The organism is Blautia sp. Marseille-P3087 (genome assembly GCF_900120195.1).
Classification (GTDB): domain Bacteria; phylum Bacillota; class Clostridia; order Lachnospirales; family Lachnospiraceae; genus Blautia_A.
Map to the genome: position 1 here is coordinate 2,447,112 of NZ_LT635539.1, position 202,329 is coordinate 2,649,440.

At 42.8% G+C, this 202,329-nt stretch carries 192 protein-coding genes, 2 tRNA genes, 1 other RNA gene, 4 pseudogenes, 1 CRISPR repeat array and 1 other annotated feature (2 of these 201 running past the window's edge); of the genes and pseudogenes, 150 read left to right on the plus strand and 49 right to left on the minus strand.

The window, feature by feature from the left end; all coding sequences use genetic code 11:
- The 5 genes from ftsH to BQ7344_RS11620 form a co-directional block, all read left to right on the plus strand.
- Positions 1-1,735 carry the 3' portion of an ATP-dependent zinc metalloprotease FtsH gene (gene ftsH / locus BQ7344_RS11605; RefSeq protein WP_072522673.1) on the plus strand. The gene continues 158 nt to the left of window position 1, outside the view, so only the last 1,735 of its 1,893 coding nucleotides appear in the window; the start codon falls outside the window, past its left edge; it ends in the stop codon at positions 1,733-1,735.
- Entirely contained in the window at positions 1,719-2,261 is a 543-nt protein-coding gene (locus BQ7344_RS11610; RefSeq protein WP_072522674.1) for an HdeD family acid-resistance protein, read from the plus strand. The genes ftsH and BQ7344_RS11610 overlap by 17 nt, the downstream gene beginning before the upstream one ends.
- Before the next feature lie 79 nt (positions 2,262-2,340).
- A complete protein-coding gene (locus BQ7344_RS16985) occupies positions 2,341-2,610 on the plus strand; it encodes an ATP-binding protein (protein WP_072522675.1) in 270 nt (89 codons plus the stop codon).
- A 174-nt stretch (positions 2,611-2,784) separates the two neighbouring features.
- Positions 2,785-3,315, plus strand: a complete 531-nt coding sequence (locus BQ7344_RS16065) for a hypothetical protein (RefSeq protein WP_117942737.1) — start codon at positions 2,785-2,787, stop codon at positions 3,313-3,315.
- Positions 3,266-5,155, plus strand: coding sequence for an HD domain-containing phosphohydrolase (locus tag BQ7344_RS11620; RefSeq protein WP_119246839.1), 1,890 nt, complete (start codon positions 3,266-3,268; stop codon positions 5,153-5,155). The genes BQ7344_RS16065 and BQ7344_RS11620 overlap by 50 nt, the downstream gene beginning before the upstream one ends.
- A 94-nt stretch (positions 5,156-5,249) precedes the next feature.
- On the opposite strand, the gene glgD (BQ7344_RS11625) is transcribed toward BQ7344_RS11620, so the two are convergent.
- Positions 5,250-6,365 (minus strand): glucose-1-phosphate adenylyltransferase subunit GlgD, encoded by a 1,116-nt coding sequence (glgD, locus tag BQ7344_RS11625; RefSeq protein WP_072522676.1) that lies wholly within the window; start codon positions 6,363-6,365, stop codon positions 5,250-5,252.
- A 1-nt stretch (position 6,366) separates the two neighbouring features.
- On the minus strand, positions 6,367-7,506 hold the full coding sequence (locus BQ7344_RS11630) for a glucose-1-phosphate adenylyltransferase (protein WP_072522677.1): 1,140 nt from the start codon (positions 7,504-7,506) through the stop codon (positions 6,367-6,369).
- Between the two features lie 315 nt (positions 7,507-7,821).
- Between BQ7344_RS11630 and BQ7344_RS11635 the strand changes: the two genes are divergently transcribed.
- Entirely contained in the window at positions 7,822-9,222 is a 1,401-nt protein-coding gene (locus BQ7344_RS11635; RefSeq protein ID WP_072522678.1) for a sugar transferase, read from the plus strand.
- Between the two features lie 61 nt (positions 9,223-9,283).
- Here the strand turns inward: BQ7344_RS11635 and BQ7344_RS11640 are convergent, their stop codons facing one another.
- From BQ7344_RS11640 to BQ7344_RS11655, 4 genes are all read right to left on the minus strand, one after another.
- Complete coding sequence (locus BQ7344_RS11640; RefSeq protein ID WP_072522679.1) at positions 9,284-10,021, minus strand: ABC transporter ATP-binding protein; 738 nt, start codon at positions 10,019-10,021, stop codon at positions 9,284-9,286.
- Between the two features lies 1 nt (position 10,022).
- Entirely contained in the window at positions 10,023-10,808 is a 786-nt protein-coding gene (locus tag BQ7344_RS11645; RefSeq protein ID WP_072522680.1) for an ABC transporter permease, read from the minus strand.
- Positions 10,809-10,908: 100 nt separating this feature from the next.
- Positions 10,909-12,345, minus strand: coding sequence for a hypothetical protein (locus BQ7344_RS11650; RefSeq protein WP_072522681.1), 1,437 nt, complete (start codon positions 12,343-12,345; stop codon positions 10,909-10,911).
- Positions 12,342-13,409 (minus strand): bifunctional glycosyltransferase family 2/GtrA family protein, encoded by a 1,068-nt coding sequence (locus tag BQ7344_RS11655; protein ID WP_072522682.1) that lies wholly within the window; start codon positions 13,407-13,409, stop codon positions 12,342-12,344. Before BQ7344_RS11655 ends, BQ7344_RS11650 begins: the two co-directional genes overlap by 4 nt.
- A gap of 335 nt (positions 13,410-13,744) precedes the next feature.
- Between BQ7344_RS11655 and rpmG the strand changes: the two genes are divergently transcribed.
- The 9 genes from rpmG (at position 13,745) to BQ7344_RS16210 (ending at position 19,829) form a co-directional block, all read left to right on the plus strand.
- Positions 13,745-13,894, plus strand: a complete 150-nt coding sequence (gene rpmG, locus BQ7344_RS11660; protein ID WP_044925727.1) for a 50S ribosomal protein L33 — start codon at positions 13,745-13,747, stop codon at positions 13,892-13,894.
- Between the two features lie 22 nt (positions 13,895-13,916).
- Positions 13,917-14,126, plus strand: coding sequence for a preprotein translocase subunit SecE (gene secE / locus BQ7344_RS11665; RefSeq protein ID WP_072522683.1), 210 nt, complete (start codon positions 13,917-13,919; stop codon positions 14,124-14,126).
- 16 nt (positions 14,127-14,142) lie between these two features.
- A complete protein-coding gene (gene nusG / locus BQ7344_RS11670; RefSeq protein ID WP_072522684.1) occupies positions 14,143-14,658 on the plus strand; it encodes a transcription termination/antitermination protein NusG in 516 nt (171 codons plus the stop codon).
- 56 nt (positions 14,659-14,714) lie between these two features.
- The gene (gene rplK, locus BQ7344_RS11675) at positions 14,715-15,140 is read left to right on the plus strand and encodes a 50S ribosomal protein L11 (protein ID WP_072522685.1); all 426 of its coding nucleotides are present in this window, start codon (positions 14,715-14,717) and stop codon (positions 15,138-15,140) included.
- Positions 15,141-15,199: 59 nt separating this feature from the next.
- Positions 15,200-15,892, plus strand: a complete 693-nt coding sequence (rplA, locus tag BQ7344_RS11680) for a 50S ribosomal protein L1 (protein WP_015540665.1) — start codon at positions 15,200-15,202, stop codon at positions 15,890-15,892.
- Positions 15,893-16,077: 185 nt separating this feature from the next.
- On the plus strand, positions 16,078-16,914 hold the full coding sequence (locus tag BQ7344_RS11685; protein WP_072522686.1) for a transglutaminase domain-containing protein: 837 nt from the start codon (positions 16,078-16,080) through the stop codon (positions 16,912-16,914).
- Between the two features lie 45 nt (positions 16,915-16,959).
- Entirely contained in the window at positions 16,960-17,994 is a 1,035-nt protein-coding gene (locus BQ7344_RS11690; RefSeq protein WP_235816108.1) for a D-alanyl-D-alanine carboxypeptidase family protein, read from the plus strand.
- Positions 17,991-18,818, plus strand: a complete 828-nt coding sequence (locus BQ7344_RS11695) for a transglutaminase domain-containing protein (RefSeq protein WP_072522687.1) — start codon at positions 17,991-17,993, stop codon at positions 18,816-18,818. Before BQ7344_RS11690 ends, BQ7344_RS11695 begins: the two co-directional genes overlap by 4 nt.
- 174 nt (positions 18,819-18,992) lie before the next feature.
- Positions 18,993-19,829 carry a transglutaminase-like domain-containing protein gene (locus tag BQ7344_RS16210; protein ID WP_159431376.1) on the plus strand — a complete coding sequence of 279 codons (837 nt, stop codon included), beginning with the start codon at positions 18,993-18,995 and terminating at the stop codon, positions 19,827-19,829.
- A 57-nt stretch (positions 19,830-19,886) separates the two neighbouring features.
- Here the strand turns inward: BQ7344_RS16210 and BQ7344_RS11710 are convergent, their stop codons facing one another.
- Positions 19,887-20,273 carry a helix-turn-helix domain-containing protein gene (locus BQ7344_RS11710; protein WP_235816109.1) on the minus strand — a complete coding sequence of 129 codons (387 nt, stop codon included), beginning with the start codon at positions 20,271-20,273 and terminating at the stop codon, positions 19,887-19,889.
- Positions 20,274-20,509: 236 nt separating this feature from the next.
- Between BQ7344_RS11710 and BQ7344_RS11715 the strand changes: the two genes are divergently transcribed.
- The 5 genes from BQ7344_RS11715 (at position 20,510) to BQ7344_RS11735 (ending at position 28,008) form a co-directional block, all read left to right on the plus strand.
- The gene (locus tag BQ7344_RS11715) at positions 20,510-21,214 is read left to right on the plus strand and encodes a serine/threonine protein kinase (protein WP_072522689.1); all 705 of its coding nucleotides are present in this window, start codon (positions 20,510-20,512) and stop codon (positions 21,212-21,214) included.
- Between the two features lie 17 nt (positions 21,215-21,231).
- Entirely contained in the window at positions 21,232-22,479 is a 1,248-nt protein-coding gene (locus tag BQ7344_RS11720) for a zinc ribbon domain-containing protein (RefSeq protein WP_072522690.1), read from the plus strand.
- 219 nt (positions 22,480-22,698) lie between these two features.
- Complete coding sequence (locus tag BQ7344_RS11725) at positions 22,699-25,425, plus strand: Ig-like domain-containing protein (protein ID WP_072522691.1); 2,727 nt, start codon at positions 22,699-22,701, stop codon at positions 25,423-25,425.
- Between the two features lie 52 nt (positions 25,426-25,477).
- Positions 25,478-25,726, plus strand: coding sequence for a hypothetical protein (locus BQ7344_RS11730; protein ID WP_072522692.1), 249 nt, complete (start codon positions 25,478-25,480; stop codon positions 25,724-25,726).
- A 74-nt stretch (positions 25,727-25,800) separates the two neighbouring features.
- On the plus strand, positions 25,801-28,008 hold the full coding sequence (locus tag BQ7344_RS11735) for a hypothetical protein (RefSeq protein WP_072522693.1): 2,208 nt from the start codon (positions 25,801-25,803) through the stop codon (positions 28,006-28,008).
- Between the two features lie 225 nt (positions 28,009-28,233).
- On the opposite strand, the gene BQ7344_RS11740 is transcribed toward BQ7344_RS11735, so the two are convergent.
- The 3 genes from BQ7344_RS11740 to BQ7344_RS11750 form a co-directional block, all read right to left on the minus strand.
- The gene (locus BQ7344_RS11740; protein ID WP_072522694.1) at positions 28,234-28,776 is read right to left on the minus strand and encodes an NADH peroxidase; all 543 of its coding nucleotides are present in this window, start codon (positions 28,774-28,776) and stop codon (positions 28,234-28,236) included.
- A 45-nt stretch (positions 28,777-28,821) separates the two neighbouring features.
- On the minus strand, positions 28,822-29,217 hold the full coding sequence (locus BQ7344_RS11745; RefSeq protein WP_072522695.1) for a Fur family transcriptional regulator: 396 nt from the start codon (positions 29,215-29,217) through the stop codon (positions 28,822-28,824).
- Positions 29,218-29,292: 75 nt separating this feature from the next.
- The gene (locus BQ7344_RS11750) at positions 29,293-29,835 is read right to left on the minus strand and encodes an NADH peroxidase (protein WP_072522696.1); all 543 of its coding nucleotides are present in this window, start codon (positions 29,833-29,835) and stop codon (positions 29,293-29,295) included.
- 269 nt (positions 29,836-30,104) lie between these two features.
- Between BQ7344_RS11750 and BQ7344_RS11755 the strand changes: the two genes are divergently transcribed.
- Positions 30,105-30,797: a response regulator transcription factor gene (locus BQ7344_RS11755; RefSeq protein WP_072522697.1), complete on the plus strand. Its 693-nt coding sequence runs from the start codon at positions 30,105-30,107 to the stop codon at positions 30,795-30,797.
- 88 nt (positions 30,798-30,885) lie between these two features.
- Positions 30,886-33,462, plus strand: a complete 2,577-nt coding sequence (locus BQ7344_RS11760; RefSeq protein ID WP_072522698.1) for a sensor histidine kinase — start codon at positions 30,886-30,888, stop codon at positions 33,460-33,462.
- Positions 33,463-34,162: 700 nt separating this feature from the next.
- Here the strand turns inward: BQ7344_RS11760 and BQ7344_RS11765 are convergent.
- On the minus strand, positions 34,163-34,375 hold the full coding sequence (locus BQ7344_RS11765; RefSeq protein ID WP_072522699.1) for a FeoA family protein: 213 nt from the start codon (positions 34,373-34,375) through the stop codon (positions 34,163-34,165).
- A 276-nt stretch (positions 34,376-34,651) separates the two neighbouring features.
- Here BQ7344_RS11765 and BQ7344_RS16070 point away from each other — a divergent pair, with 276 nt between their 5' ends.
- From BQ7344_RS16070 to BQ7344_RS11800, 7 genes are all read left to right on the plus strand, one after another.
- Positions 34,652-37,540, plus strand: a complete 2,889-nt coding sequence (locus BQ7344_RS16070) for a hypothetical protein (RefSeq protein WP_072522700.1) — start codon at positions 34,652-34,654, stop codon at positions 37,538-37,540.
- A gap of 620 nt (positions 37,541-38,160) precedes the next feature.
- Positions 38,161-40,119, plus strand: coding sequence for a methionine--tRNA ligase (gene metG, locus BQ7344_RS11775; RefSeq protein WP_072522701.1), 1,959 nt, complete (start codon positions 38,161-38,163; stop codon positions 40,117-40,119).
- Positions 40,120-40,341: 222 nt separating this feature from the next.
- A complete protein-coding gene (moaC, locus tag BQ7344_RS11780) occupies positions 40,342-40,830 on the plus strand; it encodes a cyclic pyranopterin monophosphate synthase MoaC (RefSeq protein WP_072522702.1) in 489 nt (162 codons plus the stop codon).
- Positions 40,827-41,807, plus strand: a complete 981-nt coding sequence (gene moaA / locus BQ7344_RS11785; RefSeq protein ID WP_072522703.1) for a GTP 3',8-cyclase MoaA — start codon at positions 40,827-40,829, stop codon at positions 41,805-41,807. The genes moaC and moaA overlap by 4 nt, the downstream gene beginning before the upstream one ends.
- 2 nt (positions 41,808-41,809) lie before the next feature.
- Positions 41,810-42,301 (plus strand): MogA/MoaB family molybdenum cofactor biosynthesis protein, encoded by a 492-nt coding sequence (locus tag BQ7344_RS11790; RefSeq protein ID WP_072522704.1) that lies wholly within the window; start codon positions 41,810-41,812, stop codon positions 42,299-42,301.
- A 118-nt stretch (positions 42,302-42,419) separates the two neighbouring features.
- Positions 42,420-42,860: an MOSC domain-containing protein gene (locus BQ7344_RS11795; RefSeq protein WP_072522705.1), complete on the plus strand. Its 441-nt coding sequence runs from the start codon at positions 42,420-42,422 to the stop codon at positions 42,858-42,860.
- Positions 42,860-43,648: a TatD family hydrolase gene (locus BQ7344_RS11800; protein ID WP_072522706.1), complete on the plus strand. Its 789-nt coding sequence runs from the start codon at positions 42,860-42,862 to the stop codon at positions 43,646-43,648. The genes BQ7344_RS11795 and BQ7344_RS11800 overlap by 1 nt, the downstream gene beginning before the upstream one ends.
- A gap of 311 nt (positions 43,649-43,959) precedes the next feature.
- Here the strand turns inward: BQ7344_RS11800 and BQ7344_RS11805 are convergent, their stop codons facing one another.
- Positions 43,960-45,492, minus strand: coding sequence for a CapA family protein (locus tag BQ7344_RS11805; RefSeq protein ID WP_072522707.1), 1,533 nt, complete (start codon positions 45,490-45,492; stop codon positions 43,960-43,962).
- Positions 45,493-45,708: 216 nt separating this feature from the next.
- Between BQ7344_RS11805 and BQ7344_RS11810 the strand changes: the two genes are divergently transcribed.
- Positions 45,709-46,161 (plus strand): MarR family winged helix-turn-helix transcriptional regulator, encoded by a 453-nt coding sequence (locus tag BQ7344_RS11810; protein WP_072522708.1) that lies wholly within the window; start codon positions 45,709-45,711, stop codon positions 46,159-46,161.
- Here the strand turns inward: BQ7344_RS11810 and BQ7344_RS11815 are convergent.
- Positions 46,158-47,993, minus strand: coding sequence for a DUF885 domain-containing protein (locus BQ7344_RS11815; RefSeq protein WP_072522709.1), 1,836 nt, complete (start codon positions 47,991-47,993; stop codon positions 46,158-46,160). The genes BQ7344_RS11810 and BQ7344_RS11815 overlap by 4 nt on opposite strands.
- Before the next feature lie 67 nt (positions 47,994-48,060).
- Between BQ7344_RS11815 and trxB the strand changes: the two genes are divergently transcribed.
- Entirely contained in the window at positions 48,061-49,014 is a 954-nt protein-coding gene (trxB, locus tag BQ7344_RS11820; RefSeq protein WP_235816110.1) for a thioredoxin-disulfide reductase, read from the plus strand.
- A 478-nt stretch (positions 49,015-49,492) separates the two neighbouring features.
- Here the strand turns inward: trxB and BQ7344_RS11825 are convergent, their stop codons facing one another.
- The 9 genes from BQ7344_RS11825 to BQ7344_RS11865 are packed head-to-tail and all read right to left on the minus strand — an operon-like array spanning position 49,493 to position 58,047.
- Entirely contained in the window at positions 49,493-50,116 is a 624-nt protein-coding gene (locus BQ7344_RS11825) for a V-type ATP synthase subunit D (RefSeq protein ID WP_072522710.1), read from the minus strand.
- A gap of 14 nt (positions 50,117-50,130) precedes the next feature.
- A complete protein-coding gene (locus tag BQ7344_RS11830; protein WP_072522711.1) occupies positions 50,131-51,513 on the minus strand; it encodes a V-type ATP synthase subunit B in 1,383 nt (460 codons plus the stop codon).
- A gap of 17 nt (positions 51,514-51,530) precedes the next feature.
- Entirely contained in the window at positions 51,531-53,300 is a 1,770-nt protein-coding gene (locus BQ7344_RS11835; RefSeq protein WP_072522712.1) for a V-type ATP synthase subunit A, read from the minus strand.
- Positions 53,293-53,880, minus strand: a complete 588-nt coding sequence (locus BQ7344_RS11840) for a V-type ATP synthase subunit E (protein ID WP_072522713.1) — start codon at positions 53,878-53,880, stop codon at positions 53,293-53,295. The genes BQ7344_RS11835 and BQ7344_RS11840 overlap by 8 nt, the downstream gene beginning before the upstream one ends.
- An 18-nt stretch (positions 53,881-53,898) precedes the next feature.
- Positions 53,899-54,207: a V-type ATP synthase subunit F gene (locus tag BQ7344_RS11845; protein WP_072522714.1), complete on the minus strand. Its 309-nt coding sequence runs from the start codon at positions 54,205-54,207 to the stop codon at positions 53,899-53,901.
- Between the two features lie 12 nt (positions 54,208-54,219).
- Positions 54,220-54,651, minus strand: coding sequence for an ATP synthase subunit C (locus tag BQ7344_RS11850; RefSeq protein WP_015540703.1), 432 nt, complete (start codon positions 54,649-54,651; stop codon positions 54,220-54,222).
- A 58-nt stretch (positions 54,652-54,709) separates the two neighbouring features.
- Positions 54,710-56,656: a V-type ATP synthase subunit I gene (locus tag BQ7344_RS11855; protein WP_072522715.1), complete on the minus strand. Its 1,947-nt coding sequence runs from the start codon at positions 56,654-56,656 to the stop codon at positions 54,710-54,712.
- Positions 56,657-56,676: 20 nt separating this feature from the next.
- On the minus strand, positions 56,677-57,720 hold the full coding sequence (locus BQ7344_RS11860) for a V0D/AC39 family V-type ATPase subunit (protein ID WP_072522716.1): 1,044 nt from the start codon (positions 57,718-57,720) through the stop codon (positions 56,677-56,679).
- Positions 57,721-57,735: 15 nt separating this feature from the next.
- On the minus strand, positions 57,736-58,047 hold the full coding sequence (locus tag BQ7344_RS11865) for a hypothetical protein (RefSeq protein ID WP_072522717.1): 312 nt from the start codon (positions 58,045-58,047) through the stop codon (positions 57,736-57,738).
- Between the two features lie 237 nt (positions 58,048-58,284).
- On the opposite strand from BQ7344_RS11865, the gene trmB reads away from it, so the two are divergent.
- The 3 genes from trmB to BQ7344_RS11880 all read left to right on the plus strand — a co-directional run bounded on the left by trmB (position 58,285) and on the right by BQ7344_RS11880 (position 59,449).
- Positions 58,285-58,947 (plus strand): tRNA (guanosine(46)-N7)-methyltransferase TrmB, encoded by a 663-nt coding sequence (gene trmB, locus BQ7344_RS11870; protein ID WP_072522718.1) that lies wholly within the window; start codon positions 58,285-58,287, stop codon positions 58,945-58,947.
- A 147-nt stretch (positions 58,948-59,094) separates the two neighbouring features.
- Positions 59,095-59,274 (plus strand): hypothetical protein, encoded by a 180-nt coding sequence (locus BQ7344_RS11875; protein WP_072522719.1) that lies wholly within the window; start codon positions 59,095-59,097, stop codon positions 59,272-59,274.
- Positions 59,275-59,376: 102 nt separating this feature from the next.
- Positions 59,377-59,449, plus strand: a tRNA-Lys gene (locus BQ7344_RS11880).
- 123 nt (positions 59,450-59,572) lie between these two features.
- Here the strand turns inward: BQ7344_RS11880 and BQ7344_RS11885 are convergent.
- Complete coding sequence (locus tag BQ7344_RS11885; RefSeq protein WP_072522720.1) at positions 59,573-60,487, minus strand: tyrosine-type recombinase/integrase; 915 nt, start codon at positions 60,485-60,487, stop codon at positions 59,573-59,575.
- Positions 60,462-61,535, minus strand: coding sequence for a replication initiation factor domain-containing protein (locus BQ7344_RS11890; RefSeq protein ID WP_072522721.1), 1,074 nt, complete (start codon positions 61,533-61,535; stop codon positions 60,462-60,464). The genes BQ7344_RS11885 and BQ7344_RS11890 overlap by 26 nt, the downstream gene beginning before the upstream one ends.
- Positions 61,536-62,162: 627 nt before the next feature.
- Here BQ7344_RS11890 and BQ7344_RS15880 point away from each other — a divergent pair.
- Positions 62,163-62,498 (plus strand): helix-turn-helix domain-containing protein, encoded by a 336-nt coding sequence (locus tag BQ7344_RS15880; RefSeq protein WP_083585538.1) that lies wholly within the window; start codon positions 62,163-62,165, stop codon positions 62,496-62,498.
- 337 nt (positions 62,499-62,835) lie between these two features.
- Here the strand turns inward: BQ7344_RS15880 and BQ7344_RS11905 are convergent, their stop codons facing one another.
- Together BQ7344_RS11905 and BQ7344_RS16215 are read right to left on the minus strand one after the other, a co-directional pair.
- Positions 62,836-64,005, minus strand: a complete 1,170-nt coding sequence (locus BQ7344_RS11905) for a tyrosine-type recombinase/integrase (RefSeq protein ID WP_072522723.1) — start codon at positions 64,003-64,005, stop codon at positions 62,836-62,838.
- A 109-nt stretch (positions 64,006-64,114) separates the two neighbouring features.
- On the minus strand, positions 64,115-64,702 hold the full coding sequence (locus tag BQ7344_RS16215; protein ID WP_159431377.1) for a hypothetical protein: 588 nt from the start codon (positions 64,700-64,702) through the stop codon (positions 64,115-64,117).
- 52 nt (positions 64,703-64,754) lie between these two features.
- On the opposite strand from BQ7344_RS16215, the gene BQ7344_RS11915 reads away from it, so the two are divergent.
- Both BQ7344_RS11915 and guaA read left to right on the plus strand, forming a co-directional pair.
- The gene (locus BQ7344_RS11915) at positions 64,755-65,195 is read left to right on the plus strand and encodes a nuclease-related domain-containing protein (RefSeq protein ID WP_235816111.1); all 441 of its coding nucleotides are present in this window, start codon (positions 64,755-64,757) and stop codon (positions 65,193-65,195) included.
- A gap of 329 nt (positions 65,196-65,524) precedes the next feature.
- Positions 65,525-67,102 carry a glutamine-hydrolyzing GMP synthase gene (gene guaA, locus BQ7344_RS11920; RefSeq protein ID WP_072522726.1) on the plus strand — a complete coding sequence of 526 codons (1,578 nt, stop codon included), beginning with the start codon at positions 65,525-65,527 and terminating at the stop codon, positions 67,100-67,102.
- 199 nt (positions 67,103-67,301) lie between these two features.
- Here guaA and BQ7344_RS11925 read toward each other — a convergent pair whose 3' ends face one another.
- Complete coding sequence (locus tag BQ7344_RS11925; RefSeq protein WP_072522727.1) at positions 67,302-67,751, minus strand: helix-turn-helix domain-containing protein; 450 nt, start codon at positions 67,749-67,751, stop codon at positions 67,302-67,304.
- 181 nt (positions 67,752-67,932) lie between these two features.
- Between BQ7344_RS11925 and BQ7344_RS11930 the strand changes: the two genes are divergently transcribed.
- The 8 genes from BQ7344_RS11930 to BQ7344_RS11970 all read left to right on the plus strand — a co-directional run bounded on the left by BQ7344_RS11930 (position 67,933) and on the right by BQ7344_RS11970 (position 73,572).
- Positions 67,933-68,127: a hypothetical protein gene (locus tag BQ7344_RS11930; RefSeq protein WP_005611072.1), complete on the plus strand. Its 195-nt coding sequence runs from the start codon at positions 67,933-67,935 to the stop codon at positions 68,125-68,127.
- Between the two features lie 2 nt (positions 68,128-68,129).
- Positions 68,130-69,242, plus strand: a complete 1,113-nt coding sequence (locus BQ7344_RS11935) for a site-specific integrase (RefSeq protein WP_072522728.1) — start codon at positions 68,130-68,132, stop codon at positions 69,240-69,242.
- Positions 69,232-69,552 carry a plasmid mobilization protein gene (locus tag BQ7344_RS11940; protein WP_072522729.1) on the plus strand — a complete coding sequence of 107 codons (321 nt, stop codon included), beginning with the start codon at positions 69,232-69,234 and terminating at the stop codon, positions 69,550-69,552. Before BQ7344_RS11935 ends, BQ7344_RS11940 begins: the two co-directional genes overlap by 11 nt.
- A gap of 125 nt (positions 69,553-69,677) precedes the next feature.
- Positions 69,678-70,763 (plus strand): AAA family ATPase, encoded by a 1,086-nt coding sequence (locus BQ7344_RS11945; protein WP_072522730.1) that lies wholly within the window; start codon positions 69,678-69,680, stop codon positions 70,761-70,763.
- A 68-nt stretch (positions 70,764-70,831) separates the two neighbouring features.
- A complete protein-coding gene (locus tag BQ7344_RS11950) occupies positions 70,832-71,071 on the plus strand; it encodes a complexin-2 (RefSeq protein WP_072523428.1) in 240 nt (79 codons plus the stop codon).
- 190 nt (positions 71,072-71,261) lie between these two features.
- Complete coding sequence (locus BQ7344_RS11955) at positions 71,262-71,486, plus strand: DUF5348 domain-containing protein (protein WP_072446749.1); 225 nt, start codon at positions 71,262-71,264, stop codon at positions 71,484-71,486.
- 288 nt (positions 71,487-71,774) lie between these two features.
- Positions 71,775-73,193, plus strand: coding sequence for a plasmid recombination protein (locus tag BQ7344_RS11965; RefSeq protein ID WP_072522731.1), 1,419 nt, complete (start codon positions 71,775-71,777; stop codon positions 73,191-73,193).
- A gap of 4 nt (positions 73,194-73,197) precedes the next feature.
- Entirely contained in the window at positions 73,198-73,572 is a 375-nt protein-coding gene (locus BQ7344_RS11970; protein ID WP_072522732.1) for a TnpV protein, read from the plus strand.
- A 45-nt stretch (positions 73,573-73,617) separates the two neighbouring features.
- Here BQ7344_RS11970 and BQ7344_RS11975 read toward each other — a convergent pair whose 3' ends face one another.
- Positions 73,618-74,070, minus strand: a complete 453-nt coding sequence (locus BQ7344_RS11975; RefSeq protein WP_055153492.1) for a very short patch repair endonuclease — start codon at positions 74,068-74,070, stop codon at positions 73,618-73,620.
- 159 nt (positions 74,071-74,229) lie between these two features.
- Here BQ7344_RS11975 and BQ7344_RS11980 point away from each other — a divergent pair, with 159 nt between their 5' ends.
- From BQ7344_RS11980 to BQ7344_RS12010, 7 genes are all read left to right on the plus strand, one after another.
- Positions 74,230-74,439, plus strand: a complete 210-nt coding sequence (locus BQ7344_RS11980; RefSeq protein WP_022140546.1) for a helix-turn-helix domain-containing protein — start codon at positions 74,230-74,232, stop codon at positions 74,437-74,439.
- Positions 74,439-75,647 carry a DNA cytosine methyltransferase gene (locus BQ7344_RS11985; RefSeq protein WP_072522733.1) on the plus strand — a complete coding sequence of 403 codons (1,209 nt, stop codon included), beginning with the start codon at positions 74,439-74,441 and terminating at the stop codon, positions 75,645-75,647. Before BQ7344_RS11980 ends, BQ7344_RS11985 begins: the two co-directional genes overlap by 1 nt.
- Positions 75,634-76,374: a PmeII family type II restriction endonuclease gene (locus BQ7344_RS11990; RefSeq protein WP_072522734.1), complete on the plus strand. Its 741-nt coding sequence runs from the start codon at positions 75,634-75,636 to the stop codon at positions 76,372-76,374. The genes BQ7344_RS11985 and BQ7344_RS11990 overlap by 14 nt, the downstream gene beginning before the upstream one ends.
- 27 nt (positions 76,375-76,401) lie before the next feature.
- The gene (locus BQ7344_RS11995) at positions 76,402-78,504 is read left to right on the plus strand and encodes an AAA family ATPase (protein WP_072522735.1); all 2,103 of its coding nucleotides are present in this window, start codon (positions 76,402-76,404) and stop codon (positions 78,502-78,504) included.
- A gap of 102 nt (positions 78,505-78,606) precedes the next feature.
- On the plus strand, positions 78,607-78,945 hold the full coding sequence (locus BQ7344_RS12000; protein WP_072522736.1) for a hypothetical protein: 339 nt from the start codon (positions 78,607-78,609) through the stop codon (positions 78,943-78,945).
- A 123-nt stretch (positions 78,946-79,068) separates the two neighbouring features.
- Positions 79,069-79,317: a type II toxin-antitoxin system prevent-host-death family antitoxin gene (locus BQ7344_RS12005; protein ID WP_021905858.1), complete on the plus strand. Its 249-nt coding sequence runs from the start codon at positions 79,069-79,071 to the stop codon at positions 79,315-79,317.
- A 1-nt stretch (position 79,318) separates the two neighbouring features.
- Entirely contained in the window at positions 79,319-79,618 is a 300-nt protein-coding gene (locus tag BQ7344_RS12010; protein WP_055306317.1) for a type II toxin-antitoxin system RelE/ParE family toxin, read from the plus strand.
- A gap of 290 nt (positions 79,619-79,908) precedes the next feature.
- Here BQ7344_RS12010 and BQ7344_RS12015 read toward each other — a convergent pair whose 3' ends face one another.
- Complete coding sequence (locus BQ7344_RS12015; RefSeq protein WP_072522737.1) at positions 79,909-80,193, minus strand: GIY-YIG nuclease family protein; 285 nt, start codon at positions 80,191-80,193, stop codon at positions 79,909-79,911.
- A 68-nt stretch (positions 80,194-80,261) separates the two neighbouring features.
- A CRISPR array of direct repeats spans positions 80,262-81,152; the repeat unit is 32 nt; unit sequence GTCTACCTCTGTGTGAGGTAGTGAGTTGAAAT.
- 229 nt (positions 81,153-81,381) lie between these two features.
- Between BQ7344_RS12015 and BQ7344_RS12020 the strand changes: the two genes are divergently transcribed.
- The 12 genes and pseudogenes from BQ7344_RS12020 to BQ7344_RS12075 all read left to right on the plus strand — a co-directional run bounded on the left by BQ7344_RS12020 (position 81,382) and on the right by BQ7344_RS12075 (position 89,365).
- Entirely contained in the window at positions 81,382-82,164 is a 783-nt protein-coding gene (locus BQ7344_RS12020) for a ZIP family metal transporter (RefSeq protein WP_200793045.1), read from the plus strand.
- Between the two features lie 19 nt (positions 82,165-82,183).
- A complete protein-coding gene (locus BQ7344_RS12025; protein WP_072523431.1) occupies positions 82,184-83,095 on the plus strand; it encodes a ketopantoate reductase family protein in 912 nt (303 codons plus the stop codon).
- Positions 83,096-83,109: 14 nt separating this feature from the next.
- Positions 83,110-83,778, plus strand: a complete 669-nt coding sequence (locus tag BQ7344_RS12030; RefSeq protein WP_072523430.1) for a class I SAM-dependent methyltransferase — start codon at positions 83,110-83,112, stop codon at positions 83,776-83,778.
- Positions 83,768-84,469 (plus strand): transglutaminase-like domain-containing protein, encoded by a 702-nt coding sequence (locus tag BQ7344_RS12035; RefSeq protein WP_072522739.1) that lies wholly within the window; start codon positions 83,768-83,770, stop codon positions 84,467-84,469. Before BQ7344_RS12030 ends, BQ7344_RS12035 begins: the two co-directional genes overlap by 11 nt.
- Positions 84,444-85,163 (plus strand): class I SAM-dependent methyltransferase, encoded by a 720-nt coding sequence (locus BQ7344_RS12040; RefSeq protein WP_235816112.1) that lies wholly within the window; start codon positions 84,444-84,446, stop codon positions 85,161-85,163. The genes BQ7344_RS12035 and BQ7344_RS12040 overlap by 26 nt, the downstream gene beginning before the upstream one ends.
- A 135-nt stretch (positions 85,164-85,298) precedes the next feature.
- Positions 85,299-85,565: pseudogene (gene yaaA, locus BQ7344_RS12045) on the plus strand (peroxide stress protein YaaA); the annotation flags it as partial.
- Positions 85,566-85,677: 112 nt separating this feature from the next.
- A complete protein-coding gene (locus tag BQ7344_RS12050) occupies positions 85,678-86,085 on the plus strand; it encodes a Fur family transcriptional regulator (protein WP_072522741.1) in 408 nt (135 codons plus the stop codon).
- 64 nt (positions 86,086-86,149) lie between these two features.
- A pseudogene (locus BQ7344_RS16850) lies at positions 86,150-86,296 on the plus strand (desulfoferrodoxin family protein); the annotation flags it as partial.
- A gap of 93 nt (positions 86,297-86,389) precedes the next feature.
- Entirely contained in the window at positions 86,390-86,548 is a 159-nt protein-coding gene (locus BQ7344_RS12060) for a rubredoxin (RefSeq protein WP_072522742.1), read from the plus strand.
- 154 nt (positions 86,549-86,702) lie between these two features.
- Positions 86,703-87,250 (plus strand): annotated as a pseudogene (locus BQ7344_RS12065) (SDR family NAD(P)-dependent oxidoreductase).
- Between the two features lie 89 nt (positions 87,251-87,339).
- Positions 87,340-87,645: a thioredoxin gene (gene trxA / locus BQ7344_RS12070; protein WP_072522743.1), complete on the plus strand. Its 306-nt coding sequence runs from the start codon at positions 87,340-87,342 to the stop codon at positions 87,643-87,645.
- 22 nt (positions 87,646-87,667) lie between these two features.
- The gene (locus BQ7344_RS12075) at positions 87,668-89,365 is read left to right on the plus strand and encodes a CoA-disulfide reductase (protein WP_072522744.1); all 1,698 of its coding nucleotides are present in this window, start codon (positions 87,668-87,670) and stop codon (positions 89,363-89,365) included.
- Between the two features lie 11 nt (positions 89,366-89,376).
- On the opposite strand, the gene BQ7344_RS12080 is transcribed toward BQ7344_RS12075, so the two are convergent.
- The gene (locus BQ7344_RS12080) at positions 89,377-90,036 is read right to left on the minus strand and encodes a Crp/Fnr family transcriptional regulator (RefSeq protein WP_235816113.1); all 660 of its coding nucleotides are present in this window, start codon (positions 90,034-90,036) and stop codon (positions 89,377-89,379) included.
- Between the two features lie 139 nt (positions 90,037-90,175).
- Between BQ7344_RS12080 and BQ7344_RS12085 the strand changes: the two genes are divergently transcribed.
- The 4 genes and pseudogenes from BQ7344_RS12085 to BQ7344_RS12100 all read left to right on the plus strand — a co-directional run bounded on the left by BQ7344_RS12085 (position 90,176) and on the right by BQ7344_RS12100 (position 96,431).
- A complete protein-coding gene (locus tag BQ7344_RS12085; RefSeq protein WP_072522746.1) occupies positions 90,176-90,949 on the plus strand; it encodes a DUF134 domain-containing protein in 774 nt (257 codons plus the stop codon).
- Positions 90,950-91,566: 617 nt separating this feature from the next.
- Positions 91,567-94,944 carry a UvrD-helicase domain-containing protein gene (locus BQ7344_RS12090; protein WP_072522747.1) on the plus strand — a complete coding sequence of 1,126 codons (3,378 nt, stop codon included), beginning with the start codon at positions 91,567-91,569 and terminating at the stop codon, positions 94,942-94,944.
- Positions 94,945-94,972: 28 nt separating this feature from the next.
- Positions 94,973-95,083 (plus strand): annotated as a pseudogene (locus tag BQ7344_RS16855) (DUF4186 family protein); the annotation flags it as partial.
- A 7-nt stretch (positions 95,084-95,090) separates the two neighbouring features.
- Positions 95,091-96,431, plus strand: a complete 1,341-nt coding sequence (locus BQ7344_RS12100; RefSeq protein WP_072522748.1) for a serine hydrolase — start codon at positions 95,091-95,093, stop codon at positions 96,429-96,431.
- 68 nt (positions 96,432-96,499) lie between these two features.
- On the opposite strand, the gene BQ7344_RS12105 is transcribed toward BQ7344_RS12100, so the two are convergent.
- Complete coding sequence (locus BQ7344_RS12105) at positions 96,500-97,990, minus strand: sensor domain-containing diguanylate cyclase (RefSeq protein ID WP_072522749.1); 1,491 nt, start codon at positions 97,988-97,990, stop codon at positions 96,500-96,502.
- A 186-nt stretch (positions 97,991-98,176) separates the two neighbouring features.
- Positions 98,177-98,430 (plus strand) — a binding site (T-box leader).
- Positions 98,431-98,511: 81 nt separating this feature from the next.
- Between BQ7344_RS12105 and BQ7344_RS12110 the strand changes: the two genes are divergently transcribed.
- From BQ7344_RS12110 to BQ7344_RS16220, 16 genes are all read left to right on the plus strand, one after another.
- Positions 98,512-99,012, plus strand: a complete 501-nt coding sequence (locus tag BQ7344_RS12110; protein WP_072523432.1) for a TRAP transporter small permease — start codon at positions 98,512-98,514, stop codon at positions 99,010-99,012.
- The gene (locus tag BQ7344_RS12115) at positions 99,013-102,348 is read left to right on the plus strand and encodes a TRAP transporter large permease subunit (RefSeq protein WP_072522750.1); all 3,336 of its coding nucleotides are present in this window, start codon (positions 99,013-99,015) and stop codon (positions 102,346-102,348) included. It abuts the gene before it with no gap.
- A 136-nt stretch (positions 102,349-102,484) separates the two neighbouring features.
- Complete coding sequence (locus BQ7344_RS12120) at positions 102,485-103,549, plus strand: NAD-dependent epimerase/dehydratase family protein (RefSeq protein WP_072522751.1); 1,065 nt, start codon at positions 102,485-102,487, stop codon at positions 103,547-103,549.
- 40 nt (positions 103,550-103,589) lie between these two features.
- Positions 103,590-104,651: a CDP-glucose 4,6-dehydratase gene (gene rfbG, locus BQ7344_RS12125; protein ID WP_442855822.1), complete on the plus strand. Its 1,062-nt coding sequence runs from the start codon at positions 103,590-103,592 to the stop codon at positions 104,649-104,651.
- Positions 104,652-104,675: 24 nt separating this feature from the next.
- Positions 104,676-106,655: a hypothetical protein gene (locus BQ7344_RS12130; RefSeq protein WP_072522752.1), complete on the plus strand. Its 1,980-nt coding sequence runs from the start codon at positions 104,676-104,678 to the stop codon at positions 106,653-106,655.
- Between the two features lie 19 nt (positions 106,656-106,674).
- Positions 106,675-108,021: a lipopolysaccharide biosynthesis protein RfbH gene (gene rfbH, locus BQ7344_RS12135; protein ID WP_072522753.1), complete on the plus strand. Its 1,347-nt coding sequence runs from the start codon at positions 106,675-106,677 to the stop codon at positions 108,019-108,021.
- Between the two features lies 1 nt (position 108,022).
- On the plus strand, positions 108,023-109,351 hold the full coding sequence (locus BQ7344_RS12140; RefSeq protein WP_072522754.1) for a phenylacetate--CoA ligase family protein: 1,329 nt from the start codon (positions 108,023-108,025) through the stop codon (positions 109,349-109,351).
- Between the two features lie 18 nt (positions 109,352-109,369).
- Positions 109,370-110,590: a lipopolysaccharide biosynthesis protein gene (locus BQ7344_RS12145; RefSeq protein WP_072522755.1), complete on the plus strand. Its 1,221-nt coding sequence runs from the start codon at positions 109,370-109,372 to the stop codon at positions 110,588-110,590.
- A complete protein-coding gene (locus BQ7344_RS12150) occupies positions 110,577-111,893 on the plus strand; it encodes a phenylacetate--CoA ligase family protein (RefSeq protein ID WP_072522756.1) in 1,317 nt (438 codons plus the stop codon). The genes BQ7344_RS12145 and BQ7344_RS12150 overlap by 14 nt, the downstream gene beginning before the upstream one ends.
- Before the next feature lie 5 nt (positions 111,894-111,898).
- Positions 111,899-113,740, plus strand: coding sequence for a thiamine pyrophosphate-binding protein (locus tag BQ7344_RS12155; RefSeq protein ID WP_072522757.1), 1,842 nt, complete (start codon positions 111,899-111,901; stop codon positions 113,738-113,740).
- A gap of 33 nt (positions 113,741-113,773) precedes the next feature.
- The gene (locus BQ7344_RS12160) at positions 113,774-114,745 is read left to right on the plus strand and encodes a glycosyltransferase family 2 protein (RefSeq protein ID WP_072522758.1); all 972 of its coding nucleotides are present in this window, start codon (positions 113,774-113,776) and stop codon (positions 114,743-114,745) included.
- A complete protein-coding gene (locus BQ7344_RS12165; RefSeq protein ID WP_072522759.1) occupies positions 114,742-117,441 on the plus strand; it encodes a YfhO family protein in 2,700 nt (899 codons plus the stop codon). The genes BQ7344_RS12160 and BQ7344_RS12165 overlap by 4 nt, the downstream gene beginning before the upstream one ends.
- A gap of 93 nt (positions 117,442-117,534) precedes the next feature.
- Positions 117,535-118,062, plus strand: coding sequence for a ribosome hibernation-promoting factor, HPF/YfiA family (gene hpf, locus BQ7344_RS12170; RefSeq protein ID WP_072522760.1), 528 nt, complete (start codon positions 117,535-117,537; stop codon positions 118,060-118,062).
- A gap of 225 nt (positions 118,063-118,287) precedes the next feature.
- Positions 118,288-119,499, plus strand: coding sequence for a GNAT family N-acetyltransferase (locus BQ7344_RS12175; protein ID WP_072522761.1), 1,212 nt, complete (start codon positions 118,288-118,290; stop codon positions 119,497-119,499).
- 143 nt (positions 119,500-119,642) lie between these two features.
- Complete coding sequence (locus BQ7344_RS12180; protein WP_182448560.1) at positions 119,643-120,710, plus strand: DnaJ C-terminal domain-containing protein; 1,068 nt, start codon at positions 119,643-119,645, stop codon at positions 120,708-120,710.
- Between the two features lie 198 nt (positions 120,711-120,908).
- On the plus strand, positions 120,909-122,156 hold the full coding sequence (locus tag BQ7344_RS16220) for a CDP-alcohol phosphatidyltransferase family protein (RefSeq protein ID WP_072522763.1): 1,248 nt from the start codon (positions 120,909-120,911) through the stop codon (positions 122,154-122,156).
- Here the strand turns inward: BQ7344_RS16220 and BQ7344_RS12190 are convergent.
- Genes BQ7344_RS12190 through BQ7344_RS12200 form a run of 3 tightly spaced genes read right to left on the minus strand, consistent with a single transcriptional unit; the run spans position 122,140 to position 125,272 of the window.
- Complete coding sequence (locus BQ7344_RS12190; protein WP_072522764.1) at positions 122,140-123,660, minus strand: ATP-binding protein; 1,521 nt, start codon at positions 123,658-123,660, stop codon at positions 122,140-122,142. The two genes, BQ7344_RS16220 and BQ7344_RS12190, sit on opposite strands and share 17 nt — an antisense overlap.
- A gap of 49 nt (positions 123,661-123,709) precedes the next feature.
- Positions 123,710-124,915, minus strand: a complete 1,206-nt coding sequence (locus tag BQ7344_RS12195) for a vWA domain-containing protein (protein ID WP_072522765.1) — start codon at positions 124,913-124,915, stop codon at positions 123,710-123,712.
- 21 nt (positions 124,916-124,936) lie between these two features.
- Positions 124,937-125,272, minus strand: a complete 336-nt coding sequence (locus BQ7344_RS12200) for a hypothetical protein (protein WP_072522766.1) — start codon at positions 125,270-125,272, stop codon at positions 124,937-124,939.
- A gap of 208 nt (positions 125,273-125,480) precedes the next feature.
- Between BQ7344_RS12200 and upp the strand changes: the two genes are divergently transcribed.
- The 18 genes from upp to BQ7344_RS12290 all read left to right on the plus strand — a co-directional run bounded on the left by upp (position 125,481) and on the right by BQ7344_RS12290 (position 139,199).
- The gene (gene upp, locus BQ7344_RS12205) at positions 125,481-126,110 is read left to right on the plus strand and encodes a uracil phosphoribosyltransferase (protein WP_072522767.1); all 630 of its coding nucleotides are present in this window, start codon (positions 125,481-125,483) and stop codon (positions 126,108-126,110) included.
- Between the two features lie 25 nt (positions 126,111-126,135).
- A complete protein-coding gene (locus BQ7344_RS12210) occupies positions 126,136-126,768 on the plus strand; it encodes an endonuclease III domain-containing protein (protein WP_072522768.1) in 633 nt (210 codons plus the stop codon).
- A gap of 139 nt (positions 126,769-126,907) precedes the next feature.
- Complete coding sequence (locus tag BQ7344_RS12215) at positions 126,908-127,177, plus strand: ketopantoate reductase family protein (RefSeq protein ID WP_235816114.1); 270 nt, start codon at positions 126,908-126,910, stop codon at positions 127,175-127,177.
- Positions 127,178-127,192: 15 nt separating this feature from the next.
- Positions 127,193-127,666: an acyl-CoA thioesterase gene (locus BQ7344_RS12220; protein WP_072522769.1), complete on the plus strand. Its 474-nt coding sequence runs from the start codon at positions 127,193-127,195 to the stop codon at positions 127,664-127,666.
- Positions 127,667-127,693: 27 nt separating this feature from the next.
- Positions 127,694-128,164: a metallophosphoesterase family protein gene (locus tag BQ7344_RS12225; RefSeq protein WP_330392865.1), complete on the plus strand. Its 471-nt coding sequence runs from the start codon at positions 127,694-127,696 to the stop codon at positions 128,162-128,164.
- Between the two features lie 120 nt (positions 128,165-128,284).
- Positions 128,285-128,527, plus strand: a complete 243-nt coding sequence (locus BQ7344_RS12230) for a hypothetical protein (RefSeq protein ID WP_072522771.1) — start codon at positions 128,285-128,287, stop codon at positions 128,525-128,527.
- Between the two features lie 10 nt (positions 128,528-128,537).
- Positions 128,538-129,536: a helix-turn-helix transcriptional regulator gene (locus tag BQ7344_RS12235; RefSeq protein ID WP_072522772.1), complete on the plus strand. Its 999-nt coding sequence runs from the start codon at positions 128,538-128,540 to the stop codon at positions 129,534-129,536.
- Positions 129,533-130,501: a biotin--[acetyl-CoA-carboxylase] ligase gene (locus BQ7344_RS12240; RefSeq protein ID WP_072522773.1), complete on the plus strand. Its 969-nt coding sequence runs from the start codon at positions 129,533-129,535 to the stop codon at positions 130,499-130,501. Before BQ7344_RS12235 ends, BQ7344_RS12240 begins: the two co-directional genes overlap by 4 nt.
- Before the next feature lie 201 nt (positions 130,502-130,702).
- Positions 130,703-131,368, plus strand: a complete 666-nt coding sequence (locus BQ7344_RS12245) for a F0F1 ATP synthase subunit A (protein ID WP_072522774.1) — start codon at positions 130,703-130,705, stop codon at positions 131,366-131,368.
- 68 nt (positions 131,369-131,436) lie between these two features.
- Positions 131,437-131,661 (plus strand): ATP synthase F0 subunit C, encoded by a 225-nt coding sequence (gene atpE / locus BQ7344_RS12250; RefSeq protein ID WP_015540752.1) that lies wholly within the window; start codon positions 131,437-131,439, stop codon positions 131,659-131,661.
- Positions 131,662-131,703: 42 nt separating this feature from the next.
- Positions 131,704-132,204 carry a F0F1 ATP synthase subunit B gene (gene atpF, locus BQ7344_RS12255; RefSeq protein ID WP_072522775.1) on the plus strand — a complete coding sequence of 167 codons (501 nt, stop codon included), beginning with the start codon at positions 131,704-131,706 and terminating at the stop codon, positions 132,202-132,204.
- A complete protein-coding gene (atpH, locus tag BQ7344_RS12260; RefSeq protein ID WP_072522776.1) occupies positions 132,185-132,688 on the plus strand; it encodes an ATP synthase F1 subunit delta in 504 nt (167 codons plus the stop codon). The genes atpF and atpH overlap by 20 nt, the downstream gene beginning before the upstream one ends.
- A gap of 5 nt (positions 132,689-132,693) precedes the next feature.
- A complete protein-coding gene (atpA, locus tag BQ7344_RS12265; RefSeq protein ID WP_072522777.1) occupies positions 132,694-134,208 on the plus strand; it encodes a F0F1 ATP synthase subunit alpha in 1,515 nt (504 codons plus the stop codon).
- Positions 134,209-134,269: 61 nt separating this feature from the next.
- Complete coding sequence (gene atpG, locus BQ7344_RS12270) at positions 134,270-135,166, plus strand: ATP synthase F1 subunit gamma (protein WP_072522778.1); 897 nt, start codon at positions 134,270-134,272, stop codon at positions 135,164-135,166.
- Positions 135,166-136,557, plus strand: a complete 1,392-nt coding sequence (gene atpD, locus BQ7344_RS12275) for a F0F1 ATP synthase subunit beta (RefSeq protein ID WP_072522779.1) — start codon at positions 135,166-135,168, stop codon at positions 136,555-136,557. The genes atpG and atpD overlap by 1 nt, the downstream gene beginning before the upstream one ends.
- A 12-nt stretch (positions 136,558-136,569) precedes the next feature.
- Positions 136,570-136,983, plus strand: coding sequence for an ATP synthase F1 subunit epsilon (gene atpC / locus BQ7344_RS12280; protein ID WP_072522780.1), 414 nt, complete (start codon positions 136,570-136,572; stop codon positions 136,981-136,983).
- A 177-nt stretch (positions 136,984-137,160) separates the two neighbouring features.
- Positions 137,161-138,312 (plus strand): alanyl-tRNA editing protein, encoded by a 1,152-nt coding sequence (locus BQ7344_RS12285; protein WP_072522781.1) that lies wholly within the window; start codon positions 137,161-137,163, stop codon positions 138,310-138,312.
- 17 nt (positions 138,313-138,329) lie between these two features.
- A complete protein-coding gene (locus BQ7344_RS12290; protein ID WP_072522782.1) occupies positions 138,330-139,199 on the plus strand; it encodes an amidohydrolase family protein in 870 nt (289 codons plus the stop codon).
- 55 nt (positions 139,200-139,254) lie between these two features.
- Here BQ7344_RS12290 and BQ7344_RS12295 read toward each other — a convergent pair whose 3' ends face one another.
- Complete coding sequence (locus tag BQ7344_RS12295) at positions 139,255-140,394, minus strand: hypothetical protein (protein WP_072522783.1); 1,140 nt, start codon at positions 140,392-140,394, stop codon at positions 139,255-139,257.
- Positions 140,391-141,161, minus strand: a complete 771-nt coding sequence (locus tag BQ7344_RS12300) for a GNAT family N-acetyltransferase (RefSeq protein ID WP_072522784.1) — start codon at positions 141,159-141,161, stop codon at positions 140,391-140,393. The genes BQ7344_RS12295 and BQ7344_RS12300 overlap by 4 nt, the downstream gene beginning before the upstream one ends.
- Before the next feature lie 220 nt (positions 141,162-141,381).
- Between BQ7344_RS12300 and BQ7344_RS12305 the strand changes: the two genes are divergently transcribed.
- The 13 genes from BQ7344_RS12305 to BQ7344_RS12365 all read left to right on the plus strand — a co-directional run bounded on the left by BQ7344_RS12305 (position 141,382) and on the right by BQ7344_RS12365 (position 153,272).
- Positions 141,382-141,900 (plus strand): A24 family peptidase, encoded by a 519-nt coding sequence (locus BQ7344_RS12305; protein WP_083585541.1) that lies wholly within the window; start codon positions 141,382-141,384, stop codon positions 141,898-141,900.
- Positions 141,897-142,910, plus strand: coding sequence for a P-loop NTPase family protein (locus BQ7344_RS12310; RefSeq protein WP_227195334.1), 1,014 nt, complete (start codon positions 141,897-141,899; stop codon positions 142,908-142,910). Before BQ7344_RS12305 ends, BQ7344_RS12310 begins: the two co-directional genes overlap by 4 nt.
- A gap of 25 nt (positions 142,911-142,935) precedes the next feature.
- A complete protein-coding gene (locus BQ7344_RS12315; protein ID WP_072523434.1) occupies positions 142,936-144,126 on the plus strand; it encodes a CpaF family protein in 1,191 nt (396 codons plus the stop codon).
- Complete coding sequence (locus BQ7344_RS12320) at positions 144,123-144,866, plus strand: type II secretion system F family protein (protein ID WP_072522785.1); 744 nt, start codon at positions 144,123-144,125, stop codon at positions 144,864-144,866. The genes BQ7344_RS12315 and BQ7344_RS12320 overlap by 4 nt, the downstream gene beginning before the upstream one ends.
- Positions 144,867-144,900: 34 nt before the next feature.
- On the plus strand, positions 144,901-145,926 hold the full coding sequence (locus BQ7344_RS12325) for a type II secretion system F family protein (protein ID WP_072522786.1): 1,026 nt from the start codon (positions 144,901-144,903) through the stop codon (positions 145,924-145,926).
- 41 nt (positions 145,927-145,967) lie between these two features.
- Positions 145,968-146,147 (plus strand): Flp1 family type IVb pilin, encoded by a 180-nt coding sequence (locus tag BQ7344_RS12330; protein WP_200793046.1) that lies wholly within the window; start codon positions 145,968-145,970, stop codon positions 146,145-146,147.
- 19 nt (positions 146,148-146,166) lie between these two features.
- The gene (locus BQ7344_RS12335) at positions 146,167-147,684 is read left to right on the plus strand and encodes a DUF5702 domain-containing protein (protein WP_072522787.1); all 1,518 of its coding nucleotides are present in this window, start codon (positions 146,167-146,169) and stop codon (positions 147,682-147,684) included.
- A gap of 48 nt (positions 147,685-147,732) precedes the next feature.
- On the plus strand, positions 147,733-148,536 hold the full coding sequence (locus BQ7344_RS12340) for a hypothetical protein (protein WP_072522788.1): 804 nt from the start codon (positions 147,733-147,735) through the stop codon (positions 148,534-148,536).
- 85 nt (positions 148,537-148,621) lie between these two features.
- On the plus strand, positions 148,622-149,032 hold the full coding sequence (locus BQ7344_RS12345; protein ID WP_072522789.1) for a prepilin peptidase: 411 nt from the start codon (positions 148,622-148,624) through the stop codon (positions 149,030-149,032).
- Complete coding sequence (locus tag BQ7344_RS12350; RefSeq protein WP_072522790.1) at positions 149,029-149,541, plus strand: TadE/TadG family type IV pilus assembly protein; 513 nt, start codon at positions 149,029-149,031, stop codon at positions 149,539-149,541. Before BQ7344_RS12345 ends, BQ7344_RS12350 begins: the two co-directional genes overlap by 4 nt.
- A 3-nt stretch (positions 149,542-149,544) precedes the next feature.
- Positions 149,545-151,083: a DUF6382 domain-containing protein gene (locus tag BQ7344_RS12355; protein WP_072522791.1), complete on the plus strand. Its 1,539-nt coding sequence runs from the start codon at positions 149,545-149,547 to the stop codon at positions 151,081-151,083.
- A gap of 105 nt (positions 151,084-151,188) precedes the next feature.
- Positions 151,189-152,670, plus strand: coding sequence for a DUF6056 family protein (locus tag BQ7344_RS12360; protein ID WP_072522792.1), 1,482 nt, complete (start codon positions 151,189-151,191; stop codon positions 152,668-152,670).
- Positions 152,670-153,272: a rhomboid family intramembrane serine protease gene (locus BQ7344_RS12365; RefSeq protein ID WP_200793047.1), complete on the plus strand. Its 603-nt coding sequence runs from the start codon at positions 152,670-152,672 to the stop codon at positions 153,270-153,272. Before BQ7344_RS12360 ends, BQ7344_RS12365 begins: the two co-directional genes overlap by 1 nt.
- Here BQ7344_RS12365 and BQ7344_RS12370 read toward each other — a convergent pair.
- Positions 153,248-153,928: a sensor histidine kinase gene (locus tag BQ7344_RS12370; RefSeq protein WP_072522793.1), complete on the minus strand. Its 681-nt coding sequence runs from the start codon at positions 153,926-153,928 to the stop codon at positions 153,248-153,250. The genes BQ7344_RS12365 and BQ7344_RS12370 overlap by 25 nt on opposite strands.
- Before the next feature lie 137 nt (positions 153,929-154,065).
- Here BQ7344_RS12370 and BQ7344_RS12375 point away from each other — a divergent pair, with 137 nt between their 5' ends.
- Together BQ7344_RS12375 and BQ7344_RS12380 are read left to right on the plus strand one after the other, a co-directional pair.
- Positions 154,066-154,470: an HIT family protein gene (locus BQ7344_RS12375; protein WP_072522794.1), complete on the plus strand. Its 405-nt coding sequence runs from the start codon at positions 154,066-154,068 to the stop codon at positions 154,468-154,470.
- Positions 154,471-154,525: 55 nt separating this feature from the next.
- The gene (locus BQ7344_RS12380; protein WP_072522795.1) at positions 154,526-155,065 is read left to right on the plus strand and encodes an RNA polymerase sigma factor; all 540 of its coding nucleotides are present in this window, start codon (positions 154,526-154,528) and stop codon (positions 155,063-155,065) included.
- Positions 155,066-155,079: 14 nt separating this feature from the next.
- Here BQ7344_RS12380 and BQ7344_RS12385 read toward each other — a convergent pair whose 3' ends face one another.
- A complete protein-coding gene (locus BQ7344_RS12385) occupies positions 155,080-156,150 on the minus strand; it encodes an undecaprenyldiphospho-muramoylpentapeptide beta-N-acetylglucosaminyltransferase (RefSeq protein WP_072522796.1) in 1,071 nt (356 codons plus the stop codon).
- A 180-nt stretch (positions 156,151-156,330) separates the two neighbouring features.
- On the opposite strand from BQ7344_RS12385, the gene BQ7344_RS12390 reads away from it, so the two are divergent.
- From BQ7344_RS12390 to BQ7344_RS12405, 4 genes are all read left to right on the plus strand, one after another.
- Positions 156,331-157,461, plus strand: a complete 1,131-nt coding sequence (locus tag BQ7344_RS12390; RefSeq protein WP_072522797.1) for a DUF4367 domain-containing protein — start codon at positions 156,331-156,333, stop codon at positions 157,459-157,461.
- Positions 157,462-157,531: 70 nt separating this feature from the next.
- Positions 157,532-158,029, plus strand: coding sequence for a DUF6147 family protein (locus BQ7344_RS12395; protein ID WP_072522798.1), 498 nt, complete (start codon positions 157,532-157,534; stop codon positions 158,027-158,029).
- A gap of 857 nt (positions 158,030-158,886) precedes the next feature.
- Entirely contained in the window at positions 158,887-160,506 is a 1,620-nt protein-coding gene (locus tag BQ7344_RS12400; protein WP_072522799.1) for an MBL fold metallo-hydrolase RNA specificity domain-containing protein, read from the plus strand.
- Positions 160,493-160,672, plus strand: coding sequence for a hypothetical protein (locus BQ7344_RS12405; protein ID WP_072522800.1), 180 nt, complete (start codon positions 160,493-160,495; stop codon positions 160,670-160,672). Before BQ7344_RS12400 ends, BQ7344_RS12405 begins: the two co-directional genes overlap by 14 nt.
- Here the strand turns inward: BQ7344_RS12405 and BQ7344_RS12410 are convergent.
- Positions 160,664-160,906: a TIGR03905 family TSCPD domain-containing protein gene (locus tag BQ7344_RS12410; RefSeq protein ID WP_015540779.1), complete on the minus strand. Its 243-nt coding sequence runs from the start codon at positions 160,904-160,906 to the stop codon at positions 160,664-160,666. The genes BQ7344_RS12405 and BQ7344_RS12410 overlap by 9 nt on opposite strands.
- 231 nt (positions 160,907-161,137) lie before the next feature.
- On the opposite strand from BQ7344_RS12410, the gene BQ7344_RS12415 reads away from it, so the two are divergent.
- From BQ7344_RS12415 to BQ7344_RS12460, 10 genes are all read left to right on the plus strand, one after another.
- Entirely contained in the window at positions 161,138-161,842 is a 705-nt protein-coding gene (locus tag BQ7344_RS12415; protein ID WP_072522801.1) for a 5'-methylthioadenosine/adenosylhomocysteine nucleosidase, read from the plus strand.
- Positions 161,843-161,907: 65 nt separating this feature from the next.
- A complete protein-coding gene (locus tag BQ7344_RS12420; RefSeq protein ID WP_072522802.1) occupies positions 161,908-162,273 on the plus strand; it encodes a hypothetical protein in 366 nt (121 codons plus the stop codon).
- 55 nt (positions 162,274-162,328) lie between these two features.
- The gene (locus BQ7344_RS12425; protein ID WP_072522803.1) at positions 162,329-163,504 is read left to right on the plus strand and encodes a class I SAM-dependent methyltransferase; all 1,176 of its coding nucleotides are present in this window, start codon (positions 162,329-162,331) and stop codon (positions 163,502-163,504) included.
- 4 nt (positions 163,505-163,508) lie between these two features.
- Complete coding sequence (locus tag BQ7344_RS12430) at positions 163,509-165,962, plus strand: hypothetical protein (protein ID WP_072522804.1); 2,454 nt, start codon at positions 163,509-163,511, stop codon at positions 165,960-165,962.
- Between the two features lie 20 nt (positions 165,963-165,982).
- The gene (galT, locus tag BQ7344_RS12435) at positions 165,983-167,473 is read left to right on the plus strand and encodes a UDP-glucose--hexose-1-phosphate uridylyltransferase (RefSeq protein ID WP_072522805.1); all 1,491 of its coding nucleotides are present in this window, start codon (positions 165,983-165,985) and stop codon (positions 167,471-167,473) included.
- A 178-nt stretch (positions 167,474-167,651) separates the two neighbouring features.
- On the plus strand, positions 167,652-168,122 hold the full coding sequence (locus BQ7344_RS12440) for an RNA polymerase sigma factor (RefSeq protein ID WP_072522806.1): 471 nt from the start codon (positions 167,652-167,654) through the stop codon (positions 168,120-168,122).
- Between the two features lie 15 nt (positions 168,123-168,137).
- Positions 168,138-170,477 (plus strand): beta-propeller domain-containing protein, encoded by a 2,340-nt coding sequence (locus BQ7344_RS12445; RefSeq protein WP_072522807.1) that lies wholly within the window; start codon positions 168,138-168,140, stop codon positions 170,475-170,477.
- Between the two features lie 101 nt (positions 170,478-170,578).
- The gene (asnS, locus tag BQ7344_RS12450) at positions 170,579-171,970 is read left to right on the plus strand and encodes an asparagine--tRNA ligase (RefSeq protein WP_072522808.1); all 1,392 of its coding nucleotides are present in this window, start codon (positions 170,579-170,581) and stop codon (positions 171,968-171,970) included.
- A 13-nt stretch (positions 171,971-171,983) separates the two neighbouring features.
- Positions 171,984-173,063, plus strand: a complete 1,080-nt coding sequence (locus tag BQ7344_RS12455) for a metallophosphoesterase family protein (protein WP_083585542.1) — start codon at positions 171,984-171,986, stop codon at positions 173,061-173,063.
- Positions 173,060-174,544, plus strand: coding sequence for a hypothetical protein (locus BQ7344_RS12460; protein ID WP_072522809.1), 1,485 nt, complete (start codon positions 173,060-173,062; stop codon positions 174,542-174,544). The genes BQ7344_RS12455 and BQ7344_RS12460 overlap by 4 nt, the downstream gene beginning before the upstream one ends.
- Before the next feature lie 93 nt (positions 174,545-174,637).
- Here the strand turns inward: BQ7344_RS12460 and BQ7344_RS12465 are convergent, their stop codons facing one another.
- The 4 genes from BQ7344_RS12465 to murC form a co-directional block, all read right to left on the minus strand.
- Entirely contained in the window at positions 174,638-175,822 is a 1,185-nt protein-coding gene (locus tag BQ7344_RS12465; RefSeq protein WP_072522810.1) for a ribose-phosphate pyrophosphokinase, read from the minus strand.
- Between the two features lie 3 nt (positions 175,823-175,825).
- Complete coding sequence (locus BQ7344_RS12470) at positions 175,826-176,815, minus strand: ATP-binding protein (RefSeq protein ID WP_072522811.1); 990 nt, start codon at positions 176,813-176,815, stop codon at positions 175,826-175,828.
- Between the two features lie 12 nt (positions 176,816-176,827).
- A complete protein-coding gene (locus tag BQ7344_RS12475) occupies positions 176,828-177,886 on the minus strand; it encodes a DnaD domain protein (protein WP_330392867.1) in 1,059 nt (352 codons plus the stop codon).
- A 355-nt stretch (positions 177,887-178,241) separates the two neighbouring features.
- Positions 178,242-179,621, minus strand: a complete 1,380-nt coding sequence (gene murC, locus BQ7344_RS12480) for a UDP-N-acetylmuramate--L-alanine ligase (RefSeq protein ID WP_072522813.1) — start codon at positions 179,619-179,621, stop codon at positions 178,242-178,244.
- Between the two features lie 281 nt (positions 179,622-179,902).
- Here murC and BQ7344_RS12485 point away from each other — a divergent pair, with 281 nt between their 5' ends.
- Genes BQ7344_RS12485 through spoVG form a run of 3 tightly spaced genes read left to right on the plus strand, consistent with a single transcriptional unit; the run spans position 179,903 to position 182,629 of the window.
- Positions 179,903-181,180, plus strand: coding sequence for a glucose-1-phosphate adenylyltransferase (locus BQ7344_RS12485; protein ID WP_072522814.1), 1,278 nt, complete (start codon positions 179,903-179,905; stop codon positions 181,178-181,180).
- Positions 181,177-182,295 carry a glucose-1-phosphate adenylyltransferase subunit GlgD gene (gene glgD, locus BQ7344_RS12490; protein WP_072522815.1) on the plus strand — a complete coding sequence of 373 codons (1,119 nt, stop codon included), beginning with the start codon at positions 181,177-181,179 and terminating at the stop codon, positions 182,293-182,295. The genes BQ7344_RS12485 and glgD (BQ7344_RS12490) overlap by 4 nt, the downstream gene beginning before the upstream one ends.
- A gap of 43 nt (positions 182,296-182,338) precedes the next feature.
- Complete coding sequence (spoVG, locus tag BQ7344_RS12495; RefSeq protein WP_072523440.1) at positions 182,339-182,629, plus strand: septation regulator SpoVG; 291 nt, start codon at positions 182,339-182,341, stop codon at positions 182,627-182,629.
- Between the two features lie 236 nt (positions 182,630-182,865).
- Here spoVG and BQ7344_RS12500 read toward each other — a convergent pair.
- Positions 182,866-182,939: transfer RNA gene (locus BQ7344_RS12500), tRNA-Pro, on the minus strand.
- A gap of 224 nt (positions 182,940-183,163) precedes the next feature.
- On the opposite strand from BQ7344_RS12500, the gene pduB reads away from it, so the two are divergent.
- Positions 183,164-183,880, plus strand: a complete 717-nt coding sequence (gene pduB / locus BQ7344_RS12505) for a microcompartment protein PduB (RefSeq protein WP_072523441.1) — start codon at positions 183,164-183,166, stop codon at positions 183,878-183,880.
- 87 nt (positions 183,881-183,967) lie between these two features.
- On the opposite strand, the gene BQ7344_RS12510 is transcribed toward pduB, so the two are convergent.
- Entirely contained in the window at positions 183,968-185,281 is a 1,314-nt protein-coding gene (locus BQ7344_RS12510; protein WP_072522816.1) for a PcsB-like coiled-coil domain-containing protein, read from the minus strand.
- A gap of 301 nt (positions 185,282-185,582) precedes the next feature.
- Between BQ7344_RS12510 and BQ7344_RS12515 the strand changes: the two genes are divergently transcribed.
- Positions 185,583-187,586, plus strand: coding sequence for a diguanylate cyclase domain-containing protein (locus BQ7344_RS12515; protein ID WP_072522817.1), 2,004 nt, complete (start codon positions 185,583-185,585; stop codon positions 187,584-187,586).
- 178 nt (positions 187,587-187,764) lie between these two features.
- Here the strand turns inward: BQ7344_RS12515 and BQ7344_RS12520 are convergent, their stop codons facing one another.
- Positions 187,765-188,010 (minus strand): helix-turn-helix domain-containing protein, encoded by a 246-nt coding sequence (locus tag BQ7344_RS12520; protein WP_072523442.1) that lies wholly within the window; start codon positions 188,008-188,010, stop codon positions 187,765-187,767.
- 168 nt (positions 188,011-188,178) lie between these two features.
- On the opposite strand from BQ7344_RS12520, the gene BQ7344_RS12525 reads away from it, so the two are divergent.
- Positions 188,179-188,673, plus strand: a complete 495-nt coding sequence (locus BQ7344_RS12525; protein ID WP_072522818.1) for a hypothetical protein — start codon at positions 188,179-188,181, stop codon at positions 188,671-188,673.
- An 18-nt stretch (positions 188,674-188,691) separates the two neighbouring features.
- The gene (locus tag BQ7344_RS12530; RefSeq protein ID WP_072522819.1) at positions 188,692-189,798 is read left to right on the plus strand and encodes a hypothetical protein; all 1,107 of its coding nucleotides are present in this window, start codon (positions 188,692-188,694) and stop codon (positions 189,796-189,798) included.
- Here BQ7344_RS12530 and BQ7344_RS12535 read toward each other — a convergent pair.
- Positions 189,757-190,455, minus strand: coding sequence for an anaerobic ribonucleoside-triphosphate reductase activating protein (locus BQ7344_RS12535; protein ID WP_072522820.1), 699 nt, complete (start codon positions 190,453-190,455; stop codon positions 189,757-189,759). The two genes, BQ7344_RS12530 and BQ7344_RS12535, sit on opposite strands and share 42 nt — an antisense overlap.
- Before the next feature lie 133 nt (positions 190,456-190,588).
- Between BQ7344_RS12535 and tadA the strand changes: the two genes are divergently transcribed.
- Positions 190,589-191,104, plus strand: coding sequence for a tRNA adenosine(34) deaminase TadA (gene tadA / locus BQ7344_RS12540; protein ID WP_072522821.1), 516 nt, complete (start codon positions 190,589-190,591; stop codon positions 191,102-191,104).
- A 74-nt stretch (positions 191,105-191,178) separates the two neighbouring features.
- Complete coding sequence (locus tag BQ7344_RS12545; RefSeq protein WP_072522822.1) at positions 191,179-191,616, plus strand: GatB/YqeY domain-containing protein; 438 nt, start codon at positions 191,179-191,181, stop codon at positions 191,614-191,616.
- Between the two features lie 178 nt (positions 191,617-191,794).
- Here BQ7344_RS12545 and ffs read toward each other — a convergent pair.
- Positions 191,795-192,056, minus strand: an RNA gene (gene ffs, locus BQ7344_RS12550) — signal recognition particle sRNA large type.
- 143 nt (positions 192,057-192,199) lie between these two features.
- Between ffs and BQ7344_RS12555 the strand changes: the two genes are divergently transcribed.
- From BQ7344_RS12555 to BQ7344_RS12590, 8 genes are all read left to right on the plus strand, one after another.
- Positions 192,200-193,282, plus strand: coding sequence for a 6-phosphofructokinase (locus tag BQ7344_RS12555; RefSeq protein ID WP_072522823.1), 1,083 nt, complete (start codon positions 192,200-192,202; stop codon positions 193,280-193,282).
- 60 nt (positions 193,283-193,342) lie between these two features.
- Positions 193,343-194,932, plus strand: coding sequence for a DNA polymerase III subunit gamma/tau (gene dnaX, locus BQ7344_RS12560; protein ID WP_072522824.1), 1,590 nt, complete (start codon positions 193,343-193,345; stop codon positions 194,930-194,932).
- Positions 194,933-194,955: 23 nt separating this feature from the next.
- Positions 194,956-195,312, plus strand: a complete 357-nt coding sequence (locus BQ7344_RS12565; protein WP_072522825.1) for a YbaB/EbfC family nucleoid-associated protein — start codon at positions 194,956-194,958, stop codon at positions 195,310-195,312.
- Entirely contained in the window at positions 195,312-195,911 is a 600-nt protein-coding gene (gene recR, locus BQ7344_RS12570; RefSeq protein ID WP_072522826.1) for a recombination mediator RecR, read from the plus strand. The genes BQ7344_RS12565 and recR overlap by 1 nt, the downstream gene beginning before the upstream one ends.
- A gap of 33 nt (positions 195,912-195,944) precedes the next feature.
- Positions 195,945-197,042, plus strand: coding sequence for a LacI family DNA-binding transcriptional regulator (locus tag BQ7344_RS12575; RefSeq protein ID WP_072522827.1), 1,098 nt, complete (start codon positions 195,945-195,947; stop codon positions 197,040-197,042).
- Between the two features lie 239 nt (positions 197,043-197,281).
- Positions 197,282-197,938 (plus strand): fructose-6-phosphate aldolase, encoded by a 657-nt coding sequence (gene fsa / locus BQ7344_RS12580; protein WP_072522828.1) that lies wholly within the window; start codon positions 197,282-197,284, stop codon positions 197,936-197,938.
- A gap of 99 nt (positions 197,939-198,037) precedes the next feature.
- Entirely contained in the window at positions 198,038-198,880 is an 843-nt protein-coding gene (locus BQ7344_RS12585; RefSeq protein WP_304528452.1) for a transketolase, read from the plus strand.
- The gene (locus tag BQ7344_RS12590; protein WP_072522830.1) at positions 198,868-199,806 is read left to right on the plus strand and encodes a transketolase family protein; all 939 of its coding nucleotides are present in this window, start codon (positions 198,868-198,870) and stop codon (positions 199,804-199,806) included. Before BQ7344_RS12585 ends, BQ7344_RS12590 begins: the two co-directional genes overlap by 13 nt.
- On the opposite strand, the gene yyaC is transcribed toward BQ7344_RS12590, so the two are convergent.
- Positions 199,790-200,353, minus strand: a complete 564-nt coding sequence (gene yyaC, locus BQ7344_RS12595) for a spore protease YyaC (protein WP_072522831.1) — start codon at positions 200,351-200,353, stop codon at positions 199,790-199,792. The genes BQ7344_RS12590 and yyaC overlap by 17 nt on opposite strands.
- Before the next feature lie 158 nt (positions 200,354-200,511).
- Here yyaC and BQ7344_RS12600 point away from each other — a divergent pair, with 158 nt between their 5' ends.
- Together BQ7344_RS12600 and BQ7344_RS12605 are read left to right on the plus strand one after the other, a co-directional pair.
- On the plus strand, positions 200,512-201,840 hold the full coding sequence (locus BQ7344_RS12600) for a LysM peptidoglycan-binding domain-containing protein (RefSeq protein WP_072522832.1): 1,329 nt from the start codon (positions 200,512-200,514) through the stop codon (positions 201,838-201,840).
- Positions 201,841-201,948: 108 nt separating this feature from the next.
- Positions 201,949-202,329: the start of a DUF5711 family protein gene (locus tag BQ7344_RS12605; protein WP_072523443.1), read on the plus strand. 861 nt of this gene lie beyond the right edge of the window; only the first 381 of its 1,242 coding nucleotides appear in the window; its start codon is at positions 201,949-201,951; the stop codon falls past the right edge of the window.

The following is a 202,329-nucleotide window of genomic DNA, read 5'->3' on the forward strand; positions in this document are numbered from 1 at the left end:
AAAGATTGATGACGTACAGATTGAGGATAACCAGATCCTTTTTACCGATAGGGATGATGCGAATACGGTTTACAAAACCGGTGTGATGGAAGATCCGACACTGACAGAGCGTCTTTACAAAGCCGGAGCAAAATTTTCAAAAGAAATTGACCAGCAGATGTCTCCGGTTGCAAGCTTTCTGCTGACAGGTGTCCTTCCGCTTGTGATCTTTATTGCGTTAGGCCAGTATATGAGCCGCAAAATGATGAGTCAGATGGGCGGCAAAAATTCCATGGCATTCGGAATGGGAAAAAGCAACGCAAAGGTTTATGTACAGTCAACAGAAGGAATCCGCTTCAGTGATGTGGCAGGTGAGGAAGAAGCAAAGGAAAACCTGCAGGAGATCGTGGATTATCTGCATAATCCGGAGAAATATACAAAGGTCGGTGCCTCTATGCCGAAGGGTGTTTTGCTTGTAGGTCCTCCCGGAACAGGTAAGACCATGCTGGCAAAAGCAGTAGCGGGTGAATCCAACGTACCGTTTTTCTCCATGTCCGGTTCTGAATTTGTGGAAATGTTTGTTGGTATGGGTGCGTCAAAAGTACGTGATCTCTTTAAACAGGCAAAAGAAAAAGCTCCATGCATTGTATTTATTGATGAGATTGATGCCATCGGTAAAAAGCGTGACGGACAGATGGCAGGCGGAAACGATGAGCGCGAACAGACTCTGAACCAGCTCCTTACGGAGATGGATGGTTTCGAGGGCAACAATGGAGTTATCATTCTGGCGGCAACCAACCGTCCGGAATCTCTTGACCCGGCACTGACCCGTCCGGGACGTTTCGACCGCCGTGTACCTGTAGAACTTCCGGATCTTGAAGGTCGTGAAGCGATTCTTAAAGTACATGCAAAGAAAGTTCAGCTTTCTGATGATGTAGATTTCCATACGATTGCAAGAATGGCATCCGGTGCGTCCGGTGCGGAACTTGCAAATATTGTGAATGAGGCCGCGCTTCGTGCGGTGCGTGACAACCGTGAAGTGGTAACGGAAGCCGATCTTGAAGAAAGCATTGAAGTAGTTATCGCAGGTTATCAGAAGAAAAACGCAATACTTTCTGCACAGGAGAAAAAAGTCGTTTCATACCATGAGATCGGACATGCTCTTGTGGCAGCCATGCAGACACATTCAGCACCGGTTCAGAAGATCACGATCATCCCGAGAACTTCCGGTGCACTTGGCTACACCATGCAGGTAGAGCAGGGCGATAAATATCTTCTCACGAAGAAAGAACTGGAAAATAAGATTGCGACTTTCACCGGTGGACGTGCCGCAGAAGAAGTTGTTTTTGGTGAAGTGACAACAGGTGCTTCCAACGATATCGAACAGGCAACCAAGATTGCACGTTCCATGATCACCCGTTATGGCATGAGCGATGATTTTGATATGGTGGCAATGGAAACAGTGACAAACCAGTATCTCGGAGGAGATGCATCCCTTGCATGCTCAGCGGATACACAGAAAGAAATTGACCGCCAGGTTGTGGAACTCGTTAAGAGAGAGCATGAAAAAGCAAAGAAAATCCTTCTGGATAACCGTCAGAAACTGGATGATCTTGCAAACTATCTTTATGAAAAAGAAACAATCACCGGTGACGAGTTTATGGCAATCCTGAACGGCAATAACGTACAGGCAGAAGCAAAACCTGAAACAGCAATTGAGGCAAAGGAGGCGGATGACAATGAAAAGACAGTCTGATATCGGATGGTTTGAACTGATTATGGGTCTGATTCTGATCATTCTCGGCATTGTGATCATGCGTCAGCCGGTTGGTGTTCTCACATGGATCGTAATCCTGTGTGGGGTGATAGCCGTTATAAGTGGAATCGGAGACATTGTCCTGTATGTGAAGATGGAACGATTTACAGGTTTCGGACCGGTCGTTTCTCTGGTGACCGGAATCCTTGGAATTATGGCGGGATTTATGCTGATCGCACATCCGGGAGCAGGCACATGGGCAATCGCAATGATTCTTCCAATCTGGATCATTGCACACTGTATTTCCAGACTTTCGCATCTCCAGTATATGAAGATGCATTTCGGAATGACGTATTATACAATCTCACTGATTTTGAATATTCTGGGGCTGATCGTCGGAATCCTTCTGATCTTCCGTCCGATGATCACGATTTTCTCGATGGGTGTTCTGGTAGGCGCATTCCTGATCATAGAGGGAGCAGAATGCATTGTGATAGCCTTTACCGGGGGACATTACTACAGATAAAAACAGAAATCATAACAAAAATTAAATACACAGAATCTTCACAGTTGCTTTAAAGTAAAATTAAAGTTCCACCTTTATAGTGTACTTAGCGGATCATTATGACGGTGCAATTCTGGATATTATGATGCCGAAGATGGATGGCATCACGGTACTGAAAAATATCCGTGCGCAGGGAAAACTGGATGTGCTGTTTGAGCGATTCTACCGCCTTGACAGTTCGAGAAACTCCGGTACAGGAGGTTCTGGCATCGGTTTGTCCGTAGTAAAGGCAATCGTGCAGGCGCACAAAGGTAAGATTACCGCAGAAAACAAAACAGGAAACGGACTGACGATCACAGTTCTTTTATAATAGAATCTGACTATGTAATACAACCGCCAGATGAAGGAAAAAAGTATCTTTCATTTGGCGGTATTTTTGTTCAGTATGATTGAGATATAGTGCAAAATATTGTAAAACAGATAGAATAAGCGAATGTATACTGTGAAAAAAATCTTATATTTTATACGATCAAGGAGAATGATTTTGACAAAAGAAAGTTATGCAGATAATCGAAAAAAGCGGTTTCTGTTTTATGGCCTGATGATATTATGCGCATTTATTGTCGTAATACTGCAATTTTTCGGACCGGGTAAATACAGTGAGAGGACTTCCAAAAGTCAGATTCTTTATCAGGGCGATTTTGTATGGCAAAAGTCTGACGGCAGCAGCGAGGCAATTCAGGTTCCGGGAAAATATAAAGTGCCAGCCAGAGACACCATGACGATCGTAACGCAGCTTCCGGATGATTATACAGAGAGTACACTGATGATCCGTTCATCGCTCCAGTCGATTGTTTTTTATGTGGGAGGAGAACTGCGTGCGGGGTATGATACTTCGCATACACGGCTTGTCGGTAAGAATTCAGCAAGCAGCTATGTGTTCTGTCCGACATCTGCGGCAGATGCAGGCAAGGAAGTTCGTATTGAACTGAGGACAAATACTGACAAATATTCCGGTGTGGTGAATGAAGTTTACTGCGCTTACAGTTGTGATCGTGTTTGTGACGATATTTGAGGACCACAAAAAAGGTTATTTCAAGGGAACTGGGTATACACTGGTTGGGCTTGTATTTGCCATGCTCTGTGTATTGATTGAATCACTTTCAACTTATTTTGTGGTTTCGATATCCGGAATATTTATCGGCATCGGAATGACTATACTGCTGGTTCTGAATCTGATAAAAACAATTCATGATATTCAGGCAATGGAGAGCAGCCGGCAGAAGATAGAAATGGATGAGCGCAGGAACCAGATGGAGGCAATTTCGCTTCAGATGATGCAGACACTGTCCACGACGATCGAGGCAAAAGACGAATACACCAGAGGACATTCTCATCGTGTGGCAGAATATGCGGTGCTGATTGCTGAAGAACTGGGATGGGACAAAAAAGAAATCAGAAATCTCAGAAATGCAGCACATTTATATGATATCGGAAGAATTGGTATTCCAGATTCAATTTTGAATAAACCGACACGCCTTACAGAAGAGGAATATGCGGTCATTAAAGAACATACGATCATCGGTGCGGAAATACTGAAAAATATCACTCTGATCGATCATGTGAAGGAAGTGGCAAGAAGCCATCATGAAAGATATGACGGAAAGGGATATCCGGATGGCCTTAAAGGAGAAGAAATCCCGCTGTATGCCAGAATCATTGCGATAGCAGACAGCTACGATGCAATGAAATCAAGGAAAATTTACAGGAATCCGCTGGCAGATGAAATGATTTATAATGAAATATTACAGAGCCGTGGAAAGCAGTTTGATCCGGATATTGCAGATGTATTTTTGAAACTGCTGGATGAAAATCGTGTGGCAATCGATGAAGATGGTGATTCGGACACAGAATTTGAGTTTGAGAGATTTATCACCAGTGTTATGAGTACGATGAAAAGACAGGAAGAAAGCGAAGGATTCGATTTTCTGACCGGACTGCCGATGAGAAACCGCGGCGAAAAACTTGCGGCGCAGTTTATGCAGCAGGACAATGGCTATCTGGTATTTCTGGATATGGATAATCTCAAAAAGACCAATGATATTTACGGACACAAGGCAGGTGACCGGGCGCTGAAACTTTTCGGTTCACTGCTTATGGAGCATGCGCAGCATTCAGTAGTCTGCCGATTGGGTGGTGACGAGTTCCTGATGTTTGTGTCGGAGGTTTCGAAGGAAGAAATTATCGATATTGTGACAAGGATCCAGAAGAAATTCGAGCAGTGCAAAGAGGAAGATATGGAGATTCGTTTTGCAGATATTTCAGCCGGAATCTGTGAAGTAAACAAAGGTGATCCGTTTGAGGAATGTTACTCAAAAGCAGATAAGGCGCTGTATTATGTGAAGCAGAATGGAAAGGGAAGTTATTTCTTCTATCAGCAGATGGAAAATGAAGAGTCTGGCAGTGCCGGAACCGGAAAAGACCTGAAAATGATTGCGAAAGCATTGCATGACAGTGGAAAATATTCCGGTGTATTCAATCTCGATTATCGTGGTTTTGCCCGGGTATTCGAATATATGAATCATCTGAGTGCACGGTATAAATACGAATACCATCTTGTAATGGTAACAATGGAAACTCAGCCGGATTCTGCACCGCATATTGAAAGCATCGAAGAGGCATTGGAATGTATGGAACATGTAATCTGCAAAAAGATCCGGAGTGTGGATGTATGCACCCGTTACAGTTCCATGCAGTATCTGATCATTCTTTTTGAAACAGAAGAAAGTAAAATTAAAGATATTATGGAGCGCATTTTTACACAGTATCGTAAAGAGTACAAAGGAACATCGCTGCTTCCGAAATATGAATATATTTCAATGATGAAAGAAGAGAAAAAAGAAACTCAGGTGTAGTATATAACAGAAAGATATCAAGAGGGCTGTTCACATAATCACTGTGGCAGCCCTCTTGAAGGTTAGAGAATATTTTTAATAAATGATTCGGTCATTAGAGAATGTCGTCTCTGCGAATATATCCCGGATGTCCTTCCTCTGCAATGATCTCATTGCCGTGAATGACTTTGGCCCATTTGTCCATTACCTGATTTTCAATATGAGCATTCTCACCAACAACAGTATGAGATAATACAACACTGTTTTTAACGACAGCACCAGGTTTGATCTGGCAGCCACGGCCGATAACAGAGTTCTCTACCGTTCCCTCAATCACGCAGCCGTTGGAAATAACAGAATTTTTGACATCTGCACCCTCCAGATACTGTGTCGGGCAGGAGTCGTTGGTTTTGGTATAAATCGGCCAGTCCGGATTGAAGAGTCCTTCGGCAGTCTTGATATCAATCAGAGAGATATTTGCATTATAGTAACTGTTAAAGTCAGTAACAGATGCAAAATAGCCTCTGTGTGCAACACCACGAACATCCAGCTCACCAAGAGAAGCGGCTACGATCTGTGGAAGGGTGTACATGGATGAAATTTTCTTGCCCTTTTTGATCAGTTCGATGAAGAGTTCTTTCTTCATGATGTAAGTATCCATAAAGATGTTACGTTTCTGGGCGCTTCCACGGTTCTTTTCGATGGATTCGACACCCTTCTGTTTGTTTAGATTCAGAATATCGCAGTTAAGGAAAGCTTCTCTTGCGTTATCAACGGAATGATACAGAAGAGTGATATCAGCATCGGAATCAATATGTGCCTGAAGAAGTTCACTGTAGTTTGCTGCATATACCATATAGGATGGAGCAATGATTACATATGGTTCACGCATACGTTCGATGAATTCAATGTTTTCTGCGAAAGCGGAAATATCGGTATTATATACATCATTCTCAGAACTGTTCTGAGAGAACATCAGCTGGAGCTTGCCGCGCTTGGAGTTGATGTTGTAATGGCGCCCGGTACCCAGATGCTCTACCAGTGAACGTGGTTTGCGCTTTACGTATACCTGAATACGGTCAATACCGCTGTTGCTCATATTTGAAATAGGAAAGTCAATGACACGATATCTTCCAAGGAAAGAAAAAGCACCGATCGGACGATACTGCTGAAGTCCTTCTACTTTGATATGGGTTCCGGAAGATGTGACAATTCCAAATGCTCTTGCCATATTATTCTACCCCCTTTACACGTTTGGACACGAGTTCGATGTTTTCGCTGTCTGCACTGCCGACAACAGCTTCCGGACCGATCTTAATGTTATCGGCAACAAGAGCTCGCTGCACAACGGCACCTGCAGCCACTTCTACACCCGGCATAAGTACACTGTCAATGATCTTTGCACCTTCGCCGACCTTACATCCGGTGAACAGTACAGAGTGCTTTACTTCACCTTCTACGACGCAGCCCTGAGTGATGAATGCTTTGTCGATTTTTGCGTTTGGTCCTATGTACTGCGGAAGAGTAGGCGTGTCTTCTGTGTAGATTCTCCATGAGGCATCATTCAGATTCAGTTCGTTTCTTGAATCAAGCAGATCCATGTTTGCTTCCCAGAGAGAATCGATGGTTCCGACATCTTTCCAGTAGCCTTTGAATTTGTAGGCAGCAAGTGTCTTGTTGTCATTCAGAAGCTGTGGAATGATATCCTTACCGAAATCGTGGTGAGAATCAGGATCTTTTATATCTGCAAGGAGCATCTTACGGAGAAGCTTCCAGTTAAAGATATAAATACCCATAGAAGCAAGGTTGCTCTTTGGATGTTCAGGTTTTTCTTCGAATTCAACGATGCGTCCAGCCCCGTCCGTATTCATGATACCGAAGCGGCTGGCTTCCTTCATCGGTACTTCAATGACTGCAATGGTAGCATCTGCATTCATTTCTTTGTGGTAATCCAGCATTTTATCATAATCCATTTTATAAATATGGTCACCGGAGAGAACTAACAGATATTCCGGTGAATATTTGTCGATAAAATCGATATTCTGGGAGATCGCATCAGCAGTACCTCTGTACACATCCAGATCGGCATCTGCTTTTTCACGTGGTGGAAGAACGAAAACTCCGCTTTCTCTTGCGTCAAGTCCCCAACGTCCGCCAGCTGCTACGTAACTGTTCAAAAGAACGGATTCGTACTGAGTAAGTACACCGACAATGTCCACACCGCTGTTAGCGCAGTTACTCAATGGGAAATCAACGATGCGGTATTTTCCGCCATATGAAACGGCAGGTTTGGCAACTCTGTTGGTCAGTTCATGAAGACGGCTGCCACGTCCGCCGGCCAGAATCATCGCTAACATGTTGTTTTGTTTCATAGTGAACCCTCACTTTCCTTTTATATTGCTTATAAAGCTATTATACATTTTTAACAAAAACATTTCTACCTTTTTGAACAAAAAAAGTGTGATTTGTTGATAGAAAAAAAAAGCGATTGTTAAGTCTGTATTAAATAAAAGAAAAAAGTACGAGAAAAACAGGAAAAAGTGACAAAAAAACGAAAAGTTTCGAGAAAAGATTAGAATATACTGGAAAACAGGGGCATTTGGCTGGACGGAACAGAAGTTTTAGGATATAATAATAAGGTTAATAAGGAAATCGAAAATAACAATTTGACATATGAGAGGATTACAGTGAATAAACGGGAAGATTTTAAAAGGTTTATAGTATTTTGTCTTGCAAGTATTGTTGTTATTGCACAGACGGCTGTATTTGCTTATATCTGGTATGATTACTACAGAGAGTTAATCTTTGAACCATTCTGGCGGAAAGGAAACTGGGTCCTGATCGCAATTTATGCATTGATCAATGTCTTGTTTTCAAGACTTTATGGTGGATTAAAGGTTGGCTATCTGAAGCGTATAGATGTGTTCTATTCTATGACGCTGGCAACGCTCTGTACAAATATTGTGACTTATTTCCAGATTACACTGATCAACAGATGGTTCCTTCGGCCATGGCCGATGGTGGAGATGACGATTGTACAGTTTGTGATCATTCTTCTGTGGATCTGGGGTTCACGATATATATATTCCAAATTGTACCGGGCAAGGAAACTTCTGGTGATTTACGGAGACCGGGATCCGGGTGATCTGATACAGAAGATGAATTCCAGAAGAGACAAATACGATATCAGTGGAAAGATTCATATCAGTGTCGGCGAAAGAGAAATTTACCGTCGGATGAAAGAATATGACGGAGTGATCATATGGGATCTTCCATCGGGAATCCGAAACCAGTATCTGAAACACTGCTTTGCACATTCTATACGATGCTACTTGAGTCCGAAGATCTCGGATGTTATCCTGATGGGAAGTGAAAGAATCCATCTGTTTGATACACCATTGCTGGTAGCCAAAAATATGGGGCTGTCGGTAGAACAGAGAATCATGAAACGCCTGTTGGATATTGTTGTTTCGGGATTGGGAATTATCGTTGCATCACCACTGATGCTGATTATTGCGGCGTGTGTAAAATTGTATGACGGAGGTCCGGTATTCTATTTGCAGGAAAGGCTTACAGAAGGCGGAAAGCCATTTAAAATCTGCAAGTTCCGAAGCATGTGTGTGGATTCAGAGAAAAATGGAGCACGTCTTGCATCAAAGCATGACAGCAGGATCACTCCGGTAGGAAAAGTACTTCGTAATCTCCATCTGGATGAGTTGCCGCAGCTTTTTAATGTATTTAAAGGCGAGATGTCCCTGGTCGGACCGAGACCGGAGAGACAGACGCTGGTACATGAATACTGCAGAGAGATTCCGGAATTTTATTATCGACTGAAAGTAAAGGCGGGTCTTACCGGATACGCACAGGTATACGGCAAGTACAATACAACACCATATGATAAACTGAAGCTGGATTTGTTTTATATCGAAAATTATTCGTTCTTCTTAGATCTGAAACTGCTTCTTATGACAGTGAAGATCTTCTTTCAGAAAGAAGTATCGGAAGGTGTCAATGACAATCAGACAAATGCACTGAAAGATTCAGCAGAAAGTATAGATGTGACAGAAGATAAGTCAATAGAAAAATAAGATAAAAGCCCTGCATCGTATTGATGCGGGGCTTTTGATATACATAAATAAATTTGAAAAATCAGTTCTTTTCCATGAAATCCACATACTCTTCAAGAACAGGTTTCGGTTCGCCGATTCTCCGGATCAGACCATCATGCATCCACATTACGGTATCGCAGAGCTCTTCGAGAGTCTCCAGGCTGTGTGATACAATAATAACTGTACGGTCTTTGTTGGAAATCAGACTCTTCATTTTTGCATAACTTTTTTTCTTGAATTTCTGGTCGCCGACACTTAAGACTTCATCGATCAGCATAATATCAGTCTCCAGGATAGCGGTGATGGAGAATGCCAGTTTGGAGTACATACCACTGGAATAAGTACGTACAGGCATATCGATAAAATCACCGAGTTCTGCAAATTCAACAATTTCTGCTTCTTTTTCTTTTACCTGTTCTTCAGAGAAGCCAAGCAGCATACCGGAAAGAATGATATTTTCACGTCCGGTCATCTCACGCTGAAAGCCAACACCGATAGACAGAAGAGAAATACTGTGTCCATGAAGATCGATTGTACCGCTGTCCGGAGAAAAGATTCCGGCAAGGGCATTTAAGGTAGTGGATTTACCACATCCGTTTTTTCCAATGATTCCGAGGATTTCACCCTCGCGTACATAAAATGAAATGCCTTTTACTGCAACAAAACGATCAGCCTTCTGGCGGTTGAAATGCAGCAGATTTTTTTTGATAGAAGTTTTTTTGAGGTTCTGGTAGCTGATGACCAGGTCTGTAACTTCAATTGCATGTTTTTCTTCCATATTAAATCACCTTTACATAACTGTTTTCGTTCTTGTAAATTTTGCGGACACCCAGAGCACTGATAATAAGCCCGATGACAAACCACAGAAGCAAAAGCTTGCGGTGTGGAGTACTGCCATAGATTACACAGTCACGCGCAGATGTCAACAAGAATGCAATCGGGTTGCATCGACCGATGTAGTAATTGTATGGTGACGGAAGACGATCCATAATGTTCCAGAAAATACCGGTCAGATAGAACAGGAAACGCAATACAATGTTTAATACATTGGAAAGATCCTCTACAAATACACCATAGTGAAGAAGAAAACAACAGCATCCAAAAACCAAAACAACTAATGTCATTAAGATTGGAATAATGTAGATCACATTGTATGTCATTGGCACACGCCATACAATGAGCATGGCAACGATGATCAACAGTGAAATAAGCATTTTGAAGCCGTTTACACCCATCTTAACAAGGATGAGGATAAACTTCGGAATATAAACCTTTGATACAATTGGCTTATTGGCTTTGATTACCTTAACACTCTGAATAAGACTCTTGTTGAAAAAGTCCCAGAGGGTAATACCAATAAAGACGAAAATTGCAAAATACTGTTGTTTAGATTTGAATACGTATCCGAACATGAATACATAGATCAGCATGAAGCAAAGAGGATCAAGTATCCACCACAGCCAGTTCAGATAGGAATTGGCAATTTCGGATTTCAATTGGGCTTTAGAAGAATAAATGGCATATTTCCAGTACTTCTTCATGTCATCCCTGAACCGTTTAAACATAAAATCCGCTCCTATATTATTTTAATCTTTTTGTAATTTATAGAACCCTCAACAGAGTGAGGGCTTATATCTTCCTTATAATACACTAGGAAATATGGATTTACAAGAGGAAAGTTGTATAAAAAAGTTCCGGGGAGATCATCCCCAGAACCCAAAGTGTCCATATAATATAATGAAGCAGAGCATAGCGGTCATTCGGCGGTGCACCGTCGCCGATAGAAAACCAGAGCGCAATGATCACGCAGAGGAGAAAACCTGGTGCAAGCAGACGGGAAATTCCTGCCGTATGTTTTTTCATGTTTTGAGGTTTGCGTCTGACGAAACGTACAATGCCTGTGAGTATGCTCATCAAAAACAGGAACATGAAAGTGTACAGGTAATAATTGTAATAAATTGTACTGAATGTCTGGCTGTTCTGGGATACACAGTGAAGATTCCAGTCATCAGAAGTATTTACCAGACCATAAATGCTGAGAAAAGCGCTGACTGGGGTAAAGATCACACAGGTGATATCTTCCAGAATATCGAAGATTACTTTACCCGGCTGATTTTTAAAGACAGTGGATGCCATTTCTTTATAGAGTTCTTCTGCCCTGTCTTCGCCGGCTTTTTCACGGAGAAGAGGAGCCATCTGGTACATGACATTGTTATTATGTCGGTCAAATTCCCGGGCATCATCCTCTGTTATCAGAGATTTGATCTCATCAGAGAAATCGTTGTAATTTTGAGTCATATTGGGCCATACTACCCGGTCCAGAAGGACAAAACCGAATGTGGTCGGGATTCGGTTATAAATTCCAGGGTGCTGGGTGGCTTTGTTGACAGCAGTAGCAGCACCGGTAGAAATAATTACTGTAGCAAGGACAAGAGGGATACCTCTGCGGAAAAAAGCTGAGTGACGATTTTTTACAAGCAGTACGATAAAGCTGATCACAAGGAACAGCGTACAGGTGTAAAGTCTGTCTGCTCGAATGGTATATTCTACCAGCATGGATAAAGTGACAAGCAGATAGCTTTTCCAGTCAGCCGCATCTACATTTAAAATATGAATCAGTGCACCGATCATAAGCATCAGCATAGAAGTTGCGATAGAATCAGTAAGAATAGAAAAATTCATAAAAGTGATCATTGGGATGCAGGTAATGTACAGGCCCGTGAATACACTTCCCAGATAAAACAGCTTACTGTTTTGTTTTTTTAAATTTGGAAATAAGAGACAGCCAATCTGTACAGACAGGAAAATCGCAGAAAGTATGCAGAGAAGCGTCTGTCCGATATAGGCAAGTGTCTGGTAGGCAAGCGGGAGATGATTTGCCACTTTTACAGCGAACCGGATGAGTAATGGATACAAAAGCGGACGATACTCATCGACCATGAGGGTCTGGCTGAGGTTAAAATATTCCGTACTGTCTCCGAAGATCGGGATATTTGCCAGGTTTACCACCATCCATGCGGAGCCAAAACAGATTTGAATGGCCATCAGCAGACCCAGAAGGGTCAGAAACAGACGGCAAATGTTTGAGTTTTTCTTTTTCATAGAGTCTCCTTGTTTTTGAAAATATAATTTTTCTGAATTTTATAATTTACAAAGAAAAGACAGGTGTCGACGACTGCCTTAACCGGAACTTCATCCAATGGAAGCAGGTAACAGATGGCGGTTACCAGACCTGCGGAAACGGCACACTGGATGATGCAAAGCATCAGATAAGAGAAGCCGGATGATACGACAGAACGGTCGCTTTTAAAAACAATTTTTCGATTCATTGCGTAATTATAAGCCCCGGAAATAATTCTGGCAAAAGCTGTAGAGAGCGGAATCCGCACAGATAAAGCAGGGAAGAGCAGTTTGGTTCCGAGCGCAAACAGCAGAATATCCACAACAAAGGAACTTAAGGATACAAAAATATAGCGGAAAAAGGTACCGAGTAACAGGTTAAAGATCTGGATGGAATCTTTGACCGGGTTAAAATGTGTTCCTTTGTTTTCGTCATAATAAACAGTCTGTATTTTGATTTCTTCGAAACCGGATACTTTTCCAGTCTCGATCAGGACCGCAGTTTCATATTGGAAACGGTCTCCTGGTATGGAAAGACTGAGATCGATCAGGGGATTGGGAATCCCGCGCAGACCGGTCTGAGTGTCTGAAACGGAGAGCCCGATCAATACACGGAACCCGAGACTGGTCAGTTTGTTTCCGATGCGGCTTTTGGAAGGAACGTTGCTCTGATCGAAGTCGCGGACACCGAGAATCATCTTGTCTTCTCTTTTTGCAAGGCTTTTGCTTATTTTCAATACATCGTCGACAAGATGCTGCCCGTCGGAATCTGCAGTGATGACACCACAGTATTCATCGTAAGAATAATGATCTTTATAATAGGCAAGACCTGTGCGGAGTGCACGTCCTTTCCCGTAGTTCTCGGGATGGGTGAGGACTGTTACCTGCGGAAGAGAGCCTATTTTTTCAAAAATCTTTTTTTGATGGCTGCCATCATCAACAACCAGAATATCTTTGAAGCCGACCTGGATCAATTCATCAATATAGGACAGAAATATCTCAGGAGGATCCAGAGCCGGAATAAGAATTACACAGTTATTATTCATAATAAATCTCCACAATAGTAATAATTTTCTCTGATTGATTATATCGTAATTATCTGGCTGATTCAAGTATGACAGACAAACAATCATTACCTTATTATAATAGCTTGTATAGACGCAGAATAAGAAGGATATGCACAGAGAGTTGTCTGAACAGGAAAAGCATGGTTGCTGAACAGTAACAAAGCATGAAAATCTGCTGAATTTCTAAGGGAAAATGCTTGACTTATATAGAGGGTATGTGATAAACTAGACAAGCGACATGGAAGTTAGGTCTTTTTTTTATGCCCGAAAAGCAGAAAAGACCCACGCAAATGAAAACACTGGAGGTGGAAGTTGTGCGCGTTAAGATTACATTAGCATGTACGGAGTGCAAGCAGCGTAACTACAATATGACCAAGGAGAAGAAAAATCATCCTGAGCGTCTTGAAACAAAGAAATATTGTAAGTTCTGCCGTACCCATACTCTGCACAAGGAAACGAAGTAATCACGAAATGTGAGGTTAGACTATGCAAGAGAAAGAAAAATCTGCTGGCAAAGGTCAGAAGAGAAATTGGTTTCAGGGACTTCAATCGGAATTCAAAAAGATTGTCTGGGTTGATAATGCTACACTTGTTAAGCAGACCATAGCAGTTACGATCATTACGGTTGTACTTGCAGTGATCATCAGTGTATTTGACTCAGCTATTCTGGAAGGAATAAATCTTTTAGTGAAGTAAGGATAACGGTGATTGTATGTCAGAAGCAAAATGGTATGTTGTTCATACCTATTCAGGGTATGAAAACAAAGTAAAAGCCAACATTGAAAAAACAATCGAAAACAGACACCTGGAAGACCAGATTCTGGAAGTTCGTGTTCCGCTGCAGGAAGTAGTAGAGATGCGAAACGGAGCTGCCAAGCAGGTCCAGAAAAAGATGTTTCCGGGTTATGTGCTTCTCAACATGGTCATGAACGATGATACCTGGTATGTTGTCCGTAACACCAGAGGCGTAACCGGATTCGTAGGACCGGGATCTAAACCGGTACCGTTGACCGAAGAAGAAATGCTTCCATTGGGAATTAAGGCTGAGGACATTCAGGTAGATTTTGCAGAGGGCGACATGGTTGTCGTTACAGGCGGAGCTTGGAAAGACACCGCAGGCGTTATTACTGCGATCAGTACCCAGAAGCAGACGGTTACTATCAATGTTGAATTGTTTGGCCGCGAAACGCCGGTAGAAATAAGTTTCGCAGAAATTAAGAAGGCGTAACACATTCAAGTGGGAGGGAAGAACCCCCGCCAATACCACATAGGAGGTGCCGAAAAATGGCAAAAAAAGTAACAGGCTATATTAAATTACAGATTCCTGCTGGTAAAGCAACTCCAGCACCACCGGTTGGTCCGGCTCTTGGACAGCACGGTGTAAATATTGTACAGTTCACAAAAGAGTTTAATGCAAGAACAGCAGATCAGGGAGATCTTATTATCCCGGTTGTCATCACTGTTTATGCAGACAGAAGTTTCAGCTTCATAACCAAAACTCCGCCGGCAGCAGTTCTTCTTAAGAAGGCCGCTAACATCAAATCAGGTTCCGGCGTACCGAACAAAACAAAGGTTGCAAAAGTAACAAAAGCTCAGATTCAGGAAATCGCTGAACTGAAAATGAAAGACCTGAATGCAGCATCCCTTGAAGCAGCTATGAGCATGATCGCTGGTACTGCAAGAAGCATGGGAATCGAAGTCGTAGACTGAGAAAAAATCAAATGAAGTGGGAGGGAAGTTCCCGCAATTACCACAGGAGGTTATAGGAAATGAAACGAGGAAAGAAATACGTGGAAGCTGCAAAAGCAGTAGACCGCGCAACATTATATGATACCGCTGAGGCTATCAGCCTTGTAAAGAAATCCGCAGTTGCTAAATTTGACGAAACTATCGAAGTTCACATCCGTACAGGCTGCGATGGACGTCACGCAGATCAGCAGATCCGTGGTGCAGTAGTTCTGCCTCATGGAACTGGTAAAAAGGTTCGCGTTCTTGTATTCGCAAAAGATGCAAAAGCAGAAGAAGCAAAAGCAGCTGGCGCTGACTATGTAGGAGCTGAAGACCTCATTCCGAGAATCCAGAATGAAGGATGGCTTGATTTCGACGTTGTTGTTGCTACACCGGATATGATGGGTGTTGTTGGACGTCTTGGTCGTGTACTTGGACCAAAAGGTCTCATGCCAAACCCGAAAGCTGGTACTGTAACTATGGACGTTACAAAAGCGGTTAACGATATCAAAGCAGGTAAGATTGAATACCGTCTTGATAAAACCAATATCATTCATGTTCCGATCGGTAAAGCTTCCTTTACTGAGGAACAGTTAAGCGACAACTTCCAGACGCTGATTGAGGCTATCGTTAAAGCAAGACCGAGTACTCTGAAAGGACAGTACTTAAGAAGTGTTGTTCTGACTCCTACTATGGGACCTGGAGTAAAGGTTAATCCGGCTAAGTTAGCCTAAATAAATGTAGAAAAGACATCCTTTTAAGGGTGTCTTTTTTGTCGTCCACGCAAAAGAAATCATATGTTTAAAAATTAATATAAAATATACTACAGGATTAAGTTTTTATGTGTTAGAATAGGACCAGAAACTTAAGGCAGAAGTCTAGCTGAATCAAATGGAAGAGCTGAATGGAGGTCCATAAAATGAAAGGGAAAGTAAAGGGGAGACTGAACAGGATATTTATTATACTGATGTGTGCAATGCTCGCGGTATGTCCTGTAATGACTGAAACAGTAAGTGCAGCTAATACCTCAAAATCTAACACCACAGCTAAAAAAAGACTGTCAGGATGGGTTACGGTACAGCGTGGACAGGTCAGATACTATAGAGCCGGAACGTATTATAAAGGCTGTAAGAGAATAGGAAATTATTATTACTATTTTGATTCCAGGGGAATTTTACTCAAAAAAGATACTACCGTTCGTGGAGTCACATATTATATAGAAAGTAATGGACGTGTTCTGGGGCGCAAAAAAGGATCTCAATATTATGCTCCAAATGGTAAAAGGCTCAACAGAAATCAGGCAACCGAACTCCGGGCATATCAGAACGCACGAAAAATTGTAAATAAGATTACAAACAGCAAAATGAGCCAGTCACAAAAATTAAAAAAATGTTTTATGTGGATGGTGCGGAACGGATATGGAGAGCGAGGACGGCTTGACTATGGTGGAGACTGCTGGTATGCAGCGAATGCCAATGAAATTTTTGAGCGCAGAAGAGGCAATTGTGTTCCGTACGCGTGTGCACTGGCCTACATGGCGAAGGTTATAGGTTACAGGAATGTTTATGTGTGTTCAAGAGGAACGAAAGCGGAAAACCTGCATACATGGACAGAAATAAATGGAATTGTATATGATTCCTATTTTGCAAAAAGACGAAACGTAAATAAATATTACGGTATAAGATATAATAAATTTGATTATCAATGTGCCCTCAGACAAAAACTTCCGGAAAAATATTCCTGGTCATCGAACTAAAATAAAGAAAACGTCTGATATATTTTGCGAAAAAGAAGGAACATCATGACGGATAGAAAAAGAAGGCGGACTTCCGACAGAGGTAACAGACGGCGGTCTGCGAAGGTGAAGTCACGAAAACAGAGAAAACAAAATAAAGGCAGAATGATTTTCTGTATTGCGATGGAAATGATCGTGGTACTTATACTTGTATTGGTCGTCGGATGGAATTATGGTATGGGGACGCAGCTGGTTGAATGGATTGAGCAGATGCGTAAGCCGGTTGTTAAAGAACTCGATATCAGTGGTATCAACAGTCCGTATGCGGTACTGATGCAGGTTCGCGGAGGCAGGGTGATCGGAGAAATCAACGGAGATCAGCAGATGTATCCGGCATCCATGACAAAGATCATGACAACAATTGTTGCAATCGAAAACCTCAAAGATCTGGATCAGGAGATTACACTGACAAATGAGATGTTTGAGGGGCTGTATGAGCAGGATGCAACACAGGCCGGATTTCAGCCGGGCGAGACTGTCCGTGCAATAGATCTGCTTTATGGAGTGATGCTTCCTTCCGGTGCAGAATGTTGTATTGCACTTGCAGATACAATTTCAGGATCTGAAGCAGATTTTGTGGCATTAATGAATGAAAAAGCTGCCAAACTTGGTATGAGTGGAACGAATTTCTGCGATACGACCGGACTCCATGATGCAAATCATTACAGTACAGCGAAAGATATTGCAGTACTTTTAAAATATGCACTGAGAAATGATACATTCCGGAAAATCATAGAAAGTCCGTATCATTCCACACCGGCAACCAATATTCATCCGGACGGAATTACATTCTACAGCACAATGTTCAAGAACCTGTCTGATACAGTTGTGACAGATGGACAGATTATGGGCGGCAAAACAGGATATACCGGAGAAGCGGGGCACTGTCTTGCAAGCTTTGCTGAAATTGACGGTACAGAATATATTCTGGTTACGGGTGGAGCCTCCGGAACAGGAATTCCACATATCAACGATGCGCTTACAGTATATAACAGACTTGGTGCAGCAGCACAGGCATTAAATGAGGGGGAAATAAAATGAAAAGAAAATTAGCAGTCTTACTGGCCTGCGCAATGCTTATAACGGCAGCCGCGCCAGCAGAAAGTGCTTTGGCAGCTTCCGGGACAACTTCCACTGTGAAGCAGCAAGCCCGGACAACAGTGAATAAAACAGTAAAAACGCCTCAAAGAGGATGGTATACTTTAAAAAACGGGCAGAAAAGATATTTTCGCAATGGTAAGTGTCTTAAAGGATTGCAAAAAATAGCAAATCGCAGGTACTTTTTTGATGTCAAAACAGGTGTCATGAAAACGAATAATGTGACATACAGAAGAGTACTTTATTACATAAATGAAAAGGGAATTGTAGAGGGCTGGAAAAGAGGAAGAAATTATTATAACTCTAATGGAAGACGCTTAAGCGGTGACAGGGAACAGCAATTTACGGCATATCAGAATGCAAGAAAAGTTGTATCGAGAATTACCAACAAAAAAATGACGCAGGAGCAGAAACTGAGAGCATGTTTTCGCTGGGTAATGCCATTTCCGCGCGCCGACTGGAGACTCTTTGCACAGGGCGGGAAATCCTGGTATGCAACGTTTGCCAATGATATTTTTGAAAGAAAATCAGGAAACTGTTTATCAAGTGCAGGTGCTTTTGCTTACCTTGCGAAGGCCTGTGGAGTCAGAAATGTTTATATCTGCACAAATGGACCGAGACAATGGGAAGGCTCCCATGGATGGGTGGAAATCAATGGACTTGTATATGATACATACTGGGCGCAGCGAAGAGGCTTCAGAAGATTTTATGCAACTTCATATAAAAAATATTATCATGAGGTTTATATGCGGATAAGGCTTTCCTAATCTGGCTAAAGATGGTATAATGAGTCCGATATTGAAATATGGATTCCGCTGGAATATGACCTGCAGATGACCTATGGAGATGATAATGTTGCATTTTCTGAGTACCTTACTAAATTGCAGGATGAAGTACGTAATGACAGTAAACATAAGAAGCTCAAAAAGGAGAGAAATAAAATGAAAAGTAAAGTAACAGGAAGGCTAAAGAAAATATTTATTATACTGATGTGTATGACACTGGCGGTATGTCCAGTAATGACTGAAACAGTAAGTGCAGCCAATGTGAAAACATCAAACACTACAGTTAAGAAGAAACTGTCAGGCTGGGTTAAGGTACAGCGTGGACAGGTCAGATACTATAGATCCGGAAGGTATTTCAAAGGCTGCAGGAGAATCGGAAGAAATTATTATTATTTTAATGCAAACGGAATCCTGATGAAAAAAGATACAACTGTTCGTGGAGTCAGATATTATATAGAAGATAATGGCCGTGTTTTGGGACTCAAAAAAGGATCCCAGTATTATGCTCCAAATGGAAAAAGATTAGGTAAGGATCAGGCGACCGAGCTTCGTGCATATCAGAATGCGCGGAAAATTGTAGCGCAGATTACCAACAACAAAATGACTCAGGAACAAAAGTTAAAAACCTGCTTTTTGTGGGTACGCAGAAATTCATATGGAACCCGCGGAAGCCTTGGCTATGGCGGAGATGTCTGGTATGCAGCAAATGCCAATCAGATTTTTGAACGCAAAATCGGAAACTGTGTTCCATTTGCGTGTGCGATGGCCTACATGGCAAAGGTTATAGGATACAGAAATGTTTATTTATGTTCTGCAGGGACAAGAGAAGATGATTATCACACATGGACAGAAATAAACGGGCGTGTTTATGATGTCTTTGGTGCAAAAAGATGGGGAGTAAATGAATATTATGGTGTAAACTATAACAGATTCAAATTTACCCGTGTTTATAAACAGAAACTTCCGGAAAAAGGCTCCTGGTTGTTAAAGTAATATAACAGATAAAAGCGATGGTATCATATCAGAAACCATCGCTTTTATTTTTGCCTGTCAGAACAGGGTCTCTTCATTTTCATCAAAAAGCTTGTCATTGATCTCAAACAGGTTGAGTCCGTGCAGCAATCCATAATATATAATGGCATCTCGCTTTAATTTCGGATAAAGCTGAGCCATTCCGCAGAGTTTCAACAGTTCCTGTGTTTCTTCAACACTTGCTTCCAGCCCATAACACAAACACAGAAGACGATTTCTGGAAGGATTTCGGCGGCCGGCAAAAATCTGGTGCAGGTAGATCTCGCTCATACCGGATTGTTTGGCGAGAGCGGCTTTGGAAATATACTTTTTTTCAAACAGATGATTTAATAATTCAGATACACTTTTATTTACAAATTGTTCCTGATTTTGTGACAGGAACTGCTCTAAGTCCGGTGAATCCATAAGTTCTTGTTGTAAACCATCTGTGTTTTTTTTCTCCATATTTCGCGCCTTTACAATAATTATTTTAATATATTTCTGTATTTTGAAAAATACATGTCAAAATACGTTGTAGTATATATAGTTGCTGAATAATTGTTAATAAGTTATAATATTCTAAATAGTGCATTCAAATAAAAATATACTATAAATGGGTCTGAAAAACAATATGCAGGTCGCATAGTGATAGGGATGAGGATATGGATATTTATGACAGTCTTTTAGATGCAGTTCGTAGTGAATATGATACGATCACGCTGATCAAAAAAAGCGAACGGGGCGAAGTCTTGCTTGTACGACACAGAGACAGCGGCACCCGTTATATTTTCAGGCATTTTTATGGAAGCAGCGAAGTTTACCGGAAGCTTCTTTCCGTTTCGTGTCCGAATCTGCCAAAGATCATGGAAGTCGGGGAAAAAGATGGCAGGACAGTGCTTCTGGAAGAGCATGTGCAGGGAGATACGCTCAGTGAAATTTTGCAGGGAGGACTTGTGTCAACTGCGCAGGCAAAAAAGATGTGTCGTCAGTTGTGTTCAGCATTATGGGTGCTTCATTCTATGGGGGTGGTGCACCGGGATGTAAAACCGGATAATGTTATGATACGTGGCAAAGAAGCTGTGCTGATTGATTTTGACGCATCCAGAATATACAAAAATGCTAATCAGGAAGATACGCAGATTCTGGGGACGACCGGATTTGCGGCACCGGAGCAGTATGGGCTTTCGCAGTCAGACGGACGTGCGGATATTTATGCGCTTGGTGTCTTACTGAATATTATGCTGACCGGAGAACATCCATCGAGGAAACTGGCGAGTGGACGGATGGGCAGGATCGTACAGCGCTGTACAATGGTGAATCCGGAAAAAAGATACAAAAATATTCTTCATTTAATGGAGGCACTATAAACGATAAGGGGGAAATAATGAGCAAAAAATGTATAAAATGTGGACATGCGCTTCCGGATGATGCGTCATTCTGTCCGCACTGTACTGCAGTTCAGACGGAAAAACAGGAGATAAAAACTCCAAGACGATGGAAGCGGGCAACCCTGACAGTTCTGGGAATATTGATTTTCATAGGAATCATCGGGGTGGCGGTATCAATGTACCACAGACCGAAGGTATATGAAGGTGGCGCACAGATTGATTATGTGGACAAGGATAAAACTTATAAAGTCCTGCTGACCTTTTCGGAGGGTGACGGTGTGACGGGGCATGCACAGGGAGAACGTACAGATACACTGGCGGAAGGTCAGGACAGTGCTCTGCCGTGTCAGCTGTATGTTCTCAATCAGGATACGGGAAAACTGGCATGGGAAGAGTTTTCGAAAGAAGTGGAATCCTGCAGAGTAGATACAAAGCCGGCTGACGGCTCACGGAAAATGGAATATATAGAGCCGATGTATAATGAAAGTTTTCCGGATGCAGCATACACCTCAGATATTTATTTTACATCTGAAAGTGGTACAAATGACATTGTATGGACGGTGAAAATGAAAAATGGTGATACAATTTCTTTAAGCACGCGTCTTACTATTGAAAAACTGCCTGCAGTAACTTATCATGCAGAGGACACACCGATGGAAACTACAGAGGAGCTTCAGGAACTTCTGGATTCTATTGATAAAGAAGTATCTTCTGATACACCGGTATATCTGTACCTTCCGGCGGTGACATATGATGGAGATATTACTTTTGGTGATCACACCTGGGGAATTCATGGATGCACCAACGGAGATGCGGAGACCACCTTTACCGGAACAGTCAGTCTGAAAGGGCTCAACGGAAATTATGCCGATATATCAGGAATCCGTTTTGAAGGAAGTTCCGGAACCGGACTGGATGCATACTGCTTTGCAAGTGCTTCAGAGTGTAGTTTTGAAGGCTGGGATATAGCAGTTTACTCACATAGTGGAGGCTGGGTTAATACGACGGACAGCACTTTCACAGATAACAAAATCGGCCTGAAGTTCGATACCACTATGTCGTACGGTAGTTCGCCGAATTATCTGAATAATACATTTACCGGAAATGGAACGGCTGTCTGCATTGACAATCTGCCGGGTAATGAAGTGATTGATTTTGCCGGAAGTACATTTTACGGAAATGATACAGACATTGAAAACAAAGCAGGTCATACGATTGATACGGCAAAGGCGACATTTGAATAAACTAAGAAAGAGCTTAAGGCTTCTGCAATATATTTTGCAGGAGTCTTTTTGCGTTACAGAAAATTGCTTCGTTTTGTGCCGGATAAATATGCGTGAAAGTGCTGAAAAAGATATCCAAAATCATATGCTGTGAGATAATGGGTTTTCATTGGAACTTATGCTACACTCAATCTATATGTCTTATATGGAATGTATAGGAAAAAGAAACGGGGGATTTACATGAGAAAAAAGAAGATTGCAATGTTTCTGGCTATGGCGCTTACTCTTACGCAGAGTGTGGGAATGACTGTGCCGGTGGCAGCAGAAGAACTGGAAATTGATGCCGGTCAGGAGGAAGTATTTCAGGATGACAGTGATGCAGAGACAACAGTAGATGAAGAAACTGCTTCCGGGGAAGAAGTAAGCATTCAGGAAGAAGCAGACGAGACACAGGATGAGACTGTGCCGGTAACAGAGGAAGAGATTTCAGAGTACACAGATGGTATAGAAGTATTTGGCGATTCTTCGGAAGGACTGAGTACATTCAGTGCTGATGCAGCAGAAAAACAATATGTGATTGGCACAATGTTTCAGGGTGATGGTGGAACCCAATCCGTGCTTCCAAATGGTACAATCAGAATCCATATATATCTTTCTGAATCTGTAGATGGTGAGAACTGGGAGGAGACCTCGGATGATTACACGCTGGAACTCCCGCCGGTGGATACAGAGTATAAGGATATGGCAGACTATGAAATAGACGGAAAAGAGATCATAGTGAATGCTCATAATAAGACAGGACCGGTTGATTTTCCTGTAAATGTTTTGATAGATGGAAAAGTGGTATGCACAGAAAGGCTTCACTTTGATATTAACAGGTATGTTATTTTTCCGGAAAATGTTCCGGAAGAAATCAGTAATCTTGCAGAAGGACAGCAGTTGGATATTGCCAAAGATCTGAAACCATCACTTGTCTATTATGATGAGAATGATAAGCAGGAAACAGTACAGGACTGCAAAATCGTGCTTGATGGGTATGATGAAGAAGGTGGATGGAGCTGTGAGGATGAAGAAGCGGAGCTTCCTGTTCTGACCAGAACAACCGGAGATTCTACATGGATCAGGCTGGTTGCCAGGATAAAAGATGACACTGGTGAATGGAAGGAAGTCGCTGGCCGCAACTATTCTTTTGAGGAGCTGCCAGGCAATAACGGCGACGGTGATGATGGCGACAACGGTGGTGATGGCGATCATAATGATGACAGTGAATCAAGAAGTCCGTACGAGTTGAGTATCCATTATGTGGACACAACAGGCAATGGTGCAATGTTGCCAAACAGTAAGCTGACAATCGAAACGAATCTGCGGGATAAGACCGGTGGTCTGAATCCTGTGACAGATTACAGACTGGAAATTGTGGAACAGCCAGAAGTGGCGAAGGTTACTGTTGCAGCAGATGGCAAAACTCTTCTGGCAGAGTCTGGCGATGCTACAGGAGACGCCTACTGTTATGTTTCTGTACAGGTACCGGATCAGAATGGAGATTATAAAGAAGCATTCCGCAAAGATATATGGTTTGAAGTCAGTGAGTTTGTACTGACGCCGTCAATCCTGGATGATGGATCTGGGAATATGATCAATCCGGCGGTTGGTGAGACAGTTAATGTTGCCAGATTTGGGGTAAAACTTGTCCGGTATATCAATGGACAGGGAGAACCAGTTGATGTAGACAGTGATGATATCAGAATTGTAGTTGCTTCATGGTGGGATGATGAAACTGGTGAAGAACGTGATTATGACAGCTGGACATGGGATCTGAAAGATGTTGAAGGACAGGAACTCCCGTTTATGACCAGAAAGACAGGGGATTCTACCTGGATTGCCCTGACTGCTCTGTGGAGAAATGAAGATGGTGACTGGGAGCAGATCGCCAGAAAGAATTATTATATTGATCCAACTGACAGGCAGCACAGCCATACATGGAATGCAGGAATTGTTCTGGAAGAGGCTACATGTAAAACCGCAGGAAGTAAGTTTTATAAATGTACCGGATGCGATGCCACAAAAACAGAAAAGATTCCGGCGAAATCTCATACAATAGTAAAAGATAATGCAATCAAAGCGACTGTATTTAAAGCAGGAAAAACGGAGGGAAAACACTGTAAAGTCTGTGGTACTGTGATTACGAAACAGAAAACTATAGCAAAACTGACTCCAAAGATTTCTCTGACTGCTTCTTCACTGAAAATGCAGACAGGTCAGTCTGCAACTGCGTTCAGAGCAGGTGGGTTTGCGGCCGGAGATTATGTGACAAAAGTGACTTCCACTAACACAAACATTGTGAAAGTATCATCTGTAAAGCGCAATGGAACCTTCAAACTGACGGCAGGCAGGAGAACAGGAAATGCTACCGTGACAGTTATTCTTGCAAGCAAAAAGAAAGCTGCTTTCAGAGTGACTGTACAGAGAGAAACAGTAAGAACTGAGAGAGTGGCGGTAACGGTCAGAAATCTGACAATGACTAAAGCAACACCAGTGAAACTGTCACCTTCAGTTGTCGTTACTCCGGTAACCAGCAGAGAAAGAGTTACATATTCATCTTCAAACAGAAATATTGTTAAAGTCAGCTCGCAGGGTGTGGTCAGAGCAATCAGACCGGGAACAGCAAGGATCACTGTAAGATCCGGAAGTAAACGGGCAGTTGTGACAGTGAAAGTTAATGCAATAAGAACAACGAAACTTTCAGGAATACCGGCATCGAAGACGGTTTCCCGAGGAAAGACTTTCCAGATCAGAGCCGTGGCAGCACCAAAGAATACTGATGAAAGAATTATTTACGCATCATCCAACGGAAAAATTGCAACAGTAACATCCGGCGGTGTGGTAAAGGGACTGCGTAAAGGAACAGCAACGATCACTGTCAAGAGTGGTTCAAAGAAAATGACCTGCAAGGTAACTGTGAAGTAAAATGACTAAAATCTAAATAACATGAAATAGAAACAGAAAGGAGATAAATAAAATGGAAAGCTGGCTTTGGGGATGGTTTATAGGAATTATTGTGGCGCTGATTATTCAGTATTTTATTGCCAGAGAATTTCAGAGGATTGCAGAATTGAAAGGCCATTATGAGAAAAGATATTTTTGGATAACATTCTTCTTATGGATTGTAGGAATGCTTCTGGTAATTGCACTGCCGGATCTGAAGAATCGCGAGCTGCTTCAGACAGGACACAGTGGAAGTAGCGATGATTCGCTCCCGGAAATCTGATACGATGACAAAGTATCGATAAGAACGCAAAAAATATGAGATTATTCAATTATCATGAAACATGAGGTGGAAAAATGGGAGAGACATACGCAAGATTATATTCTCTGCCGGAAAGATTGTATACTATGGGAGCTCCTGTTGTAGTTGCAGCCGGAGCTTTACTTAAAGACAATCGAAATGGCAATATAATCGTACAGTTGAAGATTCAGAATATCTGCAGTAAAACAATAAAGGCAGTAACTGTTAAGATTACATCTATAGATACGGTAGGAAGAACTCTGGGCGAAGAAACAGAATATCAGTATCTGGATCTGAATGTAAAAAGAAATGAATTTTTGGGTCAGCAGGTTCCGATAATTGTTCCAAATGAACAGACTCGTTCATATTCTGTTAAAGTGACGGAGGCTGCATTTGATGATAATACTGTATGGGCGGGAAATGAAATATGGGAGCCACTGGAAAAACCGGATCCGATAGAGAAAAAAATCGCAAATGGAGAGCTGGCCAGGCAGTACAGGATAAAGTATGGGAAAAACAGTAAGTACCTGTTGAAACAGGATAGGGATTTATGGTTCTGTACCTGTGGAGCGATCAATCATGAGAGTGAACTCAGTTGCTGTAGCTGTCATATAGATCGCAAAAAACTTGAAGAACTTGATGTGGATGCTCTGAAGAAGGAATGCGATGCGCGACTGGAAGATGAGCGAAAAGAGAGAGAACGTAAACAGGCAGAAGCAGCGGTTGAAGCGAAAAAGAAACAGAAGAAGATAAAGATGATCGTGGTCGGTGTGGCAGCAGCAGTAGCTGTGGCAGCAGTGGGAGTGGTCATTAAGGATAATCTGAATAAGAAGAAGCTTTATAATCAGGGGCTGGCTCTTTTGGAAGATGAAAAATACGATGATTCTATTGCACTTCTTGAGAGCCTGAACGGATACAAAGACAGTAAAGAACAGATTATCTATGCGGAATATCAGAAAGCTGTCAAATATGAAAAATCAGGCGAATATGAAGAAGCACTTGCCTTATATGAAGAACTGGGAGATTATGAGGATAGTAAAGAAAAATATAAGGAAGTGCAATATAAGTTACATCCGGCTAAAAAGCTTTGTGAGTATGTTCGGGAAAATGGAACTTCAAGTGATTTTGAGATGAGAGGAAATAGTCATAAATACACAGGCGTGTCCATGGATATACTGGTAGATCAGTCTGGTTCGGATCTGTCTGCTGATGACAAAATATACATCACAGATTCAGATGATGACCAGTTCTGGGTTGAGAGCGTTCTGACAAAAGAAGGATTGTATATAGATATCATTCTTCATTTTGTATATAATGCAAATGGAGAAGGGACAATGGAATATACATACTATTTTGAACAGTATAATATCTGGAAGACCGCTGATGAACAGTATGATGGAAGGGGAACGATATCAGGCCAGACATCAATCGCATCTTACCAGAAAGATGCGATGCTGACAGTCGATAATGAAAAAATGGAAGTACTCAGTGATCCCGAAAATGAAATATGGCAGACGGTTACTTTAACTGAGGGAAGCAGTGCGGAAAGTATAACATCAACTGTGGCAGCAACTTTTAATTCTTTTCAGTATTATCTGGAAAATAATACTGATATTACGATGAAAGATCTGGGATTTAATCTGAAGGAAGAAGATCAGAGAGAAGAAGATCAGGATACAGATACAGTCCAGGAAGAGGCAGTACAGAAAGATGCGGCGCAGGAAGATACATCGCAGGAAGAGGGCACAATAAAATCCAAAGATGATTTTATTGCGGCATATGTTGATCATACAGATGCGGATAATGATTATAAAAGTGGATATGACTACTGCATGAAGCATATGGACGAATTTAAGGATCTGACGGAAGAGGAACTGTCTGCTGTTTTTCCCTGCAGATTTCGATATTATAAGGTGAATCTGGCAGTGGGTGGAACAACTGGTGCCGGTGATCTCTATGAATATGACGCAGAAGGTAACACCAGACATCTTGGAAGATACGCGGCAGATGACAGTTATCGCACACGTGAAGATATAAATCCAAACTGGCCGGAGATTGATGGAACCTGGAGAATTGAAGATGGGAAACTGATCAGAACAATTACATCCGGGAATCAGGAAAAAATATATACTGTTAAATCTCTGGAGCGTGATGGGTACTATTTATTATGCTTTGAAAATAAATCAGGGGATGTAAGACCGGTCATGATGATTGTTTTATATGATGAGAACGATATGCCATTATATGATTTTAAAGAAAACTAGTACATTGTTGAGAGTATGAAACGATGTACTAGATTACAGGAAAATAAACAAGAGTTTGCTATGGACTTGTTTTAGGATTGATTATGTTCAGGTCATCCGTTTTTTAGCGTCTGAATGACTACAGTTGCACTTACTTTGAGATAAGTCATCTAATTTAGGAAAGGCTCCACCGAGTTCAAGTATGCGAACCCGGGGAGCCTTATTATATTCTGTGTACTTTGTAGATTAGCCGAAGTATCTCTTAAGCAGACCAGCGAATGCTTTTCCGTGTCTTGCTTCATCTTTTGCCATTTCATGAACAGTGTCATGGATTGCATCAAGGTCAGCTGCTTTTGCACGTTTTGCAAGGTCGAATTTACCTGCAGTAGCACCGTTCTCAGCTTCTACACGCATTTCAAGGTTTTTCTTTGTGCTGTCAGTAACAACTTCGCCGAGAAGTTCAGCAAATTTTGCAGCATGTTCAGCTTCTTCATAAGCAGCTTTCTCATAGTAAAGACCGATTTCCGGATAGCCTTCTCTGTGAGCAACTCTTGCCATAGCGAGGTACATACCAACTTCGGAGCATTCACCCTGGAAGTTTGCTCTGAGGTCTGCAACGATGTCTTCGCTGACACCCTGAGCAACACCGACAACGTGCTCAGCAGCCCATGTCATTTCAGCATCCTGTTTTGTAAATTTGGAAGCAGGAGCTTTACATACCGGACAAACTTCCGGAGCAGCGTCACCTTCGTAAACATAACCACATACATTACATACCCATTTAGCCATAATCTTAATCTCCTTTATTTTCAATAAATTCTATTATTTCCTTTATTATACTTCTGTATTCTTCAGACAGTCTTCGCAGAGCCCGAAAAAACGTATATCACATGAGGCAATCTTACCACCGAAGTTCTTAACAGCCTTTGGTGCAAGTTCGTTCATATCCTCTGTTTCCAGATCCAGAACCCGCTTGCATTCGGTACACATGAAATGACAATGCGGGATGACACAGCCGTCAAAATGATCGGCGCCGCCAAAACTGGATAATTTCTGGATTTCTCCAAGATCGGATAACAGGGAAAGGTTGCGATATACGGTTCCCAGACTGATGTTGGGGTATATTTTTTTTACATTTTCATATACCACATCTGCAGTGGGGTGATCCTTACGTGTCATGAGAAACTCCTTAATGGATTCTCGCTGGCGACTGTATTTCAATGTAGCCATATATCGTTTCCTTTCTATGATTTAATATTTTACATAAGCCATGTATCATTCGGAATTCGCTGCGTGGCTTGTAGCTTAACCAAAGTATCTTTTAAGCAGACCGGCGAATGCTTTGCCGTGTCTTGCTTCGTCTTTAGCCATCTCATGTACAGTGTCATGGATTGCATCAAGGTCAGCAGCTTTTGCACGTTTTGCAAGGTCGAATTTACCAGCAGTAGCACCGTTCTCAGCTTCTACACGCATCTCAAGATTTTTCCTGGTGCTGTCAGTAACAACTTCACCGAGAAGTTCAGCGAATTTTGCAGCATGCTCAGCTTCTTCATAAGCAGCTTTCTCATAGTAGAGACCGATTTCCGGATAGCCTTCTCTGTGAGCAACTCTTGCCATTGCAAGGTACATACCAACTTCGGAGCATTCACCCTGGAAGTTTGCTCTGAGGTCTTCGATAATGTCTTCGCTGACACCCTGAGCAACACCAACAACGTGCTCAGCAGCCCATGTCATCTCAGCGTCCTGTTTTGTAAATTTGGAAGCAGGAGCTTTACATACCGGACAGACTTCCGGAGCAGCGTCACCTTCGTAAACATAACCACATACATTACATACCCATTTAGCCATAATCTTGATCTCCTTTTCTTTTTAAGTTAGTCTTATTTAATAATAGTAATTGTTACTAATTTCTTGCTGTGACTATAATTTAGCATAATGAGATTGTTTTGTCAATAAGAATTTTAACAAATGTTTTTCTTTTTTTCAGATATAAATAAAGGTCGTTTTCTGATACAATGGATAAGGTTGAAAAGATAAGAGAATCTTAAGATTTTACCCCATAGATATTAATTCTTGACAGCTATAGTAAGACCATAACAAACAGGAGGCAGGGGACAATGGCAGAGATACTGGTATGTGATGATGATAAGGACATCGTTGAGGCAATAGAAATTTATCTGACACAGGAGGGACATCATATTCTGAAGGCATATGACGGTGAGCAGGCAATCCGGGTGCTTAAGAACAATCCGGTAGATCTTCTGATCATCGATGTAATGATGCCGAAGCTGGATGGTATTCGGGCGACATTGAAGATTCGCGAAAAAAATGCGCTTCCGATCATTATTTTATCGGCAAAATCAGAGGATGCGGACAAAATCCTCGGGTTAAATGTAGGAGCAGATGATTATGTGACGAAACCGTTTAATCCGCTGGAACTGGTGGCACGAGTGAAATCCCAGCTTCGCAGATACACCCAGCTTGGGGCAGCAGCAGAAAAAAGAGGCAACATTTATGAGACCGGCGGGCTGATGATCGATGATGACCGAAAAGAGGTCACAGTTGATGGAGAAATCGTAAAGCTGACACCGATCGAATACCGAATACTTCTTTTGCTGGTAAAAAATCAGAGACGCGTTTTTTCTACTAATCAGATTTATGAAAGCATCTGGGAGGAAGAAGCAATTGCAGCGGATAACACAGTTGCGGTTCACATCCGTCATATCAGAGAAAAAATTGAAATCAATCCGAAGGAGCCGCGCTATCTGAAAGTAGTGTGGGGACTTGGGTATAAAGTGGAAAAGATCTGAAATTCGTCCTTTCGTTGTGGAAAATATCCTGCATAACTTCTCTACCTGTTACCAAGACTGTTTTATTATAGAAAGGAATGGGGTATAAATGAAAAAAAGATGGTATAAAAAGAGTGGCATAAAGGGACTTCTTGTGCTGCTGACGATATTTTTTGTGACGGTTTCCTGCGTGGGAGCCGGAGCATTCGTAGTGATCATGAATAAAGGGGTCCGGCCTCTGGACAGCAAAAGCTACGTGGATTCGCAGAGTTTCAGAGACAGTGTTTATAATCTTTCGCATACGATTGTCAATGCGATCAGTAACAGATATATTCTGGATCAGGTATCGGATGATGAGCTGGTCGATCTTGCTGAACTGAACCAGGGGACGGAGCTGACACACAAAAATACGTCCGGGCTTGCATACAGAGCGAAGGATTTGTATGACTGGGCAAAAAAATCATCCTGGGATCAAAGTGCAAATGTTCTGATCTGCCGTCAGCCGGACGGTAATGATTACTACATGTATTATAATGACTTTGCAGACAAGATCATCACAGGGGAACTGAAGTTTGTCTTTGGAAGCGAGGAAGGACAGGAAGAATATACAAAAGATATATTGTCCATGCTTTCGGGTAAGGAATATATCTATTATGGATACACTGATAACAGTATAGGAATCCGTAATGACGGAGTGGAATACGTTGCAGATGCAGAGGGCAATGTTGTTTACACAGACATATATAATTATGAGTCCAGCGGAAATAATGATGCTCCATTGAAGGAAGAATATAAGCCGGATGGAGCGGACGGCATTCTTGATGTTGTAAATAACAGTAAAGAATGGAAAGGGAACATCAGCAGAGCATATCAGTATTTATATGAGGCACTGGTAGAATACAGTGACGCATCATATGGTGAGAAAATCCTGAAAACATATACGCAGGGTGCGACAAATATCAACTATATGTATGTAGATACAAAGTCCGATAAAGTGTACAGTAATATAAATGGGGTCACTTCGGCAAATTATGAAAAAATGCTGGATAAGCTGACATCTGGTGCTGATCCTTTCATGCTCATTTCACCGGAGATGCAGGACTGTATACTTGGTTTTACTAATGTTTCGGATTGGACAGTATCTTACTGGCAGAGTATGGTTGAGAATACAGGACTTGCCGGAGAAAATTATCTTTACTTTGTTTCTGTAGATAAAGATTTTCCTGTGCTGGACAGAATCAAGCAGGAAAAACTGGCTTATGAGAAGTTTGAACCATGGCTGGTGCCGATCATGGTTGTTTCTGTGGCTGCATTTATTTTGGCACTCGTAGGAATTGTGATTCTGACAGTTGCAGCAGGACGAAATAACGAAGATGAAAAAGTACATCTGAATTTCTTTGACCGATGGTATACAGAGATTGCGGCAGGCATGATCGTTGCAATCTGGTTAATGGGAATTTCCGTGCTGGTTCAGGCAATGGATTCTGAAGAAGTGCGGATGATCTGGAAAACCATTGATTTTGGAATGATCGGCATTTGGACAGGAGGCTGGTTCCTGACGGGCTGGCTCAGTCTGGTGCGCAGAATCAAAGCGAGATCACTGTGGAGAGATTCACTTCTCAGACATGTGTTGCGGATGATTAAAAAAATTTTCAAAGCTATCGGAAATCTGGTGGTTTTTATGAGTAAAAATACCATCAGCAGAATAAAGATAGCTGCCGGGTTTGGATGTTTTGTATTTGCACAGATGCTGCTTGTTATGCTGGGATTTGGAGCTGGTGCCATGCTTCCCCTGTTGCTTTTGCTTGTATTGGATGTGGCAGTACTTTACTGGCTGCTGAAAAAGGCATGGGGGCGAGAACAGATCATTGGTGGTTTGAAAAAAATCATTGATGGGGATCTTCAATACAAAATTCCGACAGATAAGCTTTCCGGTGAGCAGGAAATGGTGGCGGATTATATTAACCATATCGGGGAGGGACTGGATGCAGCCGTAGAAAACAGCCTCAAGAACGAGCGGATGAAGACAGAATTGATCACGAATGTTTCACATGATATCAAGACACCGTTGACATCGATCATCAACTATATAGATCTTCTCAAGAGAGAAAAGCCGGAAGATCCCAAGATCAGGGGGTATCTGGAAGTTCTGGAAAATAAGGCACAGAGACTGAAGGTTCTTACAGAAGATGTCGTAGAGGCATCCAAGGCAAGTACCGGAAATATCACACTGGAAATGACAGAACTGAATTTTGTGGAGCTGGTCAATCAGGTGATCGGAGAATTTGAAGAGAAATTTGAAGAAAGAAAGCTTCAGATGATAGTTCATTTTGATGAGGAAGAGGCAATCATCTGTGCGGATGGACGCAGACTCTGGAGGGTTCTGGAAAATGTTTTCGGAAATGTATCTAAATATGCGATGGAAAACACAAGAGTCTATGTAGACGTGAATATGAACCGTCCGAATGTACAGCTCGCTCTCAAGAATATTTCCGCACAGCCGCTGAATATCACAGCGGACGAACTGACGGAGCGTTTTATCCGCGGGGATGTTTCCAGAAATACTGAAGGAAGCGGTCTGGGATTGTCCATCGCGAAAGACCTTGTGCAGCTGCAGGGTGGGACATTTAATCTGTATCTCGACGGGGATCTGTTTAAAGTAACGATAGAATTTAAGATGAAATAAGGGAATAAAACTGCCGATTGTATAGAAATATATGATTGGCAGTTTTTTATATTATAATATATTATATGTCTGTGATATGTGAAATAACCATTCAGACAGGCTTCGTCGTCCGGAAGTACTAAAGATATTCCTGACTGTTAAAAACGCTTATAAAAATCGCAAACTCGTTTCACTCAAACAGTACGATTTTTATTCGCAACACAGTCAGATCATATCTAAGTACTTCTCAGACTTCTGCAGAAAGTCTGGATGGTTATTTCAATATACAGACATTTTTATTTTCTTATATCGGAGATGCAAAAGATAGATATAGTATATTTTTTATACTTCACGATGATTTTATTTCACGGGGCAGGTGATAGCCCTGTTTCATATCAGAGAAGTATGAGACTTTCTATTCATAATGATTCAAAACGGGGAGAATTGTAAAAAATTTCTGTACATGAAAAACAGCCGGTGAGATATAGCCGCAACAACTCTCTACAGGATTCGAGCAAGTTCTTAATGTTTGATCAATGCGTTACGAATAAAAATTATGCTGTCTGAGCGTCAGCGAGTTCATAATTTTTATTTGTGTATTTAGCAGTGATTAAACATTTTAGAACTTACCGAATCCGAAGCCTGTTGTTGCGGCTATATCTTCATCCGGCTGTGTATCTTACACAGAACTTTTTACGATTATCCCTGTATCCTCATTCCCCTACACCTGAATCCGGTCCGCTACTTCATTCCCAACCGCCAGCCGCCGGTCATTCCGCCCGATGATCAGCCAATCCTGGCACTTCTGAATAACCTGAATCGTGCTGCCTTCTTTAATATCCATGTTTCTCATCGTTTCCAGAATCTCCGGAACACCAAACATCCATTTGATCGTACAGGTATCGCCTGCATTTGTCTGTGATAAAGCCTGCATAAAAGTCCCTCCTTTAGGAAAGATAGAAAAGAGTTAACGTCAGATAATTTACACTTTAATTATTGAATTAATCATACAACTCGGAATATATGTTCGTCAATTGGAACATTAGCTAGTCAAATCTCATATTGGATAGCATCCGCTGACAGTAGATAGTGTGCACTAAGAGACCGATTGTATACATAATGAAGCGATAATGCAATTGACAGAATTTATAAGAAATGTTATTCTTTAACAAGGTTTTGAACAACTAACTAAAGTAAGAGGGGGAGAACCGTGAAGAGACATATTGCATTTTGGGTTTCAGCAATGATGACTGTGAATTTATTTACAGCGGTGCCGGCTTTTGCGACAGATGATTTTTCTGATGTAGAAGTGGCAGTTCAGGAAGACAGCAATGAAGATGCTGAAGAAATGGAAATTCAGGATTCAACAGAGGAAGATTTTGAGGATGAAGATGCAGTAACGGAAGATAGAGCTGCATCGGACAGCGAAGTAGACAGTGTGACAGATGTGGATCTGTTTTCAGACGGAGATTCTGAAGATGCAGTTGCAGAATCCCAACAGTTAAAAGATGCACCGACCGCAGAAGCAAAACTGGAGTCAGGCTTTGGGAGCGATTATCAGAAACTTCTTTTTTCTGACGGTGCATATGCAGGAGGAATCAGCCAGATCCTTGTAAATGGAAATGTATGGGAAAAAGTATCTTCAAAATACAGTTTGTTTAGAAGAAATGCATATTATATGGATAGTTCAGATGCTTCGGCAGTCTTTGACGGCAGTGGAGACGGCATGCTGACTATCGGAGATATCATTACGATAAAAAATCCGTCATACCAGGATCTGCTTCTTTGTGTGAAGGGAAGTGGAAGTGATTTCGCAGTGGAGCCTTATGATCCAAACAGTGGAAATGATAAAGAAGGTCCATCTGATGGACAGAACACATTATATGTGAGATTAAACGGATATTTTGAGAGTGCACTTACCGGTCAGCAGAAATATGATGCAATCAGTGGAGCATCTACTTCGGTTTCTACGAATAAAAACAGTAATGTTATTGTTGAAGCGGCAGTGGTTCCGGACGGAACAACGCCGGAAAAAAATGACTGGAAACCTTTACATGAAGCAGTAACGGTAAATACAAAAAAGACAAGCGTAAATATTGACACGGAATCCTGTGGAATGTCAGGTGTATACTCGATTTATGACAGCTCCCTGTCACTGAGCGGTGTTCCTGATCAACCGGGTTCTTATCCGGTAAGTGTAACAGTAACAGATCAGAATGGCAGAACCGCAACCAGTAATGAGCTTGTATTTAAGGTTTATTCACGTACAGAAAAACTGAGTGACTGTCTGAAACTTGACAATGCACAGCAGACTGCAGATGGCAAATACATGTATGATATGGAACCATGGGCAATTGCAAATTTTGGCGGTACAAATGAGACAGTGACAGTACCGGCACAGATCAAAGCATGGTATGGCTCCCATACAAGTGGGATATATGGCGAGCTGGGATATTCTGTATCCGAATCAGAAAGCCCGACACAGACATTGATTGTTCCGTCAGGCTGTGATCTGACACTTGTAAATATGAAAATTTTCAGCAGTGTACGAATTATTGTACAGAAAGGCGGAAGACTTTGCCTGCGTGATTCTTCTGTCCACGGACTGATCGAAGCAATGGATGGAGGAAGAATCTCTGTAAATTATGACAACTACGGTGGAAGCTTTTTGACAGGTGCTTCTGTTAATGGACAGTTGATCCTGAATGGCGGGGCAATTCTGGAGAACTCGCTGATTTATTCCAATACAAATTTTCTGGCGAATGGATCAGAGGTGCGTCATAATACAGCGCCTGTAGTGCTTGTTAAGGGAAATGTGGCTTTGGAGGGTGAGGTTTACATCAGAGGCGATGAGGCCGCTACCGGCAAAGACCCGAACACCCAGAAAAGTTATAGTGGACAGCCTGCAATGAAAATATCCGGAGGTACACTCACAATCTCGGACAATGGTGTCCTTGGTGTATTTGGCGGGGGAAGAAATGCCACGACATCCGTAGGTGGTGCAGCACTGATTCTGGATCAGGGAACAGTTAAGGGTAATGGAAAGCTGATCGCAGTTGGTGGAAATGGTTCTTTTGACGATGGCGGCAATGGTGTCAGCGGAACCGGATCAATCGAAACATCCAGTGCATGGCTGGAAGGCGGCTCTGCAATCATGTCGAAAGAAGATTCCGTTGCCGGAAAGGCATATGTTTCTTCTGTTAATATAGCTGATCGCACGATAGTGAAATCGGTTGATGGAAGAAAAATTTCCGATAATTTTGAAGATGCAACGGAAAGACAGTGGAAAGATATTACAAAAAAACCGAACCTGACATTATATGAAATAACAGATCCAGATAAGAAACCAGAGCCGAGTGTAAAACCGGAACCAAGCGAGAAACCGGAACCAAGCGAGAAACCGGAACCAAGCGAGAAACCGGAGCCAAGTGAGAAACCAGAACCGAGTGAGAAACCGGAGCCAAGTGAGAAACCGGAACCAAGCGAGAAACCGAAGCCAAGTGTAAAACCAGAATCGGGCAAAAAGCCTGAAACGATAAAGATACCTGCAAAAGTAAATAGTGCGAAGGCTACGTCTGCCGGATATAACCAGATCAGAATTACATGGAAGAAAGCTGCAAATGCAAGTGGATATATCATTGAAAGAAAAAAAGGATCAAAATGGCAGATAATCGCGAATGTAAAAGCGTCTGCAGTTTCTTACACACAGCGCAATTCCAAGAAGTATCCAATTCAGACAGGATGTGGATATGCATATCGAATCAGAGCGTATCGAGTGGTTAACGGGAAATATGTTTACGGAGAATATTCCGGAGCATTCAGTGGCAAAGCATTACCGGCAGCGCCGACGTTAAGAGTAGCAAGAAAATCTTCCGGTATTCAGTTAAGCTGGAGAAAAGTTCCGGGTGCATCCGGATATGTAGTATACCGCTACATCGGAGGAAAATGGAGCAGAATTGCCTCTACAGACAAAATAACGCTCATAGACAGAAAAGTATCAAAAGGCCGCAGCTATAGTTATCTTGTACGAGCATATCGTATAGTAAATGGAAAAAGGGTATACGGAAGCTGGTCTGGACTGAAAAGAATAAAAAGATAAAAGCGGAAAGAATATATTCTGCTGATGAAAGCTCTCTTTATCGAAAATCCGATAGAGAGGGCTTTTTCCAAATTCCAGGTTTACAAATATTTGCAAATATGCTACTATTTTTAAAGAGCGGAAATATGATATATTCCGTAGAATATAAGCAAACTCACAGAACAAGAGAGTACATTTGCTGACCACATTACAGAGAATTCCCCGATGGAAGAATTGCTATGCTATGAGCAGAAGAATAGCGCAGAATGAAAAAGAATCGTTCCATTCCGGTGGCTGAGAGGGAAGTGCAGGTGCAGATGGAAGATGGCTTGGGAGAGGTGCAGTCGAGATGAGATTTACATTCAGACTGCAACAGGACCGCCTGTTATAGCGGAAGGGTATCAGGACAGTGACAGAACGATCGGATTGGATCGGGAAGTCAGGATGGAATCGTACCCGATAAGGTTTCTGACTGCGAGGCAGGAACGAACAGAAGTGGTAACACGGGCAGGACTCGTCTTCTCAATATGAAGGGAAGATGGTCTTTTTTTTACGTTATAGGAAATTACTTCGTAATGTTCCAATAATGTAAAAACGTTTCGCGAGGATATTTAAGAATATTAATCAGGAGGAATTATAAAATGGACAAGCAGAAGTATTATATTACAACAGCGATTGCTTATACATCCGGTAAGCCGCACATTGGTAACACCTACGAGATCGTACTGGCAGACGCAATTGCACGTTACAAGAGACAGGAAGGATATGACGTATTTTTCCAGACAGGAACTGACGAGCATGGTCAGAAGATCGAGCTCAAAGCAGAAGAAGCAGGGATCACACCAAAGGAATTTGTAGATAATGTATCCGGTGAGATCAAGAGAATCTGGGATCTGATGAACACTTCCTATGACAAATTCATCCGTACCACAGATGCTGATCACGAAAAACAGGTTCAGAAAATTTTCAAGAAAATGTACGCAAAAGGAGATATCTACAAAGGACATTACGAAGGAATGTACTGTACACCATGTGAATCTTTCTTTACAGAATCACAGCTTGTAGATGGCAAATGTCCGGACTGCGGACGTCCGTGTGTGCCTGCAAAAGAAGAAGCATACTTCTTCAAAATGAGCAAATATGCAGATCGTCTGATCGACTATATCAACACACATCCGGATTTCATTCAGCCGGAATCACGTAAAAACGAGATGATGAACAACTTCCTTCTTCCGGGACTTCAGGATCTCTGTGTATCCAGAACATCCTTCAAATGGGGAATTCCGGTAGACTTCGATCCGAAACATGTTGTTTATGTATGGCTGGATGCTCTGACAAACTATATTACAGGAATCGGATATGACTGCGACGGCGAAAGCTCCGAACAGTTCAACAAACTGTGGCCGGCAGACCTTCATCTGATCGGTAAAGACATTATTCGTTTCCATACTATTTACTGGCCGATCTTCCTGATGTCACTTGACCTGCCGCTTCCGAAACAGGTATTCGGACATCCGTGGCTGCTTCAGGGCGATGGTAAGATGAGTAAATCAAAAGGAAATGTTATCTATGCAGATGAACTCGTAGATTTCTTCGGGGTAGATGCTGTACGTTATTTCGTACTTCATGAAATGCCATTCGAAAACGATGGTGTTATCACATGGGAACTGATGGTAGAAAGACTGAATTCCGAACTTGCAAATACACTCGGAAATCTTGTAAACCGTACCATCTCCATGTCCAACAAATACTTTGGCGGTGTTGTTGAAAACAAAGGTGTTGTGGAGCCGGTTGACGAAGATCTCAAAGCATTTGCACTGGCAGTTCCGGGCAAAGTTGCAGAAAAAATGGACAAACTGCGTGTTGCAGATGCTATGACAGAAGTCTTCACGCTGTTCAAACGTCTCAACAAATATATCGATGAGACTATGCCATGGGCTCTTGCAAAAGACGAAGCAAAGAAAGACCGTCTTGCAACTGTTCTTTACAATCTGGTTGAAGGAATTACAATGGGTGCAACTCTTCTGGAATCTTTCATGCCGGAGACAACAGAGCGTATCCTTGCTCAGTTAAATGCAGACAAACGTACACTTGAAGACCTTAAGACATTTGGACTGTATCCGTCAGGAAACAAAGTTACAGAAAAACCGGAAATCCTGTTTGCACGTCTTGACCTCAAAGAAGTACTTGCAAAAGTAGAAGAACTTCATCCGAAAAAAGAAGAACCGGTTGAAGAAGCAAAAGAAGAAAACGTGATTGATATTGAAGCAAAACCGGAGATCACATTTGATGATTTTGGCAAACTCCAGTTCCAGGTGGGTGAGATCATTGCCTGTGAAGAAGTCAAAAAATCCCGTAAACTTCTCTGCTCTCAGGTGAAGATCGGCAGTCAGGTACGTCAGATTGTATCTGGCATCAAAGCTCACTACAGTGCAGAAGAAATGGTCGGTAAGAAAGTTATGGTTGTTACAAACCTGAAACCTGCCAAACTTGCAGGAATCCTCAGTGAGGGAATGATCCTCTGTGCCGAAGATGCGGATGGAAACCTGTCCCTGATGGTACCAGAAAAAGAAATGCCGGCAGGTGCTGAAATCTGCTAAATGTATGATAGAGTTTGACATTTACTGCAAATGAAACTGCAATCCCCTGTGTATCGTGACAGCGAGCATGGGGGATTTTTGTAACCAAAAGCTTTTGCATTGTACTTGCAGAGACATATGTTTTACGGGTATACTGTATGTGATTGATATGATAAATGACAGTCAGACACAGGATACGACTGTGGTGAAAATAATCAGCAGATATTTCAGGAGGGAAAAGCCATGGCGAACGGACTTACACATTTTGATAAAGAAGGAAATGCAGTGATGGTGGATGTTTCCGGTAAAAGTATCACTTATCGGACAGCATTGGCTACAGGTTATATTTCTGTAGGCCCCGAGATCATGACATGCGTTACAGAAGGAAATGTCAAAAAAGGTGACGTTCTCGGTGTGGCACGGGTGGCAGGCATCATGGGTGTCAAAAAAACCTCCGAACTGATTCCGATGTGTCATCCTCTTCCGATACAGAAATGTTCGATTGATTATGAACTGGATCATGAAAAGAACCGCATTCATGTATTCTGTACCGTTAAGACAGAGGGAAAAACCGGTGTGGAAATGGAGGCTCTGACAGGAGTTCAGGTGACACTTCTGACTATCTATGACATGTGTAAAGCAATTGATAAGCATATGGTAATGTCAGAAATACATCTGGTAGAAAAAACAGGAGGAAAAAGCGGAGATTTTCGTTTTGAAGATGAAACATGATAGACCGTTGTGGAAGAAATATTGACTATCTGAGGATTTCCGTGACAGACCGCTGTAACTTACGCTGCATTTATTGTATGCCGGAGGAAGGCATACGGCTGACCGGGCGCGAAAATATTCTGCAGGAACCGGAAATCATTCGAGTATGTCGGGTGATGGCAGAGCTTGGAATCAAAAAGATCAAAATCACCGGTGGAGAACCACTGGTACGGACCCGGATGCCGGGCCTGATCCATCAGATAAAAGCAATTCCGGGTATCGAAAAAGTGACACTGACTACGAATGGAATCCTTTTGAAAAAACAGATGAAGGAACTGGCAGAGGCAGGACTTGACAGTCTGAACATCAGTCTGGATACACTTGACAGGGATGGTTTCCAGAAAATCACACGCAGAGATTTTCTTGATGATACTCTTGCCGGTATTAAAGAAGCAATGAAATATCCGAACGTGCAGTTAAAGATCAACTGTGTGCCTTTGGGAATAGAGGAGCAGAATCTGTGTGAGATTGCGGAATTTGCCTGCAAATATCCCGTACATGTCCGTTTTATAGAGATGATGCCGATTGGCTATGGAAGTTCTTTTACAGGAATGTCACAGGAAAAGATCGTGTCACTTCTGGAAGAAAGATTTGGCAGATTAGTTCCGTATGAGGGAGAACCTCTTGGAAATGGACCGTGTAAGTATTATATTGTGAAAGGATTTCAGGGAAAAATCGGTTTTATCAGCGCGATCAGCCACAAATTTTGCAGTGAGTGTAACCGTATCCGCTTGACTTCACAGGGATATCTGAAAACATGTCTGCAATATACAGCGGGGCGTGATTTGAGAGAAGTGTTGAGAAATGGCGGAACAGATGAAGAATTAAAAGAAATCATAAAAGAGGCATTGTCCGAAAAACCGGACGGACACCATTTCAGAGAAAAAGCAAAAGAAGATGATACAGAGAGTTTGTGTATGGCACAGATAGGAGGATAATGATGAAACGCGCAGCAATTATAACAGCAAGTGATTCTGGATACAGAGGTGAGCGGGAAGATTTAAGCGGTCCTGCAATCAAAGAAATTCTGGAAAGAGAAGGATATGAAGTGATTTCTATGGATATCCTTCCGGACGATCAGGTAATGCTTGCAGGAAAATTGCAGGAAATAGCAGATTCAGAAAAAGCGGAGCTGATCCTGACGACAGGCGGAACCGGATTTTCTGAGAGAGATGTCACACCGGAGGCAACGGAAGAAGTAATCGAACGTAAGGTTCCGGGAATACCGGAGGCGATCCGCGCATACAGCATGACGATTACAAAACGTGCGATGCTGAGCCGTGCGACAGCAGGAATCCGTGGAAAGACACTGATTGTGAATCTTCCGGGCAGCCCGAAGGCAGTACGGGAAAGTCTGGAATATATCATAGATGCACTGGCGCACGGGCTTGAAATCCTGAGTGGTGAAGCACGTGACTGTGCACGCAAGTAGAAATATGAATAGCCTTCGGCAGGATCCGGTAATGTGAGGAGAAGTACTCCATATCAGGTATGCTGCGTATTTACAGTGGAAATTGCCGGGGCATTTCTGAAGCAAGGAGAATTGGACTATGGGTAAAGTAATCGCAGTCTGCATCAGTGAAAAAAAGGGAACACAGAAACATCCGGTGCAGGAAGCAGAATTTATAGAAGACTGGGGTATCAAAGATGATGCACATGCCGGCAAATGGCACCGTCAGGTCAGCCTTTTGGCTTATGACAAGATTGAGGCATTCCGTGCACGTGGTGCAGAGGTAGAGGATGGAGCATTCGGAGAAAATCTTGTCGTGCAGGGATTTGATTTTTCTTCACTTCCGATCGGAACAAGATTTCGATGCAACGATGTTGTGCTGGAAATGACACAGATTGGGAAAGAATGCCATCATGGATGTGCGATTTTCCAGAAAATGGGTGATTGCATTATGCCGCGGGAAGGCGTTTTTACAAAAGTACTTCACGGAGGAATCATCCGTGAGGGCGATGAATTTGTGATCGAGGAGTGTAAAGACTGATGGAAACACCTGTGATTTTTGAGACACATGCACATTATGATGATGAGGCTTTTGCACAAGACAGAGAGAATTTGCTTGCATCGATGCAGGAACATGGAATTGGGTATATTGTGAATGCATGTGCGTCGATCGAGAGCCTGAAAGATACAGAAGAATTAATGGAACAGTATCCGTTTGTTTATGGCGCGTTCGGTATTCATCCGGATGATGCGGAAAAAATGACGGAGGAAACTCTGGAAGAAATACGTCAGCTGTCCCGTCTGCCAAAAGCTGTGGCAATCGGAGAGATTGGGCTGGATTATTACTGGCATAAAGAAGAACATGAACATGAAATCCAGAAGAAAATGTTTCTGGCACAGATGGAGATTGCGCGCGAAGAAAAGCTTCCATTTATGGTCCACAGCAGAGATGCGGCAAAAGATACACTGGATTTGGTGAAGGATTGCATGAAAGGCGGTATGTACGGCGGCATTATCCATTGTTTTTCTTATGGAAAAGAAATGGCAAGAGAATATCTGGACATGGGACTGTATCTGGGAATCGGTGGTGTTGTCACATTTAAAAATGCGAAGAAACTGAAAGAAGTGGTTGCGTATGCACCGCTTGAACAGCTTGTACTTGAGACAGACAGTCCATATCTGAGCCCGGAACCAAACCGCGGAAAGCGTAACAGCTCACTGAATCTGCCGTATGTGGCAGAGGCAATTGCACAGATTAAAGGGTGCAGCGAGGAAGAAGTGATTGCAGTAACCGAAGAGAATGCAAAGAAATTGTTATTACGGAAATAACATTCACAGTATCAATTACAGTTATATTAAAACTCCGTCCATATATCCGGTCACGGACAAATCAGGAATTCAGAAGTACTAACAAGAAAAAATCCTACTAAAAACGCCCCGAAGAATGATGAACTCGCTTCGCTCAGACAGCATCATTTTTCGGGGCAACGTATTATTTTTTCTTTAAGTACTTCTACAAATTCCTTCAAGCGTCCGAGACCGGATATATGGACGGAGTTTTTTATAAGCTGTAGGTTGATGACTGTGGATGGTAGGTTTCGCGCCGTGAGGGGTGGAAAGCGACTGGTGTAGTACGGACGTTATTCCTCGGATGAGTCATCGTAATAATCTGAGTCATCGTAATAATCTGAGTCATCGTAATAATCAGAGCTGTCGTCATAGTCCGAACTGTCATCAGAGTAATCTGACTCATCACTGTAGTCCGACTCATCAGAGCTGTCTGAGCTTTCATCAGAACCTCCGTCAGAGCTGTCACTCTGCGCATCTGATGCGCTGACAGACCAGATATCATCTACATACTCACCATTGGAATTGACCATATCACCGTCTGAATTAAAAGTAACATCAAGAAGATCTGTGTTGGTGGATGGTTTTACATTCAGGGACATGATCTCTTTGAAACGCGCCTGCAGGTTTGCAAGGGTAAAGGAATCGTCTCCGAGAACTGTACGCATTTCATGCTGTGCGGCAAGCTCTTCTGTGTAATCAGACAGCATATATGGGCTGAATACACCGGCATCTTTGTTGTAATGCATAACCATCGGCCTGACTTCTGGATCGGTGATTTCAATTGTCGTATTGCCGTCCTGTACCGTCTTCTGGATTGTAAAGCAGCCCATTCCCTCGAGGAGTGAATCAAAAGACTCCTGCGTGGAAACAAAGTTTCCGAGAGAATAGAAGATCAGCATACTGTGCCCTTCTTTGTCTGACATACGTCCATAAGGTTGGAGTATATGTGGGTGGCCGCCGATTACGACATCTACACCCTGCTGCATAAGGAAAGTTGCCCATTCCTTTTCATATTCGGTAGGCATGGTTTCCATTTCTTTGCCCCAGTGAGCAACAAAAATCAGTACATCACTGTCTGCCTTTGCCTTTTCAATCATGGATGCAACTTTGTCTTTTTCGAAAATATCGATCATGTAATCTCTTCCGTCTCCGGCACCGGAATTGTTCGTTCCGTATGTATAATCCAGAAACGCAACTTTAATGCCATTTACTTCGAGGGTTTTGACTGTATTGGCATCTTCTTCGGAATCATGGATACCAAGAACCGGAACATCCGGGTAACTGGTCTTCCAGAAATTCAGTGTCTGTGCCATGTAATCATAGCCATAATCATCAATGTGGTTGGTGGCAGATTCGATGACATCAAATCCGGCATTGATCAGTGCGTCGCCGACTTCCGTAGGTGTTGCGAAGGATGGATAACCACTGACTGCATCATGCTCTGTGGTGAGAACAGTTTCCTGATCGACCATGGCAATATCTGCCGCCTGAATTTCGCTCTTGACATTTTCATAGATTGCGTCATAGTTCCATGTGCCGGAATCAGATTCACCTGACTGAATCAGACTGTCATGATACAGATTGTCACCGACAGCGATTACAGTGGCTGTGGAAATCTCCGGTGCTCTGGCAGCTTTTTCCGCTTCAAGTTTCTTCTGCTCGGCTTCTTTGGCAGCCTGATCTGCCGGCTTCTGGATGATCTGATAATCAAGTTGATGGAAAACAAAGACCAGAAGAATCATTACAACGATGGAACAGATCAGACCGATACGAGAGTTGATCTGCTCTTTCAGATTAAGTGGGATGTTTTTGTTTTTTTTCATAATAAATTCCTTTGTGTATTTGCGAAGACCGTCTATATATGATTTTATATACGAAAAGGTCTGTGTTGTGTTCAATTTATTATTATAGCAAATAGATTCCGCTAAAGAAAGAATTAAGTTAAAAAAATAAACTGAAAAATGTTTTGTGATTCAAACAAACATCGGGTATAATAAAAAATATGAGCAGGCGAGGGGCAGGAAGCGGAGGAAAGAAAGATGAATTCGTATGAAACAGTAAATAATATTCTGGTAAAAATGTTCAGGGATATTCTGGATATTGAAGAGCGTGCGCTGATCACATCAGAATACAAAGATATATCCGTAAATGATATGCATATTATGGAAGCAATCGGCATTCAGGAGTCAAAAAACATGTCTGCCGTTGCGAAAGCGGTTTCTGTTACGACAGGGACGTTGACGATTGCAATCAACCATCTGGTCAAGAAGGGATATGTAGAGCGAACGAGAAGTGAAGAGGATCGGCGTGTCGTGTTGGTTTCTCTGTCAGAGAAAGGAGAGAAGGCATTTCTTCATCACAAGATTTTTCATGAAAAAATGGTGATGGCAGTTCTGGATGATCTCAATCCGAAGGAGACAAAGGAGCTTACTAGAGCATTGCTGAAACTGCAGAACTTTTTTGACAGTTATAGCGACAAAGAAAAAGATTAAAAAATATTACAGACAGTCATAAAATGGGAGGTGCGCACAGGCACCTCCTTATATTTCTTTTGTAGCCGTTCATTCATATATTTCTGAAGCACCGGGAATTGAACCGGTCCGATCTCAAGCAGATTCTGGTGAAAAGCTTTCAGATTAAAATCATCACCCAGAGTATCTTTCCATTCTTTTTTCAGATCAAGGAAATTAAGACATCCCCAGCAATATTTCTGGTAATTAGCAGGAGTTTCTACGATGTACTGAAAAATTTCAGATACAACGTGGGCATCTGTGATCCCGAAAAACTGAAGGAGACGGGCTGCCTGTGTTTCGTCCCATCCATAATAATGTATGCCGATATCAAGAAGTGAATAGAGGCACAGATTGATTCGGCGGTTCAGCGCAATCAGCCTTGTATAATCGGTGGCAGCAGGATCATCGAGATCACGGGCAGCATACTGATAACCGTAAGATTCAATATAGGTGGCCCACCCTTCCACATAACCGGAAGAGGTGATCAGCGTCCGGATATCAGCAGGAGAGGTCTTGAGGAAATAGATGGTCTGATAAAGGTGTCCCGGAAATCCTTCATGCGAAAGCGTGGCAAAAAGTTCCAGATTTGAAGTCTGATCAGCAGGATTTATGTAAATGATATTTGGTGATCCGGTGTCAAGCGGCGGTGTCAGATAGAAGGCCGGACTCAAATAATTTTCCATGGATTTGTGTACGTAGCGTGTTTCAAATTCTGTCTCCGGCAGCTCGGGAAAATCATCGGCTATCCGTTTATGCAGAACTTCCAGCATCTGTGCAGGTTTGCTTTCCGGAAGATCCAGAGAACTTTTCATTTTTCGAAGGAGAGAAGGCTGTTCTTTCAGCATTTGCTGAACCAGTTTCATATCCGCACTGATCTGTTCGGTGAGTCGGTTCTGCATATCTTTGACGGCCGTCCAGGAGCCCACCTGACTGCGGAGCAGATACAGATAATACTCTTTTCCTTTCTGCATATGTGCAAGTCCCTGGCTGGGACGACCGGAACCTCGCTGGGTGAGAAGCCCCTGGATCAGCTTCTGGTAAGCCGGGATTACTGTATTCAGAAGGATTTCTTTGTGTCGGGAATTTAAAGTTTTCTGTTCCGCCTCGGAAATTGTACCAAACGCTTTTAATTTGTCGGCAAAAACTTCCAGCATGTAGTTGGAATCCGGTTCTTTTATAAAAGCCTGACACTGATTGACGATGCGCTTTAGTGTTGCATCACTCATAAAATAACCGGCATCTGCTTTTTGACGCTCAAAATCCAGAATACTCTCAAAATAAGCGGGTACGGAAGTGAGGAGATTGAGGTAATCTGCAATGTCCTGTTCCTGATAAAATGTATATTCTGCAAGCAGGACAGGAAGCTGTGCCTGTATGCCAAGACTGGGGCTTAAGTATTCTTCCAGAAGATAAAAGCCGGTGGAACGTTGCTGAGTTTTATAATACAAAAGGAGCATATCAAGAGTGATCTGATTTGCCTCAGAGAGCTTAGATGGATCAAATGCCTGGAGCTTTTTTATAATTTCCTCATACCGGGCAATACTATTGTCATCTGGAGCGGAAACTGTGCCAAGCGTTGGAGCGGGCCGTGTGATCTGCTGTTTTTCCGGATAGGCAATGGAATAGTGGAGATTCAGCATATTTCCGGAGACTTCTTCACGAAACAGACGATCCGTGTAAGCCTGAAAGGAGCGGTCAGCAGAGCTTCCGCCGGCATTGAGATGACCGAAAACTGATCCAATGAGAAAAACCACACACAAAGCACAGATGATCAGAATGCTGGAAGGATTTTTGCGAAAAGATATATGCATAAAAACCTCGGTGAGAGATGCTTTTTACTATTTTATTGGAAAAAAAGGGATTGTATGCTAAACTTAAATGGCAGCAACAGAGAAAGAGAGGCAGAATATCATGGAAAATATATATGATCTGGCGATTCTGGGAGCAGGTCCGGCAGGGATCTGCGCAGCTATTTATGCGACAAGAGCAAAACTGAATACAATCTGGCTGGATAAGAAATTTGTGCAGGGCGGTCAGATTGTGGACACATATGAAGTAGATAATTATCCGGGACTGCCGGGAATCACCGGTCTGGATCTCGGGGAAGCAATGGCAGGTCATGCAGAAAAACTGGGCATGAAACCGCAGCGGGAGACAGTTCGTTCTATCGAGGCAGAGCAGGGAATCAAAGTCATCCGAACGAAAAAAAATGAATACCGTGCCAGAGCAGTGATCATTGCCTGTGGGGCAACACACCGCCACCTTGGAATCCCGGGTGAAGAAGAACTGAGTGGCATGGGTGTTTCTTATTGTGCGACCTGTGATGCAGCATTTTTTCAGGACAGGACGGTTGTCGTGGTCGGTGGCGGAAACGTGGCGGTGGAGGATGCAATTCTTCTTTCACGTACCTGTAAAAAGGTCTATCTGGTACACAGAAGAGATGAGCTTCGTGCGGAGAAAATCCTTCAGGAGAGTTTCTTTGCATGCAAAAATGTGGAGATCATCTGGGACAGCATTCCATTATCCATTGAGGGAACAGATAAAGTGGAAGCATTGAAGATCCAGAACAAAAAAACACAGGAAGAAAGTTTCATTGAAACAGATGGTGTGTTTATTGCAGTCGGAATCGTTCCGGGAACAGAGAAATTCAAAGATCTGGTGAAATTGGACGAAGCGGGATATATTGTGGCAGGAGAGGATGGAATCACCAGTGAACCGGGAATCTTTGCAGCAGGTGATATACGTACCAAAAATCTCCGCCAGGTCGTAACTGCAGTCGCAGACGGGGCGAACGCGGTGGCTTCGGTACAAAGATACCTTCTCGATAAATAGTTTGAGTAGTCAGGCAGTAAAGAGCTATAGTTTCTGCAATTTAACGGAACTGTAGCTCTTTTGTTTTGAAAAAAATGTCGAATAAAAACGAACAAATAGCAAATTGCACAAAGCTTGTCGAATAATGGGGGAAAATGTGGATAACGCGAAAAATGGTGTAAAAGTTATCCACATCCTAAAAAGGTTGAAGAATCGTTATATTTGAGTTATGCACAAAGTTATCCACATTATCCACAAAGAATCAATGTGGAATAAGTGATTTACATAAATAAATAAAAAACAAATGTTTTGGTTAATAATGATGAAATTAACAAATTCGAAAAAAAGATAGAAAAATCTATTGACTTTTTCATAGTGAAAATATTATTAAATTTTGCTTTCAAAAGAAAAATTTTAAACTTTCAAACTTTAATTATCAGATAATAATAGCAATTAAAAAGTCCATCCGCGTAATTGCAGATGGACTTTTGTAAGTTGCTTAAGAAGTCTGTTTCATTCGTTTAATAACTTTCAGACGTGTGAATTCTTCTCGCTCTTTTTCCTCAAGAGCATTCTGGATATCCTTTGTCAGTGCCTCGTATTTCGGAATCGTAATGTTCTTTAATGCGTTGGCACGTTTCTGGGTCTTCTTGATGTTGGCTGCAAGACGGATCGCTGCGTTTTCGATGCCTGCGAGCTGGATGGAAAGCTCTTTTACCTTTTCGAAGGCGGCTTTTGCTTCATCCAGAGAAGCTTTTGTGCTGTAGTAGGCATAAGTCGGGGTGTTGGTAAGCTGCTTTTCATATTCGACGAGTGGAATTTCCGTACCCATAACGCTTCGTGTCTTGATCCGAATGGAATCCTCAAGAGGAACGGTGTAGGAAACCTGCTGTACAAAGGCAATACCCATTTCCATGTTGGCTTTCTGAAGGGCTGCATAGGCGGCACGGAAAGTCACATCGATCTGTGACTGGATATCCTTCGCCTGATCGATCAGCTCCATCATTTCGCGGATCAGGATATTTCTTTTTTTATCCATCAGCTCAAATCCCTGACGGGAGAGTGCGAGGGAATTCTTGGCAAGAATTAAATTTCCCTTGGTGGGGAAGGTATTTGGATCCATAAAGCCACCTCCCCTTAACGTACGGTTTCTTTATAGTACTTGTTCAGGATCTTTGTATCAATTCGGTCAAGTTCATCCTTCGGAAGAAGTCCGAGGAGTTCCCAGCCTTTGTCAAGTGTTTCTGTGATGCTGCGGTTTTCGGTTTCGGACTGTCCGACAAACTCTGCCTCGAAAGCTTTACCAAAAACAAGATAACGCTTGTCAATCGGGGAAAGTTCATCTTCACCGATAACGGAAGCAAGTGCTCTTGCATCGCCTACTTTTGCGTAGCAGGAGAAGAGCTGGTTTGCGACATCCTGATGGTCTTCACGTGTGAAGCCTTCACCGATACCATCCTTCATCAGTCGTGACAGAGAAGGAAGAACATTGATCGGTGGGTAGATTGCCTGTCCGTGAAGCTGACGGTCAAGAACGATCTGGCCTTCAGTGATGTAACCGGTAAGGTCAGGAATCGGATGTGTGATGTCATCATTTGGCATGGTCAGAATCGGAATCTGTGTAACAGATCCGGTACCTCCCTGTACGATTCCGGCACGCTCATACAGTGTTGCAAGTTCGCTGTAGAGATAACCCGGATAACCTTTACGGGAAGGAATCTCACCTTTCGAGGAGGAAACTTCACGCATCGCCTCGCAGAAGGAGGTGATATCGGTCAGGATAACAAGGATGTGCATGCCTTTTTCGAATGCCAGATATTCAGCTGCGGTAAGTGCAATCTTCGGAGTCAGAAGTCGTTCAACGACCGGGTCGTTTGCCAGATTCAAAAACATAACAACGTGGTCGGAAGCACCACTTTCTTCAAATGTACGGCGAAAAAATTCTGCGACATCGTATTTGACACCCATGGCAGCAAATACGATCGCGAAGTTTTCATCGGAGTCACTGCCGAGAGAAGCCTGCTGTACGATCTGTGCAGCCAGTTTGTCGTGCGGAAGACCGTTTCCTGAGAAGATAGGAAGCTTCTGTCCACGGATCAGGGTGGTCAGACCGTCGATTGCAGAAATACCTGTATTGATATAGTTTCGCGGATATTCACGTTTGACCGGATTCAGCGGAAGGCCATTGATATTGAGGCTTACTTCCGGGGTGATCTCGCCCAGTCCGTCGATCGGCTGGCCGATACCGTTGAAGGTTCGTCCGAGGATTTCCGGAGAGAGTCCGATCTCCATAGGATGACCGGTCAGACGTGTGTGGGTATTGCCGAGGGACATATTATCTGTTCCCTCGAATACCTGAATAACTGCTTTGTCTTCATAAATTTCAATGATACGACCGATCTTCTGGGTTCCGTCGTCCATGCGGAATTCTACGATTTCTTCGTAGGAAGCATTTTTGACACCTTCCAGAACTACGAGAGGGCCGTTTATTTCACTTAATCCTAAATATTCGATTGCCATAAATCTCGTTCCCCCTGTCAGCCGTTTTTCTCTAATACGTTGTTATAAAATTCATCGATGTCTTTCTGATACTGATCAAATCGGTCAAGCTGATCATTCGGAACATCATATTTGATGGAAATGATACGTTCGAAGATGTTGTCTTCTTTCAGTACGGAAACCGGCATGCCGCGGTTGATGAGGGCTTTTGATTTCTCATACAGATACAGGATGATCTCCATCATCTTGAATTGTTTTTCCATTGGGACACAGGTGTCTTCCTGATGGAAGGCATTCTGCTGAAGGAATCCGAGTCGGATGACACGGGCAATCTCCAGCGTCAGTTTCTGATCATCCGGAAGAACGTCACTTCCGATCAGTTTTACGATCTCCATCAGAGAGCTTTCCTGATTGAGGATCGCCATGATCTGATTTCGGTCTGCTACAAATTTCGGTGATACGTGATCGCGGTACCATGGGGTCAGATCTTCGAGGTATTCACTGTAACTGGTCAGCCAGTGGATAGCCGGGAAGTGTCTTGCATAGGCAAGAGATTTATCAAGTCCCCAGAAGCAGCGGACAAAACGTTTGGTGTTCTGAGTAACTGGTTCGGAGAAGTCACCACCCTGTGGGGAAACGGCACCGATGATAGATACGGAACCTTCTGTACCATTGAGGTTCTGCATCATGCCGGCACGCTCATAAAATGCGGAAAGCTTCGATGCAAGGTAAGCCGGGAAACCTTCCTCGGCAGGCATTTCTTCCAGACGTCCGGAGAGCTCACGGAGAGCTTCTGCCCAACGGGAGGTGGAGTCTGCCATGATCGCTACGTCATAACCCATGTCACGGTAGTATTCTGCAAGTGTGACACCGGTATAAATGGATGCTTCACGTGCTGCAACAGGCATGTTGGATGTGTTGGCAATCAGCGTGGTACGGTCCATCATAAGGTTACCGGATTTCGGGTCGATCAGTTTACTGAAATCTTCGAGAACCTGGGTCATTTCGTTTCCACGTTCTCCGCAGCCGATGTAAATGATGATATCTGCATCGGACCATTTTGCAATCTGATGTTGTGTCATGGTTTTTCCTGTACCGAAACCGCCAGGAACGGCTGCTGTACCGCCCTTTGCAATCGGGAACAGGGTATCAAGGATACGCTGGCCGGTGACAAGCGGAACGCTTGCCGGATAACGTACATGAGTAGGTCTCGGAATACGGATCGGCCATTTCTGGGCGAGAGCGAGATCTCTGGTACTTCCGTCGCGGAGCTCAATGGTTACAATCGGCTCCAGAATAGTGTAATCTCCATCAGGAGCAGCTTTAATTACGGTACCTTCGGTAATATTCGGCGGTACCATGGATTTGTGGAGAATAGAAGCGGTTTCCTGTGTTTCGGCAATGACCGTGCCCGGACCTACGACATCTCCTTCTTTTACAGTAATATGTGTGTGCCATTTTTTCTCTGTATCAAGAGAATCTACACTGACACCACGGGAAATATATTTTCCGGAAGTTTTTGCAATCTCTTCCAGAGGACGCTGGATACCATCAAAAATATTGTGGATGATACCCGGTCCGAGAAGTACGGAAATAGCATCGCCGGTACCGATAACGGTTTCGCCCGGACGAAGCCCTGTTGTTTCTTCGAATACCTGAATGGTAGTCATGCCTTTTTTCAGACCGATGACTTCGCCGACAAGATGATCTTTGCCAACATAGACCATTTCGGAAATCTTGAATCCGGAGTCACCCTTCAGATAGATAACAGGACCGTTGATGCCATAAATAATACCTGTTTTATTCATGGGTCATTCCTCCGTCAAATTTGAATTCTTTGCGCATGGCATCGAGATTGGCTGCAAATGAATTGTCAATCAGGATATTTTTGTGCGGGATCTCTGCACGGATACCGCCGATGAAATCTTCTCCGGAGACCTGAAGTGAAATGCCGGTCTTCTGAATAAGCGCATCCAGACGTTCCCTGTCAGTGCTGGAAAGAAAAATATGAATCTCATCATTTTCGGCAAAATCCTGTGCTTCTTTGATTTTCTGGCAAAGATATGTTTCATATTCGGAAGTTGACATAAAGTCTCTGATTTTGGTACTTACTTCGCCAAAAAGAGCTTCTTTCAGTTCTTCCTGCTTTTTGGACCAGTCTCTTTTGAGAGTGATCTGTTCGGCGGAAAGAGCTTTGTTGACTTCACGACGGACATGCTCTGTTTCGGCTTTTACTTCTGCTTCTGCATTCTGGCGGCTGAGCTGTCTGTGCTCTTCAAGCTTTTCGGAAAGCAGCTTTTTATGTTCCTGAATCGCCTGCGCTGCATCTTCACGGGCTTCTTCAAGGGAAACCTCATAAAAATGCTGCAGCTTTTCGTCAATTGTCATGATAGTGTTACCTCCTGCCTACAATTTCAGTCCGATTGCTTCATTAACATATGAAGTGATAAAATCCGGTTTACGGCCGGTTCCGTGTCTGTCAGGAATTTCAATGATCAGGGGCGTTTTGTGATGCAGACGGACTTCATCGATGATTTCGGGAAATTCTCTGCCGAATTTTTCGGTCAGAAGGATGATTCCGATCTCCTTATCGGAGATTGCCTGTTCGAGGGCGTTTTTCAGTTCGTTGCGTTCGTGAATGACAACACCCTCCACACCTGCCAGACGCATGCCTGTGTAGGTATCAATGTTATCACTGATCAAATACATTTTCATAGGGAGTGCTCCTTAAAGCTTACCAAGGATCATAAAGGAAATGATCAGACCATAAAGTGCGATACCTTCTGCCATAGCTACGAAGATAATGGATTTACCAAACAGTGAGCCGTCTTCGCTCAGTGCGCCAAGAGCTGCACTTGCGGAGCTTGCAACGGCGATACCGGAACCAAGACCGGAAATACCTGTAACAAGTGCTGCACCGAGATAACCAAGACCTGTAGCAAGTCCGTCAGCAGAAGAGCCGGCAGCCTGTACGCTTGCAGTACCTGCGAAGCTGACTACGGTTGCGACAAGAAGTACACCGAAGAACATAAAACAGTTGGCAATCAGAGATTTTTTGTAACGTTTTTTGCTCTTTTCACCGAGGAAAAAGTAACCAAAAGGTACGATAATGCTGAGAATCATTGCAATTGCAGTTGTAATCTGAATAATCATGTTCATGATAATATCCTCCTGATATAAAAATGTAGGTTTATTAGGTGGGCTTTGCCCGTATATTTTATTTCTGCACGCTTTTACGTAACGTTTTCATAAATGGCTGGAACTCACGGCCGTTGCCTGCATAGAAACGGCTGAAGATCTCATAGTACTCCAGACGGAGGACCTGAATACCAACGATCAGTCCTTCCATTGCACATACGAAGATGTTGCCGAGTACGACAACAATCCAGTTTGGGCTGCCTCCGTTGGTAGCACCGGCAAGCATAAGTACGACTTCCATCATTGCTGCGTGGCTTACGGCAAATGCGCCGATACGCAGGAAAGAAAGTGTATTGGAAAGGTAGCTGAGCAGCACTTCAAATAATTCGAAGAAGCTCTGTACGAAGAACATACCTTTCTGCTCCGGGAAGATCTCGGATTTCTTTTCGACGAGGTTTGTAAGAGGCTCCTTGAGGAACATGAGCAGGAGCGGCACTCCAAACATCACGACAAGAACAGCAGTTGCCGGAAGTTTTCTGCCGGAGATAAAGAGTCCGACAGTCAGTACGATCGAACCATAGAAAACAAGTCCGGCTACGGCATTGCTGTCAAACCAGGCCTTTTCGGTATCTTTGTTTCGGATGGAATTGATGATATTGAATATCATACAGATCAGAATGATAAACATTCCGAAACCGATGGCGATAACAAAAACTGCATTCAGTCTTCCGACAAGCGGTACGTCCATCATCTGGTTCATAGGTTTCAGCCATATGGCTTTCAGGACATCCTCGAAACCGAAGAAGCTGCCGTACATGAAACCGAAAAATACGGAAAATACACCGGCGCAGCTAATGATTCCTGCAAGATCCATATGTTTGGTTTTGTAAAGGAACAGACCGCCGAGGAAAAGGATCAGTCCCTGGCCGACGTCACCGAACATAGCTCCGAAAATGAAGGAATATGTGATGGCAACAAACCATGTAGGATCCATTTCGTTGTAGGCAGGAAGTCCATACATTTTTACATACATTTCAAAAGGTTTGAAAAGCTTTGGATTCTTAAGCTTTGTAGGTGGCTTTTTCTTTGCGGGAGCCTGCTGGTCTTCCATGAGGCAGAAGATTTTTTCATCGTTCTGAATATCCTTCTGGAAAGCAAGTGCATCCTTTTCGGTCATCCAGCCGCACAGAATATAGAAGGTGTTGGTGTCACCATGTGTGCAGGCGGCCAGTTTACGGATATCAAAACTTCTGGAGCAGGCTTCAAGAGCGGCTTTTGCGGAAGCAATCGCAGAGCAGTTGTCCTCGAGGAATTTCCGGCAGGCTGCTTTGTTGGCATCGAGACCTGCGTGGATCTCACGATGTCTGCGGTCCAGTTTTTCGAAAGCTTCTGCGGCGGTTCCATGATATTCATCAGGAATAAAAATTCGCTCAAAATGCATGGATGAATATACGGCATGTACTTTGTGAGCCTGATGCTCCGGGACAAAATAAACACCGTAGATATATAATTCATCTTCTCCGCATTTGATAAAAAGAGTATCCAGATTGTCGTAGATGTATTTCTCGAATTTCTGGAGGTACTGCTTTTCGATACGTCCGAAACGATAGTGGATATATTTGAAGTTCAGGATCTGTGATACATCAAAATCCAGATTTCTGAATGGACGGATAATTTTCAGAGAGTCGACCATTTCAGCGTGTTCTGACTGGAGACGGGATTTCTCGGCATCCAGCTCCTGCGCTTTGTTCCGGAGATTCTGAACAGTTTTAAGGGCTGTTTCTACGGTCATATCGCTGATGACTGCCTTTTCAGGTGTTTCCAGCTGTTCGTAGAAACTGTCGATCACATTCAGATGATCTTTATAAGGATTAATCTCCAGAAACGGCGACAGATTCGCGACTTCAGTGAGCTCTGCAAGGGCGTTTTCCAGATGAATCTCATATCTGGAAAGGTAGGTTTCCGTCATTCTGTCAATATCCGCTTTTGGCCCGGTGATGCTTAAAAATTTCATTTTTTCAATCATGATTTTATCCTCCGGGATGGTTAATTGTTACGAATATACTGCATTGCCTCGTCCGGTGCCACACCATAACGGATACATTCGATGGCGATGGTCAGACGGTTTACTTCATGCTCCTTATGATACATGTAGGAATAGAGCATTGCGACAGAATAAGGATCGCGTCGGGCCTCTTTTTCCAGGGTGCTGCGGAGCATATAATTATAAAATTCTTCGAGATTGTGCGCGGAAAGATGTTCGTATTTTTTTCCGTAATAAGTTTTGCGGAAAAGCTGCTGTGATTCTTCATAGGTTGCAGCTTCAACGATCGCACGGATCTCTTCTTTTTTCAGTTTATAGTTCATCGGAATCAGCAGAGCATAAATATCTGCCGGCGCCATGCTGAAGTAGCGCTTTGAACGAAAGATAAACTGAAGGTTCAGCATATCGAATTTTTCACCGTAGGCATTTGTGATCTGTTCAAGATCTTTGCCCGAAAAAAGTTTCCTGCGGACTTTCCATATCAGTGAAAAATAATATAGATCCAGAGCCATTCCGTAATCAAAAAGGAGTGCGGTATCGTGGTTCTGTATCTGAGAGAGTGGACTGTAAAATTCGTTTCCTTTAAGGGCATTGATGAATTCGTCCATCGTTTTGCATGCTGTAAGTGCATCCAGATCGAGGTTGGAATGCCGACGGAAGAACTCCCGGTAAGGAGAAAGGTCGACAGGGTCTGTATCGCGGTGGTCAAACAAGTTGGTCATGAGCTCTTTGAGAACACGGATTTCATATCGTCTGGAATACAGATCGAGGAATTTTCGCTGTTCGGAGCTTGCAAACTGATAGATTTTTGAAAAATCATTGAAAATAGATGCTTTCAGTAATTTTTCAATCTGACCGCGGTGTAGGGAGTTTTCATCAAGTGATGCCCATGTTTTGGAATACTCCGGTGTCCGCTTGAGCCATGCGGCGGCATGTGATGTACTTGTAAACTGAAGCATTTCCTGAATCTGGTCTTCGGTGATCAGCTTACTTTGCATGGCGCGGATTTTTGTGGAGATTCCGCTGTAGGAAAGGAGTTTTCCCATGTCAGATCACTCCTTTCATCGTTTTAGAAGTTGTTGGAATAGGTCTTCCGAAAGCTGCTGGTGATTTTTTTTGTAATAGACATCCAGATCGGCAAGGTGTTGCTCTGTTTGCTGGCGCAGAGCGATCAGTTCCTGTTCCTTGCGAGATTCCAGACTGTCCCGAAGTGCCTGTATCTTGCGGTTTGTTTCCTGTTCCAGTTCCAAATCAAGGTCCTTACACTGCTGTTCCATTTCGGCTGAAAGGGCTGCTTTGGTTCTGTCGGCATCTTGCATGATGCGCTGCGCTGTGATTTCGATTTCAGATAACTTTTGAAGTATCTGCTCCATATTCACCCTCCTTTTCTATGTTTTTTTGGAACTTTATCATATAATACACCTTTTGTTAAAAAAAAACCATAAAAAATTGCACAATAAAGGGTAAAAGACTTACTGTTAAATAGTTGATTTTTGATACTGTGAAAAGAACCTACAGGTATCGCTGTATAAAAACAGGAATTATGCTTGCCCGATATGAAGGAAACGTGTATGATAATAAACATATTCAACAGGACGGAGAAATAATTTATGAGATTAAGAAATATACCAGGAGCTAAAGATGCCATCACAGAAAGCCCTTATGTAGTACAGAATCCGGCAGAATGTAAGGGAAAATGGGAGCAGGTGTTTACACAGGAGCAGCCGATTCATATTGAAGTAGGAATGGGCAAGGGCCGTTTCCTTATGGATATGGCAAAACTTCATCCGGAAATCAATTATATTGGAATCGAGATGTACGACAGCGTGCTGCTCCGCGCACTTCAGAAGAGGGAAAAGCTCGAAGAAGCGGGAGAGAAGCTTGAGAATCTGAAATTTATGTGTGTGGATGCGAGACTGCTTCCGGAAATCTTTGAAAAAGGCGAGATTCAGCGTATTTATCTGAATTTCTCGGATCCATGGCCAAAGGCACGCCATGCAAAGAGAAGACTGACCTCACGTGAATTTCTTGCACGTTACAGCCAGATCCTTCCGGACGGGGCAGTTGTAGAGTTCAAGACAGACAATAAGGGCTTATTTGAATTTTCACTGGAGGAAGTAAATGAGAGTGAAGGCTGGGAGCTGCTTGCGCATACCTTTGACCTGCATCATCAGGAAGACATGATGGAAGGCAATGTCATGACGGAATATGAGGAGAAATTTTCTTCTATGGGAAACCCGATCTGTAAGCTGATCGCAGTTCTTCACGAATGATCGGTTTGTTATTGGGACGTTGAAGTATATATATAACAGGAAAGCGCGAAACGTGTGGCGGACGGGAAGATATAGCTCCTGCCTGCTGCACGTTTTTTTGAATTTAACATATAATATAGGAAGATTTGCATTTCGGGATGGATTTCTATGGCACAAAAAAGATGCAACTGCCGCATACATGCTCTTATGACACAGTTCTTTTATGAACACAGGTGTCTGGATGGCTGCTTCCGCAAAGTCCGCAAAAGTGCGGATGAATTATGCAAAATACTGGATTGTATGTCGTCGCCAAAACCGAAAGATAAGGAAAAAAAGAAAGAAAAATAAAAAAACATAAAAAATTATAAAATTTTTCTTGACTTTTTGCCGGGGCTTTCATATAATAGTTTTTGCGTCAGGGAAATCCTGAACGAACAATTTCATAAACATGCGCTTTTAGCTCAGTTGGTAGAGCACCTGACTCTTAATCAGGGTGTCCAGGGTTCGAACCCCTGAAGGCGCATTAAGGACACTGTTTTTGCGGACATTGCGATTGCCGCGGGGACGGTGTTTTTTCTTTATTTATGCGGGTTTCAGGGGTGTAAGGCGAACAGGCACGGAGCACCGTTTTTCATGTCTTTTCGTTCTACCCGCGCCCTGTTTTTTGTCCATTTCCTAGACACATATCCAAGTGTGAAATATTGTTTTCTGCTGCAATGATTTCATGGGCGAAATGCTCATATTTTTTTGTTGTCTCGATGCTTTCATGTCCCATTAAAATACTCAGGTCATATACATCCGTTTTTCCGGTTTGGCGAACATGGTCGATACAGTAGTTTGTTGCAAAGTTGTGTCTTAGCTTGTGAGAAGACAAGTCAAAGGGTAATTTGTGTTGCAAACGGTTAACAAACAGTCGCACCGCGTTGTTGGTTAAAGCCTGTCCTCTACGGGTACAGAAAACGTATGGCTTATCTTTGTAAGGACACTGTGAAAAATAGTCGTCCAGTAATGCAAGGGCAAAGTTTCCCAATGGGACAATCCTGTCTTTCGCACCTTTGCCGGTAACTTTCATAACCATCCGGGAACGGTCAAGATTGTCTGTGAGCAAGTGGCATATCTCAGACTGTCTCAGTCCTGAATCAAGCATGAGTGCAACGACAGCACGGTTACGGGCAGTAATCCATGGCTCAGAGGTATGTATCAGAGCAAAGATTTCTTTTATCTCAGTGTCGTTATAGATATGCACTATCTTTTTGGGGGATTTTGGTACTTTTATCTTCTGTGGGTCAAAAGGCAGTTCATACTCGATATACACCCAGCGTAGGAATATACGGACATTCCGCACGTATGTAGAGACAGTAGCCCTTGAAAGTGGACGCTTGTATAAATGCATAATGTATTTAGACACTTCTGCGTATGTAACCTTTGAGAGGTCTGTATCAGTTCCCATAAAGCGAACCAACAAAGAGATAGATTCTTTGTAACTGATAACCGTTTTAGGACTTAATCCGGCAAGTTGTTTCTGGAAAAGAAAATCATCCATTGCTTCTTGCAGTATCATGTTCAGTTCCCCCTTGCAGTGCGCTTAAGATTTCCAACTGGTTTGGAGTAAGTCGGTTAAATCCATTATCTATAAGAAATTCGATAAAGTCAAAAGAGGCATCCGCCATCACGACTTTTGCAAGAGTAGGAGCAACCTGTCTGGTGAGCCATCGTTTATTATCATCTATTGTTTTTTCAGGTTCAGAACAGTACAAAGAAACTTTTCCGATTCCATCAATAAATGCATTCCATTTTTCAGAAACGGTGCATCTGTCTTTACGTGGAGAATCGTTATTGATAATCCGCAAGTAATTTGTAAGAATACCCATTGTCAGAAAAGAGATATCTATACCTTGTAAAATCAGTTCCATAACCTGTTGCGCCCGTTCTCTCTTTAGTTCCAGTTCCCATCGCACCCACGTATATTCTAAAGGCGACATATCAGCGGATAAGAGTTTTTTGTTCTGTTCTGCCTGTTTATCATAAATACGAAGCATGATAGAGCTTGTACGACTTCCAAAATAAATTGTATGACCGGAATACTTTCCATATTCCCGGACTTCTTTCCAAGAACGGAAGCGAGAAACGTACAGATCAGCGGTAAACAGGTCATGTAGTTCAGGGAGAGAATAGTAATTTGTTCCAATGTCATCGACAGCAAGGTCAAGACGAGTAATATGTCCATACTCTTTAATACATTTCATAAATTCCCTTAAAACAGTAGATTCAAATGAATCCGTTTCAAATCCGACAGAACCAAAAACGGTATTAACAAGATTTGCTTCATAGAATTGAGTGAGTAAAGCATGTACAGCGGAGCCGGAAACATCAACATGCACTCCCATATTCTCATTGCCGTTATACTGAATAGAAATAGAGTGAGAAACATGTCGGAGCTGTGAACTATAGCCATTTAAACCTTGAGGTTGCGCCTTGAAGTCATTTACGTCAAATCCCATCATCAATATAGCATCATCGACAGACTGTGTGGTGGTAAGTGTCCATGAGAGCCAGTCTATACTTAAATGTAATCCGTTGGTTAAGTCTGCACAGTGTCCAGTGTTCATCGTTTGTTTTCCCCCTTATCTGGTGTTACTACCCCCGTATTACTGTCCGGGGGTAAACCGGTTTGTTGTTTTTCATGCAATCGACCGGTAAAATCTGCGAATAATTTCTTGTACAAAATAGCCTTCCAGCAAATCCAAAAGTTCATAAAATATGCTTACGTCTGACGAATCACAAAGAGAATAAAACTTTTGTAAAGTGTCAAAGGCTTCTTTTAACTCATTATCTGACATTCCACAAAGAATCCGCGAAAACCAGCCAGAATTAACCAAAAACAAGTCATGCATAAGCTGCTCCTTTCTCCAAACAGTAGCTCAAGACGGCAGGCTGTGCATGGTGATCAAGCCGATGCAACATTATTCATGCCGGAAGTCTGTGACCGCTATTCTGGTATATTCAATGTTCTACGTTGTGATTTGTAATAGTCGGATAAGCCGCTCTGCGAGCGGTATACCGACAGCTTGTTGTCTAAAAACGCATTCGTAACGTCTATTAACGTAGACTATAATACCGCTAAAGCAGGAATTTGTCAACAACATTCTTGAACTATTATCCTATTAACGCAGAATTTTTTCGCATTGACATATACTTTTAAATAAAATATACTGATGGAAAGAGAGGTAAAAGAAATGATTAAATATTACAAATTGTTTGATTTATTAAATAGACGAGAAATGAAAAAGACGGATTTACTTCAAGTTATTTCAAAAGGAACATTATCCAAACTTAGCAAAGGCGGCATCATCCAAACCGATGTAATACAAAAAATATGTGACTTTTTGAATTGTCAGCCGGGTGATATTATGGAAAATGTTTTCGATGAGACTAAACCTGACAAAGACGGAAACATATGGTATTCGAAAGAGTTACGTGATGAAAATACCGGCGAAGACATAGTAGCTACACGTAAAACTAAAAGTCCATGTCATAGGGGCGAACAAGATACCGATACCTTTACACGCTGAAATCAGGGCTATCCTTATGTACGCAGATCGAGCGTCCGGGCACTACTCGGCGGGGTCCCCCGTACCCCCATCCTGCGTGGTGTCCGGGCGTTCTTTTTTGCGTACATGTGTTTGGCTCTTAATCAGGGTGTCCAGGGTTCGAACCCCTGAAGGCGCATTAAGGACACTGTTTTTGCGGACATTGCGATTGCCGCGGGGACGGTGTTTTTTTGTTCTTGAAAAACTCAGTGTTTATGCGGGTTTGCGGGCTCTTAATCATTTTGTTATATGCCTCAAAAAACTTTCTAACATCTTTTTTACATCTTCTAAAGCAAATCTTAATTTGAATACAATGTATTCAAGATATCTTTAAAGCATTTTCCATAAGATTCATCTTTTCAAGTTCTGTATGCGTGTCAAAGCAATAGTATTTTAATGTTGTCTTTTCGTCTGAGTGACCTAACATTATTCTTGTGGTGTTGAGACTAACACCACCGTCCAAGAGAGAAGAACCATAAGTTTTTCTTACTTTATGACTGCTTCTATACAAGATTCCGAGTTTGCTGCAATATTTTTTCAATAACGAAGTGATACATCGTTCGGTGATTGGCTCACTTGTTAATGAAAAAATATAGCCTGCTGCCTTTCCGTTCGTTTTTTCTTGACGTTCCTTTGCAATGGCTATAAGTTTTTTTGCTTCTTTCGTTAAAAAAACATATCTGTCGCCGCAGTCTGTTTTTGTATGCGGAACAACTTCTTTAGTATCACGTCTGAGCATTCTCTGGATATGAATATAATTTTCATTCTCGATATCAGAAAATTTCACAGTACATAATTCACCAATTCTTAATCCTGTTTGAAATTGAAACATAAGAGCAAGGGGAGAAAGTTCATAGAATTTCACAGCATTTTTATAATCTTCCCATGCAAGAGGAATCATCATTTTTCTTTCATCAACGGTGTAGACTTGTGTATCATCAGGCTTCTTTTGCTCTTTTCTGAAAATCTTTTTATCAATTTTAAGCCCCTTCATGGGGTTGCTCTCGATAATATCCAAATCAACTGCATATTCAAGCGCTTGTCTCATAATGACTTGAACATTTACATATTTTTTTCGAGTCATATCGTAATCTTTTATAAGTTGGTGAGCCCAAACGTCCAATGTCAGTTTATTGATTTTTTTCAAAGGTATTTTTATGATAGGGGTTCCAACGTAAAAAGATTTCCAATCACTTTCAATTCTTGTGATATAAGTTGAAGCGGTTGTATGAAGCCGCTTATATTTCAACCATTCGTGATAAAAAATTTCTAAGTTCACTTTATCCAAAAGATTGTCAAGCAGCTTCTCTTTGTAGAAGTCATTTAGCCATTCATAAAGTTCTTCTTCTGTTGCTTTGACGATGAGTTTCCTTCCATATTTTTTCGTTTTATCTGGAATGTAAGTTCTCCAACGTTGGTCTTTTCCATTACCTTTGCCGATAGAATATGGATGCTTTTTCTGTATTTCTGCTTTGATTAAATCGTTCATTTTCAAGGCACATCGCTTGTCTTGATATTAGCATTTTTTATTCATGAAATCAATAGAAAGTACCACTAAAATGACTCACTATTTATTGTACAGAGGTATACTAATATCATCAAAGAGAGGAACACAGAACCTCAGAAAAATAAAAAAACAAATACAATAAGGGTAGCGACCAGACGCTAAACGCCAAAAGGCGAAGAAAGGAAAATATCATGATGAATAAATTCATAATGGTGTCTATAACATAATAACTTCTAATTGTATAATAATTAAAAACGTTAATTACATATCCTATAAACATCAAAAATGCCGGAACAAACCAAAGAATTTCATTTATTGCCATTGCTTTTTTTTCTAAAGCTGGAATAGTATTACATAATAGGATAATAAACAATATTGTTTGTGCCAGAATCAGACATATTGCTACTGCACAATCCAATGTATCATCAAAAAGAAACCAGTGCCATTGGCGAAAAGTTTGATATAACCAAATTCCCGATGGAATAAGCCACATCATATGTTTTTTCCTTAATAATAGCAGCACTGCAATCATAATATATGGGAGAACGCACAGTACCATATAATAAATACTTATAGTAGCACCATATGAAAAAGGACGCACGAAAAAATATATGCTACATATTATGGAGCATACAGCTCCAATTAGTGAATACGTCTTTATGTTTTTATCTTCATTCATTGTATTTAACCTCCTGATAAATACTAGAAGCGGTGATAAAACGGAAATTGATATGATCATGTTGTGCAACAAAGGAATTTATGTTATAGAAAACAAAAACTATTCCGGATGGATTTTTGGAGATGAAAAGAGTAAGAATTGGTGTGAAACTTTGAAAGGGAAAAAATATTTCTTCTACAATCCGATAAAACAGAACAAAAGTCATATAAAAAATCTGGAAAAGATGCTGAAGGTTGGAGATGAGAAATATATTTCGCTTATTACATTTAATGCAAATGCTAATTTGAAAAAAGTTTCTACGGACAGTCAGAATGTGTATGTGATTGGCTATAATAAATTAAAGCAATTTATGAAAGATCAGCTGGATAAATCAGATGCATTAACGGATGAACAGATAGAAGAGATATATCAGAAACTTTTGCCGGGTACACAACTCAGTGATGCGGAGAAGCAGGAACATATTGAACGCATAAGGAAAACATATAAAAAGTGATACAAAAAGAAGGAGGGCCGGGCTTGTCGTGCCCGGCGAGTATGAAAAAGAAAAATCTATGTAAAAAAGCATTCGCTTTATTTGCTTATTACTATACCGGGAATCTGTGATGAATTTGTGATGAGAGATTGAAGAAAACGTGATAGATTTCTAAAGAACTTCTAAAGTAAAAATAACGTATTTCGAAAAATCTGTCCGGCGGAGGAAATTTGCCGTTGTAAAAGTTCTGTTACTCATTTATAATGAAAAGAAGATTCCAGGTTACCGCGACCAGAGTGCGCGGTAATGATTCTAAAGAGATTTTATAGGTAAAAAACAGGAGGAAAGCCTTGAAAAAAGAATTAGTTATTGTCATTGATTTTGGCGGTCAGTACAATCAGCTTGTTGCAAGACGTGTCAGAGAATGCAATGTATACTGCGAAATTTATTCTTATAAGACCGATCTTGCAAAGATCAAAGAGATGAATCCTAAGGGAATCATTCTTACCGGCGGTCCGAACAGCTGTTATGAGGCAGATTCACCGACATACCAGAAAGAATTATTCGAGCTTGGTATTCCGGTACTTGGACTTTGCTATGGCGCACAGCTTATGATGCATGTCCTTGGCGGTAAAGTTGAAAAAGCAGAGGTCAGCGAGTATGGTAAGACAGAACTTCTCGTTGATAAGACAGATTCCAAAATTTTCGAAAATGTATCCGATAAGACAATCGTATGGATGAGCCATACAGACTACATTTCCAAACCGGCACCGGGATTCGAGATTGCTGCACATACAGCAGACTGTCCGGTAGCTGTTGCTGAAAATGCAGATCAGAAACTGTATGCGATTCAGTATCATCCGGAAGTACTTCACACAGTAGAAGGTAAGACGATGCTGTCCAACTTTGTACTTGGCGTATGTGGCTGTGCAGGTGACTGGAAAATGGACGCATTTGTTGAGAATACTATCAAAGAAATCCGTGAAAAAGTCGGTGATGGCAAGGTACTTCTTGCACTGTCTGGTGGAGTTGATTCCTCCGTTGCAGCAGGACTTCTTTCCAGAGCAATCGGTAAACAGCTTACATGTGTGTTTGTAGATCATGGCCTTCTTCGTAAAGACGAAGGTGATGAAGTAGAAGGTGTATTCGGACCAAACGGTCAGTTTGATCTGAATTTTATCCGTGTAAATGCACAGCAGAGATATTATGACAAACTTGCCGGAGTTGCAGAGCCGGAAGCAAAACGTAAGATCATCGGCGAAGAATTTATCCGTATTTTTGAAGAAGAAGCAAAGAAAATCGGTGCAGTAGATTTCCTTGCACAGGGAACTATTTATCCGGACGTTGTAGAGAGTGGTCTTGGCGGTGAATCCGCGGTGATCAAATCTCACCACAACGTAGGCGGGCTTCCGGATTTCGTAGATTTCAAAGAAATCATTGAGCCGTTGCGTGACCTCTTCAAAGATGAGGTTCGTAAAGCCGGACTGGAACTCGGAATTCCGGAAAGACTGGTATTCCGTCAGCCATTCCCGGGACCGGGACTTGGTATCCGTATCATTGGAGAAGTTACCGAAGAAAAAGTAAGGATCGTGCAGGACGCAGATTACATCTACCGTGAAGAAGTCGACAAAGCAGCCGCCGATTACAAGAAAGAATACGGAGAGGATCCATCCTGGATGCCGAATCAGTACTTCGCAGCACTTACCAATATGCGAAGCGTAGGCGTTATGGGCGATTTCAGAACATATGATTATGCAGTTGCACTCCGTGCAGTTAAGACAATCGACTTCATGACTGCAGAGTCCGCGGAGATTCCGTATGAGGTACTCAACAGAGTTATGAATCGTGTGATCAATGAGGTTAAAGGAGTTAACCGCGTATTCTACGATCTGACCAGTAAGCCACCGGGAACGATTGAGTTTGAGTAATTAAAAATTTCTGGAAAGCCTTATAAACAGGGCGTTTCCGAGCAGATAAAGTTCTATTTGATAACAAAATGATAACACTGGATATTTTGATATTATTTATTAGGTATCCTGTGGTTATCGAGTAATATGTGTGAAACCGACAAAAAAGGTCTTACTGAATTGAGTGAAATCAATTTGGTAAGGCCTTTTTCGTCGGCTTTTATTTTGCGTTTTTTGGATAGTTGTAACGCCACTGGTCATATTCTTCCTGAGTAATCTCGCCGGATTTGAGTTTTTCTGCCTGTTCCTGCCATGCATGGAACATATCAAACATAGAAAGGTAGGTGGTTCCCTTGGACTTGTCCAGCCGGAGGCAGAGTTCTCCGTCAATCTCATCAATGTGAAGTCCGTAAAGGTCTTCTAAGGTAAATAAGGTATGCATCAGTCCAACGTAACTGTCAATATCCGGGATAGCCAGAGCATGAGGGGATACTTCAAAAATATCAGCCAATGCGTTCAGGTATTTTTCCTTTGGACTGCGTGCCCCTTTTTCATACTGTGCAATGCGGACATCAGCCTGTGAATCACTGAATCCCAGCTGTTGCCCCAAATATTTCTGCGTGAAACCACGCAGAAGTCTGAAATGGTGGATTCTTTCGCCTATTGCCATATGCTATATCTCCTGTCTTCTTCTTGATAGGTTGAGTATAGCATATCCAAATTGTAGAGACAAGAAAATCCATACAAAAAAGTATGGGTAAATGTATTGAAAGTACTTGACCCATACAGAATAGTATAGTATAATTCAACCCATACAAAATAGTATAGTAAAGAGAAAGGAGAAATTTTCTATGAGTAAAATGTTTATGAATGTGAAAGAGGTCATGGAAGTCCTGGAAGTATCAGAATCCTACGCATACAAGCTGATGAAAAGGCTAAACAGGGAGTTACAGGCGATGGGATGTCAGACCATTGCAGGAAAGGTTGACCGGAAATATTTCTATGAGCAGTTCTATGGAACAAGATCGAATGATGGGAGGAATTAAGAATGGCAATTTATAAGAATGACAATGGCACCTGGTATGTGATGATCCGGTATCAGGACTGGACAGGTGCAAGAAAACAGAAATGCAAACGAGGATTTTCTACAAGAAAAGAAGCTGCGGACTGGGAATTACAATTCAAATTACAGAAGAAAGCAAGCGTGGATATGACAATGGAAAGCTTTTGCACTATGTATGAAGAAGATATCAGACCTTCTTTGAAGCAGAGTACTTGGCTTACGAAAGAAAATATTATTCAGAAAAAGATTCTTCCGTATCTTGGAAAGCGAAAAGTATCAGAAATTACAGCGAAAGATGTGATGGACTGGCATAACCAGATGAGAAAACTGAAAACGAAGACAGGAAAACCGCTTTCGCCAACGTATCTGAAAACGATACATGGACAGTTAAGCACCATTTTCAATCATGCAGTGAAATATTACGACCTTAGCACTAATCCTGCGAGAAAAGCAGGGGCACCGGGAGAAGAAGAAGGCAAGGAAATGTTGTTCTGGACAAAAGAAGAATATAAGCGGTTTGCAGAAGAAATGATGGACAAACCTCTTTCCTACTATGCTTTTCAACTGCTTTACTGGTGCGGGATTCGTTCCGGTGAGCTGCTTGCTTTAACACCGGCAGATTTTAATTTCAAAAAGAAAACGCTTCGGATCAATAAGTCCTATCAGCGATTGAAGGGAAAAGATGTAATCAGTACGCCAAAGACAAAGAACAGTGTACGGACAGTCATAATGCCACAGTTCCTGTGTGATGAAATGCAGGACTGCCTGAAACTATATTACAGTTTAAAGTCTGACGACCGCATTTTTCCTGTGACAAAATATTACCTGAAACATGAGATGGAAAGAGGCTGCAAAGCGAGTGGTGTAAAGAAAATCCGAGTTCATGATCTCAGGCATAGTCATGTATCCCTGCTGATCAATATGGGATATACCGCATTGGCAATCGGAAAAAGGGTTGGACATTCAGCAGAAAAGATTACTTACCGGTATGCACATCTATTCCCGTCGGTACAGCAGGACATGGCAGAGCAGCTGGATGCAGAAAATATGGAAGAAGAATTAAATGAAGTGGAAGGAGGACTTGCAAATGTCGGCTAAATGTCTGGATCAGCAGGGACGTTGGAGAAATAAAGTTGTAGCATTTCGGATGTCACCGGAAGAAGATGAACTTCTGGAGACGGCAGTACGGCTATCGGGATTAACCAAACAAGAATATATTATCCGAAGACTGCAGGAAAAAGAAGTTGTGGTTACAGGAAATCCCAGGGTGTATAAAGCTTTGAAGAAGGAACTTGAAAAGGTACTGAGTGAGCTGAAACGTCTGAAAAAGGGAGAAGATGTGCCGGAGGATTTATTGGAAGTGATTCGGCTTATCACAATAACAATGGCTGGAATGAAAGCGGAATAAAAAAGCCTTTAAGTGTCGGCAAACACCTAAAGGCAGGGATTTGGTAGAATACTCTTCCAAAAAACTTCTATGAGTATTCTATCAAAAACCACTCTTTCTTTCAACGGGAAAATAAGGAGGATTTGATGGAAAACAAAAGAACAGAAACAAATAAAACAGTACAGAAAAGGCTGGAACCGGAACTGAAACTCATCAATATGGATACGGTGGAAGTGGAGCAGATTGAATGGCTGCTTTATCCATTTATTCCCTATGGAAAAGTAACAATTATACAGGGAGATCCGGGAGAAGGAAAAACGACAATGGTGCTTCAAATTATTGCAAAACTGACCAAAGGAGAGACTATTCTTCCAGCTGATTCAACAAAAGATAAAAGGATAGATATTGATAGTGAAAGCGATATGGTAGATGCAGAAAATATTGAAAACAATGCGTCAACACAGCATTTGGAGGCACCAGTAAATGTAATCTACCAGACTGCAGAAGATGGTCTTGGAGATACGATAAAACCAAGATTACTTGCTGCAGGTGCAGACTGCACAAAGGTCATGGTTATCGATGACAGTGAGCAACCGCTGACGATGGCAGATGTCCGGTTGGAAGAAGCAATTGTGCAGACAAAAGCCAGAATGGTTGTGCTTGACCCGATTCAGGGATTCCTTGGAGCAGAGGTAGATATGCACAGAGCTAATGAAATCCGTCCTTTGATGAAACGCATAGCGATCCTGGCGGAGAAATATCATTGTGCGATTATCCTGATCGGACACATGAACAAGAACAGCAATGGAAAATCATCTTACCGGGGACTGGGTTCCATCGATTTTCAGGCAGCTGCAAGAAGCGTTTTGATTGTCGGACGTATTAAGGATGAACCAGAAGTAAGAGTTGTGTGCCATACAAAGAGTTCCTTGGCACCGGAAGGTAAAGCTATTGCGTTCCGTCTGGATAAAAACAACGGATTTGAATGGATTGGTGAATATGACATTAGTGCAGATGAATTGCTCAATGGAGAGGGAAAAGGACAGAAAACCCGGAAAGCAAAAGAATTTCTGCTTGAGATACTGGATGATGGAGGTATGGCACAAAAGAAAATTGAGGAAGAAGCAGAAAAACTGGGAATTAAAAAGAAAACACTGAGAAATGCCAAAATGGAACTGGGAATAGATTCCGTAAAACGTGGAAATCAGTGGTATTGGATGTTGTCAGAGTAGAAAAAGGAAGATGGCAAGATGACCATATCTTAATAATAGGGCATCTTGCCACCTTGAAAGGAGATCAGATGAAAAATAGAAATGTGCAGATACCATATGAGTTATTCTTTCAACTGTTGCAATATTTCCTGATGGAGAATTATGAGGGCGAAGAAATCATAAGGAAAGGGTTAGAAAAGAAATTGAATGCAATGGTAGATCGGGAGTTATACAGCAAGTACAAAACAGCCCCAACAGAGGAAGAGAGAGAAAAGTCCAGGCAGGAATACCTGGAAAGGAAGGGAATACTGGAAAACTTTCGTTGGTAGAGATTCTTGCTGATCACTTTATAACAGGAGCGTGTCACGCACCTGTAAATATCAGACAAGGAGAAAGCCGGTAAGATACAGACGAGAGGTTATAGATTACCCGATTATTTATCGGTAAATTATAGGCTGCGAAAGGGAGCCCTGAATCAGGGCGTCCTTACAGTAGGACAATAGAAAGGAGCATACAGCAATGAGAGAAGGAAGATTAGGATATAACAGCAGTAACGATAGATATGGTTTATTGTCATCAGATTTATGGATTGATACAGGATTTCATTGTGGGGAATGCCTGGAAGTACTAATTGATGATCAGTGGGTGCAGACCAGAATGGAGATGAATCCGGCAAGGGAATGGTATCTGGTAGGAACACCGTACTGCGGAGATCTGGAATATATACGGGCGAGAATACAGTAATAGATTAGTTAAGTGAGTAACGCAGAAGCAATCCGACTAGCGGGAGAAATAATGGTCTCCGCTCCGGTAGGTGCAGAACAGACGTCCTCCGGACGTCTTGCCCCCGGCAGGGCGCAAGGGTACTTTTGATAGGCGGTACGGCTGTCGAAAGTGCTTTTGCGTTACTTTTGACAAAAGTAACAAAACCGCCGTATCCGGCGAAGATTTCTTATAATCGCCATAGTTGGCGGAAATACAAATTATGTGCCATATCTGGCACGCTTTTTAGAAGGAGAGGTGAGGAGCATAATGATGAGAAGAACGATTAGCGGCATGATTGGAGCTGGATCGCTGGCTCATAACAGACGGGATTTTGTAGCTGAAAATGTAGACCCAGACAGAGTACACCTGAATATCTGTTACCAGAATGAAAATCTGAAAGAAGTATATAAAGAGTTGTTTGATGATTCTGTGGAACGGTACAATGTGGGAAAAAGAAAGGACCGGCAGATTACAAATTACTATGAAAAAATTCGTCAGGGAAAGCAGGAAAAGCTGTTCCATGAAGTGATTTTCCAGATTGGAAATCGAGAAGATATGGCTGTGGGAACGACAGAAGGAGACCTGGCGGTAAAAGTACTGGATGAGTATGTAAAGAATTTTCAGCAACGAAATCCAACACTTCATGTATTTAGCTGTTATCTGCACCAGGATGAAGCTACACCGCATCTGCATATTGATTTTGTTCCTTATGTAACTGGCTGGAAAGGGAAAGGAATGGATACCAGGGTTTCACTGAAGCAGGCATTAAAAAGCCTGGGATTTCAAGGCGGGAACAAACACGATACAGAGTTGAATCAGTGGATCAACCATGAAAAAGAAGTGCTTGCAGAGGTTGCACGACAGCATGGAATTGAATGGGAGCAGAAAGGGACACATGAGGAGCATCTTGATGTTTATAATTTTAAGAAGAAAGAGCGTAAAAAGGAAGTACAGACACTGGAACAGGAAAAAGAATATCTCACTGCTGAGAATGAAGGACTGATTGCACAGATTGCGGAAGTAAGAGCTGATATCCAGCTTTTAAAAGATGATGAGGAGCAGGCAGTTAAATATAAAGAGGAGGCTGAGAAGCGTGCGGAAAAAGCTGAGAAAGATCTGCACAGCCTGGAAGAACGCAGAGAACGGTTGCAGCCTGTTATGGATAATGTCAGTAAGGAAATAAAGGAATATGGGACAGTGAAAGCAATTCTACCGGAAGCTGGGACATTAGAACGTGCAACAACTTACCGGGATAAAAAGATAAAACCACTGTTTACCCAGATGAAAAATAAAATTGCTGCAATGGCAGCCCAGGTCAAAGAACTTACCAAAGAAGTAGAAAAATGGAAACACAAATATCAGGAAACAAAGCAGGCATATAACCGAGTGCAGAGACAGCTAGATACAGTATGTGAAGAAAAACAGCAGTTATCTGAGGAAAAGCAACAATTGCAGGGTGTTTCCGACAGATATGAGCGGGTAGTGCGTGTTCTTGGAGAAAATATTGTAGAAAATGCAGTACAACAGGATATACAGGAGCAGAAAGCATTAGAAGAAAAACGGCAAATGGAGCAAATGCCCAAAGGAAGTATTCACGAAAGATTGGCTTGGGGTGCCCGTAAAAGTGAAATGGAGAATCAACAGCGTAAGAAAAATAAAACAAAAAATAGAGGAATGGAGAGATAAGACGATGAAAAAACACATTTATGATGAAAGCAATGGATTAAGCTACACATTGCATGGAGATTATTATCTGCCGGATTTGGCAATGAATGAGGAAGAACCGACATATGGTAAATACGGAATGTTGCGAAAACAGTTTCTGAAAATGCATAGACCGGCACGATATCAGTATTTATTGATGACGGGGGAACTAACAGCACATTTGAACCGAGTCGATCAGGAGACCAGAGAGCAGGTGGAAACCTTGGTAAAGCAGATGGTGGGAAAACAGGGTGTAAACGAAAAATTAAAGAGGCAGGATCAGATGAGGTGGGTTAGATTGATGAATAATATCAAAGTTAGTGCAGAAGAAATTGTACTGAAAGAGATAATATATGTTTAAAACCATTATGGCTGTATCAAAAAAGATGCAGCCATAAATTTTATACTATTCGTCAGAGGAATCGAAAGAAGAATCTGAAAAGGTGCTGTCCCATATAGCTTCTTCAATAGCTTGAATACATTCGTCGGTATGTTTTTTGATATCTTGACCCCAGAAATGTATAACTGTATAACCCAGAAACAAGAGCTTTTTATCAGTTTCAAAATCACGGGAACGATTACGTTCAATTTTTTTAATCCAGTAATCTGGATTTTTACCTTTTTCAAGACGGAGTTTTAAGATTTCCCAGTCCTTTCCATGAAAAAATTCACTGTCGCAAAAAATAGCAATTTTGTATTTGGTCAGAACAATATCAGGAGAGCCGGGCAAGGCTTTATAATTTTTTCGATATCGGTATCCTTTGTGCCATAGAGCTTTTCTGAGTTGAAGTTCTATGGATGTGTCTTTGCTATGAATGCTACGCATATTTTTAGAGACAGTTTCAGAATCACGAGACATAAACGGGTCACCACCTTTGGGAATATTAATTATTCTAACAAGTTAAAGGAAAAGATACAAGTACCATTGGCTGTTGGACATGAATTATTTAATTGACGGTATAAAGGCTATGATTTATACTTGTAAAGTAAGAGTTGATTAAATGACGAGGTACCCGAAATGACGATTTCTGAACAAATCAAGGTACTGTGTGTGCGGTCAGATATTAGCGTAGCTGAGCTTGCACGGCGAATAGGGACAACACCACAGAATTTTAATGGAAAAATGAAAAGGGAGAGTTTTACCATAGCTGAATTAGAAGATATAGCAGGTGCGGTAAACAGTTCTTTTGAAAGAAAATTCGTATTAAAAAACGGAGAGAAAGTTTAATGCATAAAAATATAAAACAAAATAATTATAGTAGATATGCTGCCAATAGAGATGTTATTTCTTTATTTTCTGGAGCAATGGGATTAGACATTGGATTGGGAAAAGCAGGTTTAAATGTGGCAATTGGACAGGATTTTGATGCAGCCTGTGTAAAAACTATGCAGGCCAATGGCCATAGAGTATTGGGCGGAGATATTAGGGAAATACAGCCCCAGCAATTATTAGATATGACAGGCTTATCTGTAGGAGAGCCATTTTTGATTTGCGGAGGACCGCCGTGCCAGCCTTTTTCTACAGCAGGAAAAAGATTGGGTATAAATGATCCGAGAGGCAGTTTGTTTATGGATTTCATTCGTATGATTGATTATATACGGCCTCGCTTTTTCGTGATGGAAAATGTAAAAGGAATTATGTCGTCGCCATTGAAACATGTGCCTTTGTCTGAAAGAGATGAAAGCGATCCTGATCAGAAATTAGGAACAGTGCTTGATGTGATTTTAGCAGAATTTGATAAACTGGGATATAAAACTGTATATGGCGTACTTGATGCTGTAAATTATGGCGTTCCACAATTCAGAGAGAGGTTTGTGTTAATTGGTAGTCGGGATAATGAAGATATTTTCTTACCAATTCCTACACATTTTCAGATGCATCAAAGCAAGGAGTATCAGTGGCAGACAGTTAGAAGTGTGATTGAAGATTTGGAATCTGACCATGGAGAATGTGCAACGTTAAGTGAAGAAAGATTGAAATTCTTGAAAATGGTTCCGGAAGGTGGGAATTGGAGAGATTTACCAGAGAATATTATTCCTATTGCTATGGGAGGTGCATATAAATCCGGAGGTGGAAAAGTTGGATTTTATAGAAGGTTATCATATGATCAGCCTTCACCAACTGTAGTTACTTCTCCAGTACAGAAAGCAACAATGATGTGTCATCCTACACAAGATAGACCATTAAGCGTAAAAGAATATGCAAGAATTCAGCAATTTCCGGATGATTGGGTATTTACTGGAACGACAGCAGCAAAATATCGACAGATAGGGAATGCTGTTCCGGTGGGATTAGCAGAAGCTATTGGAAAGGCTGTGCTTTCTGTGGCTAATAAGACAGCTTTAGTTCAGACAAAACGTTTTAGAGGTACAAATGTACATAATAAGATTAGAAATGCAATAGAATTGGGAGGAAATTTATATGCCGTTAAATAATGCATATGATGAACAGGCTGTAATCCAGGCGATTGCTTCTGCCTTAGAAACATTTTATGGAACACTAATTGAGAAGATAGATGGATTAAACATACAGAAGGTAATGAAACGTAAAAATCCGTATTTATACCGTGCAAAGGCTATGCAGAGTGCAACTGAAATTGTAGATTCGGTTCTTACTGCATTTGTAAGTTCCAGTGAAGAAACTATTTTTGGTAATTGCTTTTTTGAACCGATTGCTATTGCTGCAAGTGGTGGAAATAAAGCCCTGGCAGAAGGTATTGATATTATGATCCAGAACAATGAAACAAATACAATTTCTGCAATAGCTGTTAAAAGTGGGCCGTCCGTATTTAATGCAGACAGTAAGAAACGACAGGAACAGAATTTTACAGCTGCTTCTAAGTTGGCACAGCAAGCAAAGGCAAGGTATGAAGCGTATATCGGTTATTGTTATGGGAAAAAGAAAGAATCTGGTAGAGGAAAGCCCAAAATGTATCAGGAATTGGCTGGAAAACGATTCTGGGCAGAATTAACAGGAGACGAGGACTTTTACATAAAGATTATCGGATACATGGGAACTATGCCGGAGAAATATGTGGCTGATTATAAAGAAAGTTATAACAGAGCAGCTAATAGACTTGTTAGGGAGTTTTCTAATAGTTTCTGCAGAGAAGATGGAAGTATTGACTGGGAAAAGCTGGTAGAATTTAATTCGGGAGATTGAAAACTAAACAAAATCAAAGGGGGATAGATGATGCAATTAAAGATAAAAAATTGTAATAACATTGAAAATGGAGAATTTGATATTACTGAGGGGAGGCTTAATATAAAATATGCGATTAATGGAACAGGAAAATCAACAATATCAAAAGCAATAGAGGCTTTTGTCACAAATGATCAAGAAAAAAAGAATTTATTATTGCCATTCAAATATTATGGTGTGGAGGAAGAAAATTCACCAGAATTAATAGGGTATGATCAATTTAAAAAGGTTTCAGTTTTTAATGAGAAGTATATTGAAGACTATGTATATCAGCAAAATGAATTGATTAAGAATAGCTTTGAAATATTTGTAAAATCTCCGGATTATGATACACATATAAAAGAAATAGAAAAACTGTTGGAAAGTATAAATATTACTTTTCAAAATCATCCGGAATTGGAGGAATTGATAAAAGTTTTCCAACAATTCATCGATGGATTTGGAAAGGCAAAGAGTGGATATTCTGCAGCTGGTGCCATAGGAAAGGGAATTGGAAAAGGTAATAAACTTGATAATATTCCTGTTGGTTTGGAAGTTTATGAGCCATATTTGAAGAATAATGATAATGTCAAGTGGATTAAATGGCAATTAGAAGGAAAACATTATTTAGATATGGCAGAACAGTGTCCGTACTGTTCTGGATCTATAAAAGAAACCAAAGAAACAATCTTAAAAGTAAGTGAAGAGTATGATGCAAAAGCGGTAGAACAGTTAACTAAAATGTTAGAAGTTTTTAAAGAGCTGATGCCGTATTTTACAAATGAAACAGCAGTTAAGATTGAAGAAATAACAAAAAATGTGTCAGGAATCACAAATACACAAAAGAATTACTTATTGGAAATAAAAGCTCAAGCAGACAGTTTTATGCAACAGTTGTATGGATTGAAAAAAATGGGATTTCATTCATTAAAAAATGCTGAAAAAATAGCAGATGAGCTGAAAAAATATAAAATAGATTTATCATATTATTCGCATTTGAATTCAGAACTGTCGAATGAAAAAGTGGAGTTAATAAACAAAACCTTAGATGAGGTTTTGGAAAAAGCTGGCAAATTACAAGGAGAAATTGCACAACAGAAAAAACTTATTAAAAAGACTATTGAAATGTATAGTTCGGAAATAAATGAATTTCTATATTATGCAGGATATAAATATCAAGTTGCAATAGAGGAAGAAAATACAACAGATTATCATTTAGTATTAAAACATATTGAGGGAACTGATAATGTTCAAACAGTAAATGAACATTTAAGTTATGGGGAAAGGAATGCATTTGCATTAGTGCTATTCATGTATAGTGTTTTGAAAGAGAATCCGGATCTGGTTGTTTTAGATGATCCGATTTCTTCATTTGATGGAAATAAAAAATTCGCTATTATTAATATGCTTTTTATGGGAAAGCATAGTTTGAAAAATCGAACAGTATTGCTTTTGACCCATGAATTTAATACTGTTATTGATGCAATCTATAATATGCCGTATAATTTTAATCCAACCCCAACAGCTGCATTTTTAACAACGAAACAAGGTATATTGCAAGAAAAAGAAATTACAAAAGCAGATATAAAATCTTTTGGCGAGATTGCTCATGCAAATATATCATCGGATATGGATTCTCTTAATAAATTGGTATATTTGAGAAGATTATTGGAAATAGAAAATGCAAGTGGTTTAGCATGGCAATTATTATCCAATATTTTTCATAAAAGAGAAAAGCCAGAGTATCATTTCTCGAACGGAACACCGAACCGATTGATGACGCCAGAAGAAATACAGGATGCGACTAATGAAATCAAAACAAACTATATTTCAGATTTTGATTACGATACGGAATACCAAAAAACGCAAGATATAACGGTATTGAAAGAATTATATCAAAATAGTGGAAGTAATTATGAAAAATTGCAAATATATCGTATCATGTTTAATGAAAATAGTTCCAACAGTGTGATTAAAAAATTTGTGAATGAAGCGTTTCATATTGAAAATGATTATTTATTCCAGTTGAATCCATGTGAATACGATACTGTACCCCAATATATCATTGATGAATGTGATAAAGATATTTTGGAAATTTGTCCGCAAGGCTAACGTGAGTGGCTTAGTTGGGTTAACCTGGCTGCAGGTAATAAAAGACAATTACTTTTAAAATATGATAAATTCAAAAATGAACTAAAGTGGAAGGAAATGTAAATGGATAAATTAGTATCAAAGATTGCTGCTTTAGGAATACCAGGTCTAGTATTGGTAACAGCTATTGGCGCAACTGGACTTGCTGGAGGGGCAGCAATTACAACAGCATTGGCAGCTTTAGGGCCAGGAGGAATATTAGGTGGAATAGCTACATTAGGTATAATTGGTCTTATTTCAGAAGGCATAGCTCAATATGGAGTGGATGCTATATTTTCTGCTGTTATAAAAGAATTATATCGAAAAGGCGAAACAAAGGAAGAAATATTGCGGAAGATAAAAAAATATCCTATTTCCAAAGAATTAAAACGAAAATTAAAAGAAAATATAGAAAAAGTATAAAAGGGTCGTTAACCCTAATGCATAAAATAAAAGCTGTAAAAATCTACGTTGAATTTTACAGCTTTTTGTGTATAATAGAAGTAGCAGAAACAATTTAAAATCAAAGGAAGGAGCTGAAAGAATATGGCAAATATTTTACCAGTATCTGATTTGAGAAATTATAATGAAGTCCTGAAGAACTGTCATAAAGGAGAACCAGTATATCTGACTAAGAATGGCAGAGGACGTTTCGTTGTCATGGATATTGAAGATTATGAGCGTGACCGTGCAGAGAAAAAGCTTCTCTTGAAGCTGCAGGAAGCTGAAGAAGCAGTGAAAGACGGAGAAGGCTGGCTGGATCTGGATGAATTAAAAGCACTTGTGGGGGAATAAGATGTTAAAACTGCGGATCAATCCGATTGTTGCAAAGGATTTGAAGAACATCCGGGATTACATTGCTGAGGATAATGAAGAATATGCGGCAAAGACAATAAAGGAAATTTACGGTAAATTTGAAAACCTTCAGATGTTTCCTGGAATGGGGTCGGATCTCTCCAAACGGGTCAGCTTTCGGACAGATTATAAATATGCGATATGGGAAGATTATGTTATTATCTACAAGATCGGTAACGAATATGTAGAGATTTATCGTGTAGTTAACCGATATCAGGATATCACGAGAATCTTTGATTGATAACAGAGATGTGATAACAAATTGATAACACCGTTCAGTACAGTCTGTGGACTTTGGACAGTGGAACACATATAAAACCAGATAGAACCATAATCCCTATACAAAAGTGTATAGTGATAAGATTTTATTTGCGAGTTTGAATAAAAAAATGGAGCTCGGAAATCCAGCATTTATGCGGGTTTCCGGGCTCTTGTTGTGTGGTTTGAGTGCAGATTGAGTACAAAATATCAGGAAATGTGAAGCCCAAAAGAGCAAAATAGTAATGCATTTCCTTGATGTTTAATCTGCTCTTATATAGTTTTTTTAACAGTGAAATTTGTTGTTAAAAATTTTGTTTTACCCGATAATGACATTTGAGTGTCTTCATAAGGGAAATTATTTACATATTCCTCGTTCATTGGTGGCTTATGCTTGAATATAAGAGCGGCTTCAGCTCTTATTCTGTCATCGCCGCTGATGGGAGCAAATGAATAACACAAAGTTTCATTTGCCGTTAGTTTTTTCTTCCAATCATCCAATCTATCATGAGCAGCTATTCTGTCATGTACATTTGTAGATTCACCAATGTAAAGCATAAATTCCAGTTTTGTCGGAATGACGAAATACAGAAAAATATATAAGAATAATCAACAGGCAGGTAATGGTCTACCTCTGTGTGAGGTAGTGAGTTGAAATAATTCTGCATACCATAATGCATTATCATTTCTCCGTCTACCTCTGTGTGAGGTAGTGAGTTGAAATATCTGCAATTAATACAGAAAATGAATATTATATGTCTACCTCTGTGTGAGGTAGTGAGTTGAAATGGTCTGTTTAAGGTCAATTTTATCACCGATTGACTGTCTACCTCTGTGTGAGGTAGTGAGTTGAAATACTACATCTGGCATCTCTGTCACCACCTTGTTTTGTCTACCTCTGTGTGAGGTAGTGAGTTGAAATATCCGGAAATTCTTCCTCTTCTACTTCCACAACAAGTCTACCTCTGTGTGAGGTAGTGAGTTGAAATGTGGAGTATTGTCCCTTCTTCTGTCTGATACAGGTCTACCTCTGTGTGAGGTAGTGAGTTGAAATAAGTAAATATTAGCCCATTTCTGTGCGTATTCATAGTCTACCTCTGTGTGAGGTAGTGAGTTGAAATATCTTATGATATGTTTCAGTCACCTGATAGACAGGTCTACCTCTGTGTGAGGTAGTGAGTTGAAATAAATAAATATTAGCCCATTTCTGTGCGTATTCAGTCTACCTCTGTGTGAGGTAGTGAGTTGAAATGTCAATCCTGTCGGTAACTCCACCCCCCACCAACGTCTACCTCTGTGTGAGGTAGTGAGTTGAAATATACGGCAAGCTCTCCCCGCGTGCCCGGTAGATGTCTACCTCTGTGTGAGGTAGTGAGTTGAAATACGTCTCGCGCAGACACTTCTCCTTCACTACATCCGTCTACCTCTGTGTGAGGTAGTGAGTTGAAATAGGCTCTGTATATCCAAGTGCCTGAGTGCTATCCGGTCTACCTCTGTGCGAGGTAGTGAGTTGAATAAGTATAACGAGTCGGAGGTCATGAAGATTATTGTGACCTCCGGCTTTTTGTAAATTGTTAAAAGAATTATATTGTTATGTGATTTCGTAAGTGATATACTTAAACATAAGGAAAACCGTGTGAAATTACAGTTTGCTTTTTGCACGGTTTCTTTTATACATGGCAGTTAGCTAAAACTAACAACAGAACGACGTGAAAGTACTTTTGACTATACAGAAAGGAATACATAATGCTAATGAATGTTTTTGAAGGTATACTGATTCCATTTGTTGGAACAACGCTAGGTGCAGCATGCGTGTTTTTTATGAGAAAAACACTTAGCAAGTTACTGCAACGTGCACTTGCAGGGTTTGCAGCAGGTATAATGGTTGCTGCTTCAATCTGGAGTCTTCTGATACCGGCAATTAAACAATCTGAGAATATGGGAACTTTATCGTTTGTTCCGGCAGTTGTTGGGTTCTGGATTGGTATATTGTTTTTACTCGCACTTGATCATTTGATTCCACATCTTCATGTTGGAAGTGATCAGGCAGAGGGACCGAAAAGCAAACTTGGCCGTACTACGATGATGGTGTTGGCAGTTACATTACATAATATCCCTGAAGGTATGGCAGTTGGTGTAATGTATGCAGGTCTTCTTGCTGAAAATGCACAGATTACAGCAACAAGTGCACTTGCTTTATCACTTGGAATTGCTATCCAGAATTTTCCAGAAGGAGCGATTATATCCATGCCGCTTAGGGCAGAGGGTGAAAGTAAGAGAAAGGCATTTCTGGGAGGTGTACTTTCAGGAGTCGTTGAACCGATTGGAGCAGTAATGACGATTCTTGTCGCACAGCTGGTAATCCCGGCATTACCATATTTACTCAGCTTTGCAGCAGGAGCTATGTTATATGTCGTGGTTGAAGAACTAATTCCGGAAATGTCTCAGGGACAGCACTCGAATATCGGTACGCTTTTCTTTGCACTTGGATTTAGTTTGATGATGATCTTGGATGTGGCACTGGGGTAAGAGGAGAGGAATGATTCTTATGAGAATATTGATTTATGGTGCTGGTGTGATTGGATCCTTGTATGCGGCTTTATTTGCAGAAGCCGGTTATGATACAAATATTTATGCCAGAGGTAAAAGACTTGAGGCTTTAAGAAATAATGGATTGCAATATAAGAAAAATCAGGAAGTAATAAAGGCAGAGATTAGGATTCTTGGAGAACTACCAAACGATGATATTTATGATTTTGTCTTGCTTACTGTTCGGGAAAACCAGCTGTATGAAGCACTTACTGAATTGAAAAATAATAAAAGTAATACGATTGTTACAATGATAAATTCACTGGACAGTTACAATAAATGGGAAGACATTGTCGGAAAAGGAAGAATATTACCGGCTTTTCCAGGAGCAGGCGGAAGTATAAATGATGATGGTATCCTTGATGCAGCACTTACTCCAAGGTTGATTCAGCCGACAACATTTGCAGAAATATCAGGAAATAAATCCGAAAGAACTAAGCAGTTTTCAGAGATATTGAGGCATGCTCATATACCATACCAGAAAGTAACGGATATGCATCTATGGCAGCTTTGTCATCTTGCTATGGTGGTGCCGATTGCGGATGCATATTATGAATCAGACGATCCGGAGAAAGTGGAAAAAGAATGGAAAATTATGAGGAAAACAGCAGAAAGGCTGAAAAGAAATTTTAATTTTTTGCGAAAACAAAAGGGTAAACTGTCACCATGGAAAATGAATATTTTTCGCTTTTTACCCTTGCCATTTTTAGCGATTATGCTGGCAGTTACATTTGGAAGCAGTTTTGGAGGTAAATTTATGTATCAACATGCTATGAAGGCACCAGATGAAATGAGGGAATTGCATAAGCAGTTTTATGCTTATATGAAAAAAATGAAGAAATGCGGATGCAAGGCGAAAAAGGTACAGTGATTGGAGAAAAAAACATGAAAAATGAAGAATATAAAAAATTGTCAATTAAAGAATTTACAAAAGCAGCAGGAAGATATGAAAGTAGCCATGCTGGTATTTACGAAATGTGCAAGAAAGATTATCCGGATATTCTGGAAGAATTAGAGAAGGAGCCATTTAGAGATTTATTAGATGCAGGCTGCGGACCTGCACCAATGATTTCTTTATTAGCAGAAAAACATCCAGACCGGCATTATACAGGACTGGATCTGACTCCGGCAATGATTGAACAGGCAAAAAAGAAAAATATTCCAAATACAACATTTGTTGTGGGAGACTGTGAGAACTTTCCTTTTGAAAAGGATTCATTTGATGCAATTATTTGTTCTATGAGTTTCCATCATTATCCGGATCCACAGGCATTTTTTGACAGTGTGAAAAGATGTCTTCGCCCAAATGGAAGATTGATACTGAGAGATGTGACCAGTGACAATAAAGTATTGGTATGGCTAATGAATACATTGGAAATGCCGTTGGCAAATATATGCGGACATGGAGATGTCCAGGTGCCAACAAGAGATGTGGTCATAAAATGTTGCAAAAAAGCAGGATTAAAAGTAGAAAAATTTGAAATTCGTAAAGGTATGCGAATGCATTGTGTTGTGAGAAAACCTATGGGAAAGGCGATAGGAAATGAAAGATAAGTATCTTAAGGAAACACGAATGGTTGATTTTTCTAATCCGGCAATTCAAAAACTTATTCAAAATATGAAATGGAAGGAAATGGGTGAATTTGAAAGGATTAAGGCAATCTACAACTATGTAAGAGATGATGTTTTATTTGGATATAATATTGATGACGGAATTTCAGCTTCAAAAGTACTTGCAGATGGTTATGGACAATGTAATACAAAAGGAACTTTATTCATGGCACTTTTACGTGCCTGCAATATTCCATGCAGAGTACATGGTTTTACGATTGATAAAAGATTGCAGAAAGGGGCTATGACCGGGTTTGTTTACCGCAATGCTCCCAAAAGTATTTTCCATAGCTGGGTAGAAATTAATTTCGAAAATCAGTGGTACGAACTGGAAGCTTTCATTTTGGATAAAACCTACATAAAGAAGTTACAGGAACAAAATTCGGAATGTACAGGTGCATTTTGCGGTTATGGAGTAGCAGTCAAGGATTTCCGAAATCTCATTATTGAGTTTGATAGGAACAATACTTATATTCAGAGCGAGGGAATCAATCAGGATTTTGGTGTTTATGATTGTCCAGATGAACTGTTGAAGGAACATCATCAAGAAATTTCAGCTTTTAAAGCATTTGCTTATAGACATATTGGAAGACACCTCATGAATCGTAATGTCAGGAAGATTAGAGAACGATAGTTTTAAGCTTTTAGAATTAAAATTAAATTTGGAGGGTAATATGGCAGACAAAATACAAAATGCTTATGAAACATCAAAAAATATATATGACGATGTTCTTACGCAAAGAAATATTTTCAGCAAACTGTATATTAAGTTATTTTGGAGTGGCACTGATGATAATGATATAGCACGAAAAGTTTTATCATATGTTCCTGATGACTTTTCAGGAAATCTTCTTGATGCTCCGGTTGGAACTGCTGTATTTACGGAAAACAAATGGAGTTCTCTGAAAAATGCACATATTACTTGTATTGATTACAGCATGGATATGCTTGAACAAGCCAGAAAAAGACTTGGTAGTCATGCACATATCAAATGTATTCAGGGGGATGTGGGGAACCTGCAAATGGAGAATGAATCTGTTGATACCGTTGTCAGTATGAATGGTTTTCATGCATTTCTTGATAAGCAAAAAGCATTTCATGAAATATGGCGTGTTTTGAAACCAGGCGGCGATTTCATTGCCTGTTTTTATATCAGGGGAAAATCGAAACGGACAGATTGGCTGGTAAAAAATATTCTTGCAAAGAAAGGGTGGTTTTCTCCACCGTTTCAGACGGAGAAAGAGCTGAGAGATATCCTTCAAAAACTATATAAAGAAACGGATATCCATGTTGACGGTTCTATGGTATATTTCCGTTGTGTGAAGTAATGCAATGATGCTGGATTTATAATAAAGTTTCAGATAATAAGTCTGGAACTTTATTTTTGTCTAAATGGATTATTGCCGTCCGTTCAGGTCTGGATAATGCTCGATTCTCATGTTAAGATAATAGAAAAAAGGTTAGATAAAGAATATTCTAAATGCATAGAAAAATATCTGACACCACAGGATAGATATATTACGATTACATTTTGTGAATTGTCTGGAAATCAATTAGTGACAAAAGGTACCTATGCTAAGATGGCTCGTGGAGAAATGGTCAGATTTATGGCAGAAAATAATATTGAGAATCCGGTGGACATTCAGAAATTTGACAGGATTGGATATTCCTTTAGGTCTGATTTATCATCAGATTCAGAATATGTTTTTGAACGCGAAATAGAATTATGATTTAGATTAAAGGTTCCAGAACTGGGTACTTTTACAATAATAATTTTTCTTGACGACAGAATGAAAGTGATATATAATCCTTATTAAGAACTAGTCCTAATAAGGAGAACTGATGACAAGTAGAAGAAATACCATTCAAAAAGATCTTGTAAGAAACGCTGTATGTGAAATGAAAAGACATGTTACGGCAAATGAAGTATATGAATTTGTAAAAGAATCCTGTCCTACAATCGGCAAAGGGACTGTATATAGAAATCTCGACATATTGGTAGAAGAAGGTGATTTAAGAAAAGTGGAAATTCCGGATGGACCTAACCGGTTCGACCTTACATTAAAGAACCATTACCATGTGAGGTGTGTAAACTGCGGTGAGATTTCAGATGTGGATATGGATGAAATATTGGGCTTGCTAGAAAAAATTCATGATACACATGGAACGGACTTTTTAGAATATGACATATTATTTAAAGGTATTTGTCCGAAATGCCAGAAAAAGATAAAGGATGGGCAAATCTATTAAGCATTTATGTAAATAATGGCATGAGATTTTGAAAAAGTAGTAAAGAAAACGGAGGTAAAAGAGATGGATTGCATTAAATACCAATCAGGGCGTTTATAGAAAACAGTTAAATCCAGGACAGGAGCCGGTTGCAGATTTCTGTCTTTGTGACGGAGAGCAGGTGGAGGAAGTATATGCATACTGCAATTTACATGGATTATGGAAATGTTAAAATAAACTTTGTACATACGAATACTATAGAGTAATAAGGATACAAAAGCAAAATAGCTGTGAATGAACAATATTTTAAAAGGAGGATTCAATAATGAAATATGTATGTGATGTTTGCGGATGGGAGTATGACGAGGAGGTTGGATACCCGGAAGGTGGTATTGCACCAGGAACAAAATGGGAAGATGTTCCGGAAGATTTTGAATGCCCATTATGTAATGTTGGAAAAGATGAGTTTTCAGAAGTTGAATAGAAGCCTAATCTTTTGTTAAATACGGATGGATAAACCAAAACCCTGGTGCGTGAGCAACAGGGTTTTTTATTGCGATATTTTGTGATGATATCACAGAAAATAATCTACCTTTTGCTTATAATGTGGCTAGAAACTAAGTGAGGAGGTAGTCTAAATGAGATTAAAAGATAAAGTTGCAATCATTACGGGTGGAAGCCGTGGCATAGGATTTGCTACAGTTGATAAATTCTTGAAGGAAGGCGCTACAGTTGTATTGGCGGCAAGTTCAAAGGAATCGGCAGATACTGCTGTAGATAAATTAAAAGAAAAATATCCCAATGCAATAGTTGCTGGAATTAGTCCAAATCTTGCAAGCATGGAGTCTGTCAGAAAGGCTTTTAAAGAGGCAATTGAAAAATATGGATGTGTCGATATACTGGTAAATAATGCAGGAATTTCAGAAAACACCTCATTTATGGATTATACAGAGGAGACTTTTGATAAAGTCATGGATCTAAATGTAAAAGGAGTATTTAATACTACTCGTGTAGCTGCAGAATGTATGGTGGCAAGAGGCAAGGGGTCATTCTCTCAACTTCTTCCATGGTGAGTATTTCTGGACAGCCAGAAGATATTGCCAATGCGTTTGTGTTTCTTGCTTCAGATGAAGCGAGTTATATTACAGGTGTTATACTAAGTGTAGATGGTATGGCAAGAAGTTAAGTCAATGTGGTATGGTGATGTCATCACAGAAAAGAAATAAAATTCAGATTATAATAAAGCCACAAAGAAATGATAGGGAGGATTATAAAATGACTGCAATTAATATCAATAAAAATAATTTTCAAAACGAAGTAATGAATTCTGATAAACCTGTCCTTTTGGATTTTTGGGCTCCTTGGTGTGCTCCTTGTCGTATGGTGATTCCTATCATAGAGGAGATTGCAGGTGAACGCCCTGATATCAAAGTTGGAAAGATCAATGTGGATGAACAGCCTGAACTGGCAAGTAAATTTAGTATTATGAGTATCCCAACTTTGGTGGTTATGAAGAATGGGAAGATCGTACAACAGGTTTCAGGGGCGAGACCTAAGAAAGCGATTTTAGAAATGCTTTAATGAGGAAAGGTGGAACAATAAGATGAAGGTAATAATCGTAGGCGGTGTAGCCGGAGGAGCTACAGCCGCAGCAAGAATACGCAGACTGGATGAACACGCAGAAATTACTGTGTTTGAAAGATCTGGATACATATCCTATGCGAATTGTGGGCTTCCATATTATATTGGAGACGTGATCACAGATACGGAAGAATTAACACTACAGACACCAGAGAGTTTTTTAAAACGTTTCCATATCAATATGAAAATTCATCATGAAGTTATCTCCATACATCCGGATCGTAAAACTGTTTCAGTGAAAAATTTGGAGAATGATGAAATATTTGAAGAAAATTACGATAAACTTATCCTCTCTCCAGGTGCAAAGCCAACACAACCAAGACTTCCTGGAGTTGGTATTGATAAACTTTTTACACTTCGTACAGTAGAAGACACTTTTCGTATAAAGGAATATATAAATAAGAACCATCCAAAATCGGCTATATTGGCAGGTGGTGGCTTTATTGGTCTGGAACTGGCAGAAAATTTGAGGGAGCTTGGCATGGATGTTACGATTGTCCAACGGCCTAAGCAGCTGATGAACCCTTTTGACCCGGATATGGCATCTATGATCCATAATGAAATGAGAAAGCATGGGATAAAACTGGTACTGGGCTATACAGTAGAAGGCTTTAAAGAAAAAGACAACGGAGTGGAGGTTCTGTTGAAAGATAATCCATCCCTTCAGGCTGATATGGTGGTGCTGGCAATCGGAGTTACACCAGACACAGCATTAGCAAAAGAAGCTGGTCTGGAACTTGGCATCAAGGGAAGTATTGTAGTGAATGACAGAATGGAAACGTCTGTACCGGATATTTATGCAGCAGGTGATGCAGTTCAGGTAAAACATTATGTTACGGGTGATGATGCGCTGATCTCTTTGGCCGGACCAGCCAATAAACAGGGAAGGATCATTGCTGATAATATTTGCGGCGGTGATAGCCGTTACCTGGGCAGTCAGGGAAGCTCCGTGATCAAAGTGTTTGATATGACAGCAGCCACTACAGGTATCAATGAAACTAATGCCAAAAAGTCAGGGTTAGATGTAGATACAGTAATTCTTTCTCCTATGAGTCATGCCGGTTACTATCCTGGTGGAAAAGTGATGACCATGAAGGTGGTTTTTGAAAAAGAGACTTATCGTTTGCTTGGTGCTCAAATTATTGGATATGAAGGTGTTGATAAACGTATTGATGTGCTGGCAACAGCAATCCATGCAGGGCTGAAGGCAACCCAGCTGAAAGATTTGGATCTTGCATATGCACCGCCTTATTCCTCTGCCAAGGATCCTGTAAATATGGCCGGATTTATGATAGATAATATAGCAAAAAGTACCTTAAAACAATGGCATCTGGAAGATATGGATAAGATTTGTAAAGATAAAAGTGCTGTGTTGCTGGATGTGAGAACTGTAGGTGAATTTAACAGAGGGCATATGGATGGATTCAAAAATATCCCTGTAGATGAGCTGAGGGAACGTATCAATGAAGTTGAGAAGGAAAAGCCTGTTTATCTGATATGCCAGAGCGGGCTGCGCAGTTATATTGCCAGTCGTATCCTGGAAGGAAATGGATATGAAACATTCAACTTTTCCGGCGGATTCCGCTTCTATGATGCAGTAGTTAACGACCGTGCGTTGATCGAAAGGTCGTATGCATGTGGTATGGATTATAAAAAATAATCAAAATATTTTTATGATCTTTGCAGTGTTTCTAGTCTTTTCGAATCAAGGATTGTGATTTTGCCGCGTGAGAGTTTGACGAGTCTTTCGCCTTGAAAGTATCGAAGCATTCGAGTGATAACTTCTCTGTGGGAACCAAGATGGTTTGCGATAGTTTCGTGAGTGATTTTCAGCTCATTTGTTCCTTCGATAGAGGTTTCTTCTAAAAGAAATGAAGCAACACGCTTATCCAGACTCTTCCACATGATTTGTTCAATCAGCCACATGACATCAGAAAAACGGGTAGCCATTAACTCATTGGTATAGTTTGCGACGGGAGCAGATTCTTTCATGATGTCCTTATAGATTTCAGCAGGGATGATCCAAAGATCAGTATCTTTTTCTGCTTCAATGGTTACTTCAAATTGAATGGAGCGTATGATACATGAGGCGGATAAAAGACACATATCCATATCGAACAGACGGTAAAGTGTAATTTCTCGTCCTTCATCTGAAAGTATGTAGGTTCGAAGCTGCCCGGATTTAACCAGTAATAATCCAGTACAGTCCAAGTTTCCGTTGTGAATGATCGTTCCTTTTTTTACATCCCGTGTGATTAAATTGTCTGAAATTAGTTTTTTCTGTGCTGTATTTAAGTCATTCCATAGTGGAAAATAATTTTCGAAGCTCATAAAAGTTATCTCCTTTACGAACATAGTATACTGGCTTTTTTAAGATACGTCAATTATATAACTGACATATGTCAAAAACATTATTGACATATGCCTTTTATAGGACTATTATATAAGAAAAGCGAGAAAGGAGCAGTGTATGCCGAGACCAGTAAAATGCAGAAAAGTCTGCCATTTTCCGAATGTTTTAGAATTTCTTCCGGCAGATGATGCTGAGAAAAAAGCACCTATTGTTCTGACGGTAGATGAGTACGAGACAATCCGTCTTTTGGACAAGAAAGGTTATAGTCAGGAGCAGTGTGCAGCATCTATGCAAGTCGCAAGAACAACGGTTCAACGAATTTATGAGATTGCCCGGAAGAAAATAGCAGATGCACTGATTGACGGACATCCACTCAGAATTGAAGGCGGAGATTTCAGAATCTGCGACGGTCAGAGCAGTAACTGCAACCTTGGCGGATGTTACAAGCAGGAATTTTATCAAAAATATGCAGTGGAAAAAGGAGAGGGTATTATGAGAATAGCAGTAACATATGAAAACGGACATATTTTCCAGCATTTCGGACACACAGAAACATTTAAGATTTACGATGTTGTGGAAGGAAAAGTAGTACATTCAGAAGTAGTAGATACGAATGGAAGCGGACACGGTGCATTGGCGGGAGTCCTTAATGCATTAAATGCAGATGTTCTGATCTGTGGCGGAATCGGAGGCGGTGCACAGACAGCGTTAGCGGCAGCAGGCATTAAGCTTTTCGGAGGAGTTTACGGAGATGCAGATAAGGCAGTAGAAGCTTTTATCAATGAAGCACTTGAGTATAATCCAAATGTGAAGTGTTCTCACCATGAGCATAACCATGGGGAAGGACATACGTGTGGCGAGCATGGATGTGGAAGCCATAGCTGTCATTAAGAAGAATAGCAAAAAATAATAAATAATACGAAAGGATGTGTCAAGGTAATGGAGAAGTTACCGCAGCACATCCTTTTGTGTTATTTTCATATTGATTATTTCTTACTTGCCGAAAGTAATGAATGGAACATATCATAATTATTAAGCACCCAGAGAAACCGAAAAATATTGAGTACAAGGTATCTTACCTGATAAAAGTGAAAAGTACATGAAGACGATCGTAGTTTTTGTATTGAGAAATATTCGACTCGGAGCAACCATTGACGGATTGGTAAGAGGTAAGAAAAGAAAGACATGAGCTGCCACCGGAAGCAGATATGAAAGAGTCAGGGCTGAGATGAGACTGTCCATATACATTTTTTACTTTCAGAGTTACTGTTCACTCCGTTCACAGCAACTTGGTCAAAATCCATTCCATATCACTTTCGGTGATGGGATTTTGCCCTGTATGTCTCGGGATTTTGCCATATTCATGACAAAACACCTCGCGGAATATTACCTGTGAACAGCAACCTTTCAGACCATACACATCTTCCAGAGTCAGATGAAAAAGATTGATTTGACAAGAAAAACCGCTTATAATTTGAGTAAGAAAGATAAAAATCAGGAGACCAGCTATGAAGTTTTTTGATGCAATATTCAAAAAGAAAAAAGAGGCGGAAACTACTGCGAACACATCCGTATCAAAATCAAAGGAAGCTCAGAGCCTTAAAGAATTAGAGGGAGTTTTGCAAAAACTGCAGGAAAGCGACCACTATATTGCAAGAAGTGAATACTACGAGCAGGTCAGAGAATATGCAGAAACAGTTTCATTTATGCGAAAGATGGACGAGGCGGATATGCTGGTGGAGTTTTGCAGTAAAAACGGACTGTCTCCGGAGAATGTGCGTGAGCTGTGCATAAATTATGAAAATATTGTACCTTTTGTGGATAATATAAATGAGAATTATCTTTCAAGAAAGAAAAACGAAGAAAAAGAGTATCTGGATAATATTCTGAAAGACATAGACCCTGATATTTGTCTGGATGAAAATCAGAGAGAGGTAATTCTCTCTGATGAAGATTATGGGCTGGTCGTTGCCGGAGCTGGTGCGGGAAAAACAACAACTGTCGCGGCAAAGGTTAAATATCTGGTGGAGAAACAACATATTGATCCGTCGCAGATTTTAATGATTTCTTTCACAAATAAAGCAGTGAATGAGCTGCGGGAACGAATTAACAGAGACTTAAATATTCCCTGTCCGATTGCAACCTTTCATTCCGCAGGAAACGCGATACTTCATAAGAATGATCCCCAGAATCTTAATATTGTAGATTCTAATAAACTGTTTTGTTGTATACAGCGATATCTGAAAGATAAAATTTTGCGAGAGCCGGTTATGGTAAAGAAACTGGTATTATTTTTTGCGTCATATTTTGATGCGCCTTACGAAGGGGACGATATTAATGACTTTTTTAATCATATGGCACATGCAAATTATGCAACCATGCGAAGTGAACTTGAAGATTTTCGGACAGAAGTAATTGATCGTAAAACGCGAAATAAAGTAACGATTCAGAATGAAGTAGTACGTTCTTATCAGGAAGTAGAGATTGCTAATTTTTTCTATCTTAATAATATTGATTACGAGTACGAACCTGTATATAAATATAATATTATGCTGTCCCGTAAACCGTACACTCCCGATTTTATCATTCGTCAGAATGGACAGGAGATATATGTTGAACATTTTGGAATTACAGAAGATGGTCAAAATTCGCTTTATACTGAAGAACAGTTGAACATGTACAAAAAGGCAGTAAATGATAAAATCCTTTTTCATAAAAAACATGGAACAACGCTTATTTATACATTTTCTTCTTATAAAGACGGACGAAGTATCTCTGCACATCTGGAAGAGAAACTGCGTCAGCATGGAATTGAGCTGAAACGCCGCTCTGATGAGGAGGTGGCGAAGAAACTGGTATCTTCGGAAGAAAACAGATACATTAAGAGATTGATTATACTGGTATCGAATTTTATTCGAAATTTCAAAGTAAACGGATATGATGAAGATGACTTTGCGGTATTGAATCAAAAAACAGATAATGTAAGAACAAAATTATTTCTGGAGATCAGCCAGGCATGTTATCTGGAATACAAAAAGTGGCTGATTGAAAATCATGCAGTCGATTTTGAGGATATGATCAATGAGTCTGCACGTGTTTTAAATAATGTAAAAGAAATGAAACAGAAACTGGATTTTAAATATCTGATTGTTGATGAATATCAGGATATTTCGCGGCAGAGATTTGATCTGGTTAAAGCTTTTTCGGAGGTGACATCTGCGAAGGTTATGGCGGTCGGTGATGACTGGCAATCCATTTATGCATTCAGTGGTTCGGATATCACCCTTTTTACAAAGTTTGAAGAAAAAATGGGATATGCCAGACTGATGAAAATTGTCCATACATATCGTAATTCGCAGGAAGTCATTGATATAGCAGGAAATTTTATTCAGAAAAATACTTCACAGATTCGTAAATCCCTTATTTCGCCAAAGCATATTGAAAATCCTGTAATTATTTATACATATGACAGTACAATGAAATCGCCGAATGCGCACAGAAGAAGTGGGGCGGATTATGCAATTGCGTATGCTGTGCAGACATCATTGGAACAGATTATAAAATATGCAAAACAAGATGGAAAAGATCCATATAGTTTAAAAATATTGCTGTTAGGGAGATTTGGCTTCGATGGTCAACGTCTGACCAGGACCGGTATGTATGAATATGTTAACCGGGGATCAAAGGTTAAATCGGTAAAATATCCGCAGATGAATATTACTTTTATGACAGCACATGCGTCAAAAGGACTGGGCTATGATGAAGTAGTTGTAATTAATGGCCGCAATGAAACGTACGGATTTCCATCAAAGATTGAAGATGATCCTGTTTTGTCACTGGTTGTAAAAGAGGACAGAAGCATGCAGTATGCGGAAGAGAGACGCCTTTTTTATGTAGCAATGACTCGGACAAAAAACAGAGTTTACTTTATAGCTCCGGAGCAAAATCCATCGGAGTTTCTTCTCGAAATCAAGAATGAATATAAAAATGTTTCGCTTTGTGGGACCTGGTCAGAAGAACCGGTTATTTTGGAGCGAAAAAAATGTCCGGTATGTGGATTCCCTATGCAGCTCAGATATAAACCGGCATATGGACTGCGCCTGTATATTTGTACAAATGAGCCCGAAGAGTGCAGTTTTATGACAAATCATATTATGGGTAAAAAGCTGGGAATTATGAAATGCCCGGACTGTCAGGATGGATATTTAATTGTAAAATTCAGCGAGAACAGACAGTATTTTTTAGGCTGCACCAATTATCAGAATAATGGAAAGGGCTGTAATAAAACATTATCTGCAAAAGAATATTACAAGCTTATGGGCTATGATGTTACCGAACTGGACTGGTTACCCAAAAAGGAAATAAAGGAAGAGAATACGAAACCGCAGCAAAAAACAATAGAATATGTAAGTCATAATGAGCAGCATAAAAATGATAACTGGGAACAGAAAATTCTGGATAAAAATGCGGATTCTGAAAATAGTCGTAAAAAGTATCCGGAATATAAAGGGCACAGCTTGTTTGAAATTGTTGAAACAATCATGAATGCATTGGTTCATATAAGTGAGAAGAAATATTTTGGTGTGTCGATACTGAGTGGGGTTTTGCGGGGATCAAATGCTGAAAAAATAAAAAAGAATGGATTGGACAAAGTAAAAGAATATAGCGCATTATCATATTTGTCCGGGGAAGAAGTTACGAGACTGATCTACTGGCTGATCGGACGTCATTATATTATTAAGACTACGGGGCAATATCCGGTTCTTCATATTACAAGTGAAGGATTAAAATATGCGGAACTGTTTACGCCGAGAATTGCGGGCAATCTTCTGAAATGGCTGGAGACAGAAGCTGCCAGGCGGTTATTAGATGAGCAGGATATTTGAGTTTCAGTAAGAAACGTGGTGAATTTTTATGACAAAAGATGAATGGTATGCCCAGCTCTTTGAAAGACTTAACAATTTCAGATTTCGGAGCAGTTTTCATTTGAAGCAGAAAGATATTGATTATATAAATGAAAAGGGGAACATAAGTGAAAGAGAACTATAAACACCGGGCAGGAATTTACAGAGGCATCTTGTTTTTGATGTTGGCAATGTTTGCGGTCGCAAGCGTATCTTCTGCGGCAACGAAAGTTCAGGTACAGGCCGCATCAAAGAAGAACACGAACAGTAATCAAAAAACCAGCAGAAAAATTATCAAACTTATGGATAAATCCGGAAACTACCTGATTTATACAGGATATAACTGGTGGCTGAAAGACAAAAACGGAAAGAAATTAACCGGTATGCGATGCATCAGAGTGCCGGCAGGGCAGAAACTGAGATCCGGCTATTATATGTTTGACGGCAGGGGCTGTTTATGTAAGAGGAGAAGATTCTACAGAGTCAATACCGTGATTGGTAGCAAGAGATTTAAAGGAACTTATTATTTTGGTGGAGATTATGGAAGCTTATACAGGAGAGCCGGATGGAAGACTATAAATGGATATACCTATCTCCTTGGCTTTGAGGGGAAACGATATGAAAACCGCTGGAAATATGGATACTATTTCAATGCAAATGGAAAAATCGTAAAAAACCGAAAAATATCAGAAGGTGTTTATGTTGATTGTGATGGGCGCAGATGTACGGAAGCAGAGATGGAGATCAGCAGTCTGAAGAAAAAACTGCGGACGATGTTGAACAGTTATTATGGTTCATGGTCAGTTTATGTGAAAGATTTAAAGACTGGCGGGGTGGTCAATCTGAATGAAAGTGCCATGTACTCTGCGAGTATAATCAAACCTTTTGTAATGGCATCGACTTTTGATCAGATTCAAAAGGGAAACTTGTCATACAGTTCCACGATAAAAGGACTTCTTCGCGAGATGATCACAGTAAGCGACAACGAAGCATACAATCAGCTGGTAAAATACAACAGTACATCCAGAAGTTTTTTGAGTGGGGCATCTGTTGTTAATAGATATCTTGAGAAAAATAAATACACAAAAACCGGCTGCCATCATACATTACATCCGGCATCTTCGGCATCAGTCGGCGATGGACGGAGCAATATCACCTCGGCAAAAGACTGTGGCATTCTTCTGGAACATATTTACAATGGAACCTGTGTATCTTCAAGATATTCAAAAGAAATGCGAAACCTTTTACTTGCCCAGACAAGAAGATGGAAGATACCGTCAGGTATTCCATCCGGAGTCAGAGTTGCAAACAAAACAGGCGAGACATCCAGTGTTGAGCATGATATGGCGATTGTCTACGGAAAGAAAAAAGATTACATAATCTGTGTATTTTCAAATACAGGCAGTGAGGATTACGCACTTCCGCGTATTCGGGAGATTTCAAGAACTGTATATAATTATCTGAACTGAATATGCAAAAACAAAAGAAAACCTCTTCCACCGACTTATCAATTTGTCGGGCAGAAGAGGTTTTTCACTTATATAGAATTTTTTATCTGGTTACATACCTGTGTGTACACATGGTATCTGTCTCTGCCATTATGTTTTGCTTCATACAAGGCCGTATCGGCATTTTTGTAAAGATCCATATAGCAGCTGCCGGCTTCGGGAGCGAATGCAATGCCCACACTGATCGTAACATACTTTCCGTTCATTTCCTCGAAGGGAAGATTACGGACATTTTCAATCAGTTTGTTGATGCGCGCAGAGGCGATTTCCTTTGATTCTGTATTTCGCATGTAAATGACAAATTCATCACCGCCGATTCTTCCGATAATATCATCTTTCCGGAAATGACGGAAAAATGTTTTGCTGAGCTCATGGAGAACCTTATCACCGACAGCATGACCGTACTGGTCATTCACTTCTTTGAATTTATCTATATCGAGAATGACAAAAGTGCCTTTTTCATTGGGCATCTGTGTCAGGATCCTGTTGATATATTCTTCCGTAGCGCGTTTGTTGTAAGCACCGGTCAGTCCGTCAAGCTGTGCAGTTCTGAGAAGTATTTCGTTTTGTTTGCGATTGGTTCGGATAACATAAAAAACAAGAAGGAGAACCAGAATCAGGAATACACCAAGAAGTATACTTTCATCAGTTTTGATAAACTCATAAGATCCCTGTGCATTTGCAACAGGAATTACATAGCAGATCATCCAGTCGTTCATTCCGAGTCGGGTATAGGAGAGATACTGTGCGGTAGCAGAGTCGGAAGCTGTACGCACCTTTACGGTTCCGCCAGTTCCATTTTGAAAGTCCTGACGGACATTTTGCAAAGTAGCATTGGATAATAAGTTTTTGCGTTCATAAAACTTGAAGAAATTATCCCCATATGTAATTTTGTGGTAAGCCGGATCACCGTCATAAGCAATGATCTCCCCCAGCTGGTTAACGATCAGGCTGTATCCGGAATTATCAAATACATCATTAAAAAGCATGCGGCTTAGAGCGGTTACATTATAGGAACCACCAAGTACAGCGATGACATTACCATTCTGATAAACGGGGACGCCAAGGATTACGCGGGTTTCTTTATCTATACTGCTTTCAAGTGGATCACTTAAGGTTTCGTTTCCCTGTATAGCTTCCTGAAAATAGTACCGCTGTGAAACATTTTTTTCGGCTCCGTTATCATAATGAGCGGTGCCGTCCGTTTCAATCAGTGCTGTTCGTTCAAAGTCTGTATTTTCTGCCATGGAAACGAGCAGTTCCATATTTTCATCGGACAGAAGCGCGGAAGATTGCCCCATCTTATCTGCGATACTGTTCAGAAATCCATAATGAATCTGAAGAATGGAAAGAATATGGTCACTTTGCCTTGAAACAGTATCGGTCATGATATTTTGCGAGTTGGTGTCGACAGAACTCTGTATATTGATCAGAAAAATACTGAGGCTTACTGCCAATGCGCAGATAAACATCAAGATTGCGGATATGTAATTAACAGCATGATCTAGTTTCTTTTTCATATGCATTCCTCCGTTTCCTGTGGGCTTAGGATAATTACAGTATAAATGATTCTTATGTGTAATGCAAAAAGAATTACCGAATCTGTCCCTGACAGACATTATGTGCAAAAAGTGCATAAAAACTCTTGACGTGAAGAAAAATGAGAGGTAAAATAAAGTCACCTTTTAGCAAGGTAAAGCATAAGAGTAAATTCTATGAAGGGAATCAGTAGAAGCAGAGGAAACTGTCTACAGAGAGCTGTGTATGGTGGGAAGCAGCGACAGAACTGTTTTGAATATCATCCCTGAGAAGGAAGACCGAACGTTTTGCAGAACCGCCAGTAGGTTTTCACGGTAGCTCCCCGTTACAGGAGACGCGTATGCCGGTACGTTGCAGAATCGTACTTGTTTCAATGGAGAAACAGGGTGGTTGCGGAATGATATATCTATCCGTCCCTGATGGGGCGGATTTTTTTATGCCCAAAAGATCTGAAACCAGGAGGTCTGAAACCGGAACAAAATACAAAAAAGGGGAAGAGAGTATGAAAGTTTACAAAAAACTCATGAATGCACTTGCAGCAGTCGAAAAAGTCGTACTGATTGTATCTACGTTGCTGATCCTGGTGCTGACAGTGGGAAATGTATTTTCCCGTAAAGTGATCCATCGCTCATGGTCATTCACAGAAGAACTGGTTGTAGCGGTATTTGTTCTCATCACACTTCTGGCAGCAGCACTTGCATGTCGTAAAGGTGAACTGGTCAGTCTGTCATTGTTTACTGACCGTCTCCCGGAAAAACTGAAAAAACCGTCTGTGATCCTGATCACGGTTCTGAGCATTGTTTTTTCAGCAATTCTTTTTAAATATGGTATGGATAAGGTTATGACCCAGCTTGCAAACGGTAAGAGAACCTTCGTGCTGAACTGGCCGGAATGGATTTTCTGGTCCTTCGTACCGATCGGTGCAGGATGCATGATTCTTCATTTTATCGAGTTCTGCCTGGATTTCTGCACAGGATATAAAGAAGAAAAGGAGGACAAATAAATGATCAGTGCTGTTTTATTTATTTCATTCTTCATTTTTCTGATCCTTGGTGTGCCGATCGCAATCTGCCTGGGACTTTCCTCAGTATGTGCAATCATTTACTCCGGAACTTCACTTACGATCGTGGCAACCAACATGTATGCCGGAATCAGTAAATTCCTGCTTCTGGCAATTCCGTTTTTCGTATTATCCGGTAACATCATGGCAAAAGCCGGTATCTCCAAACGACTGATCGACTTCGTTGATACCTGCGTCGGCCACAAAAAAGGTGGTATCGCCATCGTATGTGTTATCGTTGCATGTTTCTTCGGAGCAATCTCCGGTTCCGGACCGGCAACTGTAGCTGCCCTTGGTGCAGTTCTGATTCCGGCAATGGTAGAGCAGGGAGGATTTTCCGCACCGTTTTCCACGGCATTGATGGCGACATCGAGTTCGATTGCGATCGTCATACCTCCTAGTATTGCATTCGTTGTATATGCATCCATCACAGGTGTTTCTATCGCTGATATGTTCACAGCAGGTATCGTACCTGGTATTCTGATGGGTGTTGCGCTTGTAATTGTTGTTATGCTGGAAGCAAAGAAACACAACATTCAGCCTTCCAGAAAAAAAGCAACTGCAAAAGAACGCTGGGCTACATTTAAAGATGCATTCTGGGGATTTTTGATGCCGATCATCATCCTCGGTGGAATCTATGGCGGTATCTTTACACCAACAGAAGCAGCAGCCGTATCGGTTGTATATGGTCTGTTTGTAGGTATGGTCATCTATCGTGAAGTCAAATTCCGTGATCTGATCGATATTTTTGTAGAATCAGCAAAAACAACAGGCGGTATCATGCTGATCGTTGCATGCGCATCCCTGTTCTCTTATGTATGTACGAAATTTGGTATCGCAGACGCTGCATCCGGACTGCTTGCATCTATTGCACACAATCAGTTCGTATTCCTTCTGATCGTAAATATCATTTTCCTGATAGCAGGATGTTTCATCGATGCAAACTCAGCTATGTATATCTTTATCCCGATCATGCTTCCTGTATGCAAGGCACTTGGATATGACGTTGTTGCATTTGGTGTTATGGCAACTGTCAACCTTGCAATCGGTCAGGTAACACCGCCGGTTGGTGTCAATCTGTTCGTTGCAATCAGTATCAAGATCAAAAAAGGTCTGGAGGTTACTCTTCAGCAGATTTCAAAGGCAGTTATGCCGATGATCGCTGCTTCTGTAGTAGTACTTCTTGTAATTACATATATTCCAGCCGTTTCTACAGCTCTGCCGAAAGCTCTTGCAAAGAACGGCGCTTATACAGGAGATCAGTCCTCCTCTGACACAGGAAGCACCGCTTCCAAAGATGCCGGAAACGACAATGATTCCTTCAATACTATCGCGGATTACAGTGATCTTGACTGGCCGGAGATGACATGGAACTTTGCATGCTCCACAACAGAGACGAGTACATGGGCTGATGGTGGACGTAAGTTCGGTGAACTGATGGAAAAAGCAACTGGCGGAAAGATCAAAGTCAATGTATATGCAGCAGACCAGCTTACCAACGGAAATCAGTCCGAAGGTATTCAGGCGCTGATGAATGGAGACCCGGTACAGATCTCCATGCATTCCAATCTGATCTATTCAGCATTTGACCCGAGATTCAATGTTGTATCCCTGCCGTTCATCTATGATTCTTATGATGATGCAGATGCAAAATTTGACGGCGCAGCCGGAGAGAAACTGAAAGAGATTCTTTCTGAGTATGGCCTGCACTGTATGGGTATCGCGGAAAATGGTTTCCGTGAGCTGACTAACAGCAGGCATGAAGTAAAAACTGTCGATGACATGAAAAACTTAAAGATCCGTGTAGCAGGATCAAACCTTCTTATGGAATGCTATAAGAGATGGGGCGCAGATGCGACCAATATGAACTGGTCCGAAACCTACACCGCACTGCAGCAGAACACAGTAGAAGGCCAGGAAAACCCGTTGCCGGCAATTGATGCAGCAAGTGTACAGGAAGTTCAGCCATACTGCTCTATGTGGGATGCAATTTATGACTGTCTGTTCTTCTGTATCAATCAGGATATCTATGACAGTCTGACCGCAGAGCAGCAGGCAGTTGTTGATGAGTGTGGACAGAAAGCAGTAGAGTATGAGCGTTACATCAACCGTTCCGGTGACGAAGAGATCATGAGCCGCTGGGAAGAAAGCAATGGCGTAACTTTCACACAGAAAGAAGATATGGATATTGATTCCTTCAAAGAAGCTGTTGATGGTGTAGACGATTGGTTTGTTCAGGAACTGGAGAGTCAGGGCTATGATGATGCACAGGATCTGGTAGATCTTTTCACAGAAGATTCCATGGATACCGTAGATGATTACAGTGACCTTGACTGGCCGGAAGCAACATGGAACTTTGCATGCTCCACAACGGAGACAAGTACATGGGCAGAAGGCGGACGTAAGTTCGGTGAACTTATGGAAAAAGCAACCGGCGGAAAGATCAAAGTCAATGTATACGCAGCAGACCAGCTTACCAACGGAAACCAGTCCGAAGGTATTCAGGCGCTGATGAATGGAGACCCGGTACAGATTTCTATGCATTCCAACCTGATCTACTCTGCATTTGACCCGAGATTCAATGTTGTATCTCTGCCGTTCATCTATGATTCCTACGATGATGCAGATGCGAAGTTTGACGGTGAGGCAGGAGAAAAACTGAAAGAGATTCTTTCAAGCTACGGCCTGCACTGCATGGGTATCGCGGAAAATGGTTTCCGTGAGCTGACCAACAGCAAACATGAAGTAAAAACCGTCGATGACATAAAAAACCTGAAAATCCGTGTAGCAGGATCCAACCTTCTTATGGAATGCTACAAGAGATGGGGCGCAGATGCAACCAACATGAACTGGTCCGAGACCTACACTGCACTGCAGCAGAACACAGTAGAAGGTCAGGAGAACCCGTTACCGGCAATCGATGCAGCGAGTGTGCAGGAAGTTCAGCCGTACTGCTCCATGTGGGATGCAATCTATGATTGTCTGTTCTTCTGCATCAACCAGGATCTTTATGATACTCTGACACCGGAGCAGCAGGCAGTTGTTGATGAGTGTGGACAGAAAGCTGTAGAGTATGAGCGTTACATCAACCGTTCCGGTGACGAGGAGATCATGAGCCGCTGGGAATCTAAGAATGGTGTGACATTTACAGATAAAGATGACATGGATATCGATTCCTTTAAGGAAGCAGTAGATGGTGTAGATGAGTGGTTTGTAGAACAGCTTAAAGATGCCGGATACAAAGATGGACAGGAACTTGTAGACCTATTCGAAAAATAAAAAGTTTTAAGTCAGAGAAATCCCTGAATTCCGTTGGAGTTCAGGGATTTTTCTGCTTGTTGATTAAATGTACGGACAAGGGTATAATATACTTGTATTATTATGTGATATTGCAAAATGAGGGGGGAAATACACGATGAATCCAATCTTGCAAAAGGATATGGAGGACATTTTTTCGCGCAATAACAGCTGGGAACGACTGGAGAAAAGTACAGTACTTCTGACGGGTGCATATGGGATGCTGGCATCTTATATTGTTCATTTTCTGCTGTATGTCAGAACGGTCAAAAATATCAATGTAAAACTGATTGCGGTAGTTCGAAACAAGGACAAATTTGTGCAGAGATTTGGGAATATAGAGGGATTTGACAGTATAGAGATCATTCAGAATGACCTGTCAGAACCGATAGAGATAGATGAAGATGTGGACTATATCATTCATGCTGCATCGCTGGCGAGTCCACAGTATTACAGCGTGTGTCCGGTGGATGTATTGAAACCGAATACGATTGGAAATTATCATCTGCTTGAACTTGCAACAACAAAAAAAGTAAAGAGCTATCTGCTGTTCAGTTCATGTGACGTTTATGGGACACCGAAAGTCGACGGCCTGATTAATGAGACTGCGTTTGGGCATATGGATACACTTGACATACATAACTGTTACAGCGAAAGCAAACGTATGGCAGAAACCATGTGCCGTGCATTCTGGGTACAGCATCAGGTTCCGGTCAGGATTGCACGGATCGCACATACGTATGCACCGACGATGGATATACAGAATGACCCTCGGGTATTTGCTTCCTTTGTAAAAAATATTGTTGCAGGTGAAGATATTGTATTGAAAAGTGACGGCTCCGGTAAGCGTACGTTCTGTTATATTACAGATGCAGTTGCCGGCTATTTTAAGATCCTGTTTGATGGTGCGGAGGGCGAGGCATACAACGTTTGCAATACTTCACAGTTTGTAAGCATTCGTGAGCTTGCAGAATGTCTGACGGAGATTTATCCGGAAAAAAATCTTCATGTAATCTGCAAACAGCGCAGTGAATCTGAAAATTATACAGAAAATAAGGCACTGGTTGGCCATGAGAGGATCCCTGATAATCACAAGCTGCAGGCACTGGGCTGGGAGGCCAGAGTGGATATCAGAGAGGGATTTGGCAGAGTGGTGCAGTATATTGAAAATGAAAACAGGTGAGGCTTCAATACTCACAGAATTTATTTACAGGAGCGACAATATAAAAATGAATAACTTCGATTTCAATTTTTATAAAGGAAAAAAAGTTTTAGTTACAGGTCATACCGGATTTAAAGGGGCATGGCTCTGCAGACTTCTGCTCGGACTTGGGGCGGAGGTGACGGGATATGCACTGAAACCGCCGACAGATCCGGAGCTTTTCGGGCTGCTTGATCTCGAAAAAAATATGCATTCTGTAATTGGAGACATCCGGGATCTTTCTAAATTAACGGGAGTCCTGAAGGAGGCACAGCCGGAAATTGTTCTTCATCTTGCAGCACAGCCGATTGTCCGTGAATCCTATGCGAACCCGGTCTACACTTATGAAACGAATGTAATGGGTACAGTCAATATACTTGAGGCAGTAAGAAGTGCAGGAAGTGCAGCTTCTTTTCTGAATGTTACTACAGATAAAGTATACAAAAATAATGAGTGGGAATGGGGATACCGCGAGACGGATGAACTGGATGGCTATGATCCGTATTCCAACAGTAAATCCTGCTCAGAACTGGTTACACACAGTTACGAAAAGGCTTTCCTTAAAGATGCAGGTATTGCAGTATCTACTGCACGTGCCGGAAATGTAATTGGCGGAGGCGACTTTGCAGCAGATCGTATCATTCCGGATTGTGTCAGAGCTATGGCGTCCGGAAGGGAAATTGCCGTGCGTAATCCGCATTCAACCAGACCATATCAGCATGTACTGGAACCGCTGGGGGTATATCTGATGATTGCCGGTGTGCAATATCAGGACAGATCAAAAGCCGGTTCCTATAACGTAGGACCGGGAGATGAAGACTGCATTACTACCGGAGAGCTTGCAGATCTTTTCTGTGAGGCATGGGGAGGAAAGGCAGCATGGAAAAATCTGTTTCAGGGAGGTCCTCATGAGGCAAATTTCCTCAAACTGGACTGCTCCAGAATCCGCAGTACTTTTGGCTGGAGACCACACTGGCATGTAAAAGATGCCGTACGATATACAGTACAGTGGTATCAGGCATGGCTTGACGGAGAAAATATGGCAGAATATACAGACCGTCAGATAAAAGAATATTTTAGATAAAAACAGAATGGAGCAAAAGGAGTAATGAAAAAGAATCGGGAAATGTTCAGCGGACTGATGGCATGGCTGGTGTCGGCCTGCTTTTTTCTCGGATGTTTTGCAAATAAGCAATTGCTGGAAAAAATCAGCAAACTGGGAAACAGTCATATTTTAATTTATGGAATTACATTGGTCTTGTTTTGTCTGGCATTTCTGGTATGTATGGGGCTTACCGGAAGAATGAAGGGTAAACAAAGCTATTCTGACGGAAATGCGGCAGGGCAGAAAATCCTGTTTTCTGTGCTGCTTCTTTCGCAGATTCCTTTCTGGATAATCTGTGTGGCGAATGAGACAGATCAGGTGGGCTCAGTAGCCGGGAGATATGGATGGCATACACATCCGCTTATATTTGGAATCATTTTGTTTCTTGCAGAACTGATCATTCTGACATGGATGTATGCAAAAATCTCCGTTCCGGGACGTGATGGAGAATGGATCGTCTGGCTGACTTATGTTGTTCTTACCGTATTGATCCTGTACTCTATGTATACACCGAATATTTTTGGCAGAGGAGAACAGAGTGACTCCTATCATTGCCATGCATATTTCAACTCGGTCTATAATATTTATCAGGGAATGCCGTATACACACAACGTTACCAGTATTTACGGACATTATGCCTTGTTTTTTAAGATTCCGATGAAATTATTGCACGGGGATTTCAGGGCATTTGTTATGATGCTTGCAATGGTCGGTACACTTGCACACGTATGTGCGTTTCTGACACTGCAGCTTCTGGTAGAAAGCAGAGCACTGCGGATAGCAGGAGCGCTGGCTATCGCATTTCCAATACTCGGTATGCGTGGGGGATACTACTGGCAGGTATGGCCGCACAGAATAGTTTTTCCAATGCTTCTTCTGCTGTATGGAGCTGTGATCCTTAAGAAAAACTACCGGGGATTTATAAGCATGGCGGGGGGATATCTGATCTGTCTGCTTGCAGTTCTGTGGAATACGGAGACAGGAATTTTTCTGGCGATCTCGTGGGCGGCAATGTATGTGTCCCGTTATTTTTCAGAAAACAGAGTGAAGATCGGAAAGCTTCTTATAAATATAGCAGTACATGTTGCAGGAATTGTATTCAGTGTCCTGGGTGCATATGGTACGGTAAATCTGTATAATATTCTGAAACATAGTCCGGTGAATTCACTGGAGGATTTTCTGGTACCGCTTCTTTCAAGCAATTATATGGAAGGGGTTCTGCATCTTGATATGCCGCTTTATCCATGTGCTTATATGGCGGTGATCACGCTGTTCCTTATGGGAACCTCTGTGGGATTGTCCGGCTGGTTTCAGGAAGAAAAGAAACAGTGCTGGAAAAGAGAACTTATATTTTTGTTGAGCGTAGGTGCACTTGGATGTCTGGTCTATTATATTAATCGTCCGGCATACCATAATCTGGACTGTGTTGCTCTTCCGGCTGTGATTTTGTCGGCATATTTCGGCCAGTACGGTCTTAGATTTATCAGAAACAAAGAATGGAAAAATTTTGGGAAAATTTCATCGACGCATGTATTCCGGGCAGGAGTCGGACTGATCTGTACAGCCGCTGTACTTGCCATGTCTACAGGCACAGTGCTGCAGTTTGCTCAGAACAGTCAGATAAAAGAAAATTTTCACGACATGGAAGATTTTGAAGGGCTGGCAGCTCAGGTGGCTGAGATGGTACCGGAAAACACACCGGCGTTCGGAATCAATATACCGGAGATCTACAGTCTGCTTCAGCGGAGAACAGAATGTTTTACAATGGATTTCAGTGATATGCTTGTCCGTCCGGACAGTTTGAAAGAACTGAAAGATCAGCTGGAACACGCCGAAGTCAGAGGTGCCTTTACCGGAAAATCCTCAATGAAAATATGGAAGCGTAATGATCCTGAGACTTACCGATGGTTCAGGGAACATTATATACTAAAAGATACGATTTCTTTCCAGCAGGAAGAATTTCAATATTATATAGAAAAATAAAATACAGAAGGAGAATATTATGTTTGAAGAAATGACAGAACAGCAGGCCAGAGAACAGATTCTGGAAATGACAAGAAATTACTGCAACAAATATCATAATCAGAAAAAACCATATCAGGAGGGTGACCGTATTCCATATGCGTCCAGGGTATACGATGCAGAAGAAATGGTAAATCTGGTAGACAGCTCTCTTGAGTTCTGGCTGACAGCCGGACGTTATACAAATGAATTTGAACATGCATTTGCAAAATATCTAGGTGTGCGTTACTGCTCACTGGTAAACTCAGGATCTTCCGCGAATTTGCTTGCTTTTATGACGCTGACTTCTCCACTTCTGAAAGAACGTCAGATCCTTCCAGGAGATGAGGTGATCACGGTTGCGGCAGGTTTCCCGACAACTGTTTCGCCAATGATCCAGTATGGGGCCGTACCGGTGTTTGTTGACGTGACCATTCCACAGTACAACATTGATCCTTCCCTTCTGGAAGCTGCATGGTCTCCGAAGACAAAAGCTGTCATGCTTGCACATACACTTGGAAATCCATTTGACCTGAAAGCAATAAAAGAGTTTTGTGATCGGCACAACCTGTGGCTGATCGAGGATAACTGCGATGCACTTGGGTCTGTCTATACGATTGACGGTGAGGATAAACTGACAGGAACAATCGGTGATATCGGAACCTCCAGTTTTTACCCACCACATCATATGACAATGGGAGAGGGTGGTGCTGTTTATACAGACAATCCACTTCTGAACAGAATTGCACGTTCTTTCCGAGACTGGGGAAGAGACTGCATCTGTGCACCGGGTCAGGATAATCTCTGTGGTCATCGCTTTGATCGCCAGTATGGTGAACTCCCGGTTGGCTACGATCACAAGTATGTATATTCTCATTTTGGATATAACCTCAAAGCAACTGATATGCAGGCTGCAGTCGGCTGTGCACAGCTTAAGAAGTTTCCATCCTTCGTAGAGCGCAGAATTCACAATTTCAATTATCTGAAAGAAGCACTCAAAGGAACAGAAGACAAACTGATTCTCCCGAAGGCATGTGAGAATTCCAGACCGAGCTGGTTTGGTTTCCTGATCACCTGCCGTGAGGGTGTAGACCGTAACCAGATTGTTCAGATGATTGAAGCAAAAGGGGTACAGACGCGTATGCTGTTTGCGGGCAATCTTACAAAACATCCGTGTTTTGACCAGATGCGTGCAACAGGTAAAGGCTACCGCATCGCCGGAACACTCGAAAATACAGACCGTATCATGAGAGATACTTTCTGGATCGGTGTATATCCGGGAATGACAGATGAAATGCTGGAAGCTATGGCAAACGCAATCAAAGACGCAGTGAATGGAGTAAAATAAAATGATTTTAGATGAAAAACTGCGGTGGGCAGGATTTTGGATACTGGATGGACTGCGTGGCGGTCAGACCCGTAAATATTATGACAGGATCCGCTACGCGTGGAAAGAAGGAAGTTCTGTTGCGGAGACAGAAGAAAGAATCCGGAATCTGATCAGACATGCAGTAAAAACAACAGATTTTTATAAAGATTATCCGGAAGATACACCACTTGAGAAACTTCCGGTAGTAAATAAAGATACGTTCCGGCAGCATTATGACAGTTTTCTTTCTTCAACTTATAAAGATGCAGAGGATAATCGTATAATGTGTACCAGCGGTTCAACCGGCACACCACTGCGTATGATCCAGAATAAAGACAAGATCTGTCACAATACTGCAGGTGGTATTTTTCTCGGGGCAGCAGCCGGATATTATATCGGAATGAAAGAAGCATTTATCCGTGTGTGGGTAAATAATGTCCGCAAAAGCAAATTACGCCTTTTTCAGGAAAATCTGATCATGATGGATAGTTCCCGGATGGATGACAAAGCGCTTGCCGGAATGCTCGATATGATCGAAAAGAAAAAAGTCAAATGTCTTGTCGGATATTCTTCTGCACTTGGTGAGCTGAGTGAATATATCCGAAAAACCGGACGGGACTGCAGTAAATTCCGGGTAAGGGCGATCATCCCGATCTCTGAGACGATGCCGGAACCTGTGCGCCGCACACTGTCAGAACAATTTGGCTGTCCGGTGCGTGCATGGTATTCCAACGAAGAAAACGGCATTATGGGACTTCAGAATGAAGACAATGAAGGCTATCATATTGATACCGAAACTTATTATTATGAAATATTAAAAATGGATTCTGATGAACCGGCAGAACCGGGAGAACTCGGAAGAATCGTGATTACAGATCTTTTTAACTATGCATTTCCGATCATTCGTTATGACAATGGCGATACAGCGGTGGCAGTCCGCAAAGAAAAGAACGGTCGTTTTAAACTCTGTCTGTCTGTGCTTTACGGACGGCGTAGTGACCTGATCTATGACTGCGACGGCAAGGCAGTCACACCATATATCATTACGAATAATCTCTGGGATATTGAGGGTGTGAAACAGTATCGTTTTATTCAGGAAGATGTAAAAGATTATACGATCTGGCTGAACGGAGATCAGGAAAAGATGGATCAGGAGGAGATTCTTCGCAGGATCCGTCCGTATCTGGGCGAGGAAGCACATATTAAAGTCGAGATCGTTGATGAGATTCCGGTGCTTGCTTCCGGAAAACGTAAATACATAGAAAACCGCTGTCAGAAGTATCAGCAGCATAAAGGATTCTGTGGCTGATATGCAGGAGGTAAAGATTTGAAAAACAGGGAACAGAAAAAAGGAATTGCGGTAAATACCCTGTATACGATGGGCGGACTGCTCTGGATGAATGCAGTTCTGCAGATCGTGGTGACACCCCTTCTCAATCGGCTGATGGGAGCGGAGCAGCTTGGAAATCTTCTTTATATTACCGGTCTTGTGGCAATCATCTGCCCGTCGGTGGGACAGGCATTAAATACAAGCCGCCTTGTTGTTCGCAGAGACTGCGAGATAACAAACGGAGATTATGACTGGCTGCTTCTGATCTTTGGCGCGATCGGAAGTGTGGCTGCTCTTGTGATGTCAAGGAACAGCATTACCAATATGGCGATGGCGGCCGGCGTTTTTATTATGTTTATGCTGACTGTTTTTCGATATTACGGAGATGTGGAATATCGTCTGAACCTGAATTACCGGAGATATTTCATTTATTATCTGTTGATCGGAATCGGATATCTGGCAGGATTCGGAATATATTATGTAACCGGACAATGGGTATGGATTTATCTGATTGGTGAGGGCGCCGCACTTGTTTTTGTAGGAATTACAGGAAATGTATTTCATAATTTCTGGAACAGGAGCAGTTTTTTTTCTGCTGCACTCAGCCGTGGATTTTTCCTTATGTTGTCGTATCTGGTCACGAATACAACGTTGAATATTGATCGCCTTGTGATACGTCAGGTACTTGGAAATGAGCAGGTAACATGGTACTATGTGACTTCACTGATCGGGAAGACTCTGGTGCTTCTGATCGCACCGATCAATACGATCGTGATTTCCTATCTTACAAAAAGAAAAGAGCGCCTGACGCGTTCACAGTATGGCAAAGCAGCACTTGCAGGAGGAATCGTAAGTTTTGTATTCTTTCTTGCCTGTCAGGTGGGAACACCGCTTTTTGTATGGCTCTTTTACAGAAATCTCTATGATTCGGTAAAAGGCATTGTAACTGTTGTAAATCTGGCGCAGATTCTTGGATTATATTCTGCGTTTCTGTTTATTCTTGTGCTGACATTCACGGATGAGAGATGGCAGCTTGGTCTACAGATTGCACATTTTGGAATACTTCTTGCAGTGTCGATACCGGCAGCAAAAATGTATGGACTGACAGGCTTTGCCTATGCGTCACTTGGTGCAAATATTCTGCGTGTGGCGGCTGTGATCATTCTGGGACTGGTGAAAGCACAAAACGGAAAGGAAAGTAAAGATGAATACAGGTGAAGTACTTAGAAGGACTGTTTTTAATCTGCTCGATGCCTCAAAGGGCGGCAAACTGCAGAAATTAAAAGAAGTGAATAAGCGGGAGATTGTGGAAGGTGTAACAGAAGAATATATGGAACGCCGCCTGAAGACCCTGCTCGATTATGTAAAGAAAAATTCTTCCTTTTACCGCAAACATCCGGAATGGAAAGAACTCAAAGATTTTCCGGTCATGACGAAAGGTGACTTTATTGAACATTATGATGAGATTCTTGTAGACCATTATCAGGAACAGGGTAAACTTTACCGTCTGAGCACAAGCGGTTCTACAGGCACACCGTTTACGGTACTGTGTGACGGTGACAAAATGAACCGCATCAATATGAATTTTATCTCCTGCATGGAGCTGAATGGGTTCCGTATGGGAATGAAGCGTGGTGAATTCCGCGCGTGGATAAAGGGAAAAAATACGATCAGTAAGTGGAAATCTTTCAAAAATAATCTTATCATGGTGGATATCTCCAATATGGGGGATGAGTCTCTGGAAAAAATCTGTCGGGATATTGAGAAAAAGAAGATTCAGGTACTCGTTCCGTATTCAAGTGCACTGACTGCACTGACGCAGTATCTGAAGAGAACGAAAAGAGACATCAGCCGCTGGCAGGTCGAAATGATCTATACAATGGGAGAGGCGCTTCCGCAGGAGACATATGATCTGGCAAAGGAACTGTTTGGTTTTACTCCGGTTCGAACTTATGGAAATAACGAGAATGGTTTTATTGCGGTTCAGCTTGGCGAAGATCCGGAATATTCCATCGATATGTTTAACTATTATCCGGAGATTCTTAAGATGGACTGCGATGAACCGGCAGAACCAGGTGAACTCGGAAGAATCGTTGTGACGGATTATTACAATAAGACATTCCCGATGGTACGTTATGATACCGGAGATACAGGAATGATGCGAATCGACCGGGATGAAAAAGGCCGCATCCATGGCAAATATGTGGAAATCTATGGCAGACGCGGATCTCTGATGTATAACACAAAGGGCGAACCACTGTCCATTCATGTGTTCATGAACACACTTCTGAAATTTGAGGGAGTGGTTTATCAGGCCAGATGCATCCAGTGGGGCGAAAAAGAATACGAACTGCTTGTCAATGCAGACAGAGAAAAACTGAATGTCGAGGAGCTCCTTGCAGCTTACCGCCACTATCTGGGCGAGGATGCAGAAATCCGTATTACTTATGTAGATGAGATCCCGATTCAGGCATCCGGTAAATTTATGGTCTGCGAGAATAAGTGGGATGGAAGGAAATAAGCTTTATGAAACAGAAAGTATCTGATTATATAGCGGATTATATTGCAAACTGGGGAATTCGGGATGTGTTTACAGTGACGGGTGGCGGCGCCATGCATATGAATGATGCTTTTGGGCATCATCCGAAACTGCACTGCACTTACCAGCACCACGAACAGGCATGTGCGATGGCAGCCGAAGCATATGCACGTATGGATAACCGTATGGCAGCAGTCTGCGTGACGACGGGGCCCGGGGCGACAAATGCCATAACAGGTGTGCTTGGCTGCTGGATGGATTCGATTCCCATGATTGTTTTTTCCGGACAGGCCCGATATGCAACGACAGTTGCAGCTTCCGGATTAAAGCTTAGAAGTATGGGAGTGCAGGAATGCAATATCGTTCCGGTTGTAACTTCGCTTACAAAATATGCACAGATGGTAATTGATCCAAAAGAAATCCGTTATCATCTGGAAAAAGCACTTTACATGGCGGTGAACGGAAGACCGGGACCGGTATGGCTGGATATCCCGCTGGATGTACAGGGGGCAACGATTGAGACGGAGGATCTGAGAGGTTACGACCCGAAAGAAAATCCGGAAGAAACACCTGCGGCGATTTCACAGGATGTAGTAAAAGAAATTGTAGACAGGATTGCACAGAGTCGTCGTCCGGTACTGTTTCCGGGAAATGGTGTGCGACTTGCCGGTGCGATAGAAGATTTCCACAGACTTGTAAATATTCTGGGAGTTCCGGTGATCACAGGAATGAGCAGTGTAGATGCACTGGAATCACATCACCCATATTTTGTCGGAAGGAGTGGAGGAACCGGAACACGTCCGGGAAATTTTGCACTCCAGAACAGTGACGTACTTCTTTCCATAGGAAATCGTCAGGGATTTGCGCAGACAGGCTTCCAGTATCAGGACTGGGCAAGAGAGAGTTTTACAATATTGAATGATATTGATGAAAATGAACTGAAAAAACCAAATCTTCACGTAAGTCTTCCTGTAGTCGGGGACGCGGGCGAGCTGATCCGCAAACTGATCTGTGAGGCAGAGCGTCGCGGGGCAGACGAAAAACATCCACTGTTTCAGGGAGAGGACTGGGTTCATCAGTGTCAGATCTGGAAACAGAAATATCCGGTGGTGACTGCGAAACATTACGAAACAATAGAAGAAAGCTGCACCAATATTTATGCTTTTTATGAGGAACTGTCGAAGGCAATGCACGAAGGCGAGACACTGATGGTCAGTGTTGGAACTTCAAGAGTTGCCGGAAGTCAGGCATTTCAGGTAAAAAAAGGTCAGCGTTTTATTACAAATCCGAATACAGCTTCTATGGGCTTCTGCCTTCCGGCAGTGACGGGTATCTGCGTGGCACATCCGGGAGAATCGGTGGTATGTGTCACAGGTGAAGGAAGTCTTCAGATGAATATTCAGGAATTACAGACTATCCGTCAGAATCGGCTTCCAGTGAAACTGTTTGTGATCAACAATCAGGGATATCATTCTATCCGCCAGACTCAGCAGAGCTATTTTGCACCGCCGCTTGTAGGTGTGGGCGAGGAGAGCCGGGACCTAAGTTTTCCGGATCTTGAAAAACTGGCACCGGCATATGGCTTTACTTACAGAGCAATCCACCATGCGGAGGAACTTCCGGACGTGATACGGGAAGTGCTGGAGATGGATGGAGCGGCAGTATGTGAGGTCTATGTAACGAAATATCAGAAGACGGAGCCAAAGACTTCTGCGAAAAAGCTCGAAGATGGATCAATGGTATCTGCTCCGCTGGAAGATATGTATCCGTTTCTGGATCAAAAAGAACTGGAAGAAAACATGTATATTCCGCTTCCAAAGAAATACTGACAGCGGAAGAAATCAGAATACAGGAGAATGAACATGAGGAAGAAAATTTCAATTGTAATACCGACTTACAATGAAGAGGCAAATGTAGTGCCCCTCTCAAAAGCGGTAATAGAAGTGATGGAGAGGGATTTAAGTGAATATGATTACGAAATCCTGTTTATCGACAATCACTCCAAAGACAACACACAGGCACTGCTTCGAGGACTGTGTGCAAATAACAAAAAAATCAAGGCAATCTTTAATGCGAAGAATTTTGGACAGGCACGTTCACCGGTATATGGAATGAAACAGGCATATGGAGACTGCGTGGTACGTCTGACTGCAGATTTTCAGGATCCGGTTGATATGATTCCGAAATTTGTCCGTGAATGGGAAAAGGGAAGAAAGATTGTCATCGGAGTTAAGAGTGCAAGTCAGGAACGTAAGACCATGTACTGGATTCGTTCCTGCTATTACCGGATGATCAACAAAATCACAGATATTGACCATATCAATCAGTTTACCGGTTTTGGCCTGTATGACAAAAAATTTGTAGATGTTGTGCGTGATCTGCATGACCCGCTTCCGTATCTTCGCGGCATTATCGCGGAACTGGGATTTGACTATACCGCAATTGAATATACGCAGCCGAAGCGCCGTGCAGGAAAGAGCAAAAATAACTTCTACAGCCTGTATGATTATGCGATGATAGGAATTACTTCCTATTCTAAAGTAGTGATGAGACTTGCAACTTTTGCAGGATTTATCATCGGTGGATTAAGTATGTTGGCGGCGATTGTTTATCTGATCATGAAACTGATGTTCTGGCACCGCTTTTCAGCAGGTATTGCACCTTTGCTGATCGGTGTATTTTTCCTCGGAGCACTGCAGCTGTTCTTTATCGGGTTCCTTGGAGAATATGTTCTGAGTATTAATACAAGGGTGCTTGACCGGCCGCTTGTTGTTGAGGAAGAACGTCTGAACTTCGATGAAGAGGAAACAGAAAAAGAGGAGGACGCACAGTGACGGATTCGCAGAAAAAACCGATTTGGAAAAATGAACTGGTATGGCTTTTTCTGATTACGAGCGGACTTTTTGCGCTCCTGTACAGTAAATTTATTCTGGGCGGTTTCGCTTATGTGTTTACTGATTGCGGAGCGGATACGTTGCAGATCAATTATGCACAGTATGAAATGTTTTCTTCATTATTCAGAAGAGGTGACAGCGGTTATATATTGCAGGCCGGACTTGGAATGGATGTGTCTTCTTATTATCCGGCATATCTGATTCCATATAATCTTCTGCTTCTTCTTGCACCGCAGAGACTTCTGCCGTGGGCAGTGCTTGCATCTGCATATCTGAAACTTCTGACGATATCTCTTGTGGGATATCTGTTTTACCGTAAACTGATGGGTGAGGGAATCGGAACGATGGCAGCTGCACTTGCGTGGACATTTTCCGGCTATGTGATCCTCTGGGGGCAGCAGTACGGATTTTGTACATGTATGGCACTTTTCACTGTTTTTATGTATTTCCTTCAGTGTTATCTTAACGGAGAAAAACGGCGGAAAAATGCCGGACTTGTACTTACAGTGACAATGTTATTGTTTGCAAGTTATTATTTCCTCTATATGATTGCTTTTTTTGCTGTATTTTATGTAGTTATATACAGCATAATGCAGAAACGCTCCATCAAGTCTGCAGCAGGAAAAATGATTGGTCTTGGGGGAATGGGAATACTCGGTACACTGATCGGTGGGATCGCTCTTGTGCCGATTGCAGATACATTCCTTGAAAGTGCGCGTGCAGGTGCAGTGAGCGGAGGAAGTACTTCAGGTTTGTTTCATCCATATAAGGGAAAAACACTGGGAACAATTTTTGCCCGATTTTTTTCCAATCAGATGCTTGGTATCGATAAAGATTATTCCGGAAATCTCAATTATTATGAGGGCATCGTACTGGCAGTCAGCATTCTGACAGTTTTTGCAATCAGCTATTTTCTTGTAAAAAAAGCGACCAGGATAAAGGCGATTTTTCTGACTGCGTTGATGGTATTTCTGGTTGTGATGCCGTTTACCAGCCGTGTGCTTGTATTTACCAAAAACTCACATCGCTGGTGCTTTATGATCTGTTTTGTAGAAGCGCTTGCCATTGGACTTTTCCTGCAGGATGTTTTCCGCGAGAAAAACAAAAAAACGGTACTGTGCGGCGGTGCGCTTGCGACCATTATCTATGCAGCAATGATGGTATTTGTATACAGCTTCAAAAATATCAAAGTAAATAATAAAATTGCTGCAGAGGTCTGTGCCTTTTTTGTGGTATATCTGCTCCTTCTGGTGGGGGGAACGAGAATCAGAAAACTGTACAGGATATTCCCGGCTGCTGTTTTGCTGGTGCTTGTATGCGAGCTTTTTGCACTGAATTATCCATCACTCTGGCACCGTGAGTCACCGACCAGAAGTCAACTGGCAACCGAATACTATAATGATGGTACGAAAGATGCGGCAGCTTATCTGAAAGCACAGGATGATTCTTTGTACCGCATCGAAAAGTCCTACAGGTCGACCGCGGAAAATGATGGAATGGCACAGGGCTACAATGGATTGTCGACGTATATGAGTACAAATCCGTCATCACTGGTAAGCTATCACAAGATGTACGGACCGGAAAGCATTTCTATTAATTTTGTGGATTTTAATAACGATGATTATATCCGAAGTACTCTGCTTGGAACCAGGTATCTGTTTGGAAACGCAGGGTACAATGCTCCACAGAAGGTATATACACCGGTGGGAGAAGCCGGGGGCAAAACCATATTCAAAAATAATTATGCACTTCCGTTTGGATATCTTTATGACAAAGAATGGAATGCAGATGGAAATGAAAAATTATCAGGACTTGATAAGACACTCACTTCTCTTTCCGGATTTTATTATACCGATGCAAAAAAGAGTGGTTCTTATGAGGATGCATCTCTGCCGGAGGAAACAGATACTTCCCTGGTGGAGAAGGTGAGTGAAGCAGTCGACTGTACGATGGAAAACAATGACAACGGCATTACCGTTCGTGACCTTGGTGCAGATCCAAATGTGATCTTTCCGGGAGTGGAATCCGACTTTGCAGACGAAAACAAATTATATGGACTTTCTCTGACAATGGACGTATCTGAGGATACCGAGATGGCAGTCTATTATCAGACAGAAGGCGACAGGGGATTTTCGGCAGATAAAGTTTATACTTTCTCCATCACGAAGGAAAATAATACGTGGGAACATGTGGTTCCGGCAGGAATCACAGCGCTCCGCGTCGATGTGAGTACCCAGATCGATTATGCGACGATCAAAGATTTTGAAGTGAAATCGTATGACCTCGATGCAACCGGTTATACAGTGCTTAAAAATTCCGGTGTGACGGATGTAAGTTACAGTGACAGCACTTATCAGGCACAGGTGGAAAACGATACACAGGAAAATGAAATGCTGTGCGTACCGTTCTTCTATCAGAAGGGATGGACTGCCCGGGTAGATGGAGAAACGGTGAAAGTTTCAAATATCAACAGTGGTCTTTGTGGAATCGAGATCCCATCCGGAACACACGAAGTTGTCCTGAAGTATGAGACACCGCACAGAAGTCTCGGTGTGGGAATGACCATTGTCGGAGTTGTGATCTTTATACTTGTTTTTAGTCAGAATTTATATAAAAATTTCATAAAATTGTGTTAAAATTCGTGAGAGTGTGTTATAATGGACGCATGAACAACAAAATAAGTTGTTTATTAAATATCATCCAAAATAAACAGCAAAGGGGATGGGATTATGAAATTTATTATCAGCGGAAAAAACATCACAGTATCTCCGGGACTCAAAACAGCCGTTGAGGACAAACTCGGCAAACTGGAACGGTATTTCACACCGGACACAGAGGTTATCGTAACCTTAAGTGTTGAAAAAGAAAGACAGAAAATCGAGGTAACGATCCCGATGAAAGGTAACATTATCAGATCTGAGCAGGTAAGCAACGATATGTATGTATCCATCGATCTGGTAGAAGAAGTCATCGAGCGTCAGCTTCGTAAATACAAAAATAAAATCGTAGACAAACAGCAGGCTGCTGCAAACTTCCAGAAAGAATATCTGGACAAAGACTATGAAGAAGATGATGAAGTAAAGATCATTCGTACCAAGAAGTTCGGAATCAAACCTATGTATCCGGAAGATGCATGCGTACAGATGGAACTTCTGGGACACAATTTCTTCGTATTCTTCAATGCAGAGACCGAGCAGGTCAACGTAGTATACAAACGTAAAGGAAACACATACGGTTTAATTGAACCAGAGTTTTGATTCAAAATCTGAAGTGCATGTTGGAATTTGAAGACCTGTGTCGTGCTTGCACGTAAACAGGGATTCAGATGACAACATATAGGGCGGATGCCCTCAACCGAAACGGAACGTAGTGGAGTTGAGGTTGGAGCACTTCAGTATAAGATATGGTACAAATACAGTCCCACCCTTCAGCCGAGGGGTGGGACTTGTGGGTAATAGGAAACAGCTCAAAGGAAAGGAAATATGAATAACAAAAAGAATCTCAAGATGAAACCCGTAGGCAGCGAATACATGGAACAGTACAATGCCCTTCTTCGCTATGTTTTTCAGGTTACTGAGCAGGAATTAAGTTCGATCGGATGGCAGGAGCGCGAGATCATCCGTGCGAAGTTCCCTACCATGGAGAAGGCAGATGTCATTGGCTGGTTTGACAATGATACACTTGTTTCGCAGGTGGCAGTCTACCCGATGCATGTCAGAATCTTTGGCAAGACCTATGCAATGGGCGGTCTGACCGGAGTCGGCACTTATCCGGAATACTCCAACATGGGACTGATGCATAAGCTTCTGGAGCAGGCTCTGAAAAACATGAAAGAAAAAGGACAGGATATCTGTTATCTTTATCCATATTCAATTCCATATTACAGACGCAAGGGCTGGGAACTGATCTCAGACAAGATCTCTTATGAGATCAGGGATTATCAGCTTCCGAAGAATCGTCAGGTTCCGGGCGATGTGCGCCGTGTAAAGACAGAGAGCGATGAACTGAAAGAAACCTACGAACGTTATGCCATGCGTACACATGGAGCAATCCTCCGTGATGATCTGGCATGGAATGAATACTGGCTTTGGGATTCTGATGATATTATGGCTGCGATCTATTACAATGAGAAAAACGAACCGGATGGTTATGTGATCTACTGGATCGCGAATGAGGTATTCCACATCAAAGATATGATTTTCATCAACGAAGATGCCCGTACCGGTTTGTGGAACTTTGTTGCGGCACATTTTTCCATGATCAATCAGGTCGAGGGAGATACCTATACGGATGAGCCGCTGGCATTTCTTCTCGAAGATGCCGGAATAAAAGAAGTGATATCACCATATTATATGGGAAGAATCGTAGATTTCATATCCTTTATAGAAAAATATCCGTTCAAACCGAGCGTACTTGACCGTGAGTGGAAATTCAAACTGATTGATCCGATTATGGAATGCAATCAGGGATATTTCTATATGACGATCTCACGTGAAGGACACGGACAGGTGATGCGAATCATGGAAAGATGCGAGGACAGGATTGATATTCAGACTATGACAACGATGCTGATGGGCTACAAACGTCCGGAATATCTGGCAAAGATTGGACGCATTCAGGCTGCGGAATGGACGATTGATATGCTGGAAGATGCGATCGAACAGCAGACACCATACATATCGGATTATTTCTGAGTGTAATTTTCAGAAATATTCTCCGGGTACTTGACATAGTATAAAACAAGTGTTATATTACAAATAGAACAAGAGGAGATGGAAAGGGATGCGGTGAGAAGAAACTGCATCTCTTTTTTAGCAAGTAAACCGGAGGTGGCATTATGGCTAAGAGAGATTATTATGAAGTTCTTGGGATTGGGAGAAATGCCGATGCCAAGGAAATAAAAAAAGCATACAGAAAGCTTGCAAAGAAATATCATCCGGATATGAATCCCGGTGACAAGCAGGCAGAGCAGAAGTTTAAAGAAGTTACAGAAGCATATAATGTATTAAGCGATACAGAAAAGAAGAAATTATATGATCAGTATGGATTTGCGGCATTTGAAGAAGGCGGCAATCCATATAGTGCCGGTGGTCAGGACGCAGCCGGTAATGGTTTTCATGGCGGCTTTGGAGGTTTTGACTTTGGTCAGGGCGGCAATGGCGGCTATCATGAGTATCATTTTGAAAATGGTAATATGGGAGACATTTTCGGAGATATCTTCGGAAATATGTTCCATGGACAGAAAGGCAGTGGATTCGGAAGTCAGAACAGTGGGTTTGACAGGCAGGGTTTCCACAGTCAGGGTGATTTTGGCGGCTTCGGAGGAAGAAGTACGCAGGCAAAAGGCAGTGACCTTCATTCAGAGGTAAATATCAGTTTTGAGGATGCCGCATTTGGCTGTGATAAGATGCTGCGATTATCTGATCCGTCCGGCAGCGGAGCTGTCCAGACACTGAAAGTGCATATTCCGGCAGGTATTGAAGATGGTAAAAGTATCCGACTGAAAGGCAAAGGCAATCCGGGATTTGGCGGTGGTCCGGCAGGAGACCTTCTTCTGCAGGTGCATGTAGCATCCAAAGCAGGTTTTGAACGAAAAGGCATGGATGTCTACACAACCATGGAGATCCCGTTTACAACAGCCGTATTTGGTGGTGAGGCAAAAGTCTCTACGCTTTACGGAGATGTAATCTGTAAGATTCCGGAGGGCGCACAGACTGGCAGGAAGATCCGCCTGAGAGGCAAGGGAATTGTTTCCATGAAGAATCCGTCCGTACATGGTGACCAGTATGTGACGATCAGAATTCAGGTACCGCAGGATTTAAGCCCACAGGCAAAAGAAAAATTAAGAGAGTTTCAGCAGATCTGTAAGAATGATCAACAGAGAAGAAGAGGAAGCGTAGCATAAAGAGCTTCCTTTTCTGATATTGCAGGTAGAAGTAAGATGTTTATAAAGCAACTATGAAATTTTTGTAAAACTGTCCATTTTCGGCATTTTGTGCATTGATTATTTGATAGGATAGGGTATATTATAAGCTACAGAAAAATCAGAAATCCTGAAGACGACAGAATCTGGCTGAGGCCGAAAGGATGGAAAGGTGATATTTTGAATTATCTGAAGAAATCAAAGCATTTATGGATCATACCGGCATATGGGATTTTTTATATGCTCGCGTTTATGCTGATGGAGCAGAGCAATGTAAAAATACATATCATTCATTCTCTTGCAGATGACAGAATCCCATTTTGTGAGTACTTTATTATTCCATATGTGATGTGGTATTTTTTCCTGATCGGGACGGTGATTTATTTCGCAGTCTTATGCCCGAGCAAAAAAGAATATTATCAGTATCTCGGAACTTTAGGTGTAGGTATGACGCTGTTTTTACTGATTTCCTTTGTTTATCCGAATGGACAGCATCTGAGACCGGATCTTACCAATGCAGGTGACAGTGTATTCCTGAATGTTGTTCGTTTCCTGTATAAGATTGATACACCGACAAATATTTTCCCGAGTATGCATGTGTTCAATGCGACGGCAAGCTGTATTGCGCTCTATCAGAATGAGCGATGCCGGAAGAATCGGATTTTTACTGCGGCACAGATTGTTCTTGGCGTGTCAATAGTATTGTCGACTATGTTTTTGAAACAGCACAGTGTTGCCGATGTAATGACTGCACTGATTTTGAATATTCTCTGCTACCAGTTATTCTATAAGATAATTCCTGTAAGACAGGAACGACTGGCAGAAGTATTTACAAAGAAAGAAATTCTGACCGTACCGAATCTGCTCAGTGCAATGCGCCTGGTGCTGGCCATATTGTTTTTCGGAACATTTGAGAGATATGGTATTGTACAGTATCGTGCATTGCTCGTTGTATTTGTGATTGCGGCAGCGGCTACCGACATTCTGGATGGCAGGATTGCACGCTCATTTAACAGTGTCAGCAGATTCGGACGGATACTTGATCCGGTTGCCGATAAGGCTATGCAGGGAGTGATGCTGGCATATCTGATCCCGCGTTACCCGCTGGCAGAACTTGTACTACTCTTGTTTGTGGTCAAAGAATGTTACATGACGGTTGTCGGCTGGAAGATCATTATGGAGACTAGAACGACCATTGAGGCACATTGGCACGGCAAGCTGAATACAGTAATGACTTATGTGGTTGTAATGATTCTGATGGTGGGACCGAGACTTCCATATTCTACTTCAAATGTGCTGATCGGTGCATGTGCGGTATGTATGGCAATGTCGTTTGGCATGTATGCAACGGAGTTTCGCGAAATTCTGGAACAGCAGAATGGAAGTTGCCGCAGAAATATGCAGGGCAGACTCAGCCGGGAGAATTAAGCACGGCTGAATCAATTTGTTGCAGCAGTTCCGCCCGTTCCCTTTGAAACTGCAGCTTTTCACTGAAAATAAAATATTCTTCACATCCGAAAGTACGGATAAAAGACATGGCACAGCTGTTATGGCTGAGATCGGAGATCAGAAAGAGAAGTTCCGGTCCGTCATGGAAAGCAGCTTTTGCAAATGTAAAACCCTGTTCCAGTGCGTGGGAAGTCTTTTGTGCGAGATCTTTGCGGATTGTGGCAGAACGGCTCAATGCTTCACGGAGGACATCGATGATTTCCTCCGGGGCGTTGAGTCGTTTTTTTCTTGCTTCAGTCAGGCATTCTTCGAGGATACGAGCAGTTTTTTCGGATTCATCTGTTTTGCGGCTGTCAAGAAGCTGGTTCTGCTGGCGGATCTTTAATGCGTTTCGATACTGTTCTGCGAAATCAGTCAGAGAGGATCCGGTAAGCAGGGCAGTTTTTGCCTGAGAAAGCGTTTCCTGAAGATGTATTACGAAATGATCTTCCTCTGCAAACTGGAGGAAATACCGGTTCCAGCCGTCAAGAAGAAGTCCGGATACACTGAGCTGTTCGTCGGATGGTGCAGAGGATGCCATGCCACATACTGACTGAAACTCTTTTTCGCTTAAGTTTCCTGCAAGCAGTTCCGTGATTGGGTAATCTTTGCGGTATTTTGCATACAGCTGATAATAAGCGGCAAAATCTCTGGCAATATCGTCATCCTGAATATACTGTCGAATCAGTTTTTCATCAGGAGTCAATCCCAGTTCTTCATATCCGAATAAAATAGAAGAAAGGTCTTCCCAGCCGCGGGCGGTCACGAAAGAAACTCCGGCAGCCGTATTTTCGATATGATAAAAATGTTCTTTTTTCAGGTTCAGATAAGAGATGACGGAAGCATGCAGACCTTTTGCATAGGCATATTCTTTCCAGATATCAAGATCCGGATCGATATCTATTCGCTTTACTCTGTCAAGGGTGACAATATCAAATTCCCGCGCGGAGCGGTTGTATTCGACCGGGTTGCCGGCAGCAGCAATGATCCAGCCTTCCGGTACAGGGTGTGTGCCGAAGGTTTTATTTTGGAGGAACTGCAGCATAGTCGGTACAAGAGTTTCGGAGACACAGTTGATTTCATCAATAAAGAGAATTCCCTCTTTGCAGGAAGTCTGTTCCATTTTTTCATAAACAGAGGCAATGATCTCGCTCATTGTATATTCTGTTATGGAGTATTCTTTTCCCTGAAAATTCTTTTTTACAATTACAGGAAGTCCGACTGCACTCTGGCGCGTATGGTGTGTGATAGTGTAGGAAACGAGACCAATCTCGCATTCCTTTGCGACCTGTTCCATAATTGCAGTTTTGCCGATACCCGGAGGTCCGATAAGCAGCAGCGGACGCTGGCGCACAGCCGGCATAAGATAACGCCCATGTGCATCCTTTCTGGTGTAAACCTGTATCGTGTGAAGTAATTCATTTTTGGCATCTTTGATATTCATAAGGTTATGTGTCCTTTCTCTGGAAGGTCTGTATGGGAAGGGCAGGAGGTTACTGCCTGAAATTTTCATCGTCCAGATAGAGTTTTGTGGCCCATGCGGGAACCTGCTGATGCAGGTCCTTTTCGTGATAAAAAATAAACGCGGTCTGATAAGTGGTTGGTCTTTGCGGGTAAATCCCGTCACCGTCGGTAAAGTACAGAAGACCTTTTAAGTTATGGATTTTTCCCTGAGCGCGGAGTGTTTCCACATGATCAAAGACAGGACGGAAATCTGTGCCACCACGTCCGTGAATCAATAGATTACTAAGATATCGTTTCCAGTCCTTTTCGCAGGTGATATGTGCACAGTCCTGAATAAAACTGTCACACTGGATGATGTAGAGATTCATTTTGCGGAAAAAATTTTCATGGTCACTGAGGATTCCATAAGTTTCTTCCATGAAGCGGCGTACTGTTTCAGTCGTGCAGGAACCGGAGGTATCAATCGCGATCACAAGCTCTTCCATACGGTTCATTTCCTGATATTCCAGATGTTCGATCAGAGGCATGTCTCCGTAATGATCCAGTCCATAGACATAGGGAATATAATCGAAGCTGGAAGTGTCGGTGTGCAGTTCTTCACGCTGAATGGCGAAACGTCTGAGAAAACGGCGAAAATCATAGCGGTGTTTGTGATGCAGGGCAAGTTCTTCTGTGAGATTGCCGGGGGCTGTTCCGCGACAGGAATTACCGTAAAGGCCGAGACCGGCGGCACCTGAGCCAGAATTCCAGATCTGTTTCATCTGTTCGAGAAGTTTTTTGCGGTCGGCAAGTTTCCAGAACTGGTGATCATCGACAACCGGGATGGCAGTTTTTTCTGAGGCAGTCTGCAGCTCATAGTAGATGACTGACGGGGACGAGACATCTCGGCTCCCTGTGATCAGGCGTTCTACGGAAAGATCACAGGCCCGATCCCACAGAAGGTGGTCAGGTGCTGATTCCATCACAAGATGAAGAAACAGGCAGTGATACAGCAGATGAAGAAGCAATGTTTCCAGTGCGTCAGGATCGTTCTGAAAAGTCCGGATCAGAAATTTCGGGGCAAAATAGATGATGTGCCCGTCTGTTCCGGCAGTATGTGTGTCAGAGGATTCCTGAAAAGAAAAATCCCATATTAATTTTCGAAAAAAAGGATATTTTACAGAAAGCTGTTCTCGTGTCAGATTCCAGATTTTCAGGCAGAGAGGACAGGATTCTGCGGATACTGTGCGATTCATAAAAAACCCCCTGAGAACAGTTTAAAGAGTAAATTCACGGTCATGAAAACCAAAGCGGTCTTTTTTCAGCTTCATAAGAAAAGAGAGGATTTCTTCCTGCTGATTCTGAACAGCCACATCAATAAAAGAATTGAGGGCGGATTCCGTGACAGGAGCAAAGCTGCACAGTGCTCGTATCCGAGTCAGATCTCCCTCGCGGATCAGAGTGGAAAGTGCAGGACGAAACCGCAAAGACAGGTATTTCTGATATTTATTTTTCCATTCAGGGTCGTCTATTTGAATAAATCGCAAAAGAGCGATCGACAGACGGCGCGCTTCCTGTCCGGTGGAAAGAAATTCCTCTTCATATGAAGTCATTTTGGATGCTCCTTTCAAATGCGGGGAATAGTTATAATGATGTCAGATACATATGATATGTAAACTGTAAGTTACTGTGAACAGTAACAACTGTAGCTTTATATTTCAGTGTATCATTTCGGCGGGAGTTGTCAATGGAAAAGAAATAAGGTATAATCACCATAGTTATAAGTTACAGAGTACGATAAAGTCACAGATGGAGGAAAACATGGAGAACGTATTTATTATGGATCATCCGCTGATCCAGCACAAAATTTCTATGCTTCGTAACAAAAATACAGGAACAAACGAGTTCCGTAAACTGATCGAAGAAATCGCAGTACTTATGGGATATGAGGCACTGAGAGATCTTCCGCTCGAGGAGGTTGAGGTTGAGACTCCGATCGAGACATGTATGACACCGATGATTTCCGGTAAGAAACTGGCAGTTGTTCCGGTACTTCGTGCAGGTCTTGGTATGGTAAATGGAATCACTACACTTGTTCCGTCCGCAAAGATCGGACATATTGGTCTTTATAGAGATCCGGAGACACATGAGCCACACGAATATTACTGCAAACTTCCGGATCCGATCGAACAGCGTCTGATCGTTGTGACAGACCCGATGCTTGCTACAGGCGGATCTGCTGTTGACGCTGTCAGAATGATCAAAGAGCATGGCGGAAAGAACATCAAATGCATGTTTGTTATCGCTGCACCGCAGGGCCTTGAGCGTCTTCACAAAGAACATCCGGATGTGCAGATCTATGTAGGACATCTGGATCGTGAACTGAACGACCATGCTTACATCTGCCCGGGACTTGGCGATGCAGGTGACCGTATTTTTGGAACTATTTAATTACGATATCGAGGAAGCAAAAAGAATGACAAAAGAGAAGCTGGCACTGGAAGTGATCGACCGACTGAAAAAAGAATATCCGGATGCAGGCTGTACACTGGATTATGATCAGGCATGGAAACTGCTCGTCAGTGTCCGTCTGGCAGCGCAGTGTACCGATGCAAGGGTAAATGTTGTTGTAGAAGATCTGTATGCAAAATACCCGGATGTTGCGTCACTTGCCGCAGCAGAGCCGGAGGAGATCGAGGCAATCGTGCGCCCGTGCGGACTCGGCAAAAGCAAGGCGCGGGATATCAGTGCCTGTATGCGTATCCTGCACGAACAGTATGCAGACAATGTACCGACGACTTTTGAGGAACTTCTGAAGCTTCCGGGAGTCGGACGCAAGAGTGCAAACCTGATCATGGGTGATGTTTTCGGGAAACCGGCGATTGTGACGGACACACATTGTATCCGTCTGTGTAACCGTATCGGTCTGGTTGACGGAATCAAAGAACCAAAAAAGGTTGAGATGGCTCTCTGGAAGATCATACCGCCGGAGGAGGGCAGTGATTTCTGCCATCGTCTGGTTTATCACGGACGTGAAGTGTGTACAGCAAGGACAAAACCTTACTGCGACAGATGCTGCCTTGCGGATATCTGTGCAAAGAATATATAATATAAGATGCAGGACAGCTTGTGGCTGTATTTTTTGGCTCTCCATGATTGGGGAGCCGATTTTTTACAGGGATTTCCTGTAATATGAAAACAAAGGAGAATGTATCAGATGAAATATGCAATCATAGGAGCCGAGAGAAATGTTTAAGGCACTTATACGTGAGATTGTTGCACTTTCTCACGCAATGGGAATAGAGTTCGCAGAAGATATGGTTGAGAGAAATCTTAAGATACTGGCGGCACTTTCCCCGGAAGCAACGACATCCATGCAGAGAGATGTCATGGAAGAAAAGTGTTCAGAGATGGACGGACTGGTGTATGAAGTGGTGCGCATGGGAGAAGAATATAAAGTAGATATGCCACAATATAAAAAAGCAGCCGCACGCTTCAGAGAACAGGGAATCTTATAAGGAGGAGAAAAGAAAATGCGCAAAATGAAGCGGGTGGAAGATTCCCGTACGGAAAACACATATCTTATTATGAACAAGCACATCAACAGTTACGGACGTCTGTTTGGCGGCGTACTGATGCAGTGGATCGATGAAATGGCAGGAATCGTGGCGCATCGCCATGCAGGTACGATTGTGACGACCGCGTGTGTGGATAACCTGAATTTCAAAGCTGGCGCATATCTGGGAAATACCGTTGTCCTGATCGGAAAGATAACTTATGTCGGCAGGACATCGATGGAAGTCCGGATCGACACGTACGTGGAAGATTCGCAGGGAATGCGTAAAATGATCAACCGTGCATATGAAGTAATGGTTGCGCTTGATGAAAATGACAACAAAGTAGAAGTTCCGGGGCTGATCGTGGAGACTGAGGCAGAAAAAGCCGAGTGGCAGGGTGCGGAAAAGAGATACGCACTTCGCCGGGAAAGAAGGATTGAAGGCTATTAAAAATGGCAGAGAACGATTATTCGGTGGATGGAAAGGAAAATCATGGCGAAAAAGATTGGAATCATTTCAGATACACATGGGCTTCTGAGACCGGAAGTTCTCGAAATACTGAAAACCTGTGACTGCATTCTGCATGCCGGAGATGTGGACCGCCCGGAGATTCTGGATCAGCTCCGGCCTTTGGGAAATCTTTATGCGGTTCGGGGAAACAATGACGGAGACTGGGCGCGGGGAATGGGCACCACGCTTCGGTTTAAGATAGAAAACATTTCTTTTTTTATGACGCATAATAAAAAAGATGTGGCATGGGACCTCGGTGGTACGCAGATCGTCATATTTGGACATACACATACGTATTTTGAAAAAATGATCGACGGCCGGCTCTGGCTGAATCCAGGAAGCTGCGGAAGAAGCCGGTTCGGGCAGGAACCGACCATGGCAGTGCTGCAGGCAGATAATGGAAGGTGGAAAATAGAAAAAATCGTTCTTTCTGCATAAAAACGAACATATATTTGTTTTTATTTACTTTATCCCGTTTTATTGGACATAATATGTGAGATACTTCTTATATAAGAAACGAGTGTTCGGAAAATATGTTCGATACAGGAGGAAGTAAAGATGGTCAATACAGCTGATGCAGGAAGAAGATCTTATGGACATGAGAGAAACCACGGAAGAAGAAACCGCCGGAAATTATCCAGTGTGATGGCGATGATTCTCGGAGCCTTTGTTACGATTGAGATTATGATCATGGGAGCGATGCTTTTGAAAGTCGATTTTCATTCTGTGGACAGGATTGCTCTGGCTCTTGGTTTTATGGTATTATACTCGGGAGTGGTAGCTGCTTTGACTGACAAATAAGGAGTAATTCATGCCGAAATCATTTAATCAGAAACTGAAAATTTTATATCTGATGCAGGTATTTATGGAGAAGACAGACTGCGGACATCCGATGTCTGTTCCGGATCTTATTCAGTATCTTGACGGATATGGAATCAGTGTGGAGCGTAAGACTGTCTATGATGATATAGAGACACTGCGTATATTTGGCATGAAAATTGAGAACCGCAGGGAAAAACCGTCCGGTTATTATCTGGCAGACAGGGAGTTTTCGTTTCCGGAGCTTAAGATTCTTATGGATGCGGTACAGTCGTCACGTTTTATTACAGAGCGGCAGTCCCGGGAGCTGGTACGCAAGCTGGAACACCTGACAAGTATAAGTGAAGCAAAGAGATTGCAGAGCCAGGCTTCAGTGCTTTCAGGGAATAAGGCAGTCAACCACGAGATATACGACAGCATTCAGAGGATATGTGATGCTATGGCGGATAACCGGCAGATCTGTTTCAACTATTATGAGTGGGATTTTTCCAGAGAACTGAAGCCAAAGCGGGATGGAGCACGTTACCGGGTAAGCCCGTGGAAGATGATCTGGAACAACGAAAATTATTATCTGATCGGACTCGACGAACGAAATGGTATCGTGAAGCATTATCGTGTTGATAAGATCATGCATGTAAGTATCGAATCACAGAAACGAAATGGAGAGGATATTTTCCGAAACTTTGATTTTCAGAAATATATTTCCGGTACATTCGGCATGTTTGGCGGGAAAGAGCAGATCGTCAAGATGGAGTTTGAGAATCATTTTGTAGGAGTGGTATTGGATCGGTTCGGACAGGAAGTCATGTTAATTCCGAAAGATCAGGAGCATTTTACCATGCAGGCGCGCATCAGCATCAGCCCGCAGTTTTACGGATGGCTTGCCGGTCTGGGGACAGGAGCGGTGATCGTATCACCGGAGAATATCCGCAGGGATTACATATCCTTTTTGAAAAAGACTCTTAGAAATTATGGAGAGAATAATATATGACAGTTAAATCAAGACTATTGGAGATTCTGGAGAAACAGAAGGGTGAGACACTTTCAGGAGAGAAGCTTGCCGAGGAACTTCACTGTACCAGAGCAGCAATCTGGAAGGCTGTGAAGTCCCTGCGGGAAGAAGGATACAAGATAGAAGCAGGACAGAATAAAGGCTATATGCTGGCGAAAGCGAATGATCGGCTTTCCGTTGAGGCAATACGGCCTTTTTTATTATCTCCGGAGGTTTATATCGGGGTATATCAGGAAGTTGATTCTACGAATCGTGCAGCAAAAGCAGCTGCGGTGAATGGAGAAGCAGGGCATGGAAGCTTCGTTCTGGCGGGAAGTCAGAGTGCCGGACGCGGCAGGAGAGGCAGGAGTTTCTATTCGCCACAGGATGCGGGCATCTATCTCAGTGTGATCCTTGAACCGAAGGGAAGTATTCAGGAAAGTCTGCTTCTCACTGCTGAGGCAGCTGTGGCGGTCTATAAGGCAGTAAAGAAGGTGACAGGAATTTCTCTGGATATCAAATGGGTGAATGACCTTTATCATAACGGCAGGAAGGTATGCGGCATCCTTACAGAGGCAGTTACCGACTTTGAGAGCGGTAATATTGAATTTGCAGTGGTTGGAATCGGACTGAATTTATTTGAAGCGTCTGATGGATATCCTGATGCACTGCAGGAAATTGCCGGAGGCATTTATGAAAGTCGTGAGGCAGCTGCAGGCCTCGACCGAAGCCGTCTGGCAGCGGAGATCGTGAATACTCTTCTGGAAGAAACGAAGGAATTAAAGCTTCCGGACGAATATATACAGCATAATATGGTGCCGGGAAGGGAAATATGTATTTCAGACGGAAATAGTATCCGCAGGGCAAAAGCACTGGAAATCTGCCCGGATGGACGTCTGAAAGTACAGGAAGAAGACGGCACCGTATCCATTTTATCCTACGGAGAAGTATCAATTATAATATGAAATTATATTAAATATAATTGTGAAAAATGTATAAATTTCGACATTCCTTTTTGGACAAAATAGGGAGAATGAATATTGACTTTTTTTTGACGAAGAGCGTAAAATAATGGCATCAAATGGCAGACCGGTCATACCAATTTTAAATATGTTTGAGCGGTCGAGAGAAAAGGAGGGAGAAAGACGGGAAATTTATCAGCCACACTGGCAGAAGAGCTGGAAAGCAAGACTGCCTTTACGATACCGGTGTTTGGCGGAGTGCCGATCGCAGAGAGTGTAGTTGTTACATGGGTGATCATGGCGGTTTTACTTATACTTTCTCTGGTACTGGTTCGTAATCTCAAGGTTGAGAATCCGGGCAGGAAACAGCTTCTTCTGGAATCAGGAGTAAGTTTTCTTCAGGATTTCTTTATGGGAATTCTGGGAGAAGAGGGGAAGAGATATATCCCTTATCTGATGTCTACCGTAATTTATATCGGAATAGCCAATATTGCGGGTGTGTTTGGTTTTACACCACCTACCAAGGATATGAATGTGACCATAGCACTTTCGCTTATGAGCATAATTCTGATTGAGTACTCAGGTTTTCACAAACGGGGACTTAAAGGTTTTTTGCATAGTTTTGCAGAACCGGTTCCAATCATGCTTCCAATCAATATACTGGAACTGGCAATCAGGCCGACATCATTATGTATGCGATTATTTGGTAACGTTCTTGGAAGTTTTGTAGTTATGAAACTGTTGGAGTTTATATGTCCGGCAATTCTTCCATTACCATTCAGCCTGTATTTTGATTTCTTTGACGGATTCATTCAGGCGTACGTATTTGTGTTCTTAACATCACTGTTTATCAAGGAAGCAATCGAGTAAACAGATGTTTAAGCAGGATTCAATATTTATTTGAAATTTAAATTTTGTCAATTCAGGAGGAAAAAATTATGTCAACATTAGTAGCAATCGGAGCAGCTATCGCAGTACTTACAGGTATCGGAGCAGGTATTGGTATCGGTATCGCAACCTCTAAGGCAGTAGAAGCTATCGCAAGACAGCCAGAAGCAGAAAGCAAAATCAGTAAGAACCTTCTGTTAGGATGTGCACTTGCCGAGGCAACAGCTATTTACGGTTTCGTAATCGGTCTTCTGATCATCATCATGCTCGGCTAATAACGATATGGAATTAATCAGGAGAGAGGCAGGTGGACAACGGTGATAAAGATTGACATCAACCTTGTCTTTACGATCATCAACCTGTTGGTTCTGTATCTTTTGATGAAGAAGTTTTTATTCGGACCGATCATAAATGTGATGGACCAGAGAAAAGCTATGATCGACCAGCAGTTTGCAGAAGCTAAGGAACGACAGGATAATGCAAAGGAACTTCAGGAACAGTATGAGGGAGCTTTGAGATCCGCAAAAGAAGAATCCTACCAGATCATGGAGCAGGCAAAGAAAGAAGCGAAGGCACAGGCAGAAAACACTGTCAAAGAGACAGAAGCCAGAGTGGATGCGATGCTTGCAAAGGCACAGGAAGATATCCGCATGGAGCGTGAGAATGCAATGCGTCAGATGAAAGGCGATGTAGCATCCCTTGCCATGGAGGCAGCAGCCAAGATCATTGGTAAGAACAGTGGAGCAGATCAGGATTTATCCTTATATGATCAATTTATAGAAGAAGCAGGTGATCCGGATGACAGTGACCGCCGTTAATTATGCAAAGACATTGTACGAGCTTTCTGTTCCCGCAGAAGCTGTACAGACAACAAAAGAAATATTCCGTGAGGTTCCGGGACTTAAAGCAAGTCTCGCGAATCCACTGGTGCCTTTTGAGGCAAAGAGCAGAGTGATTGACCGGGTAATTCCTGATGAAATGAAAAATTTCATAAAGGTTGCCTGCAAACACAGAAATATAAGTCTTTTTGAAGAAATTTTTGAAGATTATGAGGAAATATGCCGGAGACAGAAACGTATCCTTCATGCAGTGATTCGATATGTGACGCCGCCGAAAGCTCAGCAGCTCGAAGGCATCAAAGCATTTTTGTGCCGGGAATTTCAGGCAGAGAGCGCCGAAATAGAAATGATAGAAGACAAAAGTCTGATCGGAGGATTTATCCTTCAGGCAGACGGACGTGAATTTGACTGGAGCATGCGAGGACGTTATCGTATGCTGCAGCAGAAACTGACCCGGAGGTGAAATCGTTGAGCGCAATTAACCCAGAAGAGATTATTTCTATTCTGAAGGAAGAAATAGAAAATTATGATGAGATCAGCCAGAATCAGGAAGTGGGAACGGTTATCTCCGTAGGTGACGGAATTGCTACCGTATACGGAATTGACCATGCCATGTATGGTGAGGTTGTAGTATTTGAAAACGGACTCAAGGGAATGGTTCAGGATATCCGTACCAACAGCATGGGATGTATTCTGTTTGGTAAAGATACAGGAATCAAAGAAGGTACAAAGGTAACCCGTACCGGCAAACAGGCAGGTATTCCTGTCGGCAACGGTTATGTAGGCAGAATTGTCAATGCCCTTGGTGCTCCAATCGACGGAAAAGGTGAAATCAAAGAAGAAGGATATCGTCCGGTAGAAAATCCGGCACCTGGAATCATTGATCGTAAATCCGTCACAGTACCGCTGGAGACAGGTATCCTTTCATTGGATTCCATGTTCCCGATCGGTCGTGGACAGCGAGAACTGATCATCGGTGACAGACAGACCGGTAAAACATCACTCGCAATTGATACCATCCTGAACCAGAAAGGTAAGGATGTAATCTGTATTTATGTAGCAATCGGACAGAAAGCATCCACCGTAGCGAAGGTTGTATCCAACCTTGAAAAATACGGCGCGATGGAATATACAACTGTATTTTCTTCAACAGCTAGTGACTGTGCACCGCTTCAGTACATTGCTCCTTATGCAGGAACTGCACTTGCTGAGTTCTTTATGTATCAGGGCAAAGACGTACTGATCGTTTATGATGATCTTTCCAAACATGCAGTTGCATACAGAGCTTTGTCACTGTTACTTGAACGTTCCCCGGGACGTGAGGCATATCCTGGAGACGTATTTTACCTGCATTCCAGACTTCTGGAGAGATCCAGCCGCCTGAGCGATAAACTTGGAGGAGGTTCTATTACCGCACTTCCGATTATCGAGACACAGGCAGGTGATGTTTCTGCATATATTCCGACCAACGTAATTTCTATTACAGATGGTCAGATTTTCCTTGAGAGTGACCTGTTCTTCTCAGGAATGAGACCGGCTGTTAATGTTGGTCTTTCTGTATCGCGAGTTGGTGGTGCAGCGCAGACAAAAGCCATGAAGAAAGCTTCAGGAAGCGTTCGTATCGATCTGGCTCAGTATCGTGAGATGGAAGTATTTACCCAGTTCAGTTCAGATCTGGATGATGCGACTAAAGCACAGCTTGCATATGGCGGCTGTCTGATGGAACTTCTGAAACAGCCACTGTGTAATCCACTGAAACTTCACGAGCAGGTTATCACATTGTGGACAGCTACTCACAAAAAACTGGTTCATGTGGATAAAAAGGATGTAAAACAGTATCAGAAAGATCTGCTTGCATATTTTGATAATGTTTATCCGGAAATCGGTAAAGAAATTGATGAAACCGGACTACTCAGCGATGAACTTGGAGAGAAGATCCTTCAGGTTGCCGATGAGTTTAAAGACCGTGCAGCTACCAACTAATTTATGTGTATAGAATGCCGCCACTGTTTCCGATATATACAGTGAACGACAGGAGGAACTTATGGCAAATGCAAGAGAAATAAAAAGCAGGATCAACAGTGTTCAGGACACAATGAAAATTACCAATGCCATGTATATGATTTCCTCTTCCAAAATGAAAAAAGCCAAAAAGATATTGTCTGATACGGAGCCTTATTTCTACAATATGCAGAGTGCGATCGCACGTATTCTCCGACATATTCCGGATACGCAGCATCCGTTTTTCAGTAGCCGTCATCTGGTTCCTACGGAGGAACGAAAGATTGCAACGATTGTGGTTACCGGTGATAAAGGAATGGCTGGTGCTTATAATCACAACATCACCAAAATGACAGAAGAGTTTATGGCAAACACTCCCGGTCATCACAAGCTTTATGTGCTTGGTGTTGTAGGCAGACAGTATTTCAGCAAGAAAAATGTGGATATGGATGGAAGCTTCCGCTATACCGTACAGAAGCCGACCATGCACAGGGCAAGAATGATCAGTGAGGAAGTTATAAGAAGCTTTCTGGACAGAGAAGTGGATGAGGTGCATATTATTTACACACAGATGCAGAATGCAGTTGTGATGGAAGCAGTAAATATGCAGCTTCTTCCTTTAAAAAAGACCAGCTTTTCGCCGCTTCAGATTCCCGCAGAGATCCATCAGGAGGAAATCGAGATGTTTCCGTCTGCAGAGGGTGTGCTGGATATCATGATTCCGAATTATCTGACCGGTGTGATCTATGGATGCCTGGTTGAGGCATATGCCAGTGAGAATAATGCCAGAATGACCGCCATGCAGTCATCTACAGACAGTGCAAAGAAAATGTTACAGGATCTGTCGATCCAGTACAACCGTGCACGTCAGGCAGCAATCACGCAGGAAATCACAGAGGTTTGCAGTGGTGCGAAAGCCCAGAAAAGGAAGGGACGATAATGAGTAAAGGTAAGATCGTACAGGTCATGGGACCTGTTGTAGATGTTGTTTTTGAAAATGGAGATCTGCCGGATATCAAAGATGCTCTTGAAGTAGAGAACAACGGTAAGAGATGTGTGATGGAAGTATCCCAGCATCTGGGAAACGATGTGGTACGTTGTATCATGTTGAGTGCCAGTGAGGGACTTCAGAGAGACAGAGAAGTCATTGCAACCGGAAGTGGAATCAAGGTTCCGGTAGGTGACTGTACTCTGGGACGTTTGTTTAATGTACTTGGCGATACCGTTGACGGAGGAGAACAGCTGGATGATGCAGAACACTGGGTGATCCATCGTGATCCGCCGAGTTTTGAAGAACAGAAACCGGCAGTTGAGATTCTGGAAACAGGAATTAAAGTCATCGACCTGCTTGCCCCTTATGCAAAAGGTGGTAAGATCGGTCTGTTCGGCGGTGCCGGTGTTGGTAAGACAGTCCTGATTCAGGAGCTGATCCAGAATATCGCCACAGAGCACGGCGGATATTCTATTTTTACCGGTGTAGGAGAGCGTTCCCGTGAGGGAAATGACCTCTGGAGTGAAATGAAAGAATCTGGTGTACTTGAAAAGACAGCCTTAGTGTTCGGACAGATGAACGAGCCGCCGGGATCCCGTATGCGTGTTGCTGAGACAGGCCTTACCATGGCAGAGTATTTCCGTGATCAGGAACACAGAGATGTACTTCTTTTTATTGATAATATTTTCCGTTTTGTACAGGCAGGTTCCGAGGTTTCCGCACTTCTGGGACGTATGCCGTCTGCAGTAGGTTACCAGCCGACACTTGCAACTGAGATGGGTGAACTTCAGGAACGTATCGCTTCCACAACATCTGGATCTGTTACATCTGTTCAGGCAGTTTATGTACCTGCCGACGACCTGACTGACCCGGCTCCGGCAACGACATTCGCACATCTGGATGCGACAACTGTACTTTCCCGTAAAATCGTAGAGCAGGGTATTTATCCGGCTGTTGATCCACTGGAATCTACTTCCCGTATTCTGGAAGCTGATATTGTCGGTGAAGAGCATTATGAAGTTGCACGTCGTGTACAGGAGATTCTTCAGAAATACAAAGAACTGCAGGATATCATTGCAATCCTTGGTATGGAAGAACTTTCCGACGAAGATAAAAACACTGTATTCCGTGCAAGAAAGATTCAGAAATTTCTGTCTCAGCCATTCCATGTAGCTGAGAACTTCACAGGTATTCCTGGAAAATATGTTCCGCTGAAAGAAACGATCCGTGGATTCAAGATGATCATCGATGGTGAGATGGATGAGTATCCAGAAAATGCATTCTTTAATGTAGGAACTATAGACGAAGTAATTGAAAAAGCAAAAACTCTGGAACAGTAAGGAGTGAGGCTTATGCAGAATACATTCGGTCTTGAAATATACGCTGCGAACAGACAGTTCTTTGCGGGAAGAGCCAGCTCACTGATCATTCCGGCAGAAGACGGACAGAAAGAATTTCTTGCCCATCATGCCAATATGATCTGTGCGATCGTTCCGGGAGAACTCAAATTTGAGGATTCCGAGGGAAACTGGACAGAGGTAGCAGTCAGCTCCGGATTTGTTGAGATGATCAATAATCGTGCGAAGTTGTTCTGTCTGACGGTAGAACGTCCGGAGGAAATTGACATACGAAGAGCGGAAGAAGCACGTGACCGTGCCGAAGAACAGCTTCGTCAGAAGCAGAGTATTGTAGAATATCACAGAAGTCAGGCAGCTCTTGCAAGAGCAATGACAAGGCTTCGCGTGACCAAAAACCTGAAAAATTAAAATTCCAGGCAATAATATTTACAAGAAACATTGACATAAAAACTTTTGAAAGAGACAGACGGTACATGATGCCCGCCTGTCTTTTTCTGTTCAGGAAACAAAAGCTGTGCTATACTGAAAACAAAAAAGAAGTTTTATACAGTGCAGATAATTTATCAGAAAGAAGGATCAGGCAGCATGAGTGAGACAAGAAAACTTTACTACGAAGATGTATACAAAAAGGAATTTACCGCAAAAGTCCTGGAATGCGGCGAATGTGAAAAAGAATTTGCGGTCATTCTTGATCAGACCGCTTTTTATCCAGAGGGTGGCGGCCAGCCATGTGATCTCGGTACATTAAACAGGATAGCAGTTTTGGATGTGCAGGAAAAAGATGGGGAGATCGTACATTATACAAAAGAAGCAGTTGAAGCAGGCAGTGAAGTGATCGGAAAAATTGACTGGGATCGAAGATTTGATCTGATGCAGCAGCATTCCGGAGAGCATATTGTCAGTGGTCTGGTGCATGAGGCGTATGGATATGATAATGTGGGATTCCATATGAGCAGTGACGTGCTCACAGTAGATTTAAGCGGTGTGCTGACAGAGGCACAGCTTGCGGAGATTGAAGCAGAGACCAACAAAAAAATCTGGGAAAACAGCGAGGTGGAGATTACTTACCCATCAAAAGAAGAACTGGAGAAACTTTCCTACAGAAGCAAGAAAGAACTGACCGGACAGGTGCGTCTGGTACGTTTTCCGGGATCGGATCTCTGTGCCTGCTGTGGAACGCATGTCACGCATACAGGAGAAATCGGAGCAGTCAAGATCCTTACAGTCGAAAATTTCCATGAGGGTATCCGTCTGACAATGATCTGCGGTAAGAGAGTCATGGATTATCTGAATATGGTTAATGACCAGAACCGACAGGTTTCCGTGAAACTTTCTGCAAAGATCGGCGAGACTGCTGCGGCTGTAGGACGGCTTCAGGATGAAAACTTCCGCCTGAAAGGACAGGTTGCACATGTGGTGGATGAACTCTGCAAAGCTGAAGCAGACCGGTGGGAAGGAGAGGGAAGTGTTCTTCTTTTCCATGATGGACTGGAGGCAGATCAGGTGCGTAAGATGGCAGATGCTGTGATGCAGAAATGTTCTGGATGTTGTGCTGTGTTTTCCTCAAACGGAGATGGCAGCTACAAATATGCGATGGGTGAATTGAATGGAGATCTCAGACAGTTCACAAAAGAAATGAACGCGGCACTGAATGGCAGAGGCGGTGGAAAGCCGTTCTTTGTGCAGGGCTCTGTAAAGACATCCGAAGAAGAAATCCGTCAGTTTTTCCGTCAGTGATCGGTAGGTGACAGAAGATGTTTGGAGAATGTCATGCACATATATTTATGAACGGCACTGATTACCGGAAAGCGGTTCAGACGCATAAAGTACAGGCGAATGAAGCATCTGTGCGCAGTGCGCTGGAGGCGTACAGAAAAGCAGGTGTGACATATGTACGCGAGGGCGGTGATCCGTATGGAGCATCTTTGCTTGCAGGCAGACTTGCATCAGAGTACGGAATTGAGTATCGTTCCCCGGTATTTGCTATACATAAAAACGGACACTATGGGAAAATTGTAGGACGCGGGTTTGATACACTGAAAGAATACCATCAGAGAGTTCTGGAAGCAGCGTCAGAAGGAGCAGATTTTATCAAGATAATGACTACCGGACTTCTGGATTTTAATGATGACGGAAAAGTGACGGGAACTCCTGTAGATGAAGCGGAAGTCAGAGAGATGGTACACATTGCCCATGAAGAGGGCTTTGCCGTTATGAGCCATACGAACGGGATTTATGGTACAAGAGCTGCAATCGAGGCAGGTGTGGACAGTCTGGAACATGGCAATTACATGGATGCCGAAACGATAGCTATGCTGGCAGACAGCAATACCGTATGGGTACCAACACTTGTCACGGTAAGAAATCTGGTAGGCTGCGGGCGTTATGAAGACAGTGTTTTAAATCCGATCATTCATCAGGCAGAAGTACTTGTGCGGCTTGCTTATCAGAAAAAAGTAAAAGTAGCACCGGGAAGCGATGCCGGAGCCTATATGGTGCCTCATGGAAAGGGCATTTTACAGGAATGGGAGGCATTCCGGCAGATTCTTGGCGATTCCGGCGAAGTGAAAGAGTGGCTGAAGACCGGAGAAAAAGAAATCCGGGATAGGTTTAAAAGAAAATAAAATAGAGAAAAGGACAGGCAGAAAGAGTGTCTGGACGTAAATAGAAGATCTGCGATCACAGATCTTCTATTTTTATTGCGGTATAAATATTGGTTTCCTTTGAATCAGCAGGGTTGAATGTGATCTTTACGGAACTTCCTGTCAGCAGTCCACCGGATGAAGAGTTGGTGGCTTTTTCTGTATTGCAGGTAATATCTGCGCCATCGTAAGTACGGAGTGTGATCGTGTTGGCTGTAGAAGCAATGATGTCTCCGGAAATGGTAAAGCCGATTCCACGCTCAGTCAGTTTATCCGGGTTTTCACCGGTAATTCCGAGAACACTGATACCGTCCAGAGTAGTACCGTTAAAATCTCCTGTGTAAATGATATTTACATGTGATCCGGTCTCAGCACCGCCTTTGAAATAGCAGGGGAGTGCAGACATGTCCAGATTCAGGACATTGGTGGTGTTTTCGATGGATACCTGTAAAATATTGGTCTGAATGCTTTGAATCACGGCACGTAGTTTATTGTCTTTTTTGACTTCTGTTCCTTCCTGTGGAGCAGGAGTTGGTGTCGGTGCCGGAACATCAAATGGATCTATATCTGAGACACTGGAAGTCTTTGTGTGGGAACCGTCGGCAGTCGCAGTATTTCCGTCCGCAGAAGCAACAATGTTGCCTTTATAGTGGATGTATACCCAGTTGCCTGGTTTGATTCCGGCCTGATAATATTGCTCGGTGCCGGTGACCGGGAAAGTGACAGTCTGATTTTTATCTGATTTGACGGTGATGGAATTGGCTGTCAGTACCTGTATCTGTCCGCGGAAAGTCTGATCTTCGAGAGTAGCTGTCTGATGATAGTCATCGACGACTTTCAGGGCATGCACTGCTCCTGTGTCGGTGCTGTCAAGCTGTCCTTCATATACGACGCTGACAGCATCTCCGGCAAGCATGCCGTTACTGCATTCCAGAGTTGCCTGCGAAATGTCAAAAGTATAAGATTCATTATCACTTAAGAGAGTAATCTGATTGCCGGTAAAGTTCTGGAGTTCTCCACGGATCTCATCCATATAAACACGGGTAATTTCAGGATTAATGTCCTGAATGGCAGCGTCATCTGAAGCGGTAAAACGGTCGATCACACTTCCGAGACTGCATCCGGAGAGAGAAAGCGAAAGCAGACAGCCGATGCCGATAGTAACTATTTTTTTCATTTGATATTGTTCTCCTTTGTGGTATCAGGCTGTACACGGAACCAGTAAGTATAGGAATCTGTAAAACCAAGAGAAGTGTACAGATTTTTGGCGGCTGTATTTCCCTGTACTACCTGAAGGTAGGCCTTTTCGGCGCCTTTTTTCATACCTTCACTCAGAAGAGCGGTACAGATCTGGCGGGCATAACCCCTGCCACGGTATTTTTCCTTGACATGGATCGCATAAATACCAATGTAGTCACGGTCAAGGATTCCAAGACCGGTAGCAATGATCTTGTCTTCTTTCCAGATAGAAGTACAGATGGTTTCTTTCGGGATTGCACGGTACATGGAAGGTACGACTGCCCGGTGGATCGGATTGGTCATTCCCTTCAGGTCAAAAAGGCTGTTGATCCAGATATCAGGTATTTCATCTGTCAGGGTAACATCCGGATAAGGTGTATCAATATGTGCGTCTGACAGAGCCATTGTCATAACCTCAGTCGTATGCTGGATTTCGTACCCGCGGTTTTCCAGTGTATAATCAAAATCCGGTGACACGACAGGACTGATCTTAAAGATGGCAGGGGAGCCGAGACGCTTGTAGACGTTTTCACAGTAGGCGACTTTTTCTCTCCATGGAAGCGTGGAAACTCCGAATTGTTCTACGCTGTTGGTACGGTGTGTATAAAAATAAGAAAAGCGCAGAATCCAGCCGTCATAAAGCTCCATTTTGTGTGATGGCCATGCATTCAGCGACATATCTTCGATTTTTTTGATGTTTTCCATGGCAGTATGTGTCCCCCTTTTCATGCTGTCTTTTATTATACAGAAGAGAGCGTGATTGTGCAACCTGCGCTGATGTCAGATTCTGGGAGAATTTGACGAACGAATTTTCTTTACAAGAAGAACACAGCGCTCTATAATAAGACTCACCAGAAATCTTCTGGTATTCCTTCCGTCAGATCTGACGGGTAATCCCAATTTTTTATTTGTTTGAGAAAGGGGTGTGAGTAAAGTAATCATTCGTCAGATGCTGCTTCTGACGATTGCGGGCATCGCAGTGTTGATGGATCTGTATGAGATGCGGATAAAAAACAGCTGGATCATCTGCTCCTTTATTGCAGGGCTGATTTACAGTATATGGCCCGGAAACCGACATGGCATAGTGCAGTTTGTTCTTGGAATGACTGTGCCGCCTGTGCTTCTGGGGTGGCTGTTTTATTTTCGAATGCTCGGTTCGGGTGACATAAAGCTTTTCTGCGTGCTTGGCGGTCTGATGGGACCGTATCACATATTATGGTGTATGTGGTATGCAATTCTTGCAGGAGCAGCACTATCGCTGGCAATCTTGTTTTTTTGCGGCGGCTTCCACCAAAGATTCCATTATCTGGAACAATACGTAAGACAATTTATCGAAACTGGTAGACAAAATCCGTATTATCGGACAGGAACTGCTTTTGAAAACATTCATTTTACGATTCCAATATTTATGAGTGTGATGTTGTATACGGGAGGTATCTATTGAAAAAACAAATTTTTGCAGTCTGTGATCTCGAGGCAGAATATGCCCGCAACTTCATGGATTATCTCAACCAGAAAAAGAATATCCCTTTTGAGATTCAGGCGTTTACCAATGTCAGCAGTTTTGTAGCATATGCAAAAGAAAATCCGGTCGAACTTCTTCTGATCTCAGCGGAAGCGATGTGCAGGGAGGTCGGTGAGCTGGATATCGGCAAGATTGTCATTCTGACCGAGGGCAGCAAGCCGGAAGAGCTGGACAAATATGCCGATGTTTATAAGTATCAGGCATCCTCAGATATCGTCCGTGAGGTGATGGCATGTTATGGCGCAGAAAAGGCCGTGCTTCCGGCACAGATGCCTGCACTCAAGAAGACAACGGAGCTTTTTGGAATTTATTCACCGCTCGGATTCTGCGGGCAGACATCCTTTGCGCTGGCGCTGGCCCAGATCCTGGGCAGAGAGAAGCCCGTTCTTTATCTTAATATGGAAGAATACTCCGGATTTGAAGAGCTGTTTGAAAAAGAATACCCTTATACACTCAGTGATCTTCTGTATTTTGTACGACAGGAGCAGGCTGGCATCACCGTAAAGATGAACAGTATGATTCAGAGCATGGGAAGCGTGGATTTCATCCCGCCGGTACAGTCTCCGGAGGACATCCGGGGAACGAGGTGGCAGGACTGGGAGCGTCTTTTGCAGGAAATCATTCTGCACAGTTCCTATGAGGCTGTCGTATTGGATGTAGGTGACGGGATTGAAGAAGTGTTTCAGATTCTTGATCTGTGTACGAAGGTATATATGCCGGTGCGCGATGACCGTATCTCAAAGTGCAAGCTGGAACAGTTTGAAAAGCTTTTGCGACTGCGTGACTACTCGCAGTTACTGGCAGGAATAGAAACAGTAGTGCTTCCGATACTGTCCCAAAATACGGATAATTCGTTTTGGATAGAAGAACTGGTCTGGAGTGAGTTGGGAGATTTTGTAAGAGAATTGCTTGAGAAAGAAAAACTCTGAAGATGATTTTCAGAAAGGAAAGCAGATGAGCAGGGAACTATTTCAGGAACTTCGTGCGCTTCTGATGGAGCGGCTGGATCTTGCAAGAGAGCTGAGCGATGAGGAAATCCTTGAAGAGATCGATGATCTGATACTCGGGCGGATGCGGGAGTATTGCCTTTCATTGAAAGAAAAGGTACAGCTTCGCCAGGAACTTTTTCATTCTGTCCGAAAACTTGATGTTCTGCAGGAACTGATCGAGGATGAGACAGTGACGGAGATTATGGTGAACGGACCGGATGCCATCTTTGTGGAACGTGCCGGAAAATTGACAAAGTGGGACAAAACATTTACCTCTGGAGAAAAGCTTGAAGATGTCATTCAGCAGATTGTAGGTAAGTGCAACCGGGTGGTCAACGAATCAATGCCTATTGTGGATGCCCGACTGGACAACGGAGCCAGAGTTAATGCGGTGATCCGTCCGGTAGCGCTCAATGGACCGATCCTGACAATCCGGCGTTTCCCCGATACACCGATCACGATGGAAAAGCTGATCGCACTTGGAAGTCTGCCGTCGGAATGTGCCGAATTTCTTGCAGCACTTGTGCGGGCGCGATATTCGATGGTAATCGGAGGCGGAACGGGAAGTGGAAAGACGACGTTTCTTGGTGCGCTGTCCAATTATATTCCGCCGGATGAGCGGCTGATCACGATCGAAGACAATGCAGAACTCAAGATACAGGGAATTGCCAATCTGGTGCGTCTTGAAGCAAAGATGGCAAACATGGAAGGTGCAGCATCCATTACGATTCGTGATCTGATTAAGACAGCGCTTCGTATGAGACCGGATCGGATCATTGTCGGAGAGGTACGTGGTGGTGAAGCTGTCGATATGCTTCAGGCTTTGAATACCGGACATGACGGCAGCTTAAGTACAGCACATGCCAATTCTGCTTCGGACATGCTCTCAAGACTTGAGACTATGACACTGATGGGTGTGGACCTCCCGCTTGAGGCTATCCGAAGGCAGATTGCTTCCGGTGTTGATATTCTCATTCATTTGGGAAGAATGCGGGATAAAAGCCGTAAGGTACTCGAGATAACAGAAATATGCGGATTTGAAAATCATGAAATAAAGACACGTACGCTTTATCGCTGGCAGGAGGGAAAAGGACTGGTACAGACTGCTGAACTTCTGAACAGAGAAAAGCTGGTACGGGCAGGAGTGACCATATGAAGCAGAGTTATGAAGAGTATCGTTTTTCCATGACAGAGATTTTTAAGTATATGGTGCAGAGCTTTTTGCTGTGTGGGGTGCTGGATTACCTTTTTTATCAGAATCTCTGGCTGATGTTTCTTGCATTGCCGGTCACAGTGTTTTTTTTGAAATGGAAGAAGAAAGGACTGATCCGTGAACGTAAAAAGAACCTGAATTATCAGTTTAAAGATGCTTTGAATGCGTTGAGTGTTTCAGTACAGGCAGGATATTCCGTAGAAAATGCGGTTATAGCATGCTCCAGAGACTTGGAACGGCTGTATCCGCAGGAAGCGGATATTGTGCGGGAATTTCATTACATGGAAACACAGTTAAAGGTAAGCGTACCGGTGGAAGAGCTTTTTATGAGTTTTGGTGACAGAAGCGGGATTGAAGATATTGAAAATTTTGCAGCAGTATTTTATACCGCCAAGAGAACCGGTGGTGATATGAACCGGATCATACAGACTTCTTCGAGGATGCTGGGTGACAAGATTGATGTGCGTAAAGAAATCGAGACGACACTGGCGGCAAAAAAAGCGGAACAGATGATCATGAGTCTGATGCCGGCCGGAATCATTCTGTATCTTAAGATGACTTCGCCGGGATTCCTTGAAGTACTCTATGGAAACCCGTTCGGAATTCTGGCGATGTCCCTGTGCCTTGGAATTTACGGGCTAGCTTACTGGCTTGGAAGACGGATCGTAGATATTGAAGTTTAGAAAGGAAATGCGGGAGAGCCGCACAGAATAAAATATGTGGGTACATATCATAATCTTTGTGCTGACTTTTGGAACCGTGCTTGTATGGAAAGCAGGCTGGATCCGGCTGGACGGAATCGCAGATCGACAGAGCATGCGGCTGTTTCTGCTCGTTGCGGTCTGCGGAAATCTTCTGGGAATGGCACTGACCATGACAGACGGTAAAGATGTGGTCTATCAGGAAGGGCACCGCATGGAGAAGAATCCGGATGGTGCATACACGGAAGAACTTGAAGTGTCTGTGGATGGTCGGAAACCGCAGAAGTTTGATGTGGAGATTCCGGAGAAAGAGACGGAGGAGACGGAAGTCGAACCGGAGCAGGAAGTAAATGAGGCAGAACAGAGACAAAAAGAATTAAAAGAAATCATTGAAGAATATAATCAGCAGAAACAGGATCCGGATTATTATTATCTGCCAGATCAGTGGGACGGTCAGAAACTTACCTGGCAGAAGTCCGGAGACCGGACAGGATCCCTTCTGGCATCACTTGCATTTTTTGCAGCGTTTGTTGTAATGCTGAAAAAAGCAAAAGAGCAGCAGGAAGAAATGGCAAAACGCGCAGAGCAGCTACTGATGGATTATCCGTCACTGATCATGAAGTTCACACTTCTGATTCAGGCAGGAATGACAGCTCGCAAGGTGTTTCAGAAAATGAGTGCAGATTATATAAAAAACCGTCCAAAGACCGGACGATATGCGTATGAGGCAATCACGATCATGTGTCATGAGATGGACAGTGGCGTTGCAGAACTGGAAGCATATCGGAGATTCGGAGAAAGGTGCGGACAGATGAAGTACAAGACCTTTTCCACGATTCTGATACAGAATCTGCAAAAAGGCAGCCACAGGATGACGGATCTTCTGGAAAAAGAAGCACTGGAAGCGTGGGATGAAAGGAAGCGAAAGGCAAGAGTGCTGGGTGAGACAGCGGCTACAAAGCTGCTCGTACCGATGGTCATGATGCTTGCGGTGGTGATGGCGATCATCATGATACCGGCATTTTTAGCTTTCTATGGATGATGGAGCAGCAGGAAAGAGCAGATAGAATAAGGAGGCAGAATATGAGTGCATGTATGCGGACAGCAAGAGAGTTTATGAGTGAAGAAGATGCGGTAGGCGTCGTTGAAATCATTTTGATACTGGTGGTATTGATCAGTCTGGTAATCATTTTTAAGGAACAGCTGACCAATCTGGTGAGAAGTATTTTAAGCAAGATTACGAAGCAGAGTAATTCTATCTGAGAAGGAAAGGAGTATGCCAATGGAGAAAAAAGGAAGTATCACTGTTTTTCTGGCGCTGATTCTGAGTTTGCTGCTGTCGCTTGTTACGACCGGAATCCAGTCAGTACAGGCTGCGGCGGCAAGGACTCAGATTCTGAACAGTATGGATATCGGCCTCTATTCTCTGTTTGGACAGTATGACCGTTTCCTTATGAATGAATATGACCTGTTTTTCATTGACGGGACACAGGGAAGCTCCGGATTAAATCTGGGGGCAGTATATGACAACCTGGAATCTTACATGAAACCTGTTCTGAAGCAGAACAGTCAGAAACTTACTCTGAAACAGGGTGGATTTACAGGCTATCGTCTGGCAACCGATGAAGATGGAGAAGTTTTTTTTCGTCAGGCAGTGACATTTATGAGAGATACACTGGGAAGTCAGGGGGTGGGACTTCTTCTTGACCGCTACCACAAAAAAGAAGAAAAGATCAGACAGGCGGAAGAAGCCGGACGTCAGAGTGAGGATGGCAACAGCCTCGAAAATTATGATGCAGAGATGGATTCGGCAGCACAGAAAAGTCAGGAAGCCGAAGCTGCCTCGAAGGCAGAAAACGGCTCAGGTGCCAACGATATATTTGGAAGTGGCGAAGAATCAGGTGGAAATACCGGCGGCAATGAGATAGTGGAAGCACCGAAGCCTTCTGCAGTCACGAATCCGATCCCGGTCATAAAACAGATTCGAAAAATGGGGCTGCTTGATCTGGTCGTTCCGGCTGACCATGGTATTTCTGAGAATCAGGTTTCCCTTTCGGATCTTGTATCGCACCGACAACTGCAGGAAGGAATCAACCTTCCGGCAGAGAATATCCGGACATCTTCTGCGACTTCACAGATACTCTACCAGCAGTATCTGATGGAACATCTGGGAAATTACCGGGAACCGTCCACCGCAGGACTTAAATATCAGATTGAGTATCTTCTGGGTGGAAAATCCAGTGACCGCGAAAATCTCCAGACAGTTGCCAGACGACTCCTTCTGATTCGCGAAGGGATCAATGTATCGGCACTGATGACTGATGTATCAAAGAGAGCGCAGATACAGGCGCTTGCGCTGGCTGTGGCATCCGGTTTTCTGATCCCTCCGGCAGCAGTGGTGATTGAAACTGCGCTGATTCTGTGCTGGTCATTTGCGGAGAGCATTGTGGATCTGAGAGAACTGTTTCATGGAGGAAAAGTACCGCTTGTGAAAACAGCGGCAGACTGGCAGCTGTCACTGGAGAATCTTCCGAATCTCCTGCAGAAGATGGACAGTGAGCGTAAAGACGTGGAGGGCGGCATGTCATATGAAGATTATCTTCAGGTACTTCTTTTATCCACTTCACGTTCGCAGAAACTTAAGCGTGGAATGGATATGATCGAGGCGGAGATCCGTGCCGCAAAAGGCAGAGAACAGTTTCGTCTGGACTGTTGTATCGAAGCGATTGAGGCATCCGTGGATGTGAGGGCAAACAGAAGCAGGACATATACCGTAACAAAACAATACAGCTATATCTGATGGCTGAGGGCGGCATTTACGCCGCCCGCTAAAAGGAGGTGCAGAAAGATGCTTTTTCAGAAGGCACAAAAAAAGCTCAATGGGAATCAAAACAAGATAGACAGAAAGAATAAAGAAAGGACACGCTCTCTGAACAGATGGTATCTGTCGTCCCCGATAGGCAGAATCCTCCTGACGCTTTCTGAAAAGGTATCTTTGTGTACCTCGGGTGAGAAGATAAAAAAGGCAGGACTGTCAGTAGAGACAGCACTTGTACTTCCGCTGTTTTTTCTGGGTATGGTGACAATGATTTCCTTTATGGACATTTACAGTCTGCAGACGACACATTTGCAGGCGTTGTGTGAAAAGACGAAGGACGCGGGAATGTATGCATATGTAGCAGATGGAAATGGTCCGGAGGAGATTACACTGCCAGATGTGTATTCATATAGTCCGGTTGGTGCGCTGATACCACTTCCGAAAGTCTGGATGCATAATACCGTGAAAGTCCATGCATGGACAGGTGCAGAAGAAGGCGTGAAAGGCTCCGGTGACAGTACAGAATCTGAGGAAATGGTTTTTGTGACGGAGAGCGGGTTGGTATATCACACAAAGGCGGGCTGCCGATATCTGAACTTGTCCATTACACAGGTGTCTGGAAGCAGCGTATCACAGAAACGAAATGATAACGGAGAAAGATACAGACCCTGTGAGATTTGCAGCCATCATCAGAATCCCTCCGGGACTGTTTATATTACGGGTTCCGGGAACCGTTATCATAATAATGCTTCCTGCAGTGGACTGAAGCGTACTGTTCGACTGGTCAAGAAATCACAGCTCGGAGATATGCATGTATGCAGCAAATGTGGTTAGAAATCTGATGGAATATCATTGAATTATAAGTAGTAATCACAAAAATTATAGAACAGAATGCTAAGAAGAAAGAAGGAAAAGAGAAATGGAAAGATACGGGACACTGCTCTTTCTGCTTTTCAGCAGTTTTCTTGATATCCGAAAAAGGGAAATCTCAATACCGGTCACATTGCTTTTTGGACTGGCAGGAGTGGTATACAGCGTCAGAACCGGAAGAACAATGACGGACTATCTGATTCCGCTTGGTATCGGCATTCTTATTCTTGGGGGTAGTGTCCTGACACGGGGACAGGTAGGAATGGGAGACGGATGGATGCTTCTGGCGCTGGGATGCATGTTACGAATGGAATTCTATATTCAGATGGCATGTATCGGAGTGCTGCTCGCAGCGGCATATTCCGGTGTTCTGATGCTGGTATTTCGAAAGAACAGGAAGACAGAGATTCCACTGGTACCGTTTTTATTGCTGGGATATGTAGGAGGGATGATCATATGAGGAAAAAACCCAAAAAAAGTTACAGATACAGGGTTACAAACTCAATATATAAGCAATATAGAAATAATCCGTGTAAGGGCAGTTTTACCATAGAAGCTGCATGCGTCATGTCTATTGTACTTCTGACCGTTATGGGAATTATTTATCTGTCGTTTTTTGTACATAACCGGGCCTGGCTGACGGCAGCTGCCTGCGAAGCATCATTGAGTGGAAGTATGGAAGCAGTACGTCAGGACGGACAATCACAGGCGGCAGCAGAAATCCGCGGTGAGGAGCTTGGAAACGTAGGATTCTTTGGTGCGGAAAATCTGCGATGCCATGTAAATGCAGGAAAAAAGAACGTCAGTGTAACTTATGAGGCAGATACGATTGCAGGTTTTGGAGGCTTTAAATGGACATTAAAAACAGAAGGAAGCTCAAAAGTTATTCAGCCGGTAAAGTGGATCCGCAGGATTAAGGCTGCAAAGGAAGCAATTGGTATAACCAGAGATCAGGATATCGGAGATTAAAATATGTATGCAGAATATAAAAGAGATGTAAGTCACAATTATTTGATCCTGCGAGAAGACGAAAAAGTGAATACAGCATCCTATCAGGTACGAATGCTGACGGGAAATGTAATTCCCTCTATATTAAAGTGCAGAATACAGGGGCTGGACGGAAATCTATTGTTTTATTATGACATCACATCCAGACAGTCACTGGCATCCTTCTATGAGCAGCGGAAATTTCACAGCAAAGACCTGCACATGCTGTTTGGAGGATTTATCCGTGTGATGGAAGAGATGGCAGAGTTTCTTATGAACACCGATCAGCTTCTTCTTTGCCCGGAGTATATCTTTCTGGACATAGAGAAGAGAGAAGTGAAGTTCTGCTGTCTTCCGGATTATCATCATCCGATACAGGAACAGTTTCGGGAACTGACGGAATACCTTCTTCCGAGACTTGATCATGAAGATCCTCTGGCGGTGAGCATGGGCTATGGGGTCTATCGGAAAGCAATGGAGACAGGATTTCAGCTTGAACATATAAAAGAGGCGATTTATCAGAACAGAGAAGCTACAGGAAAAAATGACAATAAAGAATCTGCACAGAAGCAGGAGCAGAAGTTAACAGGAAACAATCTGGATGGTGTGGATAATTTTGGAGAAGAAATACAGAAGAAGACGGATGTTTCACAATTATTGAAGACAGATATGGAAGATAAAACTTCGAAAAGAAAAGACAAAAAGAAAGAAGAATCTGTGTCTCACAAGTCCGCTAACGAATGGACGGCTGCTTTGCTCTGTGTCTCCACAGCGGCAGTTATGATCATTCTTCTTATACTTCGCTATCTGGGATATCTTCCTGGGATTCCGGCGGAAGCTATCTTCGGAGGCGCCATCATCCTTTTGGCTCTCGCCGCATTCCTGTCATGGACAGCCGAAAAGAAGAAACAGAAAAAGCAGATGAGCGCAGAGTGGAGACAGAAAGTGCAGCGGGAACTTGCGGATACGAAGGAAAGTGACGATAAGAAAAAGCGAGCGGAGAGAAACTCGGAAAATTTGTATGAGGCAGATATATCACAGAGAAAAATGTCGGAATGGGGTGAAGAAAAGTATAAAATGTCGGAATGGACAGGGGAAACAGGAGCTAACCGTCTGGAAAATTCACAGAATGTATACCGGGAAACAGTGCAGCAGAATGAGAACTACGAAACTGAAAAGACAGAAAACTATGGTGAGACAGTCGTCTTATCCGCCGGACAGACTGAAGGACCGGCCAGCCTTGTAAGCCGTGAACCGGGAGAACTTGCGACAATCTATCTTGACCGTGACCTTATGGTAATCGGTAAGATGGAAAATGCTGCCGATGCAGTGATCTCCCTTCCGACAGTCAGTCGTATTCATGCAAAGATTCGGAAAGTAGATGAGGAATATTATCTGTCTGACCTCAATTCGAGAAACGGAACATCAGTAAATGGAAGACTACTGAAAACAGGAGAGGAATATAAACTGCAGGATGAAGATCAGGTGGAATTTGCACAGGCCCGGTACATATTTTTAAAATAGACGGAGAATGCCTGAAAATACGGTTGAAGGAAAAGTGGTTATATAGACTTTTATAATATGGTATGCTATACTTTCTGAAAGAAAAATGAAAGGGAAATATAACCCATGAAAAAGAAAAGTAAGGTATGCTGGTTGATATATATAGCGGCATTTGTTGTATTTTTATATATCGGATATAAGGTACCATACTGCCATGATGAATGGCAGTGGGGTCTGGATGAACGGATAGAACTTATGAAAAACGGTTTTAAAGATTATAATGGCCGTTATCTGGGAGATCTTCTGGCACTTTTGATTACCAGAAGCGTACTGGCAAAGGCTGTGGTACTTGCTGCAGGTGTTGTGTGGCTTTTGGATGTTATGTATAAAAATATACGTTTCGAAGAAGAAAGCAGGACAAAAGAAAATACATTTTTATTATTGGGAGTTTTTTTTCTTTTGATCTCAATTCCATCAACGTTGTTTCAGCAGAGCTATGGCTGGCCGGCAGCATTTGTAAATTTTGTTCCACCGGTTTTTCTGTTTTTGATTTATTATAACTGGACGGAATGGGTGTATACGAAGCAGAAGCAGCCTGCTATTCCTGTCTGGGAAACAATTATGGTAATTCCACTTGGTATTTCTGTGCAGTTGTTTTCTGAGAATATTACAGTGTTTGTGGTTTTTTTTGCAGTATGGATTGTCGTGTATACACTGATCCGTTATAAAAAAATTCCGCTTATAGAATTAAATTTTTTATGGGCTTCTATAGCGGGGGCGCTGATTATGTTTTCTAATGGTGCCTATTCAAGAGCTGCTGACGGATCAGACGGATATAAAGAAATTCACACAACTGTCAGTGGAATGGCAAGACAGTTTATTAGCAATATCTGGTATCATTTATCAATAAATAACTGGGTGTTAAATATACTTTTGATTATCGTCTTGTTGATTTTGATTCAGAAAAGTGGGCGAAAAACTTTTGCCACAATAGAAATGACGGTAGTATTTTGTGGGTACAGTGTATATAGTGTCTTTCATAAAATTTATCCACAATGGGTATTTGACAGTGATCAAAATCTGAATAATGCGATCAATACCATGCTTGCGATTTTGTTTTTTGCAAATGTGCTTTTGTGCATCTGGAAAAATGTAGACAGGAAAGAGGGAATTTCCATGTGCATTCTTTATCTGTCATCGGGAGCTGTGGCGGCGCCGCTTCTGGCGGCGAATCCTATTGGTGCGAGATGTTTTTACGTATCTTATATTTTTCAGGCGCTGGTGCTGTTGAAGCTTCTCAGATATCTGACAGGCAGATACAGGACAGAGTTGTTCTATCCTATACTGATAACAGGAATGGCGGTCTGTGTTCTGTGTGTGATATATGTAAGAATGTTTTTGGCAATCGGTCAGGTAAACGATTACAGAGCACAATTGATACAGACGGGAATAGAGCAGGAACATAAGGAAATTGTGCTGCCTGTTCTGCCGTATCCGGAATATTTCTGTCAGACTATACCGCCAAATGAGCGATGGGCAAAACGTTTCAAGAAATTCTATCATATCCCGGAGGATGTGACAGTGAGATTTGAACAAATTCTGGAGTAATGATCTATATGGAAGAAATAAAAAAAGAGCCGGTGACAGTCGGCCTGATCCTGATCAATATTATTGTGTTTCTCGCGGTGGAATTCACCGGCAGTTCACAGAACACGATGCATATGCTGGACTGCGGCGCAGCCTACACACCGATGATCATAGAAGGTGGGGAATATTACCGACTGTTTACCTGTATGTTCCTGCATTTCGGAATCGAACACCTTTTGAATAATATGCTGGTTCTGTTTGTTCTGGGAAGCCGTCTTGAACGTGTGATCGGCAAGATAAAATTTCTGATCATCTATATTGTAGGCGGACTTCTCGGCAATGTGATCTCAGTGCTTATTGAGCTGAAATCTATGGATTTTGCCGTATCAGCGGGCGCTTCCGGTGCAGTTTTTGCTGTTATGGGAGCGATGATTTATATTGTGATCCGCAACAAAGGATGGCTCGGAGATCTGTCTGCAAGACAGATTCTTGTCATGGCATTTTTTTCTCTTTATTATGGATTTACCAGTACAGGAGTAGACAATACAGCCCACGTTGCAGGGCTGGTTTGTGGAATGACGATTTCCATTCTTCTGTATCATCCGAGAGGCAGAAGAATATAAAAGATTGTTCCTTCACCGGGTACACTTTCGACGCGGAGCGTCCCATGGTGTGCTTCGATAATCTGCCGGGTGACAGCAAGCCCGAGACCTGTGCCGCCGGGCTTGTACGTTACGAAAGGAAAAAAGATCTGTTCCGTCTGCTGGGCAGTCATACCACAGCCATTGTCATGGACGGTGATCTGTATTCCATCTGAAACAGCAGAAGCGGCAATCTGGATTTTTCCGTGTGCGTGCTGAATGGCCTCCTGTGCATTGCGGAGAAGATTAAAAAGAGCCTGACGGATTTTTGTCTGATCCAGTTCAAGATGGGGAAGATCCTTAGGGATGTCAGTCTCAAGTACAATGCCCAGATAATCCAGTGCAGGTCGAAAGGTATTGGTAATTCGATCAAGCCACAGGCTTGTATCTGTTGATACGAGAGAGAGATGTCCTGCATTCTGGTACCGGGAAAGTTCATCGAGAAGCTCGCGGATGTAATTCAGATTTTCCATAATGTTGTCCCAGTGTTCATCCAGACAAAGCTGCGGATGATGGTCGGATAACATCTGTAACTCACTTGTGATAAGAGCGAGGGGGTTACGTATCTCATGTGAGAACATCGAGAGTGTCGACTGAAATTCTTTTTTCTGCTGTTCAAATTTGTTCTTTTCCTGCATAATCTGTCACCTCATGGGAAGTGTATCATCATAAAATACCATAATCAACAAATTTCGTATTGAAAAATTCGCACAAATACGAGACAATATAGTTATTAAACAGTTATTTTTACAGAATTCTGAAGGAGGAATTTATCATGGAAAATTGTATTTTTTGTAAAATTGCGAATGGAGAAATTCCATCCGCTACATTATATGAGGACGAAGACTTCCGCGTGATCCTGGATCTGGGACCGGCTGCTAAGGGACATTCCCTGATTCTTCCAAAATCACATGCTGCCAATATTTATGAACTTCCGGATGAAACCGCAGCGAAAGCAATGGTTCTTGCAAAAAAAATGGCAACAAAACTCAGAGATGGACTGAACTGTGACGGATTTAATATCGTGCAGAATAATGGCGAGATTGCAGGACAGACCGTATTTCATTTCCATATGCATCTGATTCCGCGTTACGAGGGAGACCAGGTCGCTCTGACATGGAAACCGGGCGAGCTGACTGATGAAATGAAAGAAGAGATTCTGAATAAAGTCAAAGCATGAGTCATACAGAATACGTAAGAAAAAACAACAAAATAAAACGAAAGCGTAAATACGAATGACGATTGAGAATTTTAATCAGTTCTATGATGAATACCAAAGATTCTCAGCATATGTTGCATATTGTATCACGAAGGATAAACTTCTGGCAGAAGATATCAGTCAGGAGATCTTCATCACGTTTTATAAGATGAAAGAAAATCTGGACTATTCAGATCGTAAGAAACTGAAGGCGCTGGTTCTTCGCGCAACTACAAACAGATGCAACGATTATTTCAGAAAATCTTCAACAAAACAGGAAATGTGCACATTCGACGAAGAGGGTGTGGAAGAGACTCCCGACGAAAGTGGAGATCCGGAAGCACGGCTTCTGCGCATGGAAGAAGAAACTTATCAGAGACTTGTTCTTCGGAAACTCAGAATGAGAAATCCACAGAACTACGATATTTTGATGAAAACCAAGTTTCACAGGATTCCGGCCTCGGAAGTAGCTGAGGAATACGGAATCACCACGAACAATGTAAACAATCGTAATCTGCGTTCAAAGGCGTGGATTATAGAAGAACTGGAGAAACTAAGAAGGCAGTCACACATGTAACTGCCTTCTGTTGCTTATCTGGATAATACACATTCCTCAATAAGAGAAAAGATATGATGAATGGAATCCATCTGTTTGCCACCTGCCATTGCTTTTTCGAATGTGTGGCGGTTTTTGTATAACTGATGGATGGTATCGAGGAGCTTTTCATCAGTGATTTCCTCCTCTTCAAGTACCATGCTGAATCCCTGTTTTTCAAAAGAGCGGGCATTCAGAATCTGGTCACCGCGGCTTGCATTTGCAGAGAGCGGAATCAGAAGATTTGGTTTGTGAAGAGCGCTGATTTCACAGATTGCATTCGCGCCTGCACGGGAGATCACGACATCGGACAGTGCGAAGAGATCCGGGAGTTCTTCCTTGATGTATTCATACTGTACATAACCTTCAGTACCATTGAGAGACTCATCCATTTTGCCTTTGCCGCAGAGATGGATGACCTGGAATTCTTTCAGAAGTTCCGGAAGGATCTTGCGGACATGGTCGTTGACCGAGGCTGCACCGAGGCTTCCGCCGATTACCATAAGGACCGGTTTGTCGGAAGTGAATCCGCAGAACTGTCTGCCGGCTTCTTTGTCACCTTTCAGAAGTTCCTGACGGATCGGAGTACCGGTGAGAACTGCCTTGTCTGCCGGAAGACTGCTGACTGTCTCAGGAAAGTTACAGCACACTTTAACTGCGGAAGGGATACAGAGCTTATTGGCAAGACCCGGAGTCATATCTGATTCATGAATAATTGCTGGAATCTTGCATTTTTTTGCAGCGATAACAACCGGGACGGTTACGAAACCGCCCTTGGAAAATACAACGTCAGGTTTCAGTTTCTTAAGAAGCTTTTTGGCTTCGTGGAAACCTTTGAGAACCCTGAACGGATCGGAAAAGTTCTTAGGATCAAAGTAACGTCTGAGTTTGCCTGAGGAGATTCCGTAATAAGGAATTCCCATTTCTTCGATGAGCTTACGCTCAATACCTTCATAGGATCCAATATAGGAAATCTGATATCCGGCTGCTTTGAGTGTCGGAATCAGGGCAATATTTGGGGTAACGTGGCCGGCAGTACCGCCGCCGGTAAGAACAATATGTTTCATAGGGAATTCCTCCTGAAAAATCTTTTTATTAACCATAACTATGAACCACCGGGACAGAATTGTCAAGGAGAGATAGAGCTGTCCGCTGTCTGAGATGCTGTGAAAATCATCCGGAACGTGGGAAATGGTAATTCGCAGAAAAGTCTACAGTGGGAAATAGCGGCAGCAGGAGATTATGTAATGAAAGAAAAGTTTGAAAAAGAACAGAAAGACAATTATATAGAAGATCCGATGTTGGACATGCCGGATATGGAGGATGACGAAAAGTTCCGGCAGTGGCTGGAGGAGACATACATTGATGAGGCAGAGCTGATAGAGAAATCTCTGCTTGCCGGACAAGAGTATGAGAAAAACCTCGATATCGCAGAAGAGCTGAGCGTCCCCAGAGAAAAATTCTACCAGCGTCTGAAGGAAGAAGGGCTGTATGAGGATGAGACAGAGGCAGATGATTCTGCGTCCAAAAAGTACGATGCTTCTATTTTAAAGACAGCCGGAGAGAAAATTATTTCTATGGAGGCGAGAACTTCGAAGGAGGCTGGCGGCGAGGAAAAAGCAGTTGCGGATAAAGCTGTCTCTATGGAGCCGGAAAGTTCAAAAGAGGCTGGTACCGCAGCAAGGGCAACAGCAGGTTTCAATTCGCCCGTGAAGACAGAGACAGTAGCAGTGTCTGATATTGGGGTATCGTCGGAGAATGGTTCAAAGAATGACCGTCCGGTCAGAAAGAAGCGGAGTTATCTGCGGCTGGGTAAAGTCGCGGGTGTGGCAGGCGTATGTCTACTGTGCGTGTTTGCCGCGAGTATGACAAGTGAGGCGAATAGGAATTATTGGGTCAGAGGATTTAAGTATCTGACTGGGAATGATACAAAAGTAATAGTTGATAATGATGAGAATAATGAAATTGCCAATGTGGATGAAGATAAAGCAATACAGGATATAGAGGATAAAATAGGTGTTAAAGTTCCTGAGTTTTATTATAGACCAGATGGGATGAAACTTTTGGATTATGTTATTAGCGAAGAAACGTCAGTTGTTCAAATGGAATATCAATGTGAAGAAACAATTTTAATGCTTTATATTAATAAGCAGAATGACATTACTTCAAGTAATATATATAGTTTGCATGGAGATGTTCAGGAAAGTATTGTTGCCGGAGACGAAAAAACAAAAGTTGCAATTGAGAAAGTATATGATGAAGGGGAGGATACACCAAGTTATACTGCGAATTGGACCAAAGATGATGTTATGTATGCCTTGTCTGGTCGAATTGATATAAATGAATTAAAAAAAATTATAAAAGAAATGAGATTTTAGAGTGATTTTTTGCGATTTCTTACGTATATATTATGTAGGGGTATGTTTACATAGCGAAAGGAAGTGAGAAATGAGCAAAAGAAAGAAATTACTTGGTCTTCTTATGGCAGTCGGAATGTTAACATCTATGTGTACGACACCGGTATTGGCAGAGACAACCAGTATTCTGGATGAGATTACAGAGGAAGAGTTCACCGATGAGGAAACTACAGAGGACTTTTCTGAGGATACCAGTTATAGTGTCCTTCGTGGAACCAATCTGAATCTGGGCAATGTAAAAATCCAGAAAGTAAACAGTGGAGAACTGGCTATTTTTGGATTGACACAGTGTCATAAGAAATGCGCTAAAGTATATTTGTCACTTTATCTGGAACGTAAGGTAAATGGAAGCTACAGCACTTACAAATACTGGAACTTTACAGCAAACAATGCAACCAGTCTCAGCAGAACCATAGATGTTATCGTTCCGAGTGGCACCTACTACCGTGTGCGTGGATATCATGCAGCCAGCAATGGTGGCCTGAAAGAGTCCACATCCACACTTACAAGTGGCATTATGATTAAGTAATTCCAATCATTCAACAGTAACTATTAACCCAAAAACAACATTTAAGAGAAAACCAAAAACCAACTAAAAACCAAATTTTTTAAACCATGTAAAACCAATTAACAAATTAAAACTTTAAAAACCTAAGACAAAATTTTTAAACCAAACTACTGCGGGCATCACGGACACCGGAGAATGTAAACTAATAAACCGTGTAAACATCCGTTACCTTTCGATGGGACGAGATGCCTGCAGACTTTTAAAAACCAAACCAAAATCATGTAAAGGCAGGGCGGGATTTCAGATCCCGCCCTGTTCCTTTTCTTACTTTAGCAGGAAATTACTCCGTAATGTTTCAATAAAGCAAAAATATTTTTCCAGACATATCCAGACTTTATTGGCCGGAGAGACAGATACTATTTTTGAAGCCATCTAAATATCCGTACGTGATTGACTTGATTAGAACTTCCTTATGTGGAAACCACCTGATTTACCTGAAATAATTGACTTGATTAGAACTTCCTCATGCAGGAGTCATTCGATTTTAGAAAATTTGTGGACTATGAGAAGACTAAGTGTCATACAAGTCAATTATGCGCCCGAAATCGGTAGACTATGTAAGAAGTTAGTACTAAACAAGTCAACTTAGCGTCCGTAAACGGTGGACTACATAGGAACTAAGTATGTGTAAGGTCAATCCAGCAGGTAATTCCACTTTACCAATCTTTCCCGTTTCTGTAATTACAGACATCACAAAATCTTCTCCTGTATTTCTCCTGTGATTTTACACAAAAAGACTGTTAAAAAACAAGCAAACCGTGTATAATGGTTACAACAATATATATTTACATGATTTTTCAGACAAAGGGGGCTCGCACATGAAGATAACCTTTATTGGGGCGACACATGAAGTGACCGGAAGCTGTTATTATCTGGAAGCTGCCGGTAAGAAGTTTCTTGTAGACTGTGGTATGGAACAGGGACCCGATTATTATGAAAATCAGGAAATACCGGTTAAGGGAAGTGACCTTGATTTTGTTCTCCTGACTCACGCACACATGGATCATTCCGGAAATCTGCCGGCAATCTATGCAAAAGGTTTTCAGGGACCGATTTATGCGACACAGGCGACCTGCCATCTCTGTGATATTATGCTTCGAGACAGCGCCCATATTCAGATGTTCGAGGCAGAATGGCGAAACCGTAAGGGACGTCGTCAGGGCAAGCCGGAATTTATACCGGCATATACAATGGAGGATGCACTGGGGGTTCTGCAGAATTTTGTTCCGTGTCCATATGAAAAGACAATCACACCGGCAGAGGGCATCCGTGTACGATTTGTCGATGCCGGACACCTGCTTGGCTCTGCAAGCATTGAAGTGATCATCAACGAAGATGGAAAAGAGAAAAAAATTGTATTCTCCGGTGACATCGGAAATCTCAATCAGCCACTGATCAAAGACCCGGTATACCTTCACGATGCCGATTATGTTGTGATGGAATCGACCTACGGTGACAGAAGCCATGGCGACCGTCCGGATTATGTGGGACTTCTGAGTGAAGTGATCCAGAGAACCTTCGACCGCGGAGGAAGCGTCATTATTCCGTCATTTGCGGTAGGACGTACACAGGAGATGCTTTATTTCATTCGCCAGATCAAAGAAGAAGGACGCGTCCATGGACACGACAACTTCAAGGTTTATGTGGACAGTCCGCTGGCAAATGAAGCGACAACCATTTTTAATGAACATATTTATGACTGCTTTGATGAAGAAGCCATGGCACTTGTAAATAAGGGCATCAACCCATTGATGTTCCCGGGACTGAAAACCTCGATCACAAGTGACGATTCCAAAGCAATCAACTTTGACGAAGACTGCAAGGTAATTATTTCTGCGAGCGGTATGTGTGATGCCGGTCGAATCAAACATCACCTGAAACACAATCTGTGGAATCCGAACAACACGATTCTGTTTGTCGGTTATCAGGCAATCGGTACCCTCGGAAGATCACTTCTCGAAGGTGCTACAGAGGTAAAACTTTTCGGCGAGACTGTTTATGTTGGTGCAGAAATCTGCCAGATGCCGGGTATCAGCGGTCATGCCGATGTAAACGGACTGATGACCTGGATCAAATCTTTCAGTCAGAAACCGGCGAAAGTTTTTGTTACACATGGCGATGATGAAGTGACGGAGATTTTTGCAAGACGTCTTGAAGAAGAACTTGGACTGGATGCGATGGCACCGTTCAGCGGCACTGTCTTTGACCTCGCAGAAAACGTCTGCATCTATGAAGCACAGGGCATCAAGATCACGAAAACTGCTGTTTCACCGAAGACTTCGAAGGCTGCACGTGCATTCCAGAAACTGGTTGCCATGGGACAGCGCCTTATGTCTGTTATCCGCAAGAGTGAAGGGATTCCGAACAAAGATCTCGACCGCTTTACGAGAGAAGTGCAGTCACTGTGTGATAAATGGGACCGTGATGATCTGTCATAAAGAACTGAAAATAAAAAACAATGTCAAGAACGCAAAAACCGGAGAGCCGATGTGGTTCTCCGGTTTTGCAATTGATGCCAAAGTATGCGAGAGAAGCTGTCAGTGGCAGGTTCTCTGTATGTACTTATATACAGCATTAGCTGTACAGGAAAAAAATTTAGTTTAAAGCTTCTTTCAGAGCTTTGGAAAGCTGGTCCGGACAGGATGTTGGTCTGAATCCGCAGCGGATCCCTTCGAGTCTGCTGATTGCTTCTTTGGCATCCATGCCTTCGATCAGTTTGGCTACGCCCTGTGTGTTGCCGGAGCATCCGCCCTGAAATTTTACATCATGAACTTTTCCCTGTTCGTCAATTTCAAATGAGATGGCGCTTGAACAGACGCCGGATGTTTTATATACCATAATATCAACCTCCTTGAGACAGTATAGCAGAAAAGAAAAAAAGTTTCCATATAAACGCAACATTTGGTATAATAAAAAAGTATATTTAAAGTTGCTGTGAACGGAGTGAACAGTAACTATTTAAACTTAACAGAACTGTTCATGACAGAATAACATATGTGAAATGTTAAAAGTAGAATGATATGTCTGGGAACAGTACAGAATACAGAAAAAAGACGGGAGAATTTTATTATGAGATGTATTGGTATCATAGGAGCAATGGAAGTAGAGGTTGCAAGCCTTAAAGAGCGTATGCAGGATGTGGAGATCACACACAAAGCTTCCATGGAATTTTATGCAGGTGTTTTGGAGGGCAAAAAAGTGGTTGTTGTCCGTTCCGGAATCGGTAAAGTAAATGCAGCAATTTGCACACAGATCCTGATCGACGATTTCCATGCAGAAGTCGTGATCAATACAGGTATCGCAGGAAGTCTGAATGCAGATATCAACATCGGTGACATCGTAGTTTCCAAAGACCTTATCCATCATGATATGAATGCAGTAGCATTTGGCTATCCGGTAGGTCAGATTCCGCAGATGGATGCATTTTCTTTCCACAGTGATGATGCACTCCGCAAGCTGGCAGTGCAGGCATGCAAAGAAGTCAATCCGGACATCGAAGTATTTGAGGGACGTATCGCATCCGGCGATCAGTTCGTTGCAGACCAGGGTGTAAAAGATTTCGTCGTAAAAGAATTCGGTGCATATGCCGTTGAAATGGAGGGCGCAGCAATCGCTCAGGCAGCATACCTTAACAATGTTCCGTTCCTTGTGATCCGTGCGATCTCCGACAAAGCAGACGGAAGTGCAGAAATGGATTATCCGACATTTGAGGCAATGGCAGCAGAGCACAGCTTCAAACTGACACTTCGCATTCTGAAAGGCATCCAGGGCTGATTGCGGCACATTTCGTATAGTCCTGCATAAAATGATAGGGACGATGGTAAAGCAGGAGCCTGTCCATGTATTACGACAAGTTTTTACCATTTTATCTGACTTATGCCAGTCCGGCGCTTTATAGCGGAGAACGCATGCAGGAAAGAGAATTTGCCCTGATGAAATCTTATTTTCCGGATACAGCACTTAAAGTGCAGGAAAAAGTAGAAGAAGAATGTGAGCTTCTGGATTATGAAGGAAGCAGACTTTATGACGAATATCCCGACAGACTGATGATGCACAGCCTGTGCAGACAGATACGCGAGCAGGTTGCAGGGGAACTTGAGCTGCAGGAGATTTCGGATCGCTTTTTAGATGATCTGATCGAAGTACTTCTGTATCAGGAAATTTCAAGGAGACGCTGCAGACGGCGCAGATGTCGGAGATTCTGACAGGAAGCTTTGTATCACAGATGTACAGTGTGACAGAAAGAAAGATTTATTTTATATGATGACATTACAGGAATTTTTGAAAAAACAATTTGATGAAGAGCTGATGCTTGCAGTATTAAGTGGTCAGAGAAGCAAGGAAAAAGATGCTCCGTCCCGTGTGCGGATACGCCCGATCAAACTGAAAGGCAGTGTCTGTTATCAGGCATCCTCGACGGTGGGAACGAAGGTGCTCCACTCGAATTATACAAGAGAAGAAATCATTTCCTATGTGGAGGCAAACCTTGGCGAAGGCTGTTTTTCGCAGTTTCAGATACAGGGAAGATGCGTGGATGGGACGGTTCTGGTCAGCAAAAAAGGCAGGCAGACAATCAAAGTCAAAAAGCATCCGGCGCGGGAAACAGTCAGGATCCAGGCGCATAACCGGGTGAAACAATATATTCTAAAAGAAGGGACGGCAGTTCCGTTTCTTGTGGACCTTGGCGTGATGAACCGTGAGGGCAAAATCCACAATACTTCTTATGACAAATTTAAGCAGATCAACCGTTTTCTGGAATTTATCGAGGATATTCTTCCGGCGTTGTCCAGAGAACGGGAGATCACGATTCTGGATTTCGGATGTGGCAAATCTTATCTGACCTTTGCCATGTATTATTATCTGAAAGAACTCAAAGGATACGATGTCAATATCATCGGCCTTGATCTGAAAGAAGATGTTATTAAGAAATGTAACGGCCTTGCTCAGAAATATGGCTATGACAAGCTGCATTTCCTGCATGGTGATATTGCAGATTATGAGGGTCTACAGAAGGTCGATATGGTTGTGACACTCCATGCCTGTGACAAGGCGACAGATTATGCGCTTGCAAAAGCTGTCGAGTGGGATGCGCAGGTGATCTTATCTGTGCCGTGCTGCCAGCATGAGCTGAACAGTCAGATCCACAATGAACTTCTGGAGCCGGTGCTGAAATACGGCATCCTGAAAGAACGTATTTCGGCGCTTCTGACAGATGGTATCCGTGCAGAACTTCTTGAAGCGAAAGGTTACAGCACACAGATCCTTGAATTTATTGATATGGAACATACCCCGAAGAATCTTCTGATCCGTGCGGTCAAAAATGAAAAAGCTCATTTCCCGGAGGGACTTCCTGCGATGAACGATGCGCTGAACAGCCATCTGACACTGGAAAAACTGCTTTATCCGGACGGGCTGCACCTTAAGAAGGGAGTCTGAAACCATGCTAAAAGTACTGAAAAGGTTTTTGATCCTTCTGGTAATCTTCATACTGGGAGTGACCGGTACGGTGTTTCTTATGAATAACGAAACGACGGATGACCGTTCAGATATGAATAATCCGACGCTTCCGGAAGTGATGGTGGATTTTAATGGAACGCTTGCAAACCGCATGTATGGTTACCGACAGCCGATGGAAGCAGATTTTGTCCGTGACAGCGTGACACCACTTGATACAACTAAGAAGCTGACAATCGCAATCAATCCTTATGACGAAAAAGTAAAGAGCCTTTCTTATGAGGTGCGTACTTCCGATGGAACAAAGATCGTCGAAAACCGTAAGATCAAAGATCTGAATTCTTCAGGATCGGACGGTTATCTCCGTGCACAGATTGAGATCAATTCCGGGCTTCTGATGAATCAGGAGTATTCCATGCAACTGACGGTCGATACAAATGATGGAGAAGCCTATTATTATACGAGAGTCGTTTCAAGATCCTCTACAAATACGCAGGCTTATGTGAAATTTGCATCTGATTTTGCGCAGATGTGTATGGAAAAAACTTCGGCAGATAATCTTGCCGCATATCTGGAATCTGCAGATTCAGCGACGACAAATTTTGCATCCGTTTCCATTAAATCACCACTTTCTGTGATAAGCTGGGGCAATTTAAATCCGCAGATCACAAAGAAAGGGATACCGGTCATCAAAGAGATCAATGAGACGACTGCAAGTATTTCACTGGAATATGAAATCTGTGCCGCAAATGAAAACGGTGGTGCAGAATATTATAATGTAACAGATTTTTACCGCCTGCGTTATTCGGAAGACCGTATTCGTCTGCTTGATTTTGAGCGGTCCGCAGGACAGGTATTTGACCCGAAACAGTCAGTGATCACGGATGACGGATTGCTGCTCGGAGTCCGTAACAAAAACGTGACCTATCTTACAAATACAGAGGGAAGTGTGACGGCTTTTGTGCAGGAAGGGGCACTCTGGACTTATACACAGAACAACGGCAAGTTTGCACAGGTGTTTGATTTCCGTAAGGCGGCAAAAGGAGATTTCCGTGATTCACATACGGAACATGACATTAAGCTTCTGAGCGTGGAAGACGACGGCGATGTCAATTTTATGGTCTATGGTTACATGAACCGCGGAAACCACGAAGGCTACTGCGGAGCCGGAATCTATCATTATAATCATGACCAGAATGTAGTTGAGGAGAAAGTATTTATCCCGACGACAGAGTCGTTTGAGTTTTTGAAATCCGATCTCGGTACATTGAGTTATGTAAACAAGAAAAACCAGCTGTTCCTGCTCCTTTCCGGAAGTCTTTACCAGATCAATATTGATGACAGCGAATATAAAGTTCTGGCAGAAAACATCGACAGTAATCAGTTTGCCGTATCTGAGACGAATGCACATGCGGCATGGAGAATCACGGACGGTGATCAGGCGGGACAGATCGAATACATTGATTTTGACTCACTTAAGACAAGAAATAATACACCGGATGCTTCGCAGCAGTTTCGGGTACTCGGTTTTATGAATGAAGACCTGATTTATGGAAATGTGCTTGACGGGGACAGCCTTACTGATGAAAACGGACATACGGTCGACGGAATTACATCAATAAAGATAGAAGATTTTGACGGAAATATCAAAAAAGAGTATCATCAGGATGGATATTATATTACAGACGTGACGGTCGGAAGTTCTATGATGGAATTTAACCTGTCAGAAAAGAATGGAAATGCGTACACCGTAAAGAATAAAGACAATATCATGAACAATAAGAAAACTTCGGCAGATCTGGTTTCTGTGGAGCAGACGAGTACGACACGTCAGGGTGTTATCGTCAAGCTGGTATTCACTGACAAACCGGAGGCCGATGAACCGCTGATTCTTACCGCCAAAATAAAAAACGGCAGCGAGAATATTGTTCAGGTCGAAGTGGACAAGAGCCAGCTTGGAAACGTTTATTATGTATATGCCCGCGGTGGATTGGACAGTGTGTGGACTGATCCGGCACAGGCAGTACTGCAGGCAGACAGCCGGACAGGTGTGGTTTTGAACAGGGCACAGCAATATGTCTGGGAACGTGGAAATATGAAAACACAGCTTACGTTGAATACGGAGGATGTTCCTGAAATCATCCGAAGTGGTTCATGGGATAAAGACAAGCTGCAGGAAGGTCTGGGAGATTCCGGAACTGTGATCGATCTTACCGGATGCAGTCTGGAAAATGTCCTTTATGAGATCAGCGCACAGCGTGCAGTTATAGCAAAAACCGGTGCAGATACCAGTGTCGTGATCGTCGGATATGACGCATACAATACATGGCTTCTGGATCCTGCGACAGGCGAAGTCAGCCCGTATGGAATGAACGACAGTACCGCTCTTTTCCAGCAGGCGGGCAATGTGTTTATTTCTTATCTTGATAACCAAAAATAATTTTACAGGGGGACAGGCTTATGTTAAACAAAGGCATCGCAAAACTTGTACAGTATGGAGTTGAGTCAGGACTGGTTCCGGAGTGTGAGAAAAATTACACAACGAACCTTCTTCTGGATGTATTTCACGAAGATGAATACACCGAGCCGGAAGAGAAATTTTCCGGTGTGGATCTGGAAGAAACTCTGAATGAACTTCTGGATGAAGCAGTAAAGAGGGGACTGATCGAAGACAGTGTGGTCTACCGTGATCTTTTTGACACCAGACTGATGAACTGCCTGATGCCCCGTCCGGCACAGGTTCAGAAAGAGTTCTGGGACAGATATCAGGATGATCCGCAGAAAGCAACGGATTATTTTTACAAACTGAGCCAGGACAGCAACTATATTCGCCGTTATCGTGTAAAAAAAGACCAGAAATGGAAAGTGGACAGCCCGTATGGAGAAATTGATATCACTATCAACCTTTCCAAACCGGAAAAAGATCCGAAAGCGATCGCAGCAGCAAAAAATGCCAAAGCAAGCAGTTATCCGAAATGTCTGCTCTGCCCGGAAAATGAGGGATATGCAGGACGTGTAAACCACCCGGCAAGACAGAATCACAGAATCATTCCGATCACGATCAATGATACACCATGGGGATTCCAGTATTCTCCGTATGTATATTACAATGAGCACTGTATCGTGTTTAACAGCAAACATACCCCGATGAAGATCGAGAGAAATGCATTTATCAAGCTGTTTGATTTTGTCAAACTGTTTCCACATTATTTCCTGGGTTCCAATGCGGATCTTCCGATCGTTGGCGGCTCCATTCTGAGCCATGACCATTTCCAGGGCGGTCATTATACATTTGCAATGGCAAAAGCTCCGATTGAGAAACATGTGACGATCCCGGGTTATGAGGATGTAGAGGCTGGCATCGTTAAGTGGCCGCTGTCAGTGCTTCGTATCCGTCATAAAGACTCTGACCGTCTGGTCGATCTTGCGACACATGTACTGGAAGTTTGGAGAGGATATACCGATGAAGCAGCATTTATTTTTGCTGAGACAGACGGTGAACCGCACAACACGATCACTCCGATCGCACGTAAAGTCGGTGACATGTATGAACTGGATCTGACACTTCGAAACAACATCACAACCGAAGAAAATCCGCTTGGTGTATATCATCCGCATGCGCAGTATCATCACATCAAAAAAGAAAATATCGGTCTGATAGAGGTCATGGGACTTGCCGTACTTCCGGCACGTCTGAAAGAAGAACTGGAACTTCTTGAAGAATACATTCTGGAAGGCAAAGACATCGCTTCCAACGAAAAGATCGAGAAACATGCGGCATGGGCAGCAGAAGTGCTCCCGAAATACAAGGACATCAACAAAGACAACATCCATGAAATCCTCCAGAAAGAGGTCGGCAATGTGTTTGTACATGTACTCGAAGATGCCGGTGTATACAAATGCACACCAGAAGGAAGAAAAGCATTTATGAGATTCATCGAGACATTATAATTACATAGTGTAAAAGCATCAGAAAGTGGAACCCGGAAGAAATTTCGGGTTCTTTTTGTATATATTCAGAAAAATTTTTACAGCCATGCAACAAAACCATGCTAAAATGACACTAATATACAGATGCATCAAACAGAACACAGAACCGGCGGGGGCCGGGCAGAAACAGAGGTGAAACATGGACGATTTAAAAAAGCCTGAAGTATTTGCCGCATATTATGAAAAGGTGTATAGGGAGCTGTACTATTTTGCACTCCACACCCTGAAGAATCCGCAGGATGCGGAGGATGCCGTGAGTGAGGCAGTGGCAGATGCGTTTGCAACAGTGGAGAAGCTGCGTGATAATGAGAAATTCCGGGTATGGATTTTTCAGATACTGTCCAACAAATGCAAGCGCAAACTAAAAGAATATACCCAAAAGACGGTTGAACTGCCGGATGACCTGCCGACAGGCGATGCGACGGAAGAATCGTTGCAGGTACGGGAGGCACTGGATCGTCTGGACGAAACAGAGCGGCGGATCATCTGCCTCAATGTCATTGGCGGATTCAAGAGCCATGAGATCGGAGAAATGATGCAGATGAACCACAATACGGTCCGTTCGCGGATCAGCCGCGGGCTGAATAAGATGAAAGAATTTCTTGCATAGAAAGGAGGCAGCAATATGGATGACAGAGAATTGATGGATAAGATCAGGAAATCAATGGAAGATACTCCGGTGCCGGATTCCCTGAAACCGGAGAATGTACAGAAAATGCTCGAAGAGCAGAGCAAAAATCAACAGCCAAATGAAGCAGCCCGGACGGAGAAAGAAGATCAGCCAAAAGGCACCGCCACACACAGATTCTGGAATGCCCGAACTTCCCGATATATCGGTGCAGCAGCGGCAGTCGTTGTAATTGCAGCCCTGGGAATCACTCCGGGGATGTTAAAGACGCGTACCGGGGCAAAGTCAGGAGACACAACATATACAGCAGGTAATGATGCACAGACCGCCTCGGAGTCTGCTAATGAAACGGCACTGGAACAGGCAGATATTCAAAGTGCCGAAGAATCCGACACAACAGAATTTGACACAGTTTCACCGGAAGCAGCCGAACCTGTCAAAGTTGCACAGGCGACAGATCCGGTCTCAGGCATTGCCCATATGGACAGCTATGATGATCTGTACAACATGCTTAAAGAATGGAATGAAAACCCGACTACCAGTAACTATGCCCGTGTAATGACAATTGAAGAATCGGCCGACACTGGAAGCGCAAATACAGCGGCAGCATCAGATATGGCGTCAGCGGATGCAGCTTCCCCGGACAGCGTAATTGCTGCGTATCCTGAGGGCGAAATCGATTCTGCTTTCAGTTATGATGAAAAATCAGATTCGGGTGATTATTCATCAACCAATACGCAGGAAGAAATGGTCGACGAAGCAGATATTGTAAAGACAGACGGAACCTACATTTATGCGATGGACAGCAAGGGCACAGTCAGGATCGTAGACGCGGCGTCCATGAAGCTGATTGGAACGATTAACGGCGAAAACAGCGCTGATTACAAAGAAATGTATGTGGAAGGAAACTGCCTGCAGTTAATCCGCCAGCAGATAGAATACGTCACTTACAAAGGAGAACTGAATCTTCCGTCAGCGAGTGATGAGGACTCCGACAGCGACAGTACGCAGTCAGTACGCTCAAGCTACAGCATGCCGGTGACGACCGTTTCTGTTTTGACATACGATATATCGGACAGAACTGCTCCGAAACTGACAGGAACTTATCAGCAGGACGGTTCCTATCTCTCATCCAGACAAAGCAACGGTTATTTGTATCTTTTTACTTCCTACATGCCGGATACGGGAAACAATGCAGATCAGCTTGAGTATTATGTCCCAAGAAGCGGACAGGAATATATCGCATACGATCATATCTACCTGCCGGAGCAGGAGGGTTCGGATGATTTTGCCTACAATGGAAAGGCATATCTGGTTTCCGGCGCAGTTGCAGTTGGGACACCGGATCAGGCTTCTGATATTATGGCAGTTGTCAGCGGTGCAGAAACCTTCTACGTGAGCGAAAACAATATTTATTCCGCAGTATCGACCTGGAACGAAAAAGAGACCCGTACAGAACTTGTACGCATTGGTTATGCAGACGGCAAATTCACGGACGGAAGCACCGGCTCCGTCGCAGGAGAACTCAATGACAACTTTTCATTAGACGAATACGCAGATCATCTCCGCGTGGTAACGACTGTGGAATCCTGGAGTTCCGATTACAGTGATTTTTCACGGAGCAACAGCCTGTACGTGCTGGATTCTTCAATGAAAACAGTTGGTAAGATTGAGAATCTTGCAGAAGGTGAAGAAATCAAATCTGCCCGTTTTATGGGGGAGACCGGATATTTTGTCACGTACAAAAACACAGACCCGCTTTTCTCCGTCGATCTTTCAGACCCGGAAAATCCGAAAGTGCTCGGCGAGCTGAAAATTACCGGATTTTCCTCTTACCTGCACTTCTATGGCGAAAACAAACTGCTCGGAATCGGATGGGAGACAGATCCGGACACCGGAAATACGATTGGAATGAAATGCTCAATGTTTGACATCAGCGATCCGTCCGATGTAAAAGAGACTGACCGTTTTGTACTGAAGGACGTTTCTTTCTGCGATGCACTTACAAATTACCGTTCAATCCTGGCTGCACCGAAGAAAGGCCTGTTTGGTTTTGCCTACGGTATGTATGGAAGCAATTCGGATATCTATGATTCAAGTGAAAACTTCTATTACAGTGTATTCTCCTTTGATGAAGAAGATGGTTTTGTTCCGAACGCTTATGTGAAGATGAACGACTGTGGCCTTTTTGACGATAGAATGGAATGGCAGGACTACCGTACTGCACGCGGTATTTATATCAAAGATACTTTTTACCTTGTGACCGAGAAAGGAATTGCTTCTTATAATATGGCGGATGATTATTCTGCTGCCGGAATCCTTAAGTGGAACGAATAAAAACAGCGGTTCTCCCTGATTTACTCCTTGCAGGAATCCGTTGAATAGTCTATACTAGAAGTCAATTGGATGAGAAATGAATAAACAGAGAGGTATAGATTATGAAGCTCACAACGGTAAAAGAAATTTATAAAAACAGAGAAGCATACCTGAACAAAGAGGTATCCGTAGGAGGATGGGTACGAAGTGTACGTGGATCCAAAGCATTTGGATTTATCGTACTTCATGACGGTACTTTTTTTGAGACTCTGCAGGTCGTATATCATGACAACATGCCAAACTTTGCAGAGATCAGCAAATTAAATGTTGGTGCTGCGATCATTGTCAAAGGTACACTGGTTCCGACACCGGAAGCAAAACAGCCATTTGAAATTCAGGCAGAAGAAGTACAGGTAGAGGGTGCATCTGCTCCGGACTATCCGCTTCAGAAAAAACGCCATACACTGGAATACTTAAGAACCATGACACATTTAAGACCGAGAACCAACACTTTCCAGGCAGTGTTCCGTGTACGTTCTCTTTGTGCATATGCGATCCACAAATTCTTCCAGGAGAAGGGATTTGTATATGTACACACTCCACTGATCACAGGAAGTGACTGTGAGGGTGCAGGAGAGATGTTCCAGGTTACTACACTTGACATGAAAAATCCTCCGATGAATGAGGATGGTACTGTAGATTACAGCCAGGATTTCTTTGGCAAAGAGACCAACCTTACTGTAAGCGGTCAGCTCAACGGTGAGACTTATGCACAGGCATTCCGTAATATCTACACATTCGGACCGACTTTCCGTGCTGAGAACTCCAACACGACACGTCATGCAGCAGAGTTCTGGATGATCGAGCCGGAATGTGCATTTGCAGATCTGGATGACAACATGGACCTTGCAGAAGAGATGCTGAAATACGTGATCCGTTATGTCCTTGAGAATGCTCCGGAGGAAATGAACTTCTTTAATTCCTTCATCGACAAGGGACTTCTGGATCGTCTGAACCATGTAGTAAATTCTGAATTCGGTCATGTAACTTACACAGAAGCAATTGAACTTCTGGAGAAAAACAACGACAAATTCGATTACAAAGTATTCTGGGGCTGTGACCTTCAGACAGAGCATGAGCGTTATCTGACAGAGCAGATCTTTAAGAAACCGGTATTTGTTACCGATTATCCGAAGGAAATCAAGGCATTCTATATGAAACAGAACGAAGACGGCAAGACCGTTGCCGCTATGGACTGCCTTGTTCCTGGAATCGGCGAGATTATCGGTGGAAGCCAGAGAGAGGATGATTATGACAAGCTGAAAGCCCGTATGGATGAGATGGGGCTGAAGGCTGAGGAGTATCAGTTCTACATGGATCTGCGTAAATACGGTTCTACCCGTCATTCCGGATTCGGACTTGGATTCGAGCGCTGCGTAATGTACCTGACAGGTATGGGCAACATCCGTGACGTCATTCCATTCCCGAGAACAGTAAACAACTGCGATTTATAAGGAGTAGTTTTGCATGATAAGATTTATTCATCTTTCTGATGTGCATTTGGGCGCAGTTCCTGACCGGGGCTGCCCCTGGAGCCACGAGAGAGAAGAAGAAATCTGGGAAACATTCCGCCGGGTTATTGCGGGTATCCGCAAGAATCCGGTGGATTTGTTGTTTATAGCCGGAGATCTTTTTCACCGGCAGCCACTGCTTGGCCAGCTTCGACAGGTCAATGAATGGTTCGCCGCAATTCCGGAGACCAGAATCTTTCTCATGGCAGGAGACCATGATTACATAAAAGAGGACTCTTTTTACCGGACATTTCGCTGGGCGCCGAATGTCACATTTTTTGACACGCAAGAGCAGCGCTGCGTGGAGATTCCGGAGAAAAATATATTTGTCTATGGACTTAGTTTCGAACACAAAGAGGTGCGTACACCGCTGTATGACGAGTGGAAACCGCTCAACAAGCCTGGATTCCATGTACTTCTTGCGCATGGTGGGGATTTAAGCTGCTGTCCGATAGATTTTACCGGACTTGCAGCAGCCGGCTTTGACTATGTGGCGCTTGGACACTCTCATAAGCCTCATACGGTCTGTCGCGACAAGATTGCCTATTCTGGCTCGCTGGAGCCGCTGGATCGAAATGATCTCGGTAAACACGGCTATATTCAGGGAGAATATGAGAATGGCAATGTGAAGGTGCGTCTTGTGCCGTGTGCAAACCGTTCCTATCAGAATCTTGTTCTGAACGTGGACAGTGATACGACGCAGTACAAGCTTGAAGAAATGCTGCGCAGTGAAGTGATGCGCCGTGGCGGCAGAAACATATACCGGCTTATTCTGAAAGGCAGGGTTTCTCCGGACAATGTACTGTTGACCGAGAGATTGCATGGACTGGGTAATATTGTCGAGATTATGGATGAATCCAGACCGGCATATAAAATAGAGGAACTTTACCGTCAGTATCGAGGAACACTGATTGGTGATTATATAAACAAATTTCTGAACAAAGATCTGACTGTTGTAGAAAAGAAGGCACTGTATTATGGATTACAGGCACTTTTGAGTACACAGGTACTGGCAGATGACAGGAAACGATTATGAAAATCAGACAGATAGAAATCAAGGATTTCGGATCAATAAAAAACAAAACACTGAAATTTACATCCGGTCTGAATGTACTGTACGATGAAAAAGAACAGATGCGGGAGGAAGTACGCACATTTATAGAAAAAATGCTTTTTGGCAATGCGGAATTTCCATATGCCGGTGTGCTCTGGTTTGAAAGCGGCGGAAGAAATTACCGTCTGACACGTGATCTGCACCGGGAGACTCCGTACAGCGAGCTTCTCTGTGAAACAAGCGGAGAGCTGATAGATGCGGACCGAATCTGCGATTCAAAGGTAGCTCAGGGAATCAGTGAATCCGTTTTTGAGAATGCAATCTGTATTGCACCCCTTAAAGGCAACACCGGATCAGAGATCGTACGTGAGGTGCAGCGACAGATTGCGGGATTCCAGTGGAGCGCGGACAGGACAGTGGACCTTCGCCGTACTTCTCAGAGACTTAAGATGACCCGTAAAGGATATCAGGTGCAGGTAGAGCGCCGCAAAAAGGCAGATCAGCTTGAAAAAGGCAAAGTAAGCAAGGCGATTCGCCGCCTGCGCGAAGAAATCAACGATCTGGAGGATCAGAAGCAGCAGATTGGAGAGCAGCAGAGTGCGCTTAAGACAAGTGGAGACAGCAATGGCTTCCAGATACTGGATGGACGTATCAGTGAACTGGAAAAAAAGAACCGCACGCAGATCATTATAATGTGCGCTACCGTTATTGCCGTTTTTTCAGCAGCAATTTATATGGGAATGAACATGCAGACAGTGGTTCCGGCAGTCCTGGTGGGAATTGCGGGAGCGCTTGTCTTTATGGCAGAGACTAATTTTGAAATGCGTACCGTGCGTGAGCTGGAAAAACGTAAACGTATGAAGAGCAGATGGCTGGCGAAGCAGAATAAGCTTCAGGACGGCAGGAATGAACTGGATGATGAGCTTCACGAAAAGAATACGGCACTTGCCAATCTGACAGAGGAACTTCAGGAGATGGAAGAATATGCATATCTTCCTCTGATAGATGAGATAGAGATCGATTCTATTAATTATGCAATGGATACGATCGAGAAATTATCTGCCAGAATCTACGAGAAGACAGGAAACCGTCTGGTTGAGACCATGTCAGAGATTCTACGCGGAATCACAGGTGGAGAGTGCAGGGAACTTTTGATTGATGAAGACTTCCATATCCGCGTAGATACGGGAAGTGATCTTGTATCGATAGAGAATCTCCGGCTGATCACAGTAGGACAGATATATCTTTCTCTTCGCCTTGCTATGGGTGAAATCCTGTGCGGTGCTGAGAAACTTCCTGTACTGCTGGAAGAAATGTTTGGAGCATATGATCTTGAAAATGCTGCTCAGACTGTTGCATGGCTTACCGGAGATCAGAGACAGGTAATCGTAAGTACCGGTAAGAAAAAAGAATTAGAAATATTGAAGAATACAGGCATTGCCTGCAATACAATAACGATATAACAATAAAGAAAACCCCTGTGGAAGAGATTCCGCAGGGGTTTTCTGTCGTCAAATATCCGGCTGCATAAACTTCTGACCGGGATATCTGAAAAATTATTTTTCGTACTGAGCCATATAGTTGCTGACGCAACGTTTGATTCTGTCAGCAGGATTCAGAAGATGGCTGACAGACATATCATGATTCAGCGTATCAATGATCAGTGCGATATATTTGCTCATATCGCATGTGATGTAATACGGTTTGGAGAGAAGCTCCGGTGTCTGATAAACAAGGTTTGTAGTAAGAAGTTTATCAAAGATACCGTTCTGGTAAGCTTCGTCAAATTTTTCCATTCCTTCGGTGAAGAGACCGAAAGTGGTACAGATAAAGATCTTGCCGGCGCCGCGTTTCTTAAGAAGAGATGCGATCTCAAGGATGCTCTTACCGGAAGAAATCATATCATCGATCAGGATGACATCTTTGCCTTCAAGCTTTGGTCCGAGGAACTCGTAAGCTGCGATCGGATGACGGCCTTTGACCATTTTGCTGTAGTCAAGACGGCGGTAGTACATACCCATGTCCACACCAAGGACGTTGGCAAGATAGATGGCTCTGCGCATGCTTCCCTCGTCCGGGCTGATGATCATGAAATGGTCATTGTCAATATGAAGACCTTCCACATTGTGGAGAAGGGCTTTTATAAACTGATATGACGGCTGGATCGTCTCGAATCCGTGAAGAGGAGTTGCGTTCTGTACACGGGCATCGTGTGCATCAAATGTAATGATATTCTCTACACCCATGCCGGTGAGTTCCTGAAGTGCGGAAGCACAGTCGAGAGATTCGCGGCCGACACGTTTGCTCTGGCGGCTTTCATAGAGATACGGCATGATGACATTGATTCTGCGGGCTTTGCCGCCGATTGCAGCAATGGCACGCTTCAGATCCTGGAAGTGATCATCCGGGGACATCAGGTTTGTGAAACCGCTGATTCTGTAGGAAAGACTGTGGTTGCATACATCCACCATAAGGTAAATATCGTCACCACGGACGGATTCACCGATCTCACCTTTACCTTCACCGGAACCAAAACGTGGTGTTTTGACATCAACGATGTAAGAATCACGTCTGTATCCCTCAAATGCAAAAGAATCTAATTCAGGGCTGATGCGTTCTTTTCTCCATTGTACAAGCCACTCGTCAACTTTCTCGCCAAGTGGGCGGCAACTCTGGAGGGGAATCAGTCCAAGTCTGCCTACCGGAAGTGTTGTCAGTTCTTTGCTGTTAAGCTGTGCCATCGTTTATTTTCCTCCTAAAAATATTTTCTGGATTCGGATATCTTTGCCAATAAGTTTCAACATCTGATAATTGCTTGCTATCCGGGAAAAAGTTCTCTCGGAATAGGTGGCTGAAAAGTCTTCCAGTTTCAGGTTCGTCGAAATGATCGTGGATTTGCGGCGTGCGATACGCTCGTTAATACACAGGAACAGCTGCGACGAAACAAAACTGTTGGTCAGTTCAGTCCCGAGATCATCTATAATAAGAAGATCGCAGTTAAAAATAAAATCATCGCCCATATCTGTCTCGGGTTTCTTCGAGAAAGCTGTCTGCGCCAGACGGTCAAACAGGTCAAATGCAGAAAAGTAAAGAACACAATGTGCGCTTTCAAGAAGAGCATTGGCTATGCAGTGTGAGAGGAAGGTCTTTCCGACTCCGGTGCTGCCGTACAGAAACAGGTTTTGTGAGCGTGTATCAAAATCCCGGACAAAGTTTACTGCGGCATCGTAAGCACGTTTGGCGGTCTCGCGGGCAGTCAGTCCGGTAGCTTCATTTTTTATTGTATCAGAATACCAGTCAAAAGAAAAGTGTTCAAAGTTCTCTTTTTTGAGAATCTCGGTGAGATTGGACTGTGTATAGAGCAATTCGATCTCAGCTTTCTTAAAACAGGTGCATTTCTGACCACCAGTATATCCCGTGTCCTGACAGATCGGACAGAAGTAATGCGGTTCAAGATAATCTTCGGAAAAACCGTTTTTCTTAAGAAGGGAACGGCGTTCAGCAGAGAGCGCAGCCACATCTTTCTTAAGGTCGTCGACAGATCCAGGCTCACCCTGAAGCAGAGAACGGGCTTTCTGCGCGCTTAAAGCTGCTACTTCACTGTCAATCTCCAGAAGCCTCGGCACACGTGCAAAAGCCTCGGCACGGCGTTCTTCAAGGTCATGCTGTACCTGAGACTGGCGGCGGTTATACTCTCTCATGATAATATCGTACTGAAAATTCTGCAGTGCCACGGTTTTCTCCTTTTACTGGTTCAGCAGGTGCTTTTCGTATTCGTCGAAATTATATTCACGCTGCTGGAAATTGTTGAATCGGTTGTTGGATGCCGGTGCCGGACGGGAGTCTCGGGCAGCCTTTTTTTCCTGACGTTTTTTCCTGTGTGCGCTGTCCAGAGAACGGATGTCGTCCATCGTGCGGACCTCTTTCTGCTTCCAGCCTTCAAGAATCTTGTCGGTGTACTGGAAACTTGCCTGTCCGGTCTGGAGGACGGTTCGGTTACATGCCTCCTGAATGATCTCCATGGAAAAACCATAGGTCTTGAGCCAGGTGTCCATCAGTGTGATTTCTGTCTCGACCGGATTACGGTTGGTGATGCCCAGTGCCTTCAGAATGGAAAAATAATCCTTATTATATCGGGAACCGGACTGTTTTGCCTCTTCAACGGATGTGATGCCTTCCTGTGCCCAGGCAAGAGCAACCTTTTCGATGTAGCGGATGCTCTTGTGATTGTGTCCGACGCAGTACTCGATCAGATAGTCGATCAGGTCTACGGACATACCAAGACCGTCATAGAAAAACAAAAGCTTCTGAACCTCTGTAGGAGAGAGGGTCTTACCGAGATACTGTTCGGCAACGTAAAGAAGCTGGATGATGTCCTCGTTTTGTTTGAGTTCACTTACACGCTCCGGAGTAAGCGCTTCCGGGCGGGCAGAAGACGGCTTTGCAGATGCTTTTGTCGGAACCGGTTCGGCAGTGCCGCTGATCTCTGCCGCAGCGCTGTCAGAAGGCGTAGCGGAAGGGGAGAGCAGGGCAATCCCGCATAATTTATTATTGTCTGTAAAATCGAGAGTCAGAAGCTCCTGCTTTGCCCAGTATTTCAGCGCGCGGAGAATGTCGCGCTCTGTACAGAGAAGCCGGTCAGCCATCTGCTCCAGACTGAAAGAAACCGGAGCACTGGAAAGGGCGCGTAAAAGATAGATATAAACTTTTACAAATTCTCCATTGGCCTCCGGCATATAATTGTCGATAAATGTATTAGATAATATTGTTACCTCCGGATGGGAGGTGTTATGTAATGTGATCATTGACATGATAGATCGCTCGCTTTCTAAACGAAAATATCTGCGTGAACAGACATTACGGGTACCGCGTAAACAGCGGTATATCTGGAACACTAGGATTATAGCACAAGATTTTTCAAATGAGAATAGGGTATTTTTCTACAGGAGATTTCCACAAAGAAATGTGGATAATGTGGATAATGTGGAAATCGAATTTTGCTGTAAATTATTTGTAACCTCATAAAATGACGAAGTTTGTTGTATTTCCGCGAAAATTGCGATAAATCGACAGGATATTATGTAAAGTAAAATGGCAGAAAAAATCCACATGTCATACACGGTGAAAAATGTGTATAAACATGTGGATAATGTGGATAACTTATTTGCCAAGGAGCTGTTCGCCAATGTTTACAACGTCTCCGGCCCCCATAGTTATCAACAGGTCGCCCTGTGTACAATTTTCGAGTAAAAAGTTTTCAATCTCATCGAAAGTCGGAAAATATTCGCACGGAGTGCCGAGTTCCCTGATATGTTTCTGAAGATCTGCAGAGGAAATTCCGAGGTTATCGGTTTCGCGCGCTGCATAAATATCTGCAAGGACTACGTGATCTGCAAGTGTCAGAGCCTTTGCAAATTCCGGAAGCAGAGCTTTTGTACGTGTATAAGTGTGAGGCTGGAAGACACACCAGATCTTTTTGTGTGGATAATTATGTGCTGCATGAAGTGTAGCCTCGATCTCTGTCGGATGGTGTGCGTAGTCATCAATGATGGTGACTTCACCGACTTTGCCCTTGTACTGGAAACGACGGTCTGTACCACCGAAATCTTTCAGTCCGGCGAAGATCACTTCATTATCAAGACCAAGAAGTCTGCCTGCTGCGATGGAAGCGAGGGCATTGGATACGTTGTGGATGCCCGGTACTTTCAGGGAACAGGTACCGATGTCTTCGCCATTATGAAGAACATGGAAAGTCGGATGTCCGAATTCGTCATAAGTGATGTCAGAAGCGGTATACTCAGCATCGTGTTCAAGACCGTAGGTGATCACTTTACATGGAAGGTTTTCGGCAACCATTTCGTATTTCGGTGTATCTGCATTGATGATGAGCGCACCGTCAGCAGGAAGAAGCTCTGCAAATTTACGGAAAGAATGACGGATGTCATCAATATCCTTAAAGAAATCCAGATGGTCGGCATCCATATTTAAAATGATTCCGAGTGTCGGGAAAAAGCTGAGGAAGCTGTTGGTGTATTCACATGCTTCTGTCAGGAAGGTCTCGGACTGTCCGACACGGATATTGCCGCCAATTGCAGGAAGGATACCGCCGACACTGATCGTCGGGTCGCATTCGCCCTTCAGAAGAATGTGTGACAGCATAGAAGTGGTTGTGGTCTTTCCATGTGTACCGGCAACTGCGATAGAAGTATCGTAGTTACGCATGATCTGTCCGAGAAGCTGGGCTCTTGTCAGCATCGGGAGACCTTTTTCCTTCGCGCAGGCGAATTCCGGGTTGTCCGGATGGATGGCAGCTGTATAAACAACAACCTGAACAGAATCGGAAATATTGGAAGCGCGCTGACCATAGTAGATCTTTGCACCTTTGCTTTCCAGAAGACTGGTCAGGGGGCTTTTCTTGGAGTCAGAACCGGAAATTGTGAAACCCTCTTCCAGAAGTATTTCAGCAAGTCCGCTCATACTGATACCGCCAATACCGATAAAATGGATAGAGAGCGGTTTATGGAAGTCTATCTGATACATAATATAATCTCCTTATCTTTAATATTTCTATTATAACGCGGTCGACTAAAAATGAAAAGTGTTACTTTTGGGGGTATTACTGTGCATTTGTTCTGAAACAGAATGACGGAAATTGTCGAAAATGCACATAAAAACAAACATATTGAAACGGTATGAAACAAAAACGTGTGCAATAGATATAAAAAAAATGAAATACTCACAAATTATTTGTAAAAAATGTTCACTAATATTTGGAAGTATGGTATAATGGGACATCATAATATACAAGAGGTGATTGCGCGATGATGAAGAAAGAAATGATTGCCATGCTTTTAGCTGGCGGTCAGGGCAGCAGACTGGGCGTATTGACACAAAAAGTAGCAAAACCAGCAGTCGCTTTTGGTGGGAAATATCGCATTATTGATTTTCCGTTGAGTAACTGTATCAATTCAGGAATCGATACAGTCGGTGTTCTGACACAGTATCAGCCGTTGCGGCTGAACACCCATATCGGCATTGGTATTCCGTGGGATCTGGACAGAAACGAGGGCGGTGTGACCGTACTTCCTCCATATGAAAAGAGTACCAACAGCGAATGGTATACCGGGACGGCCAATGCAATTTTTCAGAATCTGGATTATATGCAGCAGTACAATCCGGATTATGTACTGATTCTCTCGGGAGATCATATTTATAAAATGGATTACGAAGTTATGCTGAACTATCACAAAGCAAACAAGGCTGACATAACGATTGCCTGTATGCCGGTTCCGATAGAAGAAGCAAGCCGCTTCGGCATCATGGTTACAGATGAGACAGGACGCGTGACGGAGTTTGAAGAAAAACCGGAGAAACCGAGCAGTAATCTTGCTTCCATGGGTATCTACATATTCAGCTGGCCGGTGCTCAAAGAAGCACTGATCGCGCTGAAAGATCAGAGCAGTTGCGATTTTGGCAAGCATATCCTTCCTTATTGTAAGGACAAAGGACAGAGACTTTTTGCCTACGAATACAACGGCTACTGGAAAGATGTCGGCACACTGGGATCTTACTGGGAAGCAAATATGGAACTGATCGATATCATTCCGGAATTCAATCTGTACGAAGAATTCTGGAAAATCTATACAAAGGGAGACATTATTCCACCACAGTATATTGCTGAGGATGCCGTGACAGACCAGTGTCTGATTGGAGAAGGCGCCGAGATCTATGGTGAAGTATATCATTCTGTGATCGGGCCGAACGTAGTGATCGGCAGGGGTACTGTTGTGCGGGATTCGATCATCATGCGTAATTCGCAGATCGGGGAAGATACTGTTCTTGATAAGGCAATCGTAGCAGAGGATGCTGTGATCGGAAATAAAGTTACACTGGGCTTCGGAGAAGAAGCAGCAAACGTACTGAAACCGGCAGTTTATGCATTTGGTCTGGCGACAGTCGGAGAACGGAGTGTAATTCCTGATAATGTAAAAATAGGTAGAAATACTGCCATATCCGGAGTGACTACAGCAGAAGATTATCCGGGAGGAATCCTGGAGAGCGGACAGGTGATTAAAGCAAAGGATGGTGAGCAGGCATGAGAGCAATAGGTATTATTCTGGCTGGCGGAAACAACAGCCGTATGAGAGAACTGTCGGATAAGAGGGCTATCGCAGCGATGCCTGTAGCGGGAAGTTACCGCAGTATTGATTTTGTACTGAGTAATATGGCGAATTCTCATATTCAGAAGGTCGCTGTACTGACACAGTACAATGCCCGTTCGCTGAATGAACATTTAAGCTCCTCGAAATGGTGGGATTTTGGACGTAAACAGGGCGGTCTGTTTGTATTTACACCTACGATCACGAAGGACAATGGCCTGTGGTATCAGGGAACAGCAGATGCCATCTATCAGAACATTGATTTTCTGAAAGAAAGTCATGAACCATATGTAGTTATCGCATCCGGTGACTGTATATACCGGATGGATTATAATAAAGTGCTTGAGTATCATATCGCAAAGCGTGCGGATATCACTGTCGTCTGCACCACCTGTGAAGATCAGAAAGAAGTAGAACGCTTTGGTGTGGTACGTATGAATGATGACGACAGAATCGTAGAGTTCGAAGAAAAACCAATCGTTTCTTCCTATAATACAATTTCTACCGGTATCTACGTAGTACGAAGAAGACAGCTGATCGAGCTTCTGGAGCGCGCGGCACTTGAAGGCAGACATGATTTTGTAAACGATATTCTGATCCGTTACAAAAATCTCAAGAGAATCTACGGATACAAGACAGATGCTTACTGGAGCAATATTTCTACTGCAGAAGCATACTATCGTACCAACATGGATTTCCTGCGGCATGATATCCGGAATTATTTCTTTAAGCAGGAACCGTCGATCAAGACCAAGATTGACGATCTTCCACCGGCTAAATATAATCCGGGGGCAGTTGTTAAAAACAGTCTTGTTTCAAGCGGATCGATCATCAACGGAACCGTCGAGAATTCTGTTTTGTTTAAGGATGTCTATGTAGGCAACAACTGTGTGATTAAGAACTCTGTGATTCTTAATAATGTTTATATTGGGGACAATACACGTATCGAGAACTGTATTGTTGAGAGCAGGGATACCATTCGTGCGAATTCCTGCTACTGCGGCGAAAACGAGATTAAAATCGTCGTTGAGAAAAATGAGAGATACGCATTATAATGCGAACTCATAAATGCGTATGAAAATGAAAGGGGCAGACACGATGAATATTACAGACGTACGTGTAAGAAAAGTAGCAAAAGAGGGAAAGATGAAAGCAGTTGTTTCTATCACGATTGATGAGGAATTTGTAGTTCATGATATCAAAGTGATCGAAGGCGAAAAAGGACTGTTTATCGCTATGCCGAGCCGCAAGGCCACAGACGGAGAGTACAGAGACATTGCTCATCCGATCAATTCCGGTACGAGAGACATGATCCAGACACTGATCCTCGGCAAATATCAGGAGATGTTGGATGCAGAACCTGCCGAAGCAGTTGAAGCAGCAGAGTAAACCGGAACAGAATGTATGGGCTGGGATTAAATAAAGAAAATACAAAAACAATAAAATAAAGAGAAGGTATGCCCGGATGGAGAAAATTACTTACAATTGAAGTGAGAGATGTTTCCCGTCCGGGTATTTTTTTCGTGACTAAATTCGTGACCAGATGAATTTTGATGCTTTTTATGCCAACGCAAAAAAACACCGAAAGCCTTATCTCTAAAGCTTTCGGTGCCCCTGCCAAGTAGTCGAAGTGACAGGATTTGAACCTGCGACCTCTGCGTCCCGAACGCAGCGCTCTACCAAACTGAGCCACACTTCGTTATTTGATTTTGCTTCGTCGCTTGACGCAAGACATATTATATTATAGTGAAATGCAAATGTCAACAACTTTTTTGAGATTTTTTAAAAAAAATTTAAAAGTACACTCAACACATGTTTTGTCGGTGTTCTTTCTTGCAAACGAGTACATAATACGTTATATTTATATCAAAGATCTGTTCAGGATGATTCGATATGAACATCAGAACAGAAAGGAGTTTTCTCATGATTGATGTAAAAAGTATCAGCACACATTGTACACGGACAGAATTTGTGGGGACCACCGTTCTTGACACGATTGGACTGGTGATTTCCGGAATTGATGATACATTATTAAAAGAAATGAATGTGGGTACCAGGTATCATGCACTCGGACTTTTCAGTTCAAGGACAGGCGCGGCAGGACAGATCACAGCGATCGATGATGCGGTCAAAGCAACCAATACGGATGTGCTTTCCATCGAATTTCCGCGTGATACCAAAGGCTGGGGTGGCCACGGAAACTATATCGTGATTGGTGGTAATGATGTTTCAGATGTACGGCATGCGATTGAACTGGCACTGGAACTTACAAAGAAAAATGCCGGTGAACTTTATATCAGTGAGTCCGGTCATCTGGAGTTTACTTACTCAGCCAGTGCTGGCGCCGCATTACAGAATGCATTTCATGCAGTTCCCGGTGAAGCATTCGGATTCATGGCGGGTTCCCCGGCTGCAATCGGTCTTGTAATGGCAGATACCGCAATGAAGGCATCAGCAGTAAATATTACCTGCTATATGACACCAAGTATCGGAACCAGTCATTCCAATGAAGTGATCCTTGGTATTTCCGGCGATGCCAGCGCAGTTAAGGCAGCTGTACTTGAGGCACGCCAGGTTGGCCTGGAGCTTCTGATCGGTATGGGTTCATATCCGGAAATCCCCGGTACACCATATCTCTAAAATAACGTAACGCAAAACAGCAGACCTTCATGGCCTGCTGTTTTTATGCCAAAGTGGCAAGTTCTCTGTATATATTAAAATTCCCCTTTAGTTTAACTGGTACACATCTGCATACTGTAATCCGAAGCTCAGTGCCTCGCTATGGCTGCCGCAGTAAATATCAACATGTCCATAAGGAGTTCCAAGGTCTTCTACGGTATAAACGGTACCATTGATCAGAAGCTGTGTTCCAAAAGGTACACCAGCCATTGCTACGGTATGTCCTGCTGTTGGCATAACACCGCTTGCTGTTGCATTTCCTGCTGTTCCGCAGCACTGTGCGCAGTTACAATATCCTGTCAGCATAAAGTTTCCAAGGTATGTTCCCTGGCTGGAAGAACCGGAATCGGAAGAACTGCTGTCAGAACTGTCTGAAGATGTGTCCTCAGCAGATGAAGTATCCGCAGATGTATCGTCTGAAGTGCTGCTGTCTTCTGCGCCGGATGTATCCTCCGTCGCATCAGAAGATTCAGAGCTGCTATCGTCTGTAGAAATTTCTTCTGCATCTGTTGTCGCTTCCTCAGAACTGTCGCCTTCATCAGCTGCACCAGTATCTTCTGTATCCCGGGCTGCTTCTGCTGCCACAGCCGCTTCAGCCGCAGCTTCCTCTGCTGCACGTTCCTGCTCTGCCTGTTCCATCAACTGTGAAATGCTGCTGTCTGCACTGTTTACCTGTGCCATCAGTGCACTTGCCTCTTCCTGACTTGCACTGATCTGGTTTACATAGGAACTGATATTATCGTTGGTAGTGGATACCAGATTCTGAACTTCCTGCTGCTTGGAGCTTTTTTCTGTAAGAAGATTGCTGATGGAAGTAGATTCTTCCGCCACCTGTGCCTCCTGAGTTTTGATTGCGTCCTGTGTTTCTTCATATTTCTTAAGCATATTTCTGTCATATGTAGAAATAGAAGCGATGTTGCTTGCTTCATTTAAGAAATCTGAAAGATTGTTCGAAGAAAGAAGAAGCTCAAGCATTGAGCTTCCGCCATTTTCGTACATATATTTAATACGGATCTTCATGGCTTCATACTGATCCTGTGCATCCTGTTTTGCTTTTTCAAGCTCCGCCTGCACATTTTTCAGTTCTTCTTCTTTTTCAGCGGCTTCTACACTAAGCTGTGAAATACTGTCTGTAAGTTCTGTATATTGAGTATTCAGTTCTGACAGGTAGGATTCAAGTTCCTGTTTCTTGCTTTCCAGATCACTGATGTTCGCCTGTGCCTGAGCAAGTCCTGCCTGCGCCTCCTGCTTCTGTTCCTGTGCTGCTGCAATCTGATCTTCTGTGGAAGCAAATACGGTTGTTCCCATAGATACGGTCACTGCACATGCAAGAAGCAGTGAAAGAACTTTTTTGCTTTTCATAAAATAACACCTCTTAAATATTTTGTACGCTAAGTATAACACATTTTCGTAAATAATCAACACTTTCATTTTAATTTTGTAACAAACATGTAACATTTCGCATCTTAAACACATCTTTCACAGCAGAATGCCACATGAAAATTCCAAATTATTACAAAAACATTTCATTTCCCAATCAAAGTTCAAATTTCCGGTCTCGTATTATAGTGCTAAAAAGTACTAAATATCTACTGGTCGGATTGATGATTTACTGGTATAATATACAAAAATGTGTGTATATTCATTCAGAGGGGTGTCTGACATGAAAGAACATAAGCGATATACTATTGGAATTCTGATTGGTGGTGTACATACATACTTTCCGAAGGAACATATCCTTGGAATTGCAGAGGCAGCAGAAGAACTGGATGTCAATGTCTGTTTTTTTCTCGGAACGCAGACAAAAGACTTTTTCGAGGATATGCTTGGCGGAACACATAAGAATTCTTTTGACTATCAATTTAATACAATTCACGATTACAGTCTGATTGGTGGACTTGACGGTCTGATCATCAATTATGGTACACTCGGACTTCAGCTGAAAAACGAAAGCGCCGAGCAGTTTGCATTGAAATTTAATTCCATTCCGACAGTATTTCTCACAGAAATCGTGCATGAGCCAAACTGCCATTCGCTGATCTGTGACAACAAACAGGGAATCCGGCTGGTTATGGCGCACCTGATTGAGGAACATCATTGCAGCAATATTCTTTTTGTATCCGGACCGGCACAGAATACCGATGCAAAAGAGCGAAAAGCCACCTATTTTGAAATGATGGAAAGATATCATCTTCCGGTCAGTGACAAGATGATCGCACAGGGTGATTATTCCGAGTTTATTGACCGTCAGGTAGATCAGCTTCTTGATGATAATCCGAATGCCGAGGCAATTGTATTTGCCAACGATGAAATGGCATTTGCCGGTTACCGTGTATGTGAAAAGCGTGGACTGAAAGTAGGAAAAGATATCCTGATCACCGGATTTGATGACTGCGAGCGAGCATCGGGCATGGATCCTGCACTTACAACTGTTGTGCAGGATGGTGTTCTGATGGGCAGAATGGCGGTCTACGATCTGATTTATAAGCTTGACGGAAAGGATGCACTGTCAAGACGTGTCCCGGTTTCTCTGTGTGTCAGGGAGTCCTGTGGATGTCAGGAAAAAAACGGCAAAACACAGAATACACCACTGAATCTTGGCGATCAGATACATAAATTAAACCGTACCATTACAAATATGAAACTGGAACTGATCAATTTTCAGAGAAAGTCCTGGTTTATTCCGTCTCTTGCACGAAATTTAAATGACTGCATGGATGATGAACATGCTTTTCTTTTGGAAGCGATGGAAAATATGCGGGAACTTCGGACTAAATGTACTTATCTTTTCCTTTTGGACGAGCCTGTTGTCTATCGCAAAGATGACGAGTGGAAATGTCCGGAAAATCTGCGTCTTGCAGCATATTACAAAAAAGAAGAAGTAGATGCATTTCATCTTTATGACCGTCCGTCGGTTTCAAAAGAAGGTGGAATCTGTCAGCTTATGGAGGATGGAGAGAGACATCAGTTTATGATTTTTTTGCTGTTTTCCGGCGAAAGACAATACGGCTTACTGGCATGTGATATTCAGCAGGAAGAATTTCCGTTCTTCTATGTGATCAGTCTGCAGATCGGGCTTTCTCTCCGCTATCTTGAAATAAGTAAGGCAGAAGCGGCGAGACGCCGTGAGATGACGAAAGACCTTGAGGTGATCCGGGAACGTAATCGGATTCTGGGTATCATGTCTGCGAATGACGAGCTGACCGGCCTTTTGAATCTCAGAGGATTTACAGAAGAAGCAAAAAAAATCTGTCATGAAGAACAGGAACAGCGTGCTTATATGATCTGCGGAGATCTTGACCATCTGAAAGAGATCAATGATAACTGGGGACATCCGGCAGGAAACTTTGCACTTCGAAGTGTGGCGGAGATTCTGAGAGGATGCATTCGAAGCGATGACGTTCTGGCGCGTGTGGGTGGAGATGAATTTCTGATTCTTCTGAAATGTACCGAAGAAGGGTATCAGGAAACATTCCGTAAACGTGTGAAAGACGCCTGCATATATTTTAATGAAAAATCAGATAAACCGTTTCTGGTGGAGATCTCTCTCGGAATCGCTGAGTTTTGCTCCGGGCCGCAGACGGATATTCAGCAGGTGATCGCGACAGCAGATCAGTTTCTCTACGAAGCAAAGAAACATCGGCGGAAGTCGATACGGCGACCGTAAGAATTTAGATCAGTTTTGATATAACAGACATTATCTGTGTGCAAACAGGTAGTGTCTGTTTTTTATGTAATAGGAAATTACTCCGTAATGTTCCAATAACGTAGAAATTTGATGACAGAAGTCCATAATGGACTAAGGAAAAAGAGAAAATTATAAGAAGCAAAAAAGAACGAAAAAATTATTTTAATTTAATCAGATCTTTGAAAAAGTCCCCCACTTCGCAGTGAAAGATATCTGCCAGTGCCATCAACTCGCTTACCTTGATGTTCATGCGGTTGGTTTCAATCTTGGCATAGCTGCTTTTGGAGATTGGGAGACCCATCAGATTCATGCGGGCAATTACCTGCTCCTGTGTGAGTTTATTCTGGTAGCGCATCTTCTGGATGTTGCTGCCAATGCTCATGTCCATTCTGATTTTCTGTATCATAATTATCCCCATATCCTGATATTTCGTAATAAAGAAACATCTATGTATTGATGATATCGAGGAATTTCGTTATAATGTTTCGTAATAAGGAAACATTTGCCGCTATAGCACAAAGGAAAAGCTAACGGTGAAAGTTTTTTTGTATGGACGTGTGGAGGAGAAAAAATGAATAAGGACTGGGGAAAAGCAATTGCACAGCTTTGCGTCATAATACAGAACAATACGGACTTGAAAAAGCCTGTATTACAGTATGTGGAGTTTATGAAAACAATATACGGTATAGATGGAGCGGATTTTCTGGATATCTACAGAGAATGGGAACGAAGTGGAGAGATTGTGGATAAACGTGAAAAAGTGAGCTGTACCGGTCTGGAAAATATGGAAAAGAACTTGTACCCGAAGAGTATGGACGGACTGTGTCGGCTATATGATGAAGGAATACTTGAAGAAGACGCATTTTGCGAGACTTTGTTTGAAGAAGATTATGAGATAAAGAATGGGGCTGATGGAAAATTTATTGGATTTTATCCGCAGTATCCAGGATGTATCGGCTTTGCGGATAGCAGAGAAATGCTGGATATGAAAATGCAGAAATCCCTGAAAAACTGGATCAGAGCGGCATATATTTTCTGGAAAGAGAATAAGATTCTTGTGAAATAAAAAGCAGGAGGGAGCTGTTTGGCAGCGTATCGGCGTTTTGTAGCATATTTGTATGAATACCGAAAAGACAAAAAAGGGGTAAACTGTGGATTCGTGCGGATTGAAGCATGGAGGAATGTATGCAGGATAGAACTGCATCTTCTGTGTCCGGGACTGGTTTCGGGCTCAGAATGCAGTGTTTATGGATTTGTCCGGAAAGATGAAAGTATAGACGGAATCCTTCTTGGTGTGTGTGAGACAGCAAAAGAAGAGATTAATTGCATACTGGAGAGCTCTGTTGAACATATGGGGGACAGTGAACATTCCCTGGAGGAAATGGGAGGAATGATCATTACGACTGACCAGGGTGGATTTTTCGGAACAGAGTGGGATGATATGCCGATTCGACCGGAAAAATTCCGGGTTGTTCCGAGAATACAGGAGGATACGTCGGAAAGTGCAGTGTCAGATGGAAAGGCAGAAACTGATGAGATGGTGAAATCCGGCAAAGATGAAGAAAATAGCAGAACAGAAAGCAAAGAAGATAAAGAACATCCGAAGAAAGATAAGTCAGCTGCAGAAATAGCAGACACAGAGATGCAGAAAGCAGAAGCTGCACAGACAGAAGTGAAGACACCGGAGAGTCAGGAACTCCACACACAGTCAGTGACAGAGCCGGACAGTACATTAGTTCAAAATTCTGAAACAGTATCGCCGGATCAGGAAGTGATGAATGTGCAGGAGAAGAAATCACCGGATCGAAAACCACAGGAGCGAAAGTCTCAGAACTATCGGAGATGCGGAACTCCGTGTGAAGTGTTTCAGGATGGGGAATTGCATGACTGCCATAAAATATCTCCACAGGATCTTTGCAGTATGGGACGGCGGACCTGCCTTCTGCGAAATAATCGTTTCGTCCAGTATGGCTATTATCATTTCGGACATCTTCTACTGTGTCAGAACCACTGTGGTCAGCCGGTACTCGGCGTACCGGGAAGATATGATCAGCAGGAGAGGTTCATGGCGAACATGTTTGGCTTCCCATATTTCAAAGAAAGCAGCGAGATTCAGGTGCCGGGCGGTAAAGGCGGCTACTGGTACCGCCTAATCGATTCCACGAATCCCAACAACGGGAATGGTTGTTAAAAGAATTTTACGAAAATGTTCCAGTTCTTCCAGAGAATAACTGCTGAAACCGGGCTGCAGGACTTCTTCGGAGTCCTTGTATGCCTGGAGATAGTAGCCCCTGGCTCCTTTTAACCACTGACCGATGCGGACGAAATCTTCTTCATTGTGAAGCTCTTTGACAACGGTTGTCCGGAATTCATAATCAAGATTTCCGTGAAGCAGAAAATCAACTGTCTCACGTACAGCATCCAGTGGAGGATGCAACAGGCCGGACAGAGAAGGATAATTTTCCGGACAGGCTTTGATGTCCACAGCAGCTTTCTGGATCAGACCTTTATCAGCAAGATTTTTCAAAACTTCCGGATGCGTGCCGTTTGTGTCAAGCTTGACAGAATAACCGAGATCGTGGATTTTCTGTATAAAGTCTTCAAGGTCAGGAGAAAGTGTTGGTTCGCCGCCGGAGATACAGACACCTTCAAGGATTCCCTGACGCCTTTTTAAGAAAGAAAGAACTTGTTCTTCCGGAATCTCAGGTTCTGCTGCCGGATTTAATACGAGAGCGCTGTTCTGGCAGAACGGGCAGCGGAAATTGCAGTGTCCCAGAAAGATCGTTGCGGCGATTCGTCCGGGATAATCAAGTAAAGTTGTTTTGTTTAAACCATGTATTTTAGGCATGTTTATACTTCCTGTCTATCTGAAATTTATAGGTCTATTCTAATTTTTATTCATTGATTTTGCAACCGGCATTTACTATACTGGATAAAACAGGACGATAGTTCGAAAGAATTGCGATTTGGAGGAAATCCCTTTGACAGAACAGGAAAAATATATGAAAGAAGCTATCCGGCAGGCCAAAAAGGCACGCGTACTGGAAGAAGTGCCGATCGGATGCGTGATCGTTTCGGATGGTAAGATCATAGCAAGAGGTTATAACCGGAGAAACACAGACAAAAATACGCTGTCTCATGCGGAACTGAATGCAATACGAAAAGCAAGCAAAAAACTTGGTGACTGGCGTCTGGAAGGGTGTACCATGTATGTGACACTGGAGCCATGTCAGATGTGCGCCGGAGCGCTGGTGCAGTCGCGAATTGATGAAGTTGTGATTGGCAGCATGAATCCGAAGGCAGGATGCGCTGGTTCGGTGTTGAACCTTCTGGAGGTGGACGGTTTCAATCACAAAGTAAAAATCACACGGGGAGTTCTGGAAGAAGAGTGTTCTGCAATGCTGTCTGATTTTTTTAAGGAACTCCGTGAAAAGAAAAAACGCCTGAAAATGCTGGCAAGACAGCAGGCGCAGGAAGCAGCGGACGGGGACAGATAAACGTCTGAACACTTGTTTTTTGACGGAAAAGTGATATGATGATAACAGTTTAATGAACGAGGAGGAATCTTGAAATGACACTGGAAGCATTAAGAAAAGATATGGTTGCAGCCATGAAAGCAAAAGATAAAACAACAAAGGAGGCAGTTTCTTCTCTTGTATCCGCAGTCAAAAAAGCTGCCATCGACGAGGGATGCCGTGACGATGTACCGGAAGCACTTGTTGACCGTGTGATCCTGAAAGAAATGAAAACTGTAAAAGAACAGCTGGATACCTGCCCGGAAAGCCGTGATGACCTTCGTGCAGAATATCAGGCAAGATATGATGTAATTGCGAAATATGCACCGCAGCAGATGAATGCAGATGAGATCCGTACTTATCTTGAGGGAAAATTTGCCGAAGTTCTTGCAACAAAGAACAAAGGACAGATCATGAAAGCTGTTATGGGAGATCTTAAAGGCAAGGCAGACGGCAAACTGATCAATCAGGTCGTTGCTGAAATCTGCAAATAAAGGCCGGCAGGCCGCTGAGCCGCCAATATGAATAATACCCTCCTTACCGGGAAGAACCGGCCGGGAGGGTATTTTTGCTTTATAGGAAATTACTCCGTAATGTTCCTATAAAGCAAAAAATGGATAAAAAAATACTCCGTGGAAATGATATCCACAGAGTATGAAATAATCTCTTTTTCCGCGCGCCGCACCTCGAAATGTTCCCATGGACGTTACCTTTACAGTTAACTCGGCCCAGGCACCCTCACGGCACACAAGAGCTTCTGCTTAGTGCTGCTGCATTCCTGCCCTGACACGGTTCACAGATTCCTGTTGCGTGAGACCCAAACGTCAACGCCACTTATAAAGGGCAGCTCCACAGGAGACAAACCTCAGATTGGCATCACCCCTGCTGTAGCGGATTGCAGGTACAGGGCACCGCTATCTCCCCGGCTGCGCGGACTTTAAGTATAGACGATTTTTGAATACTTGTCAAGTGGGGGTAAAGTATTATATAATAGTAAACAAATAGGCTGCTGTCTTTAAACGGGCGGTAACGGCATACCATTTTGTGCAGATGAGCACAGTGAGGAGGAAATGTACTATGATCAAAAGAATTGGTTTATTAACAAGCGGTGGTGACTGCCAGGCTCTGAATGCTACAATGAGAGGCGTGGTAAAGGCACTGTCAAACGCAGTAGATGACCTTGAAGTTTATGGATTTGATGATGGATATAAAGGACTGATCTATGGCAAATACCGGATGCTGAGTTCGAAGGATTTTTCCGGCATTCTGACTCGTGGAGGTACGATCCTCGGTACATCCCGTCAGCCGTTTAAACTGATGCGTGTACCGGACGAAAAAGGTCTCGATAAGGTGGAAGCCATGAAGCAGACGTATTACAAACTGTGTCTGGACTGCCTCGTGATCCTTGGTGGCAATGGTACACAGAAGACTGCAAACCTTCTCCGCGAAGAAGGACTGAACATCATCCATCTTCCGAAGACCATCGACAATGATATCTTCGGAACTGATATGACTTTTGGCTTCCAGAGCGCAGTGAATATTGCTACAAATGCAATCGACTGCATCCACACGACAGCTACCTCACACGGCCGCGTATTTATCGTTGAGATCATGGGACATAAGGTTGGAAGCCTGACACTTCATGCAGGTATTGCAGGCGGTGCGGACATTATCCTGATTCCTGAGATTCCTTACGACATCAAGAAAGTCTGCGAAGCCATCGAGAAACGTAACAAAGCAGGTAAGCGCTTTACGATCCTCGCTGTTGCAGAAGGCGCAATTTCCAAAGAGGACGCAGAACTTCCGAAGAAAAAATACAAAGAAAAACTCGAAGTAAGGGCAAAGAAATATCCGTCTGTTTCCTATGAGATTGCAGATCAGATCAATCAGACCATGGGAAGTGAAGTCCGTGTAACAGTCCCTGGACATATTCAGCGAGGCGGAGAACCATGTCCGTATGACCGCGTACTTTCTACCAGAATTGGTGCCGGTGCAGCAGAAGCAATACTTGACGGAGAATACGGAATCATGATCGGTGTCATCAACGGCAAGATCAAGAGAGTTCCGCTTGCAGACTGCGCAGGCAAACTTAAGATGGTTTCACCGAAAGACCAGATTGTCAAAGCTGCCAAACAGATCGGAATCAGCTTCGGTGACTGAGACACTTAAGATCAATTTGTTAAAAATAAATTCCTGCAGTGACAGGAGAGGAGTGTATTCATGAGCTATACTGCCCTGTACCGAAAATTCAGGCCCGATAATTTTGCAGATGTCAAAGGGCAGGATCATATTGTAACGACGTTAACGAACCAGATCAATGCAAACCGCATCGGCCACGCGTATCTTTTTTGTGGTACGCGTGGTACCGGTAAGACCACAGTGGCAAAGATTCTCGCGAAGGCCGTGAACTGTGAGCATCCGGTTAATGGAAGTCCCTGCAATGAATGCGAGATGTGCAAAGCCATTCAGGCAGGTACATCAATGAATGTGATCGAGATCGATGCCGCTTCCAACAACGGTGTAGATAACATCCGTGAGATCCGTGAGGAAGTAACTTACCGTCCGACAGAAGGTAAATACAAAGTGTATATCATCGACGAGGTGCATATGCTTTCTACAGGAGCATTCAATGCCCTCCTGAAAACTCTGGAAGAGCCGCCGTCTTATGTCATCTTTATTCTGGCAACGACAGAGGCACATAAGATTCCGATCACCATTCTGTCACGCTGTCAGCGGTATGATTTTCACAGAATCTCGATCGATACGATTGCGGCACGCCTGAGTGAACTTCTTAAGGTGGAAGGTGTGGAAGCGGAGGAAAAAGCAATCCGTTATGTGGCGAAGGCCGGTGATGGCTCTATGCGAGATGCACTCAGTCTTCTGGATCAGTGTATTGCTTTTTATCTGGGGCAGACACTGACTTATGATAAGGTTCTTGATGTTCTGGGAGCCGTGGATACCGAAGTGTTCAGTAAATTACTGCGTAAAGTTCTGGCGGGTGATGTGACTTCTGCGATCAGGATCCTTGAAGATCTGATCGTCGGGGGCAGGGAACTCAGCCAGTTTGTGGGCGATTTCACATGGTATATGCGAAATCTGCTCCTTGTAAAGACTTCTGACAATCCGGAGGAGGCCATTGATGTCTCCTCCGAAAATCTGAAACTTCTGAAAGAAGAAAGCGAGATGACCGACAGCGATACGCTGATGCGTTATATCCGCATTTTTTCAGATCTTTCCAATCAGATCCGCTTCGCAACACAGAAACGCGTGCTTGTTGAGATTGCGTTGATCAAACTGTGCCGCCCGGCAATGGAGACAAATCTGGATTCCGTGCTGGACCGTATCCGTGTGCTCGAACAGAAGATTGATGAACATCCGGTACAGCAGGTGATCGTGCAGAGTACAGGTGTGGGAGAAGGCAGTGCTGAACAGCCAAAACCGGCAGAGCGGCCACCACAGAAAGCAGCACCGGAAGATCTGCAAAAGATCGTGGCAGGCTGGAAGATGATCGTCGGACAGACGACAGCTGCTTTCAAACAGGCACTTTTGCAGTCAGTGCCAAAATACAACGGAGAGACTGGCGAGCCGATTCTCTATGTGGAGTTTCAGACTCCACTTGGAAGGCTTTATCCGGATGATTCCGAAGCCAAAAAAGAACTGCAGTCCATCATTGAGCAGAAGCTTGGCAAAAGTATCGAGCTTCATATGCTGGTTGCGGAAGACCATCAGCAGACGAACCTTTCGCAGATTACGGTGGATCAGGCAATACGTGACAATATTCACATGGATGTTGTAATAGAAGAAGATTAATTTTTTATCAGGAGGATATCACCATGGCAAAACGTGGAGGATTTCCGGGCATGGGAATGCCGGGAAACATGAATAATTTAATGAAACAGGCGCAGAAGATGCAGCGTCAGATGGAAGAAAACCAGAAAGCACTTGAAGAAAAATCATTCACTGCAACGGCAGGCGGCGGTGCTGTAGAAGTTACTGTATCCGGTAAACGTGAAGTGACCGGCGTGAAACTTGCCGAAGAAGTTGTCGATCCGGATGATATCGAAATGCTGGAAGATCTGATCGTTGCGGCAACCAATGAAGCACTTCGCAAAGTAGAAGAAGAAACAACAGCAGTAATGTCCAAACTCACAGGCGGACTTGGCGGCTTGGGCGGAGGCCTTCCTTTCTGATGGAATACTACAGTACGCACATCAATAAGCTGATCGAGCAGCTTTCGCATCTTCCGGGGATCGGACCGAAGTCGGCACAGCGTCTGGCATTTCATATCATGAACATGCCGAAAGACCAGGTGGAACAGCTTACTTCTTCGATCACCGGCGCGAGAGAAAAGATCCGCTACTGCAAAAAATGCTGTACGCTGACAGATCAGGAGCTTTGCCCGATCTGCAGCAACCCCAAAAGGGATGCAGGTACGATCATGGTCGTGGAAAATACGAGGGATCTTGCGGCATACGAAAAAACAGGAAAATATGAGGGTGTCTATCATGTGCTTCACGGTGCGATTTCTCCGATGCTTGGAATCGGACCGGATGATATCCGACTCAAAGAGCTGATGCAGCGTCTTCAGAGTGAAGATATCAAAGAGGTGATCATTGCGACGAACTCTAGTCTGGAGGGCGAGACAACCGCGATGTATATCAGCAAGCTGATCAAGCCAACCGGAATCCGGGTAAGCAGGATCGCAAGTGGTGTACCGGTCGGTGGCGATCTGGAATATATTGATGAGGTAACACTTCTGCGTGCACTGGAAGGCAGAGTGGATCTCTGATATAGACTGCAATGACAGAAGGAGGATGTGAGAGTGGCAAAAAGAAAACCAACCTCTTCGCAGGTTGCACAGAAAGCAGGAGTTTCTCAGGCGACAGTATCTATGATACTGAACCGGAGAAATGATGTTTCTTTTTCTGCGGAAACTGTAGAAAGAGTGGAATGTGCCGCGCGGGAACTCGGATATGAGCTGCCTCACCGCAAAAATAAAAACAGTACCAAAAAAGAAAAACTGATCGTTGTGATCTGTCCGACACTGACCAGCCCATATTATGTTCTTCTTTTACAGGGTATCGAATCCGTAGCAAATGAAAAAGGCTACGGTGTTTTTATCTGCAATACTCAGAGGGATGCAGGGCAGGAAGAAAAATATCTCCGGATGATCAGTACGATCGATCCACAGGGAATCATTTATGCATGTAATCCCCATCCGGATTTTCAGAAAAAAGTTGAAGAACTGGCACACAGAATACCACTTGTTATTATCAGCAATAAAGAAAAGACAACGACGGTAGATGCGATCAATCAGGATAATACAATGGTAGGACGCCTGATGGCACGTCATCTCCTTGAACTTGGTCACAGGGAAGTGGCCTTTATTACACCGCCGCTCACGCGCCGGCAGTGGCAGCGTTCCAGAAGAATTGACGGCTTTGTTAAAGAATACGAAAAGGAAGGGCTTGGCGGGCATGTTCTTATAAAAGCAGCAGATGAGTCAGTCGATCATAGATTACCGAGGATGGATTCCGAGTATTCGATGGGGTATCAGCTTACGATGGAGCTGATCAGAGAAGGCAGGGAATTCACTGCAATCGCAGGTCAGAATGATATGATGGCGCTGGGCGCGATCGATGCGCTGGAAGAATCGCGTATCCGCGTACCGAAGGACGTGTCGGTGATCGGTTGCGATGATATTTTCTATTCTGGTATTCGGAGGCTGTCACTTACAACGATTGATCATTTCGTTGCGCTGAAAGGGCGGGATGCCTGTGATATCATCATTCGTAAGATTGCGATAAATGACCAGTTTTATACGGGATTACAGCCGACAAGTATCTATAATATTGAGTATACGCCGAAGCTGATCGCCAGAAAAACAACTGCATATGCAAACACGAAAAAAAGAAAATAAATTTGTATATCCAAATTATTATTAATAATTTCAAACGAAAGCCTGGAAGAGAACGCGGAAAACCGTACTTTCAGGCTTTTGATATTCAATAAAGTAGAAAAAATAAGATAAATAATTAATAAAATAACATATTATTAATAAAATAATAATTAATAATTTCTTCCCTTCTTGACCTGGAATTTTTGTTTGCTATAATAAAATTATCAAGCAAAAACGCAGAAAACAGGAGGTATTTTACAATGAAATTTTTTATTGACACAGCAAATGTAGATGATATCCGTAAAGCAAATGATATGGGAGTTATCTGTGGCGTTACTACAAACCCGTCCCTGATCGCAAAAGAAGGCAGAGACTTCAATGAAGTAATCAAAGAAATTACAGAAATCGTAGACGGACCGATCAGCGGTGAAGTAAAAGCTACTACTACAGACGCTGAAGGAATGATCGCAGAAGGCCGTGAGATTGCTAAGATCCATCCGAACATGGTTGTTAAGATTCCTATGACAGTAGAAGGCCTGAAAGCCGTTAAAGTTCTTTCAAAAGAAGGAATCAAAACAAACGTTACTCTGATCTTCACAGCAAACCAGGCATTGCTTGCTGCAAGAGCCGGTGCTACATATGTATCTCCATTCCTTGGAAGACTGGATGATATTTCTACAGATGGTGTTCCGCTTATTCGCCAGATCGTTGAAATGTTCGAAGTAGCAGGAATTACCACAGAGATTATCTGTGCAAGTGTTCGTCACCCAATCCATGTAACAGAGTGTGCTCTTGCCGGTGCTGATATTGCAACAGTTCCTTACAAAGTAATCGAGCAGATGACAAAACATCCTCTGACAGATGCCGGAATCGAAAAATTCCAGAAAGATTATAAAGCAGTATTCGGTGACAAATAAAAATGCAATAAAAAGCATTTTAGGTACATATTACTTGACGAGTGCGGAAATTAATTGTAGCATAAGTTTGTTGCAAATTATTAAAAGGAGAAATTGAACATCATGGAGAAATTAGAACTTCAGAAAATTGCGAACGAAGTCCGCAAAGACATCGTTACCGCGGTTCATGCTGCAAAAGCCGGTCATCCGGGCGGTTCCTTATCAGCAGCAGATTTATTCACATATCTGTATTTTGAAGAAATGAATATCGATCCGAAAAATCCGAAGAAAGCAGACAGAGACCGTTTCGTTCTTTCTAAGGGACACACTGCACCGGGACTTTACTCTGCACTTGCTGAGAGAGGATATTTCCCGAAGGAAGACCTCAAGACACTTCGTCATCTCGGCTCCTATCTGCAGGGTCATCCGGATATGAAGCATATTCCGGGCGTTGATATGTCCAGCGGTTCTCTTGGACAGGGAATCTCTGCGGCAGTAGGTATGGCACTTTCTGCAAAACTCAGCAACGAATCTTACAGAGTATACACTCTTCTTGGCGATGGTGAGATTCAGGAAGGACAGGTATGGGAGGCTTCTATGTTTGCAGGGTTCCGCAAACTGGACAACCTTGTTGTAATCGTAGACAACAATGGACTTCAGATCGACGGACAGGTAGATGAAGTATGCTCGCCATATCCGATTGACAAGAAATTTGAAGCTTTTAATTTCCATGTGATCAATGTTGCAAACGGAAATGATATGGATCAGCTTAAGGCTGCATTCGACGAAGCAAAAACTGTAAAAGGAATGCCGACAGCCATTATCATGAAGACCGTAAAAGGTAAAGGAGTTTCCTTTATGGAAAATCAGGTTGGATGGCATGGCAAAGCTCCGAATGACGAGCAGTATGCACAGGCAATGGAAGATCTGGAGAAAGTAGGTGAAGCATTATGTCAGAAGTAAAGAAAATCGCCACAAGAGCCAGCTACGGAAGCGCTCTGGTAGAACTTGGTAAAGAACACGATGATCTTGTTGTTCTGGATGCTGACCTTGCTGCAGCTACTCAGACAGGAATGTTTAAGAAAGAATTTCCGGATCGTCACATCGACTGTGGTATCGCAGAGTGTAATATGGTAGGTATCGGTGCAGGTCTTGCGACGACCGGTAAGGTACCTTTTGTCAGCACATTTGCAATGTTCGCAGCAGGACGTGCTTACGAACAGCTTCGCAACTCTGTTGCATATCCGCATCTGAATGTAAAGGTTGGCGCAACTCACGGCGGTATTTCCGTTGGTGAAGACGGTGCGACTCATCAGTGCTGCGAGGATTTTGCCCTTATGAGAGCAATTCCGGGTATGGTTGTCATGAGCCCTGCTGATGACATTGAAGCAAAAGCTATGGTCAAAGCTGCATATGAATATGTAGGACCTGTATATATGAGATTTGGACGTCTGGCTGTTCCGGTAATCAACGACAGACCAGATTACAAATTCGAAATGGGGAAGGGAATCGTTCTTCGCGAAGGAAAAGACCTTACAATCGTTGCGAATGGTCTCTGCGTTGCTGCATCTCTTGAAGCGGCAGAAAAACTTGCAGCAGATGGAATTGATGCAAAAGTGATCAATATTCATACCATCAAACCACTGGATGAAGATCTGATCGTTGCCGCAGCAAAAGAAACAGGCAAAGTCGTAACTGTAGAAGAACATTCCGTAATCGGTGGTCTTGGCGGAGCTGTATGCGAATGCCTTTCCGAGAAGGCACCTGTACCGGTAAAACGTATCGGTGTGAATGATGTATTCGGAGAATCCGGTCCGGCGGTAGCTCTTCTTGAGAAATATGGTCTGGATGCAGAAGGCATCTACAAACAGATTAAAGAATTTGTATAAAACCACATTTTGAGATCAGCGGTATCATATACAGAATACCATCAGTGATCTGATCGGCAATAGAGATCACGGTGGAGAGACGTGTTGTCTGAAGAGTCAGGTGTTCCAGGACACCTGAGATATTGACGATTCCTGTAATATGGATATGTCCGACAGGCGGTAGCTTTTTATGAACAGCGGCACCCGGGTAGAGTGCACCATTTGAAATGGTCACATACCCGAGGTGCTTTTTTTGTCCCAATGAAGAATCAATCGCGATGATCAGACAGCCGGGATGGCGGTTTTGGATTTCCAACAGGGTGTCGGTGAGATTAAGTGCATGAACCGGATCGGAAAGAGTACCGTATACGTGAATCATCGGAAAGGTGTGGCTGCTGAGCTGTGCACCGATATAAGGGCCGAGACAGTCGCCGGTAACACGGTCTGTGCCGATACACAGAAACACGATTTCAGACCAGTTTTGCGTTTGCTCAAGAATACATGTTTTTAAAAGCCTGCAGATCTCACGGGAACAGTTTGCATGGCGCGTATCTACATAAAAAGTCATGGTTTTATCTCCGTATCTTTTCCTTTCTATTTTATCCCTCTGCGAAAGAAATATGCACTTTGCAAAATATGTCGCTAAATTCTTTTGCACTGCTCTTAGATTCTGCTAAAATCCGCGACTTTCCTGTGCTATTCTGATGCCTGAAGGGGTGATATGACATGATAGAGGTTGTCTACAAGGATGAAAAGCAGCGTGCAAAAGGAAATGAAGGGATTTTTCAGTTGCCCAGAAATGTACGGCAGATAGGAATGACGGATCAGAATTACAGGATCTATATGGAGGACTATGTATATACATTTCTGGAGCGTGCTGCGGCTGCCGGAGAGGATAAAGAGGAAAAAGAACGCCGCCTGGCTGTTTTTATGGGGGAGACGAAATGGGATGCCGGGACAGGCTATCTTTTTATCAGAGGTGCAGTGCTTGTTTCGGGTGAAGAAATTTCGCAGGAACACGTTGAGTTGACAGATGCCATGTGGCAGCAGATTCATGAGGACGCTGAAAAATATTTCGAAGGGGAAGAGATTGTCGGGTGGTTTCTGGGCGGCAGGATGCAGCCGATGGAAGTATCGGAAATGCTTCTTCGTATACACCTCAAGCATTTTGGCGGAGAAAAAGTGCTGATGCTGCTGGATCCGTCGGACAACGAAGAAGCTTTTTTTCGCTATGAAAACAGCTTTATGGTAAAGCAGAGCGGATTTTATATTTATTATGAAAAAAATCCGCAGATGCAAAATTATATGATAGAAAAAATTCCGGAATTGTCCGTGCCGCAGGAGGAAGAAGTGCATGATGATGCTGTACGGGCATTCCGGCAGATTATTCAGAAGAAACATTCGAATTATTCAAATGAAGACGGGGGCAGGACTTCGGTGTTCTCTTATGCGGCGACAGCATGCCTTGCGCTGGCGGTGCTGACAGTCGGAGTGCAGTTTTATCAGAATTATTCGAACAGTAGTAAGATGCCGCAGGAAGTGACGGAAACTGCATCTGCTGTTATTAAGGAGAAAACTAAAGATGTGAAATCGACAGTGACGCAGATGCCGAAGATTACAGAAATGCCAAAGACAACAACGAAACCGAAAATAAGCGCAACACCTCGGATGGAGGAAAAAGTGAAACCAACACCGACATCAACGATGGAACAACATATTTCGCCGACGCCGGGAAGCAGAACAGAGAGTGAGATATACAGAGAAGAATCTGATGACAGAAAAGCGGAACAGCGTGTGCGGCAGGAACTGGCATCAGAAACAGGGGTGGCATCAGAAACAGGGGTGGCAGCAGATAGCTCGGACATTGCGGAAGCAGGTATGACTGAGACGACGGCAGGACGCGGAAACTCCTATGTGATTAAGCCGGGAGATACATTGTATCAGATCAGTATAATGAAATATGGTACGATGGAAAAAGTGGCGGAAATCTGTCAGGCAAACGGACTGGCGGAAGATGAAATTATTTATCCGGGACAGATAATTGTACTGCCGTAATTGTATTGCCGAAAAAAATTTGATATAATAAAAATGTTGACATTCTGCAGAGGCAGAATGCGCAAAAAGAAAATGCACAGAATACCAGTTTATAAGGTAAGGATAAAAATGGCAAATATAATCAAAAAAATAAAAAGGAAATACAAAAAGAAAAAGCTTCAGGAAGAACGTGCAAAGATGGAACAGAGCCGGCAGCGCAGAACACCGGAAGAGGTATATCAGGAACGGCTGTCAAAGCATCGGAATGCGACGATGCGCCGTGCAGTGATGACTATTGCGGCGGTGGCTGCAGTTGCAGCACTTTTTTTCTTTTACATGGAAAAAAGAAGCTACCATAATTACAAAATCCTGTCTGCGAGTGAGCAGGAGGATGTTGTAGCGACTAACTATGTGGAGATGTCGGGCAAAATTTTACGCTATAGTCCGGATGGTGCTTCGCTTGTGAGTGATACTATGGATGCTTACTGGAGCACATTGTACGAAATGCAG

What these genes read in the sequence shown, in the direction of transcription:
- BQ7344_RS11610 (WP_072522674.1), top strand. Translation starts at nt 1,719, where the DNA reads ATGAAAAGACAGTCTGATATCGGATGGTTTGAACTGATTATGGGTCTG.
- BQ7344_RS11620 (WP_119246839.1), top strand. Translation starts at nt 3,266, where the DNA reads ATGAAGTTTACTGCGCTTACAGTTGTGATCGTGTTTGTGACGATATTT.
- glgD (WP_072522676.1), bottom strand. Translation starts at nt 6,365, where the DNA reads ATGGCAAGAGCATTTGGAATTGTCACATCTTCCGGAACCCATATCAAA.
- BQ7344_RS11630 (WP_072522677.1), bottom strand. Translation starts at nt 7,506, where the DNA reads ATGAAACAAAACAACATGTTAGCGATGATTCTGGCCGGCGGACGTGGC.
- BQ7344_RS11640 (WP_072522679.1), bottom strand. Translation starts at nt 10,021, where the DNA reads ATGGAAGAAAAACATGCAATTGAAGTTACAGACCTGGTCATCAGCTAC.
- BQ7344_RS11645 (WP_072522680.1), bottom strand. Translation starts at nt 10,808, where the DNA reads ATGTTTAAACGGTTCAGGGATGACATGAAGAAGTACTGGAAATATGCC.
- BQ7344_RS11650 (WP_072522681.1), bottom strand. Translation starts at nt 12,345, where the DNA reads ATGAAAAAGAAAAACTCAAACATTTGCCGTCTGTTTCTGACCCTTCTG.
- BQ7344_RS11655 (WP_072522682.1), bottom strand. Translation starts at nt 13,409, where the DNA reads ATGAATAATAACTGTGTAATTCTTATTCCGGCTCTGGATCCTCCTGAG.
- secE (WP_072522683.1), top strand. Translation starts at nt 13,917, where the DNA reads ATGCAAGAGAAAGAAAAATCTGCTGGCAAAGGTCAGAAGAGAAATTGG.
- nusG (WP_072522684.1), top strand. Translation starts at nt 14,143, where the DNA reads ATGTCAGAAGCAAAATGGTATGTTGTTCATACCTATTCAGGGTATGAA.
- rplK (WP_072522685.1), top strand. Translation starts at nt 14,715, where the DNA reads ATGGCAAAAAAAGTAACAGGCTATATTAAATTACAGATTCCTGCTGGT.
- rplA (WP_015540665.1), top strand. Translation starts at nt 15,200, where the DNA reads ATGAAACGAGGAAAGAAATACGTGGAAGCTGCAAAAGCAGTAGACCGC.
- BQ7344_RS11685 (WP_072522686.1), top strand. Translation starts at nt 16,078, where the DNA reads ATGAAAGGGAAAGTAAAGGGGAGACTGAACAGGATATTTATTATACTG.
- BQ7344_RS11690 (WP_235816108.1), top strand. Translation starts at nt 16,960, where the DNA reads ATGACGGATAGAAAAAGAAGGCGGACTTCCGACAGAGGTAACAGACGG.
- BQ7344_RS11695 (WP_072522687.1), top strand. Translation starts at nt 17,991, where the DNA reads ATGAAAAGAAAATTAGCAGTCTTACTGGCCTGCGCAATGCTTATAACG.
- BQ7344_RS16210 (WP_159431376.1), top strand. Translation starts at nt 18,993, where the DNA reads ATGAAAAGTAAAGTAACAGGAAGGCTAAAGAAAATATTTATTATACTG.
- BQ7344_RS11710 (WP_235816109.1), bottom strand. Translation starts at nt 20,273, where the DNA reads ATGGATTCACCGGACTTAGAGCAGTTCCTGTCACAAAATCAGGAACAA.
- BQ7344_RS11715 (WP_072522689.1), top strand. Translation starts at nt 20,510, where the DNA reads ATGGATATTTATGACAGTCTTTTAGATGCAGTTCGTAGTGAATATGAT.
- BQ7344_RS11720 (WP_072522690.1), top strand. Translation starts at nt 21,232, where the DNA reads ATGAGCAAAAAATGTATAAAATGTGGACATGCGCTTCCGGATGATGCG.
- BQ7344_RS11725 (WP_072522691.1), top strand. Translation starts at nt 22,699, where the DNA reads ATGAGAAAAAAGAAGATTGCAATGTTTCTGGCTATGGCGCTTACTCTT.
- BQ7344_RS11730 (WP_072522692.1), top strand. Translation starts at nt 25,478, where the DNA reads ATGGAAAGCTGGCTTTGGGGATGGTTTATAGGAATTATTGTGGCGCTG.
- BQ7344_RS11735 (WP_072522693.1), top strand. Translation starts at nt 25,801, where the DNA reads ATGGGAGAGACATACGCAAGATTATATTCTCTGCCGGAAAGATTGTAT.
- BQ7344_RS11740 (WP_072522694.1), bottom strand. Translation starts at nt 28,776, where the DNA reads ATGGCTAAATGGGTATGTAATGTATGTGGTTATGTTTACGAAGGTGAC.
- BQ7344_RS11745 (WP_072522695.1), bottom strand. Translation starts at nt 29,217, where the DNA reads ATGGCTACATTGAAATACAGTCGCCAGCGAGAATCCATTAAGGAGTTT.
- BQ7344_RS11750 (WP_072522696.1), bottom strand. Translation starts at nt 29,835, where the DNA reads ATGGCTAAATGGGTATGTAATGTATGTGGTTATGTTTACGAAGGTGAC.
- BQ7344_RS11755 (WP_072522697.1), top strand. Translation starts at nt 30,105, where the DNA reads ATGGCAGAGATACTGGTATGTGATGATGATAAGGACATCGTTGAGGCA.
- BQ7344_RS11760 (WP_072522698.1), top strand. Translation starts at nt 30,886, where the DNA reads ATGAAAAAAAGATGGTATAAAAAGAGTGGCATAAAGGGACTTCTTGTG.
- BQ7344_RS11765 (WP_072522699.1), bottom strand. Translation starts at nt 34,375, where the DNA reads ATGCAGGCTTTATCACAGACAAATGCAGGCGATACCTGTACGATCAAA.
- metG (WP_072522701.1), top strand. Translation starts at nt 38,161, where the DNA reads ATGGACAAGCAGAAGTATTATATTACAACAGCGATTGCTTATACATCC.
- moaC (WP_072522702.1), top strand. Translation starts at nt 40,342, where the DNA reads ATGGCGAACGGACTTACACATTTTGATAAAGAAGGAAATGCAGTGATG.
- moaA (WP_072522703.1), top strand. Translation starts at nt 40,827, where the DNA reads ATGATAGACCGTTGTGGAAGAAATATTGACTATCTGAGGATTTCCGTG.
- BQ7344_RS11790 (WP_072522704.1), top strand. Translation starts at nt 41,810, where the DNA reads ATGAAACGCGCAGCAATTATAACAGCAAGTGATTCTGGATACAGAGGT.
- BQ7344_RS11795 (WP_072522705.1), top strand. Translation starts at nt 42,420, where the DNA reads ATGGGTAAAGTAATCGCAGTCTGCATCAGTGAAAAAAAGGGAACACAG.
- BQ7344_RS11800 (WP_072522706.1), top strand. Translation starts at nt 42,860, where the DNA reads ATGGAAACACCTGTGATTTTTGAGACACATGCACATTATGATGATGAG.
- BQ7344_RS11805 (WP_072522707.1), bottom strand. Translation starts at nt 45,492, where the DNA reads ATGAAAAAAAACAAAAACATCCCACTTAATCTGAAAGAGCAGATCAAC.
- BQ7344_RS11810 (WP_072522708.1), top strand. Translation starts at nt 45,709, where the DNA reads ATGAATTCGTATGAAACAGTAAATAATATTCTGGTAAAAATGTTCAGG.
- BQ7344_RS11815 (WP_072522709.1), bottom strand. Translation starts at nt 47,993, where the DNA reads ATGCATATATCTTTTCGCAAAAATCCTTCCAGCATTCTGATCATCTGT.
- trxB (WP_235816110.1), top strand. Translation starts at nt 48,061, where the DNA reads ATGGCAGCAACAGAGAAAGAGAGGCAGAATATCATGGAAAATATATAT.
- BQ7344_RS11825 (WP_072522710.1), bottom strand. Translation starts at nt 50,116, where the DNA reads ATGGATCCAAATACCTTCCCCACCAAGGGAAATTTAATTCTTGCCAAG.
- BQ7344_RS11830 (WP_072522711.1), bottom strand. Translation starts at nt 51,513, where the DNA reads ATGGCAATCGAATATTTAGGATTAAGTGAAATAAACGGCCCTCTCGTA.
- BQ7344_RS11835 (WP_072522712.1), bottom strand. Translation starts at nt 53,300, where the DNA reads ATGAATAAAACAGGTATTATTTATGGCATCAACGGTCCTGTTATCTAT.
- BQ7344_RS11840 (WP_072522713.1), bottom strand. Translation starts at nt 53,880, where the DNA reads ATGACAATTGACGAAAAGCTGCAGCATTTTTATGAGGTTTCCCTTGAA.
- BQ7344_RS11845 (WP_072522714.1), bottom strand. Translation starts at nt 54,207, where the DNA reads ATGAAAATGTATTTGATCAGTGATAACATTGATACCTACACAGGCATG.
- BQ7344_RS11850 (WP_015540703.1), bottom strand. Translation starts at nt 54,651, where the DNA reads ATGAACATGATTATTCAGATTACAACTGCAATTGCAATGATTCTCAGC.
- BQ7344_RS11855 (WP_072522715.1), bottom strand. Translation starts at nt 56,656, where the DNA reads ATGATTGAAAAAATGAAATTTTTAAGCATCACCGGGCCAAAAGCGGAT.
- BQ7344_RS11860 (WP_072522716.1), bottom strand. Translation starts at nt 57,720, where the DNA reads ATGGGAAAACTCCTTTCCTACAGCGGAATCTCCACAAAAATCCGCGCC.
- BQ7344_RS11865 (WP_072522717.1), bottom strand. Translation starts at nt 58,047, where the DNA reads ATGGAGCAGATACTTCAAAAGTTATCTGAAATCGAAATCACAGCGCAG.
- trmB (WP_072522718.1), top strand. Translation starts at nt 58,285, where the DNA reads ATGAGATTAAGAAATATACCAGGAGCTAAAGATGCCATCACAGAAAGC.
- BQ7344_RS11875 (WP_072522719.1), top strand. Translation starts at nt 59,095, where the DNA reads ATGGCACAAAAAAGATGCAACTGCCGCATACATGCTCTTATGACACAG.
- BQ7344_RS11885 (WP_072522720.1), bottom strand. Translation starts at nt 60,487, where the DNA reads ATGATACTGCAAGAAGCAATGGATGATTTTCTTTTCCAGAAACAACTT.
- BQ7344_RS11890 (WP_072522721.1), bottom strand. Translation starts at nt 61,535, where the DNA reads ATGAACACTGGACACTGTGCAGACTTAACCAACGGATTACATTTAAGT.
- BQ7344_RS15880 (WP_083585538.1), top strand. Translation starts at nt 62,163, where the DNA reads ATGATTAAATATTACAAATTGTTTGATTTATTAAATAGACGAGAAATG.
- BQ7344_RS11905 (WP_072522723.1), bottom strand. Translation starts at nt 64,005, where the DNA reads ATGAACGATTTAATCAAAGCAGAAATACAGAAAAAGCATCCATATTCT.
- BQ7344_RS16215 (WP_159431377.1), bottom strand. Translation starts at nt 64,702, where the DNA reads ATGAATGAAGATAAAAACATAAAGACGTATTCACTAATTGGAGCTGTA.
- BQ7344_RS11915 (WP_235816111.1), top strand. Translation starts at nt 64,755, where the DNA reads ATGATCATGTTGTGCAACAAAGGAATTTATGTTATAGAAAACAAAAAC.
- BQ7344_RS11925 (WP_072522727.1), bottom strand. Translation starts at nt 67,751, where the DNA reads ATGGCAATAGGCGAAAGAATCCACCATTTCAGACTTCTGCGTGGTTTC.
- BQ7344_RS11930 (WP_005611072.1), top strand. Translation starts at nt 67,933, where the DNA reads ATGAGTAAAATGTTTATGAATGTGAAAGAGGTCATGGAAGTCCTGGAA.
- BQ7344_RS11935 (WP_072522728.1), top strand. Translation starts at nt 68,130, where the DNA reads ATGGCAATTTATAAGAATGACAATGGCACCTGGTATGTGATGATCCGG.
- BQ7344_RS11940 (WP_072522729.1), top strand. Translation starts at nt 69,232, where the DNA reads ATGTCGGCTAAATGTCTGGATCAGCAGGGACGTTGGAGAAATAAAGTT.
- BQ7344_RS11945 (WP_072522730.1), top strand. Translation starts at nt 69,678, where the DNA reads ATGGAAAACAAAAGAACAGAAACAAATAAAACAGTACAGAAAAGGCTG.
- BQ7344_RS11950 (WP_072523428.1), top strand. Translation starts at nt 70,832, where the DNA reads ATGAAAAATAGAAATGTGCAGATACCATATGAGTTATTCTTTCAACTG.
- BQ7344_RS11955 (WP_072446749.1), top strand. Translation starts at nt 71,262, where the DNA reads ATGAGAGAAGGAAGATTAGGATATAACAGCAGTAACGATAGATATGGT.
- BQ7344_RS11965 (WP_072522731.1), top strand. Translation starts at nt 71,775, where the DNA reads ATGATGAGAAGAACGATTAGCGGCATGATTGGAGCTGGATCGCTGGCT.
- BQ7344_RS11970 (WP_072522732.1), top strand. Translation starts at nt 73,198, where the DNA reads ATGAAAAAACACATTTATGATGAAAGCAATGGATTAAGCTACACATTG.
- BQ7344_RS11975 (WP_055153492.1), bottom strand. Translation starts at nt 74,070, where the DNA reads ATGTCTCGTGATTCTGAAACTGTCTCTAAAAATATGCGTAGCATTCAT.
- BQ7344_RS11980 (WP_022140546.1), top strand. Translation starts at nt 74,230, where the DNA reads ATGACGATTTCTGAACAAATCAAGGTACTGTGTGTGCGGTCAGATATT.
- BQ7344_RS11985 (WP_072522733.1), top strand. Translation starts at nt 74,439, where the DNA reads ATGCATAAAAATATAAAACAAAATAATTATAGTAGATATGCTGCCAAT.
- BQ7344_RS11990 (WP_072522734.1), top strand. Translation starts at nt 75,634, where the DNA reads ATGCCGTTAAATAATGCATATGATGAACAGGCTGTAATCCAGGCGATT.
- BQ7344_RS11995 (WP_072522735.1), top strand. Translation starts at nt 76,402, where the DNA reads ATGATGCAATTAAAGATAAAAAATTGTAATAACATTGAAAATGGAGAA.
- BQ7344_RS12000 (WP_072522736.1), top strand. Translation starts at nt 78,607, where the DNA reads ATGGATAAATTAGTATCAAAGATTGCTGCTTTAGGAATACCAGGTCTA.
- BQ7344_RS12005 (WP_021905858.1), top strand. Translation starts at nt 79,069, where the DNA reads ATGGCAAATATTTTACCAGTATCTGATTTGAGAAATTATAATGAAGTC.
- BQ7344_RS12010 (WP_055306317.1), top strand. Translation starts at nt 79,319, where the DNA reads ATGTTAAAACTGCGGATCAATCCGATTGTTGCAAAGGATTTGAAGAAC.
- BQ7344_RS12015 (WP_072522737.1), bottom strand. Translation starts at nt 80,193, where the DNA reads ATGCTTTACATTGGTGAATCTACAAATGTACATGACAGAATAGCTGCT.
- BQ7344_RS12020 (WP_200793045.1), top strand. Translation starts at nt 81,382, where the DNA reads ATGCTAATGAATGTTTTTGAAGGTATACTGATTCCATTTGTTGGAACA.
- BQ7344_RS12025 (WP_072523431.1), top strand. Translation starts at nt 82,184, where the DNA reads ATGAGAATATTGATTTATGGTGCTGGTGTGATTGGATCCTTGTATGCG.
- BQ7344_RS12030 (WP_072523430.1), top strand. Translation starts at nt 83,110, where the DNA reads ATGAAAAATGAAGAATATAAAAAATTGTCAATTAAAGAATTTACAAAA.
- BQ7344_RS12035 (WP_072522739.1), top strand. Translation starts at nt 83,768, where the DNA reads ATGAAAGATAAGTATCTTAAGGAAACACGAATGGTTGATTTTTCTAAT.
- BQ7344_RS12040 (WP_235816112.1), top strand. Translation starts at nt 84,444, where the DNA reads ATGTCAGGAAGATTAGAGAACGATAGTTTTAAGCTTTTAGAATTAAAA.
- BQ7344_RS12050 (WP_072522741.1), top strand. Translation starts at nt 85,678, where the DNA reads ATGACAAGTAGAAGAAATACCATTCAAAAAGATCTTGTAAGAAACGCT.
- BQ7344_RS12060 (WP_072522742.1), top strand. Translation starts at nt 86,390, where the DNA reads ATGAAATATGTATGTGATGTTTGCGGATGGGAGTATGACGAGGAGGTT.
- trxA (WP_072522743.1), top strand. Translation starts at nt 87,340, where the DNA reads ATGACTGCAATTAATATCAATAAAAATAATTTTCAAAACGAAGTAATG.
- BQ7344_RS12075 (WP_072522744.1), top strand. Translation starts at nt 87,668, where the DNA reads ATGAAGGTAATAATCGTAGGCGGTGTAGCCGGAGGAGCTACAGCCGCA.
- BQ7344_RS12080 (WP_235816113.1), bottom strand. Translation starts at nt 90,036, where the DNA reads ATGAGCTTCGAAAATTATTTTCCACTATGGAATGACTTAAATACAGCA.
- BQ7344_RS12085 (WP_072522746.1), top strand. Translation starts at nt 90,176, where the DNA reads ATGCCGAGACCAGTAAAATGCAGAAAAGTCTGCCATTTTCCGAATGTT.
- BQ7344_RS12090 (WP_072522747.1), top strand. Translation starts at nt 91,567, where the DNA reads ATGAAGTTTTTTGATGCAATATTCAAAAAGAAAAAAGAGGCGGAAACT.
- BQ7344_RS12105 (WP_072522749.1), bottom strand. Translation starts at nt 97,990, where the DNA reads ATGAAAAAGAAACTAGATCATGCTGTTAATTACATATCCGCAATCTTG.
- BQ7344_RS12110 (WP_072523432.1), top strand. Translation starts at nt 98,512, where the DNA reads ATGAAAGTTTACAAAAAACTCATGAATGCACTTGCAGCAGTCGAAAAA.
- BQ7344_RS12115 (WP_072522750.1), top strand. Translation starts at nt 99,013, where the DNA reads ATGATCAGTGCTGTTTTATTTATTTCATTCTTCATTTTTCTGATCCTT.
- BQ7344_RS12120 (WP_072522751.1), top strand. Translation starts at nt 102,485, where the DNA reads ATGAATCCAATCTTGCAAAAGGATATGGAGGACATTTTTTCGCGCAAT.
- BQ7344_RS12130 (WP_072522752.1), top strand. Translation starts at nt 104,676, where the DNA reads ATGAAAAAGAATCGGGAAATGTTCAGCGGACTGATGGCATGGCTGGTG.
- rfbH (WP_072522753.1), top strand. Translation starts at nt 106,675, where the DNA reads ATGTTTGAAGAAATGACAGAACAGCAGGCCAGAGAACAGATTCTGGAA.
- BQ7344_RS12140 (WP_072522754.1), top strand. Translation starts at nt 108,023, where the DNA reads ATGATTTTAGATGAAAAACTGCGGTGGGCAGGATTTTGGATACTGGAT.
- BQ7344_RS12150 (WP_072522756.1), top strand. Translation starts at nt 110,577, where the DNA reads ATGAATACAGGTGAAGTACTTAGAAGGACTGTTTTTAATCTGCTCGAT.
- BQ7344_RS12155 (WP_072522757.1), top strand. Translation starts at nt 111,899, where the DNA reads ATGAAACAGAAAGTATCTGATTATATAGCGGATTATATTGCAAACTGG.
- BQ7344_RS12160 (WP_072522758.1), top strand. Translation starts at nt 113,774, where the DNA reads ATGAGGAAGAAAATTTCAATTGTAATACCGACTTACAATGAAGAGGCA.
- hpf (WP_072522760.1), top strand. Translation starts at nt 117,535, where the DNA reads ATGAAATTTATTATCAGCGGAAAAAACATCACAGTATCTCCGGGACTC.
- BQ7344_RS12175 (WP_072522761.1), top strand. Translation starts at nt 118,288, where the DNA reads ATGAATAACAAAAAGAATCTCAAGATGAAACCCGTAGGCAGCGAATAC.
- BQ7344_RS12180 (WP_182448560.1), top strand. Translation starts at nt 119,643, where the DNA reads ATGGCTAAGAGAGATTATTATGAAGTTCTTGGGATTGGGAGAAATGCC.
- BQ7344_RS12190 (WP_072522764.1), bottom strand. Translation starts at nt 123,660, where the DNA reads ATGAATATCAAAGATGCCAAAAATGAATTACTTCACACGATACAGGTT.
- BQ7344_RS12195 (WP_072522765.1), bottom strand. Translation starts at nt 124,915, where the DNA reads ATGAATCGCACAGTATCCGCAGAATCCTGTCCTCTCTGCCTGAAAATC.
- BQ7344_RS12200 (WP_072522766.1), bottom strand. Translation starts at nt 125,272, where the DNA reads ATGACTTCATATGAAGAGGAATTTCTTTCCACCGGACAGGAAGCGCGC.
- upp (WP_072522767.1), top strand. Translation starts at nt 125,481, where the DNA reads ATGGAGAACGTATTTATTATGGATCATCCGCTGATCCAGCACAAAATT.
- BQ7344_RS12210 (WP_072522768.1), top strand. Translation starts at nt 126,136, where the DNA reads ATGACAAAAGAGAAGCTGGCACTGGAAGTGATCGACCGACTGAAAAAA.
- BQ7344_RS12215 (WP_235816114.1), top strand. Translation starts at nt 126,908, where the DNA reads ATGTTTAAGGCACTTATACGTGAGATTGTTGCACTTTCTCACGCAATG.
- BQ7344_RS12220 (WP_072522769.1), top strand. Translation starts at nt 127,193, where the DNA reads ATGCGCAAAATGAAGCGGGTGGAAGATTCCCGTACGGAAAACACATAT.
- BQ7344_RS12225 (WP_330392865.1), top strand. Translation starts at nt 127,694, where the DNA reads ATGGAAAGGAAAATCATGGCGAAAAAGATTGGAATCATTTCAGATACA.
- BQ7344_RS12230 (WP_072522771.1), top strand. Translation starts at nt 128,285, where the DNA reads ATGGTCAATACAGCTGATGCAGGAAGAAGATCTTATGGACATGAGAGA.
- BQ7344_RS12235 (WP_072522772.1), top strand. Translation starts at nt 128,538, where the DNA reads ATGCCGAAATCATTTAATCAGAAACTGAAAATTTTATATCTGATGCAG.
- BQ7344_RS12240 (WP_072522773.1), top strand. Translation starts at nt 129,533, where the DNA reads ATGACAGTTAAATCAAGACTATTGGAGATTCTGGAGAAACAGAAGGGT.
- atpE (WP_015540752.1), top strand. Translation starts at nt 131,437, where the DNA reads ATGTCAACATTAGTAGCAATCGGAGCAGCTATCGCAGTACTTACAGGT.
- atpH (WP_072522776.1), top strand. Translation starts at nt 132,185, where the DNA reads ATGACAGTGACCGCCGTTAATTATGCAAAGACATTGTACGAGCTTTCT.
- atpG (WP_072522778.1), top strand. Translation starts at nt 134,270, where the DNA reads ATGGCAAATGCAAGAGAAATAAAAAGCAGGATCAACAGTGTTCAGGAC.
- atpD (WP_072522779.1), top strand. Translation starts at nt 135,166, where the DNA reads ATGAGTAAAGGTAAGATCGTACAGGTCATGGGACCTGTTGTAGATGTT.
- atpC (WP_072522780.1), top strand. Translation starts at nt 136,570, where the DNA reads ATGCAGAATACATTCGGTCTTGAAATATACGCTGCGAACAGACAGTTC.
- BQ7344_RS12285 (WP_072522781.1), top strand. Translation starts at nt 137,161, where the DNA reads ATGAGTGAGACAAGAAAACTTTACTACGAAGATGTATACAAAAAGGAA.
- BQ7344_RS12290 (WP_072522782.1), top strand. Translation starts at nt 138,330, where the DNA reads ATGTTTGGAGAATGTCATGCACATATATTTATGAACGGCACTGATTAC.
- BQ7344_RS12295 (WP_072522783.1), bottom strand. Translation starts at nt 140,394, where the DNA reads ATGAAAAAAATAGTTACTATCGGCATCGGCTGTCTGCTTTCGCTTTCT.
- BQ7344_RS12300 (WP_072522784.1), bottom strand. Translation starts at nt 141,161, where the DNA reads ATGGAAAACATCAAAAAAATCGAAGATATGTCGCTGAATGCATGGCCA.
- BQ7344_RS12315 (WP_072523434.1), top strand. Translation starts at nt 142,936, where the DNA reads ATGAGCAGGGAACTATTTCAGGAACTTCGTGCGCTTCTGATGGAGCGG.
- BQ7344_RS12320 (WP_072522785.1), top strand. Translation starts at nt 144,123, where the DNA reads ATGAAGCAGAGTTATGAAGAGTATCGTTTTTCCATGACAGAGATTTTT.
- BQ7344_RS12325 (WP_072522786.1), top strand. Translation starts at nt 144,901, where the DNA reads ATGTGGGTACATATCATAATCTTTGTGCTGACTTTTGGAACCGTGCTT.
- BQ7344_RS12330 (WP_200793046.1), top strand. Translation starts at nt 145,968, where the DNA reads ATGAGTGCATGTATGCGGACAGCAAGAGAGTTTATGAGTGAAGAAGAT.
- BQ7344_RS12335 (WP_072522787.1), top strand. Translation starts at nt 146,167, where the DNA reads ATGGAGAAAAAAGGAAGTATCACTGTTTTTCTGGCGCTGATTCTGAGT.
- BQ7344_RS12340 (WP_072522788.1), top strand. Translation starts at nt 147,733, where the DNA reads ATGCTTTTTCAGAAGGCACAAAAAAAGCTCAATGGGAATCAAAACAAG.
- BQ7344_RS12345 (WP_072522789.1), top strand. Translation starts at nt 148,622, where the DNA reads ATGGAAAGATACGGGACACTGCTCTTTCTGCTTTTCAGCAGTTTTCTT.
- BQ7344_RS12350 (WP_072522790.1), top strand. Translation starts at nt 149,029, where the DNA reads ATGAGGAAAAAACCCAAAAAAAGTTACAGATACAGGGTTACAAACTCA.
- BQ7344_RS12355 (WP_072522791.1), top strand. Translation starts at nt 149,545, where the DNA reads ATGTATGCAGAATATAAAAGAGATGTAAGTCACAATTATTTGATCCTG.
- BQ7344_RS12360 (WP_072522792.1), top strand. Translation starts at nt 151,189, where the DNA reads ATGAAAAAGAAAAGTAAGGTATGCTGGTTGATATATATAGCGGCATTT.
- BQ7344_RS12365 (WP_200793047.1), top strand. Translation starts at nt 152,670, where the DNA reads ATGATCTATATGGAAGAAATAAAAAAAGAGCCGGTGACAGTCGGCCTG.
- BQ7344_RS12370 (WP_072522793.1), bottom strand. Translation starts at nt 153,928, where the DNA reads ATGCAGGAAAAGAACAAATTTGAACAGCAGAAAAAAGAATTTCAGTCG.
- BQ7344_RS12375 (WP_072522794.1), top strand. Translation starts at nt 154,066, where the DNA reads ATGGAAAATTGTATTTTTTGTAAAATTGCGAATGGAGAAATTCCATCC.
- BQ7344_RS12380 (WP_072522795.1), top strand. Translation starts at nt 154,526, where the DNA reads ATGACGATTGAGAATTTTAATCAGTTCTATGATGAATACCAAAGATTC.
- BQ7344_RS12385 (WP_072522796.1), bottom strand. Translation starts at nt 156,150, where the DNA reads ATGAAACATATTGTTCTTACCGGCGGCGGTACTGCCGGCCACGTTACC.
- BQ7344_RS12390 (WP_072522797.1), top strand. Translation starts at nt 156,331, where the DNA reads ATGAAAGAAAAGTTTGAAAAAGAACAGAAAGACAATTATATAGAAGAT.
- BQ7344_RS12395 (WP_072522798.1), top strand. Translation starts at nt 157,532, where the DNA reads ATGAGCAAAAGAAAGAAATTACTTGGTCTTCTTATGGCAGTCGGAATG.
- BQ7344_RS12400 (WP_072522799.1), top strand. Translation starts at nt 158,887, where the DNA reads ATGAAGATAACCTTTATTGGGGCGACACATGAAGTGACCGGAAGCTGT.
- BQ7344_RS12405 (WP_072522800.1), top strand. Translation starts at nt 160,493, where the DNA reads ATGATCTGTCATAAAGAACTGAAAATAAAAAACAATGTCAAGAACGCA.
- BQ7344_RS12410 (WP_015540779.1), bottom strand. Translation starts at nt 160,906, where the DNA reads ATGGTATATAAAACATCCGGCGTCTGTTCAAGCGCCATCTCATTTGAA.
- BQ7344_RS12415 (WP_072522801.1), top strand. Translation starts at nt 161,138, where the DNA reads ATGAGATGTATTGGTATCATAGGAGCAATGGAAGTAGAGGTTGCAAGC.
- BQ7344_RS12420 (WP_072522802.1), top strand. Translation starts at nt 161,908, where the DNA reads ATGTATTACGACAAGTTTTTACCATTTTATCTGACTTATGCCAGTCCG.
- BQ7344_RS12425 (WP_072522803.1), top strand. Translation starts at nt 162,329, where the DNA reads ATGATGACATTACAGGAATTTTTGAAAAAACAATTTGATGAAGAGCTG.
- BQ7344_RS12430 (WP_072522804.1), top strand. Translation starts at nt 163,509, where the DNA reads ATGCTAAAAGTACTGAAAAGGTTTTTGATCCTTCTGGTAATCTTCATA.
- galT (WP_072522805.1), top strand. Translation starts at nt 165,983, where the DNA reads ATGTTAAACAAAGGCATCGCAAAACTTGTACAGTATGGAGTTGAGTCA.
- BQ7344_RS12440 (WP_072522806.1), top strand. Translation starts at nt 167,652, where the DNA reads ATGGACGATTTAAAAAAGCCTGAAGTATTTGCCGCATATTATGAAAAG.
- BQ7344_RS12445 (WP_072522807.1), top strand. Translation starts at nt 168,138, where the DNA reads ATGGATGACAGAGAATTGATGGATAAGATCAGGAAATCAATGGAAGAT.
- asnS (WP_072522808.1), top strand. Translation starts at nt 170,579, where the DNA reads ATGAAGCTCACAACGGTAAAAGAAATTTATAAAAACAGAGAAGCATAC.
- BQ7344_RS12455 (WP_083585542.1), top strand. Translation starts at nt 171,984, where the DNA reads ATGATAAGATTTATTCATCTTTCTGATGTGCATTTGGGCGCAGTTCCT.
- BQ7344_RS12460 (WP_072522809.1), top strand. Translation starts at nt 173,060, where the DNA reads ATGAAAATCAGACAGATAGAAATCAAGGATTTCGGATCAATAAAAAAC.
- BQ7344_RS12465 (WP_072522810.1), bottom strand. Translation starts at nt 175,822, where the DNA reads ATGGCACAGCTTAACAGCAAAGAACTGACAACACTTCCGGTAGGCAGA.
- BQ7344_RS12475 (WP_330392867.1), bottom strand. Translation starts at nt 177,886, where the DNA reads ATGATCACATTACATAACACCTCCCATCCGGAGGTAACAATATTATCT.
- murC (WP_072522813.1), bottom strand. Translation starts at nt 179,621, where the DNA reads ATGTATCAGATAGACTTCCATAAACCGCTCTCTATCCATTTTATCGGT.
- BQ7344_RS12485 (WP_072522814.1), top strand. Translation starts at nt 179,903, where the DNA reads ATGATGAAGAAAGAAATGATTGCCATGCTTTTAGCTGGCGGTCAGGGC.
- glgD (WP_072522815.1), top strand. Translation starts at nt 181,177, where the DNA reads ATGAGAGCAATAGGTATTATTCTGGCTGGCGGAAACAACAGCCGTATG.
- spoVG (WP_072523440.1), top strand. Translation starts at nt 182,339, where the DNA reads ATGAATATTACAGACGTACGTGTAAGAAAAGTAGCAAAAGAGGGAAAG.
- pduB (WP_072523441.1), top strand. Translation starts at nt 183,164, where the DNA reads ATGATTGATGTAAAAAGTATCAGCACACATTGTACACGGACAGAATTT.
- BQ7344_RS12510 (WP_072522816.1), bottom strand. Translation starts at nt 185,281, where the DNA reads ATGAAAAGCAAAAAAGTTCTTTCACTGCTTCTTGCATGTGCAGTGACC.
- BQ7344_RS12515 (WP_072522817.1), top strand. Translation starts at nt 185,583, where the DNA reads ATGAAAGAACATAAGCGATATACTATTGGAATTCTGATTGGTGGTGTA.
- BQ7344_RS12525 (WP_072522818.1), top strand. Translation starts at nt 188,179, where the DNA reads ATGAATAAGGACTGGGGAAAAGCAATTGCACAGCTTTGCGTCATAATA.
- BQ7344_RS12535 (WP_072522820.1), bottom strand. Translation starts at nt 190,455, where the DNA reads ATGCCTAAAATACATGGTTTAAACAAAACAACTTTACTTGATTATCCC.
- BQ7344_RS12545 (WP_072522822.1), top strand. Translation starts at nt 191,179, where the DNA reads ATGACACTGGAAGCATTAAGAAAAGATATGGTTGCAGCCATGAAAGCA.
- BQ7344_RS12555 (WP_072522823.1), top strand. Translation starts at nt 192,200, where the DNA reads ATGATCAAAAGAATTGGTTTATTAACAAGCGGTGGTGACTGCCAGGCT.
- dnaX (WP_072522824.1), top strand. Translation starts at nt 193,343, where the DNA reads ATGAGCTATACTGCCCTGTACCGAAAATTCAGGCCCGATAATTTTGCA.
- BQ7344_RS12565 (WP_072522825.1), top strand. Translation starts at nt 194,956, where the DNA reads ATGGCAAAACGTGGAGGATTTCCGGGCATGGGAATGCCGGGAAACATG.
- recR (WP_072522826.1), top strand. Translation starts at nt 195,312, where the DNA reads ATGGAATACTACAGTACGCACATCAATAAGCTGATCGAGCAGCTTTCG.
- fsa (WP_072522828.1), top strand. Translation starts at nt 197,282, where the DNA reads ATGAAATTTTTTATTGACACAGCAAATGTAGATGATATCCGTAAAGCA.
- BQ7344_RS12590 (WP_072522830.1), top strand. Translation starts at nt 198,868, where the DNA reads ATGTCAGAAGTAAAGAAAATCGCCACAAGAGCCAGCTACGGAAGCGCT.
- yyaC (WP_072522831.1), bottom strand. Translation starts at nt 200,353, where the DNA reads ATGACTTTTTATGTAGATACGCGCCATGCAAACTGTTCCCGTGAGATC.
- BQ7344_RS12600 (WP_072522832.1), top strand. Translation starts at nt 200,512, where the DNA reads ATGATAGAGGTTGTCTACAAGGATGAAAAGCAGCGTGCAAAAGGAAAT.